218 protein-coding genes and 1 pseudogene (1 of these 219 running past the window's edge) are annotated in these 215,911 nt (G+C 70.4%); 104 read left to right on the top strand and 115 right to left on the bottom strand.

Annotation, left to right across the window (positions count from 1 at the left end; translation table 11 throughout):
- The 3 genes from AB0J78_RS05275 to AB0J78_RS05265 all read right to left on the bottom strand — a co-directional run.
- Nucleotides 1-768: sulfite exporter TauE/SafE family protein (locus AB0J78_RS05275; protein WP_363787197.1), on the bottom strand; the 768-nt coding region annotated here is incomplete at its 3' end.
- Nucleotides 753-2,255 (bottom strand): adenylyl-sulfate kinase, encoded by a 1,503-nt coding sequence (cysC, locus tag AB0J78_RS05270; RefSeq protein ID WP_363787195.1) that lies wholly within the window; start codon nt 2,253-2,255, stop codon nt 753-755. The genes AB0J78_RS05275 and cysC (AB0J78_RS05270), both read right to left, overlap by 16 nt.
- A gap of 443 nt (nt 2,256-2,698) precedes the next feature.
- The gene (locus AB0J78_RS05265; RefSeq protein WP_363787193.1) at nt 2,699-3,640 is read right to left on the bottom strand and encodes a nitroreductase family protein; all 942 of its coding nucleotides are present in this window, start codon (nt 3,638-3,640) and stop codon (nt 2,699-2,701) included.
- 218 nt (nt 3,641-3,858) lie between these two features.
- On the opposite strand from AB0J78_RS05265, the gene AB0J78_RS05260 reads away from it, so the two are divergent.
- Complete coding sequence (locus AB0J78_RS05260) at nt 3,859-4,257, top strand: DoxX family protein (RefSeq protein ID WP_363787191.1); 399 nt, start codon at nt 3,859-3,861, stop codon at nt 4,255-4,257.
- A 6-nt stretch (nt 4,258-4,263) separates the two neighbouring features.
- Here the strand turns inward: AB0J78_RS05260 and AB0J78_RS05255 are convergent, their stop codons facing one another.
- Nucleotides 4,264-5,481, bottom strand: a complete 1,218-nt coding sequence (locus tag AB0J78_RS05255; RefSeq protein ID WP_363787189.1) for a cytochrome P450 — start codon at nt 5,479-5,481, stop codon at nt 4,264-4,266.
- Nucleotides 5,482-5,594: 113 nt separating this feature from the next.
- On the opposite strand from AB0J78_RS05255, the gene AB0J78_RS05250 reads away from it, so the two are divergent.
- Nucleotides 5,595-6,455, top strand: a complete 861-nt coding sequence (locus AB0J78_RS05250) for an alpha/beta fold hydrolase (RefSeq protein WP_363787187.1) — start codon at nt 5,595-5,597, stop codon at nt 6,453-6,455.
- Here AB0J78_RS05250 and AB0J78_RS05245 read toward each other — a convergent pair.
- Entirely contained in the window at nt 6,424-7,554 is a 1,131-nt protein-coding gene (locus tag AB0J78_RS05245) for a class I SAM-dependent methyltransferase (RefSeq protein WP_363787184.1), read from the bottom strand. The genes AB0J78_RS05250 and AB0J78_RS05245 overlap by 32 nt on opposite strands.
- Before the next feature lie 242 nt (nt 7,555-7,796).
- Between AB0J78_RS05245 and AB0J78_RS05240 the strand changes: the two genes are divergently transcribed.
- The 3 genes from AB0J78_RS05240 (at nt 7,797) to AB0J78_RS05230 (ending at nt 10,212) form a co-directional block, all read left to right on the top strand.
- A complete protein-coding gene (locus tag AB0J78_RS05240; protein ID WP_363787182.1) occupies nt 7,797-9,146 on the top strand; it encodes a sulfatase-like hydrolase/transferase in 1,350 nt (449 codons plus the stop codon).
- Nucleotides 9,147-9,164: 18 nt separating this feature from the next.
- On the top strand, nt 9,165-9,545 hold the full coding sequence (locus AB0J78_RS05235) for a YchJ family protein (RefSeq protein WP_363787545.1): 381 nt from the start codon (nt 9,165-9,167) through the stop codon (nt 9,543-9,545).
- Between the two features lie 82 nt (nt 9,546-9,627).
- Nucleotides 9,628-10,212, top strand: coding sequence for a cysteine hydrolase (locus tag AB0J78_RS05230; RefSeq protein WP_363787180.1), 585 nt, complete (start codon nt 9,628-9,630; stop codon nt 10,210-10,212).
- Here AB0J78_RS05230 and AB0J78_RS05225 read toward each other — a convergent pair whose 3' ends face one another.
- The 5 genes from AB0J78_RS05225 to AB0J78_RS05205 all read right to left on the bottom strand — a co-directional run bounded on the left by AB0J78_RS05225 (nt 10,213) and on the right by AB0J78_RS05205 (nt 14,269).
- Nucleotides 10,213-10,758, bottom strand: a complete 546-nt coding sequence (locus AB0J78_RS05225; RefSeq protein WP_363787178.1) for a GNAT family N-acetyltransferase — start codon at nt 10,756-10,758, stop codon at nt 10,213-10,215.
- Nucleotides 10,759-10,888: 130 nt separating this feature from the next.
- Complete coding sequence (locus tag AB0J78_RS05220) at nt 10,889-11,368, bottom strand: DUF4396 domain-containing protein (protein WP_363787176.1); 480 nt, start codon at nt 11,366-11,368, stop codon at nt 10,889-10,891.
- Nucleotides 11,369-11,779: 411 nt separating this feature from the next.
- On the bottom strand, nt 11,780-12,553 hold the full coding sequence (locus AB0J78_RS05215) for an aldolase/citrate lyase family protein (protein ID WP_363787174.1): 774 nt from the start codon (nt 12,551-12,553) through the stop codon (nt 11,780-11,782).
- Nucleotides 12,554-12,792: 239 nt separating this feature from the next.
- Entirely contained in the window at nt 12,793-12,966 is a 174-nt protein-coding gene (locus AB0J78_RS05210) for a hypothetical protein (protein ID WP_363787172.1), read from the bottom strand.
- A gap of 169 nt (nt 12,967-13,135) precedes the next feature.
- Complete coding sequence (locus AB0J78_RS05205) at nt 13,136-14,269, bottom strand: acyl-CoA dehydrogenase family protein (RefSeq protein WP_363787544.1); 1,134 nt, start codon at nt 14,267-14,269, stop codon at nt 13,136-13,138.
- A 123-nt stretch (nt 14,270-14,392) separates the two neighbouring features.
- Here AB0J78_RS05205 and AB0J78_RS05200 point away from each other — a divergent pair, with 123 nt between their 5' ends.
- Nucleotides 14,393-15,070, top strand: a complete 678-nt coding sequence (locus AB0J78_RS05200; RefSeq protein ID WP_363787171.1) for a TetR/AcrR family transcriptional regulator — start codon at nt 14,393-14,395, stop codon at nt 15,068-15,070.
- 37 nt (nt 15,071-15,107) lie between these two features.
- Here AB0J78_RS05200 and AB0J78_RS05195 read toward each other — a convergent pair whose 3' ends face one another.
- Nucleotides 15,108-16,043 carry a hypothetical protein gene (locus AB0J78_RS05195; RefSeq protein ID WP_363787169.1) on the bottom strand — a complete coding sequence of 312 codons (936 nt, stop codon included), beginning with the start codon at nt 16,041-16,043 and terminating at the stop codon, nt 15,108-15,110.
- Nucleotides 16,044-16,140: 97 nt separating this feature from the next.
- Nucleotides 16,141-17,256 (bottom strand): amidohydrolase family protein, encoded by a 1,116-nt coding sequence (locus AB0J78_RS05190; RefSeq protein WP_363787167.1) that lies wholly within the window; start codon nt 17,254-17,256, stop codon nt 16,141-16,143.
- Between the two features lie 191 nt (nt 17,257-17,447).
- Between AB0J78_RS05190 and AB0J78_RS05185 the strand changes: the two genes are divergently transcribed.
- Entirely contained in the window at nt 17,448-17,957 is a 510-nt protein-coding gene (locus AB0J78_RS05185; RefSeq protein ID WP_363787165.1) for an EF-hand domain-containing protein, read from the top strand.
- Here the strand turns inward: AB0J78_RS05185 and AB0J78_RS05180 are convergent.
- The 8 genes from AB0J78_RS05180 to AB0J78_RS05145 are packed head-to-tail and all read right to left on the bottom strand — an operon-like array spanning nt 17,921 to nt 27,852.
- Nucleotides 17,921-19,537 (bottom strand): class I adenylate-forming enzyme family protein, encoded by a 1,617-nt coding sequence (locus AB0J78_RS05180; RefSeq protein ID WP_363787163.1) that lies wholly within the window; start codon nt 19,535-19,537, stop codon nt 17,921-17,923. The two genes, AB0J78_RS05185 and AB0J78_RS05180, sit on opposite strands and share 37 nt — an antisense overlap.
- Entirely contained in the window at nt 19,534-21,027 is a 1,494-nt protein-coding gene (locus AB0J78_RS05175) for a CoA transferase (protein WP_363787161.1), read from the bottom strand. The genes AB0J78_RS05180 and AB0J78_RS05175 overlap by 4 nt, the downstream gene beginning before the upstream one ends.
- Nucleotides 21,024-21,800 (bottom strand): methyltransferase domain-containing protein, encoded by a 777-nt coding sequence (locus AB0J78_RS05170; protein ID WP_363787543.1) that lies wholly within the window; start codon nt 21,798-21,800, stop codon nt 21,024-21,026. The genes AB0J78_RS05175 and AB0J78_RS05170 overlap by 4 nt, the downstream gene beginning before the upstream one ends.
- The gene (locus tag AB0J78_RS05165; protein WP_363787159.1) at nt 21,797-23,380 is read right to left on the bottom strand and encodes an AMP-binding protein; all 1,584 of its coding nucleotides are present in this window, start codon (nt 23,378-23,380) and stop codon (nt 21,797-21,799) included. The genes AB0J78_RS05170 and AB0J78_RS05165 overlap by 4 nt, the downstream gene beginning before the upstream one ends.
- Before the next feature lie 15 nt (nt 23,381-23,395).
- Entirely contained in the window at nt 23,396-24,688 is a 1,293-nt protein-coding gene (locus AB0J78_RS05160) for an NAD(P)/FAD-dependent oxidoreductase (protein ID WP_363787157.1), read from the bottom strand.
- Nucleotides 24,685-25,608 (bottom strand): UbiA family prenyltransferase, encoded by a 924-nt coding sequence (locus AB0J78_RS05155; RefSeq protein ID WP_363787155.1) that lies wholly within the window; start codon nt 25,606-25,608, stop codon nt 24,685-24,687. Before AB0J78_RS05155 ends, AB0J78_RS05160 begins: the two co-directional genes overlap by 4 nt.
- Entirely contained in the window at nt 25,598-26,716 is a 1,119-nt protein-coding gene (locus tag AB0J78_RS05150; RefSeq protein WP_363787153.1) for a DegT/DnrJ/EryC1/StrS family aminotransferase, read from the bottom strand. Before AB0J78_RS05150 ends, AB0J78_RS05155 begins: the two co-directional genes overlap by 11 nt.
- A complete protein-coding gene (locus tag AB0J78_RS05145) occupies nt 26,716-27,852 on the bottom strand; it encodes a DegT/DnrJ/EryC1/StrS family aminotransferase (RefSeq protein ID WP_363787150.1) in 1,137 nt (378 codons plus the stop codon). Before AB0J78_RS05145 ends, AB0J78_RS05150 begins: the two co-directional genes overlap by 1 nt.
- A gap of 251 nt (nt 27,853-28,103) precedes the next feature.
- On the opposite strand from AB0J78_RS05145, the gene AB0J78_RS05140 reads away from it, so the two are divergent.
- The 6 genes from AB0J78_RS05140 to AB0J78_RS05115 are packed head-to-tail and all read left to right on the top strand — an operon-like array spanning nt 28,104 to nt 33,589.
- Nucleotides 28,104-29,066 (top strand): Gfo/Idh/MocA family oxidoreductase, encoded by a 963-nt coding sequence (locus AB0J78_RS05140; RefSeq protein WP_363787148.1) that lies wholly within the window; start codon nt 28,104-28,106, stop codon nt 29,064-29,066.
- Complete coding sequence (locus tag AB0J78_RS05135; RefSeq protein WP_363787146.1) at nt 29,056-29,895, top strand: sugar phosphate isomerase/epimerase family protein; 840 nt, start codon at nt 29,056-29,058, stop codon at nt 29,893-29,895. The genes AB0J78_RS05140 and AB0J78_RS05135 overlap by 11 nt, the downstream gene beginning before the upstream one ends.
- Nucleotides 29,895-31,178 carry a M20/M25/M40 family metallo-hydrolase gene (locus tag AB0J78_RS05130; RefSeq protein WP_363787144.1) on the top strand — a complete coding sequence of 428 codons (1,284 nt, stop codon included), beginning with the start codon at nt 29,895-29,897 and terminating at the stop codon, nt 31,176-31,178. The genes AB0J78_RS05135 and AB0J78_RS05130 overlap by 1 nt, the downstream gene beginning before the upstream one ends.
- Complete coding sequence (locus AB0J78_RS05125) at nt 31,162-32,229, top strand: Ldh family oxidoreductase (RefSeq protein WP_363787143.1); 1,068 nt, start codon at nt 31,162-31,164, stop codon at nt 32,227-32,229. The genes AB0J78_RS05130 and AB0J78_RS05125 overlap by 17 nt, the downstream gene beginning before the upstream one ends.
- Entirely contained in the window at nt 32,229-33,119 is an 891-nt protein-coding gene (locus AB0J78_RS05120; protein ID WP_363787141.1) for a Gfo/Idh/MocA family oxidoreductase, read from the top strand. Before AB0J78_RS05125 ends, AB0J78_RS05120 begins: the two co-directional genes overlap by 1 nt.
- A complete protein-coding gene (locus tag AB0J78_RS05115; RefSeq protein ID WP_363787139.1) occupies nt 33,116-33,589 on the top strand; it encodes a hypothetical protein in 474 nt (157 codons plus the stop codon). The genes AB0J78_RS05120 and AB0J78_RS05115 overlap by 4 nt, the downstream gene beginning before the upstream one ends.
- A gap of 137 nt (nt 33,590-33,726) precedes the next feature.
- Here AB0J78_RS05115 and AB0J78_RS05110 read toward each other — a convergent pair whose 3' ends face one another.
- Nucleotides 33,727-34,992 carry a nucleotide sugar dehydrogenase gene (locus tag AB0J78_RS05110; RefSeq protein ID WP_363787137.1) on the bottom strand — a complete coding sequence of 422 codons (1,266 nt, stop codon included), beginning with the start codon at nt 34,990-34,992 and terminating at the stop codon, nt 33,727-33,729.
- A complete protein-coding gene (locus tag AB0J78_RS05105; protein ID WP_363787135.1) occupies nt 34,989-35,300 on the bottom strand; it encodes a hypothetical protein in 312 nt (103 codons plus the stop codon). Before AB0J78_RS05105 ends, AB0J78_RS05110 begins: the two co-directional genes overlap by 4 nt.
- Nucleotides 35,301-35,579: 279 nt before the next feature.
- On the opposite strand from AB0J78_RS05105, the gene AB0J78_RS05100 reads away from it, so the two are divergent.
- From AB0J78_RS05100 to AB0J78_RS05065, 8 genes are all read left to right on the top strand, one after another.
- A complete protein-coding gene (locus tag AB0J78_RS05100; protein WP_363787133.1) occupies nt 35,580-36,176 on the top strand; it encodes a hypothetical protein in 597 nt (198 codons plus the stop codon).
- A 124-nt stretch (nt 36,177-36,300) separates the two neighbouring features.
- On the top strand, nt 36,301-37,092 hold the full coding sequence (locus AB0J78_RS05095; RefSeq protein WP_363787131.1) for a TIGR03084 family metal-binding protein: 792 nt from the start codon (nt 36,301-36,303) through the stop codon (nt 37,090-37,092).
- A complete protein-coding gene (locus AB0J78_RS05090) occupies nt 37,089-38,795 on the top strand; it encodes an acyclic terpene utilization AtuA family protein (RefSeq protein ID WP_363787129.1) in 1,707 nt (568 codons plus the stop codon). The genes AB0J78_RS05095 and AB0J78_RS05090 overlap by 4 nt, the downstream gene beginning before the upstream one ends.
- Nucleotides 38,792-39,940 carry an acyl-CoA dehydrogenase family protein gene (locus AB0J78_RS05085; protein ID WP_363787127.1) on the top strand — a complete coding sequence of 383 codons (1,149 nt, stop codon included), beginning with the start codon at nt 38,792-38,794 and terminating at the stop codon, nt 39,938-39,940. The genes AB0J78_RS05090 and AB0J78_RS05085 overlap by 4 nt, the downstream gene beginning before the upstream one ends.
- Entirely contained in the window at nt 39,937-41,535 is a 1,599-nt protein-coding gene (locus tag AB0J78_RS05080) for a carboxyl transferase domain-containing protein (RefSeq protein ID WP_363787125.1), read from the top strand. Before AB0J78_RS05085 ends, AB0J78_RS05080 begins: the two co-directional genes overlap by 4 nt.
- Nucleotides 41,536-41,546: 11 nt before the next feature.
- Nucleotides 41,547-43,541 (top strand): biotin carboxylase N-terminal domain-containing protein, encoded by a 1,995-nt coding sequence (locus tag AB0J78_RS05075; protein WP_363787123.1) that lies wholly within the window; start codon nt 41,547-41,549, stop codon nt 43,539-43,541.
- The gene (locus AB0J78_RS05070) at nt 43,538-44,698 is read left to right on the top strand and encodes an acyl-CoA dehydrogenase family protein (protein ID WP_363787121.1); all 1,161 of its coding nucleotides are present in this window, start codon (nt 43,538-43,540) and stop codon (nt 44,696-44,698) included. The genes AB0J78_RS05075 and AB0J78_RS05070 overlap by 4 nt, the downstream gene beginning before the upstream one ends.
- A 28-nt stretch (nt 44,699-44,726) precedes the next feature.
- Nucleotides 44,727-45,335, top strand: a complete 609-nt coding sequence (locus AB0J78_RS05065) for a TetR/AcrR family transcriptional regulator (RefSeq protein WP_363787119.1) — start codon at nt 44,727-44,729, stop codon at nt 45,333-45,335.
- A 72-nt stretch (nt 45,336-45,407) separates the two neighbouring features.
- Here AB0J78_RS05065 and AB0J78_RS05060 read toward each other — a convergent pair whose 3' ends face one another.
- Nucleotides 45,408-45,866, bottom strand: a complete 459-nt coding sequence (locus AB0J78_RS05060; protein WP_363787117.1) for a L,D-transpeptidase — start codon at nt 45,864-45,866, stop codon at nt 45,408-45,410.
- A gap of 161 nt (nt 45,867-46,027) precedes the next feature.
- The gene (locus AB0J78_RS05055) at nt 46,028-47,062 is read right to left on the bottom strand and encodes an NlpC/P60 family protein (RefSeq protein ID WP_363787115.1); all 1,035 of its coding nucleotides are present in this window, start codon (nt 47,060-47,062) and stop codon (nt 46,028-46,030) included.
- A gap of 467 nt (nt 47,063-47,529) precedes the next feature.
- Here AB0J78_RS05055 and AB0J78_RS05050 point away from each other — a divergent pair, with 467 nt between their 5' ends.
- Together AB0J78_RS05050 and AB0J78_RS05045 are read left to right on the top strand one after the other, a co-directional pair.
- The gene (locus AB0J78_RS05050; RefSeq protein WP_363787113.1) at nt 47,530-48,525 is read left to right on the top strand and encodes a chitinase; all 996 of its coding nucleotides are present in this window, start codon (nt 47,530-47,532) and stop codon (nt 48,523-48,525) included.
- Nucleotides 48,526-48,542: 17 nt separating this feature from the next.
- Entirely contained in the window at nt 48,543-49,502 is a 960-nt protein-coding gene (locus AB0J78_RS05045) for a chitinase (protein WP_363787111.1), read from the top strand.
- Between the two features lie 39 nt (nt 49,503-49,541).
- Here the strand turns inward: AB0J78_RS05045 and AB0J78_RS05040 are convergent, their stop codons facing one another.
- Nucleotides 49,542-50,657, bottom strand: a complete 1,116-nt coding sequence (locus AB0J78_RS05040; RefSeq protein ID WP_363787109.1) for a serine hydrolase domain-containing protein — start codon at nt 50,655-50,657, stop codon at nt 49,542-49,544.
- Nucleotides 50,654-51,970 (bottom strand): NAD(P)-binding domain-containing protein, encoded by a 1,317-nt coding sequence (locus AB0J78_RS05035; RefSeq protein WP_363787107.1) that lies wholly within the window; start codon nt 51,968-51,970, stop codon nt 50,654-50,656. Before AB0J78_RS05035 ends, AB0J78_RS05040 begins: the two co-directional genes overlap by 4 nt.
- A 92-nt stretch (nt 51,971-52,062) precedes the next feature.
- Between AB0J78_RS05035 and AB0J78_RS05030 the strand changes: the two genes are divergently transcribed.
- Complete coding sequence (locus AB0J78_RS05030; RefSeq protein ID WP_363787104.1) at nt 52,063-52,698, top strand: helix-turn-helix domain-containing protein; 636 nt, start codon at nt 52,063-52,065, stop codon at nt 52,696-52,698.
- Between the two features lie 516 nt (nt 52,699-53,214).
- The gene (locus tag AB0J78_RS05025) at nt 53,215-54,807 is read left to right on the top strand and encodes a DUF4241 domain-containing protein (RefSeq protein ID WP_363787102.1); all 1,593 of its coding nucleotides are present in this window, start codon (nt 53,215-53,217) and stop codon (nt 54,805-54,807) included.
- A gap of 32 nt (nt 54,808-54,839) precedes the next feature.
- On the opposite strand, the gene AB0J78_RS05020 is transcribed toward AB0J78_RS05025, so the two are convergent.
- The 3 genes from AB0J78_RS05020 to AB0J78_RS05010 all read right to left on the bottom strand — a co-directional run bounded on the left by AB0J78_RS05020 (nt 54,840) and on the right by AB0J78_RS05010 (nt 57,364).
- Complete coding sequence (locus AB0J78_RS05020; protein WP_363787100.1) at nt 54,840-55,556, bottom strand: hypothetical protein; 717 nt, start codon at nt 55,554-55,556, stop codon at nt 54,840-54,842.
- Between the two features lie 151 nt (nt 55,557-55,707).
- The gene (locus AB0J78_RS05015; protein ID WP_363787098.1) at nt 55,708-56,790 is read right to left on the bottom strand and encodes a winged helix DNA-binding domain-containing protein; all 1,083 of its coding nucleotides are present in this window, start codon (nt 56,788-56,790) and stop codon (nt 55,708-55,710) included.
- A gap of 4 nt (nt 56,791-56,794) precedes the next feature.
- Nucleotides 56,795-57,364, bottom strand: a complete 570-nt coding sequence (locus AB0J78_RS05010) for a DinB family protein (protein WP_363787096.1) — start codon at nt 57,362-57,364, stop codon at nt 56,795-56,797.
- Nucleotides 57,365-57,426: 62 nt separating this feature from the next.
- Between AB0J78_RS05010 and AB0J78_RS05005 the strand changes: the two genes are divergently transcribed.
- A complete protein-coding gene (locus AB0J78_RS05005; RefSeq protein WP_363787094.1) occupies nt 57,427-58,377 on the top strand; it encodes a WYL domain-containing protein in 951 nt (316 codons plus the stop codon).
- Nucleotides 58,378-58,454: 77 nt separating this feature from the next.
- Here the strand turns inward: AB0J78_RS05005 and AB0J78_RS05000 are convergent, their stop codons facing one another.
- Together AB0J78_RS05000 and AB0J78_RS04995 are read right to left on the bottom strand one after the other, a co-directional pair.
- Complete coding sequence (locus AB0J78_RS05000) at nt 58,455-59,108, bottom strand: response regulator transcription factor (protein ID WP_363787092.1); 654 nt, start codon at nt 59,106-59,108, stop codon at nt 58,455-58,457.
- Nucleotides 59,105-60,052 carry a HAMP domain-containing sensor histidine kinase gene (locus AB0J78_RS04995; protein WP_363787090.1) on the bottom strand — a complete coding sequence of 316 codons (948 nt, stop codon included), beginning with the start codon at nt 60,050-60,052 and terminating at the stop codon, nt 59,105-59,107. The genes AB0J78_RS05000 and AB0J78_RS04995 overlap by 4 nt, the downstream gene beginning before the upstream one ends.
- 156 nt (nt 60,053-60,208) lie before the next feature.
- On the opposite strand from AB0J78_RS04995, the gene AB0J78_RS04990 reads away from it, so the two are divergent.
- The 3 genes from AB0J78_RS04990 (at nt 60,209) to AB0J78_RS04980 (ending at nt 63,817) form a co-directional block, all read left to right on the top strand.
- Nucleotides 60,209-61,327 carry an acyltransferase gene (locus tag AB0J78_RS04990; protein WP_363787088.1) on the top strand — a complete coding sequence of 373 codons (1,119 nt, stop codon included), beginning with the start codon at nt 60,209-60,211 and terminating at the stop codon, nt 61,325-61,327.
- A gap of 7 nt (nt 61,328-61,334) precedes the next feature.
- Nucleotides 61,335-62,357, top strand: coding sequence for an LLM class flavin-dependent oxidoreductase (locus tag AB0J78_RS04985; RefSeq protein WP_363787086.1), 1,023 nt, complete (start codon nt 61,335-61,337; stop codon nt 62,355-62,357).
- Between the two features lie 173 nt (nt 62,358-62,530).
- Nucleotides 62,531-63,817, top strand: a complete 1,287-nt coding sequence (locus AB0J78_RS04980) for an SLC13 family permease (RefSeq protein ID WP_363787084.1) — start codon at nt 62,531-62,533, stop codon at nt 63,815-63,817.
- A 4-nt stretch (nt 63,818-63,821) separates the two neighbouring features.
- Here AB0J78_RS04980 and AB0J78_RS04975 read toward each other — a convergent pair whose 3' ends face one another.
- From AB0J78_RS04975 to AB0J78_RS04960, 4 genes are read right to left on the bottom strand one after another with little or no spacing between them, the layout of a single operon-like run.
- On the bottom strand, nt 63,822-64,592 hold the full coding sequence (locus AB0J78_RS04975; RefSeq protein WP_363787082.1) for an aminoglycoside 3'-phosphotransferase: 771 nt from the start codon (nt 64,590-64,592) through the stop codon (nt 63,822-63,824).
- A gap of 46 nt (nt 64,593-64,638) precedes the next feature.
- Entirely contained in the window at nt 64,639-65,847 is a 1,209-nt protein-coding gene (locus tag AB0J78_RS04970) for an amidohydrolase family protein (protein ID WP_363787080.1), read from the bottom strand.
- Complete coding sequence (locus tag AB0J78_RS04965; RefSeq protein ID WP_363787078.1) at nt 65,844-66,302, bottom strand: GAF domain-containing protein; 459 nt, start codon at nt 66,300-66,302, stop codon at nt 65,844-65,846. The genes AB0J78_RS04970 and AB0J78_RS04965 overlap by 4 nt, the downstream gene beginning before the upstream one ends.
- Nucleotides 66,299-67,678 carry an MFS transporter gene (locus AB0J78_RS04960; protein WP_363787076.1) on the bottom strand — a complete coding sequence of 460 codons (1,380 nt, stop codon included), beginning with the start codon at nt 67,676-67,678 and terminating at the stop codon, nt 66,299-66,301. Before AB0J78_RS04960 ends, AB0J78_RS04965 begins: the two co-directional genes overlap by 4 nt.
- A gap of 142 nt (nt 67,679-67,820) precedes the next feature.
- On the opposite strand from AB0J78_RS04960, the gene AB0J78_RS04955 reads away from it, so the two are divergent.
- Nucleotides 67,821-68,696: a MurR/RpiR family transcriptional regulator gene (locus tag AB0J78_RS04955; RefSeq protein WP_363787074.1), complete on the top strand. Its 876-nt coding sequence runs from the start codon at nt 67,821-67,823 to the stop codon at nt 68,694-68,696.
- 65 nt (nt 68,697-68,761) lie between these two features.
- A complete protein-coding gene (locus AB0J78_RS04950) occupies nt 68,762-69,373 on the top strand; it encodes a dihydrofolate reductase family protein (RefSeq protein ID WP_363787072.1) in 612 nt (203 codons plus the stop codon).
- A gap of 16 nt (nt 69,374-69,389) precedes the next feature.
- Here AB0J78_RS04950 and AB0J78_RS04945 read toward each other — a convergent pair whose 3' ends face one another.
- On the bottom strand, nt 69,390-70,046 hold the full coding sequence (locus tag AB0J78_RS04945; protein ID WP_363787070.1) for a maleylpyruvate isomerase N-terminal domain-containing protein: 657 nt from the start codon (nt 70,044-70,046) through the stop codon (nt 69,390-69,392).
- A 27-nt stretch (nt 70,047-70,073) separates the two neighbouring features.
- Nucleotides 70,074-70,631 carry a TetR/AcrR family transcriptional regulator C-terminal domain-containing protein gene (locus AB0J78_RS04940; protein WP_363787068.1) on the bottom strand — a complete coding sequence of 186 codons (558 nt, stop codon included), beginning with the start codon at nt 70,629-70,631 and terminating at the stop codon, nt 70,074-70,076.
- A 92-nt stretch (nt 70,632-70,723) separates the two neighbouring features.
- Between AB0J78_RS04940 and bioB the strand changes: the two genes are divergently transcribed.
- The 4 genes from bioB to bioD are packed head-to-tail and all read left to right on the top strand — an operon-like array spanning nt 70,724 to nt 74,821.
- A complete protein-coding gene (gene bioB, locus AB0J78_RS04935) occupies nt 70,724-71,782 on the top strand; it encodes a biotin synthase BioB (protein WP_363787066.1) in 1,059 nt (352 codons plus the stop codon).
- Complete coding sequence (locus AB0J78_RS04930) at nt 71,782-73,041, top strand: adenosylmethionine--8-amino-7-oxononanoate transaminase (RefSeq protein WP_363787064.1); 1,260 nt, start codon at nt 71,782-71,784, stop codon at nt 73,039-73,041. Before bioB ends, AB0J78_RS04930 begins: the two co-directional genes overlap by 1 nt.
- Nucleotides 73,038-74,168, top strand: coding sequence for an 8-amino-7-oxononanoate synthase (locus tag AB0J78_RS04925; protein ID WP_363787062.1), 1,131 nt, complete (start codon nt 73,038-73,040; stop codon nt 74,166-74,168). The genes AB0J78_RS04930 and AB0J78_RS04925 overlap by 4 nt, the downstream gene beginning before the upstream one ends.
- Nucleotides 74,165-74,821, top strand: a complete 657-nt coding sequence (gene bioD, locus AB0J78_RS04920; RefSeq protein ID WP_363787060.1) for a dethiobiotin synthase — start codon at nt 74,165-74,167, stop codon at nt 74,819-74,821. Before AB0J78_RS04925 ends, bioD begins: the two co-directional genes overlap by 4 nt.
- 186 nt (nt 74,822-75,007) lie before the next feature.
- On the opposite strand, the gene AB0J78_RS04915 is transcribed toward bioD, so the two are convergent.
- Together AB0J78_RS04915 and AB0J78_RS04910 are read right to left on the bottom strand one after the other, a co-directional pair.
- Entirely contained in the window at nt 75,008-75,652 is a 645-nt protein-coding gene (locus AB0J78_RS04915; RefSeq protein ID WP_363787058.1) for a response regulator transcription factor, read from the bottom strand.
- The gene (locus tag AB0J78_RS04910) at nt 75,649-76,836 is read right to left on the bottom strand and encodes a histidine kinase (RefSeq protein ID WP_363787056.1); all 1,188 of its coding nucleotides are present in this window, start codon (nt 76,834-76,836) and stop codon (nt 75,649-75,651) included. The genes AB0J78_RS04915 and AB0J78_RS04910 overlap by 4 nt, the downstream gene beginning before the upstream one ends.
- 122 nt (nt 76,837-76,958) lie before the next feature.
- Here AB0J78_RS04910 and AB0J78_RS04905 point away from each other — a divergent pair, with 122 nt between their 5' ends.
- Both AB0J78_RS04905 and AB0J78_RS04900 read left to right on the top strand, forming a co-directional pair.
- Complete coding sequence (locus tag AB0J78_RS04905; RefSeq protein WP_363787054.1) at nt 76,959-78,383, top strand: cytochrome P450; 1,425 nt, start codon at nt 76,959-76,961, stop codon at nt 78,381-78,383.
- 96 nt (nt 78,384-78,479) lie between these two features.
- Nucleotides 78,480-78,653 carry a hypothetical protein gene (locus tag AB0J78_RS04900; protein ID WP_363787052.1) on the top strand — a complete coding sequence of 58 codons (174 nt, stop codon included), beginning with the start codon at nt 78,480-78,482 and terminating at the stop codon, nt 78,651-78,653.
- Between the two features lie 5 nt (nt 78,654-78,658).
- Here the strand turns inward: AB0J78_RS04900 and AB0J78_RS04895 are convergent, their stop codons facing one another.
- The 6 genes from AB0J78_RS04895 to AB0J78_RS04870 form a co-directional block, all read right to left on the bottom strand.
- On the bottom strand, nt 78,659-79,081 hold the full coding sequence (locus AB0J78_RS04895) for an acyl-CoA thioesterase (protein WP_363787050.1): 423 nt from the start codon (nt 79,079-79,081) through the stop codon (nt 78,659-78,661).
- Between the two features lie 83 nt (nt 79,082-79,164).
- The gene (locus tag AB0J78_RS04890; RefSeq protein ID WP_363787048.1) at nt 79,165-79,941 is read right to left on the bottom strand and encodes a putative hydro-lyase; all 777 of its coding nucleotides are present in this window, start codon (nt 79,939-79,941) and stop codon (nt 79,165-79,167) included.
- 10 nt (nt 79,942-79,951) lie between these two features.
- Nucleotides 79,952-80,803, bottom strand: coding sequence for a biotin-dependent carboxyltransferase family protein (locus tag AB0J78_RS04885; RefSeq protein ID WP_363787046.1), 852 nt, complete (start codon nt 80,801-80,803; stop codon nt 79,952-79,954).
- Nucleotides 80,800-81,411: a 5-oxoprolinase subunit PxpB gene (pxpB, locus tag AB0J78_RS04880; RefSeq protein WP_363787044.1), complete on the bottom strand. Its 612-nt coding sequence runs from the start codon at nt 81,409-81,411 to the stop codon at nt 80,800-80,802. Before pxpB ends, AB0J78_RS04885 begins: the two co-directional genes overlap by 4 nt.
- Nucleotides 81,411-82,172 carry a 5-oxoprolinase subunit PxpA gene (locus AB0J78_RS04875; RefSeq protein ID WP_363787041.1) on the bottom strand — a complete coding sequence of 254 codons (762 nt, stop codon included), beginning with the start codon at nt 82,170-82,172 and terminating at the stop codon, nt 81,411-81,413. Before AB0J78_RS04875 ends, pxpB begins: the two co-directional genes overlap by 1 nt.
- 8 nt (nt 82,173-82,180) lie before the next feature.
- Nucleotides 82,181-83,401 (bottom strand): NRAMP family divalent metal transporter, encoded by a 1,221-nt coding sequence (locus AB0J78_RS04870; protein WP_363787039.1) that lies wholly within the window; start codon nt 83,399-83,401, stop codon nt 82,181-82,183.
- 129 nt (nt 83,402-83,530) lie between these two features.
- Here AB0J78_RS04870 and AB0J78_RS04865 point away from each other — a divergent pair, with 129 nt between their 5' ends.
- Nucleotides 83,531-84,223, top strand: coding sequence for a GntR family transcriptional regulator (locus AB0J78_RS04865; RefSeq protein WP_363787037.1), 693 nt, complete (start codon nt 83,531-83,533; stop codon nt 84,221-84,223).
- Here the strand turns inward: AB0J78_RS04865 and AB0J78_RS04860 are convergent.
- Nucleotides 84,211-84,540, bottom strand: coding sequence for an AzlD domain-containing protein (locus tag AB0J78_RS04860; protein WP_363787035.1), 330 nt, complete (start codon nt 84,538-84,540; stop codon nt 84,211-84,213). The genes AB0J78_RS04865 and AB0J78_RS04860 overlap by 13 nt on opposite strands.
- Nucleotides 84,533-85,252, bottom strand: coding sequence for an AzlC family ABC transporter permease (locus tag AB0J78_RS04855; RefSeq protein WP_363787033.1), 720 nt, complete (start codon nt 85,250-85,252; stop codon nt 84,533-84,535). The genes AB0J78_RS04860 and AB0J78_RS04855 overlap by 8 nt, the downstream gene beginning before the upstream one ends.
- Before the next feature lie 72 nt (nt 85,253-85,324).
- On the opposite strand from AB0J78_RS04855, the gene AB0J78_RS04850 reads away from it, so the two are divergent.
- Nucleotides 85,325-85,774, top strand: coding sequence for an Lrp/AsnC family transcriptional regulator (locus tag AB0J78_RS04850; RefSeq protein ID WP_363787031.1), 450 nt, complete (start codon nt 85,325-85,327; stop codon nt 85,772-85,774).
- An 83-nt stretch (nt 85,775-85,857) separates the two neighbouring features.
- On the opposite strand, the gene AB0J78_RS04845 is transcribed toward AB0J78_RS04850, so the two are convergent.
- From AB0J78_RS04845 to AB0J78_RS04830, 4 genes are all read right to left on the bottom strand, one after another.
- Nucleotides 85,858-86,184, bottom strand: a complete 327-nt coding sequence (locus AB0J78_RS04845) for a hypothetical protein (protein ID WP_363787029.1) — start codon at nt 86,182-86,184, stop codon at nt 85,858-85,860.
- A 109-nt stretch (nt 86,185-86,293) separates the two neighbouring features.
- Complete coding sequence (locus AB0J78_RS04840; RefSeq protein WP_363787027.1) at nt 86,294-86,473, bottom strand: CsbD family protein; 180 nt, start codon at nt 86,471-86,473, stop codon at nt 86,294-86,296.
- 70 nt (nt 86,474-86,543) lie between these two features.
- Nucleotides 86,544-86,765: a CDGSH iron-sulfur domain-containing protein gene (locus tag AB0J78_RS04835; protein WP_363787025.1), complete on the bottom strand. Its 222-nt coding sequence runs from the start codon at nt 86,763-86,765 to the stop codon at nt 86,544-86,546.
- Nucleotides 86,746-87,399 carry a HemK2/MTQ2 family protein methyltransferase gene (locus AB0J78_RS04830; RefSeq protein ID WP_363787023.1) on the bottom strand — a complete coding sequence of 218 codons (654 nt, stop codon included), beginning with the start codon at nt 87,397-87,399 and terminating at the stop codon, nt 86,746-86,748. Before AB0J78_RS04830 ends, AB0J78_RS04835 begins: the two co-directional genes overlap by 20 nt.
- Before the next feature lie 121 nt (nt 87,400-87,520).
- On the opposite strand from AB0J78_RS04830, the gene AB0J78_RS04825 reads away from it, so the two are divergent.
- Genes AB0J78_RS04825 through gndA form a run of 3 tightly spaced genes read left to right on the top strand, consistent with a single transcriptional unit; the run spans nt 87,521 to nt 91,153 of the window.
- On the top strand, nt 87,521-88,672 hold the full coding sequence (locus tag AB0J78_RS04825) for a glutamate--cysteine ligase (protein ID WP_363787021.1): 1,152 nt from the start codon (nt 87,521-87,523) through the stop codon (nt 88,670-88,672).
- Nucleotides 88,669-89,673 carry an iron-containing redox enzyme family protein gene (locus tag AB0J78_RS04820; protein WP_363787019.1) on the top strand — a complete coding sequence of 335 codons (1,005 nt, stop codon included), beginning with the start codon at nt 88,669-88,671 and terminating at the stop codon, nt 89,671-89,673. Before AB0J78_RS04825 ends, AB0J78_RS04820 begins: the two co-directional genes overlap by 4 nt.
- Before the next feature lie 40 nt (nt 89,674-89,713).
- Nucleotides 89,714-91,153, top strand: a complete 1,440-nt coding sequence (gene gndA / locus AB0J78_RS04815; RefSeq protein ID WP_363787017.1) for an NADP-dependent phosphogluconate dehydrogenase — start codon at nt 89,714-89,716, stop codon at nt 91,151-91,153.
- A 196-nt stretch (nt 91,154-91,349) separates the two neighbouring features.
- On the opposite strand, the gene AB0J78_RS04810 is transcribed toward gndA, so the two are convergent.
- From AB0J78_RS04810 to AB0J78_RS04800, 3 genes are all read right to left on the bottom strand, one after another.
- A complete protein-coding gene (locus AB0J78_RS04810) occupies nt 91,350-92,537 on the bottom strand; it encodes an MFS transporter (protein WP_363787015.1) in 1,188 nt (395 codons plus the stop codon).
- Between the two features lie 152 nt (nt 92,538-92,689).
- Nucleotides 92,690-93,499, bottom strand: coding sequence for an MBL fold metallo-hydrolase (locus AB0J78_RS04805; protein ID WP_363787013.1), 810 nt, complete (start codon nt 93,497-93,499; stop codon nt 92,690-92,692).
- A gap of 16 nt (nt 93,500-93,515) precedes the next feature.
- Nucleotides 93,516-93,815, bottom strand: a complete 300-nt coding sequence (locus AB0J78_RS04800) for a MoaD/ThiS family protein (RefSeq protein ID WP_363787011.1) — start codon at nt 93,813-93,815, stop codon at nt 93,516-93,518.
- Between the two features lie 114 nt (nt 93,816-93,929).
- Between AB0J78_RS04800 and AB0J78_RS04795 the strand changes: the two genes are divergently transcribed.
- Entirely contained in the window at nt 93,930-95,207 is a 1,278-nt protein-coding gene (locus tag AB0J78_RS04795) for an RNA-guided endonuclease TnpB family protein (protein ID WP_363787009.1), read from the top strand.
- Here the strand turns inward: AB0J78_RS04795 and AB0J78_RS04790 are convergent.
- Nucleotides 95,158-96,273 carry an exo-alpha-sialidase gene (locus AB0J78_RS04790; RefSeq protein WP_363787007.1) on the bottom strand — a complete coding sequence of 372 codons (1,116 nt, stop codon included), beginning with the start codon at nt 96,271-96,273 and terminating at the stop codon, nt 95,158-95,160. The genes AB0J78_RS04795 and AB0J78_RS04790 overlap by 50 nt on opposite strands.
- Before the next feature lie 37 nt (nt 96,274-96,310).
- Entirely contained in the window at nt 96,311-97,108 is a 798-nt protein-coding gene (locus AB0J78_RS04785; protein ID WP_363787005.1) for a helix-turn-helix transcriptional regulator, read from the bottom strand.
- 188 nt (nt 97,109-97,296) lie between these two features.
- Here AB0J78_RS04785 and AB0J78_RS04780 point away from each other — a divergent pair, with 188 nt between their 5' ends.
- From AB0J78_RS04780 to AB0J78_RS04760, 5 genes are all read left to right on the top strand, one after another.
- The gene (locus tag AB0J78_RS04780; RefSeq protein WP_363787003.1) at nt 97,297-98,451 is read left to right on the top strand and encodes a hypothetical protein; all 1,155 of its coding nucleotides are present in this window, start codon (nt 97,297-97,299) and stop codon (nt 98,449-98,451) included.
- Nucleotides 98,452-98,563: 112 nt separating this feature from the next.
- A complete protein-coding gene (locus tag AB0J78_RS04775) occupies nt 98,564-98,722 on the top strand; it encodes a hypothetical protein (protein ID WP_363787001.1) in 159 nt (52 codons plus the stop codon).
- Between the two features lie 15 nt (nt 98,723-98,737).
- Nucleotides 98,738-99,868 (top strand): MFS transporter, encoded by a 1,131-nt coding sequence (locus tag AB0J78_RS04770; protein ID WP_363787542.1) that lies wholly within the window; start codon nt 98,738-98,740, stop codon nt 99,866-99,868.
- Complete coding sequence (locus AB0J78_RS04765) at nt 99,865-100,422, top strand: nuclear transport factor 2 family protein (RefSeq protein WP_363786999.1); 558 nt, start codon at nt 99,865-99,867, stop codon at nt 100,420-100,422. The genes AB0J78_RS04770 and AB0J78_RS04765 overlap by 4 nt, the downstream gene beginning before the upstream one ends.
- Before the next feature lie 71 nt (nt 100,423-100,493).
- Nucleotides 100,494-101,117, top strand: a complete 624-nt coding sequence (locus AB0J78_RS04760) for a response regulator (protein WP_363786997.1) — start codon at nt 100,494-100,496, stop codon at nt 101,115-101,117.
- Here AB0J78_RS04760 and AB0J78_RS04755 read toward each other — a convergent pair.
- From AB0J78_RS04755 to AB0J78_RS04740, 4 genes are all read right to left on the bottom strand, one after another.
- Nucleotides 101,114-102,343, bottom strand: a complete 1,230-nt coding sequence (locus tag AB0J78_RS04755; RefSeq protein WP_363786995.1) for an amidase — start codon at nt 102,341-102,343, stop codon at nt 101,114-101,116. The two genes, AB0J78_RS04760 and AB0J78_RS04755, sit on opposite strands and share 4 nt — an antisense overlap.
- Entirely contained in the window at nt 102,340-102,603 is a 264-nt protein-coding gene (locus tag AB0J78_RS04750; protein WP_363786993.1) for a hypothetical protein, read from the bottom strand. The genes AB0J78_RS04755 and AB0J78_RS04750 overlap by 4 nt, the downstream gene beginning before the upstream one ends.
- Nucleotides 102,596-103,099 carry a flavin reductase gene (locus tag AB0J78_RS04745; RefSeq protein ID WP_363786991.1) on the bottom strand — a complete coding sequence of 168 codons (504 nt, stop codon included), beginning with the start codon at nt 103,097-103,099 and terminating at the stop codon, nt 102,596-102,598. The genes AB0J78_RS04750 and AB0J78_RS04745 overlap by 8 nt, the downstream gene beginning before the upstream one ends.
- A gap of 105 nt (nt 103,100-103,204) precedes the next feature.
- Nucleotides 103,205-104,695, bottom strand: coding sequence for an ATP-binding protein (locus tag AB0J78_RS04740; protein WP_363786989.1), 1,491 nt, complete (start codon nt 104,693-104,695; stop codon nt 103,205-103,207).
- A 323-nt stretch (nt 104,696-105,018) separates the two neighbouring features.
- Here AB0J78_RS04740 and AB0J78_RS04735 point away from each other — a divergent pair, with 323 nt between their 5' ends.
- The 6 genes from AB0J78_RS04735 to AB0J78_RS04710 all read left to right on the top strand — a co-directional run bounded on the left by AB0J78_RS04735 (nt 105,019) and on the right by AB0J78_RS04710 (nt 109,635).
- Nucleotides 105,019-106,152 carry an acyl-CoA dehydrogenase family protein gene (locus AB0J78_RS04735; RefSeq protein ID WP_363786987.1) on the top strand — a complete coding sequence of 378 codons (1,134 nt, stop codon included), beginning with the start codon at nt 105,019-105,021 and terminating at the stop codon, nt 106,150-106,152.
- A 24-nt stretch (nt 106,153-106,176) separates the two neighbouring features.
- On the top strand, nt 106,177-106,542 hold the full coding sequence (locus tag AB0J78_RS04730) for a hypothetical protein (RefSeq protein WP_363786985.1): 366 nt from the start codon (nt 106,177-106,179) through the stop codon (nt 106,540-106,542).
- A gap of 9 nt (nt 106,543-106,551) precedes the next feature.
- Nucleotides 106,552-107,850: an aromatic ring-hydroxylating dioxygenase subunit alpha gene (locus AB0J78_RS04725; protein WP_363786983.1), complete on the top strand. Its 1,299-nt coding sequence runs from the start codon at nt 106,552-106,554 to the stop codon at nt 107,848-107,850.
- The gene (locus tag AB0J78_RS04720) at nt 107,843-108,352 is read left to right on the top strand and encodes an aromatic-ring-hydroxylating dioxygenase subunit beta (protein ID WP_363786981.1); all 510 of its coding nucleotides are present in this window, start codon (nt 107,843-107,845) and stop codon (nt 108,350-108,352) included. The genes AB0J78_RS04725 and AB0J78_RS04720 overlap by 8 nt, the downstream gene beginning before the upstream one ends.
- Nucleotides 108,349-109,083, top strand: a complete 735-nt coding sequence (locus AB0J78_RS04715) for an SDR family oxidoreductase (RefSeq protein WP_363786979.1) — start codon at nt 108,349-108,351, stop codon at nt 109,081-109,083. Before AB0J78_RS04720 ends, AB0J78_RS04715 begins: the two co-directional genes overlap by 4 nt.
- An 87-nt stretch (nt 109,084-109,170) precedes the next feature.
- On the top strand, nt 109,171-109,635 hold the full coding sequence (locus AB0J78_RS04710; protein WP_363786977.1) for an SRPBCC family protein: 465 nt from the start codon (nt 109,171-109,173) through the stop codon (nt 109,633-109,635).
- A 204-nt stretch (nt 109,636-109,839) separates the two neighbouring features.
- Here AB0J78_RS04710 and AB0J78_RS04705 read toward each other — a convergent pair whose 3' ends face one another.
- Nucleotides 109,840-110,544 carry a spermidine synthase gene (locus AB0J78_RS04705; RefSeq protein ID WP_363786975.1) on the bottom strand — a complete coding sequence of 235 codons (705 nt, stop codon included), beginning with the start codon at nt 110,542-110,544 and terminating at the stop codon, nt 109,840-109,842.
- Nucleotides 110,545-110,847: 303 nt separating this feature from the next.
- Here AB0J78_RS04705 and AB0J78_RS04700 point away from each other — a divergent pair, with 303 nt between their 5' ends.
- The 3 genes from AB0J78_RS04700 to AB0J78_RS04690 all read left to right on the top strand — a co-directional run bounded on the left by AB0J78_RS04700 (nt 110,848) and on the right by AB0J78_RS04690 (nt 113,470).
- Nucleotides 110,848-112,218, top strand: a complete 1,371-nt coding sequence (locus AB0J78_RS04700; protein ID WP_363787541.1) for an amino acid permease — start codon at nt 110,848-110,850, stop codon at nt 112,216-112,218.
- The gene (locus tag AB0J78_RS04695; protein WP_363786973.1) at nt 112,218-113,018 is read left to right on the top strand and encodes a carbon-nitrogen hydrolase family protein; all 801 of its coding nucleotides are present in this window, start codon (nt 112,218-112,220) and stop codon (nt 113,016-113,018) included. The genes AB0J78_RS04700 and AB0J78_RS04695 overlap by 1 nt, the downstream gene beginning before the upstream one ends.
- A 122-nt stretch (nt 113,019-113,140) precedes the next feature.
- Complete coding sequence (locus AB0J78_RS04690) at nt 113,141-113,470, top strand: hypothetical protein (protein WP_363786971.1); 330 nt, start codon at nt 113,141-113,143, stop codon at nt 113,468-113,470.
- A 37-nt stretch (nt 113,471-113,507) separates the two neighbouring features.
- Here the strand turns inward: AB0J78_RS04690 and AB0J78_RS04685 are convergent, their stop codons facing one another.
- Nucleotides 113,508-113,861: a hypothetical protein gene (locus AB0J78_RS04685; RefSeq protein WP_363786968.1), complete on the bottom strand. Its 354-nt coding sequence runs from the start codon at nt 113,859-113,861 to the stop codon at nt 113,508-113,510.
- A 72-nt stretch (nt 113,862-113,933) separates the two neighbouring features.
- On the opposite strand from AB0J78_RS04685, the gene AB0J78_RS04680 reads away from it, so the two are divergent.
- From AB0J78_RS04680 to AB0J78_RS04660, 5 genes are all read left to right on the top strand, one after another.
- The gene (locus AB0J78_RS04680) at nt 113,934-114,860 is read left to right on the top strand and encodes a LysR family transcriptional regulator (RefSeq protein ID WP_363786966.1); all 927 of its coding nucleotides are present in this window, start codon (nt 113,934-113,936) and stop codon (nt 114,858-114,860) included.
- Between the two features lie 28 nt (nt 114,861-114,888).
- A complete protein-coding gene (locus tag AB0J78_RS04675; RefSeq protein WP_363786964.1) occupies nt 114,889-115,965 on the top strand; it encodes a DUF4185 domain-containing protein in 1,077 nt (358 codons plus the stop codon).
- 58 nt (nt 115,966-116,023) lie between these two features.
- Nucleotides 116,024-116,500, top strand: a complete 477-nt coding sequence (locus AB0J78_RS04670) for a hotdog fold domain-containing protein (RefSeq protein WP_363786962.1) — start codon at nt 116,024-116,026, stop codon at nt 116,498-116,500.
- Nucleotides 116,501-116,606: 106 nt separating this feature from the next.
- The gene (locus AB0J78_RS04665; RefSeq protein ID WP_363786960.1) at nt 116,607-117,029 is read left to right on the top strand and encodes a hypothetical protein; all 423 of its coding nucleotides are present in this window, start codon (nt 116,607-116,609) and stop codon (nt 117,027-117,029) included.
- Complete coding sequence (locus tag AB0J78_RS04660; protein WP_363786958.1) at nt 116,963-119,722, top strand: hypothetical protein; 2,760 nt, start codon at nt 116,963-116,965, stop codon at nt 119,720-119,722. Before AB0J78_RS04665 ends, AB0J78_RS04660 begins: the two co-directional genes overlap by 67 nt.
- Before the next feature lie 34 nt (nt 119,723-119,756).
- Here the strand turns inward: AB0J78_RS04660 and katG are convergent, their stop codons facing one another.
- Entirely contained in the window at nt 119,757-121,967 is a 2,211-nt protein-coding gene (gene katG, locus AB0J78_RS04655) for a catalase/peroxidase HPI (protein WP_363786956.1), read from the bottom strand.
- A gap of 17 nt (nt 121,968-121,984) precedes the next feature.
- Complete coding sequence (locus AB0J78_RS04650) at nt 121,985-122,425, bottom strand: Fur family transcriptional regulator (protein ID WP_363786954.1); 441 nt, start codon at nt 122,423-122,425, stop codon at nt 121,985-121,987.
- Between the two features lie 142 nt (nt 122,426-122,567).
- Between AB0J78_RS04650 and AB0J78_RS04645 the strand changes: the two genes are divergently transcribed.
- Complete coding sequence (locus AB0J78_RS04645) at nt 122,568-123,209, top strand: DUF6461 domain-containing protein (RefSeq protein ID WP_363786952.1); 642 nt, start codon at nt 122,568-122,570, stop codon at nt 123,207-123,209.
- Nucleotides 123,210-123,314: 105 nt separating this feature from the next.
- On the opposite strand, the gene AB0J78_RS04640 is transcribed toward AB0J78_RS04645, so the two are convergent.
- From AB0J78_RS04640 to AB0J78_RS04585, 12 genes are all read right to left on the bottom strand, one after another.
- Nucleotides 123,315-124,280: an ABC transporter substrate-binding protein gene (locus tag AB0J78_RS04640; protein ID WP_363786950.1), complete on the bottom strand. Its 966-nt coding sequence runs from the start codon at nt 124,278-124,280 to the stop codon at nt 123,315-123,317.
- A 54-nt stretch (nt 124,281-124,334) separates the two neighbouring features.
- Complete coding sequence (locus AB0J78_RS04635; protein WP_363786948.1) at nt 124,335-125,786, bottom strand: cytochrome P450; 1,452 nt, start codon at nt 125,784-125,786, stop codon at nt 124,335-124,337.
- 297 nt (nt 125,787-126,083) lie between these two features.
- Nucleotides 126,084-126,614 (bottom strand): hypothetical protein, encoded by a 531-nt coding sequence (locus tag AB0J78_RS04630; protein ID WP_363786946.1) that lies wholly within the window; start codon nt 126,612-126,614, stop codon nt 126,084-126,086.
- Nucleotides 126,611-127,111: a hypothetical protein gene (locus AB0J78_RS04625; protein WP_363786944.1), complete on the bottom strand. Its 501-nt coding sequence runs from the start codon at nt 127,109-127,111 to the stop codon at nt 126,611-126,613. Before AB0J78_RS04625 ends, AB0J78_RS04630 begins: the two co-directional genes overlap by 4 nt.
- Nucleotides 127,087-128,382: an MlaD family protein gene (locus tag AB0J78_RS04620; RefSeq protein ID WP_363786942.1), complete on the bottom strand. Its 1,296-nt coding sequence runs from the start codon at nt 128,380-128,382 to the stop codon at nt 127,087-127,089. The genes AB0J78_RS04625 and AB0J78_RS04620 overlap by 25 nt, the downstream gene beginning before the upstream one ends.
- Complete coding sequence (locus tag AB0J78_RS04615) at nt 128,382-129,539, bottom strand: MCE family protein (RefSeq protein ID WP_363786940.1); 1,158 nt, start codon at nt 129,537-129,539, stop codon at nt 128,382-128,384. The genes AB0J78_RS04620 and AB0J78_RS04615 overlap by 1 nt, the downstream gene beginning before the upstream one ends.
- Nucleotides 129,539-130,654 carry an MCE family protein gene (locus tag AB0J78_RS04610; protein ID WP_363786938.1) on the bottom strand — a complete coding sequence of 372 codons (1,116 nt, stop codon included), beginning with the start codon at nt 130,652-130,654 and terminating at the stop codon, nt 129,539-129,541. The genes AB0J78_RS04615 and AB0J78_RS04610 overlap by 1 nt, the downstream gene beginning before the upstream one ends.
- Nucleotides 130,651-131,631, bottom strand: coding sequence for an MCE family protein (locus AB0J78_RS04605; protein ID WP_363786936.1), 981 nt, complete (start codon nt 131,629-131,631; stop codon nt 130,651-130,653). Before AB0J78_RS04605 ends, AB0J78_RS04610 begins: the two co-directional genes overlap by 4 nt.
- A 1-nt stretch (nt 131,632) precedes the next feature.
- Nucleotides 131,633-132,655: an MlaD family protein gene (locus tag AB0J78_RS04600; RefSeq protein ID WP_363786933.1), complete on the bottom strand. Its 1,023-nt coding sequence runs from the start codon at nt 132,653-132,655 to the stop codon at nt 131,633-131,635.
- Complete coding sequence (locus AB0J78_RS04595) at nt 132,652-133,827, bottom strand: MCE family protein (protein ID WP_363786931.1); 1,176 nt, start codon at nt 133,825-133,827, stop codon at nt 132,652-132,654. Before AB0J78_RS04595 ends, AB0J78_RS04600 begins: the two co-directional genes overlap by 4 nt.
- A 5-nt stretch (nt 133,828-133,832) precedes the next feature.
- Nucleotides 133,833-134,672, bottom strand: a complete 840-nt coding sequence (locus tag AB0J78_RS04590) for an ABC transporter permease (RefSeq protein WP_363786929.1) — start codon at nt 134,670-134,672, stop codon at nt 133,833-133,835.
- Nucleotides 134,673-134,674: 2 nt separating this feature from the next.
- Nucleotides 134,675-135,439, bottom strand: a complete 765-nt coding sequence (locus AB0J78_RS04585; RefSeq protein ID WP_363786927.1) for an ABC transporter permease — start codon at nt 135,437-135,439, stop codon at nt 134,675-134,677.
- Nucleotides 135,440-135,776: 337 nt separating this feature from the next.
- Here AB0J78_RS04585 and AB0J78_RS04580 point away from each other — a divergent pair, with 337 nt between their 5' ends.
- The 3 genes from AB0J78_RS04580 (at nt 135,777) to AB0J78_RS04570 (ending at nt 139,517) form a co-directional block, all read left to right on the top strand.
- Complete coding sequence (locus AB0J78_RS04580; protein WP_363786925.1) at nt 135,777-136,493, top strand: Crp/Fnr family transcriptional regulator; 717 nt, start codon at nt 135,777-135,779, stop codon at nt 136,491-136,493.
- A gap of 133 nt (nt 136,494-136,626) precedes the next feature.
- Nucleotides 136,627-137,454, top strand: a complete 828-nt coding sequence (locus AB0J78_RS04575) for a hypothetical protein (protein ID WP_363786923.1) — start codon at nt 136,627-136,629, stop codon at nt 137,452-137,454.
- A complete protein-coding gene (locus AB0J78_RS04570; protein ID WP_363786921.1) occupies nt 137,451-139,517 on the top strand; it encodes a hypothetical protein in 2,067 nt (688 codons plus the stop codon). The genes AB0J78_RS04575 and AB0J78_RS04570 overlap by 4 nt, the downstream gene beginning before the upstream one ends.
- Here AB0J78_RS04570 and AB0J78_RS04565 read toward each other — a convergent pair.
- The 6 genes from AB0J78_RS04565 to AB0J78_RS04540 form a co-directional block, all read right to left on the bottom strand.
- The gene (locus AB0J78_RS04565) at nt 139,462-142,122 is read right to left on the bottom strand and encodes a LuxR C-terminal-related transcriptional regulator (protein WP_363786919.1); all 2,661 of its coding nucleotides are present in this window, start codon (nt 142,120-142,122) and stop codon (nt 139,462-139,464) included. The two genes, AB0J78_RS04570 and AB0J78_RS04565, sit on opposite strands and share 56 nt — an antisense overlap.
- A gap of 188 nt (nt 142,123-142,310) precedes the next feature.
- Complete coding sequence (locus tag AB0J78_RS04560) at nt 142,311-142,646, bottom strand: plasmid stabilization protein (RefSeq protein ID WP_363786917.1); 336 nt, start codon at nt 142,644-142,646, stop codon at nt 142,311-142,313.
- Between the two features lie 211 nt (nt 142,647-142,857).
- A complete protein-coding gene (locus tag AB0J78_RS04555; protein WP_363786915.1) occupies nt 142,858-143,088 on the bottom strand; it encodes a formate dehydrogenase subunit delta in 231 nt (76 codons plus the stop codon).
- Nucleotides 143,085-145,895, bottom strand: coding sequence for a formate dehydrogenase subunit alpha (gene fdhF / locus AB0J78_RS04550; protein ID WP_363786913.1), 2,811 nt, complete (start codon nt 145,893-145,895; stop codon nt 143,085-143,087). The genes AB0J78_RS04555 and fdhF overlap by 4 nt, the downstream gene beginning before the upstream one ends.
- A gap of 3 nt (nt 145,896-145,898) precedes the next feature.
- Complete coding sequence (locus AB0J78_RS04545) at nt 145,899-147,428, bottom strand: NADH-ubiquinone oxidoreductase-F iron-sulfur binding region domain-containing protein (protein WP_363786911.1); 1,530 nt, start codon at nt 147,426-147,428, stop codon at nt 145,899-145,901.
- A complete protein-coding gene (locus tag AB0J78_RS04540) occupies nt 147,425-147,883 on the bottom strand; it encodes an NAD(P)H-dependent oxidoreductase subunit E (protein ID WP_363786909.1) in 459 nt (152 codons plus the stop codon). Before AB0J78_RS04540 ends, AB0J78_RS04545 begins: the two co-directional genes overlap by 4 nt.
- A 688-nt stretch (nt 147,884-148,571) precedes the next feature.
- On the opposite strand from AB0J78_RS04540, the gene AB0J78_RS04535 reads away from it, so the two are divergent.
- On the top strand, nt 148,572-148,904 hold the full coding sequence (locus AB0J78_RS04535) for a bifunctional 3-phenylpropionate/cinnamic acid dioxygenase ferredoxin subunit (RefSeq protein ID WP_363786907.1): 333 nt from the start codon (nt 148,572-148,574) through the stop codon (nt 148,902-148,904).
- Between the two features lie 77 nt (nt 148,905-148,981).
- On the opposite strand, the gene AB0J78_RS04530 is transcribed toward AB0J78_RS04535, so the two are convergent.
- The 7 genes from AB0J78_RS04530 to AB0J78_RS04500 form a co-directional block, all read right to left on the bottom strand.
- Nucleotides 148,982-150,073, bottom strand: coding sequence for an S-(hydroxymethyl)mycothiol dehydrogenase (locus tag AB0J78_RS04530; protein ID WP_363786905.1), 1,092 nt, complete (start codon nt 150,071-150,073; stop codon nt 148,982-148,984).
- 203 nt (nt 150,074-150,276) lie between these two features.
- A complete protein-coding gene (gene pqqE, locus AB0J78_RS04525) occupies nt 150,277-151,371 on the bottom strand; it encodes a pyrroloquinoline quinone biosynthesis protein PqqE (protein ID WP_363786903.1) in 1,095 nt (364 codons plus the stop codon).
- The gene (gene pqqD / locus AB0J78_RS04520) at nt 151,368-151,634 is read right to left on the bottom strand and encodes a pyrroloquinoline quinone biosynthesis peptide chaperone PqqD (RefSeq protein WP_363786901.1); all 267 of its coding nucleotides are present in this window, start codon (nt 151,632-151,634) and stop codon (nt 151,368-151,370) included. The genes pqqE and pqqD overlap by 4 nt, the downstream gene beginning before the upstream one ends.
- Nucleotides 151,634-152,326 (bottom strand): pyrroloquinoline-quinone synthase PqqC, encoded by a 693-nt coding sequence (gene pqqC, locus AB0J78_RS04515; RefSeq protein WP_363786899.1) that lies wholly within the window; start codon nt 152,324-152,326, stop codon nt 151,634-151,636. The genes pqqD and pqqC overlap by 1 nt, the downstream gene beginning before the upstream one ends.
- Nucleotides 152,323-153,216, bottom strand: a complete 894-nt coding sequence (gene pqqB, locus AB0J78_RS04510) for a pyrroloquinoline quinone biosynthesis protein PqqB (RefSeq protein WP_363786897.1) — start codon at nt 153,214-153,216, stop codon at nt 152,323-152,325. The genes pqqC and pqqB overlap by 4 nt, the downstream gene beginning before the upstream one ends.
- A gap of 5 nt (nt 153,217-153,221) precedes the next feature.
- Entirely contained in the window at nt 153,222-153,296 is a 75-nt protein-coding gene (pqqA, locus tag AB0J78_RS04505; RefSeq protein ID WP_132679065.1) for a pyrroloquinoline quinone precursor peptide PqqA, read from the bottom strand.
- A gap of 177 nt (nt 153,297-153,473) precedes the next feature.
- Complete coding sequence (locus tag AB0J78_RS04500) at nt 153,474-154,895, bottom strand: LytTR family transcriptional regulator DNA-binding domain-containing protein (RefSeq protein WP_363786895.1); 1,422 nt, start codon at nt 154,893-154,895, stop codon at nt 153,474-153,476.
- A 370-nt stretch (nt 154,896-155,265) separates the two neighbouring features.
- Here AB0J78_RS04500 and AB0J78_RS04495 point away from each other — a divergent pair, with 370 nt between their 5' ends.
- The 4 genes from AB0J78_RS04495 to AB0J78_RS04480 all read left to right on the top strand — a co-directional run bounded on the left by AB0J78_RS04495 (nt 155,266) and on the right by AB0J78_RS04480 (nt 159,108).
- Entirely contained in the window at nt 155,266-156,210 is a 945-nt protein-coding gene (locus tag AB0J78_RS04495) for a phosphoribulokinase (protein ID WP_363786893.1), read from the top strand.
- 76 nt (nt 156,211-156,286) lie between these two features.
- Nucleotides 156,287-157,198, top strand: coding sequence for a LysR family transcriptional regulator (locus AB0J78_RS04490; protein ID WP_363786891.1), 912 nt, complete (start codon nt 156,287-156,289; stop codon nt 157,196-157,198).
- A gap of 51 nt (nt 157,199-157,249) precedes the next feature.
- Entirely contained in the window at nt 157,250-157,915 is a 666-nt protein-coding gene (locus AB0J78_RS04485) for a response regulator transcription factor (protein ID WP_363786888.1), read from the top strand.
- Nucleotides 157,912-159,108 (top strand): GAF domain-containing sensor histidine kinase, encoded by a 1,197-nt coding sequence (locus AB0J78_RS04480; protein WP_363786886.1) that lies wholly within the window; start codon nt 157,912-157,914, stop codon nt 159,106-159,108. The genes AB0J78_RS04485 and AB0J78_RS04480 overlap by 4 nt, the downstream gene beginning before the upstream one ends.
- Before the next feature lie 111 nt (nt 159,109-159,219).
- On the opposite strand, the gene AB0J78_RS04475 is transcribed toward AB0J78_RS04480, so the two are convergent.
- Genes AB0J78_RS04475 through AB0J78_RS04465 form a run of 3 tightly spaced genes read right to left on the bottom strand, consistent with a single transcriptional unit; the run spans nt 159,220 to nt 162,016 of the window.
- A complete protein-coding gene (locus AB0J78_RS04475; protein WP_363786884.1) occupies nt 159,220-160,146 on the bottom strand; it encodes an AAA family ATPase in 927 nt (308 codons plus the stop codon).
- Entirely contained in the window at nt 160,143-160,565 is a 423-nt protein-coding gene (locus AB0J78_RS04470) for a ribulose bisphosphate carboxylase small subunit (protein WP_363786882.1), read from the bottom strand. Before AB0J78_RS04470 ends, AB0J78_RS04475 begins: the two co-directional genes overlap by 4 nt.
- An 11-nt stretch (nt 160,566-160,576) precedes the next feature.
- Complete coding sequence (locus AB0J78_RS04465; RefSeq protein ID WP_363786880.1) at nt 160,577-162,016, bottom strand: form I ribulose bisphosphate carboxylase large subunit; 1,440 nt, start codon at nt 162,014-162,016, stop codon at nt 160,577-160,579.
- A 98-nt stretch (nt 162,017-162,114) separates the two neighbouring features.
- On the opposite strand from AB0J78_RS04465, the gene AB0J78_RS04460 reads away from it, so the two are divergent.
- The gene (locus tag AB0J78_RS04460) at nt 162,115-162,993 is read left to right on the top strand and encodes a LysR family transcriptional regulator (protein ID WP_363786878.1); all 879 of its coding nucleotides are present in this window, start codon (nt 162,115-162,117) and stop codon (nt 162,991-162,993) included.
- A gap of 30 nt (nt 162,994-163,023) precedes the next feature.
- On the opposite strand, the gene AB0J78_RS04455 is transcribed toward AB0J78_RS04460, so the two are convergent.
- Together AB0J78_RS04455 and AB0J78_RS04450 are read right to left on the bottom strand one after the other, a co-directional pair.
- A complete protein-coding gene (locus tag AB0J78_RS04455) occupies nt 163,024-164,040 on the bottom strand; it encodes an L-idonate 5-dehydrogenase (protein ID WP_363786876.1) in 1,017 nt (338 codons plus the stop codon).
- The gene (locus AB0J78_RS04450) at nt 164,037-165,368 is read right to left on the bottom strand and encodes an MFS transporter (RefSeq protein WP_363786874.1); all 1,332 of its coding nucleotides are present in this window, start codon (nt 165,366-165,368) and stop codon (nt 164,037-164,039) included. Before AB0J78_RS04450 ends, AB0J78_RS04455 begins: the two co-directional genes overlap by 4 nt.
- A 97-nt stretch (nt 165,369-165,465) precedes the next feature.
- On the opposite strand from AB0J78_RS04450, the gene AB0J78_RS04445 reads away from it, so the two are divergent.
- Nucleotides 165,466-166,173, top strand: a complete 708-nt coding sequence (locus AB0J78_RS04445; protein WP_363786872.1) for a GntR family transcriptional regulator — start codon at nt 165,466-165,468, stop codon at nt 166,171-166,173.
- A gap of 6 nt (nt 166,174-166,179) precedes the next feature.
- Here the strand turns inward: AB0J78_RS04445 and AB0J78_RS04440 are convergent, their stop codons facing one another.
- Entirely contained in the window at nt 166,180-166,977 is a 798-nt protein-coding gene (locus AB0J78_RS04440; RefSeq protein ID WP_363786870.1) for a PmoA family protein, read from the bottom strand.
- Nucleotides 166,965-168,056, bottom strand: a complete 1,092-nt coding sequence (locus tag AB0J78_RS04435) for a Gfo/Idh/MocA family oxidoreductase (RefSeq protein ID WP_363786868.1) — start codon at nt 168,054-168,056, stop codon at nt 166,965-166,967. The genes AB0J78_RS04440 and AB0J78_RS04435 overlap by 13 nt, the downstream gene beginning before the upstream one ends.
- A gap of 165 nt (nt 168,057-168,221) precedes the next feature.
- Between AB0J78_RS04435 and AB0J78_RS04430 the strand changes: the two genes are divergently transcribed.
- The 9 genes from AB0J78_RS04430 (at nt 168,222) to AB0J78_RS04390 (ending at nt 178,683) form a co-directional block, all read left to right on the top strand.
- A complete protein-coding gene (locus AB0J78_RS04430; RefSeq protein WP_363786866.1) occupies nt 168,222-169,589 on the top strand; it encodes an MFS transporter in 1,368 nt (455 codons plus the stop codon).
- A 52-nt stretch (nt 169,590-169,641) separates the two neighbouring features.
- Entirely contained in the window at nt 169,642-170,649 is a 1,008-nt protein-coding gene (locus AB0J78_RS04425; RefSeq protein ID WP_363786864.1) for a LacI family DNA-binding transcriptional regulator, read from the top strand.
- A gap of 72 nt (nt 170,650-170,721) precedes the next feature.
- On the top strand, nt 170,722-171,870 hold the full coding sequence (locus AB0J78_RS04420) for a Gfo/Idh/MocA family oxidoreductase (RefSeq protein WP_363786862.1): 1,149 nt from the start codon (nt 170,722-170,724) through the stop codon (nt 171,868-171,870).
- Nucleotides 171,867-173,021, top strand: coding sequence for a dihydrodipicolinate synthase family protein (locus AB0J78_RS04415; RefSeq protein WP_363786860.1), 1,155 nt, complete (start codon nt 171,867-171,869; stop codon nt 173,019-173,021). Before AB0J78_RS04420 ends, AB0J78_RS04415 begins: the two co-directional genes overlap by 4 nt.
- A gap of 5 nt (nt 173,022-173,026) precedes the next feature.
- Nucleotides 173,027-173,860, top strand: coding sequence for a sugar phosphate isomerase/epimerase family protein (locus AB0J78_RS04410; RefSeq protein WP_363787540.1), 834 nt, complete (start codon nt 173,027-173,029; stop codon nt 173,858-173,860).
- 205 nt (nt 173,861-174,065) lie between these two features.
- The gene (locus AB0J78_RS04405) at nt 174,066-175,049 is read left to right on the top strand and encodes a Gfo/Idh/MocA family oxidoreductase (protein ID WP_363786858.1); all 984 of its coding nucleotides are present in this window, start codon (nt 174,066-174,068) and stop codon (nt 175,047-175,049) included.
- The gene (locus AB0J78_RS04400) at nt 175,046-175,915 is read left to right on the top strand and encodes a TIM barrel protein (RefSeq protein WP_363786856.1); all 870 of its coding nucleotides are present in this window, start codon (nt 175,046-175,048) and stop codon (nt 175,913-175,915) included. The genes AB0J78_RS04405 and AB0J78_RS04400 overlap by 4 nt, the downstream gene beginning before the upstream one ends.
- 308 nt (nt 175,916-176,223) lie before the next feature.
- Nucleotides 176,224-177,021 (top strand): SDR family oxidoreductase, encoded by a 798-nt coding sequence (locus tag AB0J78_RS04395; RefSeq protein WP_363786854.1) that lies wholly within the window; start codon nt 176,224-176,226, stop codon nt 177,019-177,021.
- Between the two features lie 171 nt (nt 177,022-177,192).
- Nucleotides 177,193-178,683 carry an NAD(P)/FAD-dependent oxidoreductase gene (locus AB0J78_RS04390; RefSeq protein WP_363786852.1) on the top strand — a complete coding sequence of 497 codons (1,491 nt, stop codon included), beginning with the start codon at nt 177,193-177,195 and terminating at the stop codon, nt 178,681-178,683.
- On the opposite strand, the gene AB0J78_RS04385 is transcribed toward AB0J78_RS04390, so the two are convergent.
- Entirely contained in the window at nt 178,635-179,567 is a 933-nt protein-coding gene (locus AB0J78_RS04385; protein ID WP_363786850.1) for an excalibur calcium-binding domain-containing protein, read from the bottom strand. The genes AB0J78_RS04390 and AB0J78_RS04385 overlap by 49 nt on opposite strands.
- Nucleotides 179,568-179,848: 281 nt before the next feature.
- Between AB0J78_RS04385 and AB0J78_RS04380 the strand changes: the two genes are divergently transcribed.
- Nucleotides 179,849-180,841 carry a LacI family DNA-binding transcriptional regulator gene (locus tag AB0J78_RS04380; protein ID WP_363786848.1) on the top strand — a complete coding sequence of 331 codons (993 nt, stop codon included), beginning with the start codon at nt 179,849-179,851 and terminating at the stop codon, nt 180,839-180,841.
- A 3-nt stretch (nt 180,842-180,844) separates the two neighbouring features.
- Here the strand turns inward: AB0J78_RS04380 and AB0J78_RS04375 are convergent, their stop codons facing one another.
- From AB0J78_RS04375 to AB0J78_RS04360, 4 genes are read right to left on the bottom strand one after another with little or no spacing between them, the layout of a single operon-like run.
- Nucleotides 180,845-181,570 (bottom strand): aldolase/citrate lyase family protein, encoded by a 726-nt coding sequence (locus AB0J78_RS04375; RefSeq protein WP_363786846.1) that lies wholly within the window; start codon nt 181,568-181,570, stop codon nt 180,845-180,847.
- A complete protein-coding gene (locus AB0J78_RS04370) occupies nt 181,567-182,325 on the bottom strand; it encodes an SDR family oxidoreductase (protein WP_363786844.1) in 759 nt (252 codons plus the stop codon). The genes AB0J78_RS04375 and AB0J78_RS04370 overlap by 4 nt, the downstream gene beginning before the upstream one ends.
- Nucleotides 182,322-182,990 (bottom strand): alpha/beta hydrolase, encoded by a 669-nt coding sequence (locus AB0J78_RS04365; protein WP_363786842.1) that lies wholly within the window; start codon nt 182,988-182,990, stop codon nt 182,322-182,324. Before AB0J78_RS04365 ends, AB0J78_RS04370 begins: the two co-directional genes overlap by 4 nt.
- Complete coding sequence (locus AB0J78_RS04360) at nt 182,987-184,123, bottom strand: cupin domain-containing protein (protein WP_363786840.1); 1,137 nt, start codon at nt 184,121-184,123, stop codon at nt 182,987-182,989. Before AB0J78_RS04360 ends, AB0J78_RS04365 begins: the two co-directional genes overlap by 4 nt.
- A 101-nt stretch (nt 184,124-184,224) precedes the next feature.
- Between AB0J78_RS04360 and AB0J78_RS04355 the strand changes: the two genes are divergently transcribed.
- On the top strand, nt 184,225-185,139 hold the full coding sequence (locus AB0J78_RS04355; protein ID WP_363786838.1) for a LysR family transcriptional regulator: 915 nt from the start codon (nt 184,225-184,227) through the stop codon (nt 185,137-185,139).
- 234 nt (nt 185,140-185,373) lie between these two features.
- Here AB0J78_RS04355 and AB0J78_RS04350 read toward each other — a convergent pair whose 3' ends face one another.
- A complete protein-coding gene (locus tag AB0J78_RS04350; protein ID WP_363786835.1) occupies nt 185,374-186,651 on the bottom strand; it encodes an MFS transporter in 1,278 nt (425 codons plus the stop codon).
- Between the two features lie 324 nt (nt 186,652-186,975).
- Here AB0J78_RS04350 and hisD point away from each other — a divergent pair, with 324 nt between their 5' ends.
- From hisD to AB0J78_RS04325, 5 genes are all read left to right on the top strand, one after another.
- Nucleotides 186,976-188,307, top strand: a complete 1,332-nt coding sequence (gene hisD / locus AB0J78_RS04345; RefSeq protein ID WP_363786833.1) for a histidinol dehydrogenase — start codon at nt 186,976-186,978, stop codon at nt 188,305-188,307.
- Nucleotides 188,304-189,464 (top strand): ester cyclase, encoded by a 1,161-nt coding sequence (locus tag AB0J78_RS04340; RefSeq protein WP_363786832.1) that lies wholly within the window; start codon nt 188,304-188,306, stop codon nt 189,462-189,464. The genes hisD and AB0J78_RS04340 overlap by 4 nt, the downstream gene beginning before the upstream one ends.
- Nucleotides 189,465-189,627: 163 nt before the next feature.
- Nucleotides 189,628-190,026, top strand: a complete 399-nt coding sequence (locus AB0J78_RS04335; protein ID WP_363786830.1) for a hypothetical protein — start codon at nt 189,628-189,630, stop codon at nt 190,024-190,026.
- A gap of 51 nt (nt 190,027-190,077) precedes the next feature.
- Nucleotides 190,078-191,463, top strand: coding sequence for a glutamate decarboxylase (locus AB0J78_RS04330; RefSeq protein ID WP_363786828.1), 1,386 nt, complete (start codon nt 190,078-190,080; stop codon nt 191,461-191,463).
- Between the two features lie 120 nt (nt 191,464-191,583).
- Complete coding sequence (locus tag AB0J78_RS04325) at nt 191,584-192,135, top strand: sigma-70 family RNA polymerase sigma factor (protein WP_363786826.1); 552 nt, start codon at nt 191,584-191,586, stop codon at nt 192,133-192,135.
- Between the two features lie 5 nt (nt 192,136-192,140).
- Here the strand turns inward: AB0J78_RS04325 and AB0J78_RS04320 are convergent, their stop codons facing one another.
- Nucleotides 192,141-192,386, bottom strand: coding sequence for a hypothetical protein (locus AB0J78_RS04320; RefSeq protein WP_363786824.1), 246 nt, complete (start codon nt 192,384-192,386; stop codon nt 192,141-192,143).
- A 3-nt stretch (nt 192,387-192,389) separates the two neighbouring features.
- Nucleotides 192,390-192,617, bottom strand: a complete 228-nt coding sequence (locus tag AB0J78_RS04315) for a hypothetical protein (RefSeq protein ID WP_363786822.1) — start codon at nt 192,615-192,617, stop codon at nt 192,390-192,392.
- Nucleotides 192,618-192,748: 131 nt separating this feature from the next.
- Here AB0J78_RS04315 and AB0J78_RS04310 point away from each other — a divergent pair, with 131 nt between their 5' ends.
- Nucleotides 192,749-193,492 (top strand): GntR family transcriptional regulator, encoded by a 744-nt coding sequence (locus AB0J78_RS04310; protein ID WP_363786820.1) that lies wholly within the window; start codon nt 192,749-192,751, stop codon nt 193,490-193,492.
- A 136-nt stretch (nt 193,493-193,628) separates the two neighbouring features.
- Nucleotides 193,629-194,303: a zf-HC2 domain-containing protein gene (locus AB0J78_RS04305; protein WP_363786818.1), complete on the top strand. Its 675-nt coding sequence runs from the start codon at nt 193,629-193,631 to the stop codon at nt 194,301-194,303.
- 109 nt (nt 194,304-194,412) lie between these two features.
- Here the strand turns inward: AB0J78_RS04305 and AB0J78_RS04300 are convergent, their stop codons facing one another.
- From AB0J78_RS04300 to AB0J78_RS04290, 3 genes are read right to left on the bottom strand one after another with little or no spacing between them, the layout of a single operon-like run.
- Nucleotides 194,413-195,255 carry an SAM-dependent methyltransferase gene (locus AB0J78_RS04300; protein WP_363786816.1) on the bottom strand — a complete coding sequence of 281 codons (843 nt, stop codon included), beginning with the start codon at nt 195,253-195,255 and terminating at the stop codon, nt 194,413-194,415.
- Between the two features lie 14 nt (nt 195,256-195,269).
- A complete protein-coding gene (locus tag AB0J78_RS04295; RefSeq protein ID WP_363786814.1) occupies nt 195,270-196,163 on the bottom strand; it encodes a helix-turn-helix transcriptional regulator in 894 nt (297 codons plus the stop codon).
- Nucleotides 196,164-196,217: 54 nt separating this feature from the next.
- The gene (locus AB0J78_RS04290; RefSeq protein ID WP_363786813.1) at nt 196,218-196,469 is read right to left on the bottom strand and encodes a DUF397 domain-containing protein; all 252 of its coding nucleotides are present in this window, start codon (nt 196,467-196,469) and stop codon (nt 196,218-196,220) included.
- A gap of 261 nt (nt 196,470-196,730) precedes the next feature.
- On the opposite strand from AB0J78_RS04290, the gene AB0J78_RS04285 reads away from it, so the two are divergent.
- Nucleotides 196,731-197,414 carry a GGDEF domain-containing protein gene (locus AB0J78_RS04285; RefSeq protein ID WP_363786811.1) on the top strand — a complete coding sequence of 228 codons (684 nt, stop codon included), beginning with the start codon at nt 196,731-196,733 and terminating at the stop codon, nt 197,412-197,414.
- 66 nt (nt 197,415-197,480) lie between these two features.
- Here AB0J78_RS04285 and AB0J78_RS04280 read toward each other — a convergent pair whose 3' ends face one another.
- A complete protein-coding gene (locus AB0J78_RS04280) occupies nt 197,481-197,702 on the bottom strand; it encodes a zinc finger protein (protein ID WP_363786809.1) in 222 nt (73 codons plus the stop codon).
- Nucleotides 197,703-197,893: 191 nt separating this feature from the next.
- Here AB0J78_RS04280 and AB0J78_RS04275 point away from each other — a divergent pair, with 191 nt between their 5' ends.
- Nucleotides 197,894-198,388, top strand: a complete 495-nt coding sequence (locus tag AB0J78_RS04275) for a DUF397 domain-containing protein (RefSeq protein WP_363786807.1) — start codon at nt 197,894-197,896, stop codon at nt 198,386-198,388.
- Between the two features lie 167 nt (nt 198,389-198,555).
- Nucleotides 198,556-199,416, top strand: a complete 861-nt coding sequence (locus AB0J78_RS04270) for a helix-turn-helix transcriptional regulator (RefSeq protein WP_363786805.1) — start codon at nt 198,556-198,558, stop codon at nt 199,414-199,416.
- Between the two features lie 58 nt (nt 199,417-199,474).
- On the opposite strand, the gene AB0J78_RS04265 is transcribed toward AB0J78_RS04270, so the two are convergent.
- The 3 genes and pseudogenes from AB0J78_RS04265 to cysD all read right to left on the bottom strand — a co-directional run bounded on the left by AB0J78_RS04265 (nt 199,475) and on the right by cysD (nt 203,415).
- A complete protein-coding gene (locus tag AB0J78_RS04265) occupies nt 199,475-200,320 on the bottom strand; it encodes a formate/nitrite transporter family protein (RefSeq protein WP_363786803.1) in 846 nt (281 codons plus the stop codon).
- A gap of 150 nt (nt 200,321-200,470) precedes the next feature.
- Nucleotides 200,471-202,291, bottom strand: a pseudogene (cysC, locus tag AB0J78_RS04260) (adenylyl-sulfate kinase); the annotation flags it as partial.
- A gap of 218 nt (nt 202,292-202,509) precedes the next feature.
- Nucleotides 202,510-203,415 (bottom strand): sulfate adenylyltransferase subunit CysD, encoded by a 906-nt coding sequence (gene cysD, locus AB0J78_RS04255; RefSeq protein WP_363786801.1) that lies wholly within the window; start codon nt 203,413-203,415, stop codon nt 202,510-202,512.
- A gap of 142 nt (nt 203,416-203,557) precedes the next feature.
- On the opposite strand from cysD, the gene AB0J78_RS04250 reads away from it, so the two are divergent.
- The 6 genes from AB0J78_RS04250 to AB0J78_RS04225 all read left to right on the top strand — a co-directional run bounded on the left by AB0J78_RS04250 (nt 203,558) and on the right by AB0J78_RS04225 (nt 209,428).
- Nucleotides 203,558-204,025: a nuclear transport factor 2 family protein gene (locus AB0J78_RS04250; RefSeq protein WP_363786799.1), complete on the top strand. Its 468-nt coding sequence runs from the start codon at nt 203,558-203,560 to the stop codon at nt 204,023-204,025.
- 77 nt (nt 204,026-204,102) lie between these two features.
- Nucleotides 204,103-205,266 carry a hypothetical protein gene (locus tag AB0J78_RS04245; RefSeq protein ID WP_363786797.1) on the top strand — a complete coding sequence of 388 codons (1,164 nt, stop codon included), beginning with the start codon at nt 204,103-204,105 and terminating at the stop codon, nt 205,264-205,266.
- A gap of 8 nt (nt 205,267-205,274) precedes the next feature.
- Nucleotides 205,275-206,057, top strand: a complete 783-nt coding sequence (locus AB0J78_RS04240; protein WP_363787539.1) for an SDR family oxidoreductase — start codon at nt 205,275-205,277, stop codon at nt 206,055-206,057.
- A 10-nt stretch (nt 206,058-206,067) separates the two neighbouring features.
- On the top strand, nt 206,068-207,222 hold the full coding sequence (locus tag AB0J78_RS04235; protein ID WP_363786795.1) for a sulfotransferase: 1,155 nt from the start codon (nt 206,068-206,070) through the stop codon (nt 207,220-207,222).
- A gap of 35 nt (nt 207,223-207,257) precedes the next feature.
- The gene (locus AB0J78_RS04230) at nt 207,258-208,418 is read left to right on the top strand and encodes a lactate 2-monooxygenase (protein WP_363786793.1); all 1,161 of its coding nucleotides are present in this window, start codon (nt 207,258-207,260) and stop codon (nt 208,416-208,418) included.
- A gap of 167 nt (nt 208,419-208,585) precedes the next feature.
- Nucleotides 208,586-209,428 carry an SAM-dependent methyltransferase gene (locus AB0J78_RS04225; protein ID WP_363786791.1) on the top strand — a complete coding sequence of 281 codons (843 nt, stop codon included), beginning with the start codon at nt 208,586-208,588 and terminating at the stop codon, nt 209,426-209,428.
- On the opposite strand, the gene AB0J78_RS04220 is transcribed toward AB0J78_RS04225, so the two are convergent.
- The gene (locus AB0J78_RS04220; RefSeq protein WP_363786789.1) at nt 209,429-209,788 is read right to left on the bottom strand and encodes a BlaI/MecI/CopY family transcriptional regulator; all 360 of its coding nucleotides are present in this window, start codon (nt 209,786-209,788) and stop codon (nt 209,429-209,431) included.
- 697 nt (nt 209,789-210,485) lie between these two features.
- Between AB0J78_RS04220 and AB0J78_RS04215 the strand changes: the two genes are divergently transcribed.
- From AB0J78_RS04215 to AB0J78_RS04205, 3 genes are all read left to right on the top strand, one after another.
- Nucleotides 210,486-210,842 carry a hypothetical protein gene (locus AB0J78_RS04215; RefSeq protein WP_363786787.1) on the top strand — a complete coding sequence of 119 codons (357 nt, stop codon included), beginning with the start codon at nt 210,486-210,488 and terminating at the stop codon, nt 210,840-210,842.
- Between the two features lie 123 nt (nt 210,843-210,965).
- Nucleotides 210,966-211,640 (top strand): class I SAM-dependent methyltransferase, encoded by a 675-nt coding sequence (locus AB0J78_RS04210; RefSeq protein ID WP_363787538.1) that lies wholly within the window; start codon nt 210,966-210,968, stop codon nt 211,638-211,640.
- Nucleotides 211,641-211,724: 84 nt separating this feature from the next.
- Nucleotides 211,725-212,321, top strand: a complete 597-nt coding sequence (locus tag AB0J78_RS04205; protein ID WP_363786785.1) for a hypothetical protein — start codon at nt 211,725-211,727, stop codon at nt 212,319-212,321.
- Here the strand turns inward: AB0J78_RS04205 and AB0J78_RS04200 are convergent.
- The gene (locus AB0J78_RS04200) at nt 212,314-212,667 is read right to left on the bottom strand and encodes a metalloregulator ArsR/SmtB family transcription factor (RefSeq protein WP_363786783.1); all 354 of its coding nucleotides are present in this window, start codon (nt 212,665-212,667) and stop codon (nt 212,314-212,316) included. The two genes, AB0J78_RS04205 and AB0J78_RS04200, sit on opposite strands and share 8 nt — an antisense overlap.
- Before the next feature lie 159 nt (nt 212,668-212,826).
- Between AB0J78_RS04200 and AB0J78_RS04195 the strand changes: the two genes are divergently transcribed.
- Nucleotides 212,827-214,644 (top strand): heavy metal translocating P-type ATPase, encoded by a 1,818-nt coding sequence (locus AB0J78_RS04195; protein ID WP_363787537.1) that lies wholly within the window; start codon nt 212,827-212,829, stop codon nt 214,642-214,644.
- Nucleotides 214,645-214,764: 120 nt separating this feature from the next.
- Here the strand turns inward: AB0J78_RS04195 and AB0J78_RS04190 are convergent, their stop codons facing one another.
- Both AB0J78_RS04190 and AB0J78_RS04185 read right to left on the bottom strand, forming a co-directional pair.
- A complete protein-coding gene (locus tag AB0J78_RS04190) occupies nt 214,765-215,664 on the bottom strand; it encodes a 2Fe-2S iron-sulfur cluster-binding protein (RefSeq protein ID WP_363786781.1) in 900 nt (299 codons plus the stop codon).
- Nucleotides 215,649-215,911, bottom strand: partial view of a DUF3445 domain-containing protein gene (locus AB0J78_RS04185; protein ID WP_363786779.1) — the 3' end only. 691 nt of this gene lie beyond the right edge of the window; 263 of the gene's 954 nt are visible here — the last part of the coding sequence; the start codon falls outside the window, past its right edge; the stop codon is at nt 215,649-215,651. Before AB0J78_RS04185 ends, AB0J78_RS04190 begins: the two co-directional genes overlap by 16 nt.

Genomic DNA, 215,911 nt, shown 5'->3' with positions numbered 1-215,911 from the left:
TCCGATGTGGACATCACCGGCGAAGAAGTGGCCGATAGCCGAGACCAGCACCAGCGGCACCGCCTGGACGAGGTCGGTGCCGACCAGCCGCGCCGAGATCAGCGATCCCACCAGCACGCCGGGGATCGATCCGGCCAGCAGCGAACCGGCCAGTCCGATGTGGACATCACCGGCGAAGAAGTGGCCGATAGCCGAGACCAGCACCAGCGGCACCGCCTGGACGAGGTCGGTGCCGACCAGCCGCGCCGAGCTCAGCCCGCGGTTGAGCAGCAGCAGGACCACGATGATGATCGATCCGGAGCCCACCGATGTCGTGCCCACCACCAGGCCGGCGACCGCGCCGAGCAGCACCGTGGGCACCGGGCGCACCCGGGTTCCGTCCGATGTGGAGGGTCGGCGGGAGAGCAGCATCCGGGTGAACAGCGTGATCGCGGCCAGCAGCACCGCGCCGCCCACGATCTCCTCGAGCACCGACTCGGCCCCGCTGCCCAGCGATCCCGCCAGCAACGACCCGGCCGCCGCGCACGGCAGCGAACCCAGGCACAGCCAGCCGACCAGCTCGGGCTGCACCGTTCGGCGCCGCAGGTGCACCGCCGCGCCCAGCGGTTTCATCACCGCCGCGGCCACCAGGTCCGAGGACACCGCGGCCAGCGGTGGCACGCCGAAGACCAGCGTCAGCAGCGGCATCGTCAGCGCACCGCCGCCCATGCCGGTCACGCCCACCATCAGGCCGGTGAGCAACCCCGTCGCCGCTACACCGAGGTCCACGACCGCACCCAGCCCCGTTCGCGCAACAAGGCCACGACGCGTGCCACGGCCTCGTCCTGCGACAGCTCGGAGGTGTCCAGGACAAGGTCGGCGTCGTCGGGGACCTCGTAGGGAGCGGAGACGCCGGTGAACTCCGGCAGCGACCCGTTGCGCGCCTTGCGGTAGAGCCCCTTGCGGTCGCGCCGCTCGCACTCCCCCAGCGGCGTGGCCACGTGGACCAGCACGAACCCGCCCGCCTCGTGGACCATGCGGCGCACCGCGTCCCGGTCGGCGTGGTACGGCGCGATGGGCGCGCAGATCGCCGCGCCGCCGTGGCGGGTGACCTCGGCGGCGACGTAGCCGATGCGGCGGACGTTGCGGCTGCGGTCCTCGGCGGAGAAGCCCAGCCCCTCGCACAGCGTCCGGCGGACCACGTCGCCGTCGAGCAGCGTGACCGCGCGGTGATCGTGCCTGCTGAGCTCGTCGCGAAGCGCCCGCGCCAGCGTCGACTTGCCCGCACCGGACAGACCGGTGAACAGGACGGTGAACCCGCGCGCGGTCAGCGGCGGGTGGAGCCTGCGCTGCTGCTCGGCGATGGCGCGCGTGGTGAACCAGTCGGGCAGTTCCGCGCCGCTGTCGAGGAGTTCGCGCAGGCCCTCGTCGCTGAGACCGGGACGGGTTTCGGCGGGGGCGACCTGCGCGGCGGGACGCCAGCGGTCGGCGTGGTCGCGCACCACCTCCGGCGGTTCGAGCACCTGGACGGGGGCCTGTTCGAGGGGGCTTTCCGAGATCAGGTGGGTGGCGCCGTAGGCGGCGGCGACGTGGGCGGCGAGCAGGGCGTCGCGCTTCGGGTCGGCGCGGCGCGCCAGCGGGACCGGGACGATCGTGGCGCCCTCGGGCAGTTCCGGGCGGGCGGCCAGCACCGACTGGACCAGCGCTTCGGGCCGCGGACCGGTCATGCGCGGCAGGATCAGGACGTGCGCGTCGAGCTCGCCTGCCAGCTGGCGGATCTGGGCGAGCTCGCGGTGGTGCAGCGGGGCCTCGGGCAGCACGCCGAGCACGGGTCCGGCCGGGAGCGCGGCCCGGACCCGCTCGGCGGGCGGCCGCATCCGGCGGAGCACTCCGGTGGGCTCCTCGGCGGCCACGAGCGGGCCCGCCGGGTGCGCGCCGGTCTCGTCGGACCACGGGGTTTCGTTGCGGAGCACCGCGACCGGAGCGCCTTCGACGTCGCGCAGCTCGATCTCCTCGGCCGCGGCGACCTCCTCCGGGACCGTCAGGGTGATCGGCTCGGACCAGGCCACGTCGGCGTCGAGGCGTTGGCGGGTGCGCACCGACTCGACCTCGTCGGCGGTGAGGAATCCGCGCAGCGGCGGGAACGCGCCGTCCAGCAGCAGTTCCACATCGGACAGCTCGGCGGGTTCGGGCACCCAGATCGCGCGGCGTTGCGGATCGGCGGAGACCTCCGTGCTCCCGCCCGGACGATCGGCATCCGTTCCGTTCGCGCTCACAGGCACCTCCGTCCTCTGATCGAGGGACGAACCGGTCCATCCCGTGGGACATCTGGATCCATACGGTGACCGACCCGCCCCCGGACGGAGAAGCCCGGTGACCAATACTCGCCAGTTCTGATTTTTCCCAGGAGGAGAACCGAATTCAGGCCGCGCGACCTGCCACAACCCGACAAAGCTCCCGCTCCGGGACAGCAACGGAACCAGCGGACGCGCGCGCACGGAGGAACGCGCACCGGCATGCAGCGGACGTCAACGGAGGGTCACCCCCCGTTAACGGAACAGCCGGATTTTCCCGTTTTCACGCCCGGGACTCGGGCCCGGCGTCGAGGCTCTCGGCAGCGGGCGGTTTTTGATCCGCACCGATCGGGCGAAAACGACATCGATCGCGGGCGGTTCGGACCAGAACCGCCCGCGATCGTCGCCCCCGAACCGCGGTGCGCTCAGGACTCCTTCGGATAGCCGAAGCGCATGATCGCCTGGGGGATGAGGGACGTGCCGAGGCGTTCGGCGAGGCCGGTGCGGATCTCCGGCACGTGCAGCGGCTGGGTCATCATCGACACCGACAGCCCGGACCCGGCGGCCTCCAGCCACGCCCGCTCGACGGCTTGCCCCGCGCGCAGGTGGTCGATCGCGCGGTCGCCGCGCGTGCCCACCAGCAGCACCGCCTCCTCGCGGAGGAGCCGCGCCAGGACGGTTTCGTCGGGCAGGTGCGTGGTGATGGCGGTCAGCCCGGCCGCAGCCAGGCCGCTCAGCCCCTCGGACTCGCTCCGCAGCCGCTTGCCCCCCGGCGTCACCCACCCGGCCAGCTCGCGGGTGTAGCCCGCGTCGGCCTGGAACGCGGTGGCCGATCGGCTCAGCATCCCCGCGACCTCGGCGGCCTCGGCGTCGGAGTTGATCCAGCGCCCACCGCAGCGGGTGCCCGCGGCGGCGTCCCAGATCTTCTCGCGGAGCAGCTCCGGCACCGGTTTGCCCGAGAACGGAGCCCGGTGGCTGCGGCGCTCCGGGATCGCGCGGGCCCAGCTCGCCTCCCGCGGGCTCGGCTCGGCGGGCTCACCGGCGTTGACGGCCGCGGAGACCAGACCCCCGGAGGCCCCGAGCTCGACCTGCGCGCTCCACCCCAGGCTCCGCACCGCCAGCACCAGGTTCATCAGCGCCGCACCGCACGAGATGCGCTGGTCACGACCCTCCGGGTCGTGCTGCATCCGCCTCGCCGGGTCCTCGCGCAGCACGGCGGTGCGGCGGTGCAGCGTCAGCGACCAGGGCCGGCTGTTGTGCACCGACGGAGCGTGCGAGACCGCCTCGCCGAGCTCCCCGATCTCGGCTGGCGACCACTCGACCTCCGGTGCCCGAACGCCCATGCGAGCCGTCTGCGCGACGCCCATCTGTTTCCTCCCCCGACTGGATCCGCCCTGGTCCGGACGGCACGGCCGCCGAGCGCACCGCGCCCCGACCGACTCCGAGACTCCCGGCCACCAGGCGCCCCGCACAGGGGACAAAGTCCCGACAACCCGGACACCGCGCCCCGTCCAGCCGGGGCGTGGACGGTTGGTGTGACCTATCTCGTCCCCCGCACCGAGCCAGGTCAACTATGTTCGGCGGCATGACCTCACGCCCGGCACCGCTGGACCTCCCGATCGTCGGACTCGCCGCGCTGTTCGCCACCTCGGGGACGTTGCACCTGGTCAGAACCCAGATCTTCGAGCCGCTGATCCCGTCCGCGCTGCCCGCTCCCCGCCGGGTCGTGGAGATCTCCGGAGTCGCCGAGCTGGCGTGCGCCGCCGGGCTGCTGCACCCGCGCACCCGCGGCGCCGCAGGCCTCGCCAGCGCAGCGCTGCTCGTCGGCGTCTTCCCCGGCAACGTCAAGATGAGCGTGGACGCGGGCAAGCGCGCGAAGCGCAAGGGCGGAGCGGCGCCGGCGGCGTTCTTCGCCGGCACCGTCGCCCGGCTGCCCTTGCAGTGGCCGATGATCCGCACCGCGCTGCGCGCGGCCAAGCGCTGAACGGGCTCAGAACGCGCAGGGAAGCTCCAGCACCCCGTTGACGAAGCTGGTGCGCTGGCGGACCGGCTCGGCGGTGGCGTGGATGTCGGGCACCCGGGTGAACAGCTCCCGCAGCATCAGGTCGATCTCGCGTCGCGCCAGGTGCGCGCCCAGGCAGAAGTGCGGCCCGCGCGAGCCGAACCCGAGGTGCGGGTTGGGATTGCGCGTGATGGTGAACCGGTTCGGGTCGACGAAGACGGTCTCGTCCCGGTTGGCCGACACGTAGTACATGATCAGCCGGTCACCGGCGCGGAAGCGGTGACCGAGCAGGTCCACGTCGCCGGTCGCGGTGCGCCGCATCCAGTTGACCGGTGTCGCGTAGCGGACGACCTCCTCGATCGCCGCGGGCATCCGCTCGTCGAGGTCGGACAGCAGCAGGTCGCGCTGCTCCGGGTGTTCGGTGAACAACGCCAGCGCGTGCGAGAGGGCGTTGCGGGTGGTCTCGTTGCCCGCGACGACCAGCAGCACGAAGAACTTGCCCAGGTCGGCGTCGCTGAGAGCTTCGCCGTCGACGTCGCCGTGGACCATCGCGGTGACGATGTCGTCGGCCGGGTTCGCCCGGCGGTCGCGGGCGAGCTCCCCCATCAGCTCGTGCATGAACCGCACGTTGTCGACCAGCACCGCCGTCCGGGGCTTGCCGCTCGGGTCCTGGTGGTCCGGGTCTCCGATGCTGGAGATGAGCGCGTTGGTGGCCTCGACGACCTCGGGCCGGGCGGATTCGGGAACGCCCATCATCCGGCACACGATCTCCAGGGGCATCGGCATGGCGACCTCGGCGACGAAGTCGCACGGCCCCCGCTGCACCAGCGCATCGACGATCTCGGTGGCCAGGCGGGCGACGTCTTCGGTCGCCCTGGAGATCATCCTCGGGGTGAAGGCGCGGGCGACGATGCGGCGCAGCCGCGCGTGGCGCGGGTCGTCCATGCTCAGCATCGACCCCAGCAGCCCGGCCACCTCCGGCGGCGGGTCGTCGAGGCTGGCGGCGATGGGCTCCGAGCTGAACGCCTGCGGGTTCCGGCTGGCCTCGGCGATCTGGTCGTAGCGGGTGATCGCGTAGAAGCCGGGGCCGTCGTCGCGCGGGCAGAACACGGGTCCGTCGGCCGCGCGGAGCGCCGCGAACGTCGTGTCCCGTTCCGAGGGCGGTTGGGCCCAGAAGTCGAGCGCGGAAAGATCGATCGTGGTCATCGTGTCTCCCAAGTCGATCACCAACGCTAGGCGCACCCGCTTGCACTCGGCTTTCACCGGCGGGATCGATCCACCATCGCAGCGGGGGCTCCCAGCGGTTAGCGTCGCGAGGCATGACTCCTCGCGAGCGCACCGTCTCCCTTCCGACGCACGACGTCGGGGTCCTGGAGTGGGGGCCGGTGGACGGTGAACTCCTGGTGGCGCTGCACGGTTTTCCCGACACCGCGTGGACGTGGCGCGCGGTCGGGCCGCTGCTGGCCGAGGCCGGGTACCGGGTGGTGGCGCCGTTCCTGCGCGGCTACGCGCCCTCGGACGCGCCGATCGACGGCGACTACTCGGTGAGCGCGCTCGCCGCCGACGCCGTCGCGCTGCACGAGCGCCTCGGCGGCGACTCCTCGACCGCGCTGATCGGCCACGACTGGGGTGCGATCACCGCGGGCGCGCTGGCCGCCGACCCGTCCTCGCCCTACGCGCGCGTCGCGCTCCTCGCGGTGCCTCCGCTGGCCTGGATGAACCCGACCCGGGCGGTGGCCCGGACCTGGCTGTCGGGGCTGGTCAGGCAGCCGCTGCACTCCTGGTACATCGCCTACAACCAGGTCCCCGGCCTGGCCGAGCGGAACTTCACCTGGCTGGCCCGGCGCCTGTGGCGGACGTGGTCACCGGGGTACGACGCGACCGACGACCTCGCGCACCTCGCGCGCGCCGTCCCCGACCAGGCCCGGGCGAAGGCCGTCGTGTCCTACTACCGAGCCCTGGCCTCGCGCGGCAGCCGAGCGGCTCTCGCCGAACCCCGGAGCCCGCTGCTCTACCTCCACGGCGACCGGGACGGCGCCATCGACCCGCGCTTCTTCGCGGTCGCGCGGTCCCGCGTCGCACCGCCGTCGCGCGCCGCGATGCTGTCCGGGGCGGGGCACTTCCTGCAGCTGGAGAAGCCGGCCGAGGTCACCGGCCACCTCCTGGACTTCCTGCGCTGAGCCGCCACAGCGACGTGATCTCCTCGCGCCGGGCCTGGTGGAGCGGGTCGGTGGTGTCCGACGCCTTGGGGTGGCTCGGCGCGGTGTCGTAGCGGGCTCGCACGTCCAGTCCCGCCGCGGCGATGCGGTCGAGCAGCTCGGCGCGGGTCCGCAGGCCCAGCCGTTCGGCGAGGTCGGAGAGCACCAGCCAGCCCTCGCCACCGGGGTTGAGGTGCTCGCGGAGACCGTCGATGAACCGGTGCAGCATGTCCGAATCTTGGTCGTAGACACCGAGTTCCAGCGCCGAGGTGGGTCGCGCGGGAATCCAGGGCGGGTTGCACACGGCGACGTCGGCACGTCCGCTCGGCCACAGGTCGGCCTCCTCGACCGTGACCCGCTCGGCGAGGCCGAGCCGGTGGACGTTCTCGCGGGCGCACACCACGGCCCGCGGGTTGATGTCGGTGGCCACCACGCGCGCGCCGCGCCTGCCGAGAACCGCCGCGAGCACACCGGTTCCGGTGCCCAGGTCGAACGCGACCGGGGGCTCGGTCGGAAGCGGCGCCTCGGCGACGAGATCGACGTACTCGCTCCGGACGGGTGCGAAAACGCCGTAGTCGGGGTGGATCCGCTCGCCGAGCGCGGGAACGTCCACGCCCTTCTCGTGCCACTGGTGAGCGCTGATCACCCCGAGCAGTTCGGGCGCGGACACGCACATCGGTTCGCCGGTGGGCGGGCCGTAGGCGTGCAGGCACGCCTCGCGCACGTCAGGTGCGCGTTGCAGCGCGAGCGCGTGGTCGGGCTCCAGCACCAGCAGCACCCGGCCGAGCAGTTCCGCCCGCTCGGCGCGCGCGGCGCGGTGCGCGCGGAACAGCGACGCGATGTCGCCCTCGGGCGCGGGGCGGCGGCGCAGGCGGCGGTCCATGTCCTGCACGAGGCGGCGTGCCGCGTGGAAGTCACCGCGCCAGAGCATGGCCGTGCCGGCTTCGGCGGTGCGGTGGGCGGCTTTGGCCGTGGTGCGGTCGTCGACGACGACAACGCTGGTGGGCGCGGGGGCCGAGTTCTCGGAATGCCAACGGGCGGAGTTCGGTGATCCGTTCTCGGACCAGCTGATCGTGGCCATTGCCTGCTCCTGAGGGGACGAAGGTGCCTCGGGTCGGGCAGCTCTTCGTCGCAGGAGCGGCGATCACCTCGAACCATGTCCGTGACCACGGCCGATCCCTCGTCGAGTCGGGCAATTCTCTCACACCCGCGCACCGCGCTGGGCCAGACGATCGGTTCTCGTGCGCCGACCGGGTGGCAACAACGGGAAAACCGCCGTCTCCAGGGAGAATCGGAGCCGCGACCGCGTCAGGGGGTGCTGACATGTCCGGTGCGCTCTCGGGGTCACGACCGAACATCGTGCTCATCGTCCTCGACGACCTGGGCTACGGCGATCTGAGCCGGTACGGCTCGCCGGTCGGCACGCCGCGCATGGACGCCGTCGGCCGCGCCGGGATGACCTTCCGGCAGGCCTGCTCCGGGGCGCCGATCTGCACCCCGTCGCGGGCCGCGCTGATGACCGGCCGCTACGCGCAGCGCGTCGGTCTGCCGCAGGTGCTGTGGCCGGAGGAGGACCGCGGGCTGCCGGAGTTCGAGCACACGGTCGCCGAGGCGATGCGGGCGGCCGGGTACGCCACCGGGATCTTCGGCAAGTGGCACCTGGGCGATCCTCGGCTCACCGGCAACCCGTGGGACGCGCGGCCCCGGTTCCTGCCGTCCGCGCACGGTTTCGACCACTTCTGCGGGATCCCCTACAGCAACGACCAGGGGTGGGGAGACCGGCAGCGGCTACCGCTGTACCGGGGCGATGCGGTGGCGGTGGACGACGTCAACACCGAGCAGGGGCAGGAGCGCCTGGCCGGCGAGTACACCGACGCAGCGATCGCGTTCATCCGGAGGAGCGTTGCGCGGCAACGGCCCTTCTTCGCCTACGTCCCGCACAGCTCCGTGCACCAGCCCTTCCACGTGCCCGAGGAGACCGGTGGCGCCGACGGCCGCTACCCCGACGTCATCCGCGAGGCCGACCGGCAGGTGGGCAGGCTGCTCGACGAGCTGCGCGCGCTGGAGCTGGTGGAATCCACGCTCGTCATCATCACCAGCGACAACGGGCCGTGGTTCGAGGGCAGCACCGGCGGGTTGCGGGGCCGCAAGACCGATCCGTTCGAGGGCGGCCTCCGGGTGCCGTTCATGGTCCGCTGGCCCGGCCGGGTACCCGTCGGCGAGAACCGGTACCCGATCTCGTTCGTGGACCTGCTGCCGACGCTGATCGACCTGGCGGGGGCTCCCGCACCTCCGTCCGATCGGCCCATCGACGGCATCAGCATCGCTCCCGCGCTGGCGGGCGAGCCGATGCCGCGCGGTCGCACGCTGTACTACTTCGGCGACCTGGAGGAAGGCCCGACGGGCGAGGTCGACCCGGACTGGATGTGGAACGTCTCCGCCGCGCGCCAGGACCGGTGGAAGCTGCTGTGGCCCGCGACGGTCTGGCCGGATCTGGGTCGCGAGATGCTGTTCGACCTCGACACCGACCCCGCCGAGTCCACCGACGTCGCCGCCGCTCACCCGCTGATCCGGGATTCGCTCGCCCAGCGCGCCCGCATCTTCAACGACGAGATCCTCCGCAACCGCGCCGCCGCGATCGAGCGCACCCGGCGCCACCGGGGAGGCGGATGAGAAACTTCCCAGGTGAGCGTGAAGGATCTGTGCCCCTGCGGACTGGGCGAGCCCTACGGCGAGTGCTGCGGACCGCTGCACGCCGGCGAGCGCGAAGCGGCCACGGCCGAGCAGCTGATGCGCTCGCGCTACTCGGCGTTCGCGGTCGGCGACGCCGACTACCTGCTCCGCACCTGGCACCCGACGACGCGCCCGGAGGAGCTCGACCTCGACCCGGCGCAGCGCTGGCTCCGCCTGGAGATCCTGAGCCGTACCGGCGGCGGGCCCTTCGAGACCGAGGGAACCGTGGACTTCCGGGCCCTCTACCGCCTCGACGGTGCGACCGGGTCGCTCACCGAGCACAGCCGCTTCACCCGCCGCGGCAAGACCTGGCTCTACGTCGACGGCGACCACGACTGAGCGCCGATTCAAGATCCACCGCGCGGGAGTCCGGATCCCGGCCCTCCCACCACCAGGCCGTTTCATCGGGCACGATTCGAGCATGGCGAACGGTTCACACGCGGTTCTGGCGCTGCACTGGCAGGTCAACGTGATCAAGCCCGAGGGGTTCTTCGGCGGCATGCTCGCCGAGCCGGTGGCCCGCAGCGGCGTGGTCGAGCGCGCGGCGCGCTTCCACGCCGAGGCCGCGGCGCCGGTGGTGTTCACCCGCTTCACCGTTCCGGAAGGCGAGGGGCAGCTGGTGCGCAACACCGAGTTCATGCGCGCGGTCGGCGAGGCCCAGGAGCTCTTCCGCCCCGACTCCCCCGGCGCGCAGCTGATCCCGGAGATGTCCGGCGCCCTGGACGTGGTGGACAACCAGAAGCTCTCCGGCCTCGCGGGCAACGACCTGGCCGACCGGTTGACCGCCCGGGGAATCGACACGCTGTTCATCACCGGCGTCGCCACGAACCTGACGGTCGAGCAGACCGCCCGCCACGCCACCGACCTGGGTTTCACCGCTCACGTCGTCACCGATTGCACGACGGCGGCGGACCCGGCCGTGCACGAGGCGGCCGTGGCGAACCTGAACCTCACGACAGCGGGTTGCCTGACCGGCGTCGAGGCCCTCGCGCGCCTCGGCGGGTGATCACCTGGCCGGTCGGGGGCTGAAGTCCGCCGGGGTGAAGGTGAAGACCGTGTAGGCGCGGTCGTCGAGGGTGAACCGGGTGTGCTTCTTCATGCCGAGCGCCCGGTGCACCTTCAACCCGCGCTGGTTGGTGTTCTCGACGAACACGGCGGCGCTGGGGTACCGGTCGCCGAGCATGAGGGCCATGCCCGACAGCAGCATCCGGACGACGCCCTTGCCGCGGTACTTCGGTGCGACGACCACCGGGCCGCAGTGCAGGACGGGACCTTCGAGGTTCTTGGTCAGCTCCGCGGTCCGCTGCGCCGGTCCGGGCAGCGCCCCGGCTTCCGAGGTCAGCACGACCCCGGCGAGCTTGTCCTTGTCCTCCACCAGGAACGTGCCGGGACCGCCGGTGAAGGCCTCCAGCGCCTCCTCGTCCCACTCGCCCTGGACGAACCCCTGTTCGCCGCGCTTGGCCTCGGGCACCGCGCTCTCCTGCGCGGACTGGAGCAGTTCGAGGATCGCGGGTCGGTCCTCCTTGGTGGCGAGACGAACAGACATCGGCATGGCCCGAGCCTAACCGGGCCTGTCACCAGCGGCGTTGGCCGGTCACGGAGTCTACGGAGCCGCTGCGCTTTCCCCTTCGGGGGTTTCTGCCACCGGCACCGCCGAGCAACGCACCTCCCAACATCTCCCACTAGTGGTACTGGTGCGCCACCGCGTGGCCCTTGCCCCGGCTGATCAGAACCCGGTTGACCGGGACGGTGAGGACGAAGGCGATGGCCAGGGCCGCGGCCAGCGAGAGCCAGAACAGCCAGCTCGTCAGGCCCGCGTCCATGGCACCCGGGATGAGCACCATGAACAGGTTGTCGACGATCTCCATGACGGTGATCGACAGGGTGTCGGCGGCGAAGGCGACGCCGATGGCCGCGCCGAGGCCGACGCCCGCGCGCAGCACGGGAACGATCGTCATGCTGTAGCCGAACAGGAACGCCAGTGCGATCGCGAGGACGATCGTGGCCAGGTTCCCCCAGCCCAGCGCGGTTCCGATGACCATGCCGAGGACTTCGCCGATGGCGCAGCCGGTCAGGCAGTGCGCCGTGGCGCTGATCGCTGATCGGGTCAGCGCGCGGCCGTCCTGCTGCTCGGCGGCGGCGTGGTGGTGCTCGTGGTCCATGATGCCCTCCCCGCAACGGTCCACCTTCATCCTGAAGGCGAACATACCCCTAGGGGGTAGGGGTGTCAACGGTCGGCATCGAGGCCCGGACGAGGCATCTGACCTGCGATTTCCGAACCGGAAAAAATCTGTTGCCGAGGGAACGGGACGCGGCATAGCCTGCGGGCACACAGGAAAGGAGGTGGTCCGACGTTGAATACCAACAGGACTTGTGAGGTGGCTGTCCGCTAGGACCGCCCACGGCACAACAGCCGACCCGACGTGCGCGAATCCCCAATCCTGTGGATCCCGACGCGGGAGAGCGGTCGGCGAATACCAGGCAGCTACCCGGCCCCGGAGCCCCGAACTGCGTCCGGTTCGGCCTTCTCAACGAGGAGGAAACGGCTCCGGGGCTGCTGCGTGCTCAGGACCTCAGCGCTGCGCCGATCCCTTGGCCGCGCGCAGGTGGCCGACTGCGGCGGCCTCCAGGTGCACCAGGTCGCAGGAGATGCTGGCGAAGGTGTAGCCCTGGGCGAGTCGCGGCCCGGCCCCCTCGCCGTCGGACACGTGGAACCCGGCGGCGATGCCCGCCTCCGCCGCCGCGCTCTGGATCTTCTCGACCGCGGCCTCGAACTCCTCGGCCACGTCGGGATCTCCCGGGTGGGCGCCACCGACGGCCAGGCACAGGTCGGCCGGGCCGACGTAGACGCCGTCGAGCCCGGCGGTCGCGCAGATCTCGCGAACGTTGGCCAAGCCCTGCGCGGTCTCGATCATCGCGATCACCACGGTCGACTCGTCCGCTTCGATCGGCCGGGGACCGACCCGCAGGCCCGACCGCATCGGACCGTAGGAGCGGCGCCCGCGCGGCGGGTAGCGGGTGGCCTCGACCGCTGCGGCCGCGTCCTCGGGCGTGTCGACCAGCGGGACGATGACTCCAGCAGCTCCCGCGTCCAGGGCGTGGCCGATTCCGCTGGGCTCGTTCGCCGCGACGCGGACCAGGCCTTTCGCCCCACCGGCGGCATCGATGGCCAGCAACGCGTTGATCATCCCGGAATGGCCGATGAGCCCGTGCTGGACGTCCACGACCAGGTAGTCGTAGCCCACCCGCGCGATCCGCTCGGTGGCCGCCGGGGCGTCCAGCGCGATCCAGTACCCGACGAGCTCCTCACGAGCGCGCAGTTCGCGCGCGAATTCGGCTGCGGACACAGCGGTTCCTCCTGGCGGTGGTGATCACGGGCGAGACGCGGCATCGCGCTCGCTCCCCGTTCCTACCGATCCGCACACCGCTTTCCAAACGCGCGCGCGGCAGCGCACTCCGGCGGGACACGTTCGAAGGCCGGGATCATGGGCGGTTCTGGTCCGAATTGACCCGGCAGAACGGACATGATCACGAGGCAGTTCGGACCGAAACCGCCCGCCACAGCGTCAGCTCACGAGCGGGCGGATCACAGCCCGAAGAGGGAGACGACCGAGACGAGCGCCAAGCCCGCTACAGCGAGTGCACCGGAGGTGATCGCGAGCCGCTGCGCCACGACCTTCCGGCCTGCCATCACCGCGGCGGTGCCGACCAGCAGAGCGAGCGGGATCAGCACCGCGCACAGCAGGTCAAGAGGCGCCATCGCCCGATCCCTCCCCGTAACAGCGTCGTTAACTCGGTCGGCGGCCACCAAACTAACGATCAGGAGAGCCACCGTCCACACCTCACGGTGGGTGACTTCGGGCACTCGGCGTGAAAACGCCGGTCCGGCCGCGCCGAAGATCGGGGCGGCCGGACCGGTGCGGGACGGGTCAGCTGGGCGTCGGCAGCGACCGGCTGATGATCTCCTTCATGATCTCGGTGGTGCCCGCGTAGATCTGCTGCACGCGCATGTCGGTGAACACCCGGGCCACCGGGTACTCCTCCATGTAGCCGTAGCCGCCGAACAGCTGCAGGCACTGGTCGGCGACCTTCATCGCGCGCTCCGAGCACCAGTACTTGACCATCGCCGCGGTCGGGATGTCGAGCTCGCCCTTGATGTGGAGCTCGATGCACTCGTCCAGGAACGACCGCGCCACGCGGGCCTCGGTGGCGATCTCGGCAAGCTCGAACTTGGTGTTCTGGAACTTGAAGATCGGGCGCCCGAAGGCTTCGCGGGAGTGGACGTACTGCAGGGTCTCCTCCAGCACGAACTCCATCGCGGCCACGCAGGCGACGGCGACGATCAACCGCTCCTGGGGCAGCTGCGTCATCAGCTGGATGAAGCCGTCGCCCTCCTTCTCGCCGAGCAGGTTCGAGGCGGGCACGCGGCAGTCGTCGAAGAACAGCTCGCAGGTGTCCTGCCCCTTCATGCCGATCTTGTCCAGCACCCGGCCGCGCTTGAAGCCGGGGGTGTCGGTCGGCACGATGACCAGCGAGATCCCGGACGCGGCCTCGTCCGGGTCGGTCTTGGCGGCCACCAGCACGACGTCGGCCTGGTAGCCGTTGGTGATGAAGGTCTTGGCCCCGTTGACCACGTACTCGTCGCCGTCGCGGATCGCCTTGGTGGCGATGCCCTGCAGGTCCGAACCCGTGCCCGGCTCGGTCATCGCGATGGCGGCCACGGACTCGCCGCTGGCCAGCTTCGGCAGCCATTCCCGCTTCTGCGCCTCGGTGCCGTAGGCGAGCAGGTAGTGGGCGACGATGCCGCTGTGCAGGGACGCGCCCCAGGAGCTGTCGCCGACGCGGCCCTGCTCCTCGATCAGCACGGCCTCGTGCGCGAAGGTCCCGCCGCTGCCGCCGTACTCCTCCGGGACGGACAGGCACAGCAGTCCGATCTCGCCGGCCTTGGTCCACAGCTCGCGGTCGACCTGCTTGTTGGCGATGAACCGCTCGACGTTCGGCTTGATCTCCTTCTCGGCGAAGGTGCGGGCGAGACCGCGCAGGTCGTCGAGCTCCTCGGTCATCCAGGGAGAGCGGCGAGAGGGCACAGCGGATCCTTCCGTTGCGGAACGACGGAGTACTGGATACAGGTTGTAGCACGGCGCGGGAGCTGGGTACAAGCTGTATCAGCAGGTACGGTGTCGGCCGTGGTGAATGTGGCGCGCTGGGTCGACTCCACGGTCCGGCGCAGGACGGTGAAGCAAGCCCTCGACAGCGATTCGCGGCGCGCGCAGATCGTCTCGGCCGCCGCCGAGGCGATCGACGAGATCGGACCGCAGGCCGGGATGGCGCAGATCGCCGACCGCGCCGGACTGCCCCGGCCCAACGTCTACCGGCACTTCGCGAGCAAGGATCAGCTCGACGCCGAGGTCACCCGCTTCGCCGCCACCGAGCTCATCCGCCGCGTCCGGCCCCACCTCACCCGCGCCGGAACGCCGTTCGAGGTGATCCGCGGGGTCGTCGCGGCCAGCATCGCCTGGGCCTCCGAGCACCCGAACCTCTACCGGTTCATCGCCGCCCAGCAGCAGACCAAGGCGCTGCACCGCGCGCGCATGGGTCGCACCCGCTTCCTCAACGAGATCGTGGAGGCGATGCGCGCCTACCTGGACGCCGCCGAACTGCCCGCGTCACCGCCGGACGGCGTCCTCGCCGGCCTGATGGGCATGGTCGACGCCAGCATCATCTGGTGGCTCGACCACCACGACGAGACCGAGGACCTGCTCGCCGACCGGGTCTCCCGCCAGATCGCCGTGGTCCTCATCGAACTCCTCGCCCAACTCGGCATCGACATCCCCGACGACCAGATCTTCCGCCCCAGCCCGTGATCACCACGCACTCATCTTTCCTCCGAAAGAACCCGGCCTAAGCCGCGGTTCCAAATTCCTCCCACTCCGGAAACAGCTGGACAAGACGTTCCTTCGTGCCATCCGCGAGCAGACCGTGGAGTTCCTCACCGAGTGGCTTCAACGAATGCTCCCGAACCTCTTGATGTGCCTCGGGCGCCGGACATGTGAAGAGCGCGAGAATCCTCAGACTCCGCACCGCCTCTTCCCGAGTGACCAGCGTCAAGAGCGGGAAACCGCCGACGGCGGTGCCTTTGAAAGCACCCCACACCCTGTCGACCACGAGGTCGATCACCTTGTCCGTGACCAGTTCCCGCTTGGACTGATTCGACGCCGTCGACACGGCCAGTCGAACTATCCCCTTTCCCCAGTCAGGGACCTTCTCGAGCAAATTCTGGCATTTCTCCACGAATCTGGACAAACCGACGAACAGATCGCACCAGACGTGACTTGCGAGATCGCGCGCGATCGCACGACGCGAGTCCGGAGTGTCCGCCAGGTTTAGGTAGATGTCTTCCCAGACCGCAGCGTTGGTCATCGACCGAGCGAGCGTTTCGATCTGGTCGATGAGCTCCAGCTCGAGCTGGCTCACACCAGACTTCCCACGCACCGGCGAGATCGGCTGCTTTCCACCGCTGCCCGCCAACACGGGATTCCGATCCGCTGAATCGCGCCCTGGGTTGTTCCCCAGCCAGCTGGCGACGTCGAGTCGCGCGAAGTCCGCCACCGCACCCCGGACATGGGCGTTGGAACGCGTGCTTCCGGGCTTGTGGTGGCGGTCCCAGACCTTCTGGATCTCGGCGAACTTTTCCTGCCGCTCTCGTTCGGTCGAATTTGCCAGGCCGACCCAGCTTTCCCAGCCATGCTGAGATCCGCCGCATCCCGAACAGTTGCACACGTGCCTCTTCGCTCGTGCGCAGCTCTGGTTGTGATTGGCCGCCCGGACTGATGCCATTCATCACTCCCGCGATACGACCCCCGTCACAACACTGCAACAGCCTTCGTCATCGACCAACCGCCACGTCGGTGAATCATCCAGTAACAAGTTCCGCTCAGCGCAGGCCGTAGACGCGTTCTGCGTTGTCGCGACCGATCATGCGCGCGATGCGGAGGACGTCCTCGGCGGTCCAGTCGCCGGACTCGACGTGGTGGCCGAGAATTCTGCTCATCCCCCTGCGCCACAGCACTGCTCCGAGGTGGTGCAGCTCCGGCAGGCCCCAGGCGTCGGAGGAGTAGAGGACCTTGGCGAACGGGGCGAGTTCCAGGGATTCGGCGATCACCGCCTCCGAACGCGCGCCGGTGTGGTTGATCGCCAGTCCGACGTCGAAGTGGACGTGCGGGAAGACCTGGGCGAGGTAGGCGGCGTTGCGGTGGAACGGGTAGCAGTGCAACAGCAGCAGGTCCACGCCGCGCGGCTCGACGTTCTTGATGAACCGGGTCAGCAGCAGCGGATCGCAGCGGTGCAGCTCCAGGTCGGGATCGCCGTAGGCGGTGTGCAGCTGGATCGGCAGTCCGCGTTCCACCCCCGCCCACAGCGCGAACCGCAGCAGCACGGGGTCGGAAACCCGGAACCCACCGTCCCGCAACCAGGGGCCGGCCGCCCGGACCACCTCGGCGTCGCCGGGCGGTTCCGGGTCGAAGTCGAAACCGTGCCGGTAGGCGATGATGCTCTTCAGCCCGACCGCGTCCGCCGAGCGGACCGCCAGCGCCTCCCGGAACCGCGACGGCAGCTCCGCCGCGGGCACCCCGGATCGGGCGACCTCCTCCAGCACCGATTCCAACCGCACGACCTCGTGCACCGGCTTGCCCGACGCCTCGGCCATCTCCGCCACCCCGAGACCGGCACCGAGGCCGGTCTCCAGCAGGAACCGGCCCACTCCGGACGCCGAGAGCAGTCGCCGGGTCACCTCGCCGGAGCCCAACGACTCCCGAGCGGTCAGGTACTCCTCGGGCGACGCGTGCGGCGGCAGTCCCAGCACCGGTGCGCACCACCGCCGCACCGCGAACCCGAGCGGCGAGTCGAACTGCGTCATCCACCCCGGCACGGCCCGGTCGGACTCGGTCAGCAACCCCTCGAACTCGCCCCGGTCGACCTCACCCGGCACCACCCCGTGCACGTGGTGATCCACCAACGCGATCCCCGCGATCTCCGCTTCCAAGGACTCCACGACGACCACCTCTCCGAGCAGGTGTGCATGTCGCGCGAAATGTACCCGCCTCAACCCGGAAGCGGCGCTCGGATCGAGCTCCCTCTCGTCCGGCGTGGACGTGAACATCGGGGTATTCTGGCTGTGCTGCAATGCGTTTCAGAGTCTAGTGTGGATGGTGCTGGGTGGATCGCTGCGTTGCTCAGGGGCGGATGAAGACTCGGTTCGACCGGTGGGATCGCGACCGGAGCGGAGGGCTGGACCGGGGTGACTTCGAGAGCGAGGCGCTGCGGATCGCCGAGGCGTTCGGGGTGGCGGCGGACGCTCCGGCGGCGATGCGGCTCCGCGCCGCGCTGCGCGGGCTCTTCGAGCTCTGCGCCGATCACGCCGGGGTGCCGCCCGGCGAGGCCATCAGCGAGGTGCAGTTCGTGAAGGTCTCCGAGGACCTGATCTTCGAGCAGGGCGAGGCCGCGTTCAACCGGGCGCTGCGTCCCGTCGTGGCGGGCGTGATCGGGGTGTGCGACCGGGACGGGGACGAGCGGGTCGACCGCGAGGAGTTCGTCCGGTGGCTGACCGCGCTCGGCCTCGACGACACCGCGGCCGAGGAGGCCTTCGAGCACATCGCCCCCGACGGCGCGGAAGCGCTGTGCCTGGACGAACTCCTCGCGGCGATCCGCGACTACCACTACGGCCGGCTGGAAGTCGAGCTCATCGCGGGCTGACCTGCTGCGAAGCTCTCGACGGCGAGCGCGGTGACGGTGCGCCTGCACACCTTGCCCGTCGGCGCGAGCGGCAGCTCGGGCAGTCGCAGCAGGTACTCCGGGAGCTTGCTCCGCTCCAGCCCCCGGTCGCGCTCCAGGAACTCGACGACCTGCTCCAGCGACAGCTCGTCGCTCCCGGCCGCCTGGCTGATGCAGGCGCACAGCCGCTCCCCCAGGTCGTCGTCCGGAACGGGCACGCACGCCACGTCCACCACGGCCGGATGCGCGACGATCTCCCGCTCGACCTCGGCCGGGCTGATGTTGAGGCCACCGCGCAGCACGACCTGCTCCAGCCGGCCGAGCACGTGCAGCCGGCCGAGCTCGTCCAGCAATCCCAGGTCGCCGCTGCGCACCCACCCGCCCCGGGTGCGGCGGCGCGCGTCGAGCTCGGGGGCGGCGACGTGGCACAGCGGCGTCATCGGTCCGCGCGCCCAGATCTCGCCGGGTTCGCCCGTCCCGGCGTCGCGGCCGAGCTCGTCGACGACGCGGATCTCGGCGACGGCCGGATCAGGCCGCCCAGCGCCCGTTCCGTTGCCGGTGCCGGTCAGCGCGGTGTGGCAGTTGACGCCGTCGGAGGAGCCGTAGACGGTGATGACGCGGGTGCCGAACCGGCGGGTGCAGGCGCGCGCGGTGACGTCCGACAGCGGCGCGGCGCTGGAGACCACCGCGTGCAGGCTCGACAGGTCCTCGCCCGCTTCACCGGGGTGTTCGGCCAACCTGCGCAACATCGTCGGCACCCCGAACAGGTGGGTGGGCCGGTGCCGGGTGATCGCGCGGAGCACGTCACCTTCGTCGAAGCCGCGCTGCAGGATGATGGTCGCTCCGAGCGCGGCGATGCCCACGTGCGTGACGAGCGAGCCGTAGGACGACGAGAGCTTCATCAGCACCAACGCGCGCATCGGATCAGCGCCGCAGCTGAGCTCCCGGACGTAGTTGGCGCGTCCGCCCGTCATGGCGTTGTGGGAGTAGGCGACCATCTTCGGCTCCGACTGGGAACCGGAGGTGACCAGGATGCGCACCGGCGCTTCGGGATCGAGTTCCGCCGGGTGCCAGTCGGCTCCGCTGTCGAGGTCGTCGAAGACGAACGAGCGCAGCGCGGGCAGCCCGGCCGCGACCTCGACGTCGGATGGATCGGCGACGACCACCGCTGCGGCGCGGGATCTGCGCAGCAGGCTGATCACGTCCTTGGTGCCGCGGCCATCGGGGCAGGGCAGGGTGACGGCGCCGATGGCGGCGACCGCGAGCTCGGCGACGACCACCCGCCAGCCGTTGGGCATCCGGATGCCGATGATGTCGCCCGCGCCGAAGCCTTCCGCGCTCAGCGCGGCGGCCACGCGCCGCACCTCGTCGTCGAGATCCCGGTAGTCGAGCACCACCTCGCCGTCGATGACGGCCTCGCGGTGCGGGTGCGCGCGCACCCGGTCGGTGAACAGGCCGTAGACCGCGCGGTCCGGGCACAGACCCTGCTCGACCCAGTTGCGGCGCAGTTCGGCGGGGACCAGGTCGCGGATCTCGATGCCGTTGCGGGACGTCCAGGTCATGCGAACTCCCAGGGAGGCTGTGGTGAGACGTGCGTCGTGTGGTGGAGGGCTCGTTTGAACCGCGGGTCGGCCGCGAGCTCCCGCAGGTCGGTGCACACCGGTGTGCCGTCGGGCAGCACCGGACGGTCGTCGCGCAGCACGAACCGGCTCTGACCCGTCGACGACCGGGGGATCACGCCCGCCGCCGAGTACAGGGAGCTGTCCACGCGGGCACCCAGCCCGGTGCGTTCCCGGCGTAGCAGGGCTCCGAGAACGCCTGCCGCGCAGACGAGCCCGCCCATGACGTCGGTGAGCGTCATCAGCGAAGGCGCGCCCTCCGGGTCGACCGCCGCCGCAAGCCCGCTGTGCGCCTGGACCAGGAAGTCGGTTCCCAGCGGCGGGTCCGGCCAGGGCAACGGCGACCAGCCCGACGCCCAGGCGAACACCAGGCCCGGCCTGACTCGGGCGAGCACGTCGGCATCGAGTCCGCCGCGCTCGGCGCGGCCCGGTGCCCAGTTGTGCGCGAACACGTCCGCACCGGCGACGAGTTCGCGCAGCGCTTCCCGCCCGGATGGGCTTTTCAGGTCGATCTCGATGGTGCGCTTGCCGTCGTTGAGCGCCCGGAAGCGGGCCGAGCAGTCTCCCGAGATCGGTGGGACGCCGCGCATCGGGTCACCGCCCGGTGGTTCGACGCGGATGACCTCGGCCCCGAGCATGCGCAGCACGTGCCCGGCCATCGGCCCCTGGATCCGGCGCGTCGACTCGACGACGACGATCCCCTCCAGCGGTTCCCCACAGGTCCAGGGGCGCGCTCGCGCGGTTCCGGGGAGGTCGCGGAGGGTGCAGGCGGGAACGGCGTTCGGCTGCTCGGGCTCGTCGCGGACCGGCAGCACGCTCACCCCCGCCTTCTCCCCGACGCGCAGCAGGTCCCGGAGCGGAAACCGGCGCGCGCACGCGAACAGCGATGCGGGCAGCGCGCAGGAGGCGGTGGCGAAGCGCTGCTGGAACGGCCACCAGCCCGCCGCGACGTCAGCGGCGTCCGCGCCGAGGTAGCTCCAGAAGCGTCGCCATCCTTCGGGCTCTAGCGATTCCACCTCGAACCGGAGGCCTTCGCGCGACCGGAACGGTGGGCGCGGGCCGGATTCCCACTGCTCCGCCCAGTCGTCGTCGGTGGTGGCGACGGCGAGGTGCTGGGCGACCGACAGCAGCGCCGCTTGGGCGACCGAGGTGCGCACCGACTCGATCCGCGCGCCGCGCACCCGCGCCAGCTCCGCCGCCAGCACCCCCTGCGCGGCGAGGACTCCGGCGACGGCGGAGGCGTAGTCGACGCCGAGCCGCCGCGGCCCTCCGGACGCGCGACCGTGGACGTGCATGATCCCGCAGGCCGCCTGCACCGCGGACTCGTCGCGCAGCAGCATCTCCACCGGCCCGGACCAGTCCACGTCGCACCAGACGGCGGGGGCTTCGCCGAGCTCGCGGAGCAACCCCGCCGCGACGCGCTCGGCGATCACGAGCGCTTCCTGCCCTGCACCGAGTGCAGCACGCTCGACGTGGCGCGGAATTCCGGGTCGGCCATCACCTCGCGCACCCGGGCGAGCTCCGCGTCGGTCATCCCGGCCGCCAGCAGCCCGTCCCGCAGCTGGTAGGTGTGGTTGAACTGCAGGGCCAGCTCGGGCGAACCGGCGTACCGCGAGGCGATGTGCGGACGCGGGTCGATGTCGACGAGCCCGGCGGCGCGCATCGCACCCGCGACCTTGCGACCCCACTCGGGATCACCGCCCTGGGAACGCATGTGGCTGGTCTTGGCGGCGAGGAACTTCTCGTACAGCGCCGCGTCCGCGGCCAGCAGCACCGGCTCGTAGGCGGTGTCCACCTCGTCGATCTGCAGCCAGCCACCGGGTTTCAGCGCGTCGACGAGCTTGCGCACCGACTCGTTCCGCTGCGGGACGTGCTGAAGCACCATGCGGGCGACGATCAGGTCGAATTGCGCGGTGGGCAGCGGGTCGTGGGCGATGTCGTGCTTCACGGCGGTCAGGTTCGGGTGCGAAGCGATGCTGTCGAGCTCGATGTCGGCGGCCAGCACGCTGCCGGTGGGAGCCACGCGCTGAGCCAGCCAGCGGGCGATGCTGCCTCGCCCGGCGCCGACGTCCAGGCAGTGCCAGCCGTCGGTGACCCCGGTGGAGGCCAGGCGCTCGGTGGTGATGGGGTCGTAGGAGGCCGCCAGGCACCGGTGCTGCTCGGCGCCGTGCGGGCCGTCGTTGGTGAAGACGTAGGTCTGGGTCATGTCCACCGCCCGGTTCCGTAGGTGTTCGCGCTGCCGGTGAGCCGGTTCAGCAATTCGAGCCTGCGCACCTTTCCGGTGCCGGTGCGCGGAACGTCATCCCAGGTCAGGACCACCGGTTCGGCCATCGCCGGCAGACCGTGGGTGGCGTGCCGCCAGGCGTGGCCGGACATCTCACCGTCAGCGGTGACCACGACCGGCAGCGGCGGCCGGTCCGCGCGGGACAGCAGCACGCACTCCAGCGCCCGCGGGAGTCGTTCTTCGAGGAGGCCCTCGGTGGCCACGCAGCTGGCCTCGGGCGCGCAGTCGATCTCGCGATCCACCAGGTGGACGCTGCCGTCCCGGCGGCGGACGCCGAGATCACCCGTGTTCCACCAGGTTCCGACCTTCTTGTCCTCGAAGCGCTCGGACTCGCCCAGGTAGTCCAGGCACAGCGCCCGGGTCCGGGCGAGCACCAGTCCGGGTTCACCGGGCCGGACGGGCTGGAAGGTACCGGGATCGACCACCTTCAAGCGGGTCTTCACCGGTACGGGCCGTCCCACCGGATGTGCTTGGAGGCGGCGCCGCCGCACCGAGCCGCGGTGGTGCAGCCGGAAGGTCAGCGGGCCGGTCTCGGTCTGCCCCCACCCGTCCATCCACAGTGGATTGTCGCGCTGGCTCGCCTTGAGGTAGGCGCGCAGCGTGGCCGGGTGAACGGCGTCGTAGGTGCTGATGAACAGGCGGACGCGTCCGAACGGGTTCGCCAGCCTCCTGGTCAGCGGTTTCAGCCGCACGAACGCCGAAGGCAGTCCCTCCAGCACCGTCGGCGGGTGCTGCCGCAGCAGCGGATCCACCTGGTCCGGATCCTGGGAGGTCAGGACGACGATCTCAGCGGGAGCGGTGCTCATGACCACGGCAGTCCAGCAGAACGTGCGGCCGTGCGCGTAGGCGCTGGCGGTGGCCACGACGTCGTCCCGGCGCAGGCCCACGACAGGCGTCGGGAGCGCTTCGAAGCGGGCGAGGTTGCCGATGATGGTCCGGGTGGAGTGCACGACGAGCTTGGGCACGCCGGTGGTGCCGGAGGTGTGGGTGATCACCAGCGGATCGTCGTCATCCCGCCGGTGCGGGTCCGGCGGTGCGCTGCCGCGCAGCTCGTCGAGGGCGACCGCTCCCGGCGCGGGCCCGGTGCTCACGGTCGTGCGGGCGAACGCCGCCAGGTCCACGCCCTCGGCGGTCGCGCGTTCGAGCACGCCCGGCGTGGTCACCAGGACGTCCGGTTCGAGGCGCTTGAGCAGCGCCGACGCGGTCTCGGCAGGCAGGTGCGCCGAGAGCTTCGCCGGGACCGCGCCGACGCGAACGGCGGCGCAGGCGAGCAGGTCGATGTCCCAGTGGTCGTCCTTGAGGATCGCCACCCGGCCACCCGGGCACGCCCCGGCCGCCGACCACCAGCCGGAGGCCGCGCGCACGAGTTCGGCGAGCGCGGGCACGTCGTAGGTCGTGCCGCCGCCGGGTGCGATGTCGAAAGCCCGGTCCAGGTGCACCCTGGTCGGATGCCCCCGGGCAGCGGCTCGGTCGAAGAGCACGCCCATGTCGTGCGGTCGCAACGCGAACTCCTTCCGTCAGGCCGGGATCGGCGAACCGAGCCTGCTGAGCGTGCGGGACGCGGCCAGCGCGCCCGTGCGGACGGCGCCCTCGCTGTAGGGGCGCAGCTCCACCCAGTCCCCGGCGTAGTCCACCGGCCCGAGCTCCCGCCCCCGGAAACCCGGCAGGGCGACGAGGGCCGCCGGAGTGCACTCGGGCAGCGCGCAGGTGTGGCGGTGCACGTGCGCCGCGCCGCCGACCGGCACGTAGCGCCGCGCAGCCGCGGTGACGCGGGAGGCCACCTCGTGGTCGGGCGCGGCGAGGAGTTCCGGGGTGGATTCGGCGTTGACGACCGCCGTCACCATCCCCTTGCCCGCCGGCACGCGGTCCGGGTGCTTGAGGTGGTCGAAGAGGATCCCCGCCAGCAGGTCTTCCTCGGCTCGCGGGGTGATCAGCAGGTAGGGCCAGCCGCGCAGCGCGACCGGGAAGTGGAGCGGGACGGCCACCTTGATCGCCGAGGTGAAGGTGCACGCGGTCAGGAATTCCGCTTCCGCCGCAGGCGGATTGGCGTGCAGCGCGGCGGCGACCGGAGCCGGCACGCACAGCAGCACCTGCCGCGCGGTGATCACGTCCTCACCCACCCGAAGCCGCGCGGAGGCACCGTCGGAGACGACCTCGCTCACCGGCTGCCCGGTGACCACGTCCAGCTCGGCGGCCATCCGACGGCAGGGCTGGTCCATGCCCTCCCGGTAGGTGCGCCAGGTCGAGGTGTCGCCGACCGCCCGCTGCATCCCGAGCAGCACCGCGGCCGAGGACCGCCGCGGATCCCAGAGGCAGAACGACGCGGCGGGCTGGAGCAGGTAGTCGTGCACGTCGGGGTGGTGGCGGGAGGCGAGCTCGGTCACCGTGGCATCGCCCAGGCTCGACCTCTCGGGGCGATCCAGGTCGATGCGCGTCGGCAGCCGCAGCACGTCCAGTCGTGCGCGCGGCGACAGCCCCGCTCCGGTGAGCAGGCCGCGGGCGGAACCGAATCCGAGGTGCGCCTTGCCGTTTCGCCACATCGCGATGGGATTGCCGATCGGGGGCACGTCGGCCGTGCGGAAGTCCAACCGGCGCAGCAGGTCCCAGGTCGCCGGGTATCCGCGCGGGGAGATCTGCTCGGCGCCGGTGTCGATCGCGTACCCGTCGACGCGGGCGGTGGCCATGCGCCCGCCGACCCGCTCGGCGGCTTCGTAGACCCGCACGTCCAGCCCGGTGCGGCGCAGCTCGCGGGCCGCGGTGAGGCCGGCGATGCCCGCTCCCACGACGGCCACGTCGACGTCGGGGCTCATCCGATCGCCACCAGGACGTTGGCCAGCACCAGCAGGGCCACGCACGTGCGGTGCGCGGTGAAGCCGAGCTTGCGGGCACGCATGATGTCCCCGACGACGAAGCCCAGGTGGTACTGCCGCGCTCGCAGCGCGGTGGCGGGCAGCACCAGCAGCGCGAACCACCACGGCGCGACTCCGGTCAGCGAAGCCAGCGCTACCAGCAGGAACTCGCCCACCGACAGCGCGCCGATGAACCGGGCGTTGCCCCGTTCGGTGGTCAGCGCGGCCACGGTCGGGCGGCCCACCGCGCGGTCGCCGTCGACGTCGTTGGTGTTGGAGTACACCCCGAACATCAGCGGCCCCATCCCGAACAGCACCGCCTGCACCAGCAGGAACCCGGAGAACTCGCCGGTGATCAGACCGTGCGGCGCCAGCACCAGGGTCATCCCCAGCACAACCAGGAACGCCTCCTGGAAACCGCGGTAGCTGAGCTTGAGCCCGTAGGAGTACTGCAACGCCGCGGCGAACACCACGACCAGCAGCACCAGGCTCCACATCGGACGGTGCGGGGCGGTCAGCACCGCCGCCGTCCAGAGGGCTGCTCCGAGCGCCGCCGCGCCCCAGGCGAAGCGGAGCGCCTGCGACTCGGTCAGCGTTCCGGCGACCAGCGGTTTGCGGAGCTTCTTGCGCAGCCGGTCGTCGGGTCCGTAGTTGACCAGGTCGCTGCCGTCGCGGTAGCCGGTGACGTCGTCGAACGCGACACCGGCGACGATCACCGCGACCTCGCCGAGCAGGAACAGCAGCAGCGTCACGGGTGCCGCGGGTGCCGCGGAGGCGACGATCAGGATGCCCAGGTAGTAGTCGTAGACGTCGAACTTGCCGAGCCGCAGGTAGTCGCGAACACCACCCGTCGCGCGGTTCTCAACGATCTCAGCGGACATGCGGGCCCTCGCTGAACTCGCGCACGGCGTCGGCGACGTGCTCGACCTCGTCGTCGGACAGGTGCGGGTAGACCGGCAGCGCGAGGATCCGCGCGCACGCGCGCCCGGCGCCCGGCCACGCCTCGCCCACCGGGGCGTGCGGCGCGAACGCGGGCTGCTCGGGCAGCGGACTCGGGTAGTACACGTGCGAGCCGATCCCGCGCGCCGCGAGGAACGCGCGCAGCTCGTCGCGCCGGTCGCTCTGCACGCAGTAGACGTAGTAGCACCGCCCGTCGCGACCGGGCGGCGGTGGGACGACGTCCGGCAGCGAGGTGAAGCACGCGGTGTAGTGGTCGGCGATGGCGGCGCGGCGGGCCAGGCGTTCGGTGAACCCGGCGTAGCGGTAGGTCTGGAACGCGGCCTGGATCTCGTCGAAGCGGCTGTTGGTGCCCACCACCTCGTGCACGAACCGGGCCCGCTGACCGTGGTTGCGCAGCATCCGCACCCGCGCGCCCAGCTCGGCGTCGCGGGTCACCACCGCGCCGCCCTCCCCCGGCATGCCGAAGGACTTGACCTGCACGAACGAGTAGACGCCCGCCTCGCCCCACAACCCGGCGGGGGTTCCCGCCATGACCGCGCCCTGCGCGACCGCGGAGTCCTCGACGAGCCGCACCCCGCGCGAGGCGGCGATCTCGGTCAACCGGGGCATGTCGGCCATGACCGAGAACATGTGCGCGGGCATGATCGCCTTGGTGCGGTGGGTGATCCGCGCGGCCACGTCCTCGGGGTCGACGACCGCGGTGCGCGGGTCGACGTCGGCGAACACCGGCTGCGCACCGGCCTCCAGAACAGCGGAGGCCAGCGGAGCGCACCCGAAGGCGGGCACCACGACCTCGTCACCGGGACCGATCTCCATCGCGCGCAGCACGAGGCCCAGCGCGCTGGTGCCGCTGCCGCAGGCGACGACGTCGGCCGCGCCGAGGTCGTCGCGCAGCATCTCCTCGAAGACCCGGGTGCGCTCGCCGAGGATGAACTTCTGCTCCGGCGCCACCCCGATCTCGCGGATGAGGTCGAGCATCACCTTGCGGTCCTGCTCGAACAGGTCGGGCGGGAAGAACGGGATCTCCATCAGGGCCTCCCGGTGTAGAACTCGCGGATCGTCGCGCACACCCGGTCGACCTGCTCGGGCTCCAGGTCGGCGTGCAGCGGGAGCGCGAGGGCTCGGGCGCTGGCGGCTTCGGCGCGCGGGAAGTCACCCGGGCGGTGGCCGTGCGCGGCGAAGCACGGCTGCAGGTGCAGCGGCGCCGGGTAGTAGACCTCGGTGCCGATGCCCCGCTCGGCGAGGTGCGCGGCCAGCGCGTCGCGGAGCTCGACCTCGATCAGCTGCACGTAGAACACCGGTGCGTCGCCGGGATCCGGCAGCCGCACGACTCCGTCGAGGCCGACTCGGTAGCGCTCGGCGAGTTCGGCGCGGCGGGCGATGTCCTCGTCGAGGTGCCGCAGCTTGGCCAGCAGGATCGCGGCCTGGATGTCGTCCATCTTGCTGTTGGTGCCCGCCATCGCGGTCTCGGTGGAGATCGCCGGGAAGTCGTTGAGGGTCCGGCCGGCTCGCCCGTGGTGGCGCAGCGCCGCGACGGTGTCGGCCAGGCGGTCGTCGTCGGTGAGCACCGCACCCGCGTCACCGAGCGCCCCGAGCGTCTTGGTGGGGAAGAACGACAGCACACCGCCCGCTCCGTGCAGGCCCGCGTGCACGCCGCCGTGGCGCATGCCGATGGCCTCGGCGCTGTCCTCGACCACCGTCAGCCCCAGGTCGCACGCGACCTCGTTGATCCCGTCGACGTCGGCCATCCGGCAGAACAGGTGCGCGGGCATCACGAAGCGGGTGCGGGGCGTGGCGACCCGGGCGATCTCGGCCGGGTCCAGCGCGTACGTGTCGGGGTCGATGTCGGCGAACACCGGTGTGCCGCCGGCGAGGACCACGGCGGTGGCGGTGGCGATGAAGGAGTAGGCGGGGACCACGACCTCGTCGCCGGAGCGGACGCCGAGGGCCCGCAGCAGCAGGACCAACGCGTCGGTTCCGCTGTTGACGCCGACCACCCGACGCGCGCCGGTATATTCCGCCAGCGCGGTTTCGAGTTCACCGACCTGCTCTCCGTGGGAGAACTTCCCGTTGTCGAACACGTCGCAGATGCGGGCGCTGATCTCCGGCCAGAGCCTTTCGAAGGCGCGCGCCTGGGAGAAGAACGGAACGGCTCCTCCCGCCACTCCCCCAACGAATTTCGTCCCGAGGGACACCGTCGACCAACCCCCTGTGCAGCGCTGCCGGACCTAGATCGAACCTAACGACTCCTGATCGCCGCCGACGGCTGGAAGAGCCATCTTCACTCCTTCCAGTGAGACACCGTTTCTCCGTCCGCAGAACGACTTCCGGCTCCCGCAGTGATCTGTACAGTCAGCCTGAGCCGGGATCCCCGGTGCTCCCACTCCCCTCATTGGTCCACAAAGGACGTCGTGCGATGTTGCAACCCTTCGTGATCGGGCTCGGCCGTGCCGGATCGGGTCTGCACCTGCGGGTGCTGGCGCAGGCCCGCGAGGTCGCCTCCGGGCTGTTCGCGCCGGGCCCCGTGGTGGCCTGCGACCCCGACACGAGACGACACCGGCCGGACGTCACCGCGACCGACTCGATCGCCACCGCGGCCGCGCTGCTCGACCCGAACCGCACCGTCGCCCACGTCTGCACGCCGCCGCAGGGGCGCGCGGCGGTCCTCGCCGAACTCGCCCAGCACGGATTCCGCCGCATCATCGTCGAGAAACCGCTGGCCACCGACCTGGACGAGCTGGCGGCGATCAGCGCGTTGCGCGACCGGCACGACCTGGACGTCGCGGTGGTCAGCCACTGGCTCGATTCCCGGATCACCGAGCACCTCACCGGGCTCGTCGGGCGCGGCAGGCTGCGGTCGATCACCTTCGACCAGGACAAACCCCGCTTCACCCGGTCCTGCGCGACCAGCGGCCACCCGACCGCGTTCGACGTGGAGCTGCCGCACTCGCTCGGCGTCGTGCTGCGGCTGGCCGGTGCGGCCGAGCTCGCCGAGGCCGAGTGCGCCGACATGCGCTTCGCCGACACCGTGCTGCCCAGGTTGGGCAGCGCACGGCTGGCGCTGACGCACGCGAGCGGCGTGCGCAGCGAGATCCGGTCCGACCTGACCGCGCCGATCCGCCGCCGCCGCATCACCCTCGAACTCGACGGCGGCCGGATCGTCGGCCACTACCCGATCGGGGCCGACGACGACCACGCGCAGCTCGACATCAACGGCCGCAGAGCGGTTTTCCGCGACGACGCGCTGACCCGCTGGATGGTCCGCACCTACCTCCACCACCTCCGGCCGGCGGGCGAGCACGGCACCTTCGGCCTGCACGCCGACATCATCCGCCTGCTCACCGCGGCCAAGGAGAGGACGCTCGCGCATGCACGCTGACCAGCTCGCCGGGATCGGGGACGAAGCCGCCGCCGCGCTGCCGGAGCAGATCGCCGCGATCACCGAGCTCGGCTGGCGCGGCATCGAGCTGCGCGCGGTCGACGGCCTCGCGCTGGCCGACCTGGACTCGTCGCGCTTCCTGCGGGTGCACCGGGCGGTCCGGGCCGCCGGGCTGCGCGTGGTGTGCCTGGATTCGCGCGTCGGCAACTGGTCACGTCCCATCACCGCGCCCCCGACGGCGGATCTGCGAGAACTCGACGTGCTGGCCGAGCGGTGCGCGAGCCTGGGCACCCGCTACATCAGGATCATGTCCTACCTCTCCGACGGTCTGGACGAACCGGAGTGGCAGGCGCGGGTGCTGGACCGGATCGCGCTGCTGGGCGACCGAGCGGCCCGCCACGGCGTGGTGCTGCTGCACGAGAACTGCTCGGGTTGGGCAGGTTCGGACCCCAAGCGGATGCTGCGGCTGGTGGACGCCGGCGGGCCGTGCCTGCGGCTGCTGTTCGACGTGGGCAACGGCGTCGATCACGGCTACGACGCCGTCGACGTGCTCCAGCGGATCCTGCCGCACGTCGAGCACGTGCACGTCAAGGACGCCGTCGGCTCTCCCGGCCACGCCGAGTACGTGCTCCCCGGTGACGGGAACGCGCGCGTGCGGGACTGCCTGCGGATGCTGCTCGACCACGGCTACACCGGCGCGTTCTCCCTCGAACCGCACCTGCTCACGCGGCCGCACGAGGGACTGGCCGCCTCCGATCCGGCTCCGTTCCTGCGGGCCGGGCGACGGCTGGAGGAGCTGCTGCAGGCCGCACCCACCGGCGCCGCCTGATGCCCTTCACCGAGGACGACTGCGCGCTGCTGCTGGAGCTGCTGGGCACGCCGACGGTCAGCCCGCTGGAGACGGCGGAGACCCCGCAGCTCTGGCAGGCCCAGCGCCGCTACGCCCGAGCCGCCGAGGAGATCGGGTTCCAGGTGCTGCACCACGGCCCGCCCGATCCGAGAGTGCTCGACCGCTCCGACGTGCCCGAGGTCGTTCGCCGCGCGGGACCGGGCTTCCTCGACGCGCAGCCGAGCCTGCTGCTGCGCCTCGGACCCGACCTGCCGCGATCCGCGACGGTCATGTTCAACGTGCACCTGGACACCGTCGCGGGTCTCGAACCCGCCGGTCTGCACGCGGGACGGTTCACCGGACGTGGCGCGATCGACGCGAAAGGCCCTTCGGTGGCCGTGCTCTCAGGAGTCCGGGAGGCTCTGGCCACCGAACCCGCGCTGGGACGGGACGTTTCCGTGCTGCTGCAGGTGGTCTCGGGCGAGGAGGGCGGCGCGATGGGCACCTTCGGCACCCGCCCGCTCGTCGAGCGGGGACACGTCGGCAGGCTCAACATCTGCTGCGAACCCACCGGCCTGCGCTACCTGCCGCGGTCCACGGCGTCGATGACCGCGCGGGTGCAGGTCGACGGCCACGGCTCGATCGACGACCGGCCCGACGCCGGCCACAACGCGACCGTGCTGCTCGGGTTCCTCGCCCAGCACCTGGCCGACAGGCTCGATCCGGCCGACCGCCCCGGGAGGTTGTGCGTCGCCGGACTGCGCACCGGCGACCTGCACAACCGCGTCTACGGCTCCGGGGAACTGCTGCTCAACCTCTCCTACGCCACCACGGCCGAAGGATCCGACGCCGAGGTCGCGCTGCACCGCGAAGTCGACGACGGCCTCGACCGGTTCCGCCAGCTGTTCGCCGGGAGCCGGGAGTTCGCCCGCACCGCGCGGGACGCGGCGGCGATCACCCGCGTCGACTGGCTCAAGCGCGGCCTGCCCTGCTTGGACAACAGCGACCCGTGGGCCGAGGACCTCCTCGCCCGCTCCGGCGCGCAGCGATGGCCGGACGACGAACCGGGATTCACCTGCGACGCGATCTGGCTGCACGACCTGCCCGGCAGCTACACCGCCGTGCTCGGGCCCGGTCGCCTGGACACCAACAACGCCCACGCCGAAGGCGAGTACGCCGACCGCGCCGAGCTGGAGGAGTTCGCGGCCGTCGTCTCGGCCGTGCTCACCGGATTCGCCCGGCAACGCACCGGAGAGGAACACCACGATGAACCCGCAGCCTGACGTCGTGCAGGTCCCGCACGAACGACTCCACCGCCTGGTCACCGAGCAGTTCCGCGCGCGCGGCGTGCCCGACGACCGCGCCCGGCTGGCGGCCTCGGCGCTGTGCCACGGCGACCTGTGCGGCTTCGACTCGCACGGCGTGTTCAACCTGCCCCGCCTGTACCTGCCGCTGTTCGACGCCGGCCGCGTCGACCCGCGCGCCGAACCGGTCACCAGGACGGATCTGGGCGCCTGCGCGACGATCGACGCCGGACGCGCGCTGGGCCTGTGGGCGGCGTCGGAGGCGATGGACGACGCGATCGAACGCGCCCGGCAGCACGGGATCGGCCTGGTATCCGTGCACGGCGCCACCCACTTCGGCTGCGCCGGTTTCCACGCGGCGCGCGCCGCCGAGCAGGGCCTGATCGGTGTCGTCGCGAGCAACTGCGGCGGTCAGCGCATCGCCCGTCCACCCCGGGGTGCGGTGCGGCTGCTGGGCACCAATCCTCTCGCGGTGGCCGCGCCCGCGTTGCCGGATCACCCGTTCCTTCTGGACATGAGCACGACCGTGGTCCCCACCGGCAAGGTTCGGGTCGCCGCCGGTGACGGTGCGGCGATCCCGGGCGGATGGTTGGCCGACGACACCGGGCGCCCGGTCACCGATCCGAGCGCCTTCGACGACGGCACCGCCCACCTGCGCTGGCTCGGCGGGGAGCCCGACACCGGCGCCTACAAGGGTTTCGGGCTCGGGCTGGTCGTCGAACTCCTCGCCGCCCTGCTCTCCGGTTCCGCCCTCGGCCCCACCCGGGAGGCGCTGCTCGGCAACGCCGGGCGCGACGACGACATCGGCTACTTCGTGCTGGCCATCGACGGCGAGCGGCTGCGCCCGGGCTTCACCGAGTCCGCGCGGGCGATGTTCGGCGCGGTGCACGACTGCCCGCCCACCGGCGAGGTGCACTACCCGGGCTGGTGGGAAGCGGAGCGGGCGATGGGACGGCGGCGGGAGGGCGTGCCGGTCCGGCGGGGCCTGCTCGCGCACCTGCTCGAACTGGACGAAGCGGTGGTCGGCTGATGCGCCGCGTCGCGGTCGTCGGACTCGGCGCCATCTCCGCGTACTACCTCGCCGCCATCGAGGCCTCGCCGGAGTGGCGGCTGAGCGCGGTGTGCGACGTGCGCCCCGAGAAGCTGCGCGGGTTCCCGCCGGACGTCCGCGTTTTCCAGGATCACCGGGAGCTGTTCGGACGCGTCGAGCTCGACGGTGTCATCGTGTGCGCCCCCAACGACGTTCACGCCGAGGTGTGCCGGGACGCGCTGCGGCACGGTGTCGCGGTGTGCGTGGAGAAACCCCTCGCGGTCGCCTTGGCCGACGCCCGCGAGCTGGTGGATCTGTCCACGCGGCTGGGAGTTCCGCTGCTGACCTCCTTCCACCGCCGCTACAACGACAACGTGCTCCGGTTGCGCTCCGAGGTGGCCGCGCGCGGCCCGGTGTCGGCGATGCGGGTGCGCTACCTGGAGCGCATCGAGGAGCACATCGGCGGCGACACCTGGTACCTCGACCCGGCGCGCTGCGGAGGCGGGTGCGTGGCCGACAACGGGCCCAACGCCTTCGACCTCGTCCGGCTGTTCCTCGGTGACGTCGACCTCGCGCACGCCGTGATCAAGGAGGAGCGCGGAACCGACCGGCAGGCCGTGGTCGAGCTGGAATCGGCCTCCGGGGTCCCGGCCGTCGTCGAGCTGGACTGGTCGCACCCGGGAGAGACGAAGGACGTGGAAGTGCTGCTGGCGGACGGAACTCGACTGCGCGCCGACATGCTGGCCGGGCATCCGGGGTTCAAGGACTCGCTGTGGCACGAGTACCGCGGAGTGCTCGACGCGTTCGCCTCCACGACCGGCGCCGATCCCGGCGGGCCGGCCGCGCTGGAACTCGTGCACGCGGTCTACCGAGAGCAGGAGGCGCGGTGAACCCCGAGGAGGACGGTCCGAAGAGGACGTTGACGGCACGACTCGTCAAGGTCTTGGTGCATCACCGCCACGAGCGCGGCATGTCGCTCGAACCGCACGCGAGCCGCTGCGTCCGGGCCGGTGACGTGCACGAACTCGTCACCACAGATGACGTCGAGACGGCGTCGGGTTCGCGCATCGACCGGGTGGCGTTCGTCGGCTTCGCCGAGTTCGACCGCGGCGGCGTGATCGACCGCGGCGATCGGCTCCGCATCGGGGACCGCTTCGTGGGCACCGTGCTCGGCTTCGACGCCTGCCACTTCCCGAACCACTACAACATCCTCATCCACGCCGAAACCCCGCTCAGCGGAAGCGATCTGGACCTGCGACCGGAGACGGAGCTGTCCTTTTCCCAGCATCCGGAAGTTCAGGAAGCGGCGACAGCCGCGGCTTCAGGTGCGGGACTCAGCTCGCACCGCCGCGGGTTCTGAGGCGGTCCTCCTGCGAGGATGCACCGACGTGGTGCATTGGTCATACACGAGTCGGTGCACCCGGAGCAGGAGGGCCGCAGCGCTTTCCCCTTTCGGCGGTTTCCGGCACCCGCACCGACGAGCCAAAAAGAGCACGATCAAAGAGAATGCACGTTCTCGCCGGCGAGTTTGCCTCGGGTGTCCAGGAGCAGGCACCGCGAGGCGACCAACCGCACCGGGTCGTAGCAGGAGTGGTCCTGCAGCACGATCGCGACATCCGCCTCCCGAAGCCCGTCGTCGAGGTGGTCCACGCGGTTCAACGGCCGGCCCACGACCTCGAATCCGGGCACGTGCGGATCGTGGTAGACGACCTCGGCACCGGCGCGCAGCAGTCCGGCGGCGACCGGAACCGCCGGTGTCTCCCGGATGTCGGCGATGTCGGGCTTGTAGCTCACCCCCAGCAGCAGCACCTTGGCACCGTCGACGTGAGTTCCGCTGTCGCGCAACAGCCGTTGAGCCCGGCACACCACGTGCTCGGACATCCGCTCGTTCACCTCGCGGGCGGCGACCAGGGTCCGGAAGGCGAATCCGGCGCCTTCGGCCGCGCTCTGCAGGTAGACCGGATCGACCGGGATGCAGTGGCCGCCGACACCGGGTCCTGGCTGGAACGGGGCGTAGCCGAAGGGTTTGGTGCCCGCGCAGTGCAGCACGTCCCACACGTCGATCCCGATCCGGTCGCAGAACAGCGCCACCTCGTTCACCAGCGCGATGTTGACGTAGCGGTAGGTGTTCTCCAGCAGCTTTGCCATCTCCGCCTCGCGCGTCCCGCGTGAGACCACGAGGGTGTCGATGAAGCGGCCGTAGAACGCCACGCCGTACTTGGCGCACAGCGGCGTCACGCCCGCCACCACCTTCGGTGTGTTGCGCACGCCGAACTGCGGGTTGCCGGGATCGATGCGCTCCGGCGAGTAGGCCAGGTGGAAGTCCTCGCCCGCGCGAAGTCCACTGCCGCTCTCCAGGATCGGGCGCACGACGTCCTCGGTCGTCCCCGGGTAGGAGGTGGATTCCAGCACGACCAAGGTGTTCGGTCGCAGGTTCTCCCCCACCGAGCGCGCGGCCGCGCGGACCGAGCTCAGGTCGGGGGCGCCACCGGTGAGACCGGTGGGCACGCACAGCACGACGGTGTCGGCGTCGGCGATCACCGACGGATCGGTCTTGGCCCCGAACCCCGTGGCCACCATCTCGGCGACCACGGAGTCCAGGACGTCGGCCACGTGCGAGCGGCCCGCGTTCAGCCCGGCCACGACCTCGCCGGAGATGTCGAAACCGGCGGTGCGCATGCCGGTTTCGTGCGCGCGGACCAGCAGCGGGAGCCCGACGTAGCCCAGCCCGACCACGACCAGGTCGAGTCGTGGATCGGTCATGCCTTGAAGCTGCCGAACGCCGGGAGCTCGTGGGCGCCGTGCCCGGGATCCAGCGGAACTCCCAGTCCTGAGCAGTCGGGCGCGGGGTACAGCGTGATCGCGTCGTCGGTGTCGTTGATGACCACGTGCGTGCCCAGAGGCAGCCTGTGGCATCCCGCGGGGCTCTGGAACTTCTCGACGGGCACGACGGCGTCGGCGATGAACACCAACACCTGGTCCGACGGAGCCTGCGCGACGGCCGTGCCCGCGATTCCCGTCGCCACCACACCGGACGCGAGGAGCACAGCGGCGAAACGCGCAATTCTCATGGCATATTCCCTTTCCGTTCTTTCCAGTCGCGGCGCCTCCGCGACCGGGCAGGAGAAGACCGGGACGCGATCTGCGGAATTCCCGGAGAACAACGGGGCGGACTGTAGCAACGGCTGAAAAACCGCGCAGCGAGAAGACATCCGCATTCGCGAGACCGCACCCATAGTGCGCTCGATCGTGCGACATGGCCTGCCGCCGGGACGGAACCGTGCTCCCATTCTGAACCGAAGGGCGAAAGATGTCCTTCATCCTCTTGTGAACGAAGGAGTTCAATCCGCATGTTTTCCAAACTCGGTACGAAGTCTGGCATTTTCAGCGCGGCTGCCGTTCTCGCCGCCGCCCCGCTGCTCGCGGGTGCCTTGACGGCGCAGGCCGAACCCTCCCCCGAGCCTGCCGCCAAGACACTGCTGACGTGCGACCTGAGCGGAACGGCCGCGTTCGCCCCGGCGCTGTCCGGGAGCCCGCTCGGTGCGAACACCCAGATGAAGGTCGACGGCAAGGCGGCCAACTGCAAGCCGACCGGCCGTGCCGCCGAGGGCGTCGTGGGCGCGACGTTCACCGGCGACCTCGCGGGCAGGATGTCCTGCACTTCCCTGCCGCGCGATGTCGGCGGTGACGTCGACATCACCTGGAAGTACGAGGACGGCAGCACGAAGACGAGCAAGGCCAACTTCAACCTCAACATGGAGGGCGACCTCAGCAACCCGGGTCAGCCGATCACCGGTGCGTTCACCGGCAAGACGGTCAACGGGGAGTTCACCGACGCCCAGCACAAGGGCACCGGCCAGTTCGACATGGCCTCCGCGGCGGGCGGCTGCCTCGGCGGCGGACTGTCGTCGCTCGACTTCGGCGGCAAGTACGAGCTGAGCCAGTGATCCCACCGCGCTGGTAGGACCCCACGAGTCGATGGGCGGATCCGGGAGGCTCCGCCCATCTTCTTGTCACAGAATCAATCAATCGTGCTTGATTTTTCCTCACGGCGGGCCCACCCTGGTCGGCATGGCCAACGTGGGCGCTCTGCTGGATGACATGTGTGCGGAAGGCGATGAGCTCGACGAGCTCGTCGCCGGGCTGGACGAGGAGCAGTGGTTCCTCGCGACGCCCGCCGAGGGATGGACGATCGCGCACCAGATCGCCCATCTGGCCTGGACCGACGACGTCGCACTGCTGTCGGCCACCGACCCCGACGGCTTCGCCGCCGTCGTCGAGCGGGCGGTGCAGGACCCGTTCGGCTTCGTCGACGCAGGCGCCGAGGAACGCGCCCGCGCACGGCCCGCCGACCTCCTCTCGAGCTGGCGGATCGGCCGCTCACAACTGGCCGAAGCCCTGCGCCGCGTCGAGGACGGCCGCAAGCTCGCGTGGTTCGGCCCGCCGATGGGCGTCGGTTCGATGGCCACCGCGCGGCTGATGGAGACCTGGGCGCACGGCCAGGACATCGCCGACGCGCTCGGCGTCACCCGCGCCCCCACCGCGCGGCTCCGCAACGTCGCGCACATCGGCGTGCGCACCCGCGACTTCGCCTACGCCACCCACGGCCAGACCCCGCCGGCCGAACCGTTCCGCGTCGAACTGGTCGGTCCCGGCGGCGAAGCGTGGGAATGGGGGCCGCCCGACGCCGCGCAGCGGATCACCGGTCCCGCGCTGGACTTCTGCCTGCTGGTCACCCAGCGACGGCATCCCGACGACCTCGCCGTCGAGACCGTCGGAGCCGACGCCGCGCACTGGCTGACCATCGCGCAGGCGTTCGCCGGAGCGCCCGGCGAGGGCCGGAAGCCGGGGCAGCACTCGTGATCGGCGCCGACCCCGAACTCCTCCGGATCGGCAACTGCTCCGGCTTCTACGGCGACCGGCTCTCCGCGATGCGCGAGATGCTCACCGGCGGCGAGCTCGACGTGCTCACCGGTGACTACCTGGCCGAGCTGACGATGCTCATCCTCGGCCGCGACCGGCTCAAGGACCCCGATCTCGGCTACGCCAAGACCTTCCTGCGCCAGCTGGAGGAGTGCCTCGGCCTCGCCGCCGAGCGCGGGGTGCGGATCGTGGCCAACGCCGGGGGCGCGAACCCCGCCGGTCTCGCCGCGCGGATCCGCGAGCTCACCGAGCGGCTCGGGCTGGACGTGTCCGTCGCGCACGTCGAAGGCGACGACCTCACCGCGCGTGCCGCCGAACTCGACCTCGGTTCGCCCCTGGTCGCCAACGCCTACCTCGGCTGCTGGGGCATCGCGGAGTGCCTGGACGCCGGGGCCGACGTCGTGGTCACCGGCAGGGTCACCGACGCATCGGTCATCGTCGGACCGGCCGCCGCCCACTTCGGCTGGGACCGCACCGACCACGACGCGCTCGCGGGAGCCGTCGCCGCGGGCCACGTCATCGAGTGCGGAACGCAGGCCACCGGCGGCAACTACGCGTTCTTCACCGAGATCGCCGACCTGACCCGGCCCGGGTTCCCGATCGCCGAACTGCGGCGGGACGGGTCGAGCGTGATCACCAAGAACCCCGGCACCGGTGGCGCGGTCACCGTCGACACCGTGACGGCGCAGCTGATGTACGAGGTCCAGGACGCGCGCTACGCGGGCCCCGACGTCACCACCAGGCTCGACACCATCGAGGTCGGCCAGGACGGTACCGATCGGGTTCGGATCAGCGGCACGCGCGGCGAAGCTCCGCCGCCGGAGCTGAAGGTCTCGCTCAACGGCCTCGGCGGGTTCCGCAACGAGATGGCCTTCGTCCTCACCGGTCTGGACGTCGAGGCCAAGGCCGAACTCGCGCAACGCCAGCTGGAAGCCGGGCTCGCCCGGCGACCGGCCGAGCTGACCTGGACGCTGTCCCGCCTCGACCGGCCCGACGCCGACACCGAGGAGCGGGCGAGCGCGATCCTGCGCTGCGTGGTGCGAGATCCCGACCAGGACGTGGTGGGGCGCGCGTTCTCCGGTGTGGCCGTGGAGATGGCGCTGGCGAGCTACCCCGGGTTCAGCCTCACCAGCGTCCCCGGCAAGGCCTCGCCGTACGGGGTGTTCACCGCGGGGTACGTCGAGCAGGACCAGGTGCCGCACGTCGCGGTCCTCCCGAACGGCGAGCGCGTGGACGTGCCGCCCGCATCGGAGACGCGATCGCTGGAAACCCTGCCCGATCCGGCTCTGCCGCAACCGCTTCCGGACGGACCCAGCAGGCGGGTCCCGCTGGGCGAGTTCGTGGCCGCGCGCAGCGGCGACAAGGGCGGCAACGCCAACGTCGGCGTGTGGGTGCGCACCGAGCAGCAGTGGCGCTGGCTGGCGCACGCGCTCACCGTCGACCGCCTGCGCGCCCTGCTCCCGGAGGTCGCCGAGCTGCCGATCAGCCGCACGGTGCTGCCCAACCTGCGGGCGCTGAACTTCGTCGTGGAGGGAATCCTCGGCGAAGGTGCGGCGTCCCAAGCCCGTTTCGACCCCCAGGCCAAGGGACTCGGCGAATGGCTGCGGTCCCGGCACATCGACGTTCCGGAGGCGCTGCTGTGAACCCGTGGGACGACGACGAGCGGCGCGTGCTGCGGGAAACCGCGCGCCGGTTCGTCGAGACCGAGGTCCTGCCGCACCAAGACCAGTGGGAGCGCGGGGGCGAACTACCGCGTTCGCTGCACGAGAAGGCCGGTGCGCTGGGGCTGCTCGGCGCCGCGCTGCCCGTCGAGGTCGGCGGTGGCGGCGGTGATCTCATCGACGCCGCGGTCATCGCCGAGGAGATGCACTACGCCGGCTGCTCCGGCGGCACCTTCGCCTCGCTGTTCACCTGCGGAATCGCGGTGCCGCACATGGCTTCGGCCGGTGATCCGCGGCAGATCGAGCGCTGGGTGAAACCCACGCTGGCCGGGCACAAGATCGGATCGCTGGCCATCACCGAGCCCGGCGGCGGATCCGACGTCGGTCATCTGCGCACCCGCGCGGACCGCGACGACGACCACTACGTGGTCAACGGCGCCAAGACGTTCATCACCTCGGGCTGCCGCGCCGACTACGTCGTCACCGCCGTGCGCACCGGCGACGACGGCGCGGGCGGGGTGTCGCTGCTGGTGGTGGAGAAGGACGCGCCGGGCTTCACCGTCTCCCGCAAGCTGGAGAAGATGGGCTGGCACGCCTCCGACACCGCCGAGCTCTCCTTCGCCGACGTGCGCGTCCCGGCCGAGAACCTGGTGGGACCGGAGAACTCCGGCTTCCTCCACATCGCCCAGGCGTTCCTCAGCGAACGCCTCTCGCTGGCGGTGCAGGCCTACGCCAGCGCGCAGCGCTGCCTGGACCTGGCCGAGCAGTGGTGCCGCGACCGCGAGACCTTCGGCCGCGCGCTGATCACCCGGCAGGCCGTGCAGAACACCCTCACCGAGATGGCCCGCAAGATCGACGTCGCCCGGGTCTACACCCGGCGGCTGGCCGAACGCGCCGTGGCCGGTGAGCAGGACCTGACCGTCGAGGTGTGCTTCGCCAAGAACACCGCGGTGGAAACCGGCGAGTGGGTCGCCCACCAGGCGTTGCAACTGTTCGGCGGGCTCGGCTACATGCGCGAGTCCGAGGTCGAGCGCCAGTACCGGGACATGCGCATCCTCGGCATCGGCGGCGGGACCACCGAGATCATGACCGGACTGGCGGCGAACCGATTGGGGTACCGAGAATGACGATCCTGCGATCCGCGCTGGAGACCGGTTCCGGGGAGTACGCCGAAGCCGCTCAGGCGATGCTCGACAAGATCGCCGAGGTCGACGAGGCGCACGCGACGGCGGTCGCCGGTGGTGGCCCGTCGAAGGTCGAGCGGCACCGCAAGCGCGGCAAGCTCACCGCCCGCGAACGCATCGAGCTGCTCATCGACGAGGACTCCCCGTTCCTGGAGCTGTGCCCGCTGGCCGCGTGGGGCAGCGACTTCCAGGTGGGCGCGTCGGTGGTCACCGGCATCGGCGTCGTCGAAGGCGTCGAGTGCATGATCGTCGCCAACGACCCGACCGTGCGCGGCGGCACCTCCAACCCGTGGACGCTGCGCAAGTCGTTGCGCGCCAACGAGATCGTGGAGCGCAACCGGCTGCCGGTGATCTCCCTGGTCGAGTCGGGCGGTGCGGACCTGCCGACGCAGAAGGAGGTCTTCATCCCGGGCGGGGCGCTGTTCCGCGACCTCACGCGGCTGTCCGCGCAGGGAATCCCCACGATCGCGCTGGTCTTCGGCAACTCCACGGCCGGCGGCGCCTACATCCCGGGCATGTCCGACCACACGGTGATGGTCAAGGAGCGCTCGAAGGTGTTCCTGGGTGGCCCGCCGCTGGTGAAGATGGCCACCGGTGAGGACGCCGACGACGAATCGCTGGGCGGCGCCGACATGCACGCGTCCGTGTCGGGTTTGGCGGACCACTTCGCCGTCGACGAGCCGGACGCGCTGCGCATCGGCCGTTCCATCGTCAAGCGCCTGAACTGGCGCAAGAAGGGCCCTGCCCCGCGCGCGGAGGTGCGCGAGCCGCTGCACCCGGCCGACGAGCTGCTCGGCGTGGTGCCCGCGGATCTGAAGGTGCCGTTCGACCCGCGCGAGGTGATCGCGCGCGTCGTCGACGGCTCCGACTTCGACGAGTTCAAGCCGCGCTACGGGTCGAGCCTGGTCACCGGGTGGGCCGAGCTGCACGGATATCCCGTCGGCATCCTCGCCAACGCGCGCGGCGTGCTGTTCTCCGAGGAGTCGCAGAAGGCCACCCAGTTCATCCAGCTGGCCAACCGCGCCGAGACTCCCCTGCTGTTCCTGCACAACACCACCGGTTACATGGTCGGCGCCGAGTACGAGCAGGGCGGCATCATCAAGCACGGCGCGATGATGATCAACGCGGTGTCCAACAGCAAGGTCCCGCACATCTCGCTGCTGATGGGCGCCTCCTACGGCGCCGGCCACTACGGCATGTGCGGCAGGGCCTACGACCCGCGCTTCCTGTTCTCCTGGCCCAGCGCGAAGTCCGCCGTGATGGGACCCGCCCAGCTCGCCGGGGTGATCTCGATCGTCGGCCGCGCCGCCGCCGAGGCCAAGGGCCAGCCGTTCGACGAGTCCGGCGACGCGGCGATGCGGGAAGCGGTGGAGAACCAGATCGAAGCCGAGTCGCTGCCGATGTTCCTGTCCGGACGGCTCTACGACGACGGCGTCATCGACCCGCGCGACACCCGCACGGTGCTGGGGATGTGCCTGTCGGCGATCCACAACGCCCCGATCGAAGGCGCCGAGGGCTTCGGCGTCTTCCGGATGTGAGGTCCTCAGCGATGATCACCCATGTTCTGGTCGCCAACCGCGGTGAGATCGCCCGGCGGGTCTTCGCCACAGCCCGCCGCATGGGCCTGTCGACCACGGCGGTCTTCTCCGACAGCGACGCGTCCGCGCCGCACGTCGCCGAGGCAGACGTCGCCGTCCGGCTGCCCGGCGACACCCCGGGCGAGACGTACCTGAGGGCCGAGCGGCTGGTGCAGGCCGCGAGGTCGACGGGCGCCGACACCATCCACCCCGGGTACGGGTTCCTCTCGGAGAACGCCGCGTTCGCGCAGGCGGTGTCCGACGCGGGGCTGCGCTGGGTCGGTCCCCCGGTGCAGGCCATCGAGTCGATGGGCTCCAAGGTCGAGGCCAAGAAGCTGATGGCCGACGCCGGAGTCCCGGTGCTGGCCGAGCTGGACCCCGATTCCGTCACCGAGTCCGAGCTGCCGGTCCTGGTCAAGGCATCGGCAGGCGGCGGTGGTCGCGGCATGCGCGTGGTGCGGGCTCTGGCCGAGCTGCCGGAGCAGCTCGACGCCGCGCGCCGCGAAGCCGAATCGGCCTTCGGCGACCCGACCGTGTTCTGCGAGCGCTACCTGGAGGCCGGGCGGCACATCGAGGTGCAGGTCCTCGCCGACGCGCACGGCACGGTGTGGGCGCTCGGCGAGCGCGAGTGCTCGATCCAGCGCAGGCACCAGAAGGTCGTCGAGGAAGCACCGTCTCCACTGGTCGAGCGCATCGGCCCGCAGATGCGGGAGCGGCTGTTCGAGTCCGCGCGGCTGGCGGCCTCCGCGATCGGCTACGAGGGCGCGGGAACCGTGGAGTTCCTGGCCGACGAGCGGGGAGAGTTCTTCTTCCTGGAGATGAACACGCGCCTGCAGGTGGAACACCCGGTCACCGAGAACACCACCGGGGTCGACCTGGTTCGGCTCCAGCTGCAGATCGCCGACGGTCACGCGCTTCCCGCCGAACCTCCCGCCTCCCGCGGTCATTCGATCGAGGTCCGGCTCTACGCCGAAGACCCCGCGCACGACTGGCGTCCGCAGAGCGGAACCCTGCAGCGCATCGAGTTCGGCAACACCGCGGCGGAGTTCGAGGTCCTGAGCTCCCCGGGGGTCAGGCTGGACTCCGGTTTCGCCGACGGCGACGCGGTGAGCATCCACTACGACCCGATGCTGGCCAAGGTCATCTCCTTCGGCGAGAACCGGGAGGAGGCCGCGCGGCTGCTGGCCGCGAGCCTGGCCCGGGCCGAGATCCACGGCCTGATCACCAACCGGGACCTGCTCGTGCGAATCCTGCGCCACCCGGCGTTCCTGGCCGGTGACACCGACACCGCGTTCTTCGACCGCCACGGCCTGGCCGCCCTGTCCCAGCCGCTGGCCTCCGACGACACCGCCGACCTCGCCGCGGTCGCCGCCGCGATGGCCGCGGCCGCCGAGAACCGGCTCACCGCGCGGGCCAACGCCCGGATCCCGTCCGGTTGGCGGAACCTGCCGTCGGTGCCGCAGACGAAGACCTACACCTGCGGGAACCGCGAGATCGACGTGTCCTACCTCGCCAAGCGCACCGGCGTCGAGATCGCGGAGCACCCGGGACTCGCGCTGGTGGAGGCGACCCCGACCCGCGTCGTGCTCGACGTTCCGGGTGAGCACGGCCCGGTCCGCCGGAGCTTCGACGTCGCGCGCTACGACGACCGGGTCCACGTCGACTCCCCGCTCGGGCCGGTCGCGCTGGCGCGCGTACCGCGCTTCACCGACCCCGCAGACCTGGTCACCGAGGGCTCGCTGCTGGCGCCGATGCCCGGCAAGGTCATCCGCCTCGCCGCCGCCACCGGGGACCGCGTCACCGCAGGTCAGCCGATCCTGTGGCTGGAGGCGATGAAGATGGAGCACACCGTCGCCGCCCCCGCCGACGGTCTGCTCAGCGAGCTCAACGTGGTCGCGGGACAGCAGGTCGAGGTGGGAACCGTGCTCGCCGTGGTCGACACCCCGGACACCGAGGAGAAGGCATGAGCTTCATCGAAACCGACGAGCAGAAGGAACTGCGCGCCTCCGTCGCCAAGCTCGCCCAGCGCTACAACCACGTCGACTACGTGCTGCCCAAGGCACGACTGCGCGAACCGCTCACCGAACTCTGGTCGGAGGCGGGCCGACTCGGCTTCCTCGGCGTCAACATCCCCGAGGAGTACGGCGGCGGTGGTGCCGGGATCTACGAACTCGCGCTGGTGCAGGAAGAACTCGCCGCACAGGGCGCCGGGCTGCTGCTGGTCGTGGTCTCCCCCGCGATCTGCGGCACGATCATCACCAAGTACGGCACGCCCGAGCAGAAGCAGCGCTGGCTCCCCGGCCTCGCCGACGCCACCACCACGATGGTCTTCGCCATCACCGAACCGGACGCGGGCTCGAACTCGCACCACATCACCACCACCGCCCGCCGCGACGGCGACGACTGGATCCTGCAGGGCCAGAAGGTGTTCATCTCCGGCGTCGACCAGGCCGACGCGGTGCTGGTCGTCGCGCGCACCGAGGACTCCCGCACCGGCAAGCTCAAGCCCGCGCTGTTCGTCGTGCCCACCGACACGCCGAACTTCGTGGCGCAGCCGATGGAGATGGACATCATCGCCCCGGACCGGCAGTTCACGCTGTTCCTCGACGACGTGCGGCTGCCCGCCGACGCGCTGGTCGGCGAGGAGGACGCCGCGCTGATGCAGCTGTTCTCCGGCCTCAACCCGGAGCGCATCCTCGGCGCCGCCCTGGCCACCGGCATGGGCCGCTACGCGCTGACCACGGCCGTCGAGTACGCCAACCAGCGGCAGGTCTGGAAGACCCCGATCGGCGCGCACCAGGGCATCGCCCACCCGCTGGCGCAGCACAAGATCGAGGTGGAGCTGGCGAAGGTGATGATGCAGAAGGCCGCCACGCTCTACGACGCGGGCCTGGACGTGGAGGCCGCCGAGGCGGCGAACATGGCCAAGTACGCGGCCGCCGAAGCCAGCATCGCCGCGTTGGACCGCGCCATCCAGACCCACGGCGGTTCCGGTCTGACGGCCGAGCACGGTTTGGCCGCGATGCTCGGCGCGGCCCGCATCGCCCGGGTCGCGCCGATCAGCCGTGAAATGATCCTCAACTACGTGGCCCAGCACAGCCTGGGCCTGCCGAAGTCGTACTGAGCCGGACCCGGTCAGCACCGGTGGGGGGATGAGGAGAATGTCGTCGCGCGAGCCGAAGCAGGATCGCAGCCGGGCGACGCGGCAACGCCTGCTGGAAGCGACCATCGACTGCCTGGCCGACCAGGGCTGGGAGGCCACGACGGTCACCGCCGCGGCGCAGCGCGCCGGGGTGTCGCGCGGTGCGGCGCAGCACCACTTCCCGGCTCGCGAGGACCTCATCACCGCGGCCCTGGAGCACATGTTCGACGCGCGGATGGCCGAGATCCGCGCGGAGCGCACCCGCCTGCCCGAGGGGCTGGGACGCACCGAATTCGTGGTCTCCAGGGTCGTCGACTACTACACGGGTGAGCTGTTCAAGGCCGCTCTCCAGGTCTGGACGGCGGCCGCCGCGGACCCGGCCCTGCGGGAGCGGATCGTGCCGCTGGAAGCGAAGTTCGGCCGCAAGGTCCACCAGACGGCGATCGAGCTGCTCGGCGCCGACGACACCGACCCGACCACCCGCCGTCTCGTCCAGGCCACCCTCGACCTCGCCCGGGGACTCGGCCTCGCCGACGTCCTCACCGACGACTCCGCACGACGCGCGAACATCGTCACCCAGTGGGCGGCGACCCTCCACGCCGCCCTCCCGCAGTCCTGAAGAAAGGCGACGGCCCGCGACCCACCCGCACGTGGTGCGCGAGGGGTCGCGGGCCCGTCACGGGTTCTTCGCTTACGGGACGACCTGGACCTCGTCGCCGACCTGGAGCTTGTCGAAGAAGACCGCGGAGGACTTCTTCGACAGGTGCAGGCAGCCCGCGGAGCGCTCGGTGAGGCTGCCCTGGTGGAACGCGACGCCGGTGTTGGTGAAGAACACCGAGTTCGGCATCGGCGCGTCGAATTCCCTGCTGTGGTGGTCCTTGTTCTTCCACGTCACGTGGAAGACCCCGGCCGGGGTGGGGCTCTCCGGACGACCACCGAGCGCCGAGGCTTCACCGTAGTAGACCTCGCCGGCGCGGATCAGCCACGCGCGGTTCTGCGAAAGGCTCACGCACGCATGCGCGGTCGCCGTGCACGGCGTGCCGGGGACGAGCTCGGGGGCGGACGCGGGTTCGGCCGCCGCGCTGCCCGCGCCGAGCGGCAGCGCGGTGGCCGCAGCGGTCACCGACACCATCGCGATCCTGCTTAACATGGGGTCTCCCAACGTTGTCCGCCTCGCCCGACACCTCGGTTCACGCGAGGACGGGACCAGGAACCTGGCTTTCCGTGATCATGTCGGCACACACTGTAGCGGAACCGATTTCGGCGCGGTCACGAAATGCCGGAACATCACCCGCTGCGCGCAACCGGCCGTCAGCCGGCGACGCGACGCACCGAGTGGACCTCACCCATGTACTCGACCTCTTCGACGGAGACGTCCTGACCCTCGGTCGGCGCGTGCACCATCTTGCCGTTGCCGATGTAGATGCCGTCGTGGCTGGCGGAGCTGTAGAAGAAGATGATGTCGCCGGGCTTCATCTCCGACTGCGACACCGAACGCCCCACCGACACCTGCGAGCGCGTCGAGCCCGGCAGGTCGACACCGGCCTGCTTGTAGGCCCACTGCACCAGACCCGAGCAGTCGAACTCCTCAGGCCCCTTGGCTCCGAACACGTATGGCGAGCCCTGCTTGCCCAAGGCGGCGTTGACCGCCTTGATCGCCGAACCGGAACCGGTGAGCTGACCCACGGCGCTCTCCACGCCGGACAGCGCGTCCTTGTCCTGCTCGCTGAGCTCGCTGTACTGCTGCTTGACCTTGGCGACCTGGGAGTCCATCTCCTTCTTGCGGCCGGCGATGTCGCCTTCCAACCGCGCGGCATCGGACTCGGCCTTGGCCGCGCCGGCGCGCGCGTCCCAAGCCTGGCGGCGGGCGCTCTCGGCGCGGTGCGTGGCCTCGGCGTAGGCGTGCACGGACTCGGAGTTGTGCTGCGCCATCAGGTCGAGCGTGGAGGCCCGGTCCAGGAACGCGTCCGGGGTTTCGCTGCCGAGGACCGCGGCGATCGAGTTCATCTGCGAACCCTTGTAGGAGGCCTTGCTCAGCCGGTCGACCTGGCCGCGCAGCTGCTCCTCCTGCACGCGCGCCTCGCCGGCGACCCGGTCCGCCTGCTGGGCCTCGGCGTTGAACCGGTCGAGGTCGTGGCGCTTGGCCGTGTGATCGTCCTGGGCCTTCTTGTAGTCCTCGGTGATCACCTCGGCCTGCCGCGACAGCTCGCGCAGCTTCTGCGCCGCCTGCGACGCCTCGCCCGACTCGGGCTCGGCCGTGGCCGGGGTGCTGCCGAGCATCACGGTCGAGAGCGCGGCGGCCGCCACCAACGCGGTGCGCCTCGGAGTTGGGTTGGCGTTCGACATGGGGAGCCGATCACTCCTTCGAGTGGGTACTGCGGCAATGGGCGGTCACCCTAGATCCCCGCCGCCGGACCCCCCGGAACCGGGCGCAGCACCTTCTTCCCGCTCGTGCGCAGGCGAAACGGGCGAAGTGGCCGACCATCGTCCGCGCGGTGAGGACCGCTGGCCGATCGTGATCCTTCGCACCGCTGGAATCCGCTAACGCCGGACACCTCCGGAACGACGTGGCGCGGCGTCCGGCGGAACGCGCTGCGGCACGGGGACGCTGCCGGTGGCGCGCCCGGGGCAGAGTCGTTGCGCAGTCTCGCCAAAGTGGTCTAGACCCATTGACTCCGTGGCGTGGTGCACATACTTTCTGCCGCGCCGGTAGAGGAGATCTCCGCAGTGCGAATCCGGGGCCGAGCGCGCCGCGCTTCCGGATCGATTCACGACCCGACCGATCGGCCGGGTCGCCATGAGGGGAGAACCCTGTGACGAGGAAACCGATCCGATGGGCGGCGCTGGCCGCCGGCCTGCTGATGCTGCCGATCGCCGGAGCTATGACGGCGCAGGCCGCGCCCGGTGAGCTCAAGGCCGCGCCGTACTACATGCCGCTGGACAACGAACCGCAGGACATCGCCGAGGCGATCCAGGCCAGCGGCCAGAAGGACTACATCTTCGCCTTCGCTCTGGCCCCCTCCACCGACTCCTGCACTCCCACCTGGGACGGCAAGGTCGGCCAGGAGGTCGCCACCGACACCGCCGTGAAGGCCAAGGCCGACGCGGTTCGCGCCGCAGGCGGCAACATCTCGGTGTCCTTCGGCGGCTACAACGGCATCGAGCTCGCGACCGCGTGCGCCGACGCCACCGCGCTGGCGGACGCCTACCAGCAGGTCATCGACAAGTACGAGTTGACGCACATCGACCTCGACATCGAGGGCGACGACCTCGGCGACGTGCCCAACGAGACCAAGCGCTTCGAAGCGATCAAGATGCTCAAGGAGCGCAACCCCGACCTGCACGTCACGCTGACGCTGCCGATGACCACCGTCGGCCTCAACGAAGCGGGCAAGGCCGAGATCCAGCGCGCCAAGGACATGGGCGCCGAGATCGACCTGTTCAAGATCATGGACTTCGACTACGGCGGCCCCGGGCAGGACATGGCCAACAGCGCCATCTCGGTCGCCGAGGCGTTCCACGAGCAGCTGCGCGAGCTGCACCCCGAGTTCGACGACGCCGCGGCCTACGCGCGCACCGGCGTGATCCTCATGAACGGTCACACCGACCAGCCGTCCGAGCTGTTCACCCCGGACACCTTCCGCGCGCTGCTCGACTACGCCGAGCAGAAGCAGATCGGCCGCCTGTCCTACTGGGCGCTCAACCGCGACCGCGCCTGCACCCAGCCCGGCGGATGGGCCGACGGCAAGTGCAGCAGCGTCGAGCAGCAGCCCTACGAATTCACCAAGATCATCGCCGAGTTCCAGTGAGCCCCCGGAGAAGCACCATGCGAATCCCCCGAAAGCTCGTCACCGCCCTGGTCGCAGGCTCGATGCTCCCGCTGGCAGCGGGTTCCGCGCTCGCGCAGGAAGCACCCGCCGAGATCAAGTCCGCCCCCTACATCGACGTGAAGCAGGAGAAGCCCACCCTGGCGGAACTCGCCAAGGCCACCGGGCAGCAGCACTTCACGCTCGCCTTCGTGCTCAGCAGCGCCGCCGGCTGCACCCCGATGTGGGGTGGCGAGCGAGCCGTCGACGACCCGGCCATCAAGGGCCAGATCGACGAACTGCGCGCCATGGGCGGCGACGTCATCGTCGCCACCGGCGGCGCCATGGGCCCGTACCTGGAGAGCGTGTGCGGCACCGCCGACGAGCTGCTGGGCGCCTACAAGGCGATCCTCGACGCGACCGGCGCCAACCACCTCGACGTCGACGTCGAGGCGACCATCCCGCACGACGTCGTCAACGAGGCGCTGGCCAAGCTCCAGGCCGAGCGCGGTACCAAGGTCAGCTACACCCTGCGCGTCCAGGCCGATGAGACCGGCCTCGACCCCTACTCGCTGCAGGTGCTGCAGAGCGCCGCCGCGCACGGGGTCGACGTGCTGGTCAACCCGATGGCGATGGAGTTCGGCTCCAGCAAGCCGTGGGGCGACGCCGTGATCGCGGCGGCCGAGAGCACGCTGCGCCAGATGAAGGAGATCTGGCCGAACCTCAGCGACGCCGACCTCAAGGCCCGCCTGGGCGTGACGCCGATGATCGGCCGCAACTTCAACGGCAACATCTTCACCCAGGACCACGCGCGTCAGCTGCTGGACTGGGCCAACGCCAACGGAATCGGCCTGCTGTCGTTCTGGTCCGCGGGCCGCGACAACGGCGACTGCCCGGGTGGCGCGGTGTCGCCGACGTGCAGCAGCATCGAGCAGCAGCCCTTCGAGTTCACCACCATCTTCAAGGGCTTCGGAGCCTGATCGGCGCGACGCCGGCGGCCCAGCGGGTCGCCGGCGTCGTCATGCCCTCGCCGGGGAGACGCACTCGTAGGTCGTGCGCACGTACTCGCGGGTCTTGGCCGCCCCGACGAGCTCGGCGGCCATCTTGTTCATCGTGTAGGCCATGGTCATCCGCCGGTCGAGGTCGTTGACCACCACGGCACCTCCGTGCCCGACCCACCAGCAGATCCTCCCGGACGGCGTGGGCATGAGATCCGGCGTGGGCAGCGCGTACCCCATGCCGAAGGGGATCCGGTGGCCCAGAACCCGGTCCGGGGAGTCGGATTGGACCTCGAAGATCCGCTCGACGGTCTCCGGCGACAGGTAGGTCCGGCCGTCGATGGTGCCGCCGTGCGAGACCAGCGACTGCAGGCGCGCGACCGAGCGGGCGTTGCCCTGACCGTTGAAACCACCGAGCTCCGCAGCGAGGAACTCCCGCGTGGTCGTCAGCTTCATCGAGAACAGCGGGTTGAGCAGCGCCCGCTGCCCGAACTCGCCGAGATCGGGTGCGTGCGGCGGCGACTTCAGGATCGCGACCCGCTCGTCCGCCGATTCCGGCGCGCCGAGCCAGTAATCGGCACCCAGCGGTTCGGCGTACTCGGTGCGCAGCACGGTTCCGGCGGACCGCCCGGTGACCCGCTCCACGAGTTCGCCGAGCAGGTGGCCGTGGCTGATCGCCTGGTAGCCCGACCCGTCCCCCGGCTCGAACCACGGCCTCTGCGCCGCCAGCAGCGCCGCCGCCCGGCGCGTGTCGTAGAGGTCCGCCACGGTCATCTTCTCGTCCCAGCCGGGAAGTCCGCTGGTGTGCCCGAGAACGTGCCTGACCAGCACCTCGGCCTTGCCCTCCGCGGCGAACTCCGGCCAGTAGCGGGCCACCGGCGCGTCCAGGTCGAGCTCCCCCGCATCGGCCAGACCGAGCACGACCAGGGCGAGCATCGTCTTGGTCACCGAGAAGGTGTTGACCAGCGTGTCCCTCTCCCACGGCACGCCCTCCCGGGCTTCGCCGCCCCAGATGTCGACCACCGTTTCGCCGTCCTGGACGACGCAGATCGAGGCGCCGCGTTCCTCGCCTTCGCCCAACCGGCGTTCCAGGAGGTCGCGCAGCGGCGCGAAGCGGTGTGCGCAGTGACCGTTCATCGGGTGGCTCGCTTTCTGCCTGCGGCGATCTCTCGGTGGAGATCGCGCACGTACCGGGCGAAGTCGAGTTGGATGGTATGCCGAGGAGCGTCGTAGTACTGCCGCAGATGCTTGCGCTCGTCGTGCGCCATCATCCGCTTCATCTCCGCCGCCGCGGGCGCCCGGTACTCGCCGGTGAGGTGCGCGGCGATGAGCTTGCTCTGCTGCTCGGCCAGGTTGACGATCGTCGGCGACGCCTGCGCGAGACCGGCGAAGTACAGGTTGTCGACGCCCGGCTTGAGGATCCGCTTGAACAGCGGGAACCGGTGCTCGGCATCGGGTTGCAGCTCGGGGTCGTCGAAGAACGGGAAGCTCATGTTGTAGCCGGTGGCGAACACGATCACGTCGGCCTCGACCCGGGTGCCACCGGTGCACCGCACCCCCGAGCCGTCCAGCCGCTCGATGGCGGGAACGCAGGTCAGGTCCCCGGAACCGGCCTTGGCCAGGAAGTCGACGCTCACCGACGGGTGCGCGGCCAGCGGTTCGTGGTCGGGTTCGGGCAGGCCGTAGTCCCGCATCGCGCCGACGTTGCTCTTGATGGCCTTGCGCGCCAGGCGGAGGGCGAGCCGCTTGGGCATCCACGGCGGCATCATCAACTTGTCAGCGGGCTTGCCGCCCCGGTACTTCGGCAGCACCCACACGCCGCGACGTGCGGAAACCCAGACGTGCTCGGCGATGGAGCGGTGCGACAGCTCCGCGGCGATGTCCAGCGCGGAGTTTCCCATGCCCACCACCACGACCCGCTTGCCGCGCATGTCCACCGGCGAGAACGGGCTGCGGTAGGAGTGGCTGTGCAGGGTCGTTCCGCCGAACTCGCCCGGGTACTGCGGGGTTCGCGGGTCCCAGTGGTGACCGTTGGCGACCACCAGCGCGTCGTACTCGCGCGTCTCGCCGCTGCTCAGCCGGACTTCCCAGCTCCCGCCGGGGGTTCGCCTGGCGGCCTCGACCCGGGTGTTGAAGGTGATGGTCTCGCGCAGGCCGAAGTGCTCGACGTAGTCCCGGAAGTAGCGGTGGATCAGCGTGTGGTGCGGGAAGTCCGGCCACTCACCGGCCGCCGGGAAGTCCTCGAACTGCAGGCGGGTGGTCGAGGTGTCGATGTGCAGGGATTCGTAGCAGGCGGAACGGCCGTTCGGGTTGTCGAAGTACCAGTTCCCGCCGACGTCGTCGGACTCTTCGAAGCAGTCGTAGCGGACCCCGGCGTCGCGGAGCCGCTTGGCCGTGGTGAAGCCGGAACAACCGGCGCCGATGATGCAGACCACCGGATCGGAACCCATCGGCAACCTCCTCGTCGCGATGCGATCGGCGATCGACTCTGCCATTTCGCTGACGTGGTGTCCAGTGAGTGGGCAGCTGTATGATCGGGACCGTGACCGACACCGAGCGCCTGACGCTGCGGCAGCAGCAGAAGCAGCAGACCCGCGCCGCGCTGCTGGAGGCGGCCCGCCGACTGTTCGTCGAGCGCGGCTACGCGGCGGTCACCGTCGACGACGTCACCTCCGAGGTCGGGTGCAGCCGAGCGACCTTCTACCTGCACTTCAACGGCAAGCCCGACGTCCTGCGGCGGATCGGCGCCGAAACGACGCGGCAGCGCGCGGTCTCGGTCTACGCCGACCTGGACGCGGTGTTGGCCAGCGGCTCGCGGGAGCGGTTCACCGAGTGGCTGCGCAACGCCCTCCACTGGTTCGAGGCGAACCGCGACATCCTGCCGGTGTGGGACGAGGCCGTGGCCCTGGAGCCCTCCTTCCGGCCGATCGCGACGGCGGCGGTCGCCGAGCTGCCCGCTGCGATGCCGCGATACCTCCAGCGGTGGGGCCCCTCGCGCAGCGACGAGGCGCGCTTGCGGGTCGGACTGCTGGTGACGCAGCTGGAGCGCTTCTTCACCCGCTGGGCGGTTCAGGGCACGTTGGACATCACCGACACCGACCCCGCGGCAACGCTCACCGACATCTGGTACCCGGCGCTGCTGCCACCCGAGGAGCGTCACTCCGCAGAGCAAGGCTGAAACGCGTTACCGGCCAAACCGTTTCGCTGAGTGACCATCTCGATCACCCCATTTAGCGATGCGCTTTCGCTCGCATTTTCGAATGGCGTCGGGCAGAATTTAGCACATGAGTTCGAAGCTGAATTTCCCCATGCCCACTCGTTTCGTCGCCCGCGGTGGACCGTCCACAGTGCTCACCCGCCGGACGAACCCGTCCAGGTTTGGCTCGTTGAACGCATGCTCGGCAGCGCTCGATGAGCCACGCGGATCGCGAGACCCGCCATTCCTGGGCGAATGAGCCCACCCGACCCCAGGGTCGGTTATCCCAACGCGCCTGTGAGGCTTGTTGTTTGACAAGTGCAGAGTGGGAAAACCCCAAGGCAGCTGGGGTGTCCTGCGGTCGCCGCGCGAATCCAGCGGATTCGCGCGGCGACCGCCCGGGGCCGCCGTTCGGCAGAACCGATTCTCGTCGGGCGAACCGAACGCGACCCGTGCCACGTGTTGAGAACAACCCGCCATCACAACGGAAGAGCCCCCATGCCGATCCCCGCCCCCGACTTCGACCAGATCTTCACAGACGGATCCCGCCACGCGGTTCCCAAGCTCGGCGATGCCACCGTCCGGCTGCACCGGGACACCGCGCTGTGGATGCCCTCCGGGAAGGCCTGCGCCGGCGAGCCCTTCATGTTCGGTTCGTCCGACGACGCAGCGTTCGTGCAGGAGGTCCCGCCGGGCACCTACCCGGTCGTGCTCGCCGAGGCCCGGTTCGGAGAGCCCGATCAGTTCAGCTGGTACCAGGCGGTGGCCGCGATCAAGATCCAGGTTCGCGACGAGCCGGCGACCTCGTGGGAGATGGCGCTGGTGGGTGAGCAGGACGCGTCGACCCTGGACGGTGACTCCTTCTTCGGCTACCCCGTCGACGGGGGCACCGGTGGTTTCATCGACGCCGCGAACCTCTCCTGCTGCGACGACGAGGAGTACGTCGACCGCGTGCTGGAGGCCCTGGAAGAACGGGACCACACCGGCACGGGTCGGCTCGCCGACGATGAGGACCGCACGGTGGTCGTCGTGTGCTCCTCCGGTGGCGGTGACGGCCACTACCCGACCTGGGTGGGGCGCAACGCCGACGGCGAGATCACCTGCTTCGTGACGGACTTCTTCATCCTGACCGGCGACGAGGACGACGACGGCGACGACGGCGGTCCGCTCGACGCGCCCGACCACGCGCCGGGCGATTACGCCACCGGCCACGCGATGCGCGCCGGGCAGACGCTGCGTCGCGAATCGCTCACCTCGGAGAACGGCCGGTTCTCGTTGGTCCACCAGGACGACGGCAACATCGTGCTCTACGAGAACGAGTCGATGCGGGCGTGGTGGGCCTCGAACACCTGCGGCGCGGACACCGCCTTCTGCGCGTTGCGCGAGACCGACGGCCTCGCGCTCTTCTCGCCCAGCGGCAGGCGGATCTGGTCCACCGGCGCGGTCCGGCCGGCCGCCGAGCTCGTGGTGCACGACGACGGCGAGGTCACCATCACCGACGTCGACGGCGAGATCGTCTGGACCTCCGACAGCACTCCGGCGGTGCCGGGCGGGCCGGCGGCCATCGGTGACCGGATGCTTCCCGGCCAGACCCTGGGACGCCAGTCGCTGACCTCTCCGTCCGGCCGTCACACGCTGACCCACCAGGACGATGGGAACCTGGTTCTCTACAGCAACGAGGGCCGCGGCGCGCTCTGGGCGTCGGACACCCAGTTCCGGGGGACCGGCCGCTGCAAGCTCCTCGACGACGGCGATCTCGTCCTCTACGACCGGCGCGGCGGCGCCGTGTGGTCCACCGGCACGGCGGGCCATCCGGGAGCGCACCTGGCAGTCGGCGACGACGGCCTTGAACTCCGCAACACCGACGACGTCGTCATCTGGAGCGTCCGCACCACTCCGGGTACGCAGGTCACCGACGCGCACTCCCCGCTGTCGACCGCCATGTCGGCGATCGCACCGGCCGCCCTGACGATGGCCGAGCCGCTGCAACCGGTCGTGAGCGCCGAGCTGACCGCCGCCACACCGGCAATCCCCGTGCGACAGTCGGTTCCGGCCGAGGAGTGCGTTCCGGCGGAGCCGTCGGAGAGCTGACCTCGGCCCTCTCCGTCACGACCGGAAAGTGGTCACTCCGCTGCGGCGATCGGCTGCGGCTTCGCGGGCTCCTCGTCGTCGACCTTGTCCTCGCCGCGACGGCGGAAGAACTGGAACCCGGGGATGCCGGCGATCGCCCGGCGGACGTCGTAGGTGACTTCGAGGAGCTCGTGGATCTCGGGACCGACTCGGTCCAGGGTCCGCAGGATCGGCAGGATGTCGGTGAGGATGTGCTCGGTGAGCTGCGGAAGCTCGTCGACCAGGCGGATCGCCGCATCGACCTCGGCGTCGGAGAGCTCCTCGACGAACCTGTCCACCAGCGGTGCGGCCTTCTTGGCCGTGGGCGAGTACAGCGAGAGGAGCTCGTCGGCGTTCGCCGAGGTGCGCTGGGCCTCGGCGACGGTCTTGGCCGCGTCGTCGCAGATCCCGTTCGCCCGCCCCACGACCGATTCCGCCATGGTCGAGACCTGACCGGCTGCGGCCACGATCGGAGCGGCGGCGACGGCGACCGCGCGGGCGTCCTGGATCGTCTCCTCGGCGTCGGCGACGGTTCCTCCGGCGCGCTGAACCAGGTCTTCGACCTGGTCCACCACCGTGGAGATGCGGCCGACCAGCTTCTCGGTCTCACCGAGAAGACCCAGCACCCGGACCGGAGCGGTTGCAGCGGCCGTGGCCGTTTCGGCTGCCCAGCCCACCGTGGACTTCGCCAAGCCGAGGACGTCAGAGGGCGTCGGTACGCGGAACACCATGGCCTCCACTGTGCACACCGGTAGGGATCGACGCCACCATCTCACGGCGCGTCGGCGGTCAGGAAACGGGCCAGGACAGCACGCGACCAGCGGAAGAGCGTCGCGTCATCCACGTCGACCGGCGCTGGCGCGTGCTCCGCTCCTGCACCGGCTAGGTCACGCGGGCCCGCTCGCTCTCACCGTCGGAGAGAAACAGCGCCAGCGCACTTCCCCGCTCGACCAGCTCCGCACGCTGCGCGCGCGAGAACGAGTGCAGCGGAGCGATGTTCACCGTTCCCTCGGTGACCTTCCACGTCCCGGCGACGCGGCCGTCCACCAGCACGACGCGTTCGCCTGCCACCGACAGACCTCGGTGTTCGTCGTCGATGATCCGGCTGCGGTCGTCGTAACCGAGGATGGCGTTGTCGAACGCGGGCAGGAACCGCACGGGCGCGGGCACGTCCGGGTCGGGCCGTGGCGCGTCGGGCAGATCCAGCAGTTCGCGCCCGCGTTCGTCCCGGAAGGAGACGAGCTGATCGCGCACCGCCTTCACCGCGCCCTGCAGGCCGGCCAGCCCCGACCAGGCGCGGATGTCGGCGGTGGCGGCCGGGCCGAACGCGGCGAGGTAGCGGCGCACCAGGTCCCGGCCGACCTGGTCATCGGGTGCCTCCTGGTCGACTTCCCGGCCCAGCCAGGAGGAAACCGGCAGGTAGCGGGCCGCCCCGCTGGTGCGCCACAGACCTCGCGGCGGCAGCTGCACCACGGGAACCAGGGCTCCGACCAGTGCCTCTCCCAGCGCCCGGAGGCTCTGGTCGGGCCAGCGGTGGGCGATCGCTCGCGCCAGCTCGGACTGCGAACGCGGTTCGCCCTCGGCCAGCACCTCCCGGCCCGCCGCCGCGAGCTCGCCGAGGTCGACCTCCGCGAGCTCGCGCCGGTAGACGCCGAGGACCCGCTGCCACAGCATCGCGTCGTGCCGGGACCGCCAGGACAGGACGTCCTCGGCGGCCAGCAGGTGCACGGTGCGGCGCATCAGGTGAGTCCGCACCACTCGCCGACGGGTCAGCAGCTCCGAGAGCTCCGCCGGGTCGAAGACGCGCAGCCGGGACCAGAGACCGACGAACGGTTCCTGCGGTTCCTGGGCCTGCACGCCGCACAGGTGCGCCACGGCATCGCGCGGTGCGAGCTCGGAGGGTTGGAGCAGGAGCTGCCGGGCCAGCGTCGCGCGGTTGAGCGCGCGGGTGCCGAGAACGGCCATGCGCTCAGGTGGCCGTCTGGCCGTCGATGGTCTCGCGGATGATGTCCGCGTGTCCGGTGTGCTGCGCCGTCTCGGAGATCACGTGCAGCAGCACGCGGCGGGCGCTGAGCTCGGTACCGGGTTCGTTCCAGGGCGCGTCGGGCACCGGGTGCGTGATCAGCAGATCGGGTAGCGCGGTCACGATCTCCTCGGTGCGGGCGGCGACCTCCTCGTAGCGCCGCACGATCCCTTCGAGGCTGTCACCCGGCAGCATCTGGAACTCGTTGATCCGGTCGGTCATCCACTGCGGGTACTCCCGCGCGGTGCCGGCCTCGATGTCGTCCCAGGTCACTCCGTCGGGCAGCGCGAAGCTCATCGCCGACGACCCCTCGGTGATGAACCGCAGCCACGATTCCTCGGTGCTCGCGACGTGCTTGACGATCCCGCCGAGGCACAGCTCGCTCTTGGTCGGACGCTCGCCCAGCTGTGCGTCCGTCAGTCCCCGGACGGTGTTGAGCAACTGGCCGCGCAGGGTGGCGAGCTCGGCGAGCAGGTCGCCCTTGTCAACGTCGAGTGCGGTGTTGGAAGCAGTCATGAGAGCAGCTTGGCGCAGGTAGCGGTCAGTTTCTGTCCGCTACTGCGGGCACGATGGGGTGCATGCGGAAAACTTCCACGCGGCTGCTGTCGTTACTGTCGCTGCTCCAGGCACGACGCGACTGGCCCGGTTCGGTGCTCGCCGAGCGGCTGGAGGTCAGCGACCGCACAGTTCGGCGCGATGTCGACCGGCTGCGGGAGCTGGGATACCCGATCGCGACGGTCAAAGGACCGGACGGCGGGTACCGGTTGGAAGCGGGCAGCAACCTGCCGCCGCTGCTGTTCGACGACGACCAGGCGGTCGCGCTGGCGATCGCGCTGCGCATCGCGACCACGGCGGGCGCGGGCATCGAGGAGGCCGCCGCCCGCGCGCTGATCACCCTCCGCCAGGTGATGCCCTCGCGGCTCCGCCACCGGATCGATTCGTTGCAGATCACCGCGGTCGAGCGCAGCACGGCGCAGCGCGTGGACAGCGAGGTCCTGATGGCGCTGAGCGTCGCGGTGCACGCTCGGGAGGAACTCCGGTTCGACTACACCGGCTCGTCCGAGCCTCGCCGGACGCAGCCGCACCACCTGATCACCTGGGGCGGGCGCTGGTACCTCATCGCCTGGGACCTGGACCGCGAGGACTGGCGCACCTTCCGCGCCGATCGGATCACCCCGCGCGTCCCCACAGGTCCGCGCTTCACCCGACGCGAACTCCCCGGCGGCGAGGTGGCCGCGTTCGTCAGGACCAGGTTCCAGGGGGCCGAAACATGGCCGTGCCAAGGAGAAGTCGCCCTCGACCTTCCCGCGGCGACGGTCTCCCGCTACACCCACGACGGCGTGGTGGAAGAACTGACCGACGACCGGTGCAAGCTCACGTTGGGATCGTGGTCCTGGAAGGCGCTGGCCGCAGAGCTCGGGAAGTACGACGCGGACGTGGAGGTCATCGGTCCGCAGGAGCTGAGATCCGCTTTCTCCCAACTAGCCGACCGCTACGCCCGAGCAGCGGCGGACGCACTGAGCCCCTAGGTGCTGCGTGAATTCTCGGTCGAGCCGGGCGCGAAAGTCATTTCGTGGTAGAGGATCTCGTAGCAGCGGTGGTGAGCTCACGGTTCGATGAGGCCCGCCCTGATCGCGTAGCGGGTGAGTTCCAGCCGGTCCTTCATGCCCAGCTTCGCCATGAGGTTGGAGCGGTGGCGCTCCACCGTCTTGATGCTGATGACGAGCAGGTCGGCGATCTCCTTGGAGGAATGGCCTTCGGCGACGAGCTTGAGGATCTCCTCCTCCCGGTCGGTGATGGCCCGCTCGGGAACGGCTTCCCCCTGACCCGCGCGGTCGAGGTAGCTGCGGATCAGCGAGGTCACCGCACCCGGGTACAGGAACGGTTCGCCGCGCATGGCCGCGCGGCACGCCTCCACCAGGTCGCGGTCGGCGACGGACTTGAGCACGTACCCCGACGCACCGGACTTGAGCGCCTCGAACAGGTACTGCTCGTTGTCGTACATCGTCAGGATCAGGATGCGCAGGTCCGGCTGCAGCCGGGTGAGCTGCCGGGCGGCCTGAAGCCCGGTCAGCCTGGGCATGGCGATGTCGAGGATCGCCAGGTCCAGCTCCTCGGTCTGCGCGAGCTCGACGGCCTCGGCCCCGTCGCCGGCCTCGGCCACGACGGCGAGGTCGGGTTCGTTGTCGAGGATCAGCCGGACTCCGCGACGGACCAGCACGTGATCGTCGGCCAGCAGGATGCGGGTCGTGTCGGTCATCGCCCGCCTCCGGTGTTGATCGGCACGTCGAGCCGGACTTCCGTGCCGCCCTCCGCGACCGGTTCGACGGCCAGCGTCGCCCCGGCCAGCAGCGCGCGCTCCCGCATCCCCCGGATGCCGGCGCCTTCCGGGGAGTCCCCGGTCCCCGCGCCGTTGTCCCGCACCCGCAATCGGACCTCCGAGGGCTCCACGTGCACCAGCAGGTCGATGCGGGTCGCACCCGAGTGCCGGACCGCGTTGGTGATGCTCTCCTGCGCCACCCGGTAGATGACCAGCTCGACCTCCTCGCCCAGCTCGGGCAGCTCGCCGTCGATCCGGCACCGCGCGGCGACGCCGTGCACCTCGCCGGTGAGCGACTTCAGCGCGCTGGCCAGGCCGAGCTCCTCCAGCACCCCTGGACGCAGCCGCCGTGCGATGCGGCGGATCTCGTCGAGGCTGTCGCGGGTGGTCTCCTGCACCTGGTGCAGCGCGGCGGACACGGGCTCGGGCGCCTCGTCCGCGACCCGCCGGAGCTCCAGCAGCACCGCGGTCAGGCTCTGCCCGACCTCGTCGTGGAGCTCGCGGGCGATGCGGCGGCGCTCGGCCTCCTGCGCGGACAGCGCGCGGGCGTTGCTGGTGGCGCGCTCGAACTCCAGCCGGTCAAGCATCGCGTTGAACGCCATGATCAGGTCCGCGATGCCCCCGTGCCCGGACACCGGCGGCCGCGATCCCGGCCGCAGCAGGTCGATGGTGGTCATCGCGCGGGTCAGCCGCCGCAGCGGCAGGAACCCGATGCGCAGCAGCACCGCGTTGGCCACCAGCATCGCGACCAGCCCGGCGACCAGGATCAGGCCTTCGGCGGGCAGCACCGGCGTGGACACCGTGGCAGGGCTGAGCACCAGCAGCACCGTCGCTCCGGTGAGCACGGCGGCGTTGAGCAGGAACACCCGCCAGAACAAGGACACGTCCCGCACCTCCTGAACGACAATTCGACCACCGGTCGTCCTTCGAACACCCATACGGGTCGTGCGCACCAAAAATGGGTGTCAGCCCCGATGGCCAACGGTCGCTCTCCTGGGTGAAGCTGGCTGAAGGACCAGCGCAGAGGAAGAGCGACAAGAGTGACGACAGCCGGATCCGGCGGTGGGCAGAGCCGCCGGAAGATCAGCTGGGATCTTGTTCGAGCCGGTTGCGTGGTGCTGGTGATGCTCTACCACTCCACGAGCCTGAGCGTCTTCCTCCACCCCGAGTTGGAGTCGAGGACCTTCGAGTTCCCGTACCAGGTCGGCGCCAGCCTGCTGCTGGTCGTCTCCGCGTACTTCGCGTGCGTGACGATCCGCCGCGGTTCCCTGTTCCGCTACTGGTGGGGCCGCGTGGCCAGGCTGCTGCCGTCGTTCCTGGCGGCCGTGGTGGTCAGCTACTTCGTGCTGCGGGCGTTCCCGATCGAGGGCTGGTTCTTCCCGCTGCCCGAGGACCTGCGGGCGAACCTGCTGATGCTGTGGCACTGGAAACCGCAGTTCTACCCGTTCATCGACGGCTCGCACTGGACGGTTCCGCTGCAGCTGATGGGTTTCACGGTCGCCGCCCTGCTCTACCGGAGCTGGTGGGGCCACGGCAGCAGGATCCTGATCGTGCTGTGGGTGGCGGTGCTGGTGCCGCTGGCGCAGTGGCCGATCCGGATCGCCGAGCCGATCGACGAGACCTACCGGACCGTGGTCGACGGGGTCGGCATGCACCGCTGGCACCTGTTCGTCGCGGGGGTGGCGATCTGGATGTGGTCGGTCAAGCGCCTGAGCACCCCGCACTTCGCGGCCCTGCTGGCGCTCTGCATGGCCGCGCAGGAGGTGCACAACTACACGCGCACGCCCGAAGGTCTGCTGGCCGACACCGGCTCGTCGGTGGCCGTGGCCATCGGCATGTGCGTGATCGCGCTGGTCGCGCGCTCTCCCGACATGGCGATTCCGCATCCCGCGCGACGCGCGATCAGCTGGTTCGCCGGGATCTCCTACGGCACGTTCCTGATGCACCAGGCCATCGGCTACATCGTGCTGCGCAAGCTGCAGGACGTGGGAGTCGACACGACCACGCAGACCCTGGCGATGCTGGTGACGGGCACGCTCCTCGGGTGGATGCTCACCCGCGCGGTCGAACAGCCGACCCACAAGCTGCTCATGAAGCCCTTCATGCAGGGTGGTGGCGCGGCTCGCACCCGGGAAACAAAAACCGCCGGTCCGCGTTGAACCCGGTGTGAAAAAGATCGGGTTCCTGTCCTTCGGGCACTGGTCGGCCTCGCCGCACTCGCAGACGCGCACCGCGTCGGACGCGCTGCACCAGGCCGTCGACCTCTCCGTCGCAGCGGAAGAGCTCGGCGCCGACGGCGCCTACTTCCGCGTGCACCACTTCGCGCGGCAGTACGGGTCGCCGTTCCCGCTGCTGGCGGCGATCGGCGCTCGGACCAGCCGCATCGAGATCGGCACCGGCGTGATCGACATGCGCTACGAGAACCCGCTCTACATGGCCGAGGACGCGGGCTCGGCCGACCTCCTCTCCGACGGCAGGCTGCAGCTCGGCATCAGCCGGGGATCGCCGGAGCAGGTCATCGAGGGCTGGCGCTACTTCGGCTACCAGCCGCCGGAGGGCCAGACCGATGCGGACATGGCGCGCACCCACACCGAGGTGCTGCTGGAGGTCCTCAAGGGCGAGGGGTTCGCTCAGCCGAACCCGCGGCCGATGTTCCCCAACCCGCCGGGCCTGCTGCGCGTCGAGCCGCACTCCCCCGGCCTGCGGGACCGCATCTGGTGGGGGTCGAGCTCCAACGCGACGGCGCGGTGGGCGGCGAAGCTGGGGATGAACCTGCAGAGCTCCACGCTCAAGGACGACGAGAGCGGCGAGCCGCTGCACGTCCAGCAGCGCAAGCAGATCGAGGCGTTCCGCGACGCGTGGCGCGCCGAGGGGCACGAGCGCGAGCCGCGGGTGTCGGTCAGCCGCAGCATCTTCGCCATCGTCAACGACGTCGACGACATGTACTTCGGCGGCGATGACAACACCGAGGACAAGATCGGCAACATCGACGCCCACACCCGCGCGATCTTCGGTCGTTCCTACGCGGCGGCGCCGGACGTGCTGGTCAAGCAGCTGGCCGAGGACGAGGCGATCGCCGCGGCGGACACCCTCCTGCTCACGGTGCCCAACCAGCTGGGCGTGGACTACAACGCCCACGTCATCGACAGCATCCTCCGGCACGTGGCCCCGGAGCTCGGCTGGCGCTGATCGCGCGGCAGGGCGGTCGGGCGGTGGGCGGCGCCTGAAACTGGATGAGCCAGTTGGCCAGTTCGGTATTGACTTCAGCCTGCGTTTCACGGAAAGTGGCTGAGCCAGTGAGCCACTGTGCCGCGCACCACACCCCTTCGTGGTGCGCGTGCCGCGCAGGCAAGGAGGCAAAGGTGCCGCCCGAAGTCATATCCATCCTGGTGCTGGTCGCCGCGTTCGTCATCGCCACGACGCTGTCGGTGAACATGGGAGTGCTGTGCTTCGCCGCCGCGTTCCTGGTCGCCACGGTGTTCGGCGGGCTGTCCGAAGACGACATCTTCGACGGCTTCCCCGGGGACCTGTTCGTGGTCCTGGTGGGCGTGACGTTCCTGTTCGCGATAGCCCGGGCGAACGGCACCACCGACTGGGTGGTGCAACGCGCCGTTCGGCTGGTGGGCGGCCGGATCGCGCTGATCCCGTGGGTGATGTTCGCGATCGGCGCGCTGCTCACCGCGATCGGTGCGGTCAGTCCCGCGGCGGTGGCCATCGTGGCCCCGATCGCGCTGAACCTGGCCGCGCAGTACCGGATCAACCCGCTGCTGATGGGCGCGATGGTCGTGCACGGCACGCAGGCGGGCGGCTTCTCCCCGATCAGCATCTACGGCAGCATCGTCAACGAGGTCGTGGCCAACAGCGGGTTGCCGGGCAGTCCGCTGGTGCTGTTCCTGGGCAGCTTCGCGGCCAACGCGGTGATCGCCGGGATCGTGTTCGTGGTCTTCGGGGGCCTGCGGCTGCGCAGCGGTGCCGAGGCCCGGCGGCTCATCGCAACGGGTTCGGGCGGCGGCGGGGAGGTCTCCGACAGCGAGCCGGTCGAGGAGCTGCGGCTCAACCGCGACCGCGCGCTGACGCTGACCGGCCTCGTGGTCCTCGTGGTCACCACGCTCGGGTTCGGCCTCGACGTCGGCCTGATGGCGATGAGCGTCGCCGTGGTGCTCAGCGTCCTGTCGCCGAAGACGGGCAAGGCCGCGCCGAGCGAGGTCGCGTGGCCCACCGTCCTGCTGATCTGCGGTGTCCTCACCTACGTCGGCGTGCTGGAGAAGATGGGCACGATCGACTACGTGGGTCACTCGGTGGCCGGCATCGGCGTTCCGCTGCTCGCGGCGCTCCTGCTGTGCTACATCGGCGCGCTCGTCTCGGCGTTCGCCTCGTCGGTCGGCATCATGGGCGCCCTCATCCCGCTGGCGGTGCCGTTCCTGCAGACCGGCAGCGTCGGACCGATCGGCATGATCACGGCCTTCGCGGTGGCGGCCACGGTCGTCGACGTGAGCCCGTTCTCCACCAACGGTGCGATCGTGCTGGCCAATGCCAAGGACGTCGACAAGGACGCCTTCTTCCGGAAGCTCCTCGTCTACGGAGGCGTCATCGTCGCCGCCACCCCGCTGGCGCTCTGGATCCTGCTGGTGCTGCCGGGATTCGGCTGAGCGGTCAGTCCGCCAGGTACCACAGGAGCCGGTAGTGGGCCGTGCGGTCCGGGTCGGGAGCGACGCCGTAGGCGTCCAGGAGCACTTCCTCCCAGCCCGGGCCGTAGTTCCACAGGGTGGCCCACGTGGCGACGGCGAGGTCGGCCCAGCGGTCGGCCACGCCGAGGCGGCCGAGGTCGACGTGGCCGGTGCACCGGCCGCCGTCTCCGATGAGGGTGTTGGGGGCGCAGGCGTCACCGTGGCAGACCACCAGGCGGTCGACCGGAGGCGGTTCGGCGAGGAGGTCCAGGGCCTCGCCGACTCCGCCGATGCGGGCGAGCTCGGGAGGCCATTCCGCCGGGTCGATCAGGCCTGCGGCGGCGCGTTGCCGAGCACTGGCCAGCCGGGATTCGGCTGACCAGTCGAACGGGCAGTCCGCGACCGGTAGCGCCTCGTGCAGGGCGCGCAGTCCGGAACCGATGGCGCGCACCGCCTTCTCGGGCTGGACGATCCAGCGGTCGTCGACGGCTGAGAGACCGGGGAGCCCCGCGGTGATCATCCAGTCCCCCGTGCCGTCGGAACCGTGATCGAGCACGCGGGGAACCGCGGCGTGCCGGACGGCCCAGCGCAACCGCTCCACCTCGGGAGTCAGCGGCGCGCCGCTGGGCGACCACTTCACGAACTGCGCGCGGTGTTCTGGTCCGATCCGGAAGGTCAGACCTCCCAGCTCATTTCGCCACACCGCCCGAACCGTCCTGCCGCCCGCGATGGCGCGGACGACAGGCGGCGTCTCCACCGGCTCCCGAGGTGCTGAAGCGATCACACCACCATTCTTCCCGCTCTCAGACGAGTTGACCTCCCTGGACGACGTGCGCGATGTGCTTGGGCTCGGCGAGGACCGCGATGTCCTCGAACGGGTCGCCGTCGAGGACGACCAGGTCGGCCACCGCCCCTTCGCGGAGGGTGCCGATCTCGCCGCTCATGCCGAGCAGGTCGGCCGCGGTGGTCGTCGCCGAGCGGATCACGTCCAGCGGCGGCTGGACCTCGCTGCGGATCCGGAACTCCTCGTTCTGGTGGCGGTGCATGCCGCCGAGCAGGTCGGTGCCGTAGGCGATCTTCACGCCGCCTCGGTGCGCGGTCTCCAGCGCGGCCAGTCCGGCGTCGAGCACCTCGTCGACCTTGCGCCAGCTGTCCTCGGGCAGGCCGAACTCCCGGCCTTCGGTCTTGAGCGCCCAGTAGGTGACCAGCGTGGGCACCAGGAACGCGTCGTGTTCGAGGAATTCGTCCACGTTGGACTCGTCGATGAGGTTCCCGTGCTCGATGGAGCGGATTCCGGCGCGCAGCGAGCGGCTGACCGATCGCGCGGTGTAGGCGTGGGCGGCCACGTAGCGGTTGGCCGCCTCGGCTTCCTGCACGATGGCGTGCAGCTCGTCCATCGAGTACTGGGTGGAGTCGATGCGGTCGGTCGGCGAGGCGACTCCTCCCCCGGCCATCACCTTGATGTGGTGGGCGCCCTTGCGCAGTTCGTCGCGGGCGGCGGCGCGCACCGCGTCCACGCCGTCGGCGATGCGTCCGAGCCCCGCGCAGCACTGGTGCCCGTCGTGCACGCGGGTGCCGCGCGGGCGGCTGTCGCCGTGACCTCCGGTCTGGCTCAGCGCCTTTCCGCAGAAGGCGAGCCGTGGCCCGCGAACGAGTCCCTCGGTCTGCGCGTCGGCGAGCCCGAAGTCCGCACCGGAGGCGTCGCGCACGGTGGTGAAGCCGCGGTCGAGCATCCCGCCCATGATCCGCGCGGAGTGCGCGGCGGCGTAGGACGGGGACCAGGTGGTCAGCGACCCGAGGTCGGCGGTGGCGGCGGTGACGTGCACGTGGGCGTCGATGAGCCCGGGGAGCACCGTGGCCCCGGCCAGGTCCACCGTCCGGGCGCCGTCCGGTGCTCTCAGGCCGCGGCCGGTCTCGACGATGCGGCCGTCGGCGCACAGCAGGTCGCCTTCGGCGTACTCGCCGGTGTCGACGTCGAGCAACTTGCCGGAGCGCAGCAGCAGGGTGGTCACGGTGTCGATTCCTCCTCGGGTTCGTCGATGCGCTGCACGAGCTCGCTCAGCGCGGGCGCGGCCAGCACCGCCAGCTCCGCGGCCCGCGCCACCTGGGACTGCTCGTAGGCGCCGGGCGCGTCGAGCAGGTTGAGCACGCCCCACGTTCCGGACTCGCCCAGGACCGGGACGTTGATCACCGATCCGCAGCCGAGTTCGGCGATGAGCCGGTGGTCGGCGAAGACCTCGCGCACCGCGGCCTCGTCGGGCCCGAAGTAGGGCAGCTGCGCGGTGATGCACCGGTCCAGCCATCCCGCGGCGACCTCGACGGACTTCTCGCCGCCCACCGGGTACTGCTCGGGGTGGCTGCTGTGCGCGCGGTGCAGCACGCGTCGGCCGGGCAGCCACGCGAGCACGGTGAACAGCCGGACCCCGACGTCCTCGCGGACGCGTTCCTCCACTTCGGACAGGTTCATCGCGATACCGCCTTCGCGCCGTCGGTTTCGGTGAGGTCCTCCAGCGACCGGCCGGCGGTGGACAGCCCGAACAGCAGGGTGCACACCACGCCGACCGCCAGCACCGCGGTGGTGAGGCCGAAGACCCCGGCGAATCCCAGGGATGCGGCGGAGATGCCGATCACCGAGGGCGCGATGATGCTGCCGACGCGGCCGAACGCGCTGGACAGGCCGGTTCCCGAGGCCCGGATCCAGGTCGGGAAGACCTCCGGGGTGTAGGAGTAGACCGCCGCGTAGGTGCCGTTGAGGAAGAACGACAGCACCGCCGCCGATGTCGTGATCAGCACCGGGTCGGTCATCTGGCTCATCCAGAACGCGCTGGCCGCCGCCCCGGCGAGGTAGAGGGCGATGGTGTTCTTGCGGTCCAGGTACTCGCCCAGCCAGGCCGCCGAGAAGTACCCGGGCACCTGCGCGAGGTAGATGATGATCGAGAACTCGAAGCTCTTGGTGACCGTGATCCCCTGCTGCACCAGCAGGGTCGGGATCCAGGTGAAGAAGCCGTAGTAGGAGAAGGTGATCACGAACCAGATCAGCCAGGTGATCGCGGTGCGCCGGGCCATCGAGCCGCTCCACAGGTACTTCAGCGCGGAGACCAGCCCGATCTTGCGCGCCTCCACCGGCTTCTCGACCACGACCTCGGGGATCGGCGGCAGCGGGGCGCGGGTGGCCGCCCGCACCTTCTCCTCCAGGTCGACCACGACCTTCTCGGCCTCGATCGTCCGCCCGTTGGCCAGCAGGTATCGGGGTGATTCGGGGAGCGATCGGCGCCACCACAGCAGCATCACGATCGGCAGCGCGGTGATGATCTGGGCCCAGCGCCAGCCCTCGGGCACCGGCTGCACCACGAACCGGCCGAGCAATGCCGCGGCGACGAAGCCGAAGGAGAAGAACCCGGCGAGCGCCCCGACGAACCACCCGCGCCGGGCAGCGGGGACGAACTCGGACAGGAAGGGCGCGATGATCGCGCTCTCGGCTCCCGCGCCGAATCCGGCGAGCACGCGGGCGCCGAGGAAGATCTCGTAGTTGGGCGACAGGGCTCCGATGACGGAGAACAGCGCGTACACCGCCAGCGCCCACATCATGACCTTGCGCCGGCCGATGCGGTCGCCGAGCAGTCCGGCGCAGGTGGCGCCGAAGAGGAAGCCGAAGGGCGTGGCCGAGCCGATCAGGCCGAGCTGGGCGTTGGTCAGCCCCCACTCGTCCTGGACGCTCGGCAGCAGGAAGGCCACCACCGCCGAGTCCATGCCGTCGAAGGTGTAGCCGAGTCCGCCGAGCAGCAGCAGGAGGTAGTGCGGCCGGCTCAGCGGGAGCCGGTCGAGTCTGGCCAGCAGGGACACGGTTGCCTCCAGGTGAGGGGTGCGTCCGGGTGAGTCGCAGTACCGAGCGAAGTGTCCAGCAACATATAGTGCAGTAATTGCAAACTGCAATACCTGTTGCGTTTTGAGCTCGTTAAGCTGTGCGTCGACGAGGGGAGCCCGATTGACCACCGATGCCGAGCCCGACGGGTTCGAGAGCTGGTTGCGCGGGCGCGTTCCCGAACGCGGGTTGCGCAGCAAGGGCGCGTCGGTTCTGCAGGTGCTGCTCACCCAGCCCCGGCGGGTGTCCTACAGCTCGGCAGCGGAGGCCGCAGAACTCGCCGGCGTCAACGTCGCCACGGTCAGCAGGACCGCCCAGACCCTGGGCTTCAGCGGCTGGTCCGACCTGCAGCAAGAGCTGCGGGCCCGCTACCTGTCCTCGCTCAGCGCTCCGGAAGTGGCCGCCGCGCAGCAGACCGAGGGCGAGCTCGGCGGGGCCTCGCTGCGCCGCGATCTGGACTCGCTGGCGGTGCTCAACCGCCGCCTGGACGAGCAGCTGCTGCGCACCATCGCCGAGGCGATCGCGCAGTCACGGCGAACCGTGATCGTGGCCAACGGGAGCTACTTCTCGGTGGGTTCCGCGCTCGGCCACAACGTGCAGCTGGCCGGCTACGAGGCGACCGTGGTGCACGACGACGCCGAGCTGGCCAACGCGATCTCCCGGATCGAACCGGGCGACGTGCTCATCGCGATCAGCTTCTGGCGGCTCTACCAGAGCACGGTGACCGCGGCCGAGGAAGCCCACGACCGAGACGCGCGGGTCTTCGCCCTCACCGATGCGGCCAGTCCCGCCCTGGCCGCCGCCTCCGAGCGGATCGTGCTGATCCCCGCCGAGGGCGTCGCCTTCTTCCCCTCCCTGGCACCAGGACTCGCGGTCGCGCAGGCGATCGCCGCCCAGCTCTCCACAGTGGATCCGGAGCGCACCCGGCGCTCCATCGAGGCGGCCGAGGCGCAGTGGTCGCGGTTCAGGCTCCTGCACCGACAGCCGCGCCGCGACTGACCACCGATGAGTTTCCCGGCCGCGAGCAGTCCATCTGGTGACGACCACTGGAAAGGACCAGGACGATGAAGCTGACGGTGAGCACGTTCCTCTCGGTCGACGGAGTGATGCAGGGCCCTGGCGGCCCGGACGAGGACCGCAGCGGCGGTTTCGAACGCGGCGGCTGGCTCGCGCCGCTGTTCGACGACGAGGTCGGGCAGTTCATGGACGCGATGTTCGGGCGGGTCGACGCCTTCCTGCTCGGGCGGCGGACCTACGACATCTTCGCCGCCTACTGGCCGAAGGTCGACGACCCCGACAACCCGATAGCCAACCCGCTCAACGCCCTGCCGAAGTACGTCGCCTCCACGACCCTGACGGACCCGAGCTGGGCCCGCACGACGGTGCTCAGCGGAGACGTCGCGGCGGCGGTGCGCGAGCTCAAGGCCCGGCCCGGCGAGGAGCTGCAGGTCCACGGCAGTGCCACCCTGGTGCGCTTCCTGCTGGACAACGACCTGGTCGACGAGCTCAACCTGATCACCTTCCCGGTGATCGTCGGCCAGGGGATGCGGCTGTTCGCCGACCGGGGGCTCGACACCGCGCTCGAACTCGCGGCGAACCGGACCACGCCGCAGGGCGTGGTGATCCAGACCTACCGGACCGCGGGCCGCCCCCGGTACGGGACGGTCGAGGACTAGGAGCCGAGTCCCGCACCTAAACGAGCACGAAGGGAAGGGAGAGCCCGAGCAGGTCGAGTTCGGCCTGCTCGGCCTCCGTCGGGCTGCGCCTGCCGGTGCCCACCAGCAGTGCGTCGACGTCGGAGAACGACTCGGGAAACGACGTTCCTGCGATCCGCTCCAGCACCGCCCTCGACGCAGCCGCTGATTCCGGCGCCGGTCCGGGCACGTGCGGGAGGCGGGCGACCAGGTCCAGGTGGTGCAGGGTCCACTCCACGACGTAGGCGTCGAGGTAGTCAGCGACGGTGAGGACCTGGCCCTTCGTGGCGACCCTGGCCAGCGGGTCGGCGATCCGCGCGGCGCGCCCTGCCGCCGAGCCGAGGTCGTCGAGGTGGAACTTCAGCAGCCGCGGCTCCTCGTAGGCGGCGGCCAGCCGCACCGTAAGCGCGTCCAGCGGATCGTCGCCGATCGGCGGCTCGCTCGCGATCTCCCAGTAGGTGATCGCATCGCGGGTCGGCTCGGTCTCCGCCGGTGTCGCGAGCGTGATCAGGACGTCCTGCGCATCGATGATCAGGTGGCACACCAGGTCTCGCACCAGCCAGCCCCGGCACCCGGAGGGCTGCAGCAAGTCGTCGTCGGCGAGATCCGCCACGGCCGAGCGCAACGACGCCCACGAGGCGGTGAAGAGCTCCATCCCGCCACCGTAGCGGCCTGACCTGCTTCAGCCCGCCGAAACCCGGGCGCGGAGCCCGTCGAGCAGCAGCTGCAGGCCCTGTTCGAAATCAGCTGCGCCATCGGGGTGCCGGTCGATGGCGCCGGCGCTGGCCGCCTGCATCGCGGTCTGCTCCTCGACCGTGTGGCCGAAGACCAGGTGCAGGATCGCGCGGGTGCCCACGTCCACCAGATCGCCGGGCAGTCCTCCGTCGCCGAGCGCCGAGCGCAGCGCGGTCGCGGGCTCGCGGGCGCCGAGCCCGAAGGTGTGCGCGGTGACGACGACCTCGGCGCCGTCCCGGTAGGCGAGCATCGCGTCGCGCAGTTCGGCGCAGATCTCGATCGCCCGCCGGTCCCAGCGCTCGGCGCGCCGTGGCCTGCCGCCGCGCTGGAGGATCTCGTCGGCGACGGCCGCCAGCAGGGACTGCTTGTTGGGGACGTGGTGGTAGAGAGCGCTGGGCTGCACGCCGAGCTCGGAGGCGAGCCGGCGCATGGTGAGCGATTCCAGCCCGTACTCGTCGAGGACCTCGATGGCCCGAGCCACGACATCGCTGCGGTGGTAGCGCACTCGAAACCTCCAGTTGACCGGTCGGTGCCCCCAGTCTAGCCTGAACGCCGTTCAGGTGAACACTGTTCAGGTCGACTTCGGGAGAGGACCCCATGGGCACCACCTTCGATCAGCTCGCCGACGCGGTCCTGGCCGGAACTCCGGCCACCGCCGACGACGCGCTCGCCGTCCTGCGCGCCGACGACGCCGACCTGATGTCCGTCGTGGCGGCGGCCGGCAGGCTGCGGCGGGCGCACTTCGGCAACACCGTGAAGGTCAACTACCTGGTGAACCTGAAGTCGGGTCTGTGCCCGGAGAACTGCAACTACTGCTCGCAGGCCCTCGGCTCGAACGCACCGATCCTGAAGTACTCGTGGCTGTCCAAGGACGAAACGCTGCGGCAGGCGGGAGCCGGTCTCCAGGGCGGGGCCAGCCGGGTGTGCATGGTCTCCTCCGGCCGCGGCCCGTCGAACCGCGACATCGACAAGGTCACCGACATGGTCGGTGCGCTCAAATCCGAGCACCCGGACGTCGAGGTGTGCGCCTGCCTGGGGCTGCTGTCCGACGGCCAGGCCGAGCGGCTCAAGGACGCCGGGGTGGACGCCTACAACCACAACATCAACACGGCCGAGAGCCACCACGACACCATCGTCCAGACCCACACCTACGCCGACCGCATCGACACCGTGGGCAAGGCGAAGGCCGCGGGGCTGTCGCCGTGCTCGGGCCTGATCGCGGGACTGGGCGAAACCGATGAGCAGCTGGTCGAGGCGCTGTTCGCGCTCAAGGAGCTCGAATCCGACTCGATCCCGGTGAACTTCCTGATGCCCTTCGACGGCACCCCGTTCGAGAACACCTGGGAGCTCTCCCCCACCCGCTGCGTGAAGATCCTGGCGATGGCGCGGTTCGTGTGCCCGGACCGGGAGGTCCGGATCGCCGGTGGCCGCGAGATGCACCTGCGCTCGGTTCAGCCGCTCGCGCTGCACGTCGCCAACTCGATCTTCCTCGGCGACTACCTCACCTCCGAGGGTCAGGAGGCCGATGCGGACATCGCGATGATCCGCGACAACGGCTTCGTCGTGCTGGGCTCCGACGAGGAGATCGCGCAGCGGCCCGTCGATCCGGCAATCCGGCGCCGGGGCGCGGGCACCGACGTCCTGCCCAACGCGTGATGGGCGCGGCGGACCTGCTCGCCTTCGACCGCGAGCACCTGTGGCACCCCTACACCTCGATGCTCGATCCCGCGCCGACGCGGCTGGTGACCGGTGCTTCGGGCAGCCGGATCACCCTCGACGGCGTCGGTGAGGTGGTCGACGGGATGGCGTCGTGGTGGTCGGCGATCCACGGCTACCGGCACCCGGTGCTCGACGAGGCGCTGCGGGAGCAGGCGGAACGGTTCTCGCACGTGATGTTCGGCGGCCTCACCCACGAGCCGGCGGTCGAACTGGCCAGGCGTCTGGTCGAGCTCACACCCGACGGGCTCGACCGGGTCTTCCTCGCCGACTCCGGATCGGTGAGCGTCGAGGTCGCGATGAAGATGGCGCTGCAGCACCAGCGCGGCGTCGGGCGGCCCGAGCGGACGCGGTTCCTCACGGTGCGCGGCGGGTACCACGGCGACACGTTCGACTGCATGAGCGTGTGCGATCCCGACGGCGGCATGCACGCGATGTGGTCGATGGTGCTGCCCGAGCAGGTCTTCGGCGAACGACCGCCGGGGATCGGCGGTGACGTCGCCGAGTGGGCGTCGAGTTTCCGCGCGCTCGCGGCCGAGCACGCGGGCACCCTGGCAGGGCTGATCGTGGAGCCGCTGCTGCAGGGCGCGGGCGGGATGCACCCCTACCCCGCCGAATGCCTGCGGGTGTTCCGGGAGGTCGCCGACGAGCACGGGCTGGTGCTCGTCTTCGACGAGATCGCCACCGGTTTCGGGCGCACCGGAACGCTTTTCGCGTCCGAAGCGGGCGGTGTCAGCCCGGACGTGCTGTGCCTGGGCAAGGCGCTGACCGGCGGGTACCTGACGCTGGCGGCGACGCTGTGCACCAGCGAGGTGGCTCACGGCATCTCCGGCAGCGATTCGGGTGTGCTCATGCACGGTCCGACGTTCATGGGCAATCCGCTGGCCTGCGCGGTCGCCTCCGCCAGCCTCGACCTGCTCGCCACCGGCGGGTGGGTGCACGACGTGCGGCGGATCAACCGCGGTTTGCAGGCGCTGCACGACATCGACGCCGCCGAGGTGCGGGTGCTCGGTGCCGTCGGCGTGGTGCGGCTGGATCGCCCCGTCGACGTGGCCGCGGCGACCGAGGCCGCGCTCTCCGAGGGCGCGTGGCTGCGCCCGTTCCGGGACCTGATCTACACGATGCCGCCGTACGTGTGCACCGACGAGGACGTGGCGACGCTGTGCGCCGGCATCGCCGCGGCGGTGAAGGCCGGATGAGCTGGGACGGGTGGCTGGCCGAGCAGCGGGAGACTCGCGAGCGGGCTGGTCTGCAGCGGGCGCTGCGGGCGCGCTCGGTGGACGAGGACGTCATCGACCTCGCGAGCAACGACTACCTGGGCTTGAGCACGCATTCCGAGGCGCGCCGGGCCAGCGCCGACGCGGCGCTGGCGTGGGGCGCTGGGTCGGGTGCCTCCCGGCTGGTCACCGGCACCACGACGGCGCACGGCGAGCTGGAGGCCGAGCTCGCCGATTTTACGGGCCGGCGGTCCGCGCTGGTGATGTCCAGCGGCTACCACGCGAACCTGTCCGCGGTGACCGCGCTGGCCGACCGCGACGCGCTGATCGTCTCGGACGCGCACGTGCACGCGTCGCTCATCGACGCGGCCCGGTTGTCCCGGGCGACGATCGAGGTGGTGCCGCACAACGAAGTCGACGCGGTGCGGGCGGCGCTGGACCAGGCCGGTCGGCGGCGGGCGCTGGTGCTGACCGAGTCGGTCTTCTCGGTGCTCGGCGACGCGGCACCGCTGCCCGAGCTGGCCGAGATCTGCGCCGAACGGGACGCGTTGCTGCTGGTCGACGAAGCGCACGGACTGGGTGTCGTGGGCGATGGCGGCCGCGGCCTGGTGGCCGGTCTGGGCGAGGCGCCGCAGGTGGTCATGACGGCGACGTTGTCGAAGTCCCTCGGCGCGATGGGCGGCGCGGTGCTGGGGTCGGAGGCGTTGATCGATCACCTCGTCAACCGCGCCCGGCCGTTCATCTTCGACACCGCGCTGGCCCCCGCGCCCGTCGCGGGAGCGCTGGCCGCGCTGCGCCTGCTGCGCGACCGGCCCGAGCTCCCGCACCGCATCCACCGGCGGGCCTCCGAGCTCGCCGATCGCCTCGCGGTGAGCCGGTCGGCGGGTGCGGTGCTGTCGGTGCCGATGCCGTCTCCGCAGGTGGCGCTCGCGGCACAGGCCGCAGCGCTCGACGCCGGGGTGCGGGTCGGCTGCTTCCGGCCGCCGTCGGTGCCCGACGGCGTGTCGCGGTTGCGGATCACCACCCAGGCCGGGATCCCCGATGACGGCTGGGAGCACGCGGTCGAGGCGCTGACGCGCGTCATCGAGCAGCACGGAGGGCTACCGTGATCGTCTTCGTCACCGGAACCGACACCGGGGTCGGCAAGACCGTGGCCACGGCGGCGTTGGCCGTCCACTTCGGACCCGACGTGGTGGTGGCCAAACCGACCCAGACCGGCACCGACGAACCCGATGTCGAGGTCGTCCGCCGCCTGGCGGGCTGCGAGGTCGCGCAGTTCACCCACCTCCCGGACCCGCTCGCCCCGGACACCGCCGCCCGCCTGCGCGAGGTCGGCATCCCGGCGATCGGCGACCACGCGGCCCGCGTCCGCGAGCTCGCCGGAGAACACGGCACGGTGATCGTGGAGGGCGCGGGCGGGGCCCTGGTCCGCCTCGACACCACCGGCGGCACCCTGCCCGACCTCGCCGCCGACCTCGCCCGCGACCACGAGGTCCGGGTCCACGTCGTCACCCGGGTCGGTCTGGGCACGCTCAACCACACCGAGCTCACCGTCGAGGCGCTGCGCTCTCGCGGCCTGGAACCGGCCGGCCTGGTCCTCGGCGCCGTGCCGGACGATCCGGGCCTGGCCGAGCGGTGCAACCTCACCGAGCTCCCCCGCCTCACCGGCGTGCCCGTGCTCGCGGCGCTGCCCGAAGGGGCGGGCGCGCTCGGGCCCCGCGAGTTCCGCGGCCGCGCGGCGTCCTGGTTCCGAACGCGCTGACGGGTGTGCGCAGCGGGTTGTCCTCCCGTCGAAAACCCCTTGCACGCCGCGACCGGCTGTCGCCACGGTGTGGTCACCCGCACCCGGGGTGCCTCGGGGTGGTGCCGGGACTCGCCCGATGTCCGGCGCAGCCCCGGGTGCGGCCACCCGGCCGCGGCTGCTGGAAGGGTGGCCCGCCGGGCAGCGCTACCTCGGTGTGACGATGCGGTGGTCGAAGGCGTAGACGATGGCGGCCGCGCGGTCCCGCAGGTCGAGCTTGACGAAGATGCGGCCGACGTGGCTCTTCACCGTCACCTCGGAAATGCCCAGTTCCGCGGCGATCTCGGAGTTGGACAGGCCGCGTCCGATGAGCACCAGGACGTCGTGCTCGCGGGAGGTGAGCTCGTCGACGGCGACCTCCGGGACCGGGGACGACGAGCGGTAGGCGGTGAGCACGCGCCCGGTGACGGCCGGGTCCAGGCACGCCTCCCCCGCCGCCAGCGACCGGACCGCGCGGATGACGTCCTCGGCCGGGGAATCCTTGAGCAAGAAGCCGCTCGCGCCCGCGCGCAGCGCGCCGGAGAGCAGCTGGTCGTCGTCGAAGGTGGTCAGCACCAGCACCGGTGGAGCGTCGTCGGCCGCCTGCAACCTGCGGGTGGCCTCGATGCCGTCGACGTGCTTCATCCGCAGGTCCATCACGACCACGTCGGGCCGTTCGGCGGCGACCGCCGAGGTCACCTCCTCACCGTCCGCGCACTCCCCGACGACGGCGAAACCGTCCTTGCGTCGCAGGATCCGCCGCAATCCCGAGCGCACCAGCTCCTGGTCGTCGACGAGCAGAACCTTGATCATCGGGCCTCCCCCGGTGTCGGCAGCAGGTCGTGCGGTTCAGGTGAGAACTCCGCGCGCACCACCCATTCATCGCCGGCGGGCCCGGCTCGCAGGCGCCCGCCCAGCAGTTCGGCGCGCTGCCGCATGCCCGCGATGCCGTTCCCGGGTTCGGCCGCGCCGACCGCGCTCGGCAGCGCGTTGCAGACAGTCAGCACCACGCCGTCGTCGATGACCAGCCGCACCAGCGCGGTGGTTCCCGGGGAGTGCTTGACGACGTTGGCCAGCGACTCGCGGGCGATCCGGTAGAGGGCGAGACCCGTTGCGGCGGAGACCGATCGGGCGTCGCCGTCCAGCCTGTAGGTCACCGGGACACCGGCCCTGACGACGTCGGAGACGAGATCGGCGATGTCGTCGATGCCCGGTTCCGGGCGGACCTTGGACGGTTCGGCGTCCAGGAGCCCGACCGTGCGGCGGATGTCGGCGATCGCCTGCCTGCCGAGCCGTTCGGCGTCGGTGAGCGCGTCGACGGCGTCGTCGACGTCGCGGTCCTCCTGCAACGCCCGCCTGGCACCGGTGAGGTGCAACAGGGTGATGCTCAGCGAGTGGGCGACGACGTCGTGCACCTCGCGGGCGATGCGGCGGCGCTCGTCGTCGGCGGCCTGCACCGCCCGCTCGGCCTGCACCTGGCGTTCCCGCTCGAACGACCGCAGCTGGGTCCTGATGATGAAACCGGTGGCCCAGCCGAGCGCGACCGTGACCAGGGAGAACGGCAGGCCGTAGCCGAGGTGTCCGACGGCCGACGCAGCGGCCGGGACCAGCGCGGCCAGGGCGGTGACCGTCAGGCTCACCCGCGCCGAGGTGACGGCCGCGCACTCGGCGAGCATCACGACCAGGATCAGCGGCGCGAGGTCGTTGGGCACCGGGTGCACCAGCAGGATCGAGGTGCCCAGCAAAGCGCACCCTGCCACGCCGACCGGCCGCCCCGAGTCCGGGATCGGTGTTCCGACCAGCAGGTACACCACCGGCACGATCGCGAGCAGGCCGCCGACGAGCGTCCAGTCCACGATGTCGGCCGCCAGCCGCTGCACCACCGCGACCGCCGACACCACCACCAGGCACGCGTGGCCGGGCAGCACCACCGCGGGTGGGTAGCCGAACGGCAGCGCCGCGGCTCGGCCGTGCACGTAGCGGATCAGACCCTTCATCCGGGCCAGCCTAGAACGCCGCCCGGCGCACCGGAATCATCGCGGACTCCTCCTCAGGTAGGAGGCGGAACCGGGCCCGCAGCACGATGTGGGCGCGGTCACTCGCCGATAGCGTTGCGGTCATGACGACCTCGACCGCCACGTCCCCCAGCGAGCACCGCCGCCGCTGGTGGGAGTCCGCGACACCGACCGGGTCCGGGGAGCTCGCACCGTCGCCCGCCGGACCGGCCGACGCGCTGGGCGACCTGCCACCGCTGCACGGTTCCGGACCGCTGCTGCAGACCCTGCGGTTGGGCCGCGACCAGGGGCGCGTGCTGTTCGAGGGAACCCGGCTCCACGGGGACGTCTTCCGCGTCAACACGCTGCTGGAGAAGCGGCCGCTGACCATCACCTCGCACCCCGACCACGTGAAGTCGCTGTTCACCGCCGGACCGGCCCTGGCGCCGTCCACCGCCGGGCAATCGCAGCTGCGGCCCATCGTCGGCGAGTCGGTGCTGACCGCGACCGGCGACCGGCACCGCAGGCAGCGCAAGCTGCTGATGCCGCCGTTCCACGGCAAGGCGATCGCCCGCTACCGCGAGCAGATCCTCGACGCCACGACCCGCGAGATCGACGGCTGGCAGCCCGGCGCCCGGATCCGGCTCGCCGACTCGGCCCAGCAGGTCACCCTCGACGTGATCATGTCCGGGGTGTTCGGCATCGACTACCGCTCCGGCGAGTCCGAGCAACTCCTGCGCAGGCGGCTGCGGCAGATGCTGGCGCTGTCGGTGAGCCCGCTGGCGCGGGTCAGCGAGCTGGTGTCGATGCGCAGCTCGGAGCCGGTGGGCGTGCAGAAGTGGGGGCTGGCGCACCTCGACCGCGCGATGCTGGCGGTGATCGCCGAGCGCCGCGCCGCGCACGTGCCCGGCGAACGGCACGACATCCTGTCGCTGCTGCTCGACGCACGCGACGACGAGGGCACCGGGCTCACCGACGGCGAGCTGCGCAACGAGCTGCTGACGCTGGTGCTGGCCGGGCACGAGACGACCGCGAACTCCATCGGCTGGGCGTTCGAGCGGCTGGTGCGGCACCCCGAGTCCTACGGCACGCTCCGCGACGCGGCCCGCGCCGAGGACGACGGCGGCTACGTCGACGCGACGATCCACGAGGCGATGCGGGTGCGCCCGGTGATCCCGATGCTGGGCAGGCGGGTCATGTCCCACTGGCGGTTCGGCGACCGGGTCGTGCCGGAGCGGTCGCGGGTGCTGATCGGAGTTCTCTCGCTGCACCACCGCGAAGACCTCTACGCCGACCCGTTCCGGTTCGACCCGGACCGGTTCGTCGGCGTGAAACCCGGCTCCAACACGTGGATTCCGTTCGGCGGCGGTGACCGGCGCTGCCTCGGCGCGACTCTGGCGATGGAGGAGATGCGCATCCTCACCAGGGAGATCGCCCGTCGCACCGACCTGAGCGCGATCGATTCGGCGCCGGAGCGCCCGGTGCACCGCAACGTCACGATGATCCCCGGGCGGGGCGGCGCGGTGGAGATCGGCTCGGTGATGCGGTGACCTCGGACGTGGTCTGCGCTACTTCCGGCTAATTCCGGACCGTCGCTCGGCGATCAACTCCAGTGGGGAGACACCCCGTTGACGGGAAGCCGAACGATGAGCGCTGAGACGAACACCCGAATCCTGCTGAAGAACCTCGCCCCGCTGCGGGCGCAGGCCGAACCCTACGACGACTGGCGGCGGCTCGACCGCGATGCCGCGGCCGCAGCCCGCCGGATCCTGGCCTTCGAACTGCCCGGTCGGCGCACTTCGGCGAACACCGAGCGCTGAACCGCTCAGGCCCCCGGGGCGAGCGCCTCGGCGTCGAAGCCGACCGCTTCGAGCGCGCCCCTGGGGTCGGCGACGAGCTTGCGCGCTTCGAGGTCCATCAGGCCCAGCACGCAGGTGACGTCGGCGGAGATCGTGCCGTCGGCCTTGGTGATCACCGTGTCGAGGTGGAAGGACTTCCCGGAGCCGAACTTCGCCTCGCAGGACGCCTCGATGTGCTCGTTGGCGCGCAGCTCGCGCCGGAAGTTCACCGTGGTGCTCAGCAGCACCGGCGACAGCTTCTGGGCGACCAGCCCGTCCCAGTCGACCCCGGCCGCCTGGAACCCGGCGACCCGCGCCACTTCTCCGTACTGGTGGTACACGGCGTGGTTGACGTGGCCGAGCGCATCGAGCTCGTAGCTGCGGACCTGGAGCGGAATGCGAAAAGTCACGAGCCCACGGTAAGCAGAGGTCACCGCGTCGGTGTCGCAATCATGACGAGGATCGCAGGCCGCCCACGGCCCCACCGCCGGGGTTACGGAACCTGGTAGTCGCTGTCGCGGGCGTCGGTGATGGCCATGTGGCCGGGGGCGTGGCCGATGGCGAACGGCGGCTTGGACTGCATCACCGCGGCCTGCGGCGTGACCCCGCAGGCCCAGAAGACCGGGACCTCACCGGGGCGGACCTCCACGGCCTCGCCGAAGTCGGGTGCGTCGAGGTCGGTGATGCCCAGGGCTTCCGGAGAACCGACGTGCACCGGGGCGCCGTGCACCGCCGGGTAGCGGGAGGTCACCCGCACGGCGGTGGCGACCTGTTCAGCGGGGACGGGACGCATCGACACCACCAGCGGCCCGGACAGTCCTCCGGCCGGTCGGCACTGCCGGGAGGTCCGGTACATCGGCACGTTGCTGCCGACCTCGATGTGGCGGACCGGGACGCCGGCCTCCAGCAGCGCGGCCTCAAAGGTGAAGCTGCACCCCACGAGGAAGCTGACCAGGTCCTCCCGCCACAGGTCGACGACCTCGGCGCGCTCCTCCACCAGTTCGCCGTCGCGGTAGACGGTGTAGGCGGGCAGGTCGGTGCGCAGATCGCCCCGGAAGATCGATGCGCTGGTCTCACCCGGCTCGGTCACGTCCAGCACCGGGCACGACTTGGGGTTGCGCTGGGCGAACAGCAGGAAGTCGTAGGCGTGCTCGCGCGGCAGCGAGATCAGGTTCGCCTGCGTCCAACCGGCGCTGAATCCCGAGGTCGGCACGCGCAGCCCACCGCGGAACGATTCCCGAGCCTGCTCGGGTGACATGTCCTTCGACATCGTGGCCTCCTCAGATGCAGCGGAAGTGGACGTGCTGGCCGGGTCGCGCCTGCGCGGCCTTGGCCACGTCGGCGGCCAGCACCACGCCGATGACCGGGTATCCGCCGGTCACGGGGTGGTCGGCCAGGAACAGCGTCGGGGTGCCCAGCGGCGGCACCTGCAGCGCGCCGGCGACCATGCCTTCGCTGGGCAGTTCCTCGGTCCGGCTGCGCTCCAACACCGGTCCGTCGAGGCGCATGCCGACCCGGTTGCTCTCGGCTGTGACCTCGTACGGCGCGCTGATCAGCGATTCCAGCGCCTCGTCGGTGAACCAGTCGGCGCGCGGACCCGGTTGGACCCGCAGCACGACCTCCTCGGCGGGACCGGCGACGGGCGCGATGTCCACGACCGGGAACCGCGACGGCGGCGCACCGATCGGCAGCGCGGCGCCGGGCCGGAGCTGGTCGGGGCCGAGGCCGGAGAGCACGTCGGTGGAGCGCGAGCCCAGCACCGGTGGGACGTCGATGCCGCCGCGCACCGCGAGGTAGCTGCGCAACCCGATCTCCGGGACGCCGAGCCGCAGCTCGGCCCCGGCGGGCACGCGCAGCACCGCGTTCGCGGCGGCGCCTCGACCGTCGACCGCGATCGGGCACGGTGCTCCGGTGAGCGCCACGGTCACGTCGCGGGTGGGGCGCACGGCGAGTCCGCCGAAGGTGACCTCGATGGCGGCGCTGTTCTCCTCGTTGCCCACCAGTCGGTTCGCCAGCCGCAGCGAGGCGGCGTCGGCGGCACCGGAGGTGCCCACGCCGATCCCCGCCAGGCCCGGTCTGCCGAGGTCTTGAACGGTGGCGAGCGGGCCGGTGGCCAGGACTTCCAGTGTCATCCGATCTCCCGGAACCGCACTCGCACACCCGGGCGCAGCAGCGCGGGCGGATCGCGGTCGATGCTGAAAATCTGCAGGTCGGTGTGCCCGATGAGCTGCCAGCCGCCGGGCGACTCCCGCGGGTAGATGCCGCTGAACGCGCCCGCCAGCCCCACGGCTCCGGCGGGAACGGCGGTGCGCGACTCGGACCGGCGCGGCACCACGAGGTCTTGCGGACCGCCGCTGAGGTAGCCGAAACCCGGTGCGAATCCGCCGAAGGCGACCTTCCACGCCGCTCCGGTGTGCTTGTCGACGACCTCGCGCTCGGTGAGTCCGGTCAGCCGGGCCACCTCGGCGAGGTCGGCGCCGTCGTAGACCACCGGCACCTCCAGCTGCTCGCTCTCCTCGCGCAATCCGCCGCGCGGTTCGACGGCCCGCACCGCGGCCTCGATCGCCTTGACGTCGGACCGCTGCGGATCCAGTTGCAGCAGCAGCGTTCTCGCCGCCGGAACGAGGTCGATGACGCCTTCGGGCGGTGCGTCGGCGAGCGCCGCGTACAGCGCGTGCACCTCCTGCAGATCGGCCAGTTCGATCAGCAGTCCCGAGTCGGCGCAGGGCAGGAAGCGCATCAGCTCCCTCCCACCACGAACGGCCGCAGCACCACACCGGCGCCGCTGAGCCGGTCGCGCACGGCCTGGGCGATGGCGACCGCTCCGGGGCTGTCGCCGTGCACGCAGATGGAGTCGGCGCGGACCTGGATCTCGCTGCCGTCGACGGCCCGGATCGGTTCGCCCGCGGCGAGTTTCAGGCAGCGCTGGGCGATGTCCTCAGGGTCGTGCAGCACCGCGCCGGGTTCGCGCCGCGACACGAGGGTGCCCTCGGGCGTGTAGGCGCGGTCGGCGAAGGCTTCGCGGAAGGTCCGCAACCCGGCCTGCTCGGCCTGGGCGAGCCACTCCGAGCCGGGAATGCCGAGCACGGCCAGCCCCGGGTCGTAGGAGCGGACCGCTTCGACCACGGCTGCGGCCTGCTCGGCGTGGTGCACGATCGCGTTGTAGAGCGCGCCGTGCGGCTTGACGTAGCCGACCTCGGTGCCTGCCACGCGGGCGAACCCGGCCAGCGCTCCTATCTGGTAGATCACGTCGTCGGTCAGCTCGCGCGGTGGCACGTCGATGAACCGGCGGCCGAACCCGGCCAGGTCCCGGTAGCCGACCTGCGCGCCGACCGCCACGCCCCGCTCAGCGGCGCGGGTCACCGCGGCGCGGATCACCACGGAGTCTCCGGCGTGGAAGCCGCAGGCCACGTTGGCGCTGGTGACCACGCCCAGCAGCGCTTCGTCGTCGCCGAGTTCCCAGCGGCCGAAACCTTCTGCCAGGTCAGCGTTGAGATCCATCGTCGTCCTCACTTCCACAGCGCCGCGATGCCGCCGACCGAGTTGACGCCCAGGTAGACCGTCAGCAGCCAGGCGACCGCTCCGATCACCAGCAGCCAGCGCGGGTAGCGGTAACCGCCGAGCAGGTCGCCGCGCCGGGCCGCCACGAACATCAGCACGCCGAAGCCCACCGGCAGGATCAGCCCGTTGAGCGCACCGGCCAGCACCAGCAGTGTGGTGGGCGCCTGGTCCAGCAGCACGAACACCAGCGTCGAGATCGCCACGAACGCCACGACCAGCCAGTTGCGGGCCTTCTCCAGCGAGCGGGAGAAGGTGACCAGGAACGACACCGAGGTGTAGGCGGCGCCGACGACCGAGGTGATGCTGGCCGCCCAGAGGATCATGCCGAACAGCCGCAGCCCGACCTCACCGGCCGCGTGCTGGAACGCCTCGGCGGTCGGGTTGGCCGAGCTGAGCGCGACGCCACCGGCGACCACGCCGAACACCGCGAGGAACAGCACCAGCCGCATCACGCCGGTGACCAGCAGCGACACCACGGAGCTGCGGCTGACGTCGGCGATCTGGTCCGGTCCGGTCACCCCGGCGTCGACCAGCCGGTGCGCCCCGGCGTAGGTGATGTAGCCGCCGACGGTGCCGCCGATGAGCGTGGTGATGGCCAGGAAGTCGACCTCGCTCGGCCACACGGCCTGCACCAGCGCCTGGCCGACGGGAGGTGCGGAGGAGAAAGCGACGAAGGCGGTCAGCGCGATCATCACGATCCCCAGCACCACGACGATGCGGTCCATCGCCACACCCGCGCGCTTGCTGAGGAAGATGCCGATCGCGATCACCGCGGACAGCGTGCCACCGATCTTGGCGTCGAGCCCGAACAGCGCGTCCAGACCCAGCGAGGTGCCTGCGATGTTGCCGACGTTGAAGATGAGCCCGCCGAAGACCACCAGCGCGGCCATCACGTAGCCGAGGCCGGGCAGCACCTTGTTGCCCAGGTCCTGGGCGCGCATGCCGGAGACGCCGATGACCCGCCAGACGTTCAGCTGGACGGCGATGTCGACCAGGATCGACACCAGGATCGCGAAGGCGAAGGCGGCCCCGAGCTGGATGGTGAACTGGGTCGTCTGGGTGATGAACCCGGGCCCGATGGCGCTGGTGGCCATCAGGAACACCGCGCCGAGCAGCGTGCTGCGCTTCCCCTTCGATCCGTTCTGCCGGGGTGTGCTCGTCTCGGTCATGGCACTCCGATCCCGCGTGGCTGTGGTTCGGAACAACATAGAGAATTGTTCAACAATCCCGCAATACCCCGTTTGGAACTTTCCCGTTAAACTGTTGATCACCTGCACCTACTGCACAGGAGAGCCGGCTTGACCGCGACCGATCCGTGGGCTGACCTGCTGGCGGCCGACCGGGCCCTGCTCGACCGCACCAGCACCGCCGAGCGGGTGGCCGACGTGCTGCGGCAGCGGATCATCGACGGCGCCCTGGCCCCCGGCACCCGGCTGTCCGAGGAGAGCGCGGGCAAGGCCCTCGCGGTCTCCCGCAACACGCTGCGCGAGGCCTTCCGGCTGCTGGTGCACGAACGGCTGCTGGTGCACGAGTTCCACCGCGGCGTGTTCGTCCGGGTGCTCTCCGCCGAGGACGTCATCGACCTCTACCGGATCCGTCGCCTGCTGGAGACCAGCGCCGTGCGCCGCGGCGAGAACCCCGACCTGGTCTCGGCGGTCGACAGCACGGTCAGCGACGGCGAGCGCGCGGCGGCCGAGGAGCGCTGGTGGGACGTGGGCACGGCGAACATGCGCTTCCACGAGGCGCTGGCGGCCCTGGCGGGCAGCCCCCGGGTCAACGACACGATGCGCCAGCTGCTGGCCGAGCTGCGCCTGGCCTTCCACGTCATGTCGCGCCCGGAGGAGTTCCACAAGCCCTACCTGGGGTTCAACCGGGAGATCGCCGACCTGCTCACCGCGGGAGACAGGGAGGCGGCGGCGGAGAAGCTCGACGCCTACTTCGACGCCGCCGAGACCCAGCTCGTCGCCGCCTACCGCACCTACCAGGACTGAGCGAAGACCACGCTGGTCAGCAGCACGTGGACGGCGGTCCCGCCGAGGATGCTCAGCACCGGGTTGCGCTTCCACAGGTGCAACCCGATCGTCGCGGCCAGCGACAGCGCGGTCGGCGCGTACGCGGTGGCCCGGGTGTCGTGCAGCGTGTAGACGGCGAGGATCACCATGACGCCGACCGGCATCCGCGCGCCGAGGAAGTTCACGGTCGCGCTGCTGCGCAGCGGTGCGAGCGCGGCGAACGGCAACGCCCGCAACGCCCAGGTGACGGCGGCGGACACGGCCACCGCTCCGGCGATGTGGATCGGGTCAGGCATCGACGTCCTTCTTCCGCAACAGGATTCGGCTCGCCAGCAGGCAGGCGGTGAACAGTCCTAAGGAGACCAGCAGCATCTGCTCGGGGAACAGCAGCGCGCTCACCGGCGCGCAGATCATCGCCAGCGCCGGAACGGGAACGCTGCGACGCGCCCGGTAGGCGTCGATGGCCAGCACGACGAACAGCGCGGTGAGCGCGAAGTCGAGACCGTCGAGCCGGAACGGCACCAGCGCCCCGAACAGCGCGCCCAGCGTCGCGCCCGAGACCCAGTAGAGGTGCAGCAGCACCTGCAACCACACGATCCGCCTGCCGCTCCACTCCTGCGCCGCGGGTCCGGTCGACAGCGCGTACGCCTCGTCGGTGAGCGCGAAAGCGCTGTACGCCTTGCCGATTCGGCTGCGGACCCGGTGCAGCGGGAACGACAGCGCGTAGAAGACGTGCCGGAAGTTGACCAGCAGCGCCGTCACCGCGACGTGCGCCAGCGGCGCTGCGGCCACGACGAGGCCGATGAGCAGGAACTCCAGCGAGCCCGCGTAGATCAGGGCGGCGAACGCCGTCGCCCACCACCAGGTCAGACCGGCGTGCGCCACGAGCAGTCCGAACGCCATGCCCAGCGGGATCATCGCGAGCCCCACGGAGCTCGAATCGCGCAGGGCACCCCGCAGGTCGGCGCGCGGGGAGGAAGCGGTCTCAGCGACCAGAACGGCAGGCATGGCTGCAATTTTAGGTGGAGAACGAAGTAATGTGGTTGCCCTGCGTTCCTCGTTTCCGACCCTGAGAGCAACATGATGTCGATAGATGCCCTAGATCGCGCAATATTGTCTCATCTGAGCCAGGACGGCAGGTTGACCAACGTCGAGCTCGCCCAGCGGGTCGGCCTCACGCCCGCCCCGTGCCTGCGCAGGGTCAAGCGCCTGGAGTCCGAGGGGATCATCACCGGTTACCGCGCCCGCATCGACCCGGCCGCCACCGGCCGCGGCTTCGAGGTCATGGTCTCGGTCGAGATCAGCATCAACGACCTGCAGACCGTCGAGGAGCTGGAAGGCGCCATCACCGCCTACGACGAGGTGGTCGAGGTCCACCGCCTCTTCGGCCGCCCCGACTACCTCATCCGCGTGGCCGTGGAGGACTCCGCGACCTTCGAAACCTTCCTCACGACCAAGCTCATGGCGCTGCGCGCGGTGGCCAGGGTCGATTCCCACATGATCATGAAGAAGCTCAAGACGAGCGACTGACCTCCGGCGGGCATCCGGGGTCAGGCGCGGGCCCGGCGCCTCGGCCAGCCGAACCCGCGCGGTCAACGGCGGATCCTCTCGGCCTACGTGGAGCCGGGACGGTCGTGGTTGCCGTGCCGCAGCGGGTGCAGTGGTTCCGGAGCCCCGGCCGGAGTCACCGGCGAACCCTTCGCGGAGTTCTGCGCCTCGGCCGGTTCAGCGCGATGCTCCCCCGCCGCGGGTTGCGCACCGCTGCGGAGCTCGTCGAGCCGCTGCCGCATCATCTCCACGACCTGCGGGCGGTCGTTGTGCTCCTGCTCGTACTCCAGCACGCGCGCCAGCTCGTCCTGACCGAGCGAACGGATCATGTGCTGCAACGACCCCGTCGACAGCTGGTCGTAGTCCGGCAGCGGAAAGTCCTGCTCCTGCATCGGAGCCTCCTCGGGAGATTTCGGGCGTGACTCGGCGGGGGCTCGCCATCAGCCCCCGCCGAGGGGAAACCGGTTGAGTCGCGCGGACTTCGCGGACCGGCGTTGGGATTCACCCGTCCTTGCGGAAGGCGTCCTTCGCGTTCTCACCGGCCTGCTTGAGGTTGCCCTTGGTCTGCTCGGTCTTGCCCTCGGCCTCGGTACTGCGATCGCCCGTGGCACTGCCGAGCTTCTCCTTGGCCTTGCCCACGGCCTCCTCCACCTTGTGGCGGGCCTTGTCCATCGCAGACATCTGAACACCCTCCTCATCCTCGGGAGACAACGGGCTACCCGGAAGCCCCGCTCGCGAAACGCCCAGTGGTTCAACGCGGCGGTCGCCCCTCGCGCACCTTGCGGCGGTGGCTGGTGTCGCAGAAGGGGTAGTTCTGACTGCGGCGGCACGCGCAGACGGCGATCACGAACCGGTCGGAATCCACTGTGGTCCCGTCCTCCAGCACCAGCCGGACCGGGCCTTCGACGAGGACCGGCCCGCCGGGGACGACGGTGACCCGCCTGCGGTCGGGATCAGCGGGGCCGGTCCGCACGGATCACCACCAGTTCCTCGCAGCGCTGTCCGCGCCGGATCAGCCCGCGCTCCTCCAGCACGGCCGCGCGCTCGTCGAGAACCGGACCGAACGCCTGCGCTTGGCGGTCCACCACGGCCGCTTTCAAACCCCCGGCGCGCAGCCGCGCGAGCGTCGCTTCCACGCCGGCCACGTCGGACTGCACCAGCAGCAGCGTCCCGCCACCGCCCAGGAGCTCGGGCGCGCGAACGCACAGCCGGTCGATGACCGCGCGGCCGTCGTACCCGGCGTCCCAAGCCCGCGCGGCGCCCCGCGGTGGGCCGGAACCCTGCGCGGGGACGTAGGGCGGGTTGGCCAGCACCACGTCGAACGGATCGGCGTAGTCGCGCGCCAGCGCATCGCCCCGCTCCGCGCGCACCGGCAAGCCGCGCAGCCAGGCGTTGAGGCCCGCCACCGCGACCGCCGCGATCGAGATGTCCACGGCCGTCACCTCGCGAGCGCCGGTGCGCGCCGCTGCCAGCGCCAGAGCACCGGTCCCGGTGCCCACGTCGAGCACCCTGCTGCCCGGCTCGATCCCGGCGTCACCCAATGCCCGCGCCAGCAGCCAGGTGTCGCCCTGCGGCCGGTAAACAGCCGAGGTCCTCAGCAATCTCATGGCCAACAGGTTTCCGCCCCCGCCCGAGCCGCAAACCACGAGCTCGGAGGTTTGCCCACGCCCTCACCAGGGAAAGCAACGCCATGCAGCCCGGATCGCAGGCACGGGGAGGAGCTCGCCGGTGAACACTCCCGCGGTCGAGAACGCCGAGCCGGCGGTCGAACATGCCACCGAACCCTCCCGCACGCTCGGTGTCGAAGAGGAGTTCCTCGTGGTGGCCCCGGAGACCGGTGCTTCGTCTGGACGGGGTCCGGCGGTCCTGGCCGGAGTGGCAGATGTCGATCCGCAGCACAGCTTCCACTCCGAACTGATGACCAGCCAGACCGAGGCCGCCACCGGCGTGTGCACCTCCTCGGCGCAGCTGAGCGCGCAGCTGCGCTCAGCCCGCGAGCGGATGAGCCGGGCGGCGCAGGCGGAAGGGCTGGCGCTGATCTCGTCCGGGACACCGCCGTTCCAGGGCGAACCCGGCGCGATTTCACCCGGCAAGCACTTCACCCGGATCGCCGAGACCTACCGCGCCGTCGTCACCGACTACCAGGCCTGCGGCTGCCACGTGCACGTCGGCGTGCCCGACCGGGAACAGGCCGTGGCCGTGATCAACCACCTGCGCCCCTGGCTGCCCTCGCTGCTGGCGATGTCGACGAACTCGCCGTTCCACCTCGGCACCGACACCGGCCACGACAGCTGGCGCGCGGTGCAGCAAAGCCGGTTCCCCGGCTCGGGAATCCCGCCGCGGTTCCGCTCGGCGGCCGAGCACGACGAGCACGTCGCGCGGCTGATCGAGTGCGGAGTGCTCGTCGACGCGGCCATGTCGTTCTGGCTGGCGCGGCCGTCACCGCACCTGCCGACGGTCGAGCTGCGCGTCGCGGACGCGGCCACCACCGTGGGTGAGGCGCTGCTGCAGGCCGTGGTGACCAGGGCCCTGGTGCGCACCGCGCAGCGCGAGCTCGACGCCGGCCGCGAGGCACCGGAGTTCGATCCGCGACTCGAACAGGCCGCCGTGTGGACCGCAGCCCGCCACGGACTCGACGGGCCCGGCATCGACCTGGTGGAGCGGCGTCGCGTGCGGTCCGCCGAACTCGTGCACCGCATGATCCGGTGGGCCACGGCCGAACTCGAGGAGACCCGCGATCTGGCGACGGTCCGCAAGCTCATCGCCGGACTGCTGCACTGCGGGACCGGTGCCCGCAGGCAGCGCACCGCGGCCGCCCGAGGTGATCGGGCGCTGCTCGGAGCACTCCAAGTCACCCGCGACGAGAGAGGGGTGCGATGACCAGCCTGCCGGAACCGCGCGGCCCGCTGTCCGCCGCGGTCACCGCCACGCTCCGCCGGGAACCCCCGGCCCCCGCGCCACCCCCGGAGCTGGCGCACGACTGCGACCCCTGGGGCCAAGACCTCGCGATCGCCCTGCACACCTGCTACGAGCTGCACTACCGCGGGTTCGACGACGTCTCGCCGGAGTGGGAGTGGGACCCGGGGCTGCTGGCCCTGCGCGGCGAGCTCGAACGCGTCTTCCTGCACGCGCTGCGCGCCGGCACCGATAGCTCCGACGACGTCACGGCCGTGCTCGACGAGCTGCTGGTGGAACCCGTGCCCGGCAACGGCGTCTCGCACCACCTGCGCGACCGCGGGCAGTGGTGGCAGGTGCGGGAGTACTTCGCGCACCGCTCGATCTACCACCTCAAGGAGGCCGATCCGCACGCGTGGGTCATCCCGCGCCTCCAGGGCCAGGCGAAGGCGTCGCTGGTGGCGGTCGAGTTCGACGAGTTCGGCGGCGGGCGCGGTGAACGGGTCCACTCCCAGCTCTTCGCGGACCTGCTGACCGGCGCCGGGCTGTCCGCCGACCACCTGCACTACCTGGACGTGGTGCCCGCGCCGCAGATCGCCATCGTCAACCTGATGTCGCTGCTGGGCCTGCACCGGGGACTGCGCGGTGCGCTCGTCGGGCACTTCGCCGCCGCCGAGATCACCACGGCACCCAGCGCGCAACGCCTCGCCGAAGCCCTGGACAGGCTCGGGGCGGCGCCGGAGTGCGTCCACTTCTTCACCGAGCACGTCGAGGCCGACGCGGTGCACGAGCAGATCATGCGCCGCGACGTGATCGGCGACCTGCTCGATCGGGAACCGCGCCTGGCCGAGGACGTCGTCTTCGGCGTCCGGGCCACCGAACTCCTGGAGGGCAGGCTCGCCGACCACCTGCTGGGCGCTTGGGGCCGCGACGAGACCTCGCTGCTGCGACCGCTCGACGTGCCGGAACCCGCCGCGACCAGCTGAGCCCCGCCCGAGAACCGACGTCACCACGGGAGTCACGCGAATGAGCACAACAGCGCAGATCGGAGTCAGCGGACTGGCGGTCATGGGCCGCAACCTGGCGCGCAACTTCGCGCGCAACGGCTACGCCGTCGCCCTGCACAACCGCACCCCCGCCAGAACCCGCGAGCTCGTCGACGAGTTCGGGCACGAGGGCACGTTCGTTCCGGCAGAATCCGCCGAGGACTTCGTGGCGGCGCTCGAACGGCCCCGACGACTGGTCATCATGGTCAAGGCCGGTGACCCCACCGACGCGGTGATCCGCGAGTTCGCGCCCCTGCTGGACACCGGAGACGTGATCATCGACGGCGGCAACGCGCACTTCGCCGACACCCGCCGCCGCGAGCAGGAGCTGCGCGAGCAGGGCATCCACTTCGTCGGCACCGGCATCTCCGGTGGGGAGGAAGGCGCGCTGCACGGTCCGAGCATCATGCCCGGTGGTTCGGCGGAGTCCTACGCCTCGCTCGGCCCGATGCTGGAGAAGATCGCCGCCAAGGCCGCCGACGGCGCACCGTGCGTCACGCACGTGGGCGCGGACGGGGCCGGGCACTTCGTGAAGATGGTGCACAACGGCATCGAGTACGCCGACATGCAGCTCATCGGCGAGGCGTACCAGCTGCTGCGGGACGTCGCCGGTTATCCGCCGAAGGAGATCGCCGGGATCTTCCGCGCGTGGAACACCGGCAGGCTGGACTCCTACCTGATCGAGATCACCGCCGAAGTCCTGTCCCACGTGGACGCTGCGACGGCGCAACCGTTCGTCGACGTGGTCGCCGATCAGGCCGAGCAGAAGGGAACCGGCCGCTGGACGGTGCAACTGGCGCTGGAACTGGGCGTTCCGGTCTCGGGCATCGCCGAAGCGGTGTTCGCCCGCTCGCTTTCCGGGCACACCGCGCTGCGGAAGGCGTCACGCGGCTTGGCGGGGCCCGCTCCGCGACCGCTCGGGGACGCCGAGGCGGCGGTGTTCGCCGACAAGGTCGAGCAGGCGCTGTACGCGTCGAAGATCGTGTCCTACACGCAGGGGTTCCACGAGATCGCCGCGGGCAGCGCCGAGTACGGTTGGCGGCTGGATCTCGGTGCCATCGCCGCGATCTGGCGCGGTGGGTGCATCATCCGCGCGGCGTTCCTGGACCGCATCCGCGCGGCTCACGACAACCGACCCGATCTGCCGAGCCTGCTCTCCGACGACGAGTTCGCCGAGGAGATCGCCGAGGCCCAGGACGATTGGCGCGCGGTGCTCGTCGCCGCCACCGAACAGGGCGTCCCCACACCGGGTTTCGCCGCGGCCCTCGCCTACTACGACGCGCTGCGCGCTGAACGCCTCCCGGCCGCTCTCACGCAGGGACAGCGGGACTTCTTCGGCGCCCACACCTACCGCCGCACCGACCGGGAAGGCACCTTCCACACCCTGTGGGGCGGCGACCGCTCCGAGGTCGAAAGCTAGAGGCTGTTCGACTGCTTCAGGTGTGGGACGCAACCTGCACCGCCGCAGGTTCTGAGCGGTTTCGTGGCGAGGACGCCGCGACGCCAATGTCCACCCCCTGAGTAAGCGGAACACATCAGGAGTGGCGCACGGAGTCCACGGAACCGCTCAGATTCTGCTCCCCGCCCCCGCTGCACAAGGCAATTCCCGTACCGGCCTAGCCCGGCTCGTGCGCCGGCGGCCTCGCGGCCGGAACGGCCAGGGCGGACGGGACCAGCAGGGCCGCCACCAGCAGCAGGGCGTGCAGCGTGCCGACGTGGTCGGCGAGGTAGCCGAGGAGCGGCGGGCCCGCGAGGAACGCCGTGTAGCCGATGGTGGAGACGACGCTGACGCGCGCCGCCGCGCGGACCGGATCGTCGGCGGCCGCGCTCATCCCCACCGGAAATCCCAGGGACGCACCGATTCCCCAGGTCGCGGCGCCCAAGAACACCAGCGGGAGCCAGGTTCCGAAGACCACCAGCAGCACGCCGATCCCTGCGGTGCCCATGGTGGCCCAGAGGACCTTCGTGCGGCCGAAGCGGTCGAGCAGGATCGTGCCGACCACGCGGCCGGCGGTCATGGCGCTGAGGAACACCGCGAAACCGACCGCGCCGAGCCACGGCGGGAGGTCGTAGCCGTCGACCAGGGCCACGCCCAGCCAGTCGTTGGCGGTGCCCTCGGTCAGCGCCATCGCCAGGACCATCAACCCCACCAGCAGGGTTCGCGGTTCGGCCCAGGCGCGGACGAGTCCGCCGCCGGGCGACTCCTTCTCCTCGTCGTGCGCGGGCAGCAGTGACGGCGACGCGAAAGCCGGGACCACCGCGACCAGGATCGCCGCACCGACCAGGTGCACCACGATCGGCACGCCCAGCCCCGCGCAGGCCGCCCCCACCCCGGCTCCGATGACCGTGCCGAGGCTGAAACCCGCGTGGAAGCGCGGCATGATGGTGCGCCCGAGCCGGCGTTCCACCGCAGCACCGTCGATGTTCATCGCCACGTCCCACACGCCGGTGCCCAGGCCGAACGCGAACAGGCCCGCAGCGGTGACCCAGACGTCGCCGAACACACCGGCACCGGTGCCCGCCAGCGCTACGCCGACGGCGTCGAGCACGGCGGCGCCGGTGATGGCCACGCGGGCACCGAAGCGGTGTACCAGGGCACCCGCCAGCGGCAGCGCGAGGATCGAACCGACGGAGATCGCCAGCAGCAACCTGCCCAGCTCCCCCGGCGACACCGACAGCGCGTCGCGCGCCTCCGGGAGCCGCGACATCCAGCTGGCCATCGAGAACCCGTTGACCGCGAACACCACCGCAACAGCGTTGCGAGCACGCAGCACACCGGAATCGGCGCGCGTTTCGACCGCCACCACAACCCCCAGCATCGATCCAGACCGCGCACCAGTCTGCGGGCGCCGCCGTCGAGCGGTCAAACCAATTCCGGGAAATCAGGCCGCCCCACGGCCGCGTTCACCGATCCGCACCAGCCGCCGTCCCGGTTCCGTCGAGAAGAGCCGGAGCGTCAGCTCGCACCGCGCACGTGGCCGTCGAAGCCGACGGGGTCGTGGGCGGAGATGACGTCGATCTCGCCCGCGAGGTCGCGGAGGCGGCTTTGGTTGTTCAGCCGCGCGCGGTTGTCCACCGCCATCAACCGCTGGAACGCGCGCAGAGCGGGTGGGCAGTCCGGAGGCTGTGACATCTCCCCTTGCCAGAAGTACGCGTCGCCCGCGTGCAGCAACCACCGCGCGCCCGCGTTCACGGCGACCCCGACGTGACCGGTGCTGTGGCCGCCGAGCGGGACGAGCAGGATCTCCTCGGGCAGCCCGTCGAGCTCGCGAACGGCCTCGAACCCGAACCAGTGCTGTCCCGACCGGTCCTCGTGGACGACCCAGTCGGGTCCGTGCGCCCACTGCGCCTTGCGGTAGCGCGTGTCCGAACTGCCGGTGGCCGCGCGCAGTTCGGGGCCGTGGACGTGCACCTTCGCCTGCGGGAAGTCCCGCAGGCCGCCCGCGTGGTCGAGGTCGAGGTGGGTAAGCACGACGTGCCGCACGTCGGCCGGGTCGAAACCGAGCCGCCGCACCTGCGCGACAGCGGTCGTCGTCGGATCCAGCTGCGGGTTCATCATCAACCGGAACGCCTTCGGCAGCGAGGTTCGCGCCGGGGCGGAGTCCTCGGTACCGAAACCGCTGTCGACCAGCACCAATCCGCTGTCGGTCTCGATCAGCAGGCAGTGGCACACCATCCGCGCCCGGCGCAGCACCGAGCCCTCGCCATCGATCAACCGTCCGCCGAAGGGCCGCATCGGGCCGCAATCCAGGTGATGAACGAGCATTCCACCACCCTAGCGATCAGCCGCCGGCCATCGCTCCGATGATCATGTAGGGCTCCTTGCCGAGCGCGACCTCTTCGGGCAACGGGTCGTCGAGCGGCTCGTTGGACAGGTCCTGCTCGCAGGCGAAGAACCTGATGAACGCACGCCTCTTCTTGGTGTCGTGATCGCGGACCGTGCCGCGCAGCGCCGGGTAGCGGGCCTCCAGTGCGTCGAGGACGAGCCGCTGCGTCGGGATGCCGTCGACCTCGACGGCCACCTCGTGCTCGGGGATCTTCGCCAGCGTGCGCAGGTGCGCGGGAAGCAGGATGCGGATCATGGCGTCTCCAATCGGCAGGCACTTCGGCCTGTAAGACTCGGGGTGGGGGGGAACCCGGGTGTCTTTTCCAAACCCGAGATCAACCCCAGAACTGGCAGTTGCTAACTTCTGATCATGGGCGAAACGGAGGTGAAGCGGGCTTTCAAATACCGCTTCTACCCAACCGAAGCGCAGAAGAAGGAATTGCTGCGCACATTCGGGTGTGTCCGGAAGGTCTACAACCTCGCTCTGGACGCCAGGACCCGCGCGTGGGCCCAGGAGCAACGCAGGGTGACCTACAACGAGACTTCGACTTTGCTCACGGCGTGGAAGAAGTCCGAGGAGTTGGCGTTCTTGGCCCAGGTGTCGAGCGTACCGTTGCAACAAGCGCTCAGGCATTTGCAGTGCGCATTCACTGCCTTCTTCAACAAGCGTGCGAAGTACCCGCGTTTCAAATCCCGTAAACGATCCCGCGGCTCGGCGGAATACACCAAGTCGGCGTTCAAATACCGCGATGGTCAACTTACGCTGGCGAAGGTGCCCGAGCCGTTGAACATCGTGTGGTCTCGATCCCTGCCGAAGTGCGCTGAACCGTCGACGGTCACGGTGACGCGCGACTCGGCCGACCGCTGGTTTGTTTCGATTCAGGTAGAGACGTTGGTCGGCAGCCACGAGCCCACCACCGGCGTAGTCGGTATGGACGCGGGAATCAGTTCGCTTCTCACCCTTTCGACGGGTGAGAAGATCAGCAACCCGAAGCACTCCGTCCGCGAAAGCAAACGGCTGGAGAAGGCGCAGCGGGAGCTCGCCCGCAAGGTGAAGGGGTCGAACAACCGCGACAAGGCTCGCCTCAAGGTCGCCCGAATCCATGCCCGGATCTCCGACCGGCGTCGCGACAACCTGCACAAGGTCACCACTCGGCTCGTCCGTGACAACCAAACGGTCGTGATCGAAGACCTCTCCGTTTGCAACATGATGAAGAACCGCCGTTTGTCCCGTGTCATCGGTGATGCGTCGTGGGCCGAGCTGCGCTCGATGCTGGAATACAAGTGCGCCTGGTATGGGCGAGAGCTGATCGTGATCAACCGCTGGTTCCCCTCGTCCAAGACGTGCTCGAACTGCGGTGCACTCACTGATTCGTTGCCGCTGCGCGTGCGGGAATGGAGTTGTGGCGTCTGCGAGGTACGGCACGACCGGGACATCAACGCCGCACGGAACATTTTGGCCGCCGGGCTGGCGGTGTCGGCCTGTGGAGCGGGTGTAAGACCTCAACGGGAAACCTCCCGGATGGGGCGACCGGCGGTGAATCAGGAACTTCCCGGCGCGAGCCAGGAGGATTCCCGTCCGTTGGGGCGGGGAGTGGTCAAGGGAGCGTTTGCACCTCCACCGACAGGACCGAGGGCAGGTTGTTGACGATGGGCCGCCACGTGTCGCCGGAGTCGGGCGAGACGTAGACGTCGCCGCCGGTGGTGCCGAAGTAGATCCCGCAGTCGTCCAGCTCGTCGACGGCCATGGCGTCGCGCAGGACGTTGACGTAGCAGTTCTCCTGCGGGAGGCCGTTGGTCAGCGGTTCCCACTCGTTGCCGCCAGCCCGGCTGCGGTACACGCGCAGCTTGCCCTCCGGCGGGAAGTGCTGCTCGTCGCTGAGGATCGGCACCACGTAGACGGTGTCGGGCTCGTGGGCGTGCACGTCGATCGGGAACCCGAAGTCGCTGGGCAGGTCGCCGCTGATCTCGTACCAGGACTCGCCCGCGTCGTCGCTGCGCATCACGTCCCAGTGCTTCTGCATGAACAGCACGTCCGGACGGTCGCGGTGCATGGCGAGGCGATGCACGCAGTGGCCGACGTCGGCGTCCGGGTCCGGGATCTGGCCGGAGTTCAGGCCCTTGTTGATCGGCCGCCAGGACTTGCCGCCGTCGTCGGTGCGGAACGCGCCCGCCGCCGAGATCGCGATGTAGAAGCGGTCGGGGTTGTTCGGTGCCTGGATGATCGTGTGCAGGCACATGCCGCCCGCGCCCGGCTGCCAGTTCGGCGCCGATTCGTGCTCGCGCAGCGCGGGCAGCTCGTGCCAGCTGCGGCCGGCGTCGGTGGTGCGGAACAGCGCCGCGTCCTCGACGCCCGCGTAGAGGGTGTCCGGGTCGGTGGCCGAGGGTTCCAGGTGCCACACCCGGGTGAACTCCCACGGTCTCGGCGTCCCGTCGTACCAGAGGTGCGTGCCAGGCGTTCCGTCGTAGGAGAAGTGGTTGTCGACCGGCTGCCAGCTCCGGCCGCCGTCGTCGGAGCGCTGGATCTGCTGCCCGAACCAGCCCATGGACTGGGAGGCGAACAGGCGGTCGGGATCGACCTTGGAGGCTTTGAGGTGGTAGAGCTCCCAGCCGCCGAAGTGCGGGCCGTCGACTTCCCACGACTCGCGCTTGCCGTCGGCGGTGAGGATGAAAGCTCCCTTGCGGGTGCCGACGAGGACTCGGACACGACTCATGAGTGGCTCCCTGCGCTGGTCACGGCTGGTATCAAGCTCAAGGTAGGCCCGCTGCGAAGGCTTGTCTTCTCCGATCTTGCGCAATCGGGGCGGCCAGCGGCGGCAACGCCACCAGCACCGGGGCCGACCACGGCGGCACGACCTGCAGGGTGATCTCGCGGTGCTCGGGAAGCCGGGCGGGCCCGATGACCAGCGGTGCGGGCGAGGCGCCGACGACGTTCCAGCCCGGGACCAGCTGCTGAGCGTGGTCGGCCCGAGCGGAGAAGGCGGTCGCCAGCACCCAGTAGGTCCCCCGCGGGATCCCGGTGAGCGCGAAGCGCCCCCGCTCGTCCAGCAGCGCCCCGACGATCGGAACGCCGCGCGGGATTCGCCGCGCGAACAGGCCCACGTAGATGGCGGCGGCGCCGCCGAGCGCGATGCGCGCCGCGGTGGCGAGGTGGACCTGGCCGGTGACGAGGCCGCCCGAGTCGTCGTCACCGGGTACCAGCACCGGGCGCGGAGGGGCGTCGCTGAGCAGGTCGGGCAGTCTGCGGAAGCTCACCGGGGACAGGCCGATCTCGGCGGTGAAGCGGCGGGTGAACGTTCCCACCGAGCTGAAGCCGACCTCGCAGCAGATGTCGCTGACGCGTTCGTCGGTCTCCAGCAGCAGCCGCTTCGCCCGCTGGAAGCGGTGCGCGGCCAGGAACCTCCCGGGTGGCTGGCCGTGGGCGCGCTCGAACGCGCGGGCGAGGTGGAACGGGCTGTAGCCGACGTGGTCGGCGACGTCGGCCAGGGTGATCGGCTCCCCGGCATGACCCGCGATGAAGCACGCGGCCTCGACTGCGACATCCGGCATCTCCGACTACCCCCGATCGGCCCCTTCCCCAGCTATGAGCGCGACGGTACCGCCCACACCCGACAATCCGGATTCGAAACCGGCCGCGGTGATCTTGAGCCGCGGACTCGGCACTTCGGATTCGGCGTCGGGTTGAGATTCGGCTGGGTTAGGGTGATCGGGTTTGATCTTGAGTTCGGGGAGTGGGCGTGCGGAATCTGGTGCGGCGAGTCCGGTCCAGGTCCGATTACGCGTGGTACCTGGTGGTGCGCGAGTGGCCGCTGCTGCTCGTGGCGCTGGGAGTGCTGCTCGGTGCGGTCGTGGTGCTGCCGGTCGCGGTGGGCGTCGCGCTGGCGCTGATCGCGCTGGTGCTGGGCGTGATCGCGCTGACCCGTGGCCTGCGCGGGCGGCGTCGCCGCTGGTCGGGTCACGAGTTCTCCTCCGCCGCGGAACCGTTCCCGCACGCCGAGATCGGTGTTCCGGCCTCCTACCCCGCCGCCGTCTACAGCCACCTGCCCGGTCTCGGGACGGCGCTGCTCAGCAACGAGATCGACCGCGCCGTCCGGGATCGCCGCTTCGGGGTGCGGATCGCCGAGCAGGCGTACCGGCCGGCGCCGGAGCTGCGCGCGACCGCGCCCCACCTGCCGGCCCTGCGCTCCTCGGAGCGGCCGCTGTTCAACGGTCCCGTGGTGGGTCTGCGTTCGGACCCGCTGCCCGGCGGCCGTGACGCCGAGGTGCGGCTGCACCGGACGCGCTACTTCGACTTCCAGTGCTCCAACGAGCTGTGCGGGATGCGGATCACCGACCGGGAGACCGGCGCGGAGTTCGATCTGCGGCGGAGGTTGCTGACCGACACCTCGGGCCGGTTGCGGGGTCTCGACGCCGGTGAGCTGGCCGACGTCGTGGGGGTGTCGACGCTGGCGTTCACCACCGACGGACTGCTGCTGATCGTCGGCGACGGCGATCCCTCGGGCAGCGGTTCGCTGGAGCCGCGCGATCTGGTCACCGCCGACGGCTCGCCCCGCCGCGACCTGGCCGAGGTGCTGGTCACCGGCATGGAGCGCGAACTGCGCGAGGAGACCGGGCTGGCCGGCGGTTCCGTCGCCGGAACCGAGCTCACGGGTTTCGCGCGCTGGATGGACCGCGGTGCGAAACCGGAGTTCTTCGGCATCACGCTCCTCTCGGTGTCCAGCAACAGCATTCCCGGCTCGGAGCTCGACTTCGTCGACATCGATCTGGCGACGATGAGCCGCGAGCTCCGCGCGGGCACCAACGTCCTGGAGGCGCCCAGCCTTCCGCGGCCGCTCCGGGAATCCGGCTCGCTGCCACTGCTTCTGGCGATCCGCGCGGCGGCGCTGCAGTAAGGGATTCCCCTAGTCCCAGGTCGGGAAATCTCCAATGGCGGCGTCTCGGGGCCGTCCCTAGCGTTGAGCGACAACGCGGACGCGTCCGTCTCCTCGACCGACAGGACTCGCCATGCCCGTGCTCAGTGAGAACGGCGCCTCGCGCGCCGGTGTCAGACGGATCGGCCTGGCCAGCGGGGTCGGATCCACGCTGGAGTTCTACGACTTCGCCATCTACGGCACGGCCGCGGCCCTGGTGTTCGGGCAGATCTTCTTCATCAGCGGCGACTAGTGGTTCGGCTCGTTCCTGGGACTGGCGACCTTCGCCGTCGGTTTCCTGCTCACCCCGCTGGGGGCGCTGCTGTTCGGGTGGATCGGCGACCGCTACGGGCGGCGGTTCTCGCTGCAGCTGACGTTCGTGGTGATGGGTTCCTCGACGTTGCTGATGGGCGTGCTGCCGTCCTACCTGGCGATCGGCATCACCGCGCCGCTGCTGCTGATCGGGCTGCGCATGTTGCACGGTCTGGCGCGCGGCGGGGAGATCGGCGGGGCCGCGGTGCTGGCCGTCGAGCACGCACCGCCGCACCGGCGAGGGCTGTACGGGTCGTTCGCGACGATGGGCTCACCGCTCGGGCAGCTGCTGGCCAACCTGGCGTTCGCGCTGGTGCTGCTGATGCCGATGCAGGACGTGATCGCCTGGGGCTGGCGCGTGCCGTTCCTGATCGGCGGTTTCGTGCTGGCGCTCGGCGTGTGGGCGCGCCGCGGCATCGACGAGACACCGGAGTTCGTCGCCCTGGCCCGCGACCGCGAGGTGCCGCTGCTGGCGGTGTTCCGGCAGGACTGGAGGCGGCTGCTGCTCGCCGCGGGGGTGAACCTGGGGCTGAACGCCAACATGTTCATCCTCGCGACGTTCATGCTGTCCTACGCCACGGCCGCCGAGCCGCAGGGACTCGCGCTGCCTCGTCAGCCGATCGTGATCGGCAGCATGATCGGGCTGCTGTGCCACGCGATCACGATCGTGCTGGCCTGCTGGTTGTCGGACCGGGTGGGCCGAAAACCGGTGATGATCTCCGGTGCGGTGGGTGCGCTGGTGTACGCGCTGGTGATGTTCCGGATCGCCGACATCGGCACGCCGCTCGCCGTGGGCCTGGCGGTGATCATCGGGTTCACCATCGGTGGATTCCTGTGGGGACCGCTGCTGACCTACTACTCGGAGCTGTTCACAGTCGAGCAGCGGCAGTCCGGCGTGGGTCTGGCGTTCCAGATCGGCAGCGTGCTCGGCGGCGGCTTCGCGCCGATGATCGCCAACCGCCTGATCGCCGTGACCGGCAGCTCGACCTCGGTCGGCTGGTACATCGCGGCCGGTCTGCTGGTGTCCCTGCTGTGCCTGCTCCGCCTGCCCGAAACCGCGCCCGCGCGCACGAGAGGAGCCCGATGACCGAGTCGACCATCGCCGCGCTGACCAGGCGGATCGAGGTCCTGGAAGCCGAGGCGGACATCCGCCGCATCCAGGCCCGCTACATGTTCCTGTGCGACTCCCCGTGCCCCGAGTTCGCGGTGCGCGACGACGCCGAGCGCATCGACGCGATCATGGAGCTCTACGCCTCCGACGCGGTCTGGGAGGGCGTGGGTGAGCACTACGACGGCCAGTTCGGCCGCGCCGAGGGGCACGCGGCGATCCGGGCGCACTTCGAGCGGTTCTGGAGCCGGGAGCGGGACCCGGCGCTGCTGCTCAACGCGCACTACCTGACCTCCGAGCAGATCCACGTGCGCGGTGATCAGGCCACCGGGTTGTGGATCCACGTGCAGCCCTGGCTGTTCGCCGACGGCAGCGGTGTCCTGCGTTCGAGCCGGCTCAACAACGCCTTCCACCGGGAACCCGATGGCTGGAAGATCACCCGCACGCGCACGGAGAACGTGTTCGTCGCTCCCCTCCCCGACCGGTTCGCCTCCGACCACCCGACCACCTCGGTGCTGCTGCGGGACTCTTGACGCCAACGGACCTATCCGACCCGGGCGTTGCTGCCTAGTCTTGGTCTTCCCCTGGTTCGCCTGGAGGGACGATGACGACGACGCTTTCCGCTCCGGTGGTGCACATCGTCGACGACGACGAGGCGCATCGGCGGTCGCTGGTGTTCCTGCTGCAGACCGTCGGAGTTCAGGCCCTGACCTACCCGGACGCCGCCGGGTTCCTCGCCGAGTTCGACCCCGACGAGCCCGGTGTGGTGATCGTGGACGTCCGGATGCCGGGCCTGAGCGGTTTCCAGCTGCAGGAGGAGCTGTCCGAACGCGAGTACCCGGCGCCGGTGATCTTCTGCTCCGCGCACGGCGACATCCCGATGTCGGTGCGGGCGATGCGCCTGGGGGCGGTGGACTTCCTGGAGAAGCCCTACGAGCCGCAGCGCATGCTCGACGTGGTCCAGGACCAGCTGCGCGAGGCCGAGCAGTGCTTCACCGCCCACGCCGAGCGGCTGCGCGTGCGCGGGCGGGTCGCCTCGCTGACGCCGCGCGAGCGGGAGGTGCTGCGGCTGGTCGTGGACGGGCGGTCGAGCCAGCTCATCGCCCGCGACCTGGACACGAGCGTGAAGACCGTTGACGTGCACCGGGCCCGCATCAAGGCCAAGACCGAAGCCGAGAGCCTGGGCACGCTCGTCCGGGACCTCCTCCAGCACGGGGTGGACGTTTAACCCGCTTCGAGGCCTCTGGCCGTTGCCAGCAAAGCGGTTTCGCCGTTGTGGTGGCCGATGAGCTGGATTCCCAGCGGCAACCCGGTTTCGTCGCGCGGGCCGGGGACCGCGGCCGTCGGGAGGCCGAGGGCCTGCCAGGCGCGGCTCATCACCGGGTCACCGGTCGCGTCAAGACCGCGCGGAGCCGGTCCCGGGGCGGCGGGACCGAGGATGGCGTCGCTGGATTCGGTGAGCCGCTCCACGTGCCGGTTCGCCTCGACGACGACTCGCCGGGCCTCGTCGTACTCGGCGGCGGTGGTGGCCGCCCCGGTGCGCAGCAGAGTGGCCAGGTGATCGCTGAGCTCGTCGGCCGCGGCGAGTTCCTCGGCGCGTTCCCGCGCCGCCTCGTAGGCCATGACCACCGGGTGAGCTTCGGTGAGTTCGGCGATGAGCTGTTCCTCCGGGAAGGCCGTGACCACCGCGCCCCGGTCGGTGAGGGTCGCGCAGGTGGCTTCCAGCGCCGCGCTCATCGCGTCGTCGACCCCCAGCGAGGACGCGTTCCAGCGCAGCAGGCGAGGTGCGCGGTTCGGCGGCGGTTCCGGGGTGCCGGTGAGCGCCGACCAGGCCAGGGCCAGGTCGCCTGCGGTGGCGGTGAACACGCCGTGCGAGTCCAGGTTCGGTGCCAGGCCCACGACGCCGTCGGTCGGGAACCTGCCGTGGCCGAGCACCAGCGAGGCGACGCCGCAGAACGCGGCGGGCCGGGTGACCGAGCCGGCGGTCTGCGAGCCGAGCGCGAGCGGGACCTGCCCGGACGCCACGGCCGCGGCCGATCCGCTGGACGACCCGCCCGGGGTGTGCTCGGGCGCTGCCGGGTTGCGGGTGGGGCCCGGGGAGAAGAACGCGAACTCGGTGGTCACGGTCTTGCCGATCGGCGTGGCCCCGGCGGCCCGCCACGCCCGCACGATCGCGGCGTCGGCGGTCGCGGGTGGGGCGTCGGCGCGGAGCGCCGAACCGCAGCGGGTCGGCGCTCCCACGACGTCGATGATGTCCTTGACCGCCAGCGGAACTCCGCGCAGCGGACCTTCCGCGAGAGCGGGTTCGGACAGGTGCTCGACCCACGCCCGCAGGACGGGATCGGTGGCGGCGATCCTGCTGCGGCTGCGTTCCAGCGCCTGGGCCGGGGTGGTGCGCCCGGCGGCCAGGTCGGTGACCAGTTCGCGCAACGACCACGGGTTCCACAGCGTCACGGTCGCTCCCACTCGGCATCGGCGACCCAGTAGTCCATGCCGGAGGCGCTGACGCCGTGCCGCCACGGCGAGGTGCGGCGCAGCAGCGGTTCCACCTCGGCGGTGGCGGTGTCGGCTGCTGCAGGGCCGTCGGCGGCGACCAGCCAGTGCACCCACTCGACCTCGCGGCCGGAGGCGTCGTGCACGAACAGGTCCACGTGTCGCCAGCCGTAGCCGTGGGTGTCGTTGTAGCAGGTCAACGTCATGTTCCGGTCATCCACGATGTGCTCCCGCGAGGCTGTGGAACTCCCGCTGGAAGTACACCAGAGCGCCGCTGCCGGAGCGCGTGATCACCCGCTCAACCTCGACGAACATCACCGAGTGCGAACCCTGCGGGCGCACCTGGCCGAGGTGTCCGATGACCGACGCGGCGGCGTCGCGCAGCACGGGCACCTCCGCGAAGTCGCAGACCGCTCCGGCGAACCGCTCGTGCATCGGCAGCCCGGTCGCGCCCGCGAACCGCAGCGCCAGGTCCTGCTGGCCCGAGCCGAGGACGTTGACGCAGACCCGCTCGTTGCCCGCCAGCACGTCGTGGGCGTGGCTCGATCGGTGCACGCACACGAGCATGGTCGGTGGGTCGTCGGTGACCGAGCAGGCCGCGCTGACCGTGATGCCGGCGCGTCCGCGCGGGCCGTCGGTGGTGACGATGTTGACCCCGGCCGAGAGGTTCGCCATCGCCGCGCGGAACTCGCGCTGGGCGGGCGTCAGATCCGCCACGGTGCCTCCTCCCCGCTGGTTCCTCTCGAAACTACGGCCGCCGGCGGGCCCGCGGGTATCGAGGATTCCCCGGCGCGGCCTGAAGCTTTCCCCTAGAGCGGTCGTCTACGCCGAGGGAAGGGAGAAGCCGAACACCGAGCCGCCGCCTTCTCGCGGCCGGCACCAGATGGAGCCGTGCTGGCGGTTGATGATGCGATAGCTGAGCGCGAGCCCGATGCCGCTGCCGTGCTCCTTGCTGGTGAACGATTCGGCGAACACGTCCTTGCGCACGCCCCGGCCCCGGTCGGCGACGGTCACGGTGCCTCCTTCGTCCCGGGTTTCGGTGACCAGCTCGATCCTCCGCTGCTCGGCGTCGCCCTCGACGATCTCGTCGATGGCGTTGAAGCACAGGTTGAGCACCACCTGACCGGTCAGCACCCGCTCGCAGCGCACCGGCACCGGCTGGTCGCTCAACCGCACCTCGACCTCCACGCCGACGGCCGCGGCGCGCAGCCGCACGAAGTAGAGGCACTCGTCGATCACCGCGTTGAGGTCGGCGACCTGCTCGACGTGTTCGAGGTGGCCGACGAACGAGCGCAGTGCGCTGACGATCGCCGAGACCCGATCGATCTGGCGGTTGGCGCTGTCCAGGCCGTACGCGAGCTGCCCGGTCGTGCCCTCGGGGACCTGCCCGGAGGTCTCCAGCACTTGCGCGCGGGCGTGCACCCCGGCGATGAAGTTCGCCGCCGCGGCCAGCGGCTGGCCGAGCTCGTGGGCGATGGCCATCGCCATGTCGCCCATCGCGTTGTAGCGGGCCAGGTAGTTCTCGTGGCGCAGCTCCAGCTCGCGCCGCTCCTCGCCGCGGACCCGGGTGGAGACGTCGTGCAGGATCATCAGGAACGCGTCGACGTCGCGCAGCCGCTCCAGGCTTCCTTCGAGGGTCACCGGTTCGGCTCCCGGGATCTCCAGCCGCACCGGCTCCACCGGGTCGGCGGCGGCCGCGGCCTGCACCCAGCTGACCTCGGTGCCGTCGCGGCGCAGCCGGGCGTGGGACTCCAGCAGCAGTCCGACGGGTGGATCCGCGTCACCCGACAGGCCGAGGTGCGCCAGGGCGGTGTCGGTGGCGAAGCGGATCGTGCCTGCCGAGTCGAGCATGAACGCGACCGTCGAGGTGTGCCGCGCCAGCGCGTCGACGTAGGAGGTGGTCTGGCGCAGCTCGCGCTCCACGCGCTGCTCCCGCTCGACGTCCCGGAACTGAACCATCACCGCAGGTCCCTGGGCCAGTTCGACGCGCACCGCGATCGCCTCGGTGGGGATGACCCGGCCCGACCTGGACCGGTAGTGCCACTCGATGCGGCTCATGCCCTTCTCGCCCGCCTCGTGCAGCCACGCCCGGCCGATCACCCTGTCGTACTGCTGGGCGGAGCTGCTCATGTGGTTGGCCTTCAGCGGGCGCAGCTCGGTGACGCTCCACTCCAGCAGCGCGCAGGCCGCCGGGTTCGCCCACAGGATGTTCTTGGTCGCCGCGTCGTGGATCAGCACGCACAGGTGGGAGGCGCGCATCATCGCGACGAAGTCGGAATCCACCAGTTCGGGCGCCTGCGAGTCGACCACCATTGGGCCAGACTAGGTTCTGTCGAAGTGGCGGAGCCACTTTCTCTTTCTGGTGACCACTCTCGACGCTCGCACCGCCGGGGGTTCTGAGCGGCATCGTGGCGAGCACGCCGCGACGCCGATGTCCACCCCTGGGGTAAGGGGCATACATAAGGAGTGGCGCGCGGAGTCCACGAAGCCGCTCAGGATCCCCCACCCGCACCGCCACGCAGGTGGTCTTCGACGCCACACCTGAAGGATTCCCCTACTGGGTGCTTGGGCAATCCCGATGTCGCGCGGCGTGGCCGCTGCTTAGCGTCGGATCAACGTGACGACAGGAGCGTGCCATGCCCCAGGGATTCGCCGGCGACGCGGCGTGGGAGGCCGTGCTGGCCGAGCTCACCGAGCGCCGCGAGGAGTTCCACGCGCAGTCCTACGTACCGCCCGACTTCGTCGCCCGGCTCAAGGAGCTCGGCATGTTCCGCGCCTCCACCCCGGCGAGGTTCGGCGGTGAGCCGATGCCGCCGCCGGAGTTCCTGCGCGGTGTCGAGCGCATCGCGTCGGTGGACGGGTCGACCGGGTGGGTGGCCGGTTTCGGCTCGGCCGGGACGTACCTGGCGTGCCTGCCGCTCGACACCCAGGCCGAGCTCTACGCCGACGGGCCCGACGTGGTGTACGGGGGCGCGATGTTCCCGGTCAACCCGGTCACCCCGACCGAGCGCGGATACCTGGTCAAGGGGCGGTGGCGGTTCGCCAGCGGCTGCATGGCCGCCGACGTCCTCAGCGTCGGCATCCCCGGTGACGCCGATGGCGACAACCGGCCGCGCGCGGCGATGCTGCGGCCCGAGCAGGTCGAGATCGTGCAGGACTGGGACGTCTCGGGGATGCGGGCGTCGGGCTCGTTCGACGTGGTCGTCGACGACGTCGAGGTTCCTCGCGAGTGGACGTTCATCCGGGGTGGCGGGTCCTGCGTGGACGAACCGCTCTACCGCTACCCCACCATCGGCTACCAGGCGCAGGTGCACGCCGCCGTGGGTCTCGGGGTGGCGCGGGCCGCCCTGGACTTCGCCTCCCGGGCGGGTTCCCGCACCGGTGTCACCGGGGCTCCACCGCTGGCCGACCGCGCCTACTACCGCACCGGGTACGCCCAGGCCGTGGCCGCGATGCGCTCGGCGAGGGCGTTCTACTACGAGGTCGCCGAGGAGGTCTGGGACGCGGTGGCCGCGGGCGGCGAGGTCAGCGACGAGCACAACGCGCTGGTCCGGCTCTCGGCCACCCACCTGGCCGCGACGGCGGCGCAGGTCGTGCACGAGGTGTGCGGTTTCTCCGGGACCTCCACCATCGACAACTCCCACCCGCTGCAACGCATGCGCCAGGACTCGCAGGTGCCCGCGCTGCACGCGTTCCTGATGCCCTCGATGTACGACGCCGCGGGCGCCGTGCTGCTGGGCAGGCCGCCGACCGTCCCCGGTTTCCGCTGATCCCGCCACGACACAGGAGTTCCCATGGCCAATCCGCCACTGCGCGTGCTGTTCTGCATCGGCATCAACCAGAACTTCTTCGACCTCCCGCGCGACGGGGTCACCGCCGGCGACGTGTGGACGGCGTTCGTCGAGATGATGGACGGCATCAAGGCACTGCCCGGGGTCGACTTCATCGGCGACATCGACGACGACAGCCACCTGGTCGGGCCGTCCGATTCGTGGCCGTGGACCTGCTACCTGCTGGCCGACGTCGACACCCAGGAGACCGTCAAGGCCGCCTGCAACCTCTTCCGGACCGTCCAGGTAGGACGGTCGGAATGGAAGCTGTGGAAGTACGCCAAGATCGAGGCCCGGATCGGCCGGGCGCTCACGCCGCGCGAGTACTGAGGTGAGACGATGCACTCCGAGATCACCGCGAGCAACGTCCACGACCTCGCGCCCGCCGACCTCGTCGCACCCGACCGGGTGGCGGGCCGGATCTACACCGACCCGGAGATCTTCGAGCTGGAGATGACCCGGATCTTCGAGCGGACCTGGGTGTGGGTCGCCCACGACAGCGAACTGCCCGAGCCGGGCACCTTCAAGTCGACCCACGTCGGCAGGCAGCCGGTCATCGTCACCCGGGACCGGCACGGCGAGGTCCGCACGATGCTCAACCGGTGCCGCCACCGGGGCGCGAGCCTGTGCGAGCGGAAGACCGGTCGCGCCAACGGTTTCACCTGCCCCTACCACGCCTGGTCCTACGGGCTGGACGGCTCGCTGCGCGGCCTCCCCTACCCCGACGGCTACAACGGGGTGATGGACCGCAGCGGGATGGGGCTCAAGCGGCTGCGCACCGAGTCCTACGGCGGGATGATCTTCGCGACGTTCACCGACGACGCCGAACCGCTCGCCGAGTTCCTCGGCGATGCGCGGACGTGGATCGACCGGTTCATGAAGCAGGGCGGAGGGTACCCGGTGAAAGTGCTGGGCACGCACCGGTTCCGGTTCAGCGGGAACTGGAAGATCCAGCTGGAGAACACCACCGACGGCTACCACTTCCCGATCGTGCACCGGTCCTGGATGGCCTCGGTGGACGCCGAGACGGCGAACATGATGAGCTTCATGACCGATCCCGCGGCCATCACGCACGACCTCGGCAACGGCCACTCGGTCATGCAGATGGTGCCCGAGCACTCCGATCTCGACGCCGACGACGGCACCGAGAAGCTCCAGGACCGCTTCGGCGGCCTCATCTCCCAGCTGGAGTCGGCGGGAGTCGACCAGGCCGAGATCCGGCGGCTCGTGCGGGCGATGCACGGGACCGGGTTCAACCTCAACCTGTTCCCGAACGTGTCGATGTCGATCTCGTTCTTCCGGGTGCTGCGCCCGATCAGCGTCGGCGAGACCGAGATCGAGCACATCGCGATCGGCCCGGACGGACCCGCGGAGATCACCGGCCCGGTCAACCGCGAGCGGTTGCGCGCCCACGAGCACTTCCAAGGCCCGTTCGGGTTCGGCACACCCGACGACGCCGAGGGCTGGGACCGCGTGCAGCGCGGCACCGCGGGCGCACCGGAGATGCCGATCATGGTCAACCGCGGGTTGGGGCGCGAGAAGCCCTCGCCGGAGGGCTGGCCGACCTCGCACGTCACCGACGAGACCGGCATGCGCGCCGCCTACGAGAAGTGGAAGCAGGTGATGGGCGATGACTGATCTGCGGACCCCGACGACGCTCGACGACGTGCGCGTGTCCCGCGCGATCGAGCTGGTCTGGCGGGAGGCCGACCTGCTCGACCGCAAGGACTACGCCACCTGGCAGGGCCTCTACGCCGACGACGGCGTCTACGTCATCCCGATCGACCGCGACGCCGAGGAGTTCGACGACGTCCTCAACATGGTCTACGACGACCAGCGGATGCGGCGGTTGCGGGTGAACCGGATGACCGAGGGGTACGCGATCGCCGCCGTCGACTCGGCGATCACGGTGCGAACGGTCTCCCGCTTCGTGACCACCGAGGTCTCCGACTCGGAGGTGTCGTTGCGCGCCGCGCAGGTGCTGGTGGCCTACAAGCGGGGCACCCACGACCTGTGGGCCGCCGACGTCGACTACACCGTCCGGCTGGGCACCGCGCCCGCCGGGGACGCCCTCGTGCGCAAGGTGGTCCGGCTGGTCAACAGCGAGGACGCGGTGCCGGCGGCGGGGTTCCTGCTGTGACCGCCGTGGTCACCGGAGGCGCCAACGGGCTGGGCCAGGCCATCGCCCGGCGCCTGCACGCGGAGGGTCAGGCCGTGGCGGTCGCCGACGTCGACGGCACCGGGGCGGTGGAGCTGGCCACCGCGCTGGATCCCAGCGGTGAGACCGCGCGGGGGTACTCCGCCGACGTGGCCGACCGGGCCGCGCTCACCGGCCTCCTGGACTCGGTGCTCGCGGACTTCGGGCCGGTGCGGGTGCTGGTGAACAACGCGGCCCGCACCCGGGCCACGCCGCTGTTCGAGATCACCCCGGAGGAGCTGGAGGCGGTGATGGCCGTCAACTTCACCGGAACCTTCAACGCCTGCCAGATCTTCGGCGCGCACATGGCCGAGCAGGGCTACGGCCGGATCGTGAACATGGCCTCGCTGGCCGGGCAGAACGGCGGCACCGCCACGGGCGGCCACTACGCCTCGTCGAAGGGCGCGGTCATGTCGGCCACGAAGGTCTTCGCCCGCGAGCTCGCCGCCCGGGGCGTGACGGTCAACGCCGTCTCCCCCGGCCCCCAGGACTCCCCGATGGTCCGCGACATCGTCGGCGAGCAGAACCTGGAGGCGTTCCAGCGCAACATCCCGGCGGGCCGGCTCGGCGACCCGGCGTTCGTCGCCGACGTGGTGGCCCTGCTCGCCTCACCGGGCGCGCACTCGGTCACCGGCGCGTGCTGGGACGTCAACGGAGACCTGTTCATGCGGTGAACCGGACGGACTTCCGCGTGATCGGTGGCCCCTTGTCCCCGCGCCCGGCGTCGCTTAGCGTTCCACCGGGCGCGAGGGAGGAGCGACGTGGGTGCAGCGGATCGGGACATGCGGGCGGAAGTGCTCATCGACGCCCGACCGGAGCACGTCTGGCGGCTGCTGACGCGCACCAGGACCCACGCGGACGCCAGTCCGGAGCTCGTGGCGATGCTGCCGCTCAAGCCCGGTGGATTCCGCCGAGGGCAGTGGTTCCTCGGCGTGAACCGGCGCAAGGCGGCGGTGTGGCCGACCCGCAACGTCGTGACCGTCTTCGAGCCGCAGCGGCGGCTGGCGTGGGACACCACGACCAGCGGTGCCCGCTGGATCTTCGAGCTGGAGCCCACCGACTCCGGAAGCCGGCTGGTCCAGCACCGGGTCCTCACCCGGGCACTGCCGAAGATCAGCACCGCGTTCGCCACCGTCGCGCTCGGCGGCGAATCCGAGCACGCCGACGAGCTCGAAGCCGGAATGCTGGAAACGCTCCGCCGCATCAAGGCAGCAGCCGAGTCATAAAGGGCTGCTCATGAGTGCGGCGAAGGCCTCTGTTTCAGGTGTGGGACTCAGCCTGCACCGCCGCAGGTTCTGAGCGGTTTCGTGGCGAGTACGCCGCGACGCCGATGTCCACCCCCTGGGTAAGCGGAATACATAAGGCGTGGCGCACGGAGTCCACGGAACCGCTCAGGTTCTGCCACCCGCACCGCCAAGCAAAGCGATCTCTCAACAGGTCCCGACGTAGACGGTGTTGGCTGATGTGCCGCCGGTGTAGTGGTTGTCGAAGCGGACGACGTGGGCGGTGACGTCGTCGAAGACCTCGGCGAGGTCGCGGGTGAAGCCGTCCTCGGGCGGATCGTCGGACCACAGCGCGAAGACGCCGCCCGGACGCAGGTGCGCGGCCATCTTCCGCAGACCGTCGGGGGCGTAGAAACCGGCGTGCCCGCTGTCGAGCACGTTCTGCGGGGAGTGGTCGATGTCGAGCAGGATCGCGTCGAACCGCCGACCGCTGTCGAAGCCCTCGGGTGATGCGGCGAGCGCGAAGAAGTCCCCGTGCACGAACCGGTTTCGCGGATCTCCGGTCAGCTCGGGCGCGAGCGGGAGCAGTCCGCGCTGGTGCCATTCGATGACCTCGCCGAGCCCTTCCACGACCAGCAGCGACCGCACGCGCCGGTCCTCCAGCGCGGCCCGCGCGGTGTAGCCCAGTCCGAGGCCGCCGACCACGACGTCGAGGTCCGATCCGGACGACTTCGCCAGGCCCAGCCGCGCGAGTTCGACCTCGGCGACGGTGAACAGGCTCGACATGAGGTACTCGTCGTCGAGCTTGACCTCGAAGACGTCCACGTCGAGCACCGGGTCCCGGCGTCTCCGCAGGCTGATCGCACCGATCGGCGTCTCCTGCCAATCGAGCTCCTCGAACCGCACACCCACAGCGCCACCTCTCCCGAAAACGTCGACCCTACCCGCCACCTGGCCCAACACCCCACAACCGGTCCCATCGGGAACCGGGATGGCGTTTTCACCGGATGCCGCAACGTTCGAACGTCGGGCGGCCTCCTCCGCAACGAATGCGGCTTCTCTGTACACGGTTGCCTCGCTAACGTTGCCCGCCGAGCGCGGTGTGGCAGCTCACGTCGAACCGGGCGCATCGTGGCGTCCACAGTGGAGGAATTCGTGGTGGAGGACGCTCTCACGCGGTCGCGCGGACCGAGGAACGGCGTGGGGGCGCAGCTCATGCGGCGCAAACCCATCGAGGACCTCGTCGCCGACAGCGGGCAGGGTCAAGGCGGCTCGCTGCGGCGTTCGCTGGGGCTGTGGCAGCTGACCATGCTCAGCGTCGGTGCCACGCTGGGCACCGGGATCTTCGTGGTGCTGGGCGAGGCGGTGCCGCTGGCCGGACCGGGCGTGGCGCTGGCGTTCGCCATCGCCGGTGCCACCGCGCTGCTCTCAGCGCTGTCCTACGCCGAGCTCGCGGGCATGATCCCGGTCGCCGGATCGTCCTACTCCTACGCCTACGCGACGATGGGCGAGCTGGCCGCCTGGGTGTGCGGCTGGTGCCTGATGCTGGAGTACGGCGTCTCGGTGGCGGCCGTCGCCGTCGGCTGGGGCCAGTACGTCAACGAGCTCCTGCACCTGGTGGCGGGCGTGTCCCTGCCCGAATCGCTGAGCTCACCACCGGGCGACGGCGGAATCCTCAACGTGCCCGCCGCGGTCGTGGTGGTCCTGGCGATGGTGGCGCTGCTGGGCGGCGCGCGGGAGAGCGCGCGGATCAACACCGCGATGGTGCTGATCAAGACGGCAACGCTGGTGCTGTTCTGCGCACTGGCGTTCACCGCCGTGCAGGACGGCAACTTCTCGCCGCTGCTGCCGCTGGGCATGGGTGGGGTGAGCGCGGCGGCCGGGAAGCTGTTCTTCTCCTACATCGGCTTCGACGCGGCCTCCACCGCCGGTTCGGAGGCCCGCGACCCGCAGCGCGACCTGCCGCGCGCGATCATGCTGTCGCTGGTGCTGGTCACGGTGCTGTACTGCCTGGTCGCGCTGGCCGCTGTCGGCGCGATGCACTGGACGCTGTTCGAGGGGACCGAGGCGGCGCTGAGCAAGGTGCTCGGCGGCACGACGGGGTCGATCCTGCTGTCGGCGGGTGCGATCGTGGCGGTGGCCAGCGTGGTCCTCACGGTCCTGTACGGGCAGACCCGGATCCTGTTCTCGATGTCGCGGGACGGGCTGGTCCCTCCCCTGTTCTCCCGGGTCGACGATCGGACCGGGGTCCCGCGGGCGAACACCCTGCTGGTGTCGTGCTTCATCGCGGTGCTCTCGGCGGTGGTTCCGCTGGGTGAGCTCGCCGACGCCACCAGCATCGGGACCCTGTTCGCGTTCGCGCTGGTCAACCTGGCGGTCGTGGTCCTGCGACGGCGCAACCCGGAGCTGCCGCGCTCGTTCCGGGCGCCGCTCGTCCCGCTGGTCCCGCTGCTGGGCGTGCTGTCCTGCTGCTACCTGATGCTGAGCCTGGGCGCGGCGACCTGGGTGGCCTTCGGCATCTGGATGCTGGCCGGACTGGCGGTCTACTTCGCTTACGGGCGGCGGCGCTCTAGTCTGTCGGATTGATGCTCACCGTCGCACTGGACCAGGGTCCGATCGAACGCCACGCTCCGCAGGCGGCGCTGTCGCGCCTCGACGAGGTCGCGCGCCGCGCCGCAGCCGGAGGCGCCCGGCTGCTGGTGTGCCCGGAGATGTCGGTGACCGGCTACAACATCGGCGCCGACATCGGGCGGCTCGCCGAGCCCGCCGACGGACCGGTCGGCCTGCGCGTCCGCAGCATCGCCGCCGAGCACGGGATCGGGATCGTCTACGGCAACCCAGAGCGCGACGGCGACGCCGTTCACAACACGTCGTTCCTCGTCTCCGCGACGGGCGAGCTGCTCGCGGCCTACCGCAAGACCCACCTCTACGGCCCGATGGAGCAGGAGCACTTCCGGCCCGGTGACGCGCCGGTCGTGCAGGCCGACTTCGACGGCGTCCGCATCGGCCTGCTGATCTGCTACGACATCGAGTTCCCCGAACCCGCGCGCGCCCACGCGCTGGCGGGCACGGAGTTCCTGGTGGTGCCGACGGCGCTGCTGCCGCCGGAGGACGTCGTGGCCGAAACCCTGGTCCCGGCACGGGCTTACGAGAACCAGATGCACGTCGCCTACGTCGACCGCTGCGGGAGCGAGGACGAGCTCAGCTACCTCGGCAAGACGTGCCTGATCGCCCCGGACGGCACCGAACTCGCCCGCGCGGGCAGCGGCGAGGAACTGCTCTTCGCCCGCGTCGACCCGGCGGCCACCACCGCCGCCAGGCGGGTCAACACCCAGCTCGCCGAACGCCGTCCCGACCTCTACGCGGGTCTGACCGAAGCACCCTGACGGGTTCGGTTCGGGGTGATCGTCAGGGAGATGCCCGATGTTCGCCGCTGGCGCGCGGTCCAGTGTTGATCGCGTGGACCGCGTCGCGGTCCGCGGAACCAGTTGGCACCGGAGGAGAATCCTTGACCGAAACACCGGAGAGCAACGTCGCTCCGCCGCGCGGAGCGCGTGCCGTCGTCCAGGTGACGCCGAATCCCGTGACCGAGCCGAACCAGGAGGTGACCATCACCGGCGACTGCGGCGGCGGGACCGGCCTGCGGAACGTCCACGCGGGTCTCACCGAGAACCCGGTGCTCGTGGACGTCACGATCGTCGACGCCGGACCCGACCGCTTCGAGGCGAAAGCCCGGTTGCGCGACGGGATCGGCCACGGCGCCGGGCCGGTCGTGGTCGACTGCGGTGGCGAGCTCGGAAGCACCATCCTCGTCACCCGGGTCAAGCGCGACGGCTGACCGACGGGTGGGGCCGACCGGCCCCACCCCCTCCGCCTCATCGCGACCGGGCCATGCCCGCGATCGCGATGTGGGCGTTGTCCGCGGCGTCGCGGGCCTCGGCGAGGTGGGCTCGGGCGCGGTCCAGCCACTGGTTCGCGGTGAGGGCGGATTCGACGGGGTCATCGGTGAAGGGGCCTTCGACGTTGGTGAGCTCACCCGCGCACGCGCGGTCCACGAGCCCGTCACCGAAGCTGCCGAGCGCGGCGTCGAGCGAGGTCAGGAGCTGGCGCAGCGAGCCGAGCGTCCAGTAGACGTCCTCGCCCAGCGCGTCCGCGCCCATCTGGCGAGCCGCGACCGCCAGCATGTCCCGGACCGCGCGGTAGGTCTCGTCGGGCTGTTGTGGCTTCACGGGGATCAGTCTTCACGGACTTCGGCATCAGCGAAAGTTACTTGTTCTGGAGCACTGCATTAGCCTGGCTGAATGCCACTGGACCCGCGTCGCCTCCTGCTCCTGCGCACCGTCCGGCACACCGGGAGCGTGCTGGCCGCTGCCCGGCTGCTGCACCTCACGCCGTCCGGGGTGTCGCAGCACCTCACCAAGCTGGAGAACGAGCTGGGCATCAACCTGGTCGACCGGGAGCAGCGCGGCGGTGGCCGCACGATCCGGTTCACCCCGGCCGGCAACGCGCTGGCCGATCACGCCGACCGAGTGGCCGAGGCGCTGGCCGAGGCCGAGCGCGACGTGGAGCAGTTCCGCGAGGGTCCCGCAGGCCCGCTGCGGATCGGGGGTTTCTCGGTGGCGCTGAGCGAGTTGGGGGCGCCGGTCGCGATGCGGATGGCGGCTGTGAACCCTGCGATGGACCCGTGCATCTACGAGATCTCCGAGTCTGAGCGGCTGCACGCGCTCAGCACCGGTGAGCTGGACCTGATCCTCAGCGAACGCCCCGGCGAGGACGGGCCGGAGCGGCCTCCCGGCGTCGTCGAGGTGGACCTGATGCGGGATCCGTTCCGCGTGGTCGTGCCCGCCACGTGGCCGTCGGACTCCGAACCGGCCACGCTGCTCGCGAGACCGTGGATCACCACGTCGTTCGGCCCCGCGACCCGCCGCCACTTGGAGCGGATGTGCCGGGAGCACGGACTCGAACTCGACGCGCACGACATCGGCACGGGTACGACGCCGACGCTGCTCGGGCTGGTGGCGCACGGGCTGGGCGCGACGATCATCCCGTCGTTGACGCTGCGCCAGAACCCCTCGCCGAAGGTGCGGCTCAGCAACGCCATCGCCGACCCCGGGTCTCGCGTTCTCACCTGCCTGCACCGGGAGAACGCGCCCGCGATCGTGCACCACGTGATCAACGAGCTCCGCCACTACGCGGCCACCGAGTTGCAGCACGTACCGTCGGGCTGAAGGACGAAAGCGGACGAAGGGCAACGGCTTGCGCAAGGTCAAGGACCTCACAGGACCGGGAATCACCGACCACCTGGGCATCGGCGGCACCGATCTGGGGGTCACCGCGGTCGCACCGGACGGCCGGCTGGTGGCGGTGTTCGGCGACACCTTCGACCGCGCCGGAGTCGGCGGACCGGGTTGGCGCTCGCCGGTCGTGGTCTTCGGCGACACCGCCAGCGCGCTGAGCGGCATCCGGTGGACGGGCTCGTACGGGCCGCGCAGCGACTACGCCGACCAGGCCCTTCCCTACGACCACGACTCGGTCATCCACGGGCGCCAGGTCAGCACCGTGCTGCCCACCGACCTCATCACCATCGGCGGCGAGATGTTCCTGCACGTGATGGTGTGCCAGGGGCTCGGCAACGTGCACTGGACGGAGATCCACCGCTCGACCGACAACGGCGAGACCTGGGAGCACACCGGGGCCACCTGGCCCGGCGACGCGCACGGCGGTCTGTTCCAGATGCTGACCTGGGAGCTCGGCGACGACGGGTTCGTCTACGCCTTCTCCACCGGTTTCCAGCGCGACAAGGGCCTGATCCTGCAGCGCGTGCCCGCCGGGAGGATCACCGACCCCGGTGCGTGGCAGGGCTGGGGCTTCCGGGACGGCCAGTGGGCGTGGCACAACCCGCCGACGGTGGCGCTCACCGGTTCCTACGGCGAGCTGTGCCTGCGGAAGGTCGAGAACCGCTGGCTCCTGGCGCTTTTCAACGCGGGCGACTACCGGGTGGACGTCCTCAACATCGACGAGCCCACGGCGAACCTCTACGAGGCGATCCGCGGCACGGTCCTGCACGGCTGCGCGTGGGGCTGCGAGGACCACGGCGCCGGTCACGTCGCCCAGCTCTACGGCGGCTACATCGTCCCCGGATCCACGCTCGACGACCTGCACCTGGTCGTCAGCCAGTGGAACACCGAGCGCAACTGGCCGTACCGGGCGATGCAGTTCGCCGGGACCGCGCCGCGTCCCGGCGACCGGCCGCTGCCGCCTCCCCCGCCGCCGGGCGAGTCCGGGGGCGTGCTGCGAGGTGCGGCGAAGCTGGCGCGGAGGTTCCTCAGCTGAGTGAGTTGGCACACCGGCCCCGCAGAGGTTACTGGCGGGTAATATACGCTCCCGGGTCATGAGCTCCCAGACTCCGACCTACGCGCTCTGGAACAAGGCCTCCCGGGTCTTCGGCGGCCGCGGGCTGTTCTCGCTGAGCGTGGCCCTCAAGGCGCCCTACTTCCGGACGATCCTGCCGATGATCCAGGAGATGAAGCCCGGTCGCTGCGTGGTCACCTCGCCGAAGTGGTGGGGCGTGCACAACCACATCGGCACCTACCACGCCATCGCCGCCTGCAACCTCGCCGAGGTCGCGATGGGCATGGTCGCCGAAGCCACCGTGCCCACCTCGCACCGCTGGCTGCCGAAGAAGATGAACGTCGAGTACCTCGCCAAGGCCGAGACGAGCCTGCGCGCGGTCGCGGAGCTCGACGGCATCCCGGAGTTCGGCGACGAGGGCCAGGAGATCGACGTCCCGGTCAACGTCTACGACAAGAAGGACCAGGTCGTCGTCCGCGCCACCATCACCATCTGGATCACCCGCAAGAAGAAGTGAGACGTGGCCGTGATCGGGGCATCTCGCAGGCGATGTCCCGCTTTCGGCCCGGCGCCGGTCCTCCTCGGAGTACCGTTCGTCGAGATGTTTCGGCGGGGAGGCGGCCTTGGCGGATCGCGGTAGGAGGCGGTGGCCGTGGGCAGCGGCCGCCGCGGTGTCGGTGCTGGTCCTGGTCTTCGGCGGCTGGTGGCTGACCGGCCAGGTGAGCGCCTTCACCCGCAGGCCGCTGTCCGATCAGGACAGTCTCGCCAGCGTGACGAGCATGGTCATCGGTGCGGCGGCGCTGCTGGTGGCGTTGGCATCGCTGGTCGTGGCGGTGCTGCAGCTGCGGCGGGACCGGCCGTCGGCGGAGTCCGGCGGGTCGCTCCAGATCGGGACGGCGAAGGACGGCGGGCGGCTGTTCATGGTCGCCGACGGCGACGTGCACGTCCACGAAGCCGACGAGCACCGGCAGGATCCGGCGTGGCCGGCGAGAAACCGGCTGTGCACCAGGAAGTCCGCGTCGAGGGCGGGTTCGGTTACGGCGTGATCGGTGCGGACCTGCACGTGTTCGCCGACCGCGGGCCGGTCTACGTGCTGGAGGAGTTCCGGCCACCGGCCGAAGCCGACGCCGCGTGGCTGGTGGAGATGCCCAGCCGGATGCTCAACGCACGTCACGAGGTCGTCGAGTTCACCGGTCGCCAGGACGAGCTGGACCGGTTGCGCCAGTGGCGCGACGCTGGACCCCGGCTGGCCGCTCGCTGGCTGCACGCACCGGGCGGGCAGGGCAAGACCAGGCTGGCCGCCCGCTTCGCGGCGGACTCGATCGCCGCCGGCTGGAAGGTCGTCACCGCCACGCACGGGCCGGGCACCGTGCTGCCACCACCCGGCAGCCAAGACCTGCGAACCGACGGGCGTGCCGGGCTGCTGCTCATCGTCGACTACGCCGACCGCTGGCCGCTGACCCACCTGACCTGGTTGCTCAGCAACGCCGTCCTGCACCAGAGCGCCGTTCCCGCGAGGGTTCTGCTGCTGGCCCGCAGCGGGGACGGCTGGCCGGCGGTGCGGGCCGCGCTGGCCAACCACCAAGCCGGTACGTCCGCGCAGCGCCTGCCGGAACTGCCCGATGACACCGGTCAGCGAGCGGACATGTTCCACGCGGCGCGCGACGGTTTCGCCCGGCGCTACGGCATCGACGACGCGGTGGGCCTCCAACCACCAGGACCGCTGGACGATCCCGACTTCGGGCTGACGCTGGCCGTGCACGTGGCGGCGCTGGTCGCGGTCGACGCGCACGTCGCGGGCCGCAGGCCACCCGCCGACATGGCGAACCTGACCACCTACCTGCTGGACCGCGAGCACCTGCACTGGACGAACCTCTTCGAAGGACGGGGTTCTCGCACTCCACCCGCGGTGATGAACCGGACCGTGTTCACCGCAGCGCTCACCGGTCCGAGCCCGCGATCACCGGCGAAAGCCGTGCTGGAGTCGCTGGACGTCGGACTGCCCGCCGAGCAGGTCCTCGACGACCACTCGCTGTGCTACCCCCCTGCCGGGCCCGCGACCTCGGTGCTGGAACCGCTCTACCCCGACCGGCTCGCCGAGGACTTCCTGGCCCTGACCTTGCCCGGTCACGCAGCGGACTACCCGTCGCAGCACTGGGCGGGGCCCACCGCCGCCACCCTGCTCGCCGACACCGAGGCCGAACGGCTCGCGCGCGGCATGACCTTCCTCGCCGCCGCCGCGCAGCGCTGGCCGCACGTCGGCCCGGACCACCTGTACCCGCTGCTGCGGAAGGCGCCCCGCTCGGCGGTCGAGGCCGGTGGCGCGGTGCTGAGCGCGCTGGCGGACCTCGACGACATCGCGCCGGAACTGCTCGAAGCGATCGCGGCGCAGTTCCCGGACGGGAGGCGGGCCGATCTCGACGTGGGCACGGCGGCGATCACCGTTCGGCTCGCGCCGCACCGGCTGCTGCGCGCCACCGGGCCGGTCGAGGAGTTCGACGTGCACACCGAGATCGGTAGGCAGCTCGCCAACGCCGGTCGCCACCAGCAGGAACTCGGAGCCCGGGAGCAGGCGGTCGCGGCGGCGCGGCGCGCGGCCGACGGCGCCGCACGTCCGCGACAGCGTCTCGTCGCCGATCGGGCGCTGGCGAAGTCGCTGCGGGATCTGAGCCACTGCCTGCACCACCTGCAGCGCGACGGCGAAGCGCTCGACGCGGGTGCCGAAGCCGTCGCCGCCGCCCGCCGGGTCGCCGCTGTATCGCCCGGCTCGTACGACGCCGAGCTCGGCCACTCCGTCTACGTCCACGCCAAGGCGCTGTCGAACCTGGGACGACGCCGCGAAGCGCTGGACGCGCTGCGGGAGGCCGTGGAGATCTTCCGGCGGCTGGCGCGGCGGGATCGCCGCTACGAGAAGGACTTCGCGGTCCACCTGACCGCGCTCGGGGCGAGCCTGACCGATGCCGCGCGGCTGCCGGAGGCCGTCGAGGTCAGCGTGGAGGCGGTCGGCATCATGCGGCGCCTGGTCGGCGAGGACCCAGCCGCGCACGAGATCGACTTCGCGGAACTCCTCCTGCACTGCGGGAACCGGCTGAGCCAAGCGGGACGCGGTGATGAAGCGGTGGGGGTCGCGGGCGAGTCGGTGGAGATCTACCGCAGGCTGGCGCGGCTCAACCCCGCGGCCTACGAACCGCTGCTCGCCAGGGCGCTGCAATCGCAGGGTCCCTGCCTGGCCAAGGCGGGCCGCTCGCCCGAAGCGCTCGCCGCCCTGGAGGAGTCGGTCGCGGTGCTGACACGGCTCGCGCGCACCGCGCCCGCCTCCTACGAGCCGCGACTGATCGAATCCTCGCTCGTGCTGGCCGGTTTCCTTCACTTCGACGGTCAGCACGAGCGGGCGCTGGCCATGCAGCACGAGCAGCTGGCGGCGTACCGGCGGCTCGTGCGGGGTGATCCCGACGTGCACGAGCACAAGTTCATGGTGCTGCTGCTGAGCTTCGCGGCGCAGAGCGCCGAACTTCCCGGTGGAACCGACCGGGCGCTGGAGGCCGTCGACGAGGCGATCGAGCTCTACCGGCGCAGACCGGCCGAGGTACCGGTCCTCTTCCACGGCATGTTCCGGGAGGCCTCGCGCACCGTTGCCGAGCACCTCGACCGGCGAGGCCGGGGGCCGGAAGCGTCCGAAGTCCGCGCGAAGATCGCAGTTCTGCCGGGCCTTTCAGATACGACGAGACCCCGCCCTTGAGGGACGGGGTCTCGTCGGTGTTACCGGGTCGGACTCAGACCAGGTCGTAGCGGTCGAGGTTCATGACCTTGACCCAGGCCTTGACGAAGTCCTCGACGAACTTCTCCTTGGCGTCGGCCGAGGCGTAGACCTCCGCCAGCACGCGCAGCTCGGAGTTCGAACCGAAGACCAGGTCGGCGCGAGTACCGGTCCAGACGACCGCACCGGAGGCGTCGACGGCCTCGTAGGTGGACTTGTCGTCCGAGGTGGACCGCCACGTGTAGGCCATGTCGAGCAGGTTCACGAAGAAGTCGTTGCTCAGCACGCCCGGCTTGGCGGTGAACACGCCGTGGTTCGAACCGTCGTAGTTCGCACCCAGCACGCGCAGACCACCGATGAGCACCGTCAGCTCCGGGGCGCTCAGGGTGAGCAGGTTGGCCCGGTCGATCAGGCTGTACTCGGCGGGAAGCTCCGCGGCCTTGCTGGAGTAGTTGCGGAAACCGTCGGCGATGGGCTCCAGCGCGTCGAAGGAGTCCGCGTCGGTGTGCTGCTCACCGGCGTCGACACGGCCCTGGGTGAAGGGCACCTCGATGCTGGAACCGGCGTCGGCGGCGGCCTTCTCGATGGCGGCGGAACCGCCGAGCACGATCAGGTCGGCCAGCGAGACCTTCTTGCCGAAGGACTGCTGCACGCCTTCCAGGGCCGAGAGCACGGTTGCCAGCTGGTCCGGGTTGTTGACCTCCCAGTTCCGCTGCGGCTCCAGGCGGATGCGGGCACCGTTGGCGCCGCCCCGCTTGTCGCTGCCGCGGAAGGTCGAAGCCGAGGCCCACGCGGTGGACACCAGCTGCGACACGGACAGGCCGGTCTCCAGGATCTTGGCCTTGAGCGACTTGACGTCCTCATCGGACAGGGTGTCGTTGTCGTTGGCCGGCAACGGGTCCTGCCAGATCAGGTCCTCGTCCGGGACCTCCGGGCCGAGGTACAGCGACTTCGGGCCCATGTCGCGGTGGGTCAGCTTGAACCAGGCGCGGGCGAAGGCGTCCGCGAACTGGTCCGGGTTCTCCATGAAGCGACGAGCGATGGGCTCGTAGACCGGGTCGTAGCGCAGCGACAGGTCCGTGGTCAGCATGTTCGGAGCGATCCGCTTGGACGAGTCGTGGGCGTCGGGCACCGTGCCCTCACCCGCGCCTCCCTTCGGACGCCACTGCCAGGCACCGCCCGGACCCTGGAAGACCTCCCACTCGAAGCTGAAGAGGTTCCACAGGAAGTTGGTGCTCCACTGGGTGGGCGTGGAGGTCCAGGTGACCTCCAGACCGCTGGTGATGGTGTCGGCGCCCTTGCCGGTGCCGTAGTTGTTCTTCCAGCCCAGACCCTGCAGCTCCAGGTCGGCGCCCTCCGGCTCGACCTCCAGGTTGGAGTCGGGGGCGGCACCGTGGGTCTTGCCGAAGGTGTGACCACCGGCGATGAGCGCGACGGTCTCCTCGTCGTTCATCGCCATCCGGCCGAAGGTCTCGCGGATGTCGCGCGCGGCGGCCACCGGGTCGGGCTGACCCTCCGGGCCCTCCGGGTTGACGTAGATCAGACCCATGTGGGTGGCGCCCAGCGGACGCTCCAGCTCGCGCTCGCCCGTCTCGGTCGAGATGCGCTTGTCGCTGCCCAGCCAGGTGGTCTCGGCACCCCAGTAGACGTCGTCCTCGGGCTCCCAGTCGTCGACGCGGCCGCCGCCGAACCCGAAGGTCTTGAAGCCCATCGACTCCAGCGCGACGTTGCCGGTGAGGACCATCAGGTCCGCCCAGGACAGCTTGCGGCCGTACTTCTGCTTGACGGGCCACAGCAGGCGGCGAGCCTTGTCCAGGCTGACGTTGTCCGGCCAGGAGTTCAGCGGGGCGAACCGCTGCTGACCGCCGCCGGCGCCACCGCGGCCGTCGCTGATGCGGTAGGTGCCCGCCGAGTGCCAGGCCATGCGGATCATCAGCGGGCCGTAGTTGCCGAAGTCCGCCGGCCACCAGTCCTTGGAGTCCGTCAGGACGTCCTGGATGTCCTTCTTGACCGCGGCCAGGTCCAGCGTCTTGAACTCGGCGGCGTAGTCGAAGTCCTCGCCCAGCGGGTTCTTGTTCGGGTGCTGCTTGGCCAGGATCTTCAGGTTGAGCCGGTTCGGCCACCAGTCGCGGTTGGCGTCACCCTGGGTGGGGTGAGTCAGGCCCCCGTGCGCGACCGGGCAACCACCGGTTTGGTTCGTCTCTTGGGTGTCAGGGCTGTCAGACACGGGAATCCTTCCGAATTTCAGTGCAGTTCTTCAGCGGATTCGGGGGCGCAGGCTGCGCAGAGCCCCCAGTAGATGACCTCTGCCTCGTCTATGACGAAGCCGTGGGACTCCGACGCCTCCAAGCAAGGCGCGGCACCCACGGAGCAGTCGACGTCGTGTATTTCGCCGCACGACCGGCACACGACGTGGTGGTGGTTGTCGCCAACCCGCGCCTCGTAGCGGGCCACGGAACCCATCGGCTGGATTCGGCGCACCAGGCCCGCGACGGTGAGCGCGCGCAGGACGTCGTAGACGGCCTGGTGGGACACCTTCGGCAGGTCGTGGCGAACCTGACCGATGATCGAATCGGTGTCGGCGTGCGCGTTTTCGTGCACTGCGGACAGCACTGCCAGGCGAGGTCGCGTCACACGCAGCGCAGCCTCGCGCAACATGCGCTCGTAGTCCGCAGTCGTCGTCACGCCCCGCAGCCTGCCGCATTTTCTTGAACTAATCAAGTCAAAGCGGCCCTTCGTCACCATCCGAGTGATCCGGATCCGCTTCGCCGCACGTGTGATGGGTGCGGAACCCCGCGCACGACCATCGACCGGAAGCGAGACATCCGTGCCCGTACCAGGTTTTCCACCGAACGCACTGGACGACGACGGCGATCCGAAGTGGATCACCGAACTGGCCTGCGCGGATCCGAACCACGTCCTGCACGTCGTTCGCGGCCTCGACCCCGAGGCCGCGCTGGAGGCCGTCGGCGCCAAGCCGCACCTCGTCCAGCCCTGCGAGCTGCCCGCCTCCAAGCCCGACGACTGGACCTCGCTGCCGGGCGCGGCCCTGGGCGTCGAGCCCGGCACCGCTTCCGCGCTGCTGGCCGGGAAGGTCGGTGACTGGACGTTCGTCTACGACGACGCCGGGCACACCTTCGACGAAGCGACCGCGGCGCTGTCGGCGTCCGGGCGCACTGCCGCGACCAGCGTCTTCACCATCAACGCCGACGCGAGCATGACGTACTTCGTCGACGGGGAGGAGCTCGCCTGGATCAACGTCGACGACTTGGTCGAGGAGGACTTGGCGGGGTTCCCCGAGGAGCTGCGGGCCGCGTTCGAGGCGGCGGGGGTCGTCGAGGACGAGGACCTGCAGCCGGGTCAGTTCGACTACGCGGTGACCATGCGCGCGACCTGCGCCCTCGCAGGCCTGACCTTCACCGTCGAGGAACTCCGCGCCCTGCCCCTCATCGGAGCGTCGTTCGGGTGACTCCCCGGGCGGTTCTGGTCCGAACCGACCGAGCGGTGGACGGTCCGGACCGAACGCGATCGCCGAGCCCCGCTGCCCACGGGCCCCGAGCAACCTCGCCGGTGGTCACTTCGCTGCGGCGGCTTCCAGGGAGGGGCGGAACTGGTCGAGGGCGTACGGCAGGGAGAGCGGCGACGGGGTGTTGAGGCCCGCGATCGTCGAGTAGGGCATCACCGAGACCGTGCCCGGCAGCTGGTCGAAGCCCGGGATCTGCGACAGCGCCGCCCGGTCACCGCCGTTGATCATGAACGCCACCAGGTCCGCGCGCAGCAGGTCCACGCGTTCCGGGCTGACCCTGATCCGGGCCTGGTGAGCGGCCCGGCCCCCGTCGACCACCGGCGGGTGGACGTGCATGCCCAGCGCCCGGAACAGCTGCATCGCGCCGTCGTCCTCGTCGGCGACGAGGTACATCGCGTCGCCGACGATGTAGCGCCCCATCGCGATGGACTTGCCGCGCAGTCCGGGCAAGCGGCGGGCCGTGTCGGCGATCCGCCCCTCCACCGAGGCGACCACCCGCTCGGCGTCGGCGGGCTTGTTGAGGAACCGGCCAGCCGTGCGCACGAGGTCCTGCCAGGCCGGAACCGAGTCGGCCTCCGGTGGTGCGGCGATGGTGGGCGCGGCGCGGGACAGCTGCCGGTAGATCGCCGGATCGGTGATCGCGTAGGAGGACACGATGAGATCGGGCTGGAGCGCCAGGATCCGCTCGACCGGCACACCGCCCGCGACGTCGATGCCGACGCTGTCCGGCCCGACGTTCTCCCACGGCACCTGACCGGCGGGCATCATCAGGTCCACGCCGTGGCCGACGGGCTGCACGCCGAGCGAGAGCATCACGTCGGTCCACTGCCGGTCGAGGGTGACCACCCGCCGGGGAACGCGGTCGATCGTGGTGGTGCCGAAGCGGTGCCCGACGGTGACCGGAGCGGCCGTCGCCTCCTCAGCGCCGGCGGCATCCCGCTGCGCCGGCGCGCACGCCGCCACGCCCGCCAGTACCAGCACCAGCGCGACGAGCACCCCAACCCGATCTCTCACAAGGAGCGAGGCTAGCCCCGCGGAGATCGGGGCGGGAACACGACGAAGCGAACGTCACCTCCGCCGCAGCCGCACCGGCAGCCCGTCGACCGGAACCGGCAGCGACACGTAGTCCCACTTGACCTCGTAGTCGTCCGGGACGCTCCAGGTGTAGGCGCGCAGCATCTCGTGCAGCAGCAGCTTCACCTCCAGCGTCCCGAAGTGCAGGCCGATGCACTTGTGCGCCCCGCCGCCGAAGGGCATCCAGGCGAAGCGGTGCGACTTGTCCTCCCGGCGGTGCTCGGCGAAGCGCTCCGGGTCGAAGTCGAACGGGTTCGTCCAGTGGTCCGGTGAGAAGTGGTTGACCAGCGGCGAGACGCCGACCATCGTGCCCGCGGGCACGTGGTGGCCCAGCACCTCGGTGTCGCGGACGGTCTCGCGCACCATCGACGGCACCGGGGCCACCAGCCGCAGCGCCTCCTTGATCACCAGGTCCAGCGTTTCGAGCTTCTCCAGCGCCTCGATGTCGGGGATCTCCTCCCCCATCGCCAGCGACTCGGCGCGGGCCCGCTCCTGCCAGTCGGGGTGCTTGGCCAGGTAGTAGGCCACGGCGGAGCTGGTGATGGTGGAGGTGTCGTGGGCCGCCATCATCAGGAAGATCATGTGGTTGATGACGTCGTCGTCGCCGAACTGCTCGCCGTCCTCGCTGCGGGCGTGGCACAGCGCGGAGAACAGGTCGTCGCCCTCGACCGCGCGGGCGGTCCCGATGTTGTCGGCGAAGTAGCGCTCCAGCAGCTTGCGCCCGGCCAAGCCGGCCGCCCAGCGACCGCCCGGGACGGGGTAGCGCACCACGGCGGTGGCCGCGCGCACCGAGTCGACGAAGGCGCGGTTGACGCGGTCGGCTTCCTGACCGCTGCGCCGGTCCATGAACACGCGGGTCGCCACGTCGAGCGTCAGCTGCTTGAGCAGCCAGTACAGCCGGGTCTTGTCCTGCCCGCCCCAGGCGGAGACGCCTTCGCGCAGCGTCGGGCCCATCTGGTCGACGTAGCCGGTGAGGCGCTGCCGGGTGAACGCCTGCTGCATGATGCGCCGGTGCCCGAGGTGCTCCTCGAAGTCCAGCAGCATCAGGCCGCGGTGGAAGAACCTGTCGATGAGCTTGCGCCAACCGCCTTGGGAGAACGCCTTGTCCTTGTTGACCAAGGCGGCGGAGGTGGCTTCCGGACCGCCGAGGGTGACCATGTTCTGGCCGAGCGAGTAGGCCCAGGAGACCGGACCGTAGAGCTCGAACCGGCGCAGGGCGAACGCGGGGCCGTAGCGCATGAAGTCCAGCGAGTGGCCGATCAGCGGTGCTCCGGCGTCGCCGAGCACCGGTTTGAGGCCGCTGCCGGGCGGTGGTGGCGCGAGTTCGGTGACGGGCCACTGCTTTTCGAAGATGCGCTGGTCCACCGAGCGCGGCAGCGGCATCGAGGTGAGCGGCGGTACCCGCCGTCGTATCGCTTCGTTGACCTTCTCCAGCTGGAAAACCATTGCTGCTCCTCCCCCTTTGGAAGAACGGCGTGGTCCTGCCGAGTTTGCAGCCGACCGTCGAGCGACCACCTCCGCCCTGACGGTCTGAGCGGGGAACGACCTCGGTGAACGACAAGAGGGGGATCAGCTCGTGAACTCAGCGGAACGGGCTCTGACACGGCTCGTGGTGGAAACGTCGTCCGATCGATACTCGCACCGCCTCACCCCGGGGTCAACATCACACCAGAACTGATACATGATCGGGGTCTCATCCCCGCTGTCACGGATTCGGCGGATTTCTATCGGTGAACCCGCAGCTCAAACGGTGTCCAGAGTGGACACGAGCCAGTCTTCACCCACCTTCTCCAGGGTCACCCGGACCCGGGCTCCCTCGATCAGCGGAGCCGGTCGGCGGCTGCTGGTGGTGAGCTGGTTGATGAACGCCAGCAGCACCACCTGCCGGTCGGTGGCGGTGACGACTCCCAGCGCCGACAGCGTGGTGCGCGTGCTGATCCGGTCGCGGACGGCGGCGGGACGGATCATGGTGCGCTGGAGTTCGAGGTAGTCGCGGGCGAAACCGCCGGTGACCGCGCGCTCGGCGGCGGCCAGGTCGCGGTCGAGCGTTTCGTGGCTGTAGCTGAGCACTTCGGGGATGCGCCGGGCCGCCACCTCGGTGGCCGCCGTGCGGGCCGCTGCGACCCGCGCGGCGGCGTCCTGCCGCTGGTGCAGGACCACGACGGCGCCGGTGGCCGCCAGCAGCACCGCCACCACGAGCGCGGTGGTGATCCGGCGACGTCCCGGGTTCTCGGCGACTTCCTGCTCTTCGACGGCGTCTGCGGTGGTGGTCATGGCACGAACTCCAGGTTGGCGACGAGCCAGGTCTCGCCGGTCTTCTCCAAGGTGATCCGCAGCCGGTACTGGCGCTGCTGGCCCTCCGGTGACGCCGCGTTGCCGACCGTGGCCCGCACCGCTGCGAGCGCGACCGCCGTGGTGCCGTCGGAGTTCGACAGCGCCGCCTCGACCACCTCACCCCGGGAGGTCACCTTCGAGCCGGTGACGATGTCGCGGAACGCCGTGCTCTGCTGGGCGAACTGCTCCCTGAAGGCGCCGGTCGCCAGCGCGGTCAAGCGTTGGGAGTCCTGCTCGACGGTCTGCGCGCTGATGTTGGTCAGCCCGAGCGCGGCCTGCCGCGCGACGGTGACCGCCTGCCGGTCGGATTCGTCCCGCTCCGCGGCGGCTTCGGCCGCGTTGTGGAAGTGGGTGCCCAGCGCGGCGAGCCCGATCAGCAGCAGCGCCGCCGCCACCAGGCCTCCGGTGCGCCTCACTTCAGCAGCAGGTCGTGCCATGTCGCCGGCTCTCCTCCCCGTTGTTCGCCCACGTCACCGAGCACCAGCAGATGACCGTCGGGCAGCATCGCGTTGCCGGTGCTCGGGTCGTACTCGGCCACGACCTCCTCCGGCCGCGCCCCGCACGCGGCCGCGGTCGGTCCGCGACGGCCGGGATCGTTGGCGCAGGGGTAGTTCCGCGTTCCGCGGATCGACCGGGGGTCGTCGGGCGCGACCTTGCAGTACTGGTCCGGTGGTGTCCGCGCGGGCGATTCGTCGTCGAAGGAGCGCTGCTGCGACATCGGCGTGTAGCCCGAGTAGCAGGGCGGTGTGCTGTTGACGGAGAACCGGATGCCCAGGTGGGCGCTGCCCGGCGCGGCTCCGGGCTGCTGGACGACGCGTTGCAGCGCCGCGGTCATCGCCGGGTAGAGCACCAGGGTCTGGGAGACCCCGGGCAGCTGGGTCCGGATCACCTGCCCGGTGGCGTCCAGGTCGGCGAGCAGGTGCGGCAGCGCCGGGATCAGCCGGTCCTGCAGGCCGATCAGCTCCTCGGCCGCGGGCGGGGTGCGGGCCAGGACCCCGCGCAGGTCGCCGTCGCTGCGCCGCAGCTGCTCGGTGAACGAGGCGAGATCCCGCAGCGTGGAGCGGGTTTCGGGTGCGATGTCGCGCTGGGTGCGCAGGAACGGCCCGAGCTCGGTGATCAGCCCGACGGTGGGTTCCAGGTCGAGCCCGGCTTGGTGCAGCACCGTCCTCGTGTTCTCCAGGAGGGTCGTGACCTGCGGTTCCTGGCCTCGCAGTCCGGTGGTGAGCTCGTCGAGGACGACGTTGAGCTGGTCGTGCGGGATCGAGGCGGCGAGGTCGTCGAGGCTGGTGATGAGCTCGTCGGTGCGCGGCAGCGTCGTCGTGTCGGTGATGCGGTCGCCTGGTTCCAGCCAGGGCGGTCCGTCGCCGGCCGGGGTGAGGTTCACCGACTGCTCCCCGATCGCGGACTTGCTGCGGATCGCGGCGCTCACCCGCGCGGGGACGCGGACGTCGTCGTCGATGCCGAGCGTGGCCACCGCGGTGCCGTCGCCGAGGTCGATCGAACGCACCTTGCCGATCTCGACGTCCCGGTAGCCGACCATCGCCCCCGGGTGCAGACCGGTGGCGTCGGTGAACACGGCGGTGACCTCGTACTGGCCGAACCCGAGGAGCTGGCGCAGGTCGAGGTAGTTGACCAGCACCGTGCTCACGCCGAACACGGTGAGCACGGCGAAGGCAGCGAGCTGGAGCCGGACCCGCCTGGTCAGCATCAGCCGCCTCCCAGCAGGTCGCCGAGCAGCGGCAGGGCCGGGTCCGGCGGCGGGTTCGCAGGTGGCGGCGACGGAGGTGGTTCCTCGACGGGCGATCCGATGCCCAGCGGGCCGCGGATCGGGTCGGTGGCCTGCAGCGCGGTGCGGGCGGCGTCGAAGACGGTCTCGACGGGAGTTCCGGCCAGCAACCCGGATTCCAGGCTCGGGACCGAGAGGTCCAGGGTCACCGCCAGGTTCAGGAAGTCGCCGCGCACGATCTTCTCGTAGGTGCTCAGCGGGAACAGCAGGGTTCCCAGCGTGTCGAGGGATTTCGGGACGCTGTCGCCCGCGGCGACGAGCTGGTGCAGCGTTGGCCGCAGGTCGTGCGCGGTCGCCAGCAGGTCGTCGCGGGAGCGGTCGAGCACGTCGGTCCCCACCGCGCCGAGCCTGCTGGAGGCGTCCAGGGCCGAGCGCAAGGCGTCGCGCTGCTCGTTGAGGACCCGGATTCCCGGTCCCAGCTCGTCGAAGGCCCGGCCGAGCCGTTCGGAGTTCGCGCGCAGCCGGGCGGCGAGCCCGTCGACCGCTTCGATGGAGCGGATGATCTGCGCCTTCTGCTCGTCGGCGGAGCGGGCGAGGACGTCGAGCTGGTGGATGAGGTCCGCGGCCTGCTGCTCGTTCCCGCTCAGCGCCCGGTTGAGCTCGTCGGTGATCACCCTGACCTGGCGCAGTCCCCCGCCGTTGAGCCACAACGACAGGGCGGCCAGCAGTTCCTCGGTGCCCGGGTAGCGGTTGGTGCGCTCGGCGGGGATGAGGTCGCCGTCGCGGAGGCGTCCCACCGGGTCGGGCGGAGCGGCCAGTTCGACGTACTGGGCGCCGAGCAGGCTCTTCTGCCCGATGTTGGCCACGGCGTTGGCGGGCAGCACCACGCCCGCGTCCAGGCCGATCTCCACCTGCGCCTGCCAGCCGTGCAGACCGATGCTGCGGACCGTGCCGACGGTGACGTCGTCGACCTTGACCTCCGAGCGCGGCACCAGGTTGGCGACGTCGGTGAAGCGCACCACCACGCGTCGCGCGTCGGTGCCGCTGCCCGGTCCGCCCGGCAGCGGCACCATCTGGGCGCTGTCCACCGCGCACCCCGCCAGCAGGCCGGTGATCAGCAGGAGGGCGAGCAGGCGCATCACGGCCCTCCCGGCGGCGGTTGCTGGTGCGGGTTGCCGGGGCGGTGCAACGGGTCCAGGCCGAGCGGCAGGTGCGGCGCGTCCAGGGGCCGCAGCAGCGGGTCCAGCGCGGCGCGGCAGTCGTCGATGGTGCCGCCGACGGAGAACACCATCTGGCAGCTGAAGCTGGAAAGGCTTGCGGTGTAGGGGATCTGCACCCGCGTGCTGGCGGATCCGGTGACGGGTTCGTAGACGTTGTAGAGGTTGGCCAGCGACTGCGGCGCGATGTGCAGGACCTCGGCGAGGTCGGCGCGGCTCGCGGCCAGCGTGGCGGTGACGTCGCGCAGCTCGCCCACGGTGTCGCCGAGCTGCTGCTGGTGGGTGCGGGTGAAGTCGGTGATCGTGCCCAGCGCCCGGTCGGACGAGGTCAGCGCCCGGCCCAGGCTCGCGCGGTTGTCCTCGGCCAGGGCGCTGATCGAGGCGAGCTGGGTGGAGAAGGCCCGCAGCCGCTCCTGGCTCGCGTTGAGGTTCGAGGTGAACTCGTCGAGATCGCGCAGGCTGCCGAACAGGTCCTCGCTGCCCGCCGCGACCGTGGTGGAGGTTCCGGCGAGCGCATCGAGCGTGCGGCGGAACTCGGCCCCGTTGCCACCGAGGTTGGCGGCTCCGGCCTCGATCGCGCGGGACACGGCGCCGTCGCGGTTCGCGCCGCTGGGACCGAGCGCCTTGGCCAGTTCGGTGAGTTCAGCGTTGGTCTGGTCCCACTCGGCGGGCACCAGCGTGCGGGATCGCGGGATCTCGGCGTCGTCGGCGAGCACCGGCCCGCCCCGGTGCACCGGCGCGAGTTGCAGGTACCGGCCGCTGACCAGGCTCGGCGCGACCAGGGCGACGGAGGTGTCGGCGGGGACCGCGCGATCGGCGTCGTAGCCGAAGCGCACCCGCACGCCCGTGCCCTCGGGCACGATCTCCTCGACCTCCCCGACCCGCACGCCCAGCACCCGCACCTCGTCGTCGACGTGGATGCCGCTCGCGCTCGCGAAGTGGGCGGTGGCGTGCTTCTGCCGGTCGGCGAACAGCAGGTGGGCCGCGGCGGCCGCGAACAGCACCGCGCACAGGATCGCCAGCGCTCGGCGGTTCATCGGATCCCCCTCCCGAGCAGTTGTTGCAGACCGGGCACGGCGTTGGTCGGCGGGATGTTGGCGAAGTAGGCGTCCAGCGCGGGCATCGTGGAGACCACCTCGCCGAGCGTGCGCAGCATCGGGACGGCCTCGTGGACCGCGGCGGTGATGTTGTCGCGGTTCTCCCGCAGGATCGCCAGCACCGAGTGCAGCTCGGTCAGCGCAGGCCGCAGCTGCGCGTCGTTCTCCCGCGCGAGCGCGTCGAGCTGGTCGGCGGTGGTGGTCAGGTCGGCGAGCAGCCGTTCGATGGCGGCCTGGCGCTCGTTGAGCGCCGCCAGCAGCACCGTTCCCTCCTCGAAGATCGCCCGCAGGTCCGAATCGTGTTGCGCCAGAACCTGCGTCGTGGCCCGCGAGTGCTGGAGCAGGGACCGCAGCTCGGTGTCGCGGGCGTTGACGCTCTCGGCCAGCCGCCGGAGCCCGGTCAGCGCTCCGGGGACGCTGCGCGCGGTTCCTTCGAGCGTTCCGGCGACGGTGTCGATGGCCGCGGTGAGCCGCTCGGTGTCCAGCCCCGAGGTCTGATCGGTCAGGCCCTGCAGCGCCTGGGTGACGTCGAACGGCGCGACGGTGCGCGACAGCGGGATCTGCGCGTCGTCGGGGAGCTCGCCGGGCCCGGCCGGGGCGAGGCTCAGGGCCTTCTCGCCGAGCGCGCTCTGGGCCTTGATCGCGGCGGTGCTGGCCTCGCCCACCCGCAGGTCGGGCTCGTCGACGGTGAAGGAGATGAGCACGTCGGTGTCGCGCAGTTCGACGCCCTCGACGCGGCCGACGGTCATGCCCGACACGACGACGGGGTCGCCTTCGACCAGTCCCCCGGCCTCGGCGAACACCGCGTGCAGGCCACGTCCGGCCAGCAGCGGCGAGATCGCGTCACCGCTGAGGGACAACAGCACGGCGATCGCGGTCAGCACCGAGCCGATCACACCGAGCCGCGAATCGGTCATGTCAGTTCCCCGCTTCCTCGGCGCAGCGCCGCACGTCGCTGTCGATCCACGGCGTGTAGATGTATCCGCCGGTCGGGGCGCTGGTCCGGACTCGCACGCTGCACAGGTAGGCGTTGAAGAAGTTGCCGTTCACACCGATGCGGCCGATCCGGCGGTAGGCCTCGGGCAGTTCGCGGAGCGCGGTGCGCAGCTGCTCGTCGTGGGCGTTGAGCGTGCCGGAGAGGGCTCGCAGATCAGCGATCTCGGCGGTGATGTCGGGACGCAGCCGCGGCAGCAGGTCGGCGGTGGCCGCGGTCAGCCCGTGGAGGTGGTCGACGGCGCCGGTGACCGACCGCCGGTCGGCGCTCAGCCCGCCGACCAGTTGCCGGGTCTGCGCGATGACGTCGGAGACCTGCCGGTCGTGCTCGTCGAAGGTGGCGAGCGCGGCGTTGAGGTTGCCGATCACGTCGCCGATGAGCCGGTCGCGGTCGGCGAGGGTGTTGGTGACCGAGGCGAGTGAGGTCAGGAAGGAGTTCAGCGCCCCGGCTTCGCCCTGCAGGGTCTGGGTGAGCGAACCGGACAGCTGGTTGACCTGCTCCGGCGACATCGCCTGGAACAGCGGCTGGAACCCGCCGACCAGCACGTCGAGGTCCAGCGCGGGCCGGGTGCGTTCCAGCGGGATGACATCGCCGGCCAGCGGTGGTCCTCCCCCGCCCTCGGCCAGTTCGAGGTAGCGGTTGCCGACCAGGTCGCGGTACTTGACCGCCGCGAGGGTTCCGCCGGTCAGCGGCGGTGCACCGGAGACCGACATCGTCACCAGCACCGTCGCGTCCGGCCGCATCCGCAGCTCGTCGACCTGACCGACCCGCACTCCGGCGACGCGCACGGGGTCACCGGGTTCCAGGTACGACACGTCGGCGAACACCGCGCGCACCTGCGTTTCCGCTCCGGCGCTTCGGGTTTCGGCCAGCAGAACGCCGATGTAGCCCGCGGCGAGGGCGGCGATCGCGAAGAACGCCGCCAGCTTGATGACCTCGCCCCTCACCGGCCGCCTCCGATCGGGGAGAGCGGGCCGAACAGGTGGACGGCGAGCAGCTCCGGGTTGACCGTGACGGTCTCGTCGTGACCTGGGTACGGGTTGGCTCCGGTGTCGTAGTTGACGTACGGCGGGATTCCCCGCACCTCGGGAAGTCCGTGGCACTGCGGGCCGGTGTCGACGCCGGTCTTGGGCAGGTTCTGCGGGTACTCGTAGGCGGGAGCGCCGGGCAGCAGGCTGACGGTCACGTGCGCGTTGGGGTGGGTGCCGCCGAACTCCGGGCCTCCGGTGACCGCGCGGATGAGCTCGCCGTTGCGCACCACGCCGCCGAAGAAGCACGGCACCACCGGCGAGTAGCGGCGCAGCAGCTCGGTGCTGGGCGCGAGGGTGTCGAGCGTGGTCACCAGCTGGTCGCCGTGGCGTTCCAGGTGTCCGCCGGTGGTGTTGCCGAGTTCGGTCATCGACAGCAGGAACGCCGCGAACGCCCGGTGCTGCTCGGCCAGGGTGGCGCTGGTTCCGCCGAGGTTGGCGGCGGTGGTGGTGAGGTCGTCGGCGACGGCCCGGTAGTCCTCGGCGACCGCGGCGATCTCGGGCAGGCGCGCTTCGAGCTCCGGCAGGTGCGGGTTGAACGCGCGCAGGTAGTCGTCGGTGCCGGTGATCAGCTCGCCGATGCGCTCACCGTTGCCCCGCAACGCCCCCGAGACCGAGGTCAGGGCCGCGTTGAGCTTGCTCGGCGGCACGCGCTGCAGCGTGCGCACGACGTTGTCGAAGGTGTGGTCCAGCTCGACGTTCACCCGCGCCCGGCCGATGACGGCACCGGCGGCGATGTGCTCGCCGGATTCCCGGTTGGCGCGCAGCTCGACGTACTTGGCGCCGAACACCGTCGTCGGCACGAGGTTCGCCGACACCTCCGCCGGTATCCGCTCGGCATGGTCGGGGTCGAGTTCGAGGCTCACCTTCGCGCCGGTCCCGTCGGTGGTGACCTCGCTGACCGAACCGACCTCGACGCCGCGCAGCTTGACCGGTGAGCCCGGTTCCATGAGCAGACCGGAGCGGTCGGCGAGGACGGTGATCGGCACGACGCGGTCGAAGACCCGGTGGTACTGGGCGATCGAGAGCACCGACAGCAGCACCAGCAGCGCCGTGAACCCGGCGCCCGCCAGCACGTGCCTCCAGTTCACCGCCATCACCCCGAGATGTGGACCGAGGAGTCGGAACCGTAGATCGCCAGGTCCAGCAGCAGGTCGACCAGCATCACGCCGATCAGCGAGCCACGCACCGCCTTCCCCACCGCCTGGCCCACGCCCGCCGGGCCGCCGGTGGCCGCGAACCCGTGGTAGCAGTGCACCGACATCACCACGACCGACATGGCCAGCGCCTTGACGAACGACCACAGCAGGTCCGACGGCACCAGGAACGCGCTGAAGTAGTAGTCGTAGGTGCCCCCGGACTGCCCGTACGCGACGGTCACGACCAGCCTCGTCGCGGCGAACGAGCCCAGCACCGCCAGCGAGTACAGCGGGACGATCGCGACGAACCCGGCGATGATCCGGGTCGTCACCAGGTACGGGACCGACCGGATCGCCATCACTTCCAGGGCGTCGATCTCCTCGCTGATCCGCATCGCCCCGAGCTGCGCGGTGAACCCCGCGCCGACCGTCGCCGTCAGCGCCACCCCGGCGATGACCGGCGCAGCCTCCCGGGTGTTGGCGTAGGAGGAGACGAACCCGGCGAGCGCCTCGACCCCGACGTTGGCCAGCGAGGAGTAGCCCTGCAGGCCGACCTCGACGCCGATGGCGGCGGTCATGAACACCACGATCACGACCGTCCCGCCGATGACCGCGAGGCCACCGGTGCCGAGGCTGACCTCGGCGATCAGCCGCAGCACCTCGCGCTTGTAGCGCGCCAGCGCGGTGGGCACCGAGGCGTAGACGCGGCCGTGGAAGACGACCTGGCGACCGGTGTCCTCCAGCTTGCGCAGCGGTACCCGGATCACCTTGGCCCGCTTGGATTCGCCGATCGCCACGGCTAGCTCCCCACCTGCAGGAACACGGCCGTGATCAGCGAGTTCGCGGCGAACAGCAGGATGAAGCTGAACACGACGGTTTGGTTCACCGCATCGCCCACGCCTTTCGGCCCGCCCTTGGCGTTGAGTCCGAGGTGGCAGGCGACGAGTCCGGAGAGCAATCCGAAGACCGCCGCTTTCAACTCGCTCACCAGAAGATCATCGATTCCGGTCAGCAGCGTCAGATTCGCGAGGAAAAGGCCCGCGCTCGCGTTCTGCACGAGCACCGAGAAGAGGAAGCTGCCCGCCAATCCGACGAAGGTGACCAGCCCGTTGAGCGAGAGGGCCACCACCGTGGAAGCGAGAACCCGGGGAACCACGAGGCACTGCACCGGGTTCAGGCCCATCACGCTCATCGCCGCGATCTCGTCGCGGATCTTCCGCGCTCCGAGATCAGCGCAGATCGCCGTCGCACCCGCTCCGGCGACGACCAGGACGCTGACCATCGGCCCGATCTCCCGCACCACCGCCAGACCCGCGCCGGCCCCGGCCAGGTCGGCGGCACCCAGCTCGGTCAGCAGCTGGTTGAGCTGGAAGACGACGATGACGCAGAACGGGATGGCGACCAGCAGCGTCGGCACCACCGACACGCTCACGATCATCCACGACTGCTGCAGGAACTCCCGGAGCTGGAAGGGCCGCCGGAATCCGTGGCGGAACACCTCGACCGACATCCGGTAGAACGACCCGATAGGAGCGCTGATCCTGGCCGGTCCGGGAACAGCCATCGACCGACCTCCCCTCGGGCAAGCGGAAATCTACGGCGACGAGGAATCGCTCCAGCGGCGAATGACGGGAGAACGACGCCCGGAAAGGCACGTGCACGAGCGGAAATCGGCTTCGGCTGGCTTCGTGGTGCGGACGATAGTCGCATCGCACAACCCCACCGTCAACAACCCGGAAGCGAAACACCGCCCAGCAGAGGGAAAACCGAACCCACCCACTGCTCCGACAAGGTGAAATTCCGATCAGCGCTGCTCGTCGGCCCGGACCCACCCGTTCAGCGGCAACCAATCCCTCGAAAAGCGCTAGCTGTCCGCACGATCGCCAACGGATGATCAACCAGTGGATTATGGGGGCTCAGCAGAAGACATCGATACCGGTTATCTGCCCGCACAGGACAGTTTCGTCACTCACGCGGGCGCGGACCTGTGCGCAGAGCTGCGCGGACTGGGCACTCGCGCCAGCTTCGACCGCAACGAACTGTTGCTGCTGGTCGATCGGCCGAGTGATCACGTCCTGCTCATCGAGCGCGGATTCGTCAAGGTCCAGCTGGCGGGCAATGGTCGCGACCTGATCGCGGGTCTCTACGGCAAGGGCGAACTCATCGGCGAGCAAGGCGTGATGGAGTCGAAGCCCCGCAGCGCCACGGTCGTGGCCCACACCGCTTGCGAGGCGACGAGGATCCACCACCGCGACTTCAAGGAATTCCTGCGGCGGCATCCCGAGCTGCCGCTGATCCTCGGTCGCATCGCGTACGAGCGCCTGCACCGGGCAGATCAACGCCAGATCAACCTGGCCTCGCAGGACGTGCCCACCAGGGTGTGCCGTCAGCTCCTCGCGTGGGGCCAAGCGCTCGGCGAACGGACCCGCGACGGCGTGGCCATCAGCGGCTTGAGCCGCAAGGACCTGGCTCAGTGCGTCGGCGCCGGCGAGGCGACCGTGGACGCGGCGTTGAAGCACCTTGGCGACCGGGGCTTGCTTCGCACCCGCCGACTGACCTTCGTGCTGCCCGATCCCCACCTCCTCCGCGGCTACCTGCGCACTCGTCCGATCACGTGAAGTAGTCGAAAGAACACGCGCATCTCCCTGATTTCAGGGAGATGCGCGTCGTTCTACTCGGCAAGACTCCGTTCACCCACCCAGAGTGACGGAACGGAGTCGACCCTTGCGCCGAACGAATGATCCAACGCTGATGCCCGAGCACTGCGCCCTGCTGACCGTGGACACGATCGAATCTGGCGGGACGAGGCCGGAACACCTCGGCACGATTCCCCATCTCGTCGAGACGATCGTGGCGGAGGCCTCGCGCGAGGTCGGACTGGCCGAGGACGTGCACCGCAACGGGCAGTTCGGCGGCGACGGCTTCCTGCGGGCCTACCCGAGTCAGTACCTTCCCGCGCTGATCCACCTGGTCGCCTCGATCGACGCGCTGTTGATCGGTCACAACCTGTCGGCAAAGCCCGAGATCCGGCTGCGCATCGCGTTGCACCTCGGTCCCTTGCCTGCTGAGTTCGGGCTGTACCGGCCCAACATCGACGTCTGCCGTCTCCTCGAAGCCGACGAGTTCCACGCGCTCGTCAAGCACTGGCGTTCGTCCCTGCCCGCCGACCGGTTCACCACGGCGCTCATCCTGTCCGACGACGCACACCGAGCGGTCTTCGGCGGCGACTACACCCGGGCCATCACCCGCCACGACTTCGGGCCGATGAACATCAAGCACAAGGAGTTCGACCAGAAGGCCTGGGTGCGCATCGCAGGTGTCAACCCCGCACAGCTCACCGAGCCGCCTCGCGAGACGCCGCCGAACTCGTCGGGACCTGTTGACGACAAGCGCTCCGCCGGCCACTCGATCAGCAACAGCGGGGGCAATCAGGGTATTCAGATCGCAGGCGACCGCAACCACGTCGAACGGCAGCCGCGACAGGTCCACGTCACGAACTACACCGGCGAGAACAACTACGGCATCAGCGCAGGCCAGATCAACGGGTCGGTCAACTACAACACCCCGGAGTCGCGATGAGCAACGTCGAAACACCGGAACGCACTGCGGGTCCCGACACCACGTCCTCGAAGAACGACGTGGGGAAGCACGACTCCGCGAGCACGGTCAACAACGAAACGAAGACCAACAACGGCGTCAACGTCGGCCATGTCAGCGGGTCGGTCAACTACAACAACTACACGGGTTCGGCGTTCTCCAAGCCGGAGCTGCACGACTTCCGCGTTTCCGACCACGATCTGGAACGCGCCAAGAATCACTTCGTTCCCTGTCCGGGGTTCGACGATGCCCTGGCCACCCTGAAGAAGAGCAATCTCGTTCTCTTGCGAGGTAAAGGCACCGGCAGGTCGCTGGCGGCGATCCGGATACTGGTCGACTGCGGTGCGCGCACGATTTCACAGCTCAACGTACGTCGTTCGTTCGACAGCATCACCGACGAACAACTCGACAGCGACGGCGGGTTCATCTGGCAAGGAACCGAATCGCAGTGGCAGCAGAAGATCGCGTCCCGCACGGCCGAGCGCGTAGCAACCTGGGCTCAGCGGAATCAGTGCTACATGGTGGTCATCATCGACGAGGTGTTGGAGGTCGGCCTGCAGAAGTTCGAAAGCACCCTCGGTCGACCCGACTCCACCGAGGTGGCGAGGGAGTTCCTTCGATCGCACCCGGATTGCCCCACGGATCTCGTCGACACGATCCTCACCGAGGACTTCCGCGCACATCTCCGCGAGGACTCCGCGCCGAACGAGGCGGAATTCGTGGCCATCCGCGCGTGGGACGTGCACGAGGGCGAGCGAGAGCTGGAGCCCGCGCTGGCCGATCTCTCACGCGAAGGCCAGTACCTGGTAGCAGACTGGTTCCACGAGGATCGGTCGACGATCGAGTACGCCATGCTGGTCGCGATCTCCGTCTTCACGAACCGCGACTACGGCGACGTGATGAGCGCCGCCGAGGAGCTGGAGGAGATGATCGCCAAGGCGGACAATCCGGAGGACAAGCGTCTCAGACAGCGGAAGATCTTTGACTTCAGCAAGAGCGTCATCCTCAGCAGCTTGAACGCGACGACGACGTGGCATCCCCATGCCAAAGGGGCCAGTCTCTTCCGAGAGACCGTCCACTTCAGACGGTCCGACTGGGCGAAGTGGGCCTTCCGCCGAGCCTGGCTCGAATACGACCTGTTCCGCCCGGTGATCGTGGATTGGATGGCGCGCCAAGCCAAGAACGGATTCCAATGGTACTGCGCGAAGGCCTTGCACGACGTCATCACCGGTCTTCCCCACACCGACCCGTTGGAACACATCAAGACGCTCGCGAGCAAGCAATCTCTGACTTCCAACGAACTCGCCGCAGAGCTCCTGGCGAGGTTCGCCGACGATCCCGGCACGAAGGACTTCGTCGAACCGCTCGTACGGACCTGGTGCACGGGATCGCGCTTCCACCGCAAGTGGACTGCCGCTCTGGTGTACGCCACCGAGCACGGCGTGCGTGATCCGGAGCGAGCGATGACCCGGCTCGAGACGATCGCTCGAAGCGATGCCCAACTTGTTCCGGCCGTCAAAGTCGCGGTGACCTCGCTGCTGAGCCGACCGGCCAACCGCGAGCTGATCCTGCGTGCGCTGGTCAAGTGGACGCGCCCGCACGGCCACCGCCGCGACGCCGAACAGCTGGCCAATCTCCGCTCCGTCGGGCTCGACTGTGCGCAGGCCGCGCTCGGTCTCACCGACCCGAAGCACTACCTGCAATCCCTCCCCAAGCAGGAGAACCCAATCCTCATCGACCCGCACCCGTGGCTGGTCGCGCGACTCTTCCGGCGCGTCTTCCTCGATCAGCAGACGCGCAAGTCATCACTGCGAGCCTTGCTCAGCCTGTGTGAGCAGTGCGAGAAGAACCCGCGCAGCGAGCGAGCACGTGGCTTGGCGCAGTTGGTCGCGACCGTAGCCCCGGACCTCCACCGGCACGATCACCATCCGCTCTTCGACGACTGGAAGACGGAGTACCCGGGCAACTCCGGCCGGGTCGATCGTGCCTTCAGTACCGTGCAGTTGCTTCATCAGAGGTACGCGTTCCCTCGGAACTCCGCATAGCGGTGTGCGAGTCCTCGGAGTCGTGGAGGCGGGAGAGTTCTGCTGGGAGTTCTGTGCGCTTGCGGACGTTGAGCTTGCGGTAGACGCGGGTGAGGTGCTGTTCGACGGTGCTGACGGTGATGTAGAGGCGGCGGCCGATCTCGCGGTTGGTCTGGCCTCGGGCGGCGAGTTCGGCGACCTTGCGCTCCGCCTCGCTGAGCAGCGGGGTTCCCGCCGGGGTGGGTGCGAGTTCGGGGCGGGCCGCGTCGAGGGCGTCGCGGAGCCGGTGGGACAGGACGTCGGCCTGGCACGCCTTGGCCATCTGGTCGGCCTTGCGCAGCACCAGGCGGGCGTTGCGGAGCTGTCCGAGCTCGCTGTGGGCCTGGCTGAGGTCGGCCAGCGCGCGGGCGAGTTCCAGCCGGTCGCCGCAGCGCTCCAGCAGCTGGATGGCTTCGCGCAGGGCCGCGACGCGCTGCCGGGGTTCGCTGCAGGAGGCCAGGACGCGCAGTGTGATCGCGCGGATGCGCACGCCGCCGGAGGTGCCGGCGAGCTGCTCGGCGACGAGTTCGCGGGCTTCGCGTCTCCTGCCCAGCAGCAGGTAGGTCTGGGCGAGGTCGCCGCGCCACGGGATCGTCGTGGGGATCGCCGGGTCACCGCCTCGCATCCGGGCGGAGATCCGTTCGAAGGCGTCCAGCGCCGCGAGGGTGCGTCCGCTGGTCAGGTGGTGCCTGCCGGTGGCGTGCAGGTGGCGGATGCCGAAGGTGGTCGCCGCCATCTCGTCCGGGACCGGGCGGGTGAGCAGTTCGGCCGCGGTGTCGTGCCTGCCCAGCGCCGAGTTGACCAGGATCAGCGTGGCCAGCGGCAGGCCCACCAGCACTCCCCACGTCTGCGGGTGCAGCAGTCGCAGCGCCTCCTGCGCGTGCGCCTCGGCGGCGATGAGGTCTCCGCGGCGCCACGACATGTCGGCGCGGACCGCGCCGATCAGCGCCCGCCCGGTGGTGGCTCCCTGCCTGCGGGCCTGGGCGGTGAGCGCGTCGCACCAGTGCCGGGACCGTTCGACGTGGCCCGCGTGGTCCAGGGCCAGCACCGCAGCCGAGGCCGCTTCGGGCAGCACCTCGCCCGCGCAGCTCTGCAGGACGTGCTCGGCGGCGCGCAGCACCTCCCCCGGCGATTCCCTGGTCCACGCGCGGACGAGACCGGCAGTGGTCTGCCACGAGGCATCTCCGCTGGTCAGCGGTTCCACGTCGAGGGAGCGGCCGTGGATCCACTCGGCGGCGATGCGCAGTTCGGCGGCCGCGCGGGGATGAGGTTCACCGTCGTGCGCGCGCGTGCCGCGCAGGAGCTCTCCCGCCGCGCCCGGATCGCCCTGCCAGAGCCGCAGGCGGGCCACCGGGACGGCATCCCGCCAGCACAGGTCCCTCCGGTCGGCGAGCGAGCCGAGGTGGCGGGCGGCGATGGCGGGGTTGATGCGCCAGGCCGCGCGGACCAGGGCGGCGCGCAGCTCGACGCGCTCGCCGTCGCCCTCGGACGCGTTCAGGGCGAGTTCCAGGCAGCCGACGGCGAGTTCGGGATCGTCCACGAGGGACTGCTCGGCCGCGAAGCGCAAGGGGCGCATCGCCCAGCTGCCGGGTACGGCACCGGCCGCGGTGAGGTGGCGGGCGATCTCCACGGCCGGGGCTCCGCGCCGGTGCAGCAGTTCAGCGGCTCGGGCGTGCAACCTGGCCGCGTCGGCCGGGGCGAGGCTTTCCAGCAGGACGTCGGGATGGCGCAGGCGGTGGTCGCGGAGCAGCCCGGCGGCGTTGAGCGCGTCGAGCACGGGACGGACCGAGCGCGCGGTCATCGCCAGCAGCTCGGCGACGAGGGCCGGTGACGCCGAATCACCCAGCACCGCAACACCTTCGGCCACGGCGAGGAAGTCCTCGTCCCAGCGGGTCAGGCAGTCCAGCACGGCCCGGCGGAAGTGCGGGCCCACCACGAGCTCGTCCTCCAGCAGTGCCTTGAGCAGGAACGGGTTTCCGGCGCTGAGCTCGAACGCGGTTGTGGCGCATCCTCCTTCGACGCCGAGCATCTCGGCGACACCAGCGGCCGTCAGCGGGCCGAGGTCGATCCGGTGATCGGGCTGGCGGGCCAGCTCCGCGTGCGGGGATTCGCGCGCCAGGTTCGGGCGTTCCCACTCGGTCAGCACCAGCAGCACGCGCGAGGAGGCGATCCTCCTGCGCAGGTAGAGCAGCGCCTGCTGCGACTCCGGGTCGGCGAAGTGCACGTCGTCGACGGCCAGCACCACTGGGCGCTCACCGCCCGCTTCCAGCAGCAGCGCGCCGACTTCCTCCAGCGAACGGGCGTCCAGCGGCGACTCGGCGAGATGGGCCACCCGGTCGCGCACGACGGGTGCCGCTCCAGCGAGCAGCTGGGCCACCACGCCCAGCCGCAGCGCGCGCTCAGCGCGCGAACCCACCGCGCGCAGCAGCGTCGCCCGCTCTCCGAGGAGATCACCGAGCGCGTCCAGCAGTGCCGTCTTGCCCGTGGCCAGCGCGCCGCCGATGAGCACGACACGGCCCCTGCCCCGCTCGCAGTCGGCCGAGGATTCGGATAATCGGGCTAACTCGCTGGTTCGTTCGGTCAACATCGGTGACTCCGCAGTTCACACTCGCGCAACGGTTCTCGGCTCGTGACCGATTCCGTCGCGCTCAGCCGCCGCCTACACCGCTCCGACGTCGCCGGCGCCGGGGCGGTTCCGCGACGACCGCGAAGTCCCGATTTGCTTCCCGAACGAAAATCATCCGGACGTGACCGCAGGCCACGCCCGAACGCACCTCACCTCCGCGAGAGGGCCTTCTGCAGCTCCTCCTTGGTCATCTTGGAACGGCCTTCGATCTTCTCCCTCTTGGCGTCCTCGTAGAGCTGCTGCTTCGTGCGGCCGCCGGGACCTTGCCGTTTCCCCGAGCGCTTGCCGCCGCGCCGCTGCGGAGGGATGTCCTCAGTGGAGACCTTGCTGCGCTGCTTGGCCGTCCCCTTCTGCGCGCGCTCCTTGTTCACCGTCCGGGCGGCGATCTCCTCCGCTCGGCCCTCGCTGGAACCGCGCTTCTTGGTGCCCTGCTTGATGTGCTCGTACTGGCGCTCCTCCTTGGAGTTCCACGCGCTCTGGGGCATAGCTTCCCTCCCGTCACGGGCGTCTGGTGACCAAGACCTACCCGCACGCCCGAACGGGCAAACTCACCTCGCCACCGAGTCGAGATCCCCGAGCAACGCTCCAGGCCAGAGTGCCCGAACACCCCGGTAATCGGGAACCTGATTACCGGGGTGTTCGGGTGTGGTGGTGGGAGGCGGTGGTGTGCGGGCGGGGCGGGTTCGTCGGGAGGAGTTAGGGGGCGGCGTCCGCGTTGCGGAGGATGCGGGCCGCTTCGAGGGCCAGGGGGTCCATGCCCAGGGGCGGGGAGTCGGCGAGGCGGTCGAGCTCGGCCCTCATCCTCGGGTCCCAGAACATCTTGATGTGGTGGGCCACCTCCCGCGCCGCCTGGCGGGACGGGAGGTGCGCGAACTGGATGGCGATGTCGTTGGCCATCCGCACCTGCGGCGAGACGTCGGCGCTCATGACTCGCTCAACACCGCCTTCCGCTGCTCGGCGTCGGCCTTCTCCCCGCTGGTCTCCCTGGCGACCTGCACGGCGGTGACCTTGTACTCCGGGCAGTTGGTGGCCCAGTCGGAGTTCTCGGTGGTCACCACGTTCGCGCCGGTCACCGGGTGGTGGAACGTCGTGTACACCACGCCCACCGGCATCCGGTCGGAGATCTTCGCGCGCAGCGACGTCGTGCCGACCCGGCTGGACAGGTTCACCACGTCGCCCGAGGAGATGCCCCGGTCCTCGGCGTCGTGCGGGTGGATCTCCAGCACGTCCTCCGGGTGCCAGGCGACGTTGGCGGTGCGGCGGGTCTGCGCACCGACGTTGTACTGCGACAGGATGCGCCCGGTGGTGAGCACCAGCGGGAACCTGCGGGTGCTGCGCTCGCGGGTCGCCACGAACGGGGTGAGCACGAACTTGCCCTTGCCGCGCACGAACTCCTCGGCGTGCATGATCGGCGTGCCCTCGGGCGCCTTGTCGTTGCACGGCCACTGCACGCTGCCCAGCTCGTCCAGCTTGTCGAACGAGACTCCCGCGAAGGTCGGTGTCACCGAGGCGATCTCGTCCATGATCTCGCGCGGGTGGTCGTAGTGCATGTCGTAGCCCATCGCCTGGGCGATCTCGCAGGCCACCTGCCACTCGTCCTTGCCGCTCTTGGGAACCATCACCGGGCGGACCCGGTTGATCCGCCGCTCGGCGTTGGTGAACGTGCCGTCCTTCTCCAGGAACGAGGTGCCCGGCAGGAACACGTGCGCGAACTTGCTGGTCTCGTTGAGGAACAGGTCCTGCACCACGACGAGTTCCAGCGCCGACAGGGCCGCCGCGACGTGCTGGGTGTTGGGGTCGGACTGGGCGATGTCCTCGCCCTGCACGAACAGACCCCGGAAGCTGCCGTCGACGGCGGCGTCGAACATGTTCGGGATCCGCAGCCCCGGTTCGGGCAGGATCGGGCGCTCCCAGAGCTTCTCGAACACCTCGCGGACCGCGTCGTCGGCGACGTGCCGGTAGCCGGACAGCTCGTGCGGGAACGAACCCATGTCGCAGGAGCCCTGCACGTTGTTCTGCCCGCGCAGCGGGTTGACGCCCACGCCCTCGCGGCCGATGTTGCCGGTGACCATGGCGAGGTTGGCCATGCCCATCACCATCGTGGATCCCTGGCTGTGCTCGGTGACGCCCAGCCCGTAGTAGATCGCGCCGTTGCCGCCGGTGGCGTAGAGCCGCGCCGCCTCGCGGACCTGCTCGGCGGGAACACCGGTGATCGACTCGACGGCTTCGGGGCTGTTCTCCTCGCGGGCTATGAACTCCGCCCACTCGTCGAAGCCCTCGCAGCGCGAGGCCACGAACGACTCGTCAGTCAGCTCTTCGGTGACCACCACGTGCGACAGCGCGTTGACCAGCGCGACGTTGGTGCCCGGGGCGAGCTGCAGGTGGTGGGAGGCCTCCACGTGCGGGCTGCGCACCAGGTCGATCCGCCGCGGATCGATGACGATCAGCTTCGCGCCCTCCCGCAGCCTGCGCTTCATCCGGGAGGCGAACACTGGGTGCCCGTCGGTCGGGTTGGCGCCGATCACCACGATCACGTCGGACTCCGCCACGGACCGGAAGTCCTGCGTGCCCGCCGAGGTCCCGAAGGTCTGCTTGAGGCCGTAGCCGGTCGGCGAGTGGCAGACGCGGGCGCAGGTGTCGACGTTGTTGTTGCCGAACGCCGCGCGCACCATCTTCTGCACCACGTAGACCTCCTCGTTGGTGCAGCGCGAGGAGGTGATGCCGCCGATGGTGTTGGCGCCGTGCCGGGCCTGGATGTCGCGGAACTTCTCGGCGACGTAGGAGATCGCCGTCTCCCAATCGGTTTCGCGCCACTCGTCGGTGGTGCGCTCCCGGATCATCGGGTTGAGCTGCCGGTCCGGGTGGGTGGCGTAGCCGAAGGCGAAGCGGCCCTTGACGCAGGAGTGGCCCTCGTTGGCGCCGCCGCCCTTGTACGGCACCATCCGCACCAGCTCGTCGCCGCGCAGCTCGGCCTTGAACGAGCAGCCCACACCGCAGTAGGCGCAGGTGGTCAGCACCGAGCGGGTCGGCATGCCCAGGTCGACCACCGACTTCTCCTGCAGCGTGGCCGTCGGGCAGGCCTGCACGCACGCACCGCAGGACACGCAGTCGGACTCCAGGAACGGGTCACCCGCACCTGCCGCGACCTTGGAGTCGAAGCCGCGCCCCTCGATGGTCAGCGCGAAGGTGCCCTGCACCTCGTCGCAGGCCCGCACGCAGCGGGAGCACACGATGCACTTCGAGGCGTCGAAGTCGAAGTAGGGGTTGCTGCTGTCGGTAGGCGCGTCGAGGTGGTTGGTGCCCTCGTAGCCGTAGCGGACCTGGCGCAGGCCAACGACGCCGGACATGTCCTGCAGCTCGCAGTCGCCGTTGGCCGAGCAGGTCAGGCAGTCCAGCGGGTGGTCGGAGATGTAGAGCTCCATGACGCCCTGGCGCAGCTTCTCCAGCCTCGGCGTCTGGGTGCTGACCTTCATGCCCTCGGCGACCGGTGTGGTGCACGAGGCCGGGGTGCCCTTGCGGCCGTCGATCTCCACCAGGCACAGCCGGCACGAGCCGAACGCCTCCAGGCTGTCGGTGGCGCACAGCTTCGGGATGTCGGTGCCGGACTCGGCCGCGGCGCGCATCACCGAGGTGCCCTTCGGCACCGTGATCGGCACGCCGTCGATCTCGACGGTGACGGTGGCCTCCCCCGCCCTGGCCGGGGTGCCGTAGTCGGGTTCCTTCAGCAGACCCATCGCCTACTTCGCCTCCTTCAGGAAGTCCTCGGGGAAGTGCGTCAGCGCGCTGCGCACCGGGTTCGGGGTCAGCCCGCCCATCGCGCACAGCGATCCGTCGGTCATCAGCTCGCACAGGTCACCCAGCACGGCGAGGTTCCCGTCGCGGTCCTGACCACCGACGATGCGGTCGACGACCTCGACGCCGCGCACCGCGCCGACCCGGCACGGGGTGCACTTGCCGCAGGACTCCTCGGCGCAGAACTCGAACGCGAAGCGCGCCATGGCCGCCATGTCCACGGTGTCGTCGAAGACGGTGATGCCGCCGTGGCCGAGCATCGCCTGCGCCTCGGCCAGCGCCTCGTAGTCCATCGGCAGGTCGAACCGCTCGGGCGGCACGTAGGAACCCAGCGGCCCGCCGATCTGCACCGCGCGCACCGGCCGCCCGGATCGGGTGCCGCCGCCGTAGCCGTTGACCAGCTCGTCGATGGTGATGCCGAAGGCCGACTCGAAGACGCCGCCGCGCGCGATGTTGCCCGCCAGCTGGAAGACCTGCGTGCCGCGCGAGCGCTCCACGCCGAGCTCGGCGTAGGGCCGGCCGCCGTCGGCGAGGATCGCCGGGACGCTGGCCAGGGTGAGCACGTTGTTGACCACCGTGGGCTTGCCGAACAGCCCGGTGATCGCCGGGATCGGCGGTTTGGAGCGCACCATGCCGCGCCTGCCCTCCAGGCTCTCCAGCATGGAGGTCTCCTCGCCGCAGATGTAGGCACCTGCACCGACGCGCACGAACAGGTCGAACGTCAGATCCGATCCGAGCACTCCCTCACCGAGCCAGCCGACCGCGTAGGCGGCGTCGATCGCCCGGCGCAGGGCGCGCACGGCGTCGGGGTACTCGGAGCGGACGTAGATGTAGCCCTCGGTGGCGCCGACCGCGTGGGCGGCGATGGTCATGCCCTCGATGAGGCAGAACGGGTCGCCCTCCATGAGCATCCGGTCGGCGAAGGTCCCGGAGTCGCCTTCGTCGGCGTTGCAGCAGATGAACTTCGCGGGCCCGTCGGCCTTGAGGACGGTGTTCCACTTGATGCCCGCGGGGAATCCGGCGCCGCCGCGGCCGCGCAGACCGGAGGTGGTGACCTCTTCGACGACCTCGGCGGGTGCGGCGGCCAGCGCCGCGCGCAGTCCGCGCAGGCCGCCGTGCGCCTCGTAGTCCGATGTGGACAGAGGGTCGGTGACGCCGACACGGGCGAAGCACAGCCGCTGCTGGTCTCGCATCCACGGCAGGTCCTCGACCACGCCCTGGCACAGCTCGTGATCGGCTCCGCGCAGCATGCCGGCGGCCAGCAGTTCCGGCACCCTGCCCGGGGTGACGGGGCCGTAGCCGACGCGACCGCGCTCAGTCTCGACCTCGACGAGCGGTTCGAGCCAGAGCATTCCGCGAGACCCGTTGCGCACCAACCTGATCGGTTCGTCGGCCGCCCGCTGGATGGCCGCGGCCACGTCGTTCGCGCCGACCGAGACCGACGCGGAGTCCTGGGGTACGTAGACGGTGATCACGCGTTGCCCTCCGCGAGGATCTCGACGAGCCGGCTGCGGTCCACCCGGCCGTGCAGCTTTCCGTTGATCTGCGCGGAGGGTCCGAGCGCGCAGTTACCCAGGCAGAACACCTGGTCGAGGGTGACCGAGCGGTCGGGGGTGGTCTGGCCGACCTTGACGCCGAAGACCTGCTCGGCGTCGGCCACGAGCCGTTCGGCGCCGACCGACTGGCACGCCTCGGCGCGGCAGATCTTGACCGTGGTGGTCCCCGCGGGTTCGGAGCGGAAGTCGGTGTAGAAGGAGATGACTCCGTGGACGTCGGCCCGCGAGAGGTTGAGCTCTTCGGCCAGGACCGGAACCACCTGCGGATCGATCCAGCCGAACTCCTGCTGGAGGTGGTGCAGGATGGGAAGCAGGGCTCCGCGCTCGCCCCGGTGCGCTTCGACAACGCCGCGCACGCGTTCCGCTATCGTCATCTGCGGCTCCACTCCGTTGTAGATTGGGTCTACCGTCGCGCCGCGTCGCCCAGAGTTCAACGCACACGTTTTTATGCATCGATAAGCACCACGTATCGATGTGCACTCCGCGTCACCGAAATTCCCGCATCTTCGCTGGACAGGGCCTTTTTGCGGACTATTTTCGCGCTTCTTCCGGCCTTTTCGGGCACGCTGCGACACTGCCACTACCAGCGTTTTCACCCATACGCGTCAGCTCAAGATCGTCTTTTCCGGCGCCGCAGGCAGCGCCGCTGGTCTTCGCTCCTCTACCGCTCGTGCGAGCTCGTCGCGCACTCGTCCCGCCCGGCTTGCCCAGGTGTCACGAGTGCGCCTAACTTGAAATTCCAGCGCGGAATTCGGGAATTGTCGCCCGACCCACCCGGCTCCCGCTGCGGCCGGAAACCGCAACCGGCCGAGACGAACGTGAGGAGAATGCGATGACGTGGGAAACCCCTGAATACACCGTGATCGACGTCTGCGCCGAGGTCACCGGATACCTGCACCGCGCCGACGAGGACTGAGCCTCCGCTCCCACCACGCGGCTCGAACAGCAGCGAGTGCCGCAAGGGCCTCACCGCATCCCGGTCGAGGGCCTTGCGGCACCGTCGTCAGCGGGGCCGGTGCGAGCGCCGGCGCCACCGGAGCTCCGGCGGAAGGAGTGGAGTCGATGCCCCCGGCCACGCATCGAGTCCGAGTGTGCCGACTGCACGAGTTCCCGCCCGGAACCGTGCGACGGCTCAACACGCTCCCGCCGGTCGTGGTGTTCAACGTCGCCGGGCGGCTCTACGCGATCGACGACGTGTGCTCGCACGCCTGGGCGGTCCTCAGCGAAGGCCACTTCGACGGCACGTCGCTGGAGTGCCCGGTGCACCTGTCCCGCTTCGACGTCCGCAGCGGAGAACCCCTCTGCCCTCCGGCCACCGAACCCCTGCGCACCCACGAGGTCGAGATCTCAGGGGACGAGGTGGTGGTCCACGTCGACATAGGCCGCCCGCTGTGACGCCCCGGAAACCGTTCCTGAACTCGTCTTTGCATGGCGGTGCGGCGACGCGCTCGCACGCGGTTCGAGAGCCCGTCTCAGAAGACCACCACGGAGCGCAGGACTTCCCCTCGTTCCATCTTGGTGAAGGCGTCCTCGACCTCGTCGAGGGTGATCTCCTCGGTGACGAACTTGTCGAGGGGCAGGCGGCCCTGCTGGTGGAGGTTGGTGAGCATCGGGAAGTCGCGGCTGGGCAGGCAGTCGCCGTACCAGGAGGACTTCACCGCGCCTCCTCGCCCGAAGACGTCCAGCAGCGGGAGCTTGATCTCCACCTCCGGGCTCGGCACGCCCACCAGCACCGCCGTGCCCGCCAGATCGCGGGCGTAGAACGCCTGCTCGAAGGTCTCCGCCCGGCCGACGGCGTCGATGACGACGTCCGCACCGTTGCCGCCGGTGAGCGACCGGATGGCGGCGACCGCGTCGGTCTCGGCGGCGTTGACGGTGTGGGTGGCTCCGAACTCCTCGGCCCAGGCGAGCTTCTTCGGGTCCCGGTCCACGGCGATGATCTTCTCCGCGCCGGCCAGCGCCGCTCCGGCGATCGAGCCGTCCCCGACCCCGCCGCAGCCGATCACGGCCACCGAATCGCCGCGCGTCACGCCTCCCGTGTTGATCGCCGCGCCGATGCCGGCCATGACACCGCACCCGAGCAGCGAGACCACGACCGGCCGCGCGGCCGGGTCGACGCGCGTGCACTGACCGGCGTGGACGAGCGTGCGCTCGCTGAACGCCCCGATCCCCAGCGCCGGGGACAGCTCGGTGCCGTCCTCCAGCCGCATCGGCTGCTCGGCGTTGTTGGTGTCGAAGCAGTACCAGGGCTTCCCGCGCGAGCAGGCGCGGCACTGGCCGCACACCGCGCGCCAGTTCAGCACCACGAAGTCGTTCTCGGACACGTCCGACACACCGGGACCCACCGCTTCGACGACACCGGCGGCCTCGTGGCCGAGCAGGAACGGGAAGTCGTCGTTGATGCCGCCTTCCCGGTAGTGCAGGTCGGTGTGGCAGACACCGCAGGCCTGCACCCGCACCAGCACCTCGCCGGGTCCGGGTTCGGGCAGGTCGATCCGCACCACCTCGACCGGTTCGCCCTTCCCCCGTGCGATCACCGCGCGCGACTTGATCATCTGCTGCATCCTCTCGGCGAGAAGGTCGCCGGTGGCGGCGAAAGCGGTCGGGGACGCCTCGCACCGCCACCGGCGTGGCCCGACCCGGCACGCCGAGTCGGGACCGGTCCGTTCCGACCACCCTCGCGCGCCGGTTCCGGAGTGGACAACGAATCCGGTACCGGCGGTGGATGATCAGGCACGAACGGCGGGATTCCGGTGACGAAACGCGGTCACTCCGCGGCCGCGCGCGGGCGGCGGTAGACCGGTTCGGGCGCCGAGGCGGGTGTCTCGTTGGCGCGGTCCACCGCGTCCTGCACGAGGTGGTGGTCCGGCGAGTACGTGCACACCGGGTCGGTGCGCGAGGCATCACCGGTCAGCGCGAACGCCTGGCACCGGCAGCCGCCGAAGTCGATCTCCTTGCGGGAGCAGCTGCGGCACGGCTCCGGCATCCAGTCGGTTCCCCGATATGCCTGGAACGCGGGCGATTTCGCCCAGATCCAGTCGAGCGGGTGCGCCATCACCGACGGGAAGTCGAGGGTGTCGATGTCGGCGGCGACCGGGCACGGGTACACCGAGCCGTCCGGCGCCACGGTCAGCGCGGTGCGCGCCCAGCCGCCCATGCACGGCTTCGGGTAGAGCTCGTAGTAGTCCGGCAGGATCCACAGCAGTTCCATCCGGCCGGCGAGCTCGGCCTTGCGCCGCTGGTAGACCTTCTCCGCCGCGGCGAGCTGTTCGCGGCTGGGCAGCAGCAGGTCCCGGTTGCGCAGCCCCCAGCCGTAGTACTGGGTGTTGGCCAGTTCGAGCCGTTCGGCTCCCCACGACTCGCAGACGTCGATGATGGAGTCGAGCCGGTCGAGGTTGAGCCGGTGCAGCACGACGTTCATGTTCAGCGGCAGCCCGGAGTCGACGATGATCCGCGCGGCCTCGCGCTTCTTGTCGAAGCGCTTGGTGGCGGCCACGAGTTCGCTCGCCTCGGCGGTGTCGCCCTGGATGCTCAGCTGCACGCTGTTGAGCCCGGCCGCGACCAGCGACTTCGCCCGTTCCTCGGTGAAGCCGAGACCGCTGGTGATCAGGTTGGTGTAGAGCTCGCAGCCGCGCGCCTCGGCGATCAGCTCGGCGAGGTCACCGCGCACCAGCGGCTCACCGCCGGAGAAGTGCACCTGCACCACCCCGAGGTCGGCGGCCTCCCGGATCACCCGGAGCCAGTCCTCGGTGCCGATCTCCTCGTCGCGCTGGCGCAGTTCCAGCGGGTTGGAGCAGTACAGGCAGTGCAGCGGGCACTGGTGGGTCACCTCGGCCAGCAGCCCGTAGGGCGCGGGGGTCATCCGGACACCACCCAACCTTGGTCGCGCGCGTCGTTGAGGAACGTCAGCACGTCGTCGATGAGCCCGGTGGCGCCGAACTCCTCCTCCAGCCGGTCGACGAGCTCCCGCACGGTCCGGGTCCCGTCGCACAACCGCAGGATCGCCGCGCCCGAGGTGTTGAGCCGCACCACGCGCTCCGGCAGCAGCAGCAGGTCGGCGTCGCGGACCTTGTCGCGCTTGAGCATCGCCTTGGGCACCAGGCGCGGTGTGCTCCCGGCGTCCATCACTCGACCTTGCCGTGGGCGAGCTGCACCGCGTCGAGCAAGGTCCACAGCACGTCGCACTTGAACTCCAGGGCGCGCACGCACGCCTCCTGCTGCTCCCGGGTCCGGGCGTTGTCGAGCACCAGCCCGAGCAGGTGCGCGATGTCGGCGGGCTGCTGGGTCAGCCGGGTCCGGAAGTACTCCAGGCCGCGCTCGTCCAGCCACGGGTAGTGCTTCTGCACGTCGACGATGCGACGGCTGAGCAGGTCGGGCGCGAACAGCTCGGTCATCGCCGAGGCCACCGCCTCCAGCCACGGCTTCTGCCTGCAGAAGTCGACGTAGGCGTCCACGGCGAAGCGCACGCCGGGCAGCACGGTGCGGGTGTCGTAGAGCTCGTCGCGGGTCAGGCCGACGGCTTCGCCGAGCCGAACCCAGCGCTCGATGCCGCCTTCGACCTCGGGGGTGCCGTCGTGGTCGGTGATGCGCTTGATCCACTTCCGGCGTTCGGCGCCGGGCAGCTTGGTGAGGATGAAGGCGTCCTTCACCGGCAGGTTGATCTGGTAGTAGAAGCGGTTTCGCACCCAGCCGCGGAACTCCTCCTCGGTCAGGTCACCGGCGTGCATCCGCTCGTTGAACGGGTGCAGGTGGTGGTAGCGCGCCTCGCCGACCGCGCGCAGCTCCGCCTCGAACTCCTCCGACGACCAGGGCCTCATAGTTCGACCTCCAGACCCGCACGTCCCACCTCGATGCCCAGCGCCGCGAGTTCTGCTCGCTCGGCTGATCTCTCGTCGAGGATGGGATTGGTGTTGTTGACGTGGACGTAGATCTTGCGGCGGGCGGGCAGCGCGGCCAGGTGCCGAGCCGAACCGTCCGCGCCGCTGACGGGCATGTGCCCCATGGACCTGCCGGGCCGATCACCGGTTCCTCGACGGGACATCTCGTCGTCGGTCCAGAACGTGCCGTCGACGAACACGCAGTCGGCGTCGGCGACCTGCTCGGCGAAGTGCTCGTCCCAGCTTGGCACGGTCGGGGCGTAGACGGCGGTTCCACCGCTCACCTGGTCGTGCAGCACGTAGCCGGTCTCCCAGTCGCCGGGCCCGGCGTGGTGCCCGACGTAGCGCGGCGGTTTGCTCCCGGTGGCGAACGCGGTCACCTGGAGCCGTTCGTCGAGATCGATCGGCTTGCCGATGTGCACGGTCCGCCACCGCACGTCGGCGTAGTCGGAGACCAGGTCTCGCACCGGGAAGTGGTCGGTGAGCGCGGCCAGCACGGGTGTCGTGCCGAAGACCTCCAGCGACGAGCCCTCCCGGAGCACCAGCAGCCCGATCGTGTGATCGAACTCGGCGTCGGTGAGCAGCACTCCCGCCACCGGCGTCTCCCGCGTCCCGGGGCCGGGGTGCAGGCTGGGGTCGGCGTTGATCTGGTGGTGAACGTCGGGTGTCGCGTTGAGCAGGAACCAGCGGTCACCGGTGCCGGAGACCGCGAGGCCCGCGTGCGCCGAAGCGCGCTCCGGCGCGGTGCGGACCTCGCGGCATTCGGGGCACGCGCAGTTCCACTGCGGGTACCCGCCACCTGCCGCGACTCCCAGGCAGTGGACGAGCACGGCCGTCAGCGCTGGTGGTGGTAGCCGGTGACTTCGGCGCAGACGTCGATCACCGTGTACTCAGGGGTCTCCCAGGTCATGATTTCCTCCTCGGTTCCGCGTTCCAGCAGTTCACAGCCTCAGTGATCAGTCGCTGCGGTGACAACCGATCGCCGACCGGCGGCGCGGAACTCCCAACGAACGGCATGGCCGCGACGACGAGCGGTGCACCTCGAGCTTGCGCCCGATCCCGTCGTCCGGCAGCGCGGTCGCGCCGGTCAGACGCCCAGCAGGCGGCGGATCTCCGGGGCGTGGCGCCGGGAGACCGGAACGATCTCGGGCACGCGGGGGTCGGTGACGAGGAACAGCTCGCCCTTGGTGCCGCGTTCGACCTCGGCGACCCGGCGGAGGTTGACCAGGAAGCGGCGGTGCACGCGGCGGAAGCCGTGGCGGCTCAACGCCTGGTCGACGTGGTCCAGACCCCTGGTGGCGGCCAGGATCCGGCCGCGGTCGGTGCTGAGCCAGACGGTGTTGCGGTCCGCTTCGGCGTAGCGGACCTCCGAGGGCGCGAGCAGCACCAGGCGGTCGTTGCGGACGCCGATGACCCGGGGCGGCATGGGCACGGCCGCACTCTCGCCGGCGCGGCCATAGGGCTCGCCTTCCTGCAGCCCGAACGCGCAGAGCATCCCGACCACGCGGTCGGCCTCCGTGATCGGCCGAAGCGTCGCGGGAACGGCGCCGTCACCGGCCACCCCCAGCTGGGCGTATCCGCTCCACTGTGGATCCTGCGCCGCTCGTCCCGCCGCCCAGCGCACCACATCGGACAGTTCGGCGATGTCCGGTCTGGACCGCTCGGCGGGTTCGACCGCGCCGCGCGAGGCCGGCGCGTCGGTGGGAAGGCGGAGCATGGACAGGGCGGCGTCGTTGGCCGCGACGACCTGACCGCCCCGGTCGAGGGCGACCAGCGGGCCGCTGTGGTCGGTGCGCTCCTGCTTGAAGGCCGCGCACACCCGCTTGGCCTCGCCGACGGCTCTGCGGTGGATCTCCTGCTCGATGCAGGACGCGGCCTTCTGCAGCCACCCCGGCACCTCCGGGGAGAGCGTCGCGCCCCAGCGGGAGATGTTGATCGAGGCGATGGCCGAGCCGGTCACCACGTCGCGGATGGCGATGCCCGCGCACGCCCACTGGTGGAAGCCCTCGCACCAGTGCTCGGCGCCGGTGACCGTGACCGGGCCGGCGACCTCGAAGGACGTGCCCATCCCGTTGGTGCCGGTGCACTGCTCGGACCAGGACGACCAGGGAGCCATGTTGGACATCTCCGCGCGGCGGCGGGCCGACGGGTCGCCCCAGGTGCCGAGGATGCGCCCGGAGCCGTCGGTGACCGCGACGACCCCGCCGTCGAGTTCGACGTCCCGCCCGGCAAGGGCGCCGAGCCCGCCGAGCTGGGTGAAGATGACGTCGTTGTCCGGCCCTTGGTCGTGGTAGCCGGGGGCCGGCGGAGCGGCGTCGAGCGCGGGGTCCACTTCGTACTGATCGCGGCAGCGGTACCAGGAGGCGAGGATGTCGGGCCGCACGTCGGAGGTGATGTCCTCCCCGGTCGCGAACGCCTCCCACGCCCTGGTGACCTTCGACGCGGTGGTCAGCGAATCTCCGCCAGGCGTGCTCGACGCGATTCCCAATTGCGGGACCAAGCCGGCCATCACGACCTCCTCGTCGCACGACGCATCCGTCATCGACCCTGCGGATCGTGACCCCGGTCACGCTAATGGGCGTTAACGTTCGGAGGCAAGGACGGCCATCCACTTGCAGCAGTCACCGCGAGTGCGGTTGATCTAGTCAACCGCGGAGGAGAACCACCGATCGGGCGTTCCTCGGACGCCGAATCCGCCCGCCGGACATCAACTTTCACGATTCCGCACTCCCCTCTCCCCGCATCCCCCGCCGGGGGGAGGACGGGAACCGGCGCGCTCCGTAACGTCGAGGACTCGCCGCCGAGCAGCGGACAGCTTGCCGAGGGCAGGCCGCTCGAACCCAGCGCGCCGGAGGACAGCGCCGACGGAGGGAGATCTCGTGCCCGACAAGCAACTGCGCATCCACCGCGCCCGAGCCGAGCGACCGAACCCCCGCCCCACGATGCTGGGCATCGCGGGCGACAGCGCCGCGGGCAAGACCACCCTGACCCGCGGTCTCGTCGAGGCTCTCGGGACCCAGCGCAGCACCTCGATGTGCGTCGACGACTACCACCGGTACGACCGCCGGGAACGCAGGGAACTGCCCTTCACACCGCTGCACCCGGACTGCAACTACGTGGAGATCATGGAGCAGCACCTGCGGCTGCTGGCCACCGGCAGTCCCATCCTCAAGCCCGTCTACGACCACTCCGCCGGTGAGCTGACCCGGCCGGTGCTGGTCGAACCGCACGAGTTCATGCTGGTGGAAGGCCTGCTCCCGCTGCACACGAAGCTGACCCGCGCGTGCTTCGACGTCACCGTCTACCTCGGCCCGCCCGAGAACGTGCGGGCCGCGTGGAAGATCCAGCGCGACACCGCCAAGCGCGGTTACCGGGCCGAGCAGGTCAAGGCCGAGCTGGGCCGCCGCGAACCCGAGTCCGCGCGGTACATCCGGCCGCAGCGAGACCTGGCCGACATCGTCGTCTCGTTCGCCCCGATCGAGGGACGTGACGACCCGCCCGGCACCCCGCTGTCGGCGACGATCCTGATGCGCCCGACGATCCGGCACCCCAACTTCACCGAGATCCTGGCGAAGGCGCCCACCAAGGCCGTGCACCTGGCGCTCAAGCGCGACACCGACGGACGACCGGTCGACGCCCTGCACATCCACGGCCACGCCCCTCCCGAGGAGAGCACGATGGTCGCCAAGGCGATCTGGGAAGGCCTCGACGTGCCCGACCCTCTGCCGGACTGCCTCGGCAGGCTCGACGACGGCAGGCGCAACGAACCGCTGCGGCTCGCCCAGCTGATCCTGCTGCACCACCTCATCCGAGACGGGGGCTGAGAATCTGCCCCCGGACTCCGCGCGCCACTCCTCGTGCGTGCCCGGTTGCCGTGGCCGGACGATTAGCATCGCGCGCATGCTCCTGCGGCAACTGGAATACCTGACGACCCTGGCGCGCGAGAAGCACTTCGCCCGCGCCGCAGAGGCGTGCTACATCTCGCAACCGGCCATGTCCGCAGCGATCCGCAAGCTCGAAGCCGAGCTGCACGTCCAGATCATCCAGCGGGGGAACCGGTTCATCGGCTTCACCCCAGAGGGCGAGCGGATCCTGAAGTGGGCCTACCGCATCCTCGCCGAGCGGGACGCGCTGGTCGAGGACGTCGGGGCGATGCGGGAAGGGCTCAGCGGGCGGCTGCGGATCGGGTGCATCCCGACGGCGCTGTGCGTGGTTCCGATCCTGACCTCGCTGCTGTGCCAGGACCAGCCCCGGGTGCGGGTGCAGGTGAGCTCGATGACCTCGATCGAGATCCAGCGGGGCCTGTCGCAGTACGGGCTCGACGTCGGCGTGACCTACATCGACAACGAGCCGCTGACCGGCGTCCGCACGGTTCCGCTCTACAGCGAGCGCTACCTTCTCCTGGCGGCCGAGGAGGACCTCGACGACGGCGAATCGGCGACCTGGGCGGAGGCCGCCGACCACCCGCTGTGCCTGCTGTCGGAGGACATGCAGAACCGCCGCATCCTCAACTCGGTGTTCGAACAGGCCCAGGCGAAGCCGCAACCGGCGGTGGAGACGAACTCCATCAGCGCGCTCTACGCGCACGTGCGCGAGGGGCCGTGGGCCACCGTGCTGCCCCACTCGTGGCTGCTGCGCTTCGGGGTTCCGGAAGGCATGCGCGCGGTCCCGTTGACGGAGCCGCAGATCAACAAGACGATCGGGCTGGTCCTGCACGACCGCGACCCCGAACCCATCCTCGCGAGGGCGTTCGTCGACACCGCCCGGAGGGTGGACCTGGACGAACTCTTCGACGCCACCACCCCGGCCTGAGCAGGACCTCGTCACCTACCGGAGATGCGGTTGCCTGCGTACTCTTCTCCGATGGGCCAGGTCGAGGAGCCGTTGCGGCTGGTGGTCGTCGACGACCACCAGATGGTGCTCGACGGCCTCAAGGCGATGCTGGAACCGCACTCCGAACGGGTTCGGATCGTCGGCGAGGCGGGCACTCCGGCGCAGGCCGTCACCGAAATCGTGCGGCACGAACCGGATGCCGTGCTGCTCGACATCCGGTTGCGCGGATCCAGCGGTCTGGACCTGTGCGGCGAGATCCTGGGGCACCGACCGGGCTGCAAGGTGGTGTTCCTGACCGTCTACGACGACGAGCAGTACCTCTACCAGGCGTTGCAGCTGGGCGCGTCGGGCTTCCTGCTCAAGAGGGTGCGCGGTTCGGAACTCGTGGGGTACCTGACGCGCATCCACGAGGGCGAGGTGCTCATCGACCCGGCGCTGGCCAGCAGGGTGGCGAAATCGGCGGCGCGGATCCGCAACGGCGAGTTCTGGCCCGGCGCGCACCTGGGCATCACCCAGCGCGAGAGCGACGTGCTGTCGCTGCTGGTGGCGGGCATGTCGAACCGGGCGATCGCGACGAAGCTGTTCATCACCGAGGAGACCGTCAAGACCCACCTGCGGGGGCTGTACCGCAAGCTGGAGGTCGGCGACCGGGCCGGTGCCATCGCGGTCGCGCTGCGCGAAGGGGTGTACCGGTGAAGCGCAGCTCGCTGGGCATGGCCGACGCCGAGCAGGAGGCCCACCTGCTCCTGCGCATCGTCGAGACCATCTCCTCGCGGCTGGACCTGGACGAGATCGTGCAGAACGTCGCGGCGATCATCACCGAGATGACCGCGACCGACGTGTGCTTCGTGCACCTGCTCGACGACGACCGGCAGCGGCTGCGGCTCTGCGGCGCGACCCCGCCGTTCGACCGGATCGCCGGACGGGTGGAGCTGGCGGTCGGCGAGGGCATGGCCGGCTGGGTCGCCGAGCACGGCGTGCCCGCGGTGATCGTGGAGGACAAGCGGGCCGACCCGCGCTACAAGTACATCCCGGAGCTGCACGGCGAGGAGTTCACCTCGATGGTGTCGGTGCCGATCCTGACGCGGCTCGGCCACCTGGTGGGCGTGCTCAACCTGCACAGCAAGCGGCGCCGCGAGTTCGGCGACGACGTCGAGCTGCTGCGCTCCCTGGCCGGCCTGGTCGCAGGCGCCATCGAGAACGCGCGCCTCTACCGGCGGCTGGCCGACCGCGAGGAGGCGCTGGAGCGCTTCACCGAGCGGATGGTGCAGCTGCAGGAGTCGGAGAGCCGGCGGCTCGCGGGCGAGATCCACGACGGCATCAGCCAGCGCATCGTGAGCATGTTCTTCCACCTCTCGGCGGCCCGCGACCTGGTCGGCAACGACGCCGCGCGGGCCGAGCAGCAGATCGCCACCGCGCAGGACCTGGCCGGGGCGGCGCTGGACGAGACCCGCTACGCGATCGCGGGCCTGCGCCCTCCGGTGCTCGACGACCTGGGGTTGACGGCGAGCCTGCAGAGCCTCGCGCGCGGGATCGCCGACCTGCACGTCCACGTCGACGCCGGGGTCTGCGACGTCCCGGAGTTCCTGGAGAGCGCCCTCTACCGCAGCGCCCAGGAGGCGTTGCAGAACGTCCAGAAGCACGCGCAGGCCGGTACCGCGGTGATCCGGCTGAGCACGACGCCCGCCGGGGTGGTGCTGGAGGTCAGCGACGACGGCGTGGGGTTCGACCCGGCGACGCTGCGCGCGACCTCCGGCCCGACTGGCCACGGCCTGCCCGGCCTGCGCGAACGCGCGCGCCTGCTCGGCGGCACGCTCGACGTGCGCAGCACCCCGGGCTCAGGCACCACCCTCACGCTGACCGTCCCGCCCCACCAGGATTCGGCCTAGGGCTCTTGGGCAGGAATTGCGTTGCTTGGCGGTGCCAGTAGCAGAACCTGCGGCGGTGCAGGCTGAGTCCCACACCTGAAATAGCGGCCTTCGCCGCGTTCTCAAAATTTCCTAGGGCTTGAAGTCCACGGGTTCGAGGCGGACGAGATCGTCCAGGCCGCAGTCGTCGCGGGTGTCCACGATGCGGCTCGCGTGCCGCAACCTGGCTCGTTCCAACATGTTCCGGACCGTCCTGGCGTTGGCGAAGCGGGGTTGGGCCCGCTGCTCGTCGAGCATTTCCCGCAGTACCTCGACCGCTTCTCCGCCGAGCCGGTAACCGTCCTGTTCGGACATCAGCTCGGCGATGGATCTCAGCTCGTCGAGGTCGTAGTCGCCGAACTCGACGTGGTGGGCCACTCGCGAGCTCATGCCCGGGTTCGAGCGGAAGAACTCCGCCATCCGGTCGCCGTAGCCGGCCAGGATCACCACGACGTCCTCGCGCTGGTTCTCCATGACCTGCAGCAGGATCTCGATGGACTCCTGGCCGTAGTCGCGTTCGTTCTCGGCGCGGTAGAGGTAGTAGGCCTCGTCGATGAACAGCACTCCGCCCATCGCCCGCTTGAGCACCTCCTTGGTCTTCGGCGCGGTGTGGCCCACGTACTGGCCGACGAGGTCGTCGCGGGTGACGGCGACCAGGTGTCCGCGTTCGAGGTAGCCGATGCGGTGCAGCAGACCGGCCATCCGCATCGCCACGGTCGTCTTGCCGGTGCCGGGGTTGCCGGTGAAGCACATGTGCAGGTTCGGGCGCGTCGAGCTCACCCCGAACCGCTGCCGCACGCGATCCACCAGCAGCAGCGACGCCACCTCGCGGATGCGGGTCTTGACCTCGTGCAGGCCCACCAGCTCCGCGTCCAGCGAGGCCATCAGCTCGTCGATGCCCGCCGCGTCCCGCTCCGCCGCGAGATCCACGCGTTCGGTTCGCGCGAGGGCGGTTTCCCCTGCCTCCGTCTCGGTTTCGCCGGGCCGCATGCCGAAACCCGGCCTCGTCGCGGTGCTCACGACGAGTACCGCTCGCCCTTCGGGCGGTCCAGCGCGTAGGCGTGGGTGCTGTAGCGCAGCCGCCGGTCCGCCGCCTCCTGCCGGTCGAGCCGGAATCCCGGCTCCTCGGAGGGGCGGTTGACCAGGAACGTCAGCGCCGTGGTCTGCCTGCCCAGCGAGGCGTCGTAGGCGTTGACCCGGATGTAGTGCTGCGGGTACGCCCGACGGCACTCGTTGACCTCGTAGAGCACGCCGGCCGCGTCGACCAGGTCGAACATCGGCAGACCCCACATGTCCCAGTAGTTGTTGCGGGGGTGCGGGTCGTCGGTGAACTCCACCGACAGCGGCCATCCGTTGTCCAGCGCGTACTGCGCCTGCGCCCGGATCTCGTGGTCGGTGAGCTCCGGGAGGTAGGAGAAGGTTCCCTGGGTGATGCGCATGTCCGGTCTCCTCACACCAGCGTCGGGGTGTCGATGACGTCCGGGGTGTCGGTGGAGTCGTAGTCGAAGCTCACGTCACCCCACAGGGCCAGCGCGGTGTCGAGCTCGCGGCTGTGCCGGGCCGCCTTGCGCAGGATGTCCGGTCCCTCGGCGAGGAAGTCCCGGCCCTCGTTGCGCGCCTTGATCATCGCCTCCAGCGCGACCCGGTTGGCGGTGGCGCCCGCGGCGATGCCCATCGGGTGCCCGATCGTGCCGCCGCCGAACTGCAGCACCACGTCCTCGCCCAGGTGATCGAGCAGCTGGTGCATCTGGCCCGCGTGGATGCCGCCGGAGGCGACGGGCATGACGCCCGGCATCGACGCCCAGTCCTGCTCGAAGTACAGGCCCTTGGCCGGGTCCGGGTCGGCCTTGTTGACCCGCAGCACGTCGTAGAACCCGGCGACCGAGTTCGGGTCTCCTTCGAGCTTGCCGACCACCGTTCCGGCGTGGATGTGGTCGACCCCGGCCAGCCGCATCCACTTGGCGATGACCCGGAAGCTCACGCCGTGGTTCTTCTGCCGCGTGTAGGTGGAGTGCCCGGCTCGGTGCAGGTGCAGCAGGACGCCGTTGGCCCGAGCCCACTTGGCCATCGACTGGATCGCGGTGTAGCCGACCGTCAGGTCGATCATCACCACGACGCTGCCGAGCTCCTTGGCGAACTCCGCCCGCTCGTACATGTCCTCCATCGTCGCAGCGGTGACGTTGAGGTAATGGCCCTTGATCTCACCGGTTTCGGCCTGGGCGCGGTGGACGCCCTCCATGCAGAACAGGAACCGGTCCCGCCAGCGCATGAACGGCTGGGAGTTGATGTTCTCGTCGTCCTTGGTGAAGTCGAGACCACCCCGCAACGCCTCGAACACCACCCGCCCGTAGTTGCGCGCGGACAACCCCAGCTTGGGCTTCACGGTCGCGCCCAGCAGCGGGCGCCCGTACTTGTTCAGGTACTCGCGCTCCATCACGATGCCGTGCGCGGGTCCCTGGAAGGTCTTGGCGTAGTGCGGCGGGATCCGCATGTCCTCCAGCCGCAGCGCTTTGAGCGCCTTGAACCCGAAGACGTTGCCGATGATCGACGACGTCAGGTTCGCGATCGAGCCCTCCTCGAACAGGTCGAGGTCGTAGGCGATGTAGGCGATGTGCTGTCCGGGCTGCCCGGGAACCGGATCGACCCGGTAGCACTTGCCCTGGTAGTGCTCGTAGGTCGTGAGCCGGTCGGTCCACACCACGGTCCAGGTCGCCGTCGACGACTCCCCCGCCACCGCGGCACCGGCCTCCTCCGGCGGCACCCCGTCCTGCGGGGTCACCCGGAACGCGGCGAGCACGTCACTGGGTTTGGGCTCGTAGTCGGGCTGCCAGTACCCCATCTCGGCGTAGGGGATGACCCCTGCGCCCCAACGCTCGTTCTCGGCTGCCATGCGTCCTCCCCGGATGAGTGGATGCGTTTGACGATGGCGGCCGATTGAGCAACTGTCTATCAAGAATCCCGCCGCGATTCTCAAGTGAATGGTTGATGATGACGCTCACGCAGCTGCGCACGTTCCTGGCCGTCGCCGACACCGGCTCGGTGCACGCCGCCGCTCGCCAGATGTTCGTGACCCAGTCGGCGGTGTCGGCCGCGCTGAACGCGCTGCAGAAGTCCCTCGGCCTGCAGCTGCTGGAACGCGACGGGCGGGGCCTGCGGCTGACCCGCGCGGGCGAGGTCTACGCCGACCACGCCCGCACCGCCCTGGGCCTCCTCGACCAGGCCCGCTCCGCCGCCGCGGCGGAAACCGACCCGGAACGCGGGGAACTCCGCATCGCCGCCTTGACCACCGCCGGCGAGCAGATCCTGCCCGGTGTGCTGGCGAGCTTCCGCGAGAAGCACCCGCACGTGGGCGTCCGGCTGGAGGTCGGCAACCGGGAGCACGTCCGCCGGCTGCTGGAGCGGCACGAGGTCGATCTGGTCCTAGGCGGACGACCCGAACCCGGCCGCGAGGTCGAGGTCCTCGCCACCCGCCCGCACGAACTCATCGTCGTCGCCGGCACACCCGGCCCGGGGACCCCCGCCTGGCTGTCGGCTCAGACGTGGCTGCTGCGCGAACCCGGTTCGGGCACGAGGGCGATCACGGAATCCTTCCTCGCCCAGCTGGAACTGGACCCACCGCCCCGGACCCTCACCCTCGGCTCCAACACGGCGGTCATCGAATCAGCCGTCTCCGGCCTGGGCATCACGCTCGTCTCCAAGGACGCGGTGACCCGCCACCTCGCCGAAGGACACCTCACCGAGATCCCCACCGAAGCAACACCCCTGCTGCGGGACTGGCACCTCACCACCAACCCGGGCCCCCAACCCCCCACGACAACCCTCTTCACGAACCACCTGACAACGACAGCCCACTTCCGAACCCCCTGACGGGATCGGGTGAGTCGGAGCGGTCGGGGGTTACTCGCTCAGGCGCAGCAGGACCTTGCTGCTGCCCGTGGTTCGGTCGGCGGCGACCGCGAGGGCTTCTGCCGCTCGGGTCAGGGGATAGGTGTGGGTGATGAGCGGGGTGATGTCGAGACCTCCGGCCAGGGCGGTGAGGGCGTCGGTGATCTCGTCCGCGAAGCGGTAGGAGCCGATCCAGGTGATCTCGCGGGTCACCAGGTCGCCGAGCGCCGCCGGAGCGGGCTCGCCGGGGAGGTTGCCGACCTGGACCACGGTTCCGCCGCGTGCGGTCGCGCGCAGCACAGGGCCGATGGCGGTCGGCGCGCCGGAGGCTTCGAAGGCGATGTCGACGTCCTCCGGCAGCGATTGCGTTGACAGATCGCGGGTTTCGTCCGCCCCCATGCGCTTGGCGATCTCCAGCGAGGAGGCGGCGAGGTCCGCGGCGACCACGGCGGACGCGCCCCGGTGCTTCGCGGCGGCGACCACGAGCGCGCCGATCGGCCCGGCACCGTTGACCAGAACCGTTCTGCCGCGCAGGGATCCGGCGCGGTTCACCGCGTGCAGAGCGACGCCGAGCGGCTCGGCGAGCGCGCCCTGCTGCGTGGACACCCCGTCCGGCAACAGGCGCAGCTGACCCACCGGGACCGTCCGGTACTCGCTGAACCCGCCGTCGGTGTGCGGGTCGAACGCCGCCGAACCGAAGTAGCGGACGTGCGGGTGCAGGTTGCTGCGCCCCTCCGGGTACGCGTGCTCGCCGACCAGCTCGGCCGGGTGCGCGGTCGCCGCCTGGCCGACCTCCACGCCGGAAACCCCGGGCCCGAGAGCCGCCACCCGTCCGGCGACCTCGTGGCCGAGGATCATCGGGTTGCGCAGGACGGCCGTGCCGGTGCCGCCGTGGCGCCAGTAGGAGATGTCGGATCCGCAGATCCCGCCCCACTCCAGCGCCAGCAGCACCTCGCCCTCACCGGGAACCGGGTCCGGGACCTCGTCGACGCGGACGTCGCGGCTTCCGTGAACGACAACGGCTTTCACAGGGCGTCCTCCAGTCGGACGAGGTCGCGGCCACGCGTCTCGGGTGACACCCAGGCCGAGACCAGCGTGATCAGCGAGTAGACGATGAGCATCGCGGCGATGGGCCACCAGTGCTGCGTCCACGCGGTCAGGCTCGCCGCCATGACCGGCCCGATCGCGGTGGCCAGGGTGCCGCCGATCTCCTTGGCCACGGCCAGCTGGGTGAACCGGGTGCGCGATCCGAACAGCTCGGCCATCGTGACGCTCTCCACCGCGAACAGGCCGAGCACGCCGATGTTGAGGCCGAGGACCATCGCGATGGTCAGCATCACCGTGCTCCCGCTGGCGATGGTGGCCATCATCGGCACCGCGATGATCGCGGTCAGCAGGCTCAGCGCGAGGTAGACGGGGCGGCGGCCGAAGCGGTCGCCGAGCAGTCCCACCACCGGGATCGTGGCGAACCCCAGCAGCGAACCGTAGACGATGGCGTTGGTGGGCACCGATCGGCTCACCGCCAGCGAGGAGGCGATGTAGCCGACGAGGAAGGTCTGCACGAGACCGGAGTTGCCCGCCTGGCCGAAGCGCAGCCCGAGCGAGAGCAGGAACGCCCTGCCCTTGCGCTGCTTGAGCCCGGACTCGATGGCGCCCTCGGCCTTCGGCTCGACCTCGTCGCGCTCCTCGAAGACCGGGCTCTCCTTGAGGTTCGACCGCATCCACACGCCGAACAGCAGCAGCACGAAGCTCAGCAGGAACGGGATCCGCCAACCCCAGGCGATGACCTGCTCCTCCGAGAGCACCACCAGCAGCAACGCCCACAGTCCGGAGGCCGCCAGCGTGCCCGAGTTGGTTCCCAGCGACACCAGCGAGGAGATCAGGCCGCGGCGCTTGACCGGCGCGTACTCGACGAGCATCACCGTCGCCCCCGCGATCTCGGCGCCCGCGCCGAAGCCCTGGACCAGCCGCAACGCCACCAGCAGGATCGGTGCCGCGATGCCGATCGTCTGGTACGGCGGCAGGACGCCGATGAGCGTGGTGGACGCGCCCATGATCGTGATGGTCAGGAACAGGACCTTCTTGCGGCCGATCCGGTCGCCCATCCGCCCGAAGTAGAAGGCTCCGACGAGCCGCGCGACGTAGCCGACACCGTAGGTGGCCATCGCCGCGATCAGCCCGATCGCGGGGCTGACGTCGGGGAAGAAGATCTTGTTGAACACGATGGCCGCCGCCAGCGAGTACAGCTGGAAGTCCATGAACTCCATCGCGGTACCCAGCCAACCCGACACGGCGGCCTTGCTCAGCTCGCGAGTAGAACGTCTCACGCCACCCGCCGTCTGGGTGCTGTCCGTCATCGTGCGCTCCTTTGCTCCACGCCGCCTACTGATGTGGCAGTGCTGGTATACAAGCACTGACCGATCAGCCGGGTCAAGCCTCGTCTAGTCTGAACCCGTGCCCGAATCCAGGAAGCGCTCCAACCGCCGAGTCATCTACGAGACGCTGCGGCGCAAGGTGCTGACCCTGGAGCTCAAGCCCGGCGCGGCGCTGTCGGAGAAAGACCTTGCCGCGGACCTGGGCGTGAGCCGCACACCGGTGCGCGAGGGGCTGATCCTGCTCGCCGAAGAGGGCCTGGTGCAGGTGTTCCCGCAGATCGGCTCGTTCGTCTCCCGCGTCGACCCGCAGCGGGTCGCCGACGCCCAGTTCCTGCGCGAAGCCGTCGAGCTCACGGCCCTGGAGGACATGCCGGCCGACCTCGACGCCGAGCTGCTGGCCGAGCTGGACGACAACCTCGCCCGCCAGCGCTCACCCGAGATCGACGTCGAGGAGTTCTTCGCCCTCGACGAGGAGTTCCACCGCGGACTGCTGCGCCTGTCCGGCCACGACCGCGCCTGGCCCACGGTCGTCTCGGCCAAGGGCCACCTCGACCGCGCCCGACGCCTCGGCCTCGAATCGAGCCCGCCGCAGGTCTACGCCGACCAGCACGTCGACATCCTCGACGCCATCCGAGCCCACGACCTGGACCGCGCCCGCGCCACCATGCGCGCCCACCTCCGCGCGGTCTTCGCCGACATCGAGCACCTCCGAGACCGCAAACCCGACCTCTTCGCCTCAGAAGACGACGCCACCCCAGTCCGCAAGAGCGTCATCGTCTGGCAGTGACCGGCGTCAGGACTTCGCCCAGGTTTCGGCTTCTGACGGGCTGAGCGCTCCGTCGGTGATGAGGACTCGCAGGTTTCGGGTCAGTGATTCGCCGGGGTCGAGCCGGACCGGGTCGGCCGCGGCGAGTTGGAGGCCGACTCCTGGGTAGTCGTCGACGCGCACGAACCACGGGTCGTCCGCGGCGGCGAACACGAGGGTGAAGTCCCGGTCCGTCCAGGCCAGCCACGGTGTCGTCGATCCGTGCGTTGTCTGCTCGCCCTCCCCCTGCGCGGTGAACACGCGGGGCGCGACCGCGGGAGGCAGGCGCCAGAACAGGCCGCCATAGCCGGCTCCGGTGCGGCCCTGGGTCGCCGGGCTGCCCAGCGCAACGGGACGGGTGGTGGCGTTGGTCAGGGTCGTGGTCACGTCGAGTCGCCAACCACGGACCGCCGGGTCGGCGCGCACCCGGCGGGATTCCCGGAGCAGCGTCTCGGCAAGCGTGCACCAGCTCAACGACTCGTCGAATCCAGCTTCCGACCAGGTCAGCGCGGTGCTCTCGATGCGTCCTCGGTCGTCGAGGTCCACGTAGCCCGCGTCGCGGACGTAGGTGGGACCGCCCCAGAAGTTCCAGCCGTCCACATCCTGCAGCGCCACCGAGAACCCGAGGTGCCACGGGTGGTCCGCCGGGCAAGTGTCAGTGACGACCCGCCCGGCGAGGGTGCGGATCGGGTGCAGGTGCGGACGCGGCCCCAGCCGAGCGGGCAGCTCCGCACCGGAGCGGCGCTCGGCGACGACGACATCGCCGATTCGGATCACTTCAGCCACGGCACATCCATTTCGGACAACAACGTCAATGAATCACCCGACCACACAACGGCTTCCGACACGCCCGGGATCACCCGCAAGCCGCGGGAGGAGTCGTAGGAGCACGGGACCTCGCGCGGATCGGGCGCCAGCCGAACCGCTTCGAGGATCCGCATGAACGGTCGGGCCGCCTCGGGAGGGACCAGCAGCGGTTCGCCGCGGCGGGTGTGGGCGACGAGGTTCGCAAGCAGGTCGGTCGTCGCGTGCTCGGTGATCTCCACCCGGTCCGGCGTTTCCAGCCGGACCCGGTTCTCCCGGTACTCCAGCACGATCCGGCCCCTCGAGCCGTGGATCACCAGGTACGGCTCAACTTCCCGATCCGCGCAGAGCGTCACGGCCACCGTGATCGGCGTGCCGCGCGCGGTCACCAGCCGGAGGCACGAGGTGTCGTCGGCCTCGATCGGGTTCGCCCGGTACAGCTCCACCGACAGCTCGCGCGGCACCTCGTCCGCCGAAACCCCGTCGATGGCCAGGGCGTTGGCGATCGCGTGCGCGAAGGGGTTGGTCAGCGCGCCGTCGACCACCGCCACGCCGTCCAGCGTGCGGCGCCCGGCCCAGCGGGCACGACCGTAGTAGCCGGCGTCGCGCTGCCAGGCGCCCGCAGCGCCGACCCCGCGCAGCTCCCCGATCGCCCCATCGGCCAGCAACGCCCGCGCGCGGGACAGCGCGTGCGAACCGAGGCTCTGGAACCCGATCTGGCACGCGCGATCCGTGGTCGCCAGCGAGGCCACGAGCTCGTCGAACTCCGCGAGCGTCGGCATCGGCGGTTTCTCCAGCAGAACGTGCGAACCCGCCCTCGCCGCGGTCAGCGCCAACGCGGAATGGGTGTGGATCGGGGTGCACACGATCGTCACGTCCGGTCGCGTCTTCTCCAGCAGCGCGGGCAGTTCCGGCTCGACCGGCACACCGAGGTCGACCTCCGGAGGGCGGGGATCGCAGATGCCGACCAACTCGACGTCGGGCATCCTCTCGACGTTGCGCAGGTGCCATTGCCCGTGCCCGTGCACCCCGGCCAGCACGACCGTCGTCGCAGCGCTCATCTTTCCCTCGCAAGTCCTCGGCTCCAGCGCATGGTAACCACGCGGAAAGCGCCTTCCAATAGGCCGCCGAGTGGTTGACACCGCCCGGCGAGCGCTGTTCGATGGAAAGCGCTTACCGGCTGATCGGGACAACGGAGTACCGAGGGAGCACAAGTGGCAACACGCATGAGCGGAAAGCAAGCGAGCGACTCCCGGAGCAGATCGCGCCAGGCCGCCGCCAGCGGATGGATCGGCAGCGCGCTCGAGTACTACGACTGGTTCGTCTACGCCCAAGCCGCCGCGCTGATCTTCCCGAGCATCTTCTTCCCCGGCGGAAACCCCACCGTGGCACTGGTTTCCTCGCTGGGGACCTACGCGGTCGGCTACGTCGCGCGGCCCATCGGCGCGATCCTGTTCGGGCACTACGGCGACCGGCACGGGCGGAAGAACGTGCTGGTCCTGGCGATGCTGCTGATGGGCTTGTCGACCTTCGCCGTCGCCCTGCTCCCGACCTACCACCAGGTGGGCCTGTGGGCTCCGGTCCTGCTGGTCCTGCTGCGGTTCGCGCAGGGCTTCGCCGTCGCCGGCGAGCTCAGCGGCGCGAGCGCGATGATCGCCGAGCACGCGCCGTTCGGCAGGCGCGGCTACTACACCAGCTTCAGCCTGCACGGAACGCAGGCGGGCCAGATCATCGCCGCGGCCGTGTTCCTCCCGCTGTCGGCGGTGCTGTCGGACCAGGCGTTCGACTCCTGGGGCTGGCGAATCCCGTTCCTGCTCAGCGCGGTGGTGGTCTTCGCCGGTTACGTGATCCGCCGCCGGGTCGAGGAGACCGAGGTCTTCACCAAGGCCGAGAACGCGCCCGTGCGGGCGCCGTTCGTGCAGGTCATGCGTGAGAGCGGCACCGACGTGCTGCGAGCGATCTGCATGACGCTGGTCAACGTGATCGGCGTGGTGGTGTCGGTGTTCGGCGCGGCCTACGCGACGCAGTCCGGCTACGGCATCGAGATGAGCAAATCCGTCTACCTGTGGATCCCGGTGGTGGCGAACCTGGTCGCGCTGCCGTTCATCCCGTGGTTCGCGAGCCTGTCGGACCGCTTCGGCCGCCGGCCGCTGATGATCGTCGGTGCGCTCGGTTCGGGTGTGCTGTCCTTCGCCTACCTGTGGTCGGTCAGCCGCGGTGACGTGGTGCTGACCATCGTGCTGGCGATCCTGACCTGGGGGATCTTCTACCAGATCTGCAACGCCACCTTCGCCGCCTACTACCAGGAGCTGTTCCCGGCGCGGACCCGCGTCACCGGGTTCGCCATCGCGCAGAACGTCGGCCTGACCATCACCGCGTTCCTGCCCAGCATCTTCACCCTCGCCGCTCCCCCGGGGTCGGCGAACGTCCCGCTGGTGGTCGGCGGGCTGTGCCTGGGCATCAACGTCATCGCCGCGTTCGCCGCGTGGTCGGCGCGGGAGACCCACCGGGTGCCGCTGCAGGTGTTGGGCGAGAAGGACGCGGTGCCGGTGCCGCGCGAGGAGTTCGACCGGCTGCGCTCCGAGGCCCGCTGATGGCCGAACGGTATCCTGGGGAAACGCATTCCCCCCAGGAACAAGGAGCGTCGTGGCGGCACGAGCAGCGACCCTCACCGACGTCGCCAAGGAGGCGGGCGTCTCCCTCGCGACGGCCTCGCGCGCTCTCAACGGCAGCGACCGGGTGGTCCGAGCCGAGCTGCACGACCGCGTGCTGCGGGCCGCCACCCGGCTCGGCTACTCGCCGAACGCCCAGGCGCAGTCCATGGCTCGGGGTTCCACCGACCTGCTCGGGCTGCTGGTCAACGACATCTCCGACCCCTACTTCTCGACCATCGCCGCTGGTCTGGCCGGCGCGGCCGAGGAGCAGGGCCTGCTGGTGATGCTGTGCAGCACGGCCGGCAGGCCCGAGCGGGAGCTCGAACTGCTCGGGGCGCTGCGGCGGCAGCGCGGGCGCGCGATCGTGCTGGCCGGAAGCCGCACCAACGACCGCTCCCACCTGCGGGAACTGGCCGCCCAGCTCGATCCGTTCGTGGCATCGGGCGGTCGCGTGGTGGCAATCAGCGAACCGAAGCTGCAGGTCGACACCGTGGTGGTGGAGAACCGCCGCGGCGCGCAGGACCTGGCGGCCGAGATCGCCGCGCTCGGCTACCGCAGGCCGGCGATCCTGACCGGCCCGGACCACCTGCTGGTCTCCCGCGATCGGCGGGACGGGTTCACCGCGGGCTGGCCCTCGGGCGAGCCGGTCGTGGTGGCCGACGAGTTCAGCCGCGACGGTGGTTTCCGCGCGATGCACCGGCTGCTGGACTTCGGCGGCGAGGTCGACTGCGTCTTCGCGATCAACGACCTGATGGCGATGGGCGCGATGGCAGCCTGCCGCGAGCGCGGCGTGGACGTACCGCGGGACCTGGCGGTGGCCGGGTTCGACGACATCTCGACGCTGCGCGACGTCACCCCGGCGCTGACCACGGTCCGCCTGCCGCTGACCGACATGGGGCGCGAGGCGCTGGACCTCGTGCTCGCCTCCCCCACCGCGAAACCGCGTCGCCGCAAGGTCCGCGGCGAGGTCATCGTCCGCGAGAGCACTCCGCGGCGCTGACACCCTCTTGCGTCCTGCTCCTGCTTCCGCCTACGGTTTCGGTAAGCGCTTTCCAAACAGAGGGGGTTCGGCATGGCCGAGCGACGGTTGGGCGTCATCATGAACGGCGTCACCGGGCGGATGGGATACCGGCAGCACCTGGTCCGGTCGGTTCTGGCCATCCGGGAGCAGGGCGGGGTCGAGCTCTCCGACGGCACCCGGGTGGTGCCGGACCCGATCCTCGTGGGTCGCAACGAGGAGAAGCTCCAGGAGATCGCCAAGAACCACGACATCGACCGCTGGAGCACCGATCTCGACTCCGCGCTGGCCGGGCCTGACGAGCTGTACTTCGACGCCCAGCTGACCTCGGTCCGCGAGCCCGCCATCACCCGCGCGCTCGAGGCCGGGAAGCACGTCTACACCGAGAAGCCGGTCGCCGACGACGTCGAGGGCGCGCTGCGGCTGGCCCGCCTGGCGCGGGAAGCTGGCGTGAAAACCGGTGTCGTGCACGACAAGCTGTACCTCCCGGGGCTGCTCAAGCTGCGCCGGCTGGTCGAATCCGGTTTCTTCGGCCGGGTCCTTTCGGTGCGCGGCGAGTTCGGCTACTGGGTGTTCGAGGGCGACGTCCAGACCGCGCAGCGGCCGAGCTGGAACTACCGCGCCGAGGAGGGCGGCGGCATCGCCACCGACATGTTCCCGCACTGGAACTACGTGCTGGAGAACCTCTTCGGCCGGGTCGAAGCCGTGACGGCGAAGGTCGTCACGCACGTCCCCCAGCGCTGGGACGAGCGCGGCGAGTCCTACGCGGCGACCGCCGATGACGCCGCGTACGGGATCTTCGAGCTCGCGGGCGGGGTGATCGCGCAGATCAACTCGTCGTGGACCACGCGGGTGCACCGCGACGAGCTGGTGGAGTTCCACGTCGACGGCACGCACGGCAGCGCGGTCGCGGGACTGCACCGGTGCGTGGCGCAGCACCGGGCGCACACGCCCAAACCGGTGTGGAACCCGGACCTGGTGGAGGCCACGCCGTTCCGGCAGCAGTGGTCGCCGGTGCCCGACAACCAGGAGTTCGACAACGGCTTCAAGGCCCAGTGGGAGCAGTTCCTGCGGCACCTGTGCGACGACGGCGACCACCCCTACGACTTCCTCGCGGGCGCGCGCGGGGTGCGGTTGGCCGAGGCCGGGCTGACGTCCTCCCGCGAGGGCCGTCGCGTCGAGCTGGGCGAGGTGGCACCGTGAGCCTGCTGCTCCCCCGCTCCGACGGCCGGATGGTCGCGCACACCACGGGCGCGCCGCGCGAGTGGCCGAAGCCCGAGGGCCCGCTGCGGTCGCGCTCGGCGTTCGCGGCGGCGCACGTGGTTCCGCGAGTCCTCGGCGAGAACGTGCCGAGCGCGCCCGCCGACATCGACTGGGACGCGACGCTGTCCTACCGGCACCGGATCTGGTCCTACGGGCTCGGTGTCGCCGAGGCGATGGACACCGCGCAGCGCGGCATGGGGGTCGGCTGGCGGGAAGCAGCCGAGCTGGTGCGCCGTTCGGCGGCCGAGGCCCGTTCGGTCGGCGGGGTGATCGCGGCAGGCGCGGGCACCGACCACCTCAGCGGGACCCCGACGCTGCCGGAGGTGCTCGCCGCCTACCGGGAGCAGGCGGAGGTCGTGGCGGGTGCGGGCGCGCGGGTGATCCTGATGGCCTCGCGCGCGCTGGCGGCGGTGGCCCGCTCCCCCGAGGACTACGCGTGGGTCTACGGGTCGCTGCTGGACGAGGCAGACGATCCGGTGATCCTGCACTGGCTGGGGCCGATGTTCGACCCGGCGCTGCGCGGCTACTGGGGCACCGACGACGTGCCGGCGGCGACGAAGGCGTTCCTGGAGATCATCCGCGCCCGGCCGGAGAAGGTCGACGGGGTGAAGGTCTCGCTGCTGGACGCCGATCACGAGATCGCGCTGCGGCGGGAGCTGCCCGAGGGCGTGCGGCTCTACACCGGGGACGACTTCAACTACCCGGATCTCATCGTCGGTTCGCGCGGGGAGTTCTCCGACGCGCTGCTGGGGATCTTCGCCGCCATCCACCCGGCCGCCTCCGCGGCGATCCAGGCGCTGGACCGCGATGATCCGGCGACCGCGCAGTCCATCTTGGACAGCACGAGGGACCTGGGCCGGCACGTCTTCGAGGCGCCGACCTTCCACTACAAGACCGGTATCGCGTTCCTGTCGTGGCTCAACGGCCACCAGCCCGGGTTCACGATGGCGGGCGGGTTGCACGCGGGCCGATCGGTGCCGCACCTGGCCGAGGTGTTCCGGCTCGCCGACCGGGCGGGGCTGCTGGTCGATCCGCAGGCGGCCGAAGAGCGGATGCGCGGGTTCCTCGTGGTGAGCGGAGTGCAGCGGTGAACGATCTGACCAGGTTGTCGTTGAACATCGCGACGACGAAGCGGTGGACGCTGCGGGAGGCGGTCGACGGTGCCGTCCGCGCGGGCATCCCGTCGGTGGGCCTGTGGCGCGACCGGGTCGCCGAGGAGGGGTTGACCGAGTCGGCCAGACTCGTGCGCGGTGCGGGGTTGCGGGTGTCGAGCCTGTGCCGGGGAGGTTTCCTCACCGCCGCCGACGAGGACGGCGCGCGAGCGGCCCTGGCCGACAACCGGGCGGCGATCGTGGAGGCCGCCGCGCTCGGCACGGACGCGTTGATCCTGGTCGTGGGCGGCCTTCCGGAGGGCGACCGGGAACTGGCGGGCGCCCGCGCGCGGGTGGCCGAGCGGATCGCGGACCTGGTCCCGTTCGCCCGCGAGCACGGCGTCCGGCTGGTGCTGGAACCGCTGCACCCGATGTACTGCGCCGACCGCGCGGTCATCTCCACCCTGGCCCAGGCCCTGGACCTCGCCGCACCGCACCCGGCGGAGCAGGTGGCGGTCGTCGTCGACACCTTCCACGTCCACTGGGACCCGGCGCTGGCCGAGGGCATCGCCCGCGCCGGCCGCGAGAACCGCATCGCCTCCTACCAGGTCTGCGACTTCAACCTCCCGATCGCCCGGGACGCCCTGCTGTCCCGGGGCATGATGGGCGACGGAGTCGTCGACTTCGCCTCGATCACCAGGATGATCAGCGCCGCCGGGTACACCGGTGACGTCGAGGTGGAGATCTTCAACGCCGAGGTCTGGGACTCGCCCGGCGACCAGGTCCTCTCCACCATGATCACCCGCTACGGCGACCTCGTCCTCCCGCATCTGACCTGATGTCCACTGGATCCGATCACCCCACGTCACGCTTTTGTTCTGACATTAGCACCTGTCAACCCAGGTCATCGGCCTTTCTTCGTCCACAGTGGACGACTGTCGCGGAACCGGTTCGCGCGAACGGCTCTTGACATCGTTGTGAGGCAGCGCACAGCATTGGTCCGCACCAGCGCGTCCCCCTAGACGAATCGAGGCCCTCGCCGAGATGAAGATCGGAGTAGCCGGGGTCGGTCGAATCGGCTCCATGCACGCCACGAATCTCGCCGCGCTCGACGAAATCGACCAACTGCTGATCTTCGACCCGGCACCGGGCAGGGCCGAGGCCGCCGCCACCGACCTCGGCCCGCCCGCCGCAGCGGTGACCACTGTGGACGAACTCCTCTCGGCCGACGGGATCCTGATCGCCACCCCGACCGGCACGCACCCCGACCTGGTGCGCGCGGCGCTCGCCGCCGGAACACCCGTCCTGTGCGAAAAGCCGCTGGCATCAGACATTTCCACGATGTCGGCGCTGGTCACCGAGATCGAGAGCTCCGGCGTCCCGGTGCTGGTCGGGTTCCAGCGCCGCTTCGACCCCGACACCGCCGAGGTGCACCGGCGGCTGCGCGACGGATCGGCCGGGGCGGTGTACCTGGTGCGCGCGGTCTGCAACGATCACCTGCCGCCGCCGAGGGAGTTCGTCGCCACCTCGGGCGGGTTGTTCCGGGACTGCCTGATCCACGATCTCGACGCGGTTCCGTGGTTGCTCGGCGAACCGGTCACCGAGGTCTACGCCTCCGGATCGGTGCTGGTCGACGAGGCGTTCCGGGAGGTGGGCGACGTGGACAACGCGGTGGTGTCGCTGCGCTTCGCCGGTGGCGCGCACGCGCTGCTCTCCGCAGCCCGGCACGACCCGGTGGGCTACGACTGCCGCCTGGAGGTCTTCGCCTCGCGCGACACGCTCAGCGTCGGACTCGACGAGCGCACCCCGCTCAACACCGTCTCGGGCACCGGTCCGCAGCGGCCGTGGACGTCCTTCACCGAGCGCTACCACGACGCCTACCTGCGGGAGACCCGCGTGTTCCTCGACGTCATCGCCGGTCGGGCCGAGAACCCGTCACCTCCGAGGGAGGCGCTGGTCAGCCTGCGCCTGGCGGAGGCGTGCGAGGAGTCGCTGCGCGTCGGCAAGCCGGTGGAGGTGGGCGCATGACGTTCAAGGTCGCGGCCGCGCCGATCTCCTGGGGCGTGAGCGAAGTCCCCGGCTGGGGCCGGATTCTCGAACCCCAGCGGGTCCTCTCCGAGATGGCCGGGCTGGGGGTGCACGCCACCGAGCTCGGACCGCCCGGCTACCTGCCGGATCCGCCGACCATCATCGGCAGGAACGGGCTGGAGCTGGTCGGCGGCTTCCTCGCCGTCCCGCTGCACGACGCGTCCGCGGCCGAGGGCAGCGTCGCCGAAGCGGCCGCGACGGCGAAGAAGATCGCCGCCGGTGGCGGCGAGATCGTGGTGCTCGCCGCGGCCACCGGGCTCGACGGTTACGACGAACGACCGCCGCTCGACGACGCGCGGTGGGCGACGCTCATCGACACCTGCCGCCGCATCACCGAGGTCGTCACCGCCGAGGGACTGCGGGTCGCGATGCACCCGCACGTCGGCACGCACGTGGAGACCGAAGCCGAGGTCGAGCGCTTCCTCGCCGACTCGCCGATGCCGCTGTGCCTGGACACCGGACACCTGCTGGTCGGCGGGACGGACCCGGTCGCGCTGGCCGAGCGGCATCCCGCGCGCATCGGGCACATCCACCTCAAGGACGTCCGAGCCGACCTGGCCGCCGAGGTCCGCGCCGGGCGCGTGGGTTTCGCCGACGCCGTCGCGCGCGGCCTGTTCGTGCCGCTCGGCGACGGTGACGTGGACACCGAGGCGATGGTCCGCTCGGTGCACGCGGCCGGCTACCACGGCTGGTACGTGCTGGAGCAGGACACCGCGCTGGGGCCGGATTCCGACGACTGCGGCCCCCGGCGCGACACCGCGCGCAGCCTGGTCCACCTGGACGAGGTGTTCTCCCGGCTCCGATGAGGCCGATGAACCCGCACCGCAGATCCGCGACGAGGCGGTGGCTGCCGGTGCTCCTGATCCCCACCTTGGCGCTGGTCGGGTGCACCGGCCCCCAGGCGTCCGGCCCACTGCCGGGCAACGGTTCTCGCAGGCGGGCGAGCACGAGCTCCTGTGCGTGATCCACCAGGCCAGGGTCGAATCCGACTGACCCTGGCCAACCCCACCCCAACCCGATACCCTACCAAGCACTTGCTTGTCCCCAACTTCCACTGAAGTCAGGTGTGGGGTTTCCACTGAAATCCGGGGGTGGTCGAGGTGAGGAGGCGAAGTTGGCGACGTTGCCGCTGTTCCGGCTCGATGGCCGGGTCGCGCTGGTGTCCGGGGCCGGGCGCGGGATCGGGGCCGCCACGGCGTTGGCGCTGGCCGAAGCCGGCGCGGACGTGGCGGTCCTGTCGCGCACGCCCGACCAGATCGAGGCGGTGGCCCAGCAGATCCACGAGCTGGGGCGACGCGCGGTGGCGATCCCCACCGACGCCGGGGACGCCGACGCCGTGGCGGGTGCGGTGACCCGGGTCGCCGAGGAGCTGGGCCGCATCGACGTCGTGGTGAGCGTGACCGGCGGGTCGATGCCCCGGCCGTTCGCCAACACCCACGACGAGGCGCTGCGGAAGTCCTTCGAGAACAACGTCGTGCACGGGGTTCGCCTGGTGCGCGAGGCCGTTCCGCACCTGGTCAAGTCGGACGCGGCGAGCGTGGTGATGGTCTCCAGCAGCACCGGGCACCTCGTCGGGCGCGGCTACCTCGCCTACGGCGCGGCCAAGGCGTCGCTCGATCACGCGGTGCGGATGATGGCCGCGGACCTCAACCCGCGCATCCGCGTCAACGCCGTCGCCCCCGGCGCGATCCTCACCGAGGCGCTGGAGGTCGTGGCCGCCGACCCGGAGATGAAGGCGACGCTGGAGGGCCACACCCCGCTGCGCCGGATCGGCGCTCCGGAGGACATCGCCGCGGCGATCCTCTACCTCTCCTCCCCCGCCTCCTCCTACGTCACCGGCCAGGTCCTGGCGGTGGACGGCGGGCTGGTCGCGCCGAACATGCCGCTGCCGATCCCGGACGTCGAGGCCTGAGGCGGTGTGGGTCCGAGTCCGGACCAGAACCGCCACTGCCGCGCTCCGCGAATGCCACCCGGCATGCGGTATCCGGGGTGAGCACCCGGCGGTAATTTCGAGGTGGGTGCAGGGCTGAGGGCCGCGGTGTTCGCACGCGGCCCTCGCGCCGCCGCTGCGGGAGGAGCCGCCGTGCGTGATGACCTGGACGTGCTGATCGTGGGAGCCGGGCTGGCCGGGATCGGGGCCGCGCACCAGCTCCAGTCCGCCTTCCCCGACCTGGACTACGCGATCCTCGAATCCCGCGACGCGCTCGGCGGAACCTGGGACCTGTTCCGCTACCCCGGCGTCCGCTCCGACTCGGACATGTTCACCATGGCCTACCGGTTCCGGCCGTGGCCCGGCGCGCAGTCCTTCGCGGACGGACCGGCGATCCGCGACTACGTCCGCGCGACCGCCGAGGACGCCGGCATCGACCAGCGGATCCGCTACCGGCACCGGGTGCTCAGCGCCTCCTGGTCCAGCGACGAGGCGCGCTGGACGGTGCTCGCCGAGCACGACGGCGAGCAGGTGCGGCTGACCGCGAAGTTCCTCCACCTCTGCGCCGGTTACTACCACTACGAGCAGCCGCACTCGCCCGAGTTCCCCGGCGCCGAGCGCTTCACCGGAACCGTGGTGCACCCGCAGCACTGGCCGGAGGACCTCGACCACGCGGGCAAGCAGGTCGTGGTGATCGGCAGCGGCGCCACCGCGATCACCCTGGTCCCGGCGATGGCCGAGGACGCCGCGCACGTGACGATGCTGCAGCGCTCACCCAGCTACGTGGTGTCGGTGCCCGGCCGGGACCCGCTGCTGCCCCACCTGCGCGGCAGGCTCGGCGATCGCGCGACCTACGCGCTCGTGCGCTGGAAGAACATCCTCTACGGCACGGGCTCGTACCGGTTCAGCAGGGCGTTCCCGAAGTGGATGAGCAAGGCGATCCGCAAGGCCGCCGCCAAGCGGCTCCCGGCGGGTTACGACGTCGACACGCACTTCAACCCCAGCTACGACCCGTGGGACCAGCGGATGTGCCTCGCCCCCGACGGCGATCTCTTCGACGTGCTGAGCAGCGGGAGGGCCTCGGTGGTGACCGACCACGTCGAGGAGTTCACCCGGACCGGGATCCGCCTGCGGTCCGGTGCCGAGCTCGACGCGGACATCGTCATCACGGCCACCGGGCTGCGGCTGCGCCCGTTCGGCGGCGTCACCTTCACCGTCGACGGCCGCGAGGTCGCCCCGAGCGAGACGACCGTCTACAAGGGAGCGATGCTGTCCGGGATCCCCAACCTGGCCTTCACCTTCGGCTACACCAACCACAGCTGGACGCTCAAGGCCGATCTGGTGGCCGAGTTCGTCGTCCGGCTGCTGCGCCAGATGCGCCGCAGCGGCCACGAGCGGTGCGTTCCGGTGAAGGCGAGCCGGGGCGCGGAGCCGATGATCGAGAACTTCACCTCCAACTACGTCCAGCGCGGCATCGACGCCTTCCCCCGCTCGGACGTCAAGGCGCCGTGGCGGGTCAAGATGGACTACTTCCACGACCTGCTGGTGCTGCGGCACCTGCCGGTCGGCGATCGCGACCTCCGGTTCGGCCGGAGTCAGTCGCACGCCAAGCCGTCACCGTCGCTGTCCAACGCGGACGAGTAGCCGGTGTCGCCGCGCCGCAGCGGTGCCGCTCCGGCGGCCCTGGCCTGCTCGCAGGTGGCGTAGTAGGCGGGCAGGGCCTCCTCGGCCTGCGGTGGAGCGGGCGCGGCTCGATCGGTGCCGCACTCCTGCCCCCACAGGCCGCGGCCCGCGGTCCTGGCCGTGGCCTCGGCCTGGGTGAGCTCCGAGGTGAGGCCCTCGGCCAGGAACGCCTGCGGGTCGAGCCGGGCAGCGCCCTGCTGCAGGGCCAGCGACGAGTACTCGGCGCCATCGGGGAGGGTCAGCGAGACCTCGGGTTCGGGACTGCGACCGCTGCTCCAGCCGACGCCGAAGGTGACCTGCACCGTCGCGTCGCGCAGCGCGCCCTCGGCGAACGCGCGCGCCTCGGAGCTCCAGCACTCCCCCGCCGCCGGGGCCCGCGCTCCCGCGATGCGCACCACCTGCGGCTCCCGGCCGGGCACCTGGATCAGCACCCGGTCGTCGTCGAGGATCTCGCGCACCTGCGCCCGGTCCTGCTGCGGCGGGGGCGCGAGGACCGGCTCGGGCGTGATCACCGACGGCGGCGGCGAGCTCGGTTCCCGCAGCACCTGCGGCCCCGCGGGCTGGGCCCGCTGCTCCGGCCCGGACAGCCCGCCGACCACCAGCAGCGTGATCACCGCGCCGAGCGCGCACGCTCCGGCGATCAGCGGGGCCTTCGCCGACTCGCCCTTCCGGTGCCAGTAGGCCGCGACCGCGGGCCAAAGCGTCACCGGCCAGAGCACGCCCGCGATCAGCCCGGCCATCAGCCACGGCCACGCGCGCCCCTGCCTGGCCCGCTGCCGCCAGAGCAGCGCGCTCATGACCACCGTCGCCACCATGCCGACCAGGTGGACGATCCCGAAGAACATCGGACCCCTCACTGCGCTCGCGTTCGCAACGATGATCCCTCACCCGATCAGGTGGTCGCGGCCAGATCCCCCGGAACTCCACCCACAGGAGCAACCGTTCACAGCTTTCACGGCTGGGCGCCTCTCGTGGGAGTGCGATGCGATCCGACCAGAAGCGGACGAATGGGTTCCGATCCGCTATACGTATTCAGCTCACGTTCGGCGCTCTCCGGCGGCTGAAGGGGGTGCGCATCGCGCAGTAGTAGTATTCGTATGCAGCTACTCCGAGGGGAGCCAAGTCCTTGATCACCAGCCGCGATGTGGCCCGTCTGGCAGGTGTTTCGCAGCCGACGGTGTCCCGGGCCCTCCGCGGCGATCAGCGCGTCTCGGAGGCTACCCGGGAACGCGTCCAGCGCGCGGCCGATGCGCTCAACTACGTGCCGAGCGAGACCGGCCGCAGCCTGTCGACGCGGGTGACCAAGCGCATCGGCGTCGTGGTCACCGACCTCACCAACCCGTTCTACCCCCACCTGATCGGCCCGCTGCACGACGAGCTCGAGCAGCACGGCTACCGGATGATGCTGTTCACCGAGCGGTCCGAGACCGCCGTGGCCAGCCAGCGCCTGCTGGACCGCTCCATCGACGGCGTCGTGCTCGCGACCGCGACCATCGGATCCCGGCTGCCCGACGACCTGCAACGGCGCGAGCTCCCGTTCGTCTTCCTCAACCGCGAAGCCGGAGGCCGCCCGGCCGACGCGGCGGTGGTGGACAACGAACTCGGCGGCCGGCTGGTCGCCCGCGAGCTCGCCGAGCTCGGCCACCGCGACATCGCCCACATCGGCGGCCCGGCGGAGACCACCACCGGCCGCGAACGCGAGATGGGTTTCCGACTGGGGCTTTCCGAGGCGGGCATCGGCCTGCCCGAGGACTCCCTGCGGCGCGGCCCCTTCGACTTCGACACGGGATACCGGGGACTGACCGAGATCCTGGACGGCCCGACCCGTCCCACCGCCGTGTTCTGCGGCAACGACGTGATCGCGATCGGCGCGTTCAACGCCGCCCGCGCCCGCGGCGTGCGCATCCCCGAGGACCTCACGCTCATCGGTTTCGACGACATCCCGATGGCGGCGTGGGAGGCGTTCGGACTCAGCACCGTGCACTACGACCTGGCAGAACTAGCCCAGGAAGCCGCCCGCCTGCTGGTCCGGCGCATCGAAGCCGACGACGACCCCGAGCCCCGGCGCACGCTGTTCACCCCGGAACTCGTCCTGCGCGCCACCCACGCCTCCCGCTGATCCTCAGCCCTTCAGGCTCCGCAGCAGTTGCATGAGGATGTGGGTGAGGTTGTGGAGCACCATCCCCGGCGGGGCCTGGGCGCCCTGCTCGGTGGTACCGATGATGGTCATCAGCGGCTCGCCACCCGCGGCCTCGACGACCTGGGCGAGTCGGGCGGCCACGTCCGGATCCGACGGCCCGCTGCGGCCCATGGCCACCGAGAGGTCCGCGGGCCCCACCAGGACCGTGTCGACGCCTTCGACGGCGAGGATCTCGCCGGCGTTGTCGCACGCCTGCGGCGTTTCCAGCATCGGGACGACCATCGTGCTGCGCTCGGCCTGCGCGAGGTGCTCGCCGATGCTGTTGGTGCCGAAGCGACCGGCGCGGCTGTAGGTGGCGAAGCCGCGCTCGCCCAGCGGCGGGTAGTGCGCCGCTGCCACCACCTCCCTCGCCTGCTCGGGGGTGTCGACGTGCGGCACGATCACCCCCTGCGCGCCGAGGTCGAGCACGCGCAGCACCAGCGCCGGTTCGTGCTCCCCCACCCTGACCAGCACCGGGAGCCCGTGGGCGTCGGCGATCTGCAGGTGCTGCTGCAGGCTCAGCAGATCGGCGGGACCGTGCTCGCAGTCGATGACCGCGTAGTCGAGCCCGGCCACCGCGGCCATCTCCAGCAGGTTCTCCGAGGGCAGCCGGAGCAGACCGCCGTGCAGCCTCTCGCCCGCCCGCACTCGTTGCTTCAGGGTCGTCATCGCGCCACCATCCCCGCCGACAGGTCGATGTCGGCTCCGCACATCCCGCGCATCTGCAGCATCGCCACCAGCGCCTGGCCCACTTCCTCCTCGGTCACCATGCGCCGCAGCAGCGCGCGGGAGACGAACTCCTGCTCGGCGGCGGTCTCGGTGATCCCGCTGCGTTCGGCTTCGAGCCGGAAGTTGCGGGTCATGCGCGGCCCTTCGACCGGCCCCGGCGACAGCGAGTTCACCGTCACCCCGTGCGGCCCCACCTCTCCCGCCAGCGTCGTGGTCAGCCCGATCACGGCGGTCTTCGAGGCGCAGTACGGGGTTCGGCGCAGCAGCGGCCGCTTTCCGGACACCGAGGCGACGTTGACGACGTCACCGCTGCCCCGCTCCACCATCTGCGGCAGGAACGCGCGGCACATCAGGTAGACGCCCCGCACGTTGATGTCGAAGACCTCGTCCCACTCGGCGGGCTCGATCTCCAGCAGCGGTTTGACAGGCCCGGCGATCCCGGCGTTGTTGACCAGGATCGAGATCTCCTCCCCGGCCAGTTCCCCGGCGAGCGCCGCCACCGAGTCGGGGTCGGAGACGTCGCAGGTCGCGGCACGCCCGTCAAGACCGTCGAGGGTCTCCTCCAGGGTGTCGCGCTTGCGGCCCACGGCGACGACCCGGGCTCCGGCGGCCGACAGCGCCCGGGACATCGCACGCCCCAGCCCGTTGCCGCCGCCGGTGACCAGGGCCGTTCGCCCGGTGAGCGGTGTGGTCATCGTTCTCCTCGTTCCAGTAGTTTCCGGATCAGCGCGCCCACCACGGCGGGTCGCTCCATCGGGAGCAGGTGCCCGGCTCCGGAGAGCACGTGCAGCCGTCCGCGCTGCGCGTGCTTGACGATCTCCTCGTGGAACCCGGTCGGGCACAGGGCGTCCCGGTCGCCGCACAGCACCCGCACCGGTCCGCCGTAACCGGCGATGGCGTCGAACGCCTCGGTGCGGGTGGCCTGGGCGGCGAGCTGGGCGTGGAAGGTCCCGAACCCGATCCGCTCGGCCATGCCCAGGAACCGCTCCCGCAGGGGACTCCGGGGCTCGGCGAACATCGCGGGCAGGATCTCCTCGACGACCTCGTCGAAGTCGGTCGCGGCCTGCCGCTCCCACGCCCGGCGCTGCTCCGGCCGGGGTGCTCCGGCGTTGGTCGACAGGGCGCCGAACGCGCTCACCCGCTCCGGCGCCCGGCGCAGCACCTCGAACCCGACGATCGCGCCGAGGCTGAGCCCCACCAACGTGAACTCACCGTCCACTGCGGATAGCACCTGCTCGGCCATGCCGCCGATGGTCGGTTCGGTGATCTCCGCGTGCACCACCTCGCCCGGCAGCTCCGGCAGCTCCGACCACAGGTCGGCGTCGCAGAGCATGCCGGGCACCAGGACGATCGGGCTCACTTGCCCACCGGTCGCGGGATGAGGTGGAACGGGGCCAGGTAGCCGTTGTGGTCGACGCCGACACCGGCGTCCGCGGCGGCCTTGACCACCTCGTCGTCCCACTCCAGCCGGACCCGGCCGTCACCGCTGTTGATGACCAGCATGCTGGCCGTCGAATCGGAGACGTTGCGGACCCTGCGCCACGCACCGGCGGGAACCGAGAGCATGTCCCACGGACCGAGCCGCACCGAGACCTCCTCCTCGCGGTTGAGGGTCACCTCCCACTCGCCGTCCTTGACCATCAGGATCTGCGTCCCCGCGTGCCGGTGGGTGAGCATGCCCTCGCCGGGGGCCGCGCGCAGCCAGGAGATGTTGTGGCCGTGCGGGTTGTAGATGCGCGGCTCCTGCAGCCGGTCCTCGGTCATGCCGAAGCCGATGACCTGCGCCAGCTCGCCCGCTCCGCCCGGCAGCGCCGAACCGAGCAGCGCCCGGGCCGACCACTCCAGGTCGTCGGCGGTGGCGACGCGCTTGCGCATCTTCTCCACCGGGAAGGAGCTCAGGCCGGCGATGTCCTCCGGGCTCATCGGCCGCTTGAGCTCGACGTCCTCGGGCTTGTCATCACCGGCGACGGTGTCGACGAGCCGGTTGTCCTCGGTCAGGAACAGGCCGTGCCCCTCGGCCTCGCGCAGCACGTTCGGGCCCCAGATGATGCCGCCGGTGTCGTCGTGACCGAGGGCGGTGAACAGCCAGCCGTCGTCGGGCCCGATGTTGGTGAAGCCCCGGAAGATCCAGGTGGGGATGGAGGCGATGTCGCCCTCCCGCAGCACCAGCTCGCCCTCCTGCCCGTCGGCTCCCCAGCGCAGCAGGAACTCGCCCCGGAAGCAGATGAACACCTCGGCGGTGAAGTGCAGGTGCAGGTTGTTGACGACGCCGTGGGGCATCGCGGCCGCGCCGATGTTGTAGCCGTGCGCCTCGCGCAGGTTGACCACCTGGTTCGGGCTCTGGGTCACCCCCGGCCCGATCATCGAGTAGTTCTCCTTGCGGTCGGAGCCCGGTGTGCGGCAGTCGATGAACGCCTGGTTGCACGAGACGAAGTCCGATCGCCGGATCGTCCGCCGCTCCAGTTCCTGCCGGGTCACCTCGACCTGAGACATCAGCACCTCCGCGTGAATACGTATGTATGGATAAAAACTGTTGTGAAGGGCCATGTCAATAGGACTCCGGAAACCGTCTACCCGTGCCGTAGGGTTCGGCCGTGACCCTCAACCAGCTGCGCGCGTTCCTGCTGGCCCACCGACTCGGCACGTTCACGGCGGTGGCGGACGAGCTCGACATGGCCCAGCCGTCGGTGTCCGAACTCGTCCGGAGGCTCGAAGAGGAGCTGGGGACCGCGCTGTTCGTCCGCGGCAGCCGCAAGCTGACGCTCTCGGAAGCGGGCCGCGAGCTGCTGCCCCACGCCGAGCAGGCCCTGGCGGCGGTGGACCACGGCGGCGCGGCCGTGCGCGCGCTGAACACCCTCAGCGGCGGCACGGCCACGTTCGGGCTGCTGCGCAACGCCGACTACTACCTGCTGTCGGACCTGGTCCGGCAGTTCCTCGACCGCTACCCCGACGTCAAGGTCCGTCTGGTGGGGCAGAACTCGGCCGAGACCGCGGCGGCGGTCCGCGACGGCGACCTGGAAGCGGGCCTGGTCGTGCTGCCCATCGACGACGAGGCCCTGTCGGTCACCCCGCTGGCGCGCGACGAGGTCCTCTACGTCAGCCCCGACCCCGAGCGCACCCGGCGGCCGGTCGCGGTGGAGGACCTCACGACCGCACCGCTGATCCTCTACGACGCCCGCTACGGCTGGGCCGATCCGACCCGCCGCCAGCTGGCCGAACGCGCCCAGCTGGCCGGGGTGGCGCTGGACGCCGGGATCGAGGTCGAGCACGTGGAGTCCGCGTTGCGGCTGGCCGCCCAGGGCATCGGCGACACGATCGCCTCCCGCGCGGTGGTCAACAGCCGCCGCTTCCCGGCCGAGCTGCACACCGCCCCGTTCGCCGAACCGCTCTACGACACCATCGCGCTCATCCACCGCCGCAACCGCACGCTCTCCCCGGCCACCGGCGAACTCGCCCGCCTCGCCCAGGAAACCCTCCTCGAAGGAGGAACCTCCTGGGCGGGCGCGTGAACGCGACGATGTGAACACCGCGAAAATGCGCGCAAGTGGCGAAGCCACGAGCGAGAACAACCACCTGAGCAACTCGCACCGCCGTGTCGTCCCCTTCGGGGGATTTCTCAGACGTCGCCTGGGGAGGACGCCGCGACGCCGTGTATTGGCATACATCAGGAGTGGCGCCCGGACCCAGGCGGCGTCTGAGGTTCCGCTACCCGCACCGCTGAGCAGAACGAGCGTGGAACCCGATCACTCCATCGGTTTCCCGGTGGTCAGGTCGAGGCGGTAGCTCTCCTCCATCCACTTGATGACGACCACCAGGGAGATCACCGCGGCGACCGCGAGGTAGCCCCAGACGGCGTAGATCGTGCCGAAGGTGCTCACCAGCAGTGCCGAGACGAACGGCGTGATGCCGGAGAACAGGGCGAACGAGCAGTTGTACGCGACGCCTCCGGCGCTGAACCGGGTCTTGGTCGCGAACAGCTCGGCCACGCAGACCGTCACGATGCCGGTCAGGAAGAACTCCGGGATCACGTAGATCAGCTGCGCGATCACCGCGGCGGTGAACGTGCCCATCTGCGCGACCGCGAAGGCCACCGGGATCAGCACGAGCGCCGAGAGGTACCCGATGATGAGCATGGGGCGCCGACCGATCCGGTCCGAGAGCGCACCCGCCAGCGGCAGCAGCGGGATGATCGCCGCGACGGAGATGGCGTTGGAGCCCAGCGCCTCCGCCCGCGACAGGCCGACGTTGGACGACAGGAACTCCGGCAGGTACGTGACCCAGGTGTAGGACACGATCGCCAGGGTGATCGACGAGCCGCAGAACACCAGCATCTCGCGCCACTGCGACTTGAACGCCTCGGTGAGCGGCGCCTTGACGACCTCCGCGCCGTCGGCCGTGGCCTTGACGAACTCCGGCGTCTCGCCGACGCGCTTGCGCACCCAGAGCCCGACGAGGCTCAGCGGCAGCGCGAGCAGGAACGGGATCCGCCAGCCGTAGCTCTGCAGCGCGGCATCGTCGAAGAGGGCGGCGGTCAGCGCGGAAACGCCTGCGCCGCCGAGGATTCCGACGAAGACGCTGATCGAGACGAACGAGGTGTAGTAGGCGCGTCGTTTCGGTTCGGCCCATTCCACGACGAACGCGATGGCGCCCACGTACTCGCCGCCGGAGATCAGCGCCTGCACCATCCTCATCGCCAGCAGCAGCAGCGGTGCGAGCATGCCGACCTGCGCGTAGCTGGGCAGCACACCGATCAGCGCGGTGCACAGACCCATCAACGCGATCGTCCACAGCAGTACGCTCCGGCGACCGAAGCGGTCACCCCAGCGCCCGAGGATCATGCCGCCGAGGGGGCGGATGATCGTGCCGATGGCCAGGATCGCGTAGGTGCTCAGCACACCGACGACGGGATCCTGGGAGGGGAAGAACACCGGCGCCATGACCGGTGCGAGATAGCCGTAGATGCCGAAATCGAACTGCTCGACGAAGTTGCCGATCACGCCGGCCGTGACGGCTCTGCGCATCGGTTCTTTGGACTGTGCCTGCTTTTCGGGCACGGGAGTTGAAGTCGACAAACGTAGCTCCGAGATCCGGGGCGGGCATCTTGGCCCGCGCATGCCTGTTGCTCGATCGGACGAGTCGGCGGATTCGCAAGAGAGTCGCAGCGCCCGAATCGTGTGTCAAGCCCCACATGCATACGGATGAATTCGCGACTCAGGTGAATCAGGCCAGCTCGACACCGCCTGTGCATACGGATTAGCGGATCGTGATCGCATAGGGTTGACCTATGCCTCTTACAAGAAACTCCACTCTTGTCCTGTGGTCCGGCCCCGCTTAGCGTTCGCCCCATGCGATTCAGCTCACGGCTGCTCGGCGACCTGGCCGGGCGGTTCGAACACCTCAAAGCGCCCGCCTCGGACGCACCCGCGGCCCAGCAGGATCCCCGTGTGGCGCAACGCGTCTCGGAGATGCTCGGCGAGATCGAACGGGACGGCTTCGACGCGGTGCTGCGCCACGCGCGCGACCTGGACGGCTGGGACCAGCCGGACGTCGAGCTCAGCCGGGAGGCCATCAGGGCTTCCGGTGACGCGCTCACGCCCGAGCACCGCGCGGCGCTGGAGCTCGGTGCCGAACGCACCCGGCGGTTCGCCGACCTGCAACGCGCGGGCCTGTCCGATGCCGAGGTCGAGCTCGCTCCCGGCCTGACCACCGGATACCGCTACGTGCCGGTGCAGAGCGTCGGCGCCTACCTGCCCGCGGGCCGGTTCCCGCTGACCGCGGGCGCGTTCATGACCGTCGGCGTCGCCAAGGCCGCCGAGGTGCCGACCGTGGTGGCGTGCCTGCCGCCCGGCAAGAACGGCCAGGCGGACCCGGCGGTGGTGTACTCCGCGCACCTGTCGGGCGTGGACCGGGTGTTCGTGCTGGGCGGCGTGCAGGCGCTCGCGGCGATGTCGTTCGGGCTGCTCGGCGAGGCGCCGGTGGACATGATCGTCGGCGCCGGCAACGCCTTCGTCGCCGAGGCCAAGCGGCAGCTGTTCGGCCGCGTGGCCATCGACCTGCTGGCCGGACCGTCGGAGGTCGCGGTGATCGCCGACGAGACCGCCGATCCGGAACTGGTCGCCGCCGACCTGCTCGGCCAGGCCGAGCACGGCGTCAACTCCCCCGCCGCGCTGGTGACCACCTCGCGCGAGCTGGGCGAAGCGGTCATCGAGGAGGCCGACAAGCAGCTCTCCTCGCTGGCCACCGAGGAGATCGCCGGCCCGGCGTGGCGCGACTTCGGCTCGGTGACCTGGGCGCGGGACCGCGAGACCGCCGTGGCGCTGATGGACGACCTGGCTCCCGAGCACCTGGAGATCCAGACCGCCGACGACGACTTCTACCACGACTCGCTGCGCAACTACGGCTCGATCTTCCTGGGCACGTGGAGCACGGTCGCCTACTCCGACAAGGGCATGGCGGGCACCAACCACGTGCTCCCCACCGCGGGCGGCGCCCGGCACAGCGCGGGCCTGTCGGTGTCCAGGTTCCTGAAACCGCTGACCTACCAGCGCGTTTCACGCGATGCGACGCCGCTGCTGGCCGAGGCCGTGGAGACCATTTCCGACTACGAGGGCATGGCGGCGCACCAGGCCACCGCAACGCTGCGGCTGGAGCGCCTCAGGAAGGACGAGGACCGATGACCGAGGTTTCCGAGCAGATCGCAGGCTCCCCCGGCGGCACCATGGAGCCCGGCAAGCGCACCATGCCGGGCGATTTCAGCATCGCCGTGCGCCCGGGCTCCGGCGCGACGCTGGGTGGCGTGAACTACGGCGGCGAGCGCCGCCAGTCGATGGAGGGGTTCGAGGACACCTACACCGACATCGTCGACTACATCGTCCGGATCACCCACCGCATCTGGGAGGACCAGGACGTCGGCTACATCTACGACACCTACAGCCCCGGCTGCCGGCTCTACGACGACAGCGGATTCCGCTACGGCGTGGAGAGCCTGGTCAACGGCACGATGCAGAGCATCAACGCCTTCCCGGACTGCCGTCACTACGCCGACGACGTGATCTGGGCGGGTAGCGACACCGAAGGTTTCGTGACCTCGCACCGGGCCATCAACATCGGCCACCACACCGGGCCGTGGCGGTGGGGACCGCCGACCGGCCGCAGGCTGGAGACCTGGGTGATGGCCAACTGCGTGGTGTGGCAGAACGAGATCTTCGAGGAGTGGGTCCTCTACAACACCGCCGCCAAGCTGCAGAAGCTCGGCATCCCGGTGGTCGAGGCGGCCCGCACCTACGCCCGCGAGGGCGGCGTGACCCCGCTGACCGAGCGGCAGTTCTCCGAGGCGCACCGCCTCGACGGCGGCCGCAAGCCGATGCCGATCCCGGAACCGGACAACCGCGCGGGTTTCGACGTCGAGGGCACGATCCGGGCGCTGTTCCACAACACCTACAACCGGCGCGACCTGAGCACGATCGACCGGGTCTACGCCGACAACGTCCGCTGGCACGGCACCACCAACCGCGCCGGCTACGGACGTTCGGACGTGCGCGCGATGGCCCGCGGCCTGCTCGCGACGTTCCCCGACCTGGGCGTGCAGGTCGACGAGGTCTACTGGATGGGCAACGACACCGACGGCTACAGCATCTCGGCGCGCTGGTCGGGCATCGGCACGCACCGGGGCTTCGGCCTCTACGGCAAGCCCACCGGCAAGCGAGCTCACCTCTGGGGCATCTCGCAGCTCTACGTGATGAACGGCCGCATCGTCGAGGAGTGGTCGCTGTTCAACGAGTTCGACGTCATCGCTCAGCTCGTCAGCGAGGACGGCGGACCGGAACTCCTCTGATCCCACACCCACCCGGGTGACCACTTTTCGTGGCCACCCGGGTGGGTGAACGGGGCCCACGTTCCCGTGAAACCCTCCGGTGGCAGGCTCGAGGCGCTGGACATTACCAACAGGTAATGACACATTCGACGTTTGCACGCACGGCCGCGAGGAGGCAGTGGACGTGAGCGGTTCCGAAGTCGACGCCCTGCTCGACGAGCTCCGGCAGCAAGGCTGGGAGTCCTACGTGTTCGGGTCGCGCGACGACCCGAACGCGGTCGGCATGGCCTACCGCTGGGAGACCTGCGCCGACGTCCTGGTGCTGCACGCCGAGGACGAGGCCACCGCCTACCGGATGCCGCTGTGCCCGAACGCCGATCTCTTCGCACCCGAGATCGTGTCCTGGCACTACCACGCGCCCGCCGAGTGGACGATCCGAGCCCTGCTCTCGCTCGCCCGTCCCGGCGCCCCGGACGCGCCGCTGGCGATGCTGGACCCGCCGCCCGACTGCGGGGTTCCGGCGCACCTCCGCCGCAGGATGACCATCCGGCCCAATCCGCGCCGCGCCCACGCCGCCACCTGATCGGATTAATCCGGCGCTGCTGCGGCCCATCCCGGCGGGCAACCTGAGCTGGTGCCGCTGAGGCATCCGGACAACACGCCTCGCCCGCACCGCAGCGAACTCGCGGTGAACCCGATCTTCGCGCGCGAACCCGTGCACGTGCCGACCTACGACCTCCCCGTCCAGGGGACCGATCCCGAGGTCGCTTACCAGATCGTGCACGACGAGCTGATGCTCGACGGCAACGCGCGGCTGAACCTGGCGACCTTCGTGTCCACCTGGATGGAACCGCAGGCCACCCGGCTGATGTCGGAGTGCTTCGACAAGAACATGATCGACAAGGACGAGTACCCGTGCACCGCGGCTCTGGAGGACCGGTGCGTGCGGATGCTCGCCGGGCTGTGGCACGCGCCCGACCCGCACCACGTCGTCGGCTGCTCCACCACCGGATCGTCCGAGGCGTGCATGCTCGCCGGCCTCGCGCTCAAGCGCCGCCGGCGGGGAACCGGCACGCCGAACATCGTGCTCGGCGCCGACGTGCAGATCTGCTGGGAGAAGTTCGCCAACTTCTTCGAGGTCGAGCCGCGGTACGTGCCGATGGAGGGCGACCGCTTCACGCTCTCCGCCGAGGAGGCGCTGCGGCGGGTCGACGAGAACACCATCGGCGTCGTGACCATCATGGGCTCGACCTTCGACGGCTCCTACGAACCGGTCGCCGAGGTCTGCCGCGCGCTCGACGACCTGGCCGCGCGCGGCGGACCGGACGTTCCGGTTCACGTCGACGGCGCTTCCGGGGCGATGATCGCGCCGTTCCTGGATCCGGACCTGGTGTGGGACTTCCGGCTGCCGCGGGTGGCCTCGATCAACACCTCCGGGCACAAGTACGGGCTGGTCTACCCGGGTCTCGGCTGGGTCGTGTGGCGCACGGGCGATGCGTTGCCCGACGAGCTGGTGTTCCGGGTGAACTACCTCGGCGGCGAGATGCCGACCTTCGCGCTGAACTTCTCCCGGCCGGGCGCGCAGGTGGCCGCGCAGTACTTCAACTTCCTGCGGCTGGGATTCGACGGATTCCGGCGGGTGCAGCAGGAGTGCCGCGACGTGGCGATGCGGCTGGCCCGCGAGATCGCCGCGCTCGGGCCGTTCGAGCTGCTCACCGACGGCGGCCACATCCCGGCCTTCGCGTTCACGCTGCGCGACGACGTCCGGAATTATTCCGTTTTCGACGTTTCCGCTGCTCTGCGCGCCAGCGGTTGGCTCGTTCCGGCCTACGCGTTCCCGGAGAACCGGACCGACCTGGCGGTGCTGCGGATCGTGGTGCGCAACGGGTTCAGCCACGACCTGGCCGACCTGCTGCTCGACGACCTGCGCCGCGCTCTGCCGAGGCTGGAGGCGCAGACCACCCCCGCCCGGGGCCACGACTCCGCCGGGTTCGCGCACGGAGCCCGTTCCCGCGACTGAGCGGCGAACGGCGAAAACTTCCCGGCCACCGGGAAATCCCAGCCCGGAGCCGGTGGGGACGATCACGCTCAGTCGATCAGCTGATCGCAAGCCGTTCGAAGCCGACTAGCCTGCCCCGTTATGAGTCGTTCCGAGGACGCGAACGCGCGGCTGACCGAGCTCGCGCTGCACGCGCGTCGCGGTGACCCGCACGCCATGGAGTCCTTCATCCGGGAGAGCCAGCACGACGTCTGGCGCTTCGTCGCGCACCTGGCCGGGCCGCACCTCGCCGACGACCTCGCGCAGGAGACGTTCCTGCGCGCGTTCCGCAGCGTCCGCCGGTTCAACGCCCGCTCCTCGGCACGCACGTGGTTGCTTACGATCGCCCGCCGCGTGGTCGTCGACCAGATCCGCTACGAGCGCTCCCGCCCGCGCACCACCCACGCCACCCCGGCCACCGAACCGACCTCGCCGGACACGGGTTTCGAGAACATCGTCGAGCTGAACCTGCTGCTGAGCGACCTCGACCCGGAACGCCGCGAAGCCCTGGTCCTCACCCAGGTCCTGGGCCTCCCCTACGCCGAAGCCGCCCACGTCACCGGCTGCCCGATCGGCACCATCCGCTCCCGAGTGGCCAGAGCCCGCGACCAACTCCTGGCCACCCGAACCCACCAGGACGAAGAAACCGGCTGATCTGGTCAAACGAGCGCGGTTTTCGCCGCGCGAGCACGTTGCGCCGCAGTAGCGCGCAACCAGGCGCGAGCCCGCTTGTCCAGATCCCGGACGTCGGCCCAGCTGTGCTCGACCGGGATGGACGCGATTCGCTGATCGTCCTCGTGAACCGGGCCGGTATCACCGCGCAGGACGTCGATCGCGGTGTCACCACGGCCCCATCGGAAGGTGAATCCACCGAGGTAGAGCCATTGGCACGGAATCCGGGCCATGTGTCATCCCTCCACCAGGTAAGCGAAGTGCACGTGCTGGACGTGCCAGGTCATGCAGTCCAAGCCCATGGGGCCGAAGTCCACGAGGACTCGGCCGCAGCGTGATCCCCCGACGGGGCAGCAGAACCAGTCCCGCCCGTCGACGACGGTCACGTCGAGTTCCAGCTCCCATCGGCCGACCCTGATCACACCGCCGACACGCGCTGGCTTCGCGGGCTTGGTCGCTGACATCGAATCGCCTTGTTGTCTCAGTCGTCACAGTCGTCTCATACAACTAGGCGGAAGGTAGCGCTGACGCCTCCTGTGAGGCAAGGTGAGACACTCGTTTGGGAGGACTGAGTCGTCTAGTGCGAGGTGTTCCGATGTCCGCCGCAGCGAAGTACCAGGAGATCGCCGCGACGCTGCGAGGTCAGATCGACAGCGGTTCGTTGGCGATCGGCGACAAGCTGCCGACCGAGCAAGTGCTGCAAGAGCAGTTCGAGGCTTCGCGCACGACCGTTCGTCAAGCGCTGAAGGAACTCCGCGACGCCGGTCTGGTGCAGATGCGCCACGGAGTCGGCGTGTTCGTCGCACCGCCGAACGTGGTTCGACGGCTGGATTCTCGCGAGCGGCTATCGAAGGCGCGTCGCGATCGGAACGAGGCCGCCTTCCTCGCCGAAGCCAAGAAGCAGGACTTCACTCCCTCGTCCTCGGTCCGGGTGTGGTTCGAACCCGCGCAGGACTTCGCGGAACTCCTCGACGTCGCGGAGGATGCCGAGCTCTGCGTGCGCGACCGGGTCATGCGCGCCGATGACCAACCCGTGATGCTCGCGGTTTCCCGCCTGCCGCGTGAGATCACGCTAGGAACGGCGCTGGAAGACGTCGAGACCGGTCCCGGTGGCGCGTTCGCCCGCCTGGAAGATCTGGGCTTCGCGATTTCGCAGCACGAAGAGGTCGTGGGCGCGCGGATGCCGGACGCCAACGAGCGCCAGCTGCTCGGACTGGGCAGCGGTCCGGTCCTCACGCTCCGCCGCCGCACGTGGAGCGGCGACCGCGTCGTCGAGGTCAACGACATGGTGATGGCAGGCGAGAGCTACGAACTCCGCTACACCTGGGACGCCATCTGACCGAGCCCGGCGCAGAGCCCTGAGGTCCCTCACCTGGAGCGGGGTGGAGACCTCCCCTCCCGACGTCTCGGACTCCGGGTGACCCGGTGGGAACTTCGGGGACGCGGGGCGCGACAGTAGTGGTGTGGACTGTTGCGTGTGCCGGGAGGCGCTGTCGGCGCGGTTGGACGGCGAGGAGCCTCCGGCGGCCTGGGCCGAGGTGGAGCGGCATCTCGCCGAGTGCGGTGAGTGCCGTGACTGGGAATCCCGCGCCGTCGCGTTGAGCAGGGAGTTGCGGGTGCGGGTGGTGCCCAGCACCCCCGACCTGACCGCGTCGGTGATGCGGGCGCTCCCGGCTCCCGCTGTCCGGCGCTGGCCCCGGGTGCTGCTCGGTGTCGTCGCCGTCGTGCAGATCGCGTTGGGCGTCGCCCAGCTGCTGGGCGCCGGCGGGCACGAGGCGATGGCCGGGCACGTGTTCCACGAGAGCACCGCGTGGAACCTCGCGCTCGGAACCGGGTTCGGCTGGGCGGCCTGGCGGGTCCGCGCGGGTGCCGGGATGGTGCCGGTGCTCGGCGCGTTCCTCGCCGTGCTCACCTTCATCAGCGTCCAGGACCTGGTGGCCGGAGTCGTCACCGCCGGTCGCCTCGCCTCGCACCTGCCGCTGGTGGTGGCGCTGGTGCTGCTGCTGGTCATCCGCCACGACCACCGGGACGGCGAAACCGGTCCGGGCCACGGCGTCCGCCCCGGCGAGAGCACGGTCACGACGGACGATCCCGACGAACCGGCACCCCCGCGCGAGCTCGGCCCGACCGCCCACCGCCGGGCCGGTTAGGTGCTGTTGAAGAACGCGGCGGAGCGGCTGTTCCAGGTGAGGGACTCAGCTCGCACCGCCGCAGGTGCCGCCACCGGCACCGCCGAGCAACGCACTCCCCGAACAGCTCCTAGCGCTTGCGGGCCATCGCGGCCCAGTAGTAAGCGCTGCGCGGGTCGACCTCGCGCTCGGGGTGGAGCTTGGTGATCCCGGCCGGCTCCGGGTCGGGCCGCCACCCCAGCACCGGCGCCACCCCCGGCTCGACCAGGTCCATGCCCTCGAAGAGCGCGGCGACCTCGTCCTGATCGCGGGGCTGGAACGGGATCCCGGACTGCTCGGCGGCAGCCACCACGCCTGCCATCGCTTCCGGGTCGAAGTCGGCGGTGGGGTGGGTGATCGTCAGGTAGCTGCCCGAGGGGACCGCGTCCATCAGCTTGCCGAGCGCCTGCTCGACCTCCGAGTTCTCCCGGAAGTACATCAGCACCGCCACCAGCATCACCGCGGTCGGCTGCGTCAGGTCGAGCGTTTCGGTCAGCGCTCGATCGGACAGGATCGAGTCCGGGTCGTGCAGGTCGGCGAAGATGAATTGGGTCGCGCCCTCGTCGGTGCTGGTCATCAGCGCGCGGGCGTGGGCGAGGACGATCGGGTCGTTGTCGACGTAGACCACGCGGCTGCTCGGTTCCGCGCTCTGCGCGACCTCGTGCACGTTGCCGCTGGTGGGGATTCCGGTGCCGATGTCGAGGAACTGCCGGATGCCGCACTCCTGCACCAGGTATCGCACCGCGCGCCCGACGAACGCCCGGTTCGCCCGCGCCATGGTCTTGATGGTCGGGATGTGCTCGGCGATCGCGTCACCCAGCGCGCGGTCGGCCGCGAAGTTGTCCTTGCCGCCCAGCCAGTAGTCGTAGACCCGCGCCTCGTGCGCGACGGTGGTGTCGATCTCGACCGGCAGCCGGCCGCCCTGCTCGCTCATCGCCATCCTTCGGATCAGTACTCGTCCATTAACTCGCGCAGCAGCTGCGTGGTGTCCTGTGGGGTCGTCGCCTGCACGCTGAGCAGGTTCATCACCGCCTGGTACTGGTCCAGGTCGTTGCGCTTGTCCAGGTACAGCGCGCTGGTCAGCTGTTCCAGGTAGACGACGTCGGGCAGGTCCGTTTCGGGGAACCGCACGATGGTGAACGGACCGCCCGCCGCGGCGTGCCCGCCGACGCTGTAGGGCAGCAGCTGCACCGTCACGTTGGGAAGTTCGGAGATGCGGATCAGGTGCTCGATCTGCCCGCGCATGATCCGCTCACCCCCGATCGGGCGGCGCAGCGCGGCCTCGTCGATGACCGCCCACAACGTCGGCGGTTCCGGCCGCGTGAGGATGTCCTGGCGACGCATCCGCAGCGCGACCCGGCGGTCGACCTCGCCCTCCGGTTCCTGCCCGTGTCCGAGCAGGATGACGGCGCGGGCGTAGTCGGGGGTCTGCAGCAGGCCCGGAACGAACTGCGCCTCGTAGGTGCGGATGATCTCAGCGGCCTGCTCCAGGCCGAGGTAGGTCTCGAACCACGACGGCAGCAGGTCGCCGTACTGGTGCCACCAGCCGGGTTCGTTGGCCTGCCGAGCCAACGACATGAACGCCGCCCGCTCGCCCGAGTCCCGCACGCCGTAGAGGGTCAGCAGGTCGTTGAGATCGCGCTCCCGGAAGCTGACGCGTCCCAGTTCGAGCCGACTGATCTTGGCGTGCGACCCGCGGATGGCATCACCGGCGGCCTCGCGGCTGATCCCGCGCTCCTCGCGCAGGCGTCGAAGCTGTCCGCCCAGCGCGATGCGCAGCACGGTGGGCCCAGCGGTGGACCCGCCCTGCTGCTTGCCCTGTCTCTCCGGCTCGATGCTCATCGTGTCGATACCCCCATCGGGAGCAATGCGGCGTCCGATCGCCGCCAAAGCCAGTCAGCAGATTAGATCATCGAAGTCGCCTTCTTTAACCCCTTCGAGAAAAGCGGCGATTTCTTCTCGCGTGTAGACCAGCACTGGCCCCTCCGCGAAGCGGGAGTTGCGCACGGCCACCCGGCCGCGCTCCAACTCGGCCACCTCGACGCAGTTCCCGCTCGGGTTGCTGTGCGCGCTCTTGCGCCAGCGCAGGTCAGACCGCCAGCTCAGGTCTGCCCACCGCGGAGCCTCCGGCACTGCGGACTCCGGCATGGATGCCTCCAACATTCGGGCGAAATCACGTCCGTGCTTGCAGCTGTTCTTGCAAACGTTCTTGCATCTGCAAGGTCAGTCCGGGACAGTAGCAGCAGCAGGTCGATCGTTGATCTTGATCCGTCAGCGGGAATCCGGTGCCCGGCAAATGGCCCCGGCGCGCGCGGGAGGGGGCCGAGGGATGATCCGGTTATCGCGGCGAGGGACGGTTCGCCGCGTACATCAGATTTGCCCGGCTTCGACCCAGGATCGGGCGACGCGATGAGCGTGCTCGTCGCGGTCTGCGCGTTAGCCCTCTGCGCGATCCTCTCGGCGGCGCTGCTCGACTCCCGCCGCAAACGTCGCGAGCTCGAAAAGCGGCTCGCGGTGGCCGATCGCGCCGCGCACACCGATCCGCTCACCGGCTTGGCCAACCGCGCAGGGCTCCAGCGCGCCCTGGACCACCAGCGGGCCAGCACTCGCCCGAGCGATCACCTCGCCATGATCCTGCTGGACCTGGACGGGCTGAAGGAGACCAACGACCTCTACGGCCACGACTTCGGCGACAGCGTTCTGGTCGCGGTGGCCCACCGGATCCACGAAAAAGCCGGGCACGCGGCGTGCGCGGCCCGGCTCGGTGGGGACGAGTTCGTGGTGCTGCTCAGCGGTGAGGATCCGCAGGACGCGGATGCGCTGGCCGCCGAGCTCTGCGCTGACATCGCCTCGGCGGAGGTCATGTCGGAGATGCCGATCCGCTGCACGGCCAGCGCGGGGGTCGCGGTGCTGCCGGCGCACCGGATGCACCAGCTCGTCACCGCCGCGGACCAGGCCATGTACCGCGCCAAGTCCACGCGCGCGGGAACCTCCAGGTATCAGCCGCTCACCGATGTCTCCGACCGGATCCCGCGAAACCGGACGGCTCTGGTGGCCTTGGAAGGTGGCGCCTCGAAAGAGGCGCAGGGCTGATCCTCTCCAGGACTGCTCCGGGTGCGGTACTCGGCTCGCACCGCGCAGCCCACTCCTCGAAGACTCCTAGACCGCCGCTGTCTGCCGGACTCCGCCGACCATGCGGTGCGCTTCGGCGTTGCACGCCGGGCAGGTGTTCCACAGCCACGCCATCTCTCCCACCTCGGCTCGCATCTCGCGGTCGCAGAGCGTCGTGATGGCGCTTCCCGCCGGGTATCCCCCTGACGGCCGGGGGTCGGTGCTCGCGTGACGCTCCCCGAGGGCCGGAACCCAATGGAACGGATGCATCCGCACACTCTCCTTCGCTGCCGTGTCCCACCGCGTGGTGGCGTCTTGCCGATCGCGATCCGGGTGGCCGGTCGGCCACAATCCGGATAATCAGCTGTTCAGATGGATTCCAGACCGACCATGCCTGCGGTCGCCGCCAAGCATCGACCACACGGTAGGACCCCACCCGAAGGAATATTCCCGATTGTGTCATGACCCAGGGGGAGTCCGCACGCCGCACGCGCGACACCGGCCTGCCAATCTCGCCGCGAAATCGCGTGAGCCTGCCGCACTGTCACACGTGCGGCGGTATGCAGGACCCAGAAGCACTCCGCTCCGGACTGCTCGACCCGCGCCCCCTGCGTGCTCCCGGCCAAGTTGAGTGGCATGATCCCTCCCCGGATCGTCTACGATTAATCGTAAGCACATCCGCGCCACGGAGTCGAGAGATTCGGAAGGGATGCACCGCGATGCTTCACCCGAAACCGACCGCGACGAGTCCCGCCTTCAGCGCCACGGGCTGGGCTTCTGCTTCCGCCTGCGGGCCGAACGGGGGAAATTGCGTCGAGGTGAACTTGACAGCCCCCGGGCGTGTCGGGGTCCGCGACAGCAAACGCCTCACCGGTGACGTCCTGCTCGACTTCGACACGAGCAGCTGGGGCCGGTTCCTCACCGACATGAGAGCCGGAACCTTCGACATCGACTAGATCTTCGCAGCTCACAGCCGCTCACTGATTAATCACCGTCGGCGCGGATCACCGGCGGTGACCCGTTTGCCGGGCATCCACGTCCGAGTGCATTACAGTGTTGTTCTTGACAGACGCGTTTGCGCTTGTCAGACGTGGTGACGGCAGAGCATACGAGCGGAGATCTGGTGCCGAGCACGGTAACTTCGCGACGCAGGCAGCTCGGAAACGAGATTCGCCGCGCGCGGCAGACCGCGGGCATGACCCAGCAGGACGTCGCCGAGCTGCTCGGATGCAGCCAAGGCAAGATCAACAAGATCGAGTCGGGCACGGTCGCGGTCAAGAAGGCCGAGCTGCAGAAGATGCTGGAGTCGTTCAACTCCGGCAAGGCCGAAGCCGATCTGATGCTGGACCTCGCGCAGTCCAGCTCCGGGCAGCGCGGCCAGTGGGCCGGCTACCGCTCGGCGGTGCCGCAGTGGTTCCGCACCTTCACCGACCTCGAACCGGCCGCCACAGAGATCCTCAGCTGGCACGGCGAGCGCATCCCGGGCCCGCTGCAGTCCGAGCACTACATGCTCACCCAGTTCTCCGAGGACCGCGCCACCGACGTCACCGCGCTGGTGCGGAACCGGCTGGACCGCAGGCGGGTCTTCGACCTGCCGCGCCCGCCCTACTACCGCTTCGTGCTCAGCGAAGCCGCGTTCCACCGGATGCCGGGCGGGCCGAACCCGTCGGTCGCGCTGGACCAGGTCGAGCACCTGCTGGACCTGCAGACGCGGTACCCGAAGGCGTACGTGCACATCCTGCCGTTCGACGTGCGGCTGCCGTACGTGCCCAACGACTTCACGATCATGCGGTTCGCCGACGGCACCAAGGACTTCGTCTTCGTCGAGCACGTCGCAGGCGGGCTCTACCTGGACGACGAGGACGACTTCAACCTGTTCAACGACGCCTGGGACCGGTTGCGCGGAGCCGCGCTGGAGCGCCACGACACCGTGGCCCGCCTGCAGGAGCTGGCGAAGGAGTACCGGAACCAGATCGAGTTCTGATTAATCGCGACGAGGCCCCCCTCCGCGCCGGAGGGGGCCTCGTCGCGCGCTCAGGAGGTCAGCCGACGGGGGCCGGGGCTTCGGCCGGGGCCTGCTGGATCTTGCGGGGAGCCTTGGTGCGTCCGTGGGTGGCGTAGAGGGCCAGACCGACGAAGACGACACCACCGACGAGATTTCCGACCACCGTGGGAATCTCGTTCCAGATGAGGTAATCGGCGATGGAGAAGTCGCCGCCGAGCATCAGACCGCTCGGGAACAGGTACATGTTGACCACCGAGTGCTCGAACCCCATGTAGAAGAACACCAGGATCGGCATCCACATGCCGATCACCTTGCCGGACACCGACCTCGACATCATCGCCGCGACGACCCCGGTGGAGACCATCCAGTTGCACAGCACGCCGCGCACGAACAGCGTCAGCATGCCTGCGGCGCCGTGCTCGGCGTAGCCGACGGTCCGGATCTCCCCGATCGAACCGAGCTTCTGCCCGATGGCGTTGGGATCGACCGTGAACGCGTAGGTGACGATGATCGACATCAGCACTGCCACGGTCAGCGCACCGGCGAAGTTGCCGAGGAACACCAGGCCCCAGTTGCGCAGGACACCGCTGATCTTCACCCCGGGCCGCTTGTCCAGCCACGCCAGCGGGGCGAGCGTGAAAACGCCGGTGAGCAGGTCGAAACCCAGCAGGTAGAGCAGGCAGAAGCCGACCGGGAACAGCAGCGCTCCGATCAGCGGGACACCGGTCTCGACGGTGACGCTCACCGCGAAAGCGGCGGCCAGCGCCAGGATCGCACCGGCCATGTACGCGCGGATCACGGTGTCCCGGGTCGACATGAAGATCTTGGACTCGCCCGCGTCGATCATCTTGGTGACGAACTCGGGCGGACTCACGTAGGACAAGGGAACTCCTCGAAGCCGGAAGGGGAACCAGGTACCGTGGGGAGGTCTGTTCCCGGTCTGGCTGGCAGTTTCCGCATCCGTGATTTCCGCGTTGTAACGCGCCGGCGAGATCGGCGTCAAAAGGACCTCACGGCTTCGAGGGCTTCGTCGTCAGTCCAGCAGGTTCACGATCATCGAAGCCATCACACCGGGATCGCCGGTGTCCGGCCGCAGCACCAGGTCGGGGTTCTGCGGAGGCTCGTAGACGTCGTCGACGCCGGTGAAGCCGGTGATCTCCCCCGCCCGCGCCCGCGCGTAGAGGCCCTTGGGGTCGCGCGCCTCGCACATCTCGATCGGGGTGTCGACGAAGACCTCCACGAAGGTCAGCTCCGCGTCCTGGTGCACCTGCCGCGCCCGGTCGCGGTCGGCGCGGTAGGGGCTGATCAGCGACACGATCGACACCACGCCGGAGTCGGCGAACAGCCGCGCCACCTCGCCGACGCGGCGCACGTTCTCAGCCCGGTCCTCGGCGCTGAAGCCCAGGTCGGCGTTGAGGCCGTGGCGCAGGTTGTCGCCGTCGAGCAGGTAGGCCGGCCTTCCCGCCGCGACCAGCCGGCGTTCCAGTTCGACGGCCACGCTGGACTTGCCCGACCCCGACAGCCCGGTGAGCCACACCGTCGCTCCTCGAGTCCGGCGCTGTTCCCTGCGCACGGCCGTGGAGACCCAGCTGACGTTGGACTCGGCGATGTCCGGGCCGGTGATCATGCCTGCGGCGACGGTGTTGTTGGTGGCCTCGTCGACGAGGATGAAGCTGCCCGTCGTGCGGTTGCGGCGGTAGGCGTCGAACAGCAGCGGCTGCTGCGCGCGCAAGCGGATCCGGCCGATCTCGTTGAGGGACAAGGACGTCGCGCTCGTGTCGCGGTGCAGGGTGTTGATGTCGAGCCGGTAGTCCAGCTGCCGCACCTGGGCGCGCGTGCCGCGCGTGGTGTGCTGGAGGGCGTAGCGGCCGCCGGGTTCCAGCGCGGTGTGCTCGGTGAGCCAGCAGACCAGGGCGTCGACGTCCTGGCTCGCGTGCGGCCGGTTCTGCGGACGGCAGATCATGTCGCCGCGCGAGACGTCGAGGTCGTCGGTGAGCCGCACGGTGACGGCCTGCGGCGTGAACACCTCCTCGACGACTTCCCCGCCCGGTCCCCAGATCTCCTCGATGCCGCTGGTGAAGCCCGAGGGCAGCACGACGACGTCGTCACCTGGTTTGAGCACACCGCCCGCGACGGTTCCCGCATATCCCCGGAAGTCGCCGTCGCGGATGACGTACTGCACCGGCAGCCGCGCGTCGATGAGGTTGCGGTCGGAGGCGACGTGGACCTCTTCGAGGTGGTGCAGCAGCGAAGTCCCCTCGTACCAGGGCATGTTCTCGCTGCGGTGCACGATGTTGTCGCCGCGCAGCGCCGAGACCGGGATGAACGTCAGGTCCGGGGCGTCGAGCTTCATCGCGAAGGAGGCGAACTCGGCGCGGATCTCCTCGAAGCGCTGCTGCGAGTGGCCCACGAGGTCCATCTTGTTCACGCACACCACCAGGTGCGGGATCCCGAGCAGGCTGGCCAGGAACGCGTGCCTGCGGGACTGCTCCAGCACGCCCTTGCGCGCGTCGACGAGCACCAGCGCGAGGTCGGCGGTGGAGGCGCCGGTGACCATGTTGCGCGTGTACTGGATGTGCCCGGGGGTGTCGGCGATGATGAACTTGCGCCGGGGCGTGGCGAAGTAGCGGTGCGCGACGTCGATGGTGATGCCCTGCTCGCGCTCGGCCCGCAAACCGTCGGTGAGCAGCGCGAGGTCGGGACCGTCGGTCCCGTGACTGGCGCGCTCCACGGCCTCCAGCTGGTCGCTGAGGATCGTCTTGGAGTCGTACAGCAAGCGCCCGATCAGCGTGGATTTGCCGTCATCAACGCTTCCAGCGGTGGCCAACCGAAGCAGCTGCGTCATCGAAGCTCCTCGTGCGGTCGCGCTTCCGCTACTTGCTTTGCAACGGCGAAGCCGTTTCTCCTTGCCCCACCCGAGCAACCGGCACCGCCGCGGGTTCTCAGACATCTTCCGGGGAGGACAGCCGTAGCGCCGTGCATTGGCATACATGACTCTCGGATCCCGGAGCCAGAAGGCGTCTGACGTTCCGCCACCCGCACCGCTGAGCAACCCAGCCACCGAACACCCATTCAGAAGTAGCCCTCTCGTTTTCGGTCTTCCATTCCTGCTTCTGAGATGCGGTCGTCGGCGCGGGTGGCTCCGCGTTCGGTGAGGCGGGCAGCGGCGACCTCGGCGACGACCTCGCTGACGGTGCTCGCCGTGGAGGGCACGCAGCCGGTGCAGGTCGTGTCGCCCACGGTGCGGAAGCGGACGGTGGCCTCGTAGGGCTGCTCGTCCTCGGCCGGCGTCAGGTGCGGGTTGGTGGCCAGCAGCATGCCGTCGCGCTCGAAGACGGTGCGCCGGTGGGCGTAGTAGATCGACGGGAGTTCGACGCCCTCGTCGAGGACGTACTGCCAGATGTCGAGCTCGGTCCAGTCCGACAGCGGGAAGACGCGGATGTGCTCGCCCTTGCGGTGCCTGCCGTTGTAGAGGTGCCACAGCTCGGGGCGCTGGTTGCGCGGGTCCCACTGGCCGAACTCGTCGCGGAAGCTGAACACGCGCTCCTTGGCCCGGGCCTTCTCCTCGTCGCGGCGGGCGCCACCGAAGACGGCGTCGAAGCGGTGCTCGCCGATGCTGCGCAGCAGGGTCTGGGTCTGCAGCCGGTTGCGGCCGGCTCCGGGCTGCTCGACGGAGCGGCCGGCGTCGATGTCATCCTGCACGCTGCCGACCAGCAGGCGCAGGCCGAGCCGCCGCACGGTGCGGTCGCGGAAGTCGATGACCTCGTCGAAGTTGTGGCCGGTGTCGATGTGCAGGACCGGGAACGGCAGCGGTGCGGGCCAGAACGCCTTGGTGGCGATGTGCAGCATCAGCGCGGAGTCCTTGCCGCCGGAGAACAGCAGCGCGGGTCTCTCGAAGGATGCGGCGACCTCGCGGAACACGTGCACCGTCTCGGCTTCCAGGCCGCGCAGGTGGGTCAGCTCGTAGGTCGTGGTCACCCGGGACCCGCCCTTTCCATCGACACCGAACCTAGAACAAGTTTCACAGAAAAGTAGAACAAGTTCTTGCGCTCGGTCAAGCTGCGCGGAAAGCTGGGTCCACCCCCTCGAAGCCAACCCTCGCAAGACACAAGGAGGCGTCATGGACCTCGTCGCGCTGGAGGAGATCAAACGACTGAAGTACCGCTACCTGCGCGCGGTCGACCTCAAGCTCTGGCACGTGCTCGCCGAGGCGCTCACCGAGGACGCCGTGGCCGAGTACGGCACCGAGGCCACGGGCTCCAAGCTCGAACTCACCAGCCGGGAGGAGATCCTGAAGTTCATGCGGGAGAACCTCGGCCCGAGCATCATCACCACGCACTCCGCCGGCCAGCCCGAGATCGACATCGACGGCGACACCGCGACCGGGATCTGGGGCTTCGAGGACACGGTCATCGCCACCGAGTTCAAGACCTTCATCAAGGGCGCGGCCTTCTACGAGGACACCTACCGCCGCGAGTCCGACGGCCAGTGGCGCATCAGCAAGACCGGCTACACCCGCACCTACGAGCTGATGCACACCTTCGACGACCTCCCGAACTTCAAGCTCACCGCGAACCGCTGGAGCTGAGGAGCACGGGAGCTTCAGCCGGACCTCGACAGCCAAGACGACCGCATAGCACTAGAACGAGTTCTCAAGAGGAGCTTATGCTCACTCAGCCCTTCGCCGATGCCGTCTCCGAAGCCGAGGAGGTCATCCGGCACGCCAAGCACATCCGCGACGAGCAGGACCTCATCGAGGGGTACGACTACCTCGCGGGAAGCATCCAGGCCTCCCTCATGCTGGCTTGGGCCTACGAGCGGGACTTCCCGTACTTCGTCCAGTCCACCGGCCCCCACACCAAGATGGGCCTGGACAACCCGGACGCGCTGTACTTCCACTCCTACATCCGCGACGACGCCGAGTACGTGGTGACCGGAAAGCGCGGCAGCACCGCGGATCTGAGCTTCCAGGTGCTCAACGGCGACTACTCGCCGGTGGACGTGCCCGACAGCCTCGCCGCCTTCGACGACCGGCGGATCGACATCGACGACAACGGCGACTTCGAGGTGCGCTTCGGCCCCGGCCCCGCCGGTCCGAACTACTTCACGCTCGCACCGGGTTCGGCGATGCTGGTGGTGCGCGAGGTCTACAGCGACTGGGATGCGGAGCGGCGCGGCCTGATCCGGATCCGCCGCGAGGACACCTCGGGAACCGCTCCCCCGCCGCGCACGATCGACCTGCTGACCAAGCGCTACGGCGTCGCGGGCAAGATCCTGCTGAGCCGGTTGCGGACGTTCCTGGCGTTCCCCGAGTGGTTCTACCTGAACCAGCCGGTGAACACGATGAACGATCCGCGCTCGACCCCGGGCGGCCTGGCCACGCAGTTCTCCTCGGCCGGGCACTTCGAGCTGTCCGAGGACCAGGCGATGATCATCACCGTTCCGCGGTCCGAGGCCCCCTACCAGGGTTTTCAGCTCGGCAGCCCCTGGTACGTCTCCACCGACTACATCAACCACCAGACGAGCCTCACCGCGCAGCAGGCGCGCACCGACCCCGACGGCAAGATCCGGTTCGTCATCACCGAGCGCGATCCGGGCCTGGCCAACTGGATCGAGCTGACCGGGCACCAGCGCGGCTACATGCAGATCCGCTGGCAGCGACTCTCCCGCGACCTGGGACCCGACGACGGCCCGGAGGTGGAGATCGTCGGGTTCGACGAACTGCCGCAACGACTTCCGCATCACGAGCGCTCCCGCGTGACACCGCAGGAGTGGCGGGAGCGAATCGCCGCGCGGCAAGCAGCCGTGCACTACCGGATGCTGGGGTGAGGCCGATGCTGGACGGACTGCTGAGCGACAAGGTCGTCGTCGTCTCGGGAATCGGCCCCGGTTTGGGCCGGTCGCTGGCCCTGCGCAGCGCGCAGGCCGGAGCCGACGTGGTGCTGGCCTCGCGCACCGAGAAGCGGCTCGAGGAAGTCGCCGAGGAGGTCACCGCACTGGGCCGCCGCGCCCTGGTGGTGCCCACCGACATCACCGACGCCGACGACTGCGCCGCACTGGCGAACCGCTCGGTGGAGCACTTCGGCCGGGTGGACGCGCTGATCAACAACGCCTTCGCGATCCCGCCGCTGGCCGACCTCGCCGACACCGACCTGGAAGCGATCCGGCAGGGCTTCGAGACCACCTCGATCGCCGCGCTGCGGCTGACCCGGCTGTTCGCCCCGGCGCTGGCCGAGACCCGGGGCGCGGTGCTGATGGTGAACTCGGCGGTGGTGCGGCACTCCCGCCGCCACTACGGCGCCTACAAGATGGCCAAGTCCAGCCTGCTGTCGCTGGCGCAGAGCCTGGCCACCGAACTCGGACCGAAAGGCGTGCGGGTCAACTCGATCGCGCCCGGCTACATCTGGGCGGACTCGCTGAAGTGGTACCTCGGCCACCTCGCCGAGCAGCGCGGCGTCACCCGCGACGAGGTCTACGAAGAGACCGCCGCTACCACCGACCTGCGGAGACTCCCGGAACCGGAGGAAATCGCCGACGCCGCGCTGTTCCTGATCTCCGACATGGCCAGGATCGTCACCGGGCAGTGCCTAGACGTCAACGCAGGCGAATTCCACCACTGAGGAGTCGTTGATGAGCATCGGACGCGAGAACGTCGGCACCGTCGAAGACCTGCACGCCTCGGCCAGTCGTCTCGTCGGGCTGGACGACTTCGGAACCGACGACTACACCGACGGTCTCGGCGTGCTGTTGGAGTCCTACGAGCGGGATGCGGACCTGACGCCGTTGGGGAACAAGGTCAAGCGGGCCTTCCTGCGGGGTGCGTTGACCGCGCGGTTGTTCAGCGAAGCGGCGTGGAAGCAGCACCCGCAGCACGCCGAGGTGGCCGTCGAACGACCCATCTTCGTCACCGGGCTGCCGCGCACCGGCACCACGGCACTGCACCGGCTGCTGACCGCCGACACGGGCAACCAGGGGCTGGAGCTGTGGCTGACCGAGGTGCCGCAGCCTCGGCCACCGCGCTCGACCTGGGAGGACGACCCCGTCTTCCGGGGAATCCAGCAGGGCTACACCCAGCACCACGTGGAGCACCCCGAGTTCATGGGCGTGCACTACATGTCCGCCGAGCAGGTCGAGGAGTGCTGGCAGCTGCTGCGGCAGTCGATGCGCTCGATCTCCTACGAGTGCCTGGCGCACCTGCCGACCTATTCGCGCTGGCTGGAAGGCCAGGACTGGACGTCGGCCTACGCCCGGCACAAGCGCAACCTGCAGCTGATCGGGTTGCCCGAGAACAACCGGCGCTGGGTGCTGAAGAACCCGAGCCACCTGTTCGCGCTGGACGCCCTGTTCGAGACCTACCCTGACGCGCTGGTGATCCAGACCCACCGGGAGCCGCGCACCGCGATCGCCTCGGTGTGCAGCCTGGCCGCGCACGCCACCCACGAGTGGTCGGAGACCTTCCACGGCGGCACGATCGGCCGCGACCAGCTCGACCTGTGGTCGCGCGGGCTGGCGGAGTTCAACGCCGCGCGGGCCCGGCACGACCCGGACCGGTTCTTCGACGTGCGCTACGAGGACTTCATCGCCGACCCGATCGGCGTGGTGGAGCGGATCTACGGGCATTTCGGACTACCGCTGAGCGAGAACGCGGCAACAGCGATGCGGAACCTGCACTCCGAGAGCACCGCAGGTCACGCCAAGCCCGCGCACCGGTATTCGCTGGCCGAATTCGGATTGCGACCCGAAGAGGTCGACGAGCGCTTCGCCGGGTGGGCTCCCGTCGGTTAGATTCCGGATCGGATTCGACGACCGGAGGGGCGGGCATGGCGTACGGCGACTACCAGCTGGAGATCTACCTCAACGGGTTGAGCGGAGTGCTGCCCGATCTGCCCGTGGAGTTCGAGGAGCTGGAGGAACGCGCGCGAGCGGCCATGTCGCCGACGGTCTGGTCCTACGTCCACGGCGGCGCCGGCTCGGAGCGCACGCAGCGCGCGAACGTCACCGCCTTCGAGCGCTGGGGGCTCGTCCCGCGCATGTTCGTCGGCGCCACCGAGCGCGACCTCGAAGTGGACCTGTTCGGCCTGAAGCTGCCCTCACCGGTGTTCATGGCGCCGATCGGCGTGCTCGGGATCTGCGCGCAGGACGGGCACGGCGACCTGGCCACGGCGCGCGCGGCGGCGCAGAGCGGTGTGCCGATGGTGGCCTCCACGCTGTCGTCGGATCCGATGGAGGACGTGGCGGGCGAATTCGGTGGCACACCGGGCTTCTTCCAGCTCTACACGCCGAAGGACCGGGATCTGGCGGAAAGCCTGGTGCGCCGGGCCGAGAACGCAGGTTACAAGGGCATCGTCGTCACCCTGGACACCTGGATCCCCGGGTGGCGGCCGCGCGACCTGTCCACCTCGAACTTCCCGCAACTGCGCGGGCACTGCCTGAGCAACTACTACAGCGATCCGGTCTTCCGCGCGGGACTGGACAAGACGCCGGAAGAGGACCCGGGTGCCGCGGTGATGCGCTGGGTCTCCACCTTCGGAAATCCGCTGAACTGGAACGACCTGCCGTGGCTGCGGTCGCTGACCGACCTGCCGCTGATCGTCAAGGGCATCTGCCACCCCGACGACGTCCGCCGCGCCAAGGACGGCGGCGTGGACGGCATCTACTGCTCCACCCACGGCGGTCGGCAGGCCGACGGTGGCCTTCCGGCCCTGGAGGTGCTGCCCGAGGTCGTCGATGCGGCCGACGGCATGCCGGTGCTGTTCGACTCCGGTGTCCGCAGCGGCGCCGACATCGTCAAGGCCCTGTCCCTGGGCGCCACGGCCGTGGGAATCGGCCGTCCCTACGCCTACGGACTCGCGCTCGGCGGTACCCCGGGCGTCGTCCACGTGCTCCGGAGCCTCCTCGCCGAAGCGGACCTCATCATGGCCGTGGACGGCTACCCCTCGATCGCCGACCTGACCCGGGAAGCCCTCCGCCGGCTGTCCTGATTCGCGCCGAGTTCCGTTGCCGGACAATCGGTTTCGTCCACATCGGAATCGGGAACGGAGAGCACCGCGCGGGATGTCCGGGCAGGATCGGCCGCCGGGTCCCGCGCGGTGGCGAACGCCGCTACACTCCGGCGAAACGTGATCGAGTCCACTGGAGTTCGGGGCCGATGGGAATCGAAGGCGAGGCCGCCGGCGTCGGGACGGCGGCCGGCATTGACACCAGCAAGGCGAGCATCGCGCGCGTCTACGACATGTTCCTGGGCGGCAAGGACAACTTCGCGGCCGACCGGGAGGTCTACGAGACGATCCAGGCGGTCGCGCCGCAGGGCGACGAGGTGGCCAAGTCGATCCGCCGCTGGCTGATCCGCGTGGTGCGGCACCTGGCGGGATTCGAGGTCGGAATCGACCAGTTCCTCGACATCGGTTCCGGCCTGCCGACCGTGGAGAACACCCACGAGGTCGCCCAGCGCCACAACGCCGACGCCACGGTGGTCTACGTCGACAACGACGCGACCGTGGCCGCCTACGGGCGGGCGCTGATGGAGGAGAACGACCACACCCACTTCGCCACCTCGGACCTGCGCGACCCGGCGGCCCTGCTGGCGGCGCCGCAGGTCGCCAAGCTGGACTTCGCCCGGCCGATCGTCCTGATCCAGTGCGCGACGCTGCACCACATCGACGACGAGGCGGATCCGGCCGCGTTCATGAAGCACTACGTCGACGCGCTGCCGTCGGGCTCCTACCTGGCGATCTCGCACTGGTGGGACCCGGGCGACGAACTGCCCGAAGGACACCGGATGGCCCGGGAGCTGGAGCAGCGCTGGCGCGAGTCGTCGATGGGCACCGGCCGCTACCGCACGCGCGCGGAGATCGCCGAGCTCTTCGCGGGGCTGGAGCTCGTCGAACCGGGACTCGTCGAGCTCAACGACTGGTGGCCGGACGGCCCCCGCTTGCGCGAGCCCTCGCTGGTCGAGCGCCTGATCCTCGGCGGCCTCGCCTACAAGCCCTGATCAGCCCCGTTCGCGCTCGCGCAGCGCCGCGCGCAGCGTTTCCGCCTGCTCATCGCTGACCGAGGCGACGAAGTGCGCAAGGACGACGTCCGGGGCGCCCGAGGCGACGAGCACCTGGTGCAACGACCGGGCCGCGGCTTCCTCGCGGGTGCGCGTCGGCCGGTACAGGTAGGCCCGGCCGTCCAGGTCCCGCTGCACCCAGCCCTTCCGATGCAGGTTGTCGAGCACCGTCAGCACGGTCGTGTAAGCCAGCGACCGGCCGGTGTCGAGCCGCGACAGCACCGCGCGCACCTTGATCGGCTCCACCGAGTCCCACAGCACCCGCATCACCGCGGATTCGAGCTCGCCCAGACAACGCATCGGCCTTCCTCCCCGGGCACATCGTACGTCCGGACGCGCACGTCGCGCGCGCTATGTGAATCGGGTTCGGCTTTTTTGGCGATCCACAATCCATTTTGGACCGGAGGCGGTCCGCAAGGCCGTTGACCCGCAATAGGATTCACATCTACTATGATCGTTAGTAGCGGTGCAGCCCCCAAGTCCCCGACGCCGCTACCTCGCGAGGAAACCGGCAATTCCCCCTCACCGGTCCTCGCCGAATGCTGGGCGGGTCCCAATCCCCCCTGGGATCCCGCCCAGCCCCGCGATGAAACCACATCAAGCGGAATTCGCTCATCCGATTGAGCCGATCCGGGCATGTCGCTGAAGTTCAGCTATGCCTGCTCACCAGGTGTTTCGCAACCGGAATCCGGACGACACCATTTCAGAAAACGGGGATGAAGCGCGGCCAGATCAATGAGCGGCAACACCTGCGTTCCACTCGCACAACTCTCCTTTGCAGAACGGCACAAGGTTGCCGCGGCGTGATTAGCGCGTTTCCGGATCGTTTTCTTCGATGTGAATTCCCTCCTATTCCGCGAAGACGCGCTCTGCGATGCTTGCCCGCCGTCCCGGACGACGGCCGATCCAGGGCACCGCAGAGAAATTCGGATGACTTCATGACACCCACCACACAGCACTCCAGCCCCACCGACGCCGCGCACCCGCGGGACCCGCGATGACCGCGCAGGAGAACCCCGGCGGCGAGGTGGAGCAGCTGCTGCTCACCTTCGAGGCGGCCCTGGCCGAGACCGACCTGCTCGGCAGGCACGCCGACCCCGACGAAGAACCTCCGCAGCTGCGCGAGTTGCGCCACCAGGTGGTGCGGCAGGTCCAGAACGTGCCGGCCGACGAGCTGCCGCGCGAGCGGTGCCAGAACTGCGACGGCGAGCGCGAGGTCTCGGCGGTGCACGTGCGGCGCAGCGAGGAGACCGCCCCACCCGAGGTCGTCACCGCGCAGCGGCTGTGCCCCAACTGCTGGGGTACCGGGCTCTCGCTCCGCCACACCGACCAGCCGCCGCAGCTGCACGAGTAACCCGGGTGCTGACCGCCGAAAAATCGGTGGCGGCCGCGCGGACTCCGGTGTCATGGTTCTCGCGTGGTTGTGGACCATTTCGGTGAGAGAGTCGCGGCGGAGTACGACTCCAACGAGACGGGCATGTTCTCCCCCGCGGTACTCGGGCCCGCGGTGGAGTTCCTCGCCGAGCTCGCCGGTGCCGATGCCGCGCTGGAGCTCGGCATCGGCACCGGACGAGTGGCCCTGCCGCTGAGCGCGCGGGGCGTACCGGTGCACGGCATCGACCTGTCCGAGGCGATGCTGGCGCGGCTGCGCGCGAAGCCGGGCAGCGAGCGGATCGGTGTCACGACAGGTGATTTCGCGCGCACCAGGGTTCCCGGCGAGTTCGGCCTGGTGTTCCTGGTGTTCAACACGATCAACAACCTCACCACGCAGGACGAGCAGGTCGACTGCTTCCGCAACGCCGCGCGGCACCTGCCGCCGGGCGGGCGCTTCGTGATCGAGGTCGGCGTGCCGGACCTGCAGAAGCTGCCGTTCGGCGAGACCCACGTGCCCTTCGAGTTCGGCGCCGAGCACGTCGGCATCGACGAGTACGACGTGGTGAACCAAGGCCTGATCTCGCACCACTTCTGGATGCGCGACGGCCGGTGGGACCTCGATTCGATGCCGTTCCGCTACGTCTGGCCCGCCGAGCTCGACCTGATGGCCCGGCTGGCGGGAATGCGCCTGGTGGAGCGCTGGGCGGACTGGGACCGCAGCCCGTTCACCAGCACCAGCGGCAAGCACGTCTCGGTGTGGCGCAAGGAGCCGGCGTGAGAATGATTGGGAATGCCGCGATCGGCTAATAATAGTCTACAGTGGATGATCGACGGCTCACTGCGGCTCTGGTAGGAAGCGCGCATGCGCTTCTACGCCGAACGCCCGGTCCGCTTGGCAGGACAGGTGTTGTGCGACGTCCTCGCGATCGCGTGGGTCGCCGGCTTCTGCTGGCTCGCCGGTCTGGCGAAGTCCGCGGTCCTGGAGTTGCAGGCACCTGGGCATCGCATGATCGAGGCGGGCGGCGAGCTCCGGAGCACCTTCGCCGACGCGGCAGGCACCGCCTCGGGAGTCCCGTTCGTCGGCGACGACCTCGCCGGCGCGCTGGGGCGGGGCGGCTCGGCCGGGGACGTGCTCATCGACGCGGGGGTGCGACTGCTGGAGGCGATCGGGCTTGCCGCCACCGGTGTCGCGGTCGTGATCGTGGCGTTCTCGCTGATCCCGGTGCTGGCGGTGTGGTTGCCGCGCCGGGTCCGCTACGCCCGCGCGGCCGGGCAGGCCGTGGCGATGCGGGCCCAGGGCCCCGACCTGCTGGCGCTGCGCGCGCTGACCGAACTGCCGCACCGCAGGCTGAAGCGAGTCGGCACCGAACCCGCGGCGGCGTGGCGCGCGGGTGACGCCGAGGTCATCGCGGAGCTGGCAGGGATGCGGCTGGCCTCGCTGGGGTTGCGCGTCAGCTGACCGCACCGGAGCGGTCGGGGAGACCGAGCCGCAGGTGTTCGCTGTGGTAGACGGCCTCGTCGAGCAGCTGGGCGACGTGGTTGTCGTAGAGGCTGTAGACGATGCTGCGCCCGGAACGGGCTCCGACGACCAGGCCGAGGTTGCGCAGCAGCCGCAGCTGGTGGGACACCGCGGACTGCTCCATGCCGACGGCTTCGGCGAGCTCGGTGACCGGGCGCGGCCCCTGCCGCAGTTCGGTGAGGATCAGCAGCCGGCTCGGCGTGGCCAGCGCCTGCAGCGTGTTCGCCACGTGCGCGGCCGACTCCGCGTCGAGTCTGGTCGCCTCCCGATCCACTCCGTGTCCCATGCGCAGCAGTCTAGACCCGCATTTGCATGAACGCATGTTCATGTGTTCTGCTGTGCGGGTCTAGCTCAGCTCTGCGGAGGTTCCACCGTGGCCACGTCCACCACTGCTCCCCCACGTCTCGCGCCACCGGCGCGGACGCGGCTGTTCGCGCTGCCCGAGATGCGCTGGGCAGCCGCCGCGCTCGGCCTGTTCCTGGCCGGACTCGGCCTGCAGCTGGCGGGCGCTCCGGCGTGGTCCTGGTGGGCGCTGTACCTGGCCTGCTACGTCACCGGCGGGTGGGAACCCGGGCTGGCCGGGCTGCAGGCGCTGCGGGAGAAGACCCTCGACGTCGACCTGCTGATGGTGCTGGCCGCGATCGGCGCGGCCGCCATCGGCGAGATCACCGACGGCGCGCTGCTCATCGTCATCTTCGCCACGTCGGGAGCGCTGGAGGCGCTGGCCACCGCGCGCACCGAGGACTCCGTGCGCGGGCTTCTGAACCTCGCCCCCGACACCGCCACGGTCGTCACCTCCGGCGGGGTCGAGCAGGTGCGCCCGGCCGCCGAGCTGGAAGTCGGCGACGAGGTGCTCATCCGGCCCGGCGAGCGCGTCCCCGCCGACGGCACGGTGCTGTCCGGGGCCAGCGACGTCGACCAGGCGACCATCACCGGTGAGCCGCTGCCGGTGGACGTCTCGGCCGGGTCCGAGGTGTTCGCGGGCACCCTCAACGGCACCGGCTCGCTGCGCGTGTGGGTGAGCCGCCGCGCGGAGGACTCGGTGGTCGCGCGCATCGCGGCGCTGGTCGAGGAGGCCGGGCGGACGAAGGCACGCACCCAGCTGTTCATCGAGAAGGTCGAGCAGCGGTACTCGATCGGCATGGTCGCCGCGACCGTGGCGCTGTTCGCGATCCCGCTGCTGTTCGGCTCCGACCTGCGGGAATCGCTGCTGCGAGCGATGACGTTCATGATCGTCGCCTCGCCGTGCGCGGTGGTGCTGGCGACGATGCCGCCGCTGCTCGCCGCGATCGCCAACGCCGGCCGCCACGGCGTGCTGGTCAAGTCCGCGGTGGTGATGGAGCGGCTGGGCACGACCACGAAGGTCGCCTTCGACAAGACCGGCACGCTCACCCGGGGAACTCCGGAGGTCGCCGAGGTCCGGGTGCTCGACGCCGCGTGGAGCCGCGACGAGCTGCTGCGCGTGGCCGCGGCGGCCGAACGCCCCAGCGAGCACCCGCTGGCCACCGCCGTGGTGCGCGCCGCCGAACGGGAGGAGCTGGCACTGCCCCCGGCCGACGACTTCGCCGCGCTGCCCGGTCGCGGAGTCACCGCCCGGGTCGAGGGGCACCACGTCGAGATCGGTGCCGCCCCTGCGGAGTTCGAGGCCCAGCCGGGGCACACGCCGGTGCTCGTGCGGCGCGACGGTGAACCGATCGGGCTGCTGGCGATCACCGACCAGCCGCGTCCGGAAGCCCCCGAAGCCGTGGCGGCCACCCGCCGTCTGACCAGCGATCCGGTTCTGCTCACCGGCGACACGGCGGCCGGGGCGGGTCGGCTCGCCGCGCACGTCGGCATCACCGATGTGCGGGCCGGGCTGCTCCCGGAGCAGAAGCTCGACGAGGTCGACGAGATGCAGTCGGCGGGTCACCGCGTGACGTTCGTCGGCGACGGCATCAACGACGCCCCGGCCATGGCCACCGCCCACGCAGGAGTCGCCATGGGCGGCGCGGCCTCCGACCTCACCTTGCAGACCGCCGACACGATCATCGTCCGCGACGACCTCAACGCGATCCCGGCGGTCATCGACCTCTCCCGGCGAGCCCGTCGCGTCGTCACGGCCAACCTGGTCATCGCGGGCACGTTCATCGCGGTCCTCGCCACCTGGGACCTCGTCGGCCACCTCCCGCTCCCCCTCGGCGTGGCCGGTCACGAAGGCTCCACGATCCTCGTCGCCCTCAACGGCTTGCGCCTCCTCCGCCGAAACGCCTGGAAAACCCGCTGACCCACCCCTATCCCGATCCCGACCCCGCTCCAGGTGACCGGATTTCAATGGAAATCGGGGATCTGATTTCCATTGAAATCGGACCGACCACCTGGGCGGGTGACGGACGAGGTGGGTGGCTCAGAGGTCGAGTTCGAGGGTGCCGCGTGCCCGGGAGACGCACGGGGTGATGCGGGTGGTGCGCTGGTCCTCGGAGAGGTAGAGGTCGTGGTGGAGCGGATCGCCCGCGGTGATGGCGGTGACGCACTCGCCGCAGACTCCCTTGCGGCAACGGCTTCGGACGTCGACGCCGGCTGATTCGAGGGCGTCCAGAAGAGTGCGGTTCTCCGGGACGCGGAGGGTCGTGCCCGTTCGGCGCAGGTGCGCGGTAAACGGGCCGCCGGTGGCCGGTTCCGCGCCGAAGTGCTCGGCGTGGATCCGGGTTCGCGGCCAACCGGCTTCGCGCGCCCGGGTGGTGACCTCGTCCATGAACGGTGTCGGGCCGCAGACGTAGAGGTGCGTGCCCAGGGGCTGGTCGGTGAGGTCGAGGGCGCGCCAGAACTCGGTGCGGGAGTCGGTGATGTGCGCACCGGGGAGGTCGTCGGCGTGGGCGGCGTCGCGGGAGATGTAGTGCACCTCGGCGGAGCGCTGCCAGGGCTCGGCCGCTCGGAAGTGCGAGAGGATCGGTGTGATGCCGATCCCGGCGGCGACGAGCAGGTGGTGGCGGGCGGTCTGCACCGGTGCGAAACCGCTTCGAGGGTTTCCGGTTTCGACGACGTCACCCGGTCGCAGCCGGTGCATCCAGCGCGATCCGCCGGAGCCGAGGCGCACCGAGATCGCGTAGTGCTCGGGCCGGAACCCGTCGCCGGTGAGCGAGTAGGAGTTCCAGCGCGGCCGTCCCCGCTCGTCGGTGCCGCACAGCACGTCGATGTGGCTGCCGGGCGTGTACGAGCGCAGCTCGCCGACCAGCCGGATCCCCCGCACGCCGTCGGCGATGATCCGGGTGTCGGCGACGGTGAGCCGGTTCATCGACGCAGCCATGCGAGCAGCTCGGGCCGGATCTCGCCGTAGCCCTTGTAGTCGGCCATCTCGTCGGGCAGTTCGTCGAGCACGGCCGCGAACTGCTCCCGCCAGGCCGGGACCAGCACCAGTTCCCGCATCGGCAGCAGGTGGGTGCGGATCAGGAACATGATCGAACCCGACATCGGCAGCCTGATCAGGTGCTGGACCTCCACCCGGAGGTGCAGGTCGTCGCCGATGTCCGACAGTCGGCCGCGCTCGGCACCCC

Source organism: Saccharopolyspora sp. NPDC049426, assembly GCF_040676935.1.
In the GTDB taxonomy this organism is placed as follows: Bacteria; Actinomycetota; Actinomycetes; order Mycobacteriales; family Pseudonocardiaceae; genus Saccharopolyspora.
The sequence above is the reverse complement of the archived record's forward strand: the minus strand, read 5'-3'. Positions and strand labels throughout refer to the sequence as shown.

Excerpts from the sequence above, each read along its gene's own strand:
- AB0J78_RS04370 (WP_363786844.1), bottom strand. The coding sequence starts at position 182,325 with ATGACCACACCGCTCACCGGGCGAACGGCCCTGGTCACCGGCGGCGGC.
- AB0J78_RS05110 (WP_363787137.1), bottom strand. The coding sequence starts at position 34,992 with ATGACCGATCCACGACTCGACCTGGTCGTGGTCGGGCTGGGCTACGTC.
- AB0J78_RS04735 (WP_363786987.1), top strand. The coding sequence starts at position 105,019 with ATGCCCCAGGGATTCGCCGGCGACGCGGCGTGGGAGGCCGTGCTGGCC.
- AB0J78_RS05010 (WP_363787096.1), bottom strand. The coding sequence starts at position 57,364 with ATGACTGCTTCCAACACCGCACTCGACGTTGACAAGGGCGACCTGCTC.
- AB0J78_RS04855 (WP_363787033.1), bottom strand. The coding sequence starts at position 85,252 with ATGCCTGCCGTTCTGGTCGCTGAGACCGCTTCCTCCCCGCGCGCCGAC.
- AB0J78_RS04870 (WP_363787039.1), bottom strand. The coding sequence starts at position 83,401 with ATGACCGAGACGAGCACACCCCGGCAGAACGGATCGAAGGGGAAGCGC.
- AB0J78_RS04385 (WP_363786850.1), bottom strand. The coding sequence starts at position 179,567 with ATGTTCTTCGGGATCGTCCACCTGGTCGGCATGGTGGCGACGGTGGTC.
- AB0J78_RS05250 (WP_363787187.1), top strand. The coding sequence starts at position 5,595 with ATGACTCCTCGCGAGCGCACCGTCTCCCTTCCGACGCACGACGTCGGG.
- AB0J78_RS04840 (WP_363787027.1), bottom strand. The coding sequence starts at position 86,473 with ATGTCTGCGATGGACAAGGCCCGCCACAAGGTGGAGGAGGCCGTGGGC.
- AB0J78_RS04910 (WP_363787056.1), bottom strand. The coding sequence starts at position 76,836 with ATGAAGGGTCTGATCCGCTACGTGCACGGCCGAGCCGCGGCGCTGCCG.
- AB0J78_RS05140 (WP_363787148.1), top strand. The coding sequence starts at position 28,104 with ATGTTGCAACCCTTCGTGATCGGGCTCGGCCGTGCCGGATCGGGTCTG.
- AB0J78_RS05220 (WP_363787176.1), bottom strand. The coding sequence starts at position 11,368 with ATGGACCACGAGCACCACCACGCCGCCGCCGAGCAGCAGGACGGCCGC.
- AB0J78_RS05095 (WP_363787131.1), top strand. The coding sequence starts at position 36,301 with ATGGCCAACGTGGGCGCTCTGCTGGATGACATGTGTGCGGAAGGCGAT.
- AB0J78_RS04310 (WP_363786820.1), top strand. The coding sequence starts at position 192,749 with ATGTCCGCCGCAGCGAAGTACCAGGAGATCGCCGCGACGCTGCGAGGT.
- AB0J78_RS04845 (WP_363787029.1), bottom strand. The coding sequence starts at position 86,184 with ATGCAGGAGCAGGACTTTCCGCTGCCGGACTACGACCAGCTGTCGACG.
- AB0J78_RS04490 (WP_363786891.1), top strand. The coding sequence starts at position 156,287 with ATGCTCCTGCGGCAACTGGAATACCTGACGACCCTGGCGCGCGAGAAG.
- AB0J78_RS04625 (WP_363786944.1), bottom strand. The coding sequence starts at position 127,111 with ATGGCACGACCTGCTGCTGAAGTGAGGCGCACCGGAGGCCTGGTGGCG.
- AB0J78_RS04900 (WP_363787052.1), top strand. The coding sequence starts at position 78,480 with ATGAGCGCTGAGACGAACACCCGAATCCTGCTGAAGAACCTCGCCCCG.
- AB0J78_RS04700 (WP_363787541.1), top strand. The coding sequence starts at position 110,848 with ATGCGGCGCAAACCCATCGAGGACCTCGTCGCCGACAGCGGGCAGGGT.
- AB0J78_RS04610 (WP_363786938.1), bottom strand. The coding sequence starts at position 130,654 with ATGAACCGCCGAGCGCTGGCGATCCTGTGCGCGGTGCTGTTCGCGGCC.
- AB0J78_RS04740 (WP_363786989.1), bottom strand. The coding sequence starts at position 104,695 with ATGGTGGTCGACTCGCAGGCGCCCGAACTGGTGGATTCCGACTTCGTC.
- AB0J78_RS04530 (WP_363786905.1), bottom strand. The coding sequence starts at position 150,073 with ATGCAGCAGATGATCAAGTCGCGCGCGGTGATCGCACGGGGGAAGGGC.
- AB0J78_RS04965 (WP_363787078.1), bottom strand. The coding sequence starts at position 66,302 with ATGAACCTGTCCGAAGTGGAGGAACGCGTCCGCGAGGACGTCGGGGTC.
- AB0J78_RS05260 (WP_363787191.1), top strand. The coding sequence starts at position 3,859 with ATGACCTCACGCCCGGCACCGCTGGACCTCCCGATCGTCGGACTCGCC.
- fdhF (WP_363786913.1), bottom strand. The coding sequence starts at position 145,895 with ATGGGTCTGCTGAAGGAACCCGACTACGGCACCCCGGCCAGGGCGGGG.
- AB0J78_RS04615 (WP_363786940.1), bottom strand. The coding sequence starts at position 129,539 with ATGCGCCTGCTCGCCCTCCTGCTGATCACCGGCCTGCTGGCGGGGTGC.
- AB0J78_RS04950 (WP_363787072.1), top strand. The coding sequence starts at position 68,762 with ATGAAGCTGACGGTGAGCACGTTCCTCTCGGTCGACGGAGTGATGCAG.
- AB0J78_RS04620 (WP_363786942.1), bottom strand. The coding sequence starts at position 128,382 with ATGCTGACCAGGCGGGTCCGGCTCCAGCTCGCTGCCTTCGCCGTGCTC.
- AB0J78_RS05070 (WP_363787121.1), top strand. The coding sequence starts at position 43,538 with ATGAGCTTCATCGAAACCGACGAGCAGAAGGAACTGCGCGCCTCCGTC.
- AB0J78_RS04230 (WP_363786793.1), top strand. The coding sequence starts at position 207,258 with ATGGCGTACGGCGACTACCAGCTGGAGATCTACCTCAACGGGTTGAGC.
- AB0J78_RS04275 (WP_363786807.1), top strand. The coding sequence starts at position 197,894 with ATGACCCAGGGGGAGTCCGCACGCCGCACGCGCGACACCGGCCTGCCA.
- AB0J78_RS04190 (WP_363786781.1), bottom strand. The coding sequence starts at position 215,664 with ATGGCTGCGTCGATGAACCGGCTCACCGTCGCCGACACCCGGATCATC.
- AB0J78_RS05105 (WP_363787135.1), bottom strand. The coding sequence starts at position 35,300 with ATGAGAATTGCGCGTTTCGCCGCTGTGCTCCTCGCGTCCGGTGTGGTG.
- bioB (WP_363787066.1), top strand. The coding sequence starts at position 70,724 with ATGGGCACCACCTTCGATCAGCTCGCCGACGCGGTCCTGGCCGGAACT.
- AB0J78_RS05100 (WP_363787133.1), top strand. The coding sequence starts at position 35,580 with ATGTTTTCCAAACTCGGTACGAAGTCTGGCATTTTCAGCGCGGCTGCC.
- AB0J78_RS04285 (WP_363786811.1), top strand. The coding sequence starts at position 196,731 with ATGAGCGTGCTCGTCGCGGTCTGCGCGTTAGCCCTCTGCGCGATCCTC.
- pqqE (WP_363786903.1), bottom strand. The coding sequence starts at position 151,371 with ATGACCCCCGCGCCCTACGGGCTGCTGGCCGAGGTGACCCACCAGTGC.
- AB0J78_RS05195 (WP_363787169.1), bottom strand. The coding sequence starts at position 16,043 with ATGGCATCAGTCCGGGCGGCCAATCACAACCAGAGCTGCGCACGAGCG.
- hisD (WP_363786833.1), top strand. The coding sequence starts at position 186,976 with ATGCGATTCAGCTCACGGCTGCTCGGCGACCTGGCCGGGCGGTTCGAA.
- AB0J78_RS04250 (WP_363786799.1), top strand. The coding sequence starts at position 203,558 with ATGGACCTCGTCGCGCTGGAGGAGATCAAACGACTGAAGTACCGCTAC.
- AB0J78_RS05005 (WP_363787094.1), top strand. The coding sequence starts at position 57,427 with ATGCGGAAAACTTCCACGCGGCTGCTGTCGTTACTGTCGCTGCTCCAG.
- AB0J78_RS05035 (WP_363787107.1), bottom strand. The coding sequence starts at position 51,970 with ATGGGTTCCGATCCGGTGGTCTGCATCATCGGCGCCGGTTGTTCCGGC.
- AB0J78_RS04485 (WP_363786888.1), top strand. The coding sequence starts at position 157,250 with ATGGGCCAGGTCGAGGAGCCGTTGCGGCTGGTGGTCGTCGACGACCAC.
- AB0J78_RS04500 (WP_363786895.1), bottom strand. The coding sequence starts at position 154,895 with ATGGCCGGCTTGGTCCCGCAATTGGGAATCGCGTCGAGCACGCCTGGC.
- AB0J78_RS05185 (WP_363787165.1), top strand. The coding sequence starts at position 17,448 with ATGAAGACTCGGTTCGACCGGTGGGATCGCGACCGGAGCGGAGGGCTG.
- AB0J78_RS04805 (WP_363787013.1), bottom strand. The coding sequence starts at position 93,499 with ATGCTCGTTCATCACCTGGATTGCGGCCCGATGCGGCCCTTCGGCGGA.
- AB0J78_RS04315 (WP_363786822.1), bottom strand. The coding sequence starts at position 192,617 with ATGTCAGCGACCAAGCCCGCGAAGCCAGCGCGTGTCGGCGGTGTGATC.
- AB0J78_RS04905 (WP_363787054.1), top strand. The coding sequence starts at position 76,959 with ATGACGACCTCGACCGCCACGTCCCCCAGCGAGCACCGCCGCCGCTGG.
- AB0J78_RS04205 (WP_363786785.1), top strand. The coding sequence starts at position 211,725 with ATGCGCTTCTACGCCGAACGCCCGGTCCGCTTGGCAGGACAGGTGTTG.
- AB0J78_RS04585 (WP_363786927.1), bottom strand. The coding sequence starts at position 135,439 with ATGGCTGTTCCCGGACCGGCCAGGATCAGCGCTCCTATCGGGTCGTTC.
- AB0J78_RS05170 (WP_363787543.1), bottom strand. The coding sequence starts at position 21,800 with ATGACCCAGACCTACGTCTTCACCAACGACGGCCCGCACGGCGCCGAG.
- AB0J78_RS05025 (WP_363787102.1), top strand. The coding sequence starts at position 53,215 with ATGCCGATCCCCGCCCCCGACTTCGACCAGATCTTCACAGACGGATCC.
- AB0J78_RS04400 (WP_363786856.1), top strand. The coding sequence starts at position 175,046 with ATGACGTTCAAGGTCGCGGCCGCGCCGATCTCCTGGGGCGTGAGCGAA.
- AB0J78_RS04930 (WP_363787064.1), top strand. The coding sequence starts at position 71,782 with ATGGGCGCGGCGGACCTGCTCGCCTTCGACCGCGAGCACCTGTGGCAC.
- AB0J78_RS04725 (WP_363786983.1), top strand. The coding sequence starts at position 106,552 with ATGCACTCCGAGATCACCGCGAGCAACGTCCACGACCTCGCGCCCGCC.
- AB0J78_RS04465 (WP_363786880.1), bottom strand. The coding sequence starts at position 162,016 with ATGGCAGCCGAGAACGAGCGTTGGGGCGCAGGGGTCATCCCCTACGCC.
- AB0J78_RS04570 (WP_363786921.1), top strand. The coding sequence starts at position 137,451 with ATGAGCAACGTCGAAACACCGGAACGCACTGCGGGTCCCGACACCACG.
- AB0J78_RS04430 (WP_363786866.1), top strand. The coding sequence starts at position 168,222 with ATGAGCGGAAAGCAAGCGAGCGACTCCCGGAGCAGATCGCGCCAGGCC.
- AB0J78_RS05045 (WP_363787111.1), top strand. The coding sequence starts at position 48,543 with ATGCGAATCCCCCGAAAGCTCGTCACCGCCCTGGTCGCAGGCTCGATG.
- AB0J78_RS05245 (WP_363787184.1), bottom strand. The coding sequence starts at position 7,554 with ATGGCCACGATCAGCTGGTCCGAGAACGGATCACCGAACTCCGCCCGT.
- AB0J78_RS04795 (WP_363787009.1), top strand. The coding sequence starts at position 93,930 with ATGGGCGAAACGGAGGTGAAGCGGGCTTTCAAATACCGCTTCTACCCA.
- AB0J78_RS05225 (WP_363787178.1), bottom strand. The coding sequence starts at position 10,758 with ATGCCGATGTCTGTTCGTCTCGCCACCAAGGAGGACCGACCCGCGATC.
- AB0J78_RS05150 (WP_363787153.1), bottom strand. The coding sequence starts at position 26,716 with ATGGAGATCCCGTTCTTCCCGCCCGACCTGTTCGAGCAGGACCGCAAG.
- AB0J78_RS04210 (WP_363787538.1), top strand. The coding sequence starts at position 210,966 with ATGTTCTCCCCCGCGGTACTCGGGCCCGCGGTGGAGTTCCTCGCCGAG.
- AB0J78_RS04470 (WP_363786882.1), bottom strand. The coding sequence starts at position 160,565 with ATGCGCATCACCCAGGGAACCTTCTCCTACCTCCCGGAGCTCACCGAC.
- AB0J78_RS04830 (WP_363787023.1), bottom strand. The coding sequence starts at position 87,399 with ATGAGATTGCTGAGGACCTCGGCTGTTTACCGGCCGCAGGGCGACACC.
- AB0J78_RS05055 (WP_363787115.1), bottom strand. The coding sequence starts at position 47,062 with ATGTCGAACGCCAACCCAACTCCGAGGCGCACCGCGTTGGTGGCGGCC.
- AB0J78_RS05040 (WP_363787109.1), bottom strand. The coding sequence starts at position 50,657 with ATGAACGGTCACTGCGCACACCGCTTCGCGCCGCTGCGCGACCTCCTG.
- AB0J78_RS04670 (WP_363786962.1), top strand. The coding sequence starts at position 116,024 with ATGAGCTCCCAGACTCCGACCTACGCGCTCTGGAACAAGGCCTCCCGG.
- AB0J78_RS04350 (WP_363786835.1), bottom strand. The coding sequence starts at position 186,651 with ATGCGCAGAGCCGTCACGGCCGGCGTGATCGGCAACTTCGTCGAGCAG.
- AB0J78_RS04245 (WP_363786797.1), top strand. The coding sequence starts at position 204,103 with ATGCTCACTCAGCCCTTCGCCGATGCCGTCTCCGAAGCCGAGGAGGTC.
- AB0J78_RS05205 (WP_363787544.1), bottom strand. The coding sequence starts at position 14,269 with ATGACCGAGGAGCTCGACGACCTGCGCGGTCTCGCCCGCACCTTCGCC.
- AB0J78_RS04790 (WP_363787007.1), bottom strand. The coding sequence starts at position 96,273 with ATGAGTCGTGTCCGAGTCCTCGTCGGCACCCGCAAGGGAGCTTTCATC.
- AB0J78_RS04945 (WP_363787070.1), bottom strand. The coding sequence starts at position 70,046 with ATGGAGCTCTTCACCGCCTCGTGGGCGTCGTTGCGCTCGGCCGTGGCG.
- AB0J78_RS04300 (WP_363786816.1), bottom strand. The coding sequence starts at position 195,255 with ATGAGCGAGCAGGGCGGCCGGCTGCCGGTCGAGATCGACACCACCGTC.
- AB0J78_RS05020 (WP_363787100.1), bottom strand. The coding sequence starts at position 55,556 with ATGGTGTTCCGCGTACCGACGCCCTCTGACGTCCTCGGCTTGGCGAAG.
- AB0J78_RS05240 (WP_363787182.1), top strand. The coding sequence starts at position 7,797 with ATGTCCGGTGCGCTCTCGGGGTCACGACCGAACATCGTGCTCATCGTC.
- AB0J78_RS05000 (WP_363787092.1), bottom strand. The coding sequence starts at position 59,108 with ATGACCGACACGACCCGCATCCTGCTGGCCGACGATCACGTGCTGGTC.
- AB0J78_RS05230 (WP_363787180.1), top strand. The coding sequence starts at position 9,628 with ATGGCGAACGGTTCACACGCGGTTCTGGCGCTGCACTGGCAGGTCAAC.
- AB0J78_RS04320 (WP_363786824.1), bottom strand. The coding sequence starts at position 192,386 with ATGGCCCGGATTCCGTGCCAATGGCTCTACCTCGGTGGATTCACCTTC.
- AB0J78_RS04850 (WP_363787031.1), top strand. The coding sequence starts at position 85,325 with ATGATGTCGATAGATGCCCTAGATCGCGCAATATTGTCTCATCTGAGC.
- AB0J78_RS05125 (WP_363787143.1), top strand. The coding sequence starts at position 31,162 with ATGAACCCGCAGCCTGACGTCGTGCAGGTCCCGCACGAACGACTCCAC.
- AB0J78_RS05075 (WP_363787123.1), top strand. The coding sequence starts at position 41,547 with ATGATCACCCATGTTCTGGTCGCCAACCGCGGTGAGATCGCCCGGCGG.
- AB0J78_RS04405 (WP_363786858.1), top strand. The coding sequence starts at position 174,066 with ATGAAGATCGGAGTAGCCGGGGTCGGTCGAATCGGCTCCATGCACGCC.
- AB0J78_RS05080 (WP_363787125.1), top strand. The coding sequence starts at position 39,937 with ATGACGATCCTGCGATCCGCGCTGGAGACCGGTTCCGGGGAGTACGCC.
- AB0J78_RS04420 (WP_363786862.1), top strand. The coding sequence starts at position 170,722 with ATGGCCGAGCGACGGTTGGGCGTCATCATGAACGGCGTCACCGGGCGG.
- AB0J78_RS04220 (WP_363786789.1), bottom strand. The coding sequence starts at position 209,788 with ATGCGTTGTCTGGGCGAGCTCGAATCCGCGGTGATGCGGGTGCTGTGG.
- AB0J78_RS04785 (WP_363787005.1), bottom strand. The coding sequence starts at position 97,108 with ATGCCGGATGTCGCAGTCGAGGCCGCGTGCTTCATCGCGGGTCATGCC.
- AB0J78_RS04765 (WP_363786999.1), top strand. The coding sequence starts at position 99,865 with ATGACCGAGTCGACCATCGCCGCGCTGACCAGGCGGATCGAGGTCCTG.
- AB0J78_RS04540 (WP_363786909.1), bottom strand. The coding sequence starts at position 147,883 with ATGACGATAGCGGAACGCGTGCGCGGCGTTGTCGAAGCGCACCGGGGC.
- AB0J78_RS04915 (WP_363787058.1), bottom strand. The coding sequence starts at position 75,652 with ATGATCAAGGTTCTGCTCGTCGACGACCAGGAGCTGGTGCGCTCGGGA.
- AB0J78_RS05180 (WP_363787163.1), bottom strand. The coding sequence starts at position 19,537 with ATGACCTGGACGTCCCGCAACGGCATCGAGATCCGCGACCTGGTCCCC.
- AB0J78_RS04295 (WP_363786814.1), bottom strand. The coding sequence starts at position 196,163 with ATGAGCATCGAGCCGGAGAGACAGGGCAAGCAGCAGGGCGGGTCCACC.
- AB0J78_RS04200 (WP_363786783.1), bottom strand. The coding sequence starts at position 212,667 with ATGGGACACGGAGTGGATCGGGAGGCGACCAGACTCGACGCGGAGTCG.
- AB0J78_RS04555 (WP_363786915.1), bottom strand. The coding sequence starts at position 143,088 with ATGAGCGCCGACGTCTCGCCGCAGGTGCGGATGGCCAACGACATCGCC.
- pqqD (WP_363786901.1), bottom strand. The coding sequence starts at position 151,634 with ATGGACGCCGGGAGCACACCGCGCCTGGTGCCCAAGGCGATGCTCAAG.
- AB0J78_RS04460 (WP_363786878.1), top strand. The coding sequence starts at position 162,115 with ATGACGCTCACGCAGCTGCGCACGTTCCTGGCCGTCGCCGACACCGGC.
- AB0J78_RS04775 (WP_363787001.1), top strand. The coding sequence starts at position 98,564 with ATGCCCGTGCTCAGTGAGAACGGCGCCTCGCGCGCCGGTGTCAGACGG.
- AB0J78_RS04225 (WP_363786791.1), top strand. The coding sequence starts at position 208,586 with ATGGGAATCGAAGGCGAGGCCGCCGGCGTCGGGACGGCGGCCGGCATT.
- AB0J78_RS04565 (WP_363786919.1), bottom strand. The coding sequence starts at position 142,122 with ATGTTGACCGAACGAACCAGCGAGTTAGCCCGATTATCCGAATCCTCG.
- AB0J78_RS04560 (WP_363786917.1), bottom strand. The coding sequence starts at position 142,646 with ATGCCCCAGAGCGCGTGGAACTCCAAGGAGGAGCGCCAGTACGAGCAC.
- AB0J78_RS05015 (WP_363787098.1), bottom strand. The coding sequence starts at position 56,790 with ATGGCCGTTCTCGGCACCCGCGCGCTCAACCGCGCGACGCTGGCCCGG.
- AB0J78_RS04720 (WP_363786981.1), top strand. The coding sequence starts at position 107,843 with ATGACTGATCTGCGGACCCCGACGACGCTCGACGACGTGCGCGTGTCC.
- AB0J78_RS04875 (WP_363787041.1), bottom strand. The coding sequence starts at position 82,172 with ATGGATCTCAACGCTGACCTGGCAGAAGGTTTCGGCCGCTGGGAACTC.
- AB0J78_RS05060 (WP_363787117.1), bottom strand. The coding sequence starts at position 45,866 with ATGTTAAGCAGGATCGCGATGGTGTCGGTGACCGCTGCGGCCACCGCG.
- AB0J78_RS04890 (WP_363787048.1), bottom strand. The coding sequence starts at position 79,941 with ATGTCGAAGGACATGTCACCCGAGCAGGCTCGGGAATCGTTCCGCGGT.
- AB0J78_RS04695 (WP_363786973.1), top strand. The coding sequence starts at position 112,218 with ATGCTCACCGTCGCACTGGACCAGGGTCCGATCGAACGCCACGCTCCG.
- AB0J78_RS05130 (WP_363787144.1), top strand. The coding sequence starts at position 29,895 with ATGCCCTTCACCGAGGACGACTGCGCGCTGCTGCTGGAGCTGCTGGGC.
- pxpB (WP_363787044.1), bottom strand. The coding sequence starts at position 81,411 with ATGCGCTTCCTGCCCTGCGCCGACTCGGGACTGCTGATCGAACTGGCC.
- pqqC (WP_363786899.1), bottom strand. The coding sequence starts at position 152,326 with ATGAGGCCCTGGTCGTCGGAGGAGTTCGAGGCGGAGCTGCGCGCGGTC.
- AB0J78_RS04635 (WP_363786948.1), bottom strand. The coding sequence starts at position 125,786 with ATGGTTTTCCAGCTGGAGAAGGTCAACGAAGCGATACGACGGCGGGTA.
- AB0J78_RS04340 (WP_363786832.1), top strand. The coding sequence starts at position 188,304 with ATGACCGAGGTTTCCGAGCAGATCGCAGGCTCCCCCGGCGGCACCATG.
- AB0J78_RS04575 (WP_363786923.1), top strand. The coding sequence starts at position 136,627 with ATGCCCGAGCACTGCGCCCTGCTGACCGTGGACACGATCGAATCTGGC.
- AB0J78_RS04235 (WP_363786795.1), top strand. The coding sequence starts at position 206,068 with ATGAGCATCGGACGCGAGAACGTCGGCACCGTCGAAGACCTGCACGCC.
- AB0J78_RS04375 (WP_363786846.1), bottom strand. The coding sequence starts at position 181,570 with ATGACGACCCTGAAGCAACGAGTGCGGGCGGGCGAGAGGCTGCACGGC.
- AB0J78_RS04680 (WP_363786966.1), top strand. The coding sequence starts at position 113,934 with ATGCCACTGGACCCGCGTCGCCTCCTGCTCCTGCGCACCGTCCGGCAC.
- AB0J78_RS04290 (WP_363786813.1), bottom strand. The coding sequence starts at position 196,469 with ATGCCGGAGTCCGCAGTGCCGGAGGCTCCGCGGTGGGCAGACCTGAGC.
- AB0J78_RS04760 (WP_363786997.1), top strand. The coding sequence starts at position 100,494 with ATGACGACGACGCTTTCCGCTCCGGTGGTGCACATCGTCGACGACGAC.
- AB0J78_RS04435 (WP_363786868.1), bottom strand. The coding sequence starts at position 168,056 with ATGAGCGCTGCGACGACGGTCGTGCTGGCCGGGGTGCACGGGCACGGG.
- AB0J78_RS04535 (WP_363786907.1), top strand. The coding sequence starts at position 148,572 with ATGCCCCCGGCCACGCATCGAGTCCGAGTGTGCCGACTGCACGAGTTC.
- AB0J78_RS05210 (WP_363787172.1), bottom strand. The coding sequence starts at position 12,966 with ATGGCGCCTCTTGACCTGCTGTGCGCGGTGCTGATCCCGCTCGCTCTG.
- AB0J78_RS04605 (WP_363786936.1), bottom strand. The coding sequence starts at position 131,631 with ATGACCGATTCGCGGCTCGGTGTGATCGGCTCGGTGCTGACCGCGATC.
- AB0J78_RS04325 (WP_363786826.1), top strand. The coding sequence starts at position 191,584 with ATGAGTCGTTCCGAGGACGCGAACGCGCGGCTGACCGAGCTCGCGCTG.
- AB0J78_RS05255 (WP_363787189.1), bottom strand. The coding sequence starts at position 5,481 with ATGACCACGATCGATCTTTCCGCGCTCGACTTCTGGGCCCAACCGCCC.
- AB0J78_RS04925 (WP_363787062.1), top strand. The coding sequence starts at position 73,038 with ATGAGCTGGGACGGGTGGCTGGCCGAGCAGCGGGAGACTCGCGAGCGG.
- AB0J78_RS04280 (WP_363786809.1), bottom strand. The coding sequence starts at position 197,702 with ATGCATCCGTTCCATTGGGTTCCGGCCCTCGGGGAGCGTCACGCGAGC.
- AB0J78_RS05160 (WP_363787157.1), bottom strand. The coding sequence starts at position 24,688 with ATGAGCCCCGACGTCGACGTGGCCGTCGTGGGAGCGGGCATCGCCGGC.
- AB0J78_RS05120 (WP_363787141.1), top strand. The coding sequence starts at position 32,229 with ATGCGCCGCGTCGCGGTCGTCGGACTCGGCGCCATCTCCGCGTACTAC.
- AB0J78_RS04820 (WP_363787019.1), top strand. The coding sequence starts at position 88,669 with ATGACCAGCCTGCCGGAACCGCGCGGCCCGCTGTCCGCCGCGGTCACC.
- AB0J78_RS04860 (WP_363787035.1), bottom strand. The coding sequence starts at position 84,540 with ATGCCTGACCCGATCCACATCGCCGGAGCGGTGGCCGTGTCCGCCGCC.
- AB0J78_RS05065 (WP_363787119.1), top strand. The coding sequence starts at position 44,727 with ATGAGGAGAATGTCGTCGCGCGAGCCGAAGCAGGATCGCAGCCGGGCG.
- gndA (WP_363787017.1), top strand. The coding sequence starts at position 89,714 with ATGAGCACAACAGCGCAGATCGGAGTCAGCGGACTGGCGGTCATGGGC.
- AB0J78_RS05265 (WP_363787193.1), bottom strand. The coding sequence starts at position 3,640 with ATGGGCGTCGCGCAGACGGCTCGCATGGGCGTTCGGGCACCGGAGGTC.
- AB0J78_RS04450 (WP_363786874.1), bottom strand. The coding sequence starts at position 165,368 with ATGACGGACAGCACCCAGACGGCGGGTGGCGTGAGACGTTCTACTCGC.
- AB0J78_RS04800 (WP_363787011.1), bottom strand. The coding sequence starts at position 93,815 with ATGATCCGCATCCTGCTTCCCGCGCACCTGCGCACGCTGGCGAAGATC.
- AB0J78_RS04885 (WP_363787046.1), bottom strand. The coding sequence starts at position 80,803 with ATGACACTGGAAGTCCTGGCCACCGGCCCGCTCGCCACCGTTCAAGAC.
- AB0J78_RS04630 (WP_363786946.1), bottom strand. The coding sequence starts at position 126,614 with ATGACCACCACCGCAGACGCCGTCGAAGAGCAGGAAGTCGCCGAGAAC.
- AB0J78_RS04215 (WP_363786787.1), top strand. The coding sequence starts at position 210,486 with ATGACCGCGCAGGAGAACCCCGGCGGCGAGGTGGAGCAGCTGCTGCTC.
- AB0J78_RS04360 (WP_363786840.1), bottom strand. The coding sequence starts at position 184,123 with ATGTCTCAGGTCGAGGTGACCCGGCAGGAACTGGAGCGGCGGACGATC.
- AB0J78_RS05135 (WP_363787146.1), top strand. The coding sequence starts at position 29,056 with ATGCACGCTGACCAGCTCGCCGGGATCGGGGACGAAGCCGCCGCCGCG.
- AB0J78_RS05155 (WP_363787155.1), bottom strand. The coding sequence starts at position 25,608 with ATGTCCGCTGAGATCGTTGAGAACCGCGCGACGGGTGGTGTTCGCGAC.
- AB0J78_RS04730 (WP_363786985.1), top strand. The coding sequence starts at position 106,177 with ATGGCCAATCCGCCACTGCGCGTGCTGTTCTGCATCGGCATCAACCAG.
- AB0J78_RS04195 (WP_363787537.1), top strand. The coding sequence starts at position 212,827 with ATGCGCTGGGCAGCCGCCGCGCTCGGCCTGTTCCTGGCCGGACTCGGC.